This is a genomic window from Bordetella genomosp. 5, assembly GCF_002261475.1.
Lineage (GTDB): Bacteria > Pseudomonadota > Gammaproteobacteria > Burkholderiales > Burkholderiaceae_B > Bordetella.
This window is the reverse complement of sequence record NZ_NEVN01000013.1, coordinates 225197-453292: the sequence shown is the minus strand read 5'-3', so window position 1 is coordinate 453292 and position 228096 is coordinate 225197. Positions and strand designations below refer to the sequence as shown.

The window sequence follows — 228096 nt, the reverse complement described above, 5'->3', positions numbered from 1 at the left end:
CATCTAGGTGCCCATTGAACAGCACCGAACGGCCACCCGCGCTGCGCGGCTCGTGACGCGCGAGCACGTTGTAGCGGCCACCATCCGGGCAGCATGCCGGCGAGTACAGCGGCAGGCTCTTGAGTTGTTCGTCGCGCAGGTAGATGCGTTCGGACGGCAAGCCCAGTTCGGCCAGTTCGCGCTCCATGAACTCGGCGGCCGAGATCTCCTGGCCCAGCAGACTGTCGCATTGCACCATGCCCTGCAGCGTGGTGATCATGTAATCGCGCAGACCGGAAACGGCCTCCTGGATCTGTTCGATTTCCAGCGTCTCGATGCGGCCACTCATGACAATCTCCGGGGCGATGACAAAGTAGTCCGGAGTCTGCATCCAAACTGGACCCGCTGATAGTTCCAGTTTTTTCGCGACGGAAGGTGCCACTCGCCAAAACCCCTTATTTCAAGGGTTATCCCCAGCCAGGGATTACCCTGGACGTGCGCATGTTGCGCCGCGTCTCGCGCGCGGGCGTGCGCGCTAGCGCGTGCGCGCGCAGGTAGTTGCGCGCGCACGCATATATACGCGTACGCGCGCGTACTTGATTTGCAGGCCGTCGGTAGCACGCAAAAATGAGATGATTGTGCATGCAACTATATGCAACGCCTGTGCAGCTGCGCCCGCGGAAACGAACACGGCCCCGACAAGGTCGGGGCCGTGATAGCCGTGCGATGAATCCCGGACGAACGTCCGGAGACCTGGCTCAGGTGGGATAGGTGCCGGGCACCAGGATGCTCTGGTCGACCTGCGAGATGTTCTTGCGCCCGCACAGCGCCATCGTCACGTCCATTTCCTTGTACAGAATCTCGAGCGCGCGCGTGACGCCGGCCTGGCCGTAGGCGCCCAGGCCATACAGGAAGGCGCGGCCGATCATCGTGCCGCGGGCGCCCAGCGCCACCGACTTGAGAATGTCCTGTCCGCCCCGGATACCGCCGTCGAGCCAGACCTCGATGCGCGACCCCGCGGCCTGCACGATGGAGGGCAGCACCGCGATCGACGACAAGGCGCCGTCGAGCTGACGCCCGCCGTGGTTGCTGACGATGAGCGCATCGGCGCCGCTCTGAGCCGCCAGCTCGGCGTCTTCGGGGTCGAGGATGCCCTTGAGGATGATCTTGCCGCCCCAGCGGTCCTTGATCCACTTCACGTCGTCCCAGCTCAGGCGGGGATCGAACTGCTCGGCGGTCCAGGAAGACAGCGAGGAGAGGTCGCTCACGCCCTTGGCGTGGCCCACGATGTTGCCGAACGTGCGGCGCTTGGTGCCCAGCATGCTCATGCACCAGCGCGGCTTAGTCGCCAGATTGATCAGGTTGCGCAGCGTCGGCTTGGGCGGCGTCGACAGGCCGTTCTTGATGTCTTTGTGGCGCTGACCCAGGATCTGGAGATCGAGCGTGAGCACCAGCGCCGAGCAGCCGGCCGCCTTGGCGCGGTCGATCAGGTTGCCGCAGAACTCGCGGTCGCGCATCACGTAGAGCTGGAACCAGAACGGCTTGCCGGTCGCCTGCGCCACGTCTTCGATCGAGCAGATGCTCATGGTGGACAGCGTGAACGGCACGCCGAAGTCGGCGGCCGCCTGCGCGGCGAGGATCTCGCCGTCGGCATGCTGCATGCCGGTCAGGCCCGTGGGCGCGATCGCCATCGGCATGACGGTGTCGATGCCCGCCATGGTGGTGCGCAGCGAGCGGCCTTCCATATCGACCGCCACGCGCTGGCGCAGTTTGATCTTTTGAAAGTCTTCCTGGTTGGCGCGGTACGTGCCTTCGGTCCAGGCGCCTGAATCGGCATAGTCGTAGAACATGCGGGGCACGCGCTTTTGCGCAATCACCCGCAGGTCTTCGATGCAAGTGATCTTGGAGAGATCTTGGCTCATTGGAATGGTCGGGAAGAGTCGCGGTGGATGCGACCGGCGTAGCACGCCGCGCGTGGGACGCCCCGCGTGGCGCGCCGGCAGGCGCCGGGGCGGGGCTCAGTATACGCCCGGCTCCGGCGCGCCGCGCCCGGGCCGGGCCATAATGCGTCGATAATGTTTGGATGCGGCGCAACATGCGCGCCGCCGGATTACGAAGGAAGCCATCACATGCAAGACGCCCACATCGAGACCCTCCACATCATCGTCCGGGGCAAGGTGCAGGGCGTGGGTTATCGCCACGCCACGGTGCGCCGTGCCCATCTCGTCGGTGCCACCGGCTGGGTCCAGAACATGGAAGACGGCACGGTCGAAGCGCTGATTCAGGGCACGCCCGATCAGGTCGATCAGATGCTCGAATGGCTGCGCCGCGGCCCGCCCGCCGCCGTCGTGACCGACATCGAAACGCGCCGCGACGACACCGAAAAGCGCTTCCGCCATTTCGCGCAGCATTGAAGGGTGACGGGCGGCGCGCCGCCCGTCACCATCCGTGCGCCGCTAGCCGCGCGCCACTAGCCGCGCGCCACTAGCCGTGCGCCCCTAACCGTGCAACTCAATCCACCTTGACGCCGGCGGCCTTGATGACGGCGGCGTTGCGCTCGAGCTCCTGCTCGACCCGCGCCCGGAAGGCCTTGCTGTCGGCATAGAACGGATCGAAGCCGAGCTCGCGCATCTTTTCGAGCATCTGGGGATCGGCGAGCATCTCGCGCACCTGCACGCTGAGCTTGTCGACCACCGGCTGCGGCGTGCCGCTCGGCGCCGCGATGCCGTACCAGGTGATGAAGTCGTAGCCCGCCACGCCCGACTCGTTCACGGTGGGCACATCGGGCACCAGCGCCGAGCGTGCCGCGCTGGTCAGGGCGACCGCGCGCACCTTGCCCGCGCGCATCTGCGGCAGGGCCGCGACCAGCGTGTCGATGGACAGCGGGATCTGGTTGCCGATCAGGTCGGTCATGGCCGGCGCGCTGCCGCGGTACGGCACATGCAGCAGCTTGGCGCCGCTGCGCTGGGCCAGGTACTCGCCGGCCAGGTGCGGCGTGGACGCCGTACCGAAGGAGCCGAAGCTCAGGGGGTCGTTCTTGGACTTGGTCACCAGATCGTTCACGGTGGCCAGACCGCTCTGCGTATTGGTCAGAATCACGAACGGCGCGCTGCCGGCAATCGCGACGTACTCGTAGCTCTTGATCGGGTCATAGCCCAGGTTGGGATAGAGCAGCGAGTTGGTCGTGAACGTGGGCGCGCCGGTGATCATCAAGGTGTAGCCATCGGGCGCGGCACGGGCCACCGCGGCGGCGCCGATGCCGGTGTTGGCCCCGGGGCGATTCTCCACCACCACGCTCTGACCCAGGCGCTCGCCCAGCTTGGCCGCGAACAGGCGCGCCAGCACGTCGGTCGAGCCGCCCGGCGGGAACGGCACGACGAGCGTGACGGGCTTGGTAGGCCAGCTCTGGGCGGGCGCGGCTTGTGCCGCGGCGATGCCCGGCAGGGCCAGAAGGCCCGCGAGGCCGAGACCGGCCAGACGTTGTAGAGACTTGCGCAACATGAACTGCTTCCCCTGTGTGTGGACGCCGATCCGGCATCCTGTGTCGTAATGGAGTGATCCTCAGGCGGCGGGATGCCGCGGCGCCTGCCGCCAGCACTGCGTGGCCTGTTCGAAGGCGTGCGCCAGACGCAGCACGCCAAGCTCGTCGCGATAACGGCCCACGATCTGGATGCCGACCGGCAGCCCCTCGGCCGTGAAGCCGCAGGGCACGGATATCGCCGGATGGCCGGTGAGCGACAGGTAATAGCCCGAGCGCATCCAGTCGATGTAGTTATTCATCGCCGTGCCGTCGATCTCGCGTACGTACTCTTCGTCGGCAGGGAAGGGCGCGACCTGGCTGACCGGGCCGATCAGAAAGTCGTGATCCTGCATGAACGCATGCATGCGCGCGAAGAGGGCGCCACGGTCGCGTTCAGCCTGCGCCAGCGCGGCGCCCGTCTGGTTGAGACCGAGCTCGGTGTTCCAGATCACCGTGTCCTTCATGCGGGCGCGCTCGCGCACGAGCGTGTCGCCCTGGGTCACCGCGAACGCGAGACCACGCAAGGCGTGGAACGACGCATCCGCGCCACGGAAGTCCGGGCAGGCCTCGCTGACGTGGCAGCCGAGCGTGTCGAACACAGATAGTTGCGCCTGCAACGCCTGCACCACGCGCGGCTCGGTCGGCAGGCCGCCCCAGGTCGGCGCGTAGGCGATCCGCGTGCCGGTGAAATCGTGATCCAGCGCGGCCAGGAAACGGGCGGGGTCCTGCTCGATGGAAAGCGGATCGCGCGCATCCGGGCCCGCCAGCGCGGCGAGCATCAACGCGGCGTCGGCCACCGTGCGGGCCATCGGACCGGCGACGGTGAGCGTGTTGTAGATCGCCGAGCCCGGCACCTGCGGGACGCGCCCGGGCGAGGGCCGCAACCCCACCACATTGCAGAAGCTCGCGGGATTGCGCAGCGATCCGCCCATATCGGTGCCGTCGGCGAGCGGCAGCATGCGGCAGGCCAGCGCGGCGGCCGCGCCGCCGCTGCTGCCCCCGGCCGTGAGGCGCGGATCGTAGGGATTGCGGGTCGCGCCGAAGAGCGGATTGAAGGTTTGCGAGCCCGCGCCGAACTCGGGCATGTTGGTCTTGCCGAGCGTGATCGCGCCGGCCTGCTGCTGACGGCTCACCACCAGGCTCGACTGCGCCGGCACGAAGGTCTCGTACACAGGCGAGCCCCAGGTGGTGCGCATGCCGGCGGTGAGAAAGCAGTCTTTGTGAGCCACGGGCAAGCCGTGCAGCAGGCCACGCGTCTCGCCGCGCGCCTGGGCTTCGTCGCAGGCCAGCGCACGCGCGCGGGCGCTATCGGCGTCCAGCGTGATGATGGCGTTCACCACGGGGTTCCAATGGGCGATCGCCTCCAGGTGCGCATCCACCAGCTCGCGCGCACTCAAGTGCCCGGCTTCGATCTCGGCGCGCATCTGTACGGCGCTCAGGCCACACACGGTTTCCCAACTCATGGTTTGTCCTCGGTATCAGACGGAGTCATTGTGCGAAGTATTGCATTACAATACTTCGTACTGAATTCAAGGTTTTTATACGCCCACGCCGCCCCCGCCCGCAATCCGGGTAAACACGGCGCCGGGTCACTCGCCGCCTCGCCCACCATGACCCAGCCCGATCTCGCGTCCCCCGAATCCAGCGATCCGCTCTATGTGGCGTCGCTGGGCAAGGCCATGCGCGTGCTCGAGGCGTTTCGTCAGGCGCGCGAGTCACTCAGCCTGACCGAGCTCGTGCAGATCACCGGCCTCGGCAAAAGCGCGGTGCAGCGCTTCACCCACTCGTGGGAACGCCTCGGCTATCTCGAAAAAGATCCGCGCACGCGCCGCTACGGGCTCGGCCCGCGGGTCGTGGAACTGAGCTATTTCTTTTTGCGCAGCGACCCCCTGGTCTCGCGCGCCGCGCCGCATCTGGTCGCGCTGCGTGAGCGCTGCGGACTGGCCGTGAACATGAGCGTGCTCGACGGCATGGACATGATCTATCTGCTGCGCTTGCCGAGCCGCCAGCTCACGCTGGCCGAAATGCTGCCGGGCCGCCGCATGCCGGCCTGGAGCAACAGCGCCGGCCGCATGCTGCTGACGCCGCTCGACGACATCGCGCTCGATCATTACTTCAGCCGCGCCGAGATCACCGCCTACACCGGCCGCACCGAGACCGACCCCGGCAAGCTGGCGGCGGAGGTGCGACTGGCGCGCAGCCAGGGTTATGCCCTCACGCACGATCAGGTCCTGCTCAATCAGGTGGGCGCGGCGGTGTTGCTGCGCGACGATCTGCGCAGGCCCGTGGCCGCGCTCAACATCACCGCGGCGGCCGACGAGTTCCCGCCCGAGCGGCTGGTCCGCGAGATCGTGCCGCAGTTGCTGAAGACCGCCTACGCAATCTCGGGCACCTGACGCGGCGCCCCGTCAGGCGGGGCTTGCCACCACCTGCCAGACGGCCAGGGCGAGCGGAAGCGCCCATTGATCCGCGCGATGAGGGCCGTGTTGCGCATCGCGGAGGGCGGGCCCGGCGCCACCCGGATCCGTCTCGCACGTTTGGCCCCCCATCCCGCATCGCTTATGCTGGGGGGCATGCAGCCCAATATCGAAGCCCTCACGCCCGACGAACAACGCGTGCTCGACGAGCAGTTCGCCCACGCCGACGAACTCGTGCAGTCGCTCACCGGCAAGCCGCTCGACGGCACGCTGAGCGACCTGGTGCGCCTGCAACGCCTGCTCGACACCAAGACCATCGAGCCCGAAGCCGAGTACACCCTCACGTCGCTGGGCGTCGCCTTCGGCCGCGTCCTTACGCGCAACCATCCCGACTATCAGTGGTGGATCACCGAAGACGAATACGGCCGCGATCCCGTCGTGCGCTACAAGGAAACCTCGCTCCTCGTCTTCCCCAGCATCATGCTGCTCAAACGCGTCGAGTCCCGCTCCGAATTCACCGTGCCGGGCCTCTACGAAGAAATGCTCGCCCAACTCGAAGACCTGCGGCTGCAGTATTACGCGGACGCGTGAACCGCATCGCGCCCACCCCTCGCACAAGACCAGACCATTCCTAGATCCTTGCCCGCGCTGCCCAGGTTACAAACACCTCGGCACCGGGCAAACACTCGCGCGCCTAATTGCTGGCAACCGGCGCGGTATCTTCCGCGACCGTGGCGGCAATGCTCATGAGATGCAAGGGCAGTGAGCACTAAACATCCCCTCACCACGTCATCAATTCAGTGGAGGTGCACGTGATCAAGACGCAGGGCTGGTACATCAAGTTCTACTTCCTGGACGCCGATCCCGACACCGTATTCATCAGCGTGCATCAATGAAAGCTCGAGCGACTCAGAACAGCCGACTCTACGTCGAAGGCGATAAAAGCAAGGCGATATGCGCTCATTGCAAAGAGATCGTGGTCACGACATTCCGGCGCCGCGACGTCCCATTCAGTGATGGCAATGGCTGCGCCCGCGATATTTTGGTATCGACTTGCGATCGCTGCGACAGCGTGGTCGCCATTCCCGCCCAGTCCACGCCTGCAATCCGAGAGGCGCGCAGCAAAGCTACGCGCCCGCTGGAGGCCAACCTGCCTGCCGTTTACATCGACATGCTGGATCTCGCCGCTTACTCCGTCGATGCAAACAGCACCACTGACTTTCGCAAAACGCTCCTGACGCTCTATCTGCATCGCTTCGCCTGCGGCGAATATCCCAAGGAGGCGTTGGTGGCCGCGCACGAAGTCCTTAAAACGCAATACGAGGAACGTCGCGGCGCCGCACGGCGCAGGCTGTCGATGAAGGTCACACCGGTCATTGCTAGCGACGTGCAGACCTTGATCGACGAGACCGCGCTGTCTCAAACCGAACTGCTCAAATCCGTCATCTATCGAATTCAGAGCGATGTGCTGGGGGGAAAGAAGCCCAGGCTCGTGCGCGAATTGAGCACACTCTCCGCCATCTCCGCGTGACGACGGCAGCGCCGGTCGGCCCCTGAAAAAGAGAGGCAATGCAAAAACGACAAGGGCGCGGTACGAGACCGCGCCCTTGTCGTTTCCATGATGCACCACAGGCAGGAAGGCGCTCGGGAGATGCCCGGCGAATGATCGCCGGGCGGGCGGCGAGCCGCCCTCACATCACGCGTCGATATTCCCCGCCGACAGCGCATGCGTCTCGATGAAGTTGCGGCGCGGTTCGACGTCGTCGCCCATCAGCGTGGTGAAGACCTCGTCGGCCGCGATGGCGTCTTCGATCTGCACGCGCAGCAGGCGGCGCACCTTGGGATCCATGGTGGTTTCCCAGAGCTGCTCGGGGTTCATTTCGCCCAGACCCTTGTAGCGCTGCTTGGACAGGCCGCGTTCGGCTTCGGTGCGCAGCCACTGCATGGCTTCGCGGAAGTCGGACACGAACTGTTCCTTGCGCTTGTCGCCTTCACCGCGGGCGATGATGGCGCCGGCGCCGATCAGGCCCAGGAAGGTCTTGGCCGAACGTGCGAGCACGGCGTAATCAGCGCCGCCCACGAAGTCGGCGTCGATGATGCTCACGCGCACGTTGCCGTGATGCATGCGCTGGATCGACAGGCGGTGTTTCTCGGCGGCTTCGTCGAACTCGGGCACGACCTTCACGCCGTTGCCGACGGCCGCGTCCTTGAGCGCTTCTTCGAGGCGTGCGGCCGATTGGGCGGTGCTGTCGGCGTCGTCGAGATTGATCTCCACGCCTTCGGCCATCGCCGACAGGGCGGCCACGTCGAACACGCGCGACAGACGCGAGATCACCGCGTCGGCCAGCACGTACTGGCGAGCCAGTTCGCCCAGGGCCTCGCCGTTGATCGGCGTGGCGCCTTGCGAGGGCGTGAGCTCGGCGTCTTTCAGTGCGAGCTGCAACATGAAGGTCGCTTCTTCGGCGTCATCCTTCAGGTAGCGCTCTTCGCGGCCGACCTTGACCTTGTAGAGCGGCGGCTGCGCGATGTAGATGTGGCCGCGCGTGACCAGCTCGGGCATCTGGCGATACAGCAGCGTGAGCAGCAGCGTACGGATGTGCGCGCCGTCGACGTCCGCGTCGGTCATGATGATGAGTCGGTGATAGCGCAGCTTGTCGATGTTGAAATCCGGACCGATGCTGGTGCCCAGCGCGGTGATCAGCGTGGCGATCTGCTCGCTCGCGATCAGGCGGTCGAAACGCGCCTTCTCGACGTTCAGCACCTTACCGCGCAGCGGCAGGATGGCCTGGAACTTGCGATCGCGGCCTTGCTTGGCCGAGCCGCCTGCCGAGTCACCCTCCACGATGTACAGCTCGCACAGCGCCGGATCTTTTTCCTGGCAGTCGGCCAGCTTGCCCGGCAGGCCCGCGCCTTCGAGCACGCTCTTGCGGCGGGTCATTTCGCGCGCCTTGCGGGCGGCTTCGCGGGCACGGGCGGCCTCGACGATCTTGCCGCACAGCGCCTTGGCGTCGTTGGGATTCTCGAGCAGCCAGCTCTCGAGCGAGCGCGCCACGGCGTCTTCGACGGCCGGACGCACTTCGGACGACACCAGCTTGTCTTTGGTCTGGCTGCTGAACTTGGGCTCGGGCACCTTGACCGACAGCACGCAGGCCAGGCCTTCGCGCATGTCGTCGCCGGTGGTCTCGACCTTGGCCTTCTTGGCCAGCTCGTTGTCGCCGATGTACTTGTTGATCACGCGCGTCATGGCGGCGCGCAGACCCGTCAGGTGGGTACCGCCGTCGCGTTGCGGGATGTTGTTGGTGAAGCACAGCACGCTTTCGCTGTAGCTATCGTTCCATTGCATCGCCACTTCGACGCCCACGGGCACGCCGCCCGCCGACGATTCGGTGGCCACGGCGAACACGTTGCCGTGCAGCGTGGTCTTGGTGCGGTTGATGTACTCGACAAAGCCGCGCACGCCACCCGAGAACGCGAAATTCTCTTCTTTGCCCTGGCGCTGGTCGATCAGGCGGATCTTCACGCCATTGTTCAGGAACGACAGCTCGCGCAGACGCTTCGAGAGGATCTCGTAGTGGTACTCGATGTTGTTGAAGATGATCGGGTCGGCCAGGAAGCGCACTTCGGTGCCGCGCTTGTCGGTCGTGCCGGTCACGGCCAGGGGCGCCACGCGCTCGCCCTGACGGAACTCCATCTGGTGCACTTCGCCGTTGCGGCGGATGGTCAGGCGCAGCCATTCGGACAGCGCGTTGACGCAGGACACGCCCACGCCGTGCAGACCGCCCGACACCTTGTACGAGTTCTGGTCGAACTTGCCGCCGGCGTGCAGCTCGGTCATGACGATTTCGGCGGCGCTGCGGCCGAACTCGTCATCCTTGTGGATGTCGGTCGGGATGCCGCGGCCGTTGTCCGTAACCGAGATCGAGTTGTCGGTATGGATGGTGACGACGATGTCGTCGCAGTAGCCGGCGAGGGCTTCGTCAATGGCGTTGTCGACGACCTCGAACACCATGTGATGCAGGCCGGTGCCATCGGACGTGTCGCCGATGTACATGCCGGGCCGTTTGCGCACGGCCTCCAGCCCCTTGAGCATCTTGATCGAATCAGCGCCGTAGCCGCTGCCGGGAGTGGTGTTTTGATCTGACATAGTCTGTGTTCGATAACGCTATAAAGTACGACCTCGCGGCCAGAACCACGGGCGGGCACGAAGCCCGCCGGCGGCACTTACCCATCCGGTGTGCGGATCAGATCCGCATGGGCATGACGACGTACTTGAACTGGTCGTCGTCGGGCAGGGTGATGAGCGCCGATGCGTTGGCATCGGGCATCACCGACCACTGCACGTTCTCAACCTTGACGTTGGCCAGCACGTCGAGCAGATAGCTGACGTTGAAGCCGACGTCCAGGGCCTCGTAACCGTAGTCGATGTCGATCTCTTCCTGCGCCTCTTCCTGCTCGGCGTTGGACGAGGAGATCTTCATGACGTTCTGACCGAGCTGCAGGCGCACGCCCTTGAACTTGTCGGTGGTCAGAATGGCGGCACGTTGCAGGCTGCCCTGCAGGGCCTCGCGGCTGACGTTGAACTGGCGCGTGTAGTTCGTGGGAATCACACGCGAGAAATCGGGGAACTTGCCTTCGACGAGCTTGGAGACGAGCTCCACATCGCCGAAGCGGAAACGGATCTGGCCCGGCGCGACGTCGAGCGACACCGGCTCGTCGGAGTCTTCGAGCAGGCGCTGCATCTCGAGCACGGTCTTGCGCGGCACGATCACTTCGTGGCGCTCGGCGATGCCGTCAGCCTCGGTGGCGCAATGCGCCAGGCGGTGACCATCGGTGGCGACGGCCCGCACGCGGCCCGGTTCGAACACCAGCAGCATGCCGTTGAGGTAGTAGCGGATGTCCTGCTGGGCCATGGCGAAGTGCACCATGTTGAACAGGTGGCGCAGCGTGCGCTGCGGCATGGTCAGCGAGACGTCCCATTGCTCGGGCTGAGCCACGGTGGGGAACTCGCTGGCGGCCAGCGTCTGCAGCGCGAAGCGGCTCTTGGCGGATTGCACCGACAGCTTGTTGCTGGCGAGCGCGAGCTTGACCTCGCCCGTGTCGGGCAGGGCCTTCAGGATGTCGAGCAGCTTGCGCGCGGCAACCGTGGTGGATTCGTTGTCCTGCCCCACACCAAAATCGGCATGCGTCGTGATCTGGACTTCGAGGTCGGTGGCAATGAACGCGACCTTGTTGCCCTCTTTGCGCATCAGGATGTTCGCCAGGATGGGCAGGGTATGGCGTCGTTCGACGATGCCCGCCACAGTCGACAGCGGTTTCAGCAATGCATCGCGTGTGGTTTGTACGAGTTGCATGTTCATCCTTTTAGAGTTTGTTCCAACACGTGCAGGGTATGGTTAAGCTCGGCTTGCTTGGCGCGGGCGTCGGAGATCTTGCGCACGGCGTGCAGCACCGTGGTGTGATCCCGGCCCCCGAACAAGTCCCCGATCTCGGGCAGGCTTTTTTGCGTCAACTCCTTGGCCAGGTACATGGCAACCTGGCGCGGCAGGGCGATATTGGCGGGCCGGCGTTTCGAATACATGTCGGCCACCTTGATCTTGTAGAAATCCGCTACCGTCTTCTGGATGTTCTCGACCGTGATCTGGCCATTCGATACCGACAGCAGGTCCTTCAGGGCTTCCTTGCAGACATCGACATTGAGCACGTCGCGGCCATGGAAACGCGCATAGGCCAGGACCTTGCGCAGGGCGCCTTCGAGCTCGCGCACATTGCTGCGCAGATGCTTGGCAATGAAGAACGCCACTTCTTCGGGCATGGGCACGCCCTCGGACTCGGCCTTGCGCAACAGGATCGCCACCCGCATCTCGAGCTCGGGCGGCTCGATCGCGACCGTCAGACCCGAATCGAAGCGCGAGATCAGACGGCTGTCGATCCCGGCGAGCTCCTTCGGGTAGGTGTCGCTCGTGATGATGATCTGCTTGCGCTGCGCCACCATCGCTTCGAACGCATAGAAGAACTCTTCCTGCGTGCGGTTCTTGCCGGAGAAGAACTGGATATCGTCGATCAGCAACAGATCGAGCGAGTGGTAGTAGCGCTTGAAATCGTCGAACGCCTTGCGCTGGTACGCCTTGACCACATCGGACACGTATTGGTCGGCATGCACGTAGCGCACACGCACGCCGGTGCCGGCCGCCACCATCGCATTGCCGATGGCGTGGATGAGGTGAGTCTTGCCCAGGCCGACGCCGCCGTACAGAAACAGCGGGTTGTACGAGATGCCGGGGTTCTCGGCCACCTGCAGCGCCGCGGCGCGTGCGAGCTGGTTGGCCTTACCGGTCACGAAGTTCTCGAACGTGAGGTCGGTGTTCAGGCGCGAACGCTCGTACACGATGTTGGCCGCATCGGCGGCCGCCGGCGCGCCAGGCGCGTGCATCGCGGGCGCGGCAGGCGCACCCGGCGAGAACGGCGGCGACGGGATGGCCATGTGGGCCGCCTCGTTGTGCGCCGCATTGGCCGTGGCTGCCGCCGCGAGCGCGGTCACGGCGGCGACCGCCGACTGCGGCGCGGGCGCGGCCGAAGGCGCCGGCGGCGCAACCGGAGCGCGGGGCGTGATGGGCATGCGTGGAGTGGCGCTGTGGCTGGGCAACTCGAACAACACCTGGACCGGACGCTTGAACCATTCGGTTGCAAGCGCCTCGATCTGATGTGAAAAGTTCTTGCGGACCCAATCGAGTTTGAAACGATTGGGGGCAGCCACGCGCAGCACCGCCTGCGCTTCGTCAAAGGCAAGCGGGACCAGCGGTCTGATCCACGCGCTGATTTGTTGGGGGGGGAGTTCCTGCTCAAGACGACTGACGCAGGTCTGCCAGAATTCTTTCATGTCGCTCTTGTTCAAACCTCGATTCTACCCTTTCTGGGCATGGGTTATCCACAGGCCCCCGTCCGCGGCCCTGCGCGCAGCCGTCCTAACTGTTTGACAAGGAACGGAAAACTTGCTGAAATGGTGGGCTTTTCCGAATTCTGTCTGTCAGAAGGTTCTTTGGAATCAGGCGATGGGTGTCCTCGACATCCATGTGCGACGCCGAATGTGACGCCAGCGTAAGCCAAGTGCCGCCCCCGAGCTTCTCGGGAAGGTACGTCGGATACTCCTGGGACTGCCACGGCAAGTATGTCGCCACGCCACGCAGGATGACCTGCACGATCTCTCCCTAGCCGCATTAAGCCTATTGTTGCTTTAGGGTTTTGTCGTCGAGTTGTCCACCCCGAGCCCCGTCCGGCCCGTGCTCTCGCATGTGGATATCCGGATACCCGCCCGGGAGCGGATTCGCTGAACCCGTCGGGCAGGGTCTCCCCTTCTGACTTTTGTTCTTTTTGTGGACTGTCCATGAAACGCACCTACCAACCTTCCGTTACCCGTCGCAAGCGTACCCACGGCTTTCGCCTGCGCATGAAGACTCGTGCCGGCCGCGCCATCCTGAACGCTCGCCGCGCCAAGGGCCGCAAGCGTCTGGCCGTCTAAGTCCGGTTTCCCGGACTTGCACCACGTTGCCCGGAATCACACGGCCTGGCAGGCCCACGCAAGCCAGCGCCATTGTTTCACCCGTAGTACCTGCTGATTCCCGGCAACAGGCCAAGCTGTCTGCCATGTCGCGCGCCACGCTTCCCGCGGAGGCGCGCTTGCATCGCCCCTCCGAGTTTGCCGCAGCCCTAAAAGGCCGCCGGTTGGCCCGAGGGGCGATGTTCATTGTGAGCGCCGCTCCCGCCGGTCAGGCCAGCGCACCCCAAGACGGTGCGCCGGTTTCCTGTGCCCGGCTGGGCCTGGTGATCGCCAAGCGCTTCGCCGCGCTGGCCGTCACCCGCAACGCGCTCAAGCGGGTCATCCGCGAGTCGTTCCGGCATCAGCGCCTGGCGCTGCCGCCGCAAGACTACGTGGTCCGGCTCCACAGAAAGGTCAGTCCCACGACGCTGACCCAACTGAAATTGGCCGCTCGCGCCGAAGTAGACGCTCACTTCGGGCGGATACGGCGATGATGCGGGCTCTGCTGATCGCGCCGATCCGGTTTTACCGGTTTTTTCTGAGCCCCTGGATCGGCCGGCAGTGCCGTTTTACGCCGACCTGCTCGGCCTACGCCATCGAAGCCATTGAACGTCATGGCCCGGGCCGTGGTCTATGGTTGGCCGTGCGTCGTATCGGCCGCTGCCATCCCTGGACGGCGGGCGGATACGATCCGGTTCCCCCTGGCTCGGATTCATCCAGCTCGGGTCCGACCGGCCAACCCTGCTGTACGCATCACCACCGCACCGGACACGATTGACGCTAAACTGCCGGGCTTTGCTGCCCGCATTCACTCCCCAGGCACCATGGATATCCGACGAACCGTCCTCTGGATGATTTTCTCCTTCTCGCTGTTGCTCCTCTGGAACAACTGGCAAGTCCATAGCGGCAAGCCGTCGCTGTTTGGCAATGCCCCGGCGAGCGAACAGCAGGCCAAGCCCGCCGACACCCCGGCGGCCAACGGCTCGGTTCCGAATGCCGCGGCCCCCGCCGCCTCGGTGCCGGCCGCGACCGGCGCCGCCGCGCCGACCTCGGTGCCCGGCAGCAACACCCCGGCCGCCGTGCGCGCCGAGCAGGTGGTGGTGTCGTCCGACGTGCTGCGCATGACCTTCGATCCGGTCGGCGCCCAGCTCGTGCGTGCCGAACTGCTCAAGTACCCGACCAGCACCGACGATCCCAAGCCGATGGTGCTGCTCGATCGCTCGCCCGCGCTCACCTACGTGGCCCAGACGGGCGTCGTGGGCGCGCCGGCCGGCGAATCGTTCCCGACCCACCTGACGCCGTTCCGCCTCACCTCCACGGACCGTGAGCTGAAGGATGGCCAGGACACCCTGGTGGTGCGCTTCGAAGGCGAATCGGGTGGCGTGCGCGTCATCAAGACCTACACGCTCAACCGCGGCAGCTACGACGTCAAGGTGCGCCACGAGCTCGCCAACATCGGTCAGGCGCCGATCACGCCGTCCGTGTATCTGCAGCTCGAGCGCGATGGCAACGATCCCGCCGGCACGTCGAGCTTCTATCACACGTTCACCGGCGTCGCGGTCTACTCCGAACAGGAGAAGTTCCAGAAGATCACCTTCGGCGACATCGAAAAGAGCAAGGCGCGTTACGTCAAACAGGCCGACAACGGCTGGATCGGCGTGGTGCAGCATTACTTCGCGACCGCCTGGGTGCCGCAACAAGGCAAGCAGCGCACCAACGACCTGCTGCAACTGCAGCCGGGCCTGTACGCCGCCCGCACGATCGAGCCGGTCGGCCAGATCGCCCCGGGCGCGACGGCTGCCGTCGATGCGCAACTGTGGGTCGGTCCGCAAGACCAGAAGGCCATGGAAGCCGTGGCCCCCGGCCTGGAGCTGGTGGTCGACTACGGTTGGCTCACCATCATCGCCAAGCCCTTGTTCGCGCTGATGACCTGGCTGCACAGCCTGCTGGGCAACTGGGGCTGGACCATCGTGGCCCTCACGATGATCATTAAGGCCGTGTTCTTCCCGCTCGCCTCGAAGAGCTACGCCTCGATGGCCCGCATGAAGCAGGTCGCTCCCCGTCTGCAGGCCCTGAAAGAGAAGTACGGCGACGATCGCCAGAAGCTCAACCAGGCCATGATGGAGATGTACCGCACCGAAAAGATCAATCCGCTGGGCGGCTGCCTGCCCATGGTGGTGCAGATCCCGGTGTTCATCGCGCTGTACTGGGTGCTGCTGGCCAGCGTCGAGATGCGCGGCGCCCCCTGGATTCTGTGGGTGCAGGATCTGTCCGTGCGTGATCCGTACTTCATCCTGCCCGCCATCATGATGGCCACGATGTTCCTGCAGATCAAACTCAACCCGACGCCGCCGGACCCCATCCAGGCCAAGGTGATGATGGTCATGCCGCTCGTCTTCGGCGGGATGATGTTCTTCTTCCCGGCCGGTCTGGTGCTGTACTGGTGCGTGAACAACGCGCTGTCGATCGCTCAGCAGTGGGCCATCACGCGCCGTCTGGAACGTCAGACCGCGTCGGCGGCCAACAGCTGATGACGGGCGCGGGCGGGGCTGGCTCATGAAAAAGCTGGACCTGCCCGCGCTTGAGATTTTCGTCGCTGCCATCGAGGAAAAAAGCCTCTCCCGCGCGGCACAACGCGAAAATCTCGTCACCTCGGCGGCCAGCAAACGCGTCGCCGAACTCGAACGCCATCTCGACCGCACCCTGCTGGTGCGCCACGGTCGCGGCGTCGAGCCCACCCCGGCGGGCATGCTGCTTTATCAGCGTGCCAAGGCCATCCTCAAAAGCGTGCAGCTCGCCGAACAGGCCATCGACCAGTATTCGGCCGAAGGTCAGGCGCGCATCCGGCTCGCCGCCAATCCCTCCACCAGTCTGCAGTTCCTGCCGTCCATCATGGGCCGGTTTCTGGCCGCGCGTCCGCAGGTCAGCGTGGACCTGATCGAGGCGCACAGCTTCGATATCGCCCGCCTGGTGGCCGAGAGCACGGTGGATATCGGCATCTATCATGCGGTGCACCCCGTGCCCGGCGTGGCGTCGTTTCCGTTCCGGCGCGACCGCGTCGGGCTCGTGGTGCCGGTCGGCCATGCGCTCGCGCAGCGCGGCGAGCTCTACCTCGAAGAAGCGCTCGATTACGACCTGCTGGGATACTTTCCGCGCCATTCTCTCGACCAGTTCCTGGCTTACGCCGGCCAGTCGCTCTCGCGTCCGCCCACCGTGCGCATGCAGGTGGCCAATTTCGAGACCCGCTGCCGCATGATCCGCGAGGGGCTGGGCGTGGGCGTCGTGCCCGAACGCATTGCCGCCAACTACCTCGGCAGCATGGGGCTCGTGCTGCTGCGCCTGAAAGACGCCTGGGCCGAACGCCAGTTCTACACCTGCGTGCGCGACATCGGCAGCCTCAACGCCGCCGCCGCCGACCTGCTCGATACCCTGATGGCGCCGCCCGACGCGGGCTGACGCCGTTGCGGCAAGGGCCCGGCCAGAACGACACGAACGCTGGCTTTCCTTTTTTTCAATCCTCGGCCCCCACGGCTTGCGTAGATTGGAATCTCGAGGCGGCACTCCGACCGCCACGGGAGACACCATGCTGTTGGACACGCTGGCCGACTACGGCGCGCATGACGCGCGCGCCCCCCTGGCCCCGGACGTCATGCACCACGCCAAACGGGCCGTGCTCGATTGGCTGGCGGCGCTGTACCCGGGTACCCGCACCGCACCCTGCGCGCAGCTCCTGGCGGCCCACCGCGACGAACTCGGCCTGGGCGCGAGCAGCCTGCCCGGTTGCGGCACCACCGCCTTGCCGGCGACGGCCGCCTGGATCAATGGCAGCGTGTCGCACGCCGTCGAGTTCGACGACATCTTCCGCGATGCGGTCTATCACCCCGGCTGCCCGACGATCTCCGCCGCGTTGGCGCTGGCCGAAGCGCGTCAGGCCGACGGCCTCGCGCTGCTGCGCGCCGTCGTGGCCGGCTACGAGATATCCACACGGATCGGCGCCGCGATGCAGCCGGCGCATTACCGCTACTTTCACACCACCGGCACGGTGGGCAGCCTGGGCGCGGCCGCGGCGGGGGCCGCCATGCTCGCGCCCGGATCGGCCGATGTGATGCGTCATGCCATCGCCACCGCCGCCACGCTGGCGGCCGGTCTGCAGCAGGCGTTTCGCTCGGACGCCATGAGCAAGGCGCTGCACGCCGGCAATGCGGCCAACGTGGGCGTGCGCGCCGCACTGGGCGCCGCGAACGGCATCACCGGGGTTCCCGACATCCTCGAGGGCGAGGTGGGATTCGGCGCGGCGCTGGCCGGTCAGGTCGAGTGGCAGCGCGCCACCGAAGGCCTGGGCCAGGTCTACAACATCACGCGCATCACCCAGAAAAACCATGGTTGCTGCGGCCATACCTTTGCCGCCATCGACGCGGCGCTCGCGCTGCGCGCGCAGGGCGCGCTGCCGGACGAGATCGAGCACATCGACGTGCGCAGCTATCGCACGGCCATCGACGTGACGGGCAACGACAAGCCGGTGACGGCATTCGAGGCCAAGTTCAGCCTGGCTTATGTGGTCAGCCACGCGTTGCTGCACGGCTCGGTGCGCCTGTCCGCGTTCGATGAAGCGCGCCTGCACGACCCGGCGTTGCGCGCGCTCATGCGCCGCCTCACGCTGCGCGAGGATCCGGCGCTGACGGCGGGGTTTCCGCGGCAACGTGCCGCCCACGTCGAGATCACGCTCAAGAACGGCCGCACGCTGTGCCACGAGGCGCCGTATCGCAAGGGCGATCCCGAGTCGCCGCTGTCGGATGCGGAACTCGACGACAAGTTCGCCGAGCTTGCCGGCCCCGTGCTCGGCAGCGCCCGCATGCTGGCCCTGCGCGACGCCATCTGGCGGCTCGACACCTTGAGCGTGGCCGACCTTCGGCTCGCCGCCGACCCCGCCACCGTCTGAGGACACGCGCCATGACTTCTTCACAACCGGGCACCTTGTGTGCCCAGGCGCTGCTCGCGCCCGCGAGCGTGGCGCTCGTCGGCGCGTCGGCCGATCCCGCCAAGAACACGGCCCGCCCGCTGCGCTTCATGCGCAAGCACCGATACGGCGGCCGCATCTATCCGATCAACCCGGCACGCGACACGGTGCTGGGTGAACGCGCCTGGCCCACGCTCGACGCGTTGCCCGAAGCGGTGGAGCATGTGTTCATTATGGTGCCGGGCGCGCAGGTCGAAGCGCTGCTCGAGCCGTGCGCGCGCGCCGGCGCACGCGTGGTCACCGTCTATTCCGATGGCTTCGCCGAAAGCGACGAAGCCGGGCGCCTGCGCCAGGAGGCGCTGGTGCGTCAGGCGAGGGCGCTCGGCCTGCGACTGCTCGGCCCCAACAGTATCGGATGCGCGGACCTGCATGGCGGTGCGATCTTGTCGGTGAACGCGGTCTTCGAGGCCGACGATCTGATCCCGGGCGACATCAGCCTGGTCTCGCAAAGCGGATCGATGATGGGCTCACTGCTCTCGCGCGCGGCGGCGCGCGGCTTCGGTTTCGCGCGTTCCGTGTCGGTGGGCAATGAAGCCGACATCAGCGTGGGCGAAGTCGTGGATGCGCTGGTGGACGATGCGCAGACTCGCGTGATTCTGCTTTTCATGGAGACGCTGCGCGACGCGCCGGCGATGGCGCGTGCGTTGGCACGGGCCCGCGCGGCCGGCAAACCGGTGATCGCCTACAAGCTGGGCCAGTCGGCGCAAGGGGACGCGCTGGCGAGCACGCATACCGGCGCGCTCGCGGGCAACGATGCCGCCGTCGACGCCTTCCTGCGCGCGCATGGCGTCATGCGCGTGCGCTCGCTCGAGGCACTGTTCGAGCTGGCGCCGCTGGCGCGCCGCTATCAGGCGAGCCGGCGTGAGCGAACCGACGCGCCACGTGTGGCCGTCATTACCACCACCGGCGGCGGCGCGGCCACCGTCGTCGACAACCTGGGGCTGCATGGTTTGGTTGCGGTGGCACCGCCCCCGGATTTCATCGCGCGCATGGCCGAGCGAGGCCTGCGTCTGCGCGAAACGCCCGTGATCGATCTCACGTTGGCAGCAACCAGCACGCAATACCGCGATCTGCTCGAGGCCTTGCTGCGCGCCGACTGGTGCGATGCGGTGTTGAGCGTGGCCGGCTCCTCCGCGCAGTTCCACCCGCAGCTGGTCGTCGAGCCGCTCGAAGCCGCGGAAAAACCTGTGGATAAGCCCTTGGCCGTGTTTCTCGCGCCCGATGCGCCGCAATCGCTTGCCCGTTTGCGCGAGGCCGGAATCGCCGCGTTCCGCACGCCCGAGGCGTGCGCCGACGCGCTCGCCGCCTTGCTGGCGAGTCCGGGCCGCGCACCGGCCGACCCGCGTACCTGGCAATGGCCGTCCGGGATGCCGCGCAACGGCATGCTCACCGAGCACCAGAGCAGCCGGATCTTCGCGTCGCTCGGCGTGCCGGTCGCGCGTGCCGAGCTGGTATCCGCCGACGCGCCGGCGCACAGCCTCGCCTATCCCGTGGTGGCCAAGATCAGTTCGCCCGATATCGCGCACAAGACCGATATCGGCGCGGTGCGCGTCAATCTGCGCGACGCCGAGGCGTTGCGTGCCGCCGCCGCCGACATCCGGGCCAATGTGGCGCGCCTCGCGCCGGCTGCCCGCATCGACGGGCTGCTGGTGCAGGAGATGCGCCAGGGCCTGGCGGAGTTCATCCTGGGTTATCGCGACGATCCGCTCGCAGGTCCGACGGTGCTGCTGGGCGCGGGTGGCATCCACGCCGAGCTGGCCCCCGACATCGCATTGCGGCTCGCGCCGATCGACGAAGCCGGCGCCTGGGAAATGATCCACGCGGTGCGGCACACGCGGCTGGTGCGTGGATTCCGCGGGCTGCCGCCCGGCGACTGCGCCGCGCTCGCGCGCGCCATCGCCGACTTCTCGCAGCTCGCGGCGTGCACCGACGCCACGATTGCCGAGGCCGAGATCAATCCGCTGTTCGTGTGCGCCGACGGCGTGATCGCCGTCGACGGCCTGCTGCGCCTGAGCGCGTAGCCGCGCCTCTCTTCTTATCCACAGACTTGTTCATTCGGACTGCCATGAACTTCGAACTCACTGCTGAACAACGCGACTTCCAGAATGCGGTGCGCCGCTACGCCGAAAAGGCACTCAAGCCCGGCGCGCCGGAGCGCGCCCACGCCGACGCCTATCCCTGGGAGGTCGCGCGCGAGATGGCGGCGCAAGGCCTGCTCGGCATCACGATCGATGAAGCGGACGGCGGCGTGGGCGGCTCGCTCATGGATGCCGTCATTGCGATCGAGACGGTCGCTTCGGTGTGCCCACGCAGCGCGGATGTGGTGCAGGCCGGCAACTTCGGCGCGATCCGCGTGCTCGCCGAGTACGGCAGCGCGAAGCAGAAAGAAGCCTATCTGAGCCGACTGCTGGCGGGCGAGATGTTGATCGCGGTCGGCATGACCGAACCCGATGCGGGCTCCGCCGTCACCGAACTCAAGACGCGTGCCACGCGCGACGGCCAGGGCTGGCGCATCAACGGCTCGAAGATCTTCACCACGCACGGCCCTCACGCGGATCTGATTCTGGCGTATGTGCGCTTCGGCCCGGGCACGCAAGGCATCGGCTCGGTCCTGATCGAAACCCGCGCCGACGGCGTCAGGCTCGGCAAGCGTTCCACCTTCATGTCGGACGAAGCCTGGGCGGAAATCCACTTCGACGAGGTCTACATTCCGGACGAGATGGTCGTTCTGGGCGAGGGCGGATTCAAGAAGCAGATCGCGGGCTTCAACGTCGAACGCATCGGCAACACCGCGCGCTCGCTGGCATTGGGGCGCTATGCCTACGAAGAGGCACGGGGCTGGGCGCTGCAGCGCAAACAGTTCGGCAGGCTGTTGTGCGAGTTCCAGGGCCTGCAATGGAAATTCGCCGACATGCGCATCAAGCTCGACGCCGCGCAGTTGCTGCTCTATCGCGCGGCCACCAAAGCGGACACCGGCTTCCCGGACGCAACCGAGACCGCGATTGCCAAGGCCTATTGCAACCAGATCGGGTTTGAGGTCGCGAACGAGGCGCTGCAGGTGATGGGCGGCATGGGCTACAGCCGCGAATCCCTGGTGGAGTACTGCGTGCGCCGTTGCCGCGGCTGGATGATCGCCGGCGGCTCGATCGAGATCCTGAAAAACCGCATCGCCGAAGGCGTGTTCGAGCGCAGCTTCCCGCAGCGTCAGTAAAGCAGCGGCCCCGGAGGTGCAGGCATCAAATGCCTGCAACTCCGGGGCCGCGGTCGAGCAAACTCGATTACTTCAGATCGAAACGATCGAGGTTCATCACCTTGGTCCAGGCCGCCACGAAATCACGCGCGAACTTCTCCTGCGCGTCGTCGCTGGCATACACCTCGGCGAGTGCGCGCAGCTGCGAATGCGCACCGAACACCAGATCGATACGGCTCGCGGTCCACTTGGCCTCGCCGGTCTTGCGGTCCCGGCCCTCGAACGACTCACGCGCAGGCGTCGCCGGCTGCCACACCGTGCCCATGTCGAGCAGGTTGCGGAAGAAGTCGTTGCTCAGCACGCCCGGCCGGTCGGTGAACACACCACGCGCATCCTGCGGATCCTGCACACCCAGCACACGCAGGCCGCCGATCAGCACCGTCAGCTCCGGCGCAGTCAGCGTCAGCAACTGCGCGCGATCGATGAGCAGATGCTCGGCGGGCACGCTGAAGCGCGCCTTCTGATAGTTGCGGAAGCCATCGGCCACGGGCTCGAGCGGTGCGAAGGAATCGACGTCGGTCTGCTCCTGCGTGGCATCGGTGCGTCCCGGCGCGAACGGCACGGTCAGCTTCTGGCCCGCCTTGGCGGCCGCCTGCTCCACGGCTGCACAGCCCGCCAGCACGATCAGGTCGGCGATGGAGATTTGCTTGCCACCCGCCTGCGCGCCGTTGAAATCGCGCTGGATGGATTCGAGCACGGCGAAGGTCTCGCGGATATCCTGGGCCGCGGCAAGCGGATCGGGATTGCCTTCGGGGCCTTCGGGATTCACATAAATCAGACCCATCTGCACCGCAGCCAGCGGATTCTCGAGATGACGGCCATGATCGGTACGGCTTTCCTCGGCGCCATGCAGCGCTTCGTCGGCCACGATCACGCCTTCGTCGTCGTTACCCGCGGCGCCCTTGCCGTAGCGCAGATCGCCGCCCAGCCAGGTCTTCTCGTTGCCCCAATACACGTCCTGGTCGGGTTCCCAGGTGTCGACCCGTCCGCCCGCAAAACCAAAGGTCTTGAAGCCCATGGTTTCGAGCGCGACGTTGCCGGTCAGGATCAGCAGGTCGGCCCACGAAATCTTGTTGCCATACTTCTGCTTGATCGGCCACAACAGCCGGCGCGCCTTGTCCAGGCTCACGTTGTCGGGCCAGCTGTTGAGCGGCGCGAAGCGTTGTTGGCCCCGACCCGCGCCACCCCGGCCATCGCCGATACGATAGGTGCCGGCGCTGTGCCAGGCCATGCGGATGAAGAGCGGACCATAGTGGCCGAAGTCGGCCGGCCACCACTCCTGCGAGTCGGTCATCAGCTGCGCGAGATCCTGCTTCAACGCGGCGAGATCCAGGCCCTTGAAGGCGCGGGCGTAATCGAAATCCTGGTCCATCGGATCCGTCTTCGCCGAATGCTGGCTCAGCAGATCGAGCCGGAGTTGCTGAGGCCACCAGTCGCGGTTCGTGGTGCCACCGCCGGCGGCGTGTTTGACGCCTTTCGGAGCGTCGTCGCCCTTCGTGTGATTGAACGGGCATTTGGCTTCGTTCGACATGCGCTCTCTCCTTGATATGAATATGGGGAGCCGGCTCGTCCACGAGCCAGCGTGTGTGCGCCTGCACAGGCGCCACGTCAGGGAGAGAGCGGCTGGCGTAATCAAGACGCCGAATACATTGCCGCGGTTGCTCACGCCACTCCCGTGTCGTGTCCGGGGTTTGGCGATCGCGCAGCAGCGAAGGCCCCACCGGTGCTAGGGAATATACGTGAGCGCTAGGAAAGAAAATATTTGATTGGTCTAATGCCACTCATAGAAGAGCGCTATAGACCTAAGCATTTGGTATAGCTTGACGCCCGCATGCATCACACTGACGCGGCCTCTGCGAGGATTCGTCAGCGTTGCATGCCCCAACGCCTGACCGTCACGCGTTCGAGCGTATCGAACACGAGGTTCTCCACAAGCAGCCCGATCAGCACGACCGCGGCCAGTCCCGCGAACACCTTGTCTGTGTATAACTCGTTGCGATTCTGGAAGATGTACCAACCCAGCCCGCCCTTGCCGCTCGATGCGCCGAACACCAGCTCCGCCGCGATCAGCGTGCGCCAGGCGAAGGCCCACGCGATGCGCAAGCCGGACAGAATCGCGGGCAGGGCGGCCGGCACCAGGATGGCCAGCACGTACCGCAGCCCGCTCAAGCCATAGTTGCGGCCCGCCATACGCAGCGTTTCGGATACCGTGAGAAAGCCGGAGTACATGTTGACCGCCAATGCCCACAGCACGGAATGGATCAACACGAACACCAGGCTGCCTTCTCCCAGACCGAACCACAGCATGGCCAGCGGCAGCAGTGCGATCGCAGGCAGCGGATTGAACATGGCGGTCAGCGTGGAGAGCAGGTCCCGGCCGAAACGCGTCGAGACGGCCGCCGTGGTCAGCACGAAGGCGAGCAGCACGCCGGCGGCATAGCCCTTGAGCAATACCGACAGGGACAACGCGGCGCGCGCGGGCAGCTGGCCGTTGAAGAGCTCCTCGGCGAAGGCTTGCGCGGTGGCCCAGGCGCCGGGCAGAAGCAGATCGTTGTCGGCCCAACGCGCCGCGCCTTCCCACAACAGCGTCAGCAACAGCAGGATGAGGGCCTTGCGCACGGCGCTATGACCATACAGACGCTCGTGCCACGGCAGCGTCGCGGCGAGCGTCAAGGGAGGAAGGGGCTCGAGCACGCGTTCGTATTCGGGCCGCGCGTGTGCGGGATCGGTCAGTGTGGAGGAGATCGGCATGCGGGGCTCTCAGGCAGCGCGGCGGTCGATACCGCGGCGGGCCGTTGCGGTGGCGGCCGCAGCGGTATCGACCGCCGCGGCACCGGCCGCCGCGGTATCGACCGCCGCGGCACCGACCTCGGCCTCGCCGAACAACAGCGAGTGGATGCGTTGCGCGGCCGCCTGGAACGCGCTCGAACCGGGGCTATGCAGCCCATACTGATGCGCGTTGAGTTCGGCGCGCACGCGGCCCGGATGCGGCGACAGCAGAAGAATGCGATTGCCGAGAATCAACGCCTCTTCGATCGAATGCGTCACGAACAGCAGCGTGAACGGATTGTCTTCCCACAGGGTCAACAGTTCTTCCTGCATGCGGCGCCGCGTTAGCGCATCGAGCGCCGCGAACGGCTCGTCCATCAGCAGGATGCGCGGCTGCATCGCGAGCGCACGCGCAATCGCCACGCGTTGCTTCATGCCGCCCGACAGGGTGTGCGGATACGCATCGGCAAAGGCCGACAGACCCACCTTGTCGAGATAGTGCAGCGCACGTTCCTCGGCTTCGCGTCGCGGCAGCTTGTGCGCCGCCCGCAGCGGAAAGGCCACGTTCTGCTTCACCGTCTTCCAGGGCGGCAGCTGGTCGAACTCCTGGAACACCACCACGCGATCCGGGCCCGGCGCGCGGATGGGCTCACCGTCGAGCCGCAGCTCGCCCCCGACCGGCGCGACAAAGCCGGCGGCCGCTTTCAGCAAGGTGGATTTGCCGCAGCCCGACGGGCCCAGCAGAATGAAGCGATCCTGCGGCCAGACGTCGAAGCTGACCTCGTGCGTGGCGCGGATGCGGCGCTGACCCGCCTTGTACTCGAGCGTGGCGCGGTCCACCCGCAGCAGCGGACCGGTCTCGTGCACGGCGTGGCTCTGCGGATCGCGCCCGTTCATCTCAGCCGCCCTGTGCGGTCAGCGCGTCGTCGAAGAAGTAGTCGCGCCAGCTGGCCGGCTTGTTCTTGATCGCGCCCACCTCGTGCATGAATTCGGCGAGACGGTACGTGTTCTGTGGAGCGAGCTTGAACTCCACCTGCGGGTTCTTGATGATGTCGACCAGCAGCTTGCGATCGGTCTTGGCGCCGGTCGACTTCAAGTAGATGTCGGCGGCCGCCTCGGGGTTGGCGCGCACGAACTCGGCGGCCTCCTTGAGCGCGGCCTGGAAGGCGGCGTAGGTCTTGGGATTTTCCTTGCGGAATTTCTCGGTGGCGAACAACACCGTGGAGGAGCTCGGCCCGCCCAGCACGTCGTACGAATTCAGCACGATGCGCGCCTTCGGATTGGCGGCGAGTTCCTGTTCCTGGAACGGCGGGTTGCCGAAATGGCCCGTGATCTCGGTACCCCCCGAGATGATGGCCGCGGCCGCATCGGGGTGAGGCACCGCCACGGAAATCGCGTCGAGCTTGTTGTACTGCTCCTTGCCCCAGACCTTGGACGAAGCCAGCTGCAGCACGCGCGACTGGACCGACACCCCCACGGCGGGCACGGCGATGCGGTCGCGGTCGGTGAAGTCGGCGATCGTCTTCACGTTCGGATTGTTCGTGACCAGGTAGTAAGGAAAGTTGCCCAGCGACGCGACGCCCTTCACGTTCTGTTTGCCGTGCGTGCGATCCCAGATGGTCAGGAGCGGGCCGACCCCGGCCCCGGCGATGTCGACCGCGCCGGAGAGCAACGCGTCGTTCACGGCGGCGCCGCCCGAGAGCTTCTTCCACTCGACCTTGATGTCCTGTCCGGCGGCCTTGCCATGCTTCTCGATCAGCTGCTGTTCGCGCGTGACGTTGAGCAGCAGGTAAACGATACCGTACTGCTCCACCACCCGGATCTGCCCTTCTGCGCGCGCCGGCGTGGGTGCGGCCAGCGCCAGCGTGCCGATGAGCAGCGCGAGGCCGGCGCACGTCCCGTAGCGCACGAGGCGGTCGCGCAGCGTTTCAGGAGCACGTTCGGAAGCGGTCGGGTTCTGCATGAATGTCCTGCGAAGGTCGGGGAGGAACCGGCACATCGTCAGCCTGGCCTGGCGGCCGGCGGCGCGTGCTCGATTCAGAGCGACCCATTATGAAAACGCGCCACCCTGCGACAAACGAATATCTCGGCGTTTGCACAGAGCTTCACGTCATATGGCAGGACGACAAAAAGCCGCGTAGGTAAGTACACACTTACGCTAGCGGCTTTTGTTTACGCAGTTTCCAGGGCGGCGGCCCGGGTCGCCCAAAAGTGGCGGGCCGGGGCCGGCCCGCCTGGCTTCATGCCTTCGGCATATAAGCTTCGACCAGCTTCACCCAGTAGGTCGCGCCTACCGGCAACAGCGCGTCGTTGAAGTCGTAGTTCGGGTTGTGCAACTGGCACGGGCCCATGCCGTGATAGCTCTGCAGGCGGTGATCCCCGTCCCCGTTGCCCAGGAACAGATAGCAGCCGGGCACTTTCTCGAGATAGAACGAGAAGTCTTCGGCGCCCATGAACTGCGGAATGTCGGTGTTGACGTGTTCGTCGCCGAAGGCGGCGCGCGCCACCTCGGTCGCGAACGCGGTCTGCTCAGCCCAGTTCACGAGCGGCGGATAGGCGCGCACGAACTGCAGCTCGCCCGACCCGCCATACACCTGCGGCAGGGTGGTCACGATGCGGCGCATGTCGGCCTCGATCTTGTCGAGGGCCACCGTGGTGTAGGTGCGCACCGTGCCGCGCAGCACGGCTTCGCCCGGAATGACGTTGTACGCGTCGCCGGCGTGGATCTGCGTGATCGACAGCACGGCGGCGTCCAGCGGATCGCGGCTGCGTGAAATCACGGTCTGGAGCGCGTGCACCATGTCCGCCGCGACCACGATCGGATCGACCGCGCCGTGCGGTTGCGCCGCGTGGCCGCCCACGCCCTTGATGATGATGTCCCAGCGATTGCTCGACGCCATCATCGGGCCGGCGCGAAAGCCGAACTGGTTCACGGGCATGCCCGGCATGTTGTGCAGGCCATAGATCGCGTCGCACGGGAAGCGATCGAACAGGCCGTCTTCGATCATCGCCCGGGCGCCGGCGTTACCGCCTTCTTCGGCGGGCTGGAAGATGAAATTGATGGTGCCGTCGAAATTGCGATGACGCGACAGATACTCGGCCGCGCCGAGCAGGATCGTGGTGTGGCCGTCGTGGCCGCAGCCGTGCATGCGGCCCGGGATGGTGGAGCGGTGCTCGAAGCGATTGTGCTCGGGCATCGGCAACGCATCCATGTCGGCGCGCAGACCAATGGTCTTGGTGCCGGAGCCCGCGCGCAGCACGCCCACCACGCCGGTCTTGCCGATGCCGGTGTGCACTTCGAGACCGAGATCGCGCAAGCGCTGCGCCACCAGGCCAGCCGTGCGGGTTTCTTCGAAGGCGAGTTCGGGATGAGCGTGAATATCGCGACGCAGCGCCGTGAGGTCGGCGTGGGCGCGTTCGATTTCGTCTATGGTCTTCATGATGGTCGAAGGTCGACTTGAGAAAGAATTTTGTAGCACAGGCACGGCCCAGCCAGCGCCGCGCCCGGCGAACTGACTGTCATTGTGCCCGCGTTTCAGCGGGCTGCGTGTCGGCGTGTTGTACGGCAGCGGGTTGCGCGTCGTTCAGATGGCAGGCACTGATATGGCCTGCCGCCACCTGCCGCAGCAACGGACGTTCGATGCTGCAACGCGGCATCGCATGCGGACAGCGCGGGTGAAAGGTGCAGCCGGAGGGCGGTGCGAGCGGCGAGGGCAGCTCGCCCTTGATCGGGCGATAGCTGCGCCGCTCGGGCGTGAGCGTCGGCAGCTCTTCGAGCAGCGCCTGCGTGTACGGATGGTTGGGCCGGTCGAAGATGTCTTCGGTGCGCGCCAGCTCGACGATGCGGCCCAGATACATGATGGCCACCCGATCCGAGATATGGCTGACCACCGCCAGATTGTGGCTGATGAACAGATACGTCAGGTCCAGGTCGGCGCGCAGCTGGCCGAACAGATTGATCACCTGCGCCTGGATCGACACATCGAGCGCCGCGACGGCCTCGTCGCACACGATGGCGCGAGGCTTGAGCGCCAGCGCGCGCGCGATGCCGATGCGCTGACGCTGCCCGCCGGAAAACTGATGGGGATAACGCTGTGCGTAAGTCGGATCCAGCCCGACCTGCCGCATCAGCCCGGCCACATACTCCTGCCGGTCCGCGCGTCGCACCAGTCCGTGCGCCACCGGCGCCTCGCCGATGATGTCGGCCACGCGCATGCGCGGATTGAGCGATGCGTAGGGATCCTGGAAGATCATCTGCACGCCGAGCTCGTAGGCACGCCGTTGCGGCCCGGGCAGACGCGCCACGTCCTGTCCCTCGTACTGAATGCGGCCGGCGGTGGGATTGAGAATGCCGGCCACCATGCGGCCCAGCGTCGACTTCCCGCAGCCGGATTCGCCCACGATGCCGATCACCTCGCCCGCCTGCACGTCGAGGTCGACGCCGGCGACCGCATGCACGACCTGATCCTTCAGGCCGGCGCCGAACAGATTCGCGATGCGCCCGGCGATATCCACGGGCTGCGCAAAACGCATCTCCACATCGCGCAGCGACAACAACGTGCGCGGCGGCGCCTGATCCAACGTCTTTTGCGTTGCCTGCGTCATACGGCCTCTCCCGCGTGCCAGCATCGCACCCAGTGCGCCGGCCGGATCTCCACCGGCTGCGGCGCGGCCAGACAGGCCTCGCTCGCGCGCGGACAGCGTGTGCGAAACGCGCAGCCTTCGGGCAGGTTGAGCAACGACGGCGTCATGCCCGGAATCTGCGCCAGCGGCTGGCCCCGGGTGGCGGGCGACGGAATCGACGCGATCAGCCCGTGCGTGTAGGGATGCTGTGCATGCGCAAGCACGTCACGCGTGGTGCCGGTTTCGACCACGCGCCCGGCATACATCACCGCCACGCGGTCCGCGAGGCCGGCCACGACCGCGAGATCGTGCGTGATCCAGATGAGCGCCGTGCCGGTCTCGGCACAGAGCTTCTGCATCTCGTAGAGGATCTGCCCTTGAATGGTGACGTCGAGCGCGGTCGTGGGCTCGTCGGCGATGATGATGCGCGGCTTGTTCAGCAGTGCGATGGCGATCGCCACGCGCTGGCGCATACCGCCCGACAGCTGATGCGGATACGCGCGCAGCCGCTCGCGCGGCGCCGGGATGCCCACCATCGTGAGCACCTCCAGCGCGCGCGCATGCGCCGCCTCGCGCGATACTTTCTGATGCGCCCGTACCGTCTCGATCATCTGCGTGTCTACCCGCAGCACCGGGTTGAGCGTCATCATCGGGTCCTGGAAGATCATGGCGATCTCGTTGCCCCGCAACGCACGCCAGCGATCCGCGCTGGCCGCGCGCAGGTCTTCCTGGCCCAGATGGATCGAGCCTTCGACGATACGGCCAGGCTCGTCCAGCAGACCGATCAACGAGAAGCCCGTGATGCTCTTGCCGGATCCGGACTCGCCCACCAGGCCGAGGATCTCGCCGCGCGCCAGATGCAGCTCCACGCCATCGACGGCCTTGACCACGCCGGCGCGCGTGTAGAAATGCGTCTTGAGCGAACGCACATCCAGGAGCGGTGCCTGCGTGGCGGCGTCGGGCATGACAGCGTGCATCCGGGCCTCCTCAGGCATTGTTGCGGGGGTTGAGCACATCGCGCAGATGGTCGCCCACCAGGTTGATCGCGATGATCAGCACCGCGAGCGCGATGCCAGGGAAGAAAGAAATCCAGTAGGTGCCCGAGAGCAGATACTCGAAGCCATTGGCGATCAGCATGCCGAGCGAGGGCTCGGTGACCGGCACCCCGACACCGAGGAAGGAGAGGGTGGCCTCCAGCGCGATCGCATGTGCGAGATCGATGGTCGCGATGACGATGAGCGGCGCCATGCAGTTGGGCAGGACATGGCGAAACAGCACGCGGCCCCACGACAGCGACATGCAGCGCGCGGCCTCCACGTACTCCTTGCCGCGTTCGACCAGGGCCGCGCCGCGCGCCGCCCGTGCGAAGTAGGCCCACTGCACCACCACCAGCGCGATGATGACCTTGTCCACCCCCTTGCCCAGAATCGCCAGCAGCACCAGAGCCACCAGAATGGCGGGGAACGACAACTGGATGTCGACGATGCGCATCAGCAGCGCATCGATGCGGCCACCGAAGTAAGCCGCGATCAGGCCGACCGAGGTGCCGATCAGAAATGCCGCCAGCACCGAGATGGCACCCACCATCAGGCTGGTGCGCATGCCATACAGAATGGCCGACAACACGTCGCGAGCCTGGCCGTCGGTGCCCAGCCAATAGGTCATCGTGCCGTCGCCGCTCTTTTCGCCGGGCGGCAACTTGGCGTCGAGAATGTCGAGCGATCCCAGATCGTAGGGGTTCTGCGGCGCGATCCAGGGCGCGAGCAGGGCGGCGCCGACGGTGAACACCAGCAGCACGAGCCCGAACAGCGCGAGCTTGCTGGCACAGAAATCGGCGGCGAACTGGCGCCACGGCGAGCGAGCGGCCGCGGCGCCGGCGGGCTTGGGCGCCACGCTCAGGTCGGCGGGAGAACTCATCGGCGGGACTCCAGTCGCACGCGGGGATCGAGCACGGTGTAGATGATGTCGACAACCAGATTGAGCATCACGAGGAAGAACACGATGAGGAGTAGATACGCCACCACCACCGGCCGATCCAGGTTGATGATCGAATCGATCAGCAGCTTGCCCATGCCGGGCCACGAAAACACGGTTTCGGTCACCACCGCGAACGCCACCACCTGGCCGAACTCCAGGCCGGCCACCGTCACGATGGGAATCAGGATGTTCTTCAGCAGATGCACACCCAGCACGCGGCGCTCCGACAGCCCCTTGGCTCGCGCGAACTTGATGTAGTCCTGAGGCAGGGATTCGCGCGTGGCCGCCCGCGTCACGCGGATGATCATGGCGCACTTGGCCAGCGCGATCGTGCTGGCCGGCAGGATCAGCGCGGCCCAGCCGCTCAAGGTAAACACGCTGAGCGACAGCCCGCCGATCTCGGCCGTGGCGCCGCGGCCGCTGGCGGGCAACCACTGCAGCGTGACCGCGAACACCATGATGAGCATCAGGCCCACCCAAAAATTGGGAAGCGAAAAGCCCAGCACCGAGCCCGTCATGATGGCGCGCGAGGTCGGCGCCTTGGGCTTGAGACCCGCACGGATGCCCAGCGGCACGCCGATCAGCACCGACAGCAGCATGGCGACACAGGCCAGTTCGAGCGTGGCCGGCATGCGCTCGAGAATGAGGCGCATGGCCGGCTCACCGGTCAGGAAGCTGTTGCCGAAGTTGCCCTGCACGGCCTGACCCATGAAGATCAGGTACTGCCGCCAGAGCGGCTGGTCCAGGCCCAGCGCGGTGCGGATGGCGGCGCGCTGGGCGTCGGTGGCCTCGGGGCTGGCAAGCATCGAGACCGGATCGCCCACCATGTAGATACCGGCGAACACCAATGCCGACATCACCAGCATCACGACAACAGACTGCATCAACCTGCGAATGATGGTGGCGAGCACGAGCGGCTACCTGCTACCGGTCATTTGGCGGGCGTGGCGTACTGCACCAGCGTGGTCTGATCCGGACGGCCCTGATAGCGGACGTCGTTCTTCATGGCCCACACCGAGAGCTCGAAATGCACCGGCAGCATTGCGTAATCATCCATCGCGATGTTGCTGGCCTCTTGCAGCAACGCCGCGCGCTTGGTGTCGTCCATGGTCGACGAGGCCTGCTTCACGAGCTCGTCCATCTTGGGATTGGAATAGCGGCTGCGGTTGGTCGTGCCCTGGCCCGCCTCCGGATTGCGCGTCATGAGCAGCGAGGTGAGCGCATTCGCCATCTCGCCACTGGTCACCGACCAGCCGGCCAGGTAGGCCGAAAATTGATAGCTGTCGCGATTCTTGAAAAACACCGGCGGCGCCATCGCGTCGACGCTGGTCTTCACGCCCACGCGCGTCCACATCGAGGCGATCGCCTGCGCGACCTTGGCGTCGTTCACGTAACGGCCCGACGGCGAGCCCAACGTGATCGAGAAGCCATTGGGATAGCCGGCTTCTTTCAGCAGCGCCCGGGCCTTCTCGACATCGGGCTTGGGGGCTTCGGCGTGTTCTTTCGAGGCGCCGAACATGGGGTAGGGGAGCAGATTGCCCGCCGGCTTGGCAACGCCGCCCATCACGCGATCGACGATGGCCTCGCGATTGAGCGCGAGCGACAGCGCTTCGCGCACGCGCTTGTCCTTCATCGGATTCTTCTCGGTGCCCTGCACGCCGGGCGAAGGCTCCGCATGCTGATCGAGCGCCACATACACCACGCGCACCGACGGCGTTTCTTCGACGTGCAGCTTCTTGTCGCCCTTGAGCTTGGGCAGATCGTCGGTCGGGGGATCCTCGATCATGTCGACATCGCCCGCGAGCAGCGCCGCCACGCGCGCGGCCGCGTTGGTCATCGGGCGATACGTGACCTTTTCCCAGGCGGGCTGCTTGCCCCAGTAATGCTCGTTGCGCTGGAACACGAGCTCGGCGCCGCGCTTCCAGGACACGAATTTGTACGGGCCGGTGCCCACCAGGCCGTCGCCGCTGTTGAGCTCGGTCGTGGTCTTGCCTTCGGCCGCGGGACCCGAGGCCGCCTTTTTCGAGAGGATCGGCAACTGCGCAAGATTGATCAGCAGGTTGGGCGCGACGTCTTTGGTGGTGATGCGCAAGGTATGTGCATCGACCGCCTCCGTCTTCGCCACGGCGCCAAGGTAGAGCGTGAAGGGCGAGGGGCTGTTCGGCACCTTGGGCACGCGGTCGTAGGTGAACACCACGTCTTCGGCCGTGAACGGCGAGCCATCGGAGAACTTGACGTTGGGCCGCAGCTTGAAGGTCCAGACCTTGTCGTCCACGGTCCAGGACTCGGCGAGACCCGGCACGGGCTGCAACTTGTTGTCCACCCCCACGAGAGACTCGAAGAGCGTTTGCGAAATCTGCGTATTCGGCGTGAGCGCGTGATACTGCGGATCCATCGAACTGGGTTCGGTCTTGAGCGCCACCACCAGGTCACGCGCCGACGCTTGCGAAAGCGCACCGAAAGCCATCAATACCGCTGCCGACGCACAGGTCAGCCCACGCGCAAAACGAAAAGCCATTTCGCTCTCCCCGAAGAGTGTTTGGTCTGTCTTACCGCGCAATGAACATAACCAGCAAACATCGGGCCGCGCAACAGTTATATTCCCTTATTGTTCATCGTCCGCACGTCTGCATCGCCATGAGTCTCGCCGCCCCCATCGTTGCCATCGCCACCGCTCCCGGACGCGGCGGAATCGGGGTCGTGCGCGTCTCCGGACCCGATCTGCGCGAGCTCGTACGCACGCTGTTCGGCCGAGATCTCACACCGCGTCATGCGCACTATCTGCCGTTCAAGAATGCGGAAGGTGAGGTGCTCGACGAAGGCATCGCGATCTACTTCAAGGGCCCGCACTCGTACACCGGCGAAGACGTGCTCGAGCTGCAGGGCCACGGCGGCCCCGCGGTGCTGCGCCGTATCCTGGCGCGCTGCCTGCAGGCCGGACACGATCTCGGCACGCGTCCCGCCGAGCCGGGCGAGTTCACGCAACGCGCTTTTCTCAACGACCGCCTGGACCTGGCCCAGGCCGAAGCCGTCGCCGATCTGATCGACGCCTCATCCGAAGCCGCCGCACGCGGCGCGATGGCGTCGCTGTCGGGCGAGTTTTCGCACAAGGTCACGGGCTTGTCCGATCGCATCGTGCATCTGCGCATGCTGGTCGAGGCCACGCTCGATTTCCCCGAAGAAGAGATCGACTTCCTCGAGAAGTATCAGGCCCGCCCCACGCTGGACGCGATCGCCGAGGAGCTCGACACGCTCATCCGTCAGGCGCGCCAGGGCATCATCCTGCGCGAAGGCCTGCACGTCGTGCTGGCCGGCCAGCCCAACGTCGGCAAGTCGAGCCTGCTCAATGCGTTGGCCGGCGACGAGATCGCCATCGTGACGCCGATTGCCGGCACCACGCGCGACAAGGTCGTGCAGGAGATCCACATCGACGGCGTGCCGCTGCACATCATCGACACGGCCGGTCTGCGCGAGACCGACGACACGGTGGAAAGCATCGGCATCGCGCGCACCTGGAAAGAGATCGAACGTGCCGACGTGATCCTGCACCTGCAGGACGCCACCTCGCCCGACGACGTGCTCGACGCCGCGATCACGGCACGCCTGCCCGCGCGCACGCCGGTGCTAGAAGTTTTCAACAAGATAGATTTATTGGTTGCGGACGCAACTATCGCGACAGAAGCCATCGGCATCTCCGCGAAGCAGGGCACGGGTCTGGAAGCGCTGCGCCAGCGCCTGCTCGCGCTGGCCGGATGGAATCCCGGCGCCGAGTCGCCCTGGCTCGCCCGCGAGCGTCATCTGCACGCGCTGCAGGACGCCGCCGATCACCTCGAACTCGCCACCGCGCACGCCGAGCAAGACGACCGCGTGCTCGACCTGTTCGCCGAAGAGCTGCGCCTCGCACACGAAAGCCTCACCAGCATTACCGGCAAGTTCACGAGCGATGACCTGCTGGGTGAGATATTCTCGAGCTTCTGCATCGGCAAGTGATCCCATGGCCGGACAGCCCGTCCGGCCTGGGCACTGACTCCCCGATCACACCGCCTTCAAGAACCCCGCCACGGCGTCGACCACCGCCTCCTGCTTTTCCCGATGCGGCACGTGGCCGCAGCCGGTCACGATAAAGGGCGGTGCGGCATGAGGGGTGAGTGAGGCGAAGCGGCGCGGATGCTCGAGCGAGCCGTATTCGTCGTCATCGCCGTGGATCGCCAGCGCCGGGCAGGTCACGCGCGGCAGCACGTCGGTCAGGCTCCAGGCCTGGAAGGCGTCGGAGAGCCAGGTGTCCACCCAGGCGCGCAACACCCATTCGGCCTTGTCGCCGTGATAGCGCGCCAGGCGATCGAGCTGGCCCGCCTCGGCGAACGACACATCGGCGGCGCGGATGCCGTTCAGCGTCCGGTCTTCCACGAATGCCTGCGCGGATTCGGTGATGAGCGCGCGGCAGGCCTGTGGATAAGCCGCCGCGACATTGCTCGCCATCGCGCCCCCGACGCTGTGGCCGAAGGCGACAAAGGCGTCCAGGCCCAGTTGCTCGTGCAAGGCGGCAAATGCGTCCACCTCGGCTTCGACGAAGCCCGGGCCGAGCTTGCCGGGATGCGGATCGGACAGACCGAAGCCCAGCCTGTCGTACGCGATCACATCGCGGCCGGTCGCGCGGGCCAGGTTTTCCGGAAAATCGCGCCAGAGCGAAACCGCCCCGAGCGAATCATGAAACAGCACGATGGGCGCGCCGGATCCGGCCTCGGCCCCTCGCCAGCGCCGGGCATACAGTCGCCCCGCGGCGGTACTTATCCACAGATCTTCAGCCATGCGGTTCCTGCCTGAGAGTCGCGCCAGCACGCCTGCCGGCATCGCCTGCGAGGCTATCACGAGGGCAGGGCACCGGACAAAACGCCTGCCGGGCCGCGGGGACAAACCTGTGAATTTCCCTGTGGACAAGCATTGAACAGGCTGGGGAAAACTCGGCGCCTTCACTCTGAAACGGGCTGTGGACGGCATCAAACTGACGTGTCCGGGGCGGGGTATTACAATCAGAGGGCTGTGCCGGCCGAACCTCCCCTGGCTCGACCAAAAAACGGAGGACGTCCGGCACGGTGGGAAGACACGCCATCCCCGCAGGGGGACGTCCGTCCCGTTGCCCGCGGCCCGGCCCGAGCAACGCGGCGCACGCTTCTTTGCGCCTGGCCTCGCGCCACGGCGTGTCGACTCAAAACCCACTCACGGAAACACTACGGCGCTGGCCTGCATTGCTCGTGCGGCTCGGTGTTGTGCGCCCGAACAAGGTTCAAAGATCCATGTCTCAAACTCCGAAGATTATCTACACCCTTACCGATGAAGCTCCGGCGCTGGCAACCCGTTCGCTGTTGCCCATCGTCCAGGCTTTCGCGAAGCCGGCCGGTATCACGGTTGAGACCCGCGACATTTCGCTGGCGGGCCGCATCATCGCCGTGTTCCCCGAGTACCTGAGCGCCGAACAGAAGATCGGTGATGCCCTCGCCGAGCTGGGTGCCCTGGCCGTCACGCCCGAAGCCAACATCATCAAGCTGCCCAACATCAGCGCCTCGATGCCGCAGCTCAAGGCCGCCATCAAGGAACTGCAGGCCCAGGGCTACAAGCTGCCCGAGTACCCCGACGAGCCCAAGACCGACGCCGAGCGCGACGTGAAGGCCCGCTACGACAAGGTCAAGGGCAGCGCCGTGAATCCGGTCCTGCGCGAAGGCAACTCCGACCGCCGCGCCCCCCTGTCGGTGAAGAACTACGCCCGCAAGCACCCCCACAAGATGGGTGCCTGGAGCGCCGACTCGAAAGCTCACGTCTCCAGCATGACCGACGGTGACTTCTACGGCAGCGAAAAGTCGGCCCTGATCGCCCAGGCCGGCGACGTCAAGATCGAACTGACCACCGCCGACGGCTCCAAGACCGTCCTGAAGGAAAAGACCCCGGTCAAGGCCGGCGAGATCATCGACGCCGCCGTCCTGTCGCAAGACAAGCTGCGCACGTTCCTGCAGGCCCAGATCGAAGACGCGAAGCAGCAAGGCGTTCTGTTCTCGGTCCACCTGAAGGCCACCATGATGAAGGTCTCCGACCCGGTGATCTTCGGTCAGGTCGTGTCGGTGTTCTACGCCCCCGTGCTGGCCAAGCACGCCGACCTGCTCAAGCAAGCCGGTTTCGATCCCAACAACGGCATCGGCGACCTGTACGCCAAGATCAAGACGCTGACCGCCGACCAACAGGCCGCGATCACCGCCGACATCGACAAGCTCTATCAAGAGCGTCCGGCCCTGGCCATGGTGAACTCCGACAAGGGCATCACCAACCTGCACGTGCCCAGCGACGTGATCGTCGATGCGTCCATGCCCGCCATGATTCGTGATTCGGGCAAGATGTGGAATGCCGCCGGCAAGCTCGAAGATGCCAAGGCTGTCATCCCCGATCGCTGCTACGCCGGCATCTACCAGGCCGTCATCGACGACTGCAAGAAAAACGGCGCGTTCGATCCCGTCACGATGGGCAGCGTGCCCAACGTCGGCCTGATGGCCCAAGCCGCCGAAGAATACGGTTCGCACAACAAGACCTTCGTCATCCCGGCCGCCGGCACCGTCCGCGTGACCGACGCTTCGGGCGCCGTTCTGCTTGAGCAGGCCGTGCAACAGGGCGACCTGTGGCGCATGTGCCAGACCAAGGACGCCGCGGTGCAGGATTGGGTCAAGCTGGCCGTCTCGCGCGCTCGCGCCACCAACACGCCCGCCGTGTTCTGGCTCGACGAAAAGCGTGCCCACGACGCCCAGGTGATCGCCAAGGTCAAGGAATACCTCAAGAAGCACGACACCAGCGGCCTGGATCTGCGCATCCTGGCACCGGTCGAGGCCACGCGCTTCTCGCTCGAGCGCATCCGTGCGGGCAAGGACACGATCTCGGTCACCGGCAACGTGCTGCGTGATTACCTGACCGACCTGTTCCCCATCATGGAACTCGGCACCAGCGCCAAGATGCTGTCTATCGTTCCGCTGATGGCCGGCGGCGCGCTGCTCGAAACCGGTGCTGGCGGCTCCGCGCCCAAGCACGTGCAGCAGTTCCTCGAAGAGGGCTTCCTGCGCTGGGATTCGCTGGGCGAGTTCATGGCCCTGGCCGAATCGCTCGATTTCTTCGGCAAGTCCAACAACAACGCCCGCGCTCAAGTGCTGGCCAAGGCGCTGGACCAGGCTACCGGCAAGTTCCTCGACAACAATAAGTCGCCGGAACGCAAGGTCGGCGGTCTCGACAACCGCGGCAGCCACTTCTACCTGGCCATGTACTGGGCTCAGGCCGTGGCCGAGCAAACCGAAGACGCCGAGCTCGCCGCTCAGTTCAAGACGGTCGCTGCCTCGTTCGCTGAAAACGAAGCGAAGATCCTCGAAGAGCTCAAGGCTGCGCAAGGCAAGCCGGTCGACATCGGTGGCTACTACCAGCCGATCGAAGCCAAGGCCAGCCAGGCCATGCGTCCGAGCGCCACGCTCAACAAGATCGTCGACGCACTGAACTGATCTTGACGTAAGCGCCACGAAAAACGGCATCCTTCGGGATGCCGTTTTTTTATCGCTCCATCAGTTGTGCGCGCAACCATATGAATGAATAACGATCAAGCATGGGTCGTCGTTCGCCACCAAACCATATTGGTTGCTCGCGCAACCAATCAGCTGATCGGCCCGTATATCTGAACGCACAGCCGTGACAACGCATCGCTGAACAAGCGATCGACAGGCCGAGGCTCGCTGTCGGCACGCGTGAACAGGGCGATCGGCGCAAGCGTCCACTCGAACGTGAACGGCACGATGGTCACGCCGGCGATGCGGACCAGCTCATCGGCGATATCGGCCGGCACCACCGACACGGCGCGCTCGCTGGCCGCCACGATTTCGCCCACCAGCTTGGCCGAATTGCTCTCGACCAGCGGCTCGGGGGGCGGCAGGCCGGCCCGCAGAAACAGATCGGCCACCTGCTCACGCATCGGCGTGGAACGCGTGCCGAGCACCCAGTCCAGATCGGTGAGGTCATCCCACTGCACCACGCCGCGCGTCAGCCGCGCCGCAAGGCGCCGGCTGGCGACCAGACGCGGGCGCTGACGATACAGCGGCACAAACTGCAGATCCTGCATGCCGGTGGCCGCCTGCGCGCGTCCGATCACCGCGTCGAGGCTGTGATCACGCAATTGCGCCAGCAACTGCTCGCTGGTGCCCTCGGTCAGGGTGGCACTGATGCGGCGCTCCATGGGCAGGGTGGCCGAGATCGCCCCCGATATAAGCTGCCCCGACACGAACGGGATCACGCCGATATTCAGATGGGCCGCCATGCCGGACGCGGTGGCCGCCATATCGCGCACCAGATGATCGAGATCCTGCAGCATGGCCGAGGCGCGCGCGAGCGCCACCTCGCCCAGCGGGGTGGGGGACATGCCGCGCACCGAGCGCACAAACAGGGGGGCGCCGAACATCCCCTCGAGTTCGGCCAGCGCGCTGGTCACGGCCGGCTGACTGGTGGACATCTGCTCGGCCACCCGCGTGAGCGATCCGTGCTTGCGGATCATCAGCAGCAGATTCAGGTGCCGCAGCTTGAGACGGGCCGTCAGGCGCCGCATGACCTCGGCGGGCTCGAAGCCGGATTCAGCCATTTTCGCCCCCGCCAGGCTGCCCCTGGCTGAATTCCATATCAATCAACTTATGAGTAGATAAATAAGCACAATACTTTCCTTATAACAGGTCCTTAAACTGTCGCAAATGCTCAAACATCGGCTCATCAAGGAGGACCGACATGGCTGACCAACAAAATGACCGCCAGGCCGCACTGGACTATCACGAGTTCCCGGTCCCCGGAAAAATCGCCGTCACGGCGACCAAGCCGCTGGTGACCCAGCGCGACCTGGCCCTGGCGTACTCGCCGGGCGTGGCCGCGGCCTGCGAAGAAATCGTCGACGATCCCACCAATGCGTTCCGCTACACCGGCCGGGGCAATCTGGTCGGCGTGATCTCGAACGGCACCGCGGTGCTGGGCCTGGGCAATATCGGCGCGCTGGCGTCGAAGCCCGTGATGGAAGGCAAGGCCGTGCTGTTCAAGAAGTTCGCCGGCCTGGACGTGTTCGATATCGAGATCAATGAGACCGATCCCGACAAGCTGGTCGAGATCATCGCCGGCCTGGAGCCCACCTTCGGCGGCATCAACCTCGAAGACATCAAGGCGCCCGAGTGCTTCACCGTCGAGCGCAAGCTGCGCGAGCGCATGAAGATTCCTGTCTTCCACGACGACCAGCACGGCACCGCCATCACGGTCTGCGCCGCCTTCATCAACGGCCTGAAGGTCGTGGGCAAAGACATCAAGCAGGTCAAGGTCGTGACCTCCGGCGCCGGCGCCGCCGCGCTGGCCTGCCTGAATCTCATGGTCGACCTCGGCGTCCCGGTCGAAAACATCTGGGTGACCGATATCGAGGGCGTGGTCTACGAAGGCCGCACCACGCTGATGGATCCCGACAAGGCGCGCTACGCGCAGAAAACCGAAGCGCGCAAACTGGCCGACGTGATCGGCGGCGCCGATGTGTTTCTGGGCCTGTCGGCCGGCGGCGTGCTCAAGGCGGAAATGGTCGCCGCGATGGGTCCGCGCCCGCTGATCCTGGCGCTGGCCAACCCCACGCCCGAGATCCTGCCCGAGATCGCCAAGTCCGTGCGCGACGACGTCGTCATGGCCACCGGCCGTTCGGATTACCCGAACCAGGTCAATAACGTGCTCTGCTTCCCGTACATCTTCCGCGGCGCGTTGGATGTGGGCGCAACCACCATCACGGCCTCGATGGAGAAGGCGGCCGTCTATGCGATCGCGGGCCTGGCCGAAGAAGAAGCCAACGACGTGGTCGCGGCAGCCTACGGCACCTACGATCTGTCGTTCGGCCCCGAGTACCTGATTCCCAAGCCCTTCGATCCGCGCCTCATCATGCGCATCGCGCCGGCCGTCGCGCGCGCCGCGATGGAAGAGGGCGTGGCCACGCGCCCGCTGGCCGATCTCGACGCCTACGCCGAACAGCTGCAGCAGTTCGTCTATCACTCCGGCGCCTTCATGAAGCCCGTGTTCGCCGCCGCCAAGCAATGGGTGCGTGACGGTGGCCGCGCGCGCATCGTGTTCACGGAAGGGGAAGACGAACGCGTGCTGCGCGCCGTGCAGGTCATCGTCGACGAAAAACTCGCCAAGCCCATTCTCGTGGGCCGGCCCTCCGTGCTGCTGTCGCGCATCGAAAAATTCGGCCTGCGCCTGAAGCTCGGCCAGGACGTCGAAGTGTGCAATCCGGAATACGACGAGCGCTTCCATCAGTATTGGACGACGTACTGGGAACTCATGTGCCGTCGCGGCATCACCAAGGAAATGGCGCGCGTCGAAATGCGCCGCCGTCTCACGCTGATCGGCGCGATGATGGTGCGTCTGGGCGATGCCGACGGCATGGTCTGCGGCGCGGTCGGTGCCTATCACGATCATCTGCGCTTCATCGACGAAGTGATCGGCAAGAAGCCGGGCGCGAAGACCTACGCGGCCATGAACATCCTGCTGCTGGATCAACGCACCGTGGCGCTGGTCGACACGCATGTGAACGACGATCCCACGGCCGAGCAGATCGCCGAGATCACCGTCGCGGCGGCCGAGGAAATGCGCTGCCTGAACCTCGCCCCCAAGGTCGCGCTGCTGTCGCGTTCGAACTTCGGTTCGGGCAGCTCGGCATCCGGCGCCAAGATGCGTGCGGCGCTCGACATCGTGCGCGCCCAGGCACCGGAGCTCGAGGTCGATGGCGAAATGCACGGCGATTGCGCGCTCGATGAAGCCCTGCGGTCGCGCATCCTGCCCTCGTCGTCGCTCAAGGGCGCGGCCAACCTGCTGGTCTGCCCCAACGTCGATTCGGGCAACATCGCCTACAACCTGCTCAAGACCGCCGCGGGCGGCAACGTGGCCGTGGGCCCGTTCCTGCTGGGCGCCAACGGCGCGGCCCATATCCTCACCTCCAGCGCCACGGTGCGCCGGATCGTGAACATGGCCGCCCTGACGGTGATCGACGCCAACCGCGACGCCTAATCACTGCGCTTCGCGCTCGAGCCGCCCCCCGGGGCGGCTTTTTTTTTGCCCTGCGCCCGTCGCCACGGCCGGATCCGCGCCCCCTTCCAACGACAAAGAATGCGCTGGCCGCCGTGAAAAAGCGCGATGAAGCGGCGGGCTCACGCGCGATCTCGTGCACTCACCTTGCGCCCGGAGCAAGGTTTCGAGGCGCCTTTTTCCTGCTCAATTTTTGACCTGAACAACGTGCCTGAGACGCTGGGCGCGGAAGGGTCGCGCGCGTCCTCCCAGGGTCGAACAAAGCGCCTGACGCCCCGCAAAACGCGCCGGAAGCAGGCTTTTTCGAGGCCCCGATTTGGGCAGAAAGTGAGCAAGGATAACTGGTTTTCCGGGCTCAGTTGCCAAAACGGACCTGTGGATAACCTCTACTACGCGCTGTTGTGCACATTGTGTGGACCCGGGTTGAACAAGCCGGGGTTTTGGCATGTCCCCCAAAACTTGTTCAACTTGGACTTCTTTTCCAAACAGAGTTCTTGCACAGCCAAAAACCGCTGCAAGCGTTTGAAATAGAATCGGTTTTCAAGGTTAAGGTAGTTATCCACAGCCCTTATTAATCATTAGTCTTTATATAAAGAACACTACAAGGAAAAGCCAAGACCATGTCATCCCGCCGCCACCACGCCCGCCCGGGTTCCCGGTCATGCGCATCCTTCTGATCGAGGACGAAGCCGAACTGGCGCACTGGTTGTCGCGCAGTCTTGCCCGACATGCGGGCTTCGTGGTCGAGTGGGCGGATGACGGCTTGGTTGCCGAACGGCGTCTGGCGGTCGAAGAGTTCGATGCGGTCGTGCTCGACCTGGGCTTACCCGGCATGGACGGCCACACCCTGCTCGGAAAAATGCGCGCTCGCGACGACCGCACGCCGGTGCTCGTGCTGACCGCGCGCGATTCGCTGGCCGAAAGAGTGGGGACCCTGCACGAAGGTGCCGACGATTTTTTGCCGAAACCCTTCGTTCTCGAAGAGCTCGAGGCGCGCCTGACGGCGCTGGTCCGGCGCAGCCGTGGACGCGAACATCCCAGGCTCGCGCTGGGAGACCTGGTTTTGGATACCTCGGCTCAGAAATTCAGCGTCCGTGGCCAGCCCCTGCAGTTATCCCCAAGAGAACACGCGGTGCTGCGCGTGCTGATCCAGCGCAGTGGCGAACCGATCACCAAGCAGCAGATCCTCGATCGCGTCCAGGGCCAGGACACCGAAGTGAACCTGGAGGCCATCGAAGTGCTGGTTCATCGGCTGCGAAAAAAGCTTGCCGGCACGGGTGTTCAGGTGACGACAATGCGTGGCATGGGCTATTGCCTGGAGATGGCTGTTGATAACCCGTGATACGGCGGCTACCGGCGTTCCGCCGGTCGTAAAACCCTCTCGCAGCCTGCGTGCCATCCTGCTGTGGCGCCTGATTCCGGTGCTGGTCGTCATCATGGTTGCGGCGCTGTGGGTGTCGAACCATCAACTGCGCACCCAGGTCGACGCTGCCTACGATCGCGCCCTCGCTGGCGCGCTCAAATCCATCGACCACAACATATCCACAGCCAGCGGTGGATTAGCCCTGGAGCAGCCGTACCTCATGCTCGAATTTTTCGAGCTGACGGCCAATGGCAGCGTGTTCTACCGGGTCGCCACCGAGGACGGCCTGGCCGAAATCGGCAATCCGGGCCTGCCGCTACCCCCGCATCCGCTGGCGTCGGGCCAGCCCGAGTTTTTCTATGCCGACTACGACGGGGTTCCCGTGCGGGTCGCCGCGCTGGCCCGACCGATGGACCCGCCGCTGTACACCAACAAAGGGGGACGCGTCATCGTGCAGGTGGCCGAATCCCTGGAGACCCGGCAGAAGTTCCTTCACGAGGCGCTGGTGCGTTCGGTGGAACGCGACCTCGCCGTGGTACTCCTGGCCGTTTTGATCGTCATCTGGACCGTTCTGAGCGCTCTCAGACCCCTTGAGCGGGTGGAGGAGGAAATCCAGAGCCGCCCTGCAGACGATTTAAGGCCCGTGGCGGCTTCCGAGGTCCCGGCTGAGGTCCTACCCCTCATCGAGGCCATAAATCGCCACACGGGCCGTTTTGAGGCTCAGGCGAGGGTCCAGCGGCAGTTCCTGGACGACGCCTCGCACCAGTTGCGCACGCCGCTGTCGGTTTTGCGCACCCAGACCGCCTATGCCCTGCGCGAAGATGACCCCCAGGAGGTCCGTAGCGTCCTTCTGGCGATGCAGGAGGGCCTGGACAGGGCGGTACGCACCACCAACCAGATGCTCGCCCTGGCGCGCGCCAAGGACGCCTCCGTGGCCGAAGGCGGGCTGCAGGTGGAACCCGTCGACCTCGTCGAGCTGGCGCACGCGGTGGCACGCACCTTCCTGCCGGCCGCCCGTGCCGGGCAGATCGACCTGGGGCTGGACGTGCCGGAGGGGCCCGTGCGGGTCCAAGCGGCCGAATGGATGCTGCGCGAGGCGCTGAGCAACCTGCTGGACAACGCGCTGCGGTACAGCGGGCAGGGGGGCATGGTCACGATCAGCGCGGGTTCAGACGGCGCCAGCGCCTGGATCGCCGTCGAAGACAGCGGCCCGGGGATGTCCGCGACCGACATCGCGCAGGCCAGCGTGCGCTTCCGGCGCGGCGCCGCGGGCAAGAACACCGCCGGCGCCGGTCTGGGCCTGGCCATCGTCGGCACGATTGTCAGCGTGCATGGGGCGACCCTGGCACTGGCCAACCGGGAGCCGGGCCCCGGCCTGCGCGCGGCATTGGTGTTTCCCCTCGAATCGGGGCGGTCTTTTGCACCGCAGCATAAAAACGCCCGGATTTGAAAGCTTCTCGAAAGGCTGGCTTCGGTACGGTTCGGTTCCATTGAACGGATGTCCCCGCGACCTCCGCTTCAAAAGAAGAATTTTTATAAAACTTTCGGAGACCGAACCATGCAGATGCTGCAGACGTTTCGCCGTGCGACCACGGCCGCACTGACCATCGCCACCTTGTCGTTTGTCTCGACGGGTCACGCCGCCGACGAGCCGCGCCGTCCCGAGTGCATCGCGCCGGCGCAGCCCGGTGGCGGCTTCGACCTGACCTGCCGCCTGGCAACCGAAGGCCTGAAGCAGAGCGGAGCGCTCAAGGCGCCGATGCGCATCATCTACATGCCGGGCGGTATCGGCGCGGTGGCCTACAACAACATCGTGGCCCAGCATCCCAACGAGCCCGGCAAGATCGTGGCCTTTTCCGGCGGGTCGCTGCTGAACCTCGCGCAGCACAAGTTCGGCAAGTACAGCGTCGACGACGTGCGCTGGCTGGCCGGCATCGGCACCGACTACGGCGTTGCCGTGGTCCGCAACGACTCCCCGTACACCGATCTCAAGAGCCTGATGGAAGCGTTCAAGCAGGATCCGACCAAGATCGTGCTGGGGGCGGGCGGCACGGTCGGTAGCCAGGATTGGATGAAGGCGGCCCTCACGGCGAAGGCAGCCGGCGTGGACGTGCGCAAGATGCGCTTCGTCGCTTTCGAGGGCGGTGGCGAAGCAGTCACCGCGCTGCGCGGTGGTCACATCCAGGCCTACATGGGCGACGCGGCGGAAGCCTTCACGATGCTCGAGGGCGGCGCGCCGATCCGGGTGCTGGCCGTGTTCAACGGCGAACGTCTGCCGGGCAAGCTGAACACCGTGCCGACCGCCAAGGAGCAGGGCTACGACATCGTGTGGCCCATCATCCGTGGCTTCTACGTCGGTCCGCAGGTTTCCGATGAGGCGTATCAGTTCTGGGTCGACGCCTTCAACAAGACCATGAGCTCGCCCGAGTTCGAAAAGTTGCGCACGCAACAAGGTCTGTTCCCGTTCAGCAAGACGGGCAAGGAACTCGATGACTACGTCAAGGCACAGGTCAAGACGTACACCGAGCTGGCCGACTCCTTCGGCCTGATCAAGAAGTAACGCCACGCGGAACCCCGCGCGGTGGCGCCATGCCGCCGCGCGCGCGGATTCTCGGCTGTCGGCGCATCGCTGCCGACCTCGCTTTCTGCCATTGGAAACTTGATCATGAATGATCGACTTTTAGGCGCGTGCGCCCTGGTCCTGGCCGCGTTCCTGATATGGGCCGGCTGGGATATCGAAGCCCCATTTTCTTACGAGCCCGTCGGACCGCGTGCCTTCCCGATGCTGATCGCCAGCATCATCGGCCTGTGCGGCCTGTGGCTGGTGTACCGCGGTGGCAATCCGGTCGAATCGAATGCGCCCGGCACCAACAGCCGCATCCTGCTGATGGTGGTGTACGCCGCCGTTTACGCCTTCCTGTTTCAGATGCTGGGCTTCGTGCTGGCGACCGCGCTGATGACGGTGTTCGTCGGCCGTCTGTTCGGCGGACCCTGGGTCAAGTGCGCGATCGGGGGCGTGGTGATGGGTGTGATGTTCTTTCTGTTGTTCGACAAAGTGCTGGACGTGGTGCTGCCCGCCGGCGTCCTGGAGGGCTTGATATGAGCGGCATCCTCGACCATCTTTCGATCGGCTTCGGCGTCGCGTTCTCGCTCAGCAATCTACTGGTCGCCGCCATCGGTTCGTTCTTCGGCACCATGGTCGGCGTGCTGCCCGGCCTGGGACCCATCAACGGCGTGGCGATGTTGATCCCGATCGCGTTCGCCATGAACCTCCCGCCGGAGACGGCGCTCATCCTGCTGGCGTCGGTGTACGTGGGCGCCGAGTACGGCGGCCGCATCACCTCGATTCTGCTGAACGTGCCGGGCGAGGCCAGCGCCATCATGACCACGCTCGACGGCTATCCGCTGGCGCGCCAGGGCCTGGCCAACGTGGCGTTGTCGCTGTCGGCCTGGTCGGCCTTCTTCGGCGCGCTGGTGTCGGTCACCGGCATCATCCTGCTGGCGCCCTTGCTCGCGCAGTGGGCGCTGGCCTTCGGACCGGCCGAGTATTTCGTGCTGATGGTGTTCGCGTTCTGCTGCCTCACCAGCCTGCTGGGCAAGCAGCCCGTCAAAGGCGTGCTGGCCGCGATGCTGGGCCTGTCGATCTCGGTCATCGGCGTGGACTCCAATTCGGGCACCTATCGCTACACCTTCGAATCGGTGCATCTGTCCGATGGCATCGACTTCGTCGTGGTCGTGATCGCCTTGTTCGCCGTCAGCGAAATGCTGGAGATGCTCGAGAAGGTGGTGGCGGGCCACAGCATCGAGGTCAAGCCCAGCGGCCGCAAACTCTTCAATCTGAAGGAGCTGGCCTTCACCTGGTGGAGCGTGGTGCGTAGCGCGTTCGTCGGTTTCGGTGTGGGCGTCCTGCCCGGCGCGGGCGCCAGCGTGGCCGCGGCGGTCGCTTACTCGCAGGAAAAGCGCATCATCGAAAACAAGGATCCCGACGCCAAGTTCGGCAAGGGCGACATGCGCGGGCTGGTGGCGCCCGAGGCGGCGGCAACCGCCTCCGCGATCGGTTCGTTCGTGCCGATGCTCACGTTGGGCGTGCCGGGGTCGGGCACCACCGCGGTGATGATGGGGGCGCTCACGCTCTACAACATCACGCCGGGGCCGGTGCTGTTCGATAGCCAGCCCGAACTGGTCTGGGGCCTGATCGCGTCGCTCTTCATCGCCAACGTGATGCTCTTCATCATGAACGTGCCGATGGTGCGCGTGTTCTCGAAGGTGCTGTCGGTGCCCGCCTGGATGATGGTGCCGGGCATCCTGTGCATCAGCTACATCGGGGTATACGCGATCAACGCAGGCACCTTCGACCTCATGATGGTCGTGGCGATCGGCGCGTTGGGCTATTTCCTGCGCAAGTTCGGGGTGCCGATGCCGCCGCTGGTGCTGGGCGTCGTGCTGGGCGACATGATGGAGCAGAACCTGCGCCGCGCGCTGTCGATCACCAACGGCGAACTGCATGTGTTGTACGCGAGCCCGGTCTCCAAGGGCCTGTGGGCGGCGGCCATCGCGGTGGTCGTGCTGCCGCAATTGTTCCGCTTCATGCGCAAGCGCCGCAAGGAAGCCGCCGCGCAGAATTGAGGCAGGGCTTGAAATTAAAAAAGGCTCGTTCCGATATGGAACGAGCCTTTTTTTATGGCTTTCCACTTTGCAATGTGGTTGCGCATGCAACCGTTATTGCATTCTATAAGCCGCTGCGATCAAGTTGCACGCGCAACCATCACACGTTGTTCAGGCGCTCTAGCGCGGCATCCAGCGTGGTGTCTTTCTTGGCGAAGCAGAAGCGCACGATGCGATGATTCGATGTCGCCGCCGTGGGGTCGCGATAGAACGCCGACACCGGAATGACGGTCACGCCATGATCGACCGTCAGGTTGCGTGCGAAGGTCGCTTCATCGAGCTCCGAGATCTCGCTGTAGTCGGCCAACAGGAAAAACGTACCCGGGCTGGGCAGCGGTTTGAAGCGCGTCTGCGCCAGGCCCGCACTCAGGCGGTCGCGCTTTTCCTGGTAGAACGCCGGCAGGTCGAGATAGGGTTTGGGATCGGCCATGAACTCCGCCAGCGCCACCTGCATCGGAGACGGCACCGTGAACACCATGAACTGGTGCACCTTGCGCAGCTCCGCGCTCAGTGCACGCGGGGCGCAGCAATAGCCGATCTTCCAGCCGGTCGTGTGATAAGTCTTGCCGAACGACGAAATCACGAACGCGTGCTCTGCCAGCAAGGGGCGGCGCGACAGGCTGGCGTGCGGCTTGCCGTCGAACACGATGTGTTCGTAGACCTCGTCGGACAGCAGCAGGATGCCGGTGTCGCGCACGATCTGCTCGAGCGCGTCGAGATCGCTCTCGTCGAGCACGGCACCGGTCGGGTTGTGCGGGAAGTTCAGCATCAGCAGGCGCGAGCGCGGGGTGATGGCATCGCGCACGCGTTGCCAATCGATGCGGTAGTAGGGGTCGTCCTGGGTCGGCGCGCGCAGGGGCACGGGCACGGCCGTGCCGCCCGCCAGACGGATCGACGGCAGGTAGGAGTCGTAGCAAGGCTCGATCACGATCACTTCGTCGCCCGGGCCCACGGCGGCCAGCACGGTGGCCATCAACGCCTCGGTGGCGCCACTGGTCACGGTGATTTCGGTCTCGGGATCGTAGGCATGGCCGTACAGCGTCTTGACCTTGTCCGCGATCGCGGCGCGCAGCGGCGCCACGCCGGGCATGTAGGGATATTGATTGTGGCCGGCGGCCATGGCCTGGGTCACGAGGCCGCACAGCTTCGGATCGGGATCGAAGTCCGGAAAGCCCTGGCCGAGGTTGATGGCCTTGTGTTCGATGGCCAGGCGGCTCATCACGGTGAAGATGGTCGTGCCCACATCGGGCAGCTTGGATCGGATCATGGCGGTCTGTGGCGTAGTGCTGGGATGGCGCGAAGTGCGTAAGTATCCCACCGCCGGGGCCCGATGCAAAAGCCGGTGGCCGATAATACGGCCAGTCATCCCCGGGCGCCTGCGATGCGCGAGCGGCCCTGTGGATTCTTGATGTCGTCGGGTTATCAGCTTATGCCTTTGCGTCTCGTGTCGGGTTTCTTGATCGCGCTGGCCGGCGCGTTGCTGGCGGTATGGCTGCACATGCCGCTGCCGTGGATGTTGGGCGCGCTGATGCTGACCGCGGCGACGCGCATAGGCGGCGCAGGCACGTTCTGCCCCAGGCCTGCGCGCAACATGGGGCAGTGGGTCATCGGCACATCGTTGGGGCTGTACTTCACGCCGCTGATGGTCGGTCACATCGGCGCGAACATCGGACCCATCGTGGTGGGCATGGTGTTCGCCATCGTGCTTGCCTTCATCGGCACGGCGATGCTGCAGCGCTTCGCGCGCGTCGATTTCAAGACGGCCTGGTTCTCTTCCGCCATCGGCGGCGCAAGCGAAATGGCCAACCTGGCCGAACGCCATGGTGCGCGCATCGATCGTGTCGCCACCGCGCACAGCGTGCGCGTCTTGCTGGTCGTCGTGATCGTGCCGTTCGTTTTTCAGTGGTGGGGCGTGGCGGGCATCGATCCCACCTTGCCGGGGCCGCGCGCTGTCGATGCGCTCGGCTTTGTCGGCCTCATTGCCCTGACCAGTGTCGGCGGCTTCATTTTTCAGCGCTTGAATTTGCCCAACCCATGGGTGTTGGGGCCGATGCTCGTCGCGATGATTCTCACGTGTTCGGAGATCGAGCTGTCTGCGTTGCCCGACGCCGTTTCGAAGGCCGGCCAACTCTTCATCGGCTGGTCGCTCGGTGATCGCTATCGCCCGGATTTCTTTCGGGCGGCACCGCGCTACATCGCCGTGGTCGCGGCCTACACGCTCATCGCATTGGCGCTTGCGTTCGGTCTCGGAAATGCGCTGGCCTATTGGTCGGCCGCGCCGGTGCCGACGCTGATTCTGGGCACCACGCCAGGCGGTATCGCGGAGATGGCCATCACGGCCAAAGTGCTGCAACTGGGCGTGCCGGTGGTCACGGCCTTTCACGTCATGCGGATGGTTTTTGTGGTGCTGCTGACCGGGCCTTTGTACAAGCTATTGGCTCGCCGTTTCGCCTGAATGACGGGAAACAAACTTGACAGCCAAGTGAAAAAAAAGCCACATACGGGTAAACAACTATTTGTAGCAACAAACCCCGCTGGGTATGCTGGCCGGGCAGTTGAATCAAGCAGTGCGCAAGCCCGGTTTCGGCCATTTTCGGCAAGCCACAAACGCAGTGTCGGCGGTCCCAGTACCTAGACAATACGTTGGTGTCAGCGTCCTTGAGTCACTTGCAATTCTTGATTGTTTACCAGGACGCTATAGAAATGGCTCAGAAGGGCAAAGTTAAGTGGTTCAACGCCGATAAAGGCTACGGCTTCATCACGCCGGACAGCGGTGGTACCGACGTGTTCGCACACTTCTCCGCGATTCAAGGCCGAGGCTACCGCAGCCTCAACGAAGGCCAGGAAGTGGAATTCGAAGTCAAGGATGGTCCGAAAGGACCTCAAGCGGCCGAAATTCGTCCGCTCTAAATCGGGAAATCCCTTTTTTCCCGCGTGCCAGGCTTGACCCCTGGCTCCAACGCCCCAGCGCAATCTGGGGCGTTGTCATTTGCGCGCAAAGTCATGCCAACGATCGCGCGTACAGCAGGGTGTCGCGATCGTAATGCCGCGCCATCGCTTCAAATTGGAAGCCCGACTTTTCGAGCACCCGGCGTGACGCGTCGTTACCCGGCCACACGACGGCAACCAGCGCCTGCAGTCCGTTTTGCGACGCATGCGCGCACGCCCAATTCGCGGCGGCGGTGGCCCACCCCTGACCCCATGCCTGGCGCCGCAGGCGATAGGCAAGCTGTACGCGGCCGGTGTCGTCGAGCTCGGTGAGGCTCACCCACCCCAGCACGTCGGCGCCGTTCAACAGGATCCAGTGACCCAAAGGATCAGGCGGCGGTCCCACGAAGTAGCGGGCCAGTCCCTCACGTCGGGCCGCGGTGGGTTCGATCACGCCCGTGCTGTATCGCATCACCTCCGGATCGGCCTCCATCTCCAGCACCGTATCGACGTCCGCCAGCATCGGGCGCCGGATCGTGAGCGGACTCGCTGCGGGTTTCATCTCGTTCCTCCTGATCGGCATCGCGTGGCGCGCTGCGCCTCGTCAGGGCCAGCTTATCGGCTTTCCGTATGCCGGCGGGGATTGTTGAGCATTCCTCGAGCGTGAAGGGGGCCTCGTGACCGCCGGCAGGGTACGTCATCGGCCCAGAGCGGCCCGACACCTGGCCTTCTAAGTTCCGTTCCAGATGCAACGCGGACAGCGTCCTGGGGTGCCGGTGCCCGGACGGCGCCGACGCCAGGCCCTTGAGTTGCCGGTGCCTGGAGCAGCGCACACACCACGCGGTGGAGCAGTCTTCGTTGCCGACACCAGCAGGCCACAGCTCGCCGCTGAGCGCGGCCGCCGTGTGATGATGGGGTATAAACCGAATGCGCCACCGGGCCGTTCCTGGCGCATCGGCGAGGCAAGGTCGGGGGTAAGCGCGACTGTGGATAAATCGGGCGCTGTGGCCCCATCAGGGGCTGTTTACGCACCGATGCTGCCGCTGGGCCATCCCCCGCTTGTGATCGGCTTGTGAGGCCACAGGGACGACCTGGGTAGGCGTGGGGCAGGCCAAGGCTCAAAGCCAGGGCTTAAAGGCCTGGGTGTCGCAAGACATGCTGCTCTCTGCCAGAAGAGTGAGCGCCGCGGGCATCAGCGGATGAGTTCTGCTTTATCTGTGCCGCGCGCACAGGGAAGGGCGCGCGATCCGGGTCAAGGCGGGGCCTGATCGTATGTCCCTCCCAATCAAGGCTGGGGCACATGCCGGCACGCGCGGTCGAACGGTTATGCACCCAGACCTCGGCCTCGCACCGCAGATTGTCCGGCGCGGCAAGCCGACATTCATCGACGTAAGTTAGTGTTCACTTACACCGTCCAGGGAGGCTGGAAGCCCACTCCATGCCTCTGGATAACTTTGTGGATAATTTTCCCCAGACCGCGTATTTTTCCCGGGCGAGGTGTGCCGCTTTCCACGCGAAACGTCAAAACGGCCGAAGTTCTGCACAGACGCGCCAGGCAGCTTTCCACATTTTTATACCCAGGGCGCGCTTGAAGTCGAAGGTGTGGGCGGCACCGGCGCGCACGTAATTTCCTCTATCTTTTCGGGGCGTTATAGGGAATGAGGAACAGAAAGGCGGCGAGCTTGGCGTCGGAATCCGAAAACGGCTTCATGTGAAGCGTCCGTTTTCCACATCAGTGCGGTGGCCATTGTTCACAAAGATATCCCCAATAAGGATGATCGCCCTCGACGGCCGATTGGGAATTTGTCGGGCTGTTTTTCTGTGGATAGCTTTGAACGGGCGAGGCCGGCGGCCAGGCTCAGATGGATCCCGGAGATTCATCCGGTGACCGCGGCCAGTGGCCTCGGACCCCCGGCCTCAGAGAAAAGCACTCCCGCTTGCCGTGGAAGTGAGAACGACCTGACCGCGCTCGAAGGCCGACGCGATTTCCGTGGGGTCCGGATCCATCTTGACCGGGCTGCACGATAAACGCCGACGAAAAGCGCGCTCCGACTTATGCACAGCGTTTTCCACGTTGAACGGTTTTGCCAAAGCGATCGATGCGCGGCGGCACCTCACTCAAGTGGGGACAACATTGTGGATAGCTTCTGGTGCGGCGGGCGGCGACTCATCCCTTTGGTCTAACCCGTCGGACGGGGAGCGGGCCCGGCCTTCGGCCGCTGGCAGCCTGTTTTCGGTCGCGTTCCCTATGAAGCCGAGGGCTGGCGCACGACCAGGCCGTCGTCGCAGTCAGTCCGCCGCGCTGCCGAATACCTAGCCAGCGTTCCGCAACCGCTGTGGGAATCTCTGTGGATATCTTCCATTTCTCTGGAACTCCGAGGCCGCCAGGCGATCGAAAAATAATCCGCTGAGGGAGATCGCGAATAGCCTGTGGCCGATCTTGGCCCCGCGGCTGATGCTCACTTGCCACCCGTTTGGCCGACTGCGTAGGGGCCGCCGGACGCATTTGAGGATGCCGTCGTACTCGCTCCGCGCAATGCGGTGCGACCATTCGATCTCGGTACGCGCGGGGCAGGGCGGCTCGACTTTCATTGCCCGACTCGCGGCAGTCGGAGGTCTTCATTCGTTGCCGCACCGCCGAGGCGCCGGGGCGCGGACCTGAGTGGCGGCGAGTCGGCGGCGGGGGTGTCCGAGGCACGTGCGGGATCTGGACCGAGACCGGTCCGGGCAACCCGTCCATTAAGCATGTGGCGTGCCCGACTCGGGGCACATGAGGTAGCGGCCTGAACGATTCCGGGTGGCCCCTCTACGTGCCCTTGCATCTGGCTTGAAGCACTTATTGAGCCTTGCGTCGTCCGCTGTATCACTTCCCGAGCTTGACGTGTTTCACGTGAAACGCGAGTCTCGCGTCTCGCCCTCTCTGTCTGCTCACCCCGGTATGTCACCCCGGACGGCGATACACCGCACGGGGGTGCCACTTGCCTCGAAAAGCAATATCGATTGCATGCGGCGTCGATGAGACATCGACGTCACTATCCAGGTGTATGCGAGGGTTCTCGTTGCCGGGTCTCTGTTCCACGTGAAACACCCCGCGTCCGGACTGAAGTTCGTCTCTCCGGCGCAGAGGTCTGACCATGTCGAAGGCCGCAGCCCACAGTGCGGCATTGCCGCAGGCATGCCTTCGGGTGCGCCTACCAAGGTGTCTCGAGGGCCGGCCCTTGATGGCTCCGTTTGCAGAAGGTAGAGGTTGTGCGTGACCGGGCGCATTCCGTCTCTACCCACACGCCTTTGCACGTATTGTGACGCCACATCCTTATTAACCCGTGGAGGGAAGGTAACGCTGTGCTGGCCGTGTGGTGCGGGCCCTGGCCCGGCGGTGGCACAGTCGCAATTGCATCTGGCTATATGGGGCAAGGCACACCCGTAGGCCACGCCACACTCGGATTCCACGGCCCTGGAGGGAGGTCTGAGAAGGGTACAGAGTGGGTCTCCAGGGAAGGCGGGACGCCATTCTGATGGTCGGCAGTGGTCTCCCGCCTCACGGCAACGGTTTAGGTACAAGTGCCCGCCCCAGCAGCGAAGGGGATTACGCCTCGCTTAACCCCACGTCTGCGAGCCGTTACCGGTGACTGGTTCGCCGCTATTGCGTAAAGCTGCGAACATCGCTGCGCGTGTTCCACGTGGAACATCCGCCTCTATAGCTGATTTTCGGATGCGCTAGGCGGGATTACTCTGGCTCACCTAAGCATGGGCGCACGAGGCGGCCTACCCAGACTTACCTAGGCACTGATGCGCTGGTGAAGTGGAACCGAGAGACGCACGGGGAGGGCGGATGCTGGAAGGCAAGGCCTCTAAGGCTGCGTCCTTGATCTCGATTATTCAGAGTGATCCCACGGCGGGGCAATGTTCCACGTGGAACATCGGCCACAATCCACGAGCGTCGTGCGCTTCTTAGGTGGCGGGGCGGGGGTTGAGGGAGAGCATCGTGGCCGCTCTGCAGCGCCTGAGTGCGGGGAAATAAGGAGCGATTCGGTCCGGCTGACCCCCTCCACTGCTTTGTTCCACGTGAAACATCGCCTACGTCCGACGAGTATCGAGTGCTTCTGGGATGGCGGGGTAAGGTATATGGCTGCAAACCGCCGCAAATGCGCTCGGTGCCGCGCGCGGATACGGACACATCGGCGCAAGTGCGGCCTCGACGTGCATTGTTCCACGTGGAACATCGGTTCCCGAATGCCATCAGCGATCAGTCCAAAGGTGTGGAAGAAGGACCCGGGCAGCCCACCGTGGCAATCTCACCGGTCGTCTTACCCTGGATACGGACCAGGCCATGCCGATTGACCCGGTGCACCGCAGGTTTCATTGGAAGCGTCGCCGACTTTACCGGCTGCGTCTGGGCGGTGGGGTCGAGGCAGAGAGGATGCAGAGCGACGCAACCGCGCGCGGTTTGGGGCCCTGGGTGAGCATACATCGGCGCACATCGGGCCCTTAGCGCTCTATGTTCCACGTGAAACGTCGCGACGAGCGAGAGATGCGCCTGTCCGCAGACGCCGCAGGAGGGAGAGCGCTAGACGTCAGAGCATCTTGCCGTGGTCCCCCGGCCATGATGGTATTCGGTCATTGGACCAGCGGCTGACCTCCGCGCGGTCGCACTGTTCCACGTGAAACATCGCGATGCTCCGGCACAGCCGGATGCCACCTGACCGCCGCGATCTGCGTAGCTCCGTGTGTCGTCATCCCCGCCATTGCTAGGCCGGATCGCGGCTACCGCTCTTGTTCCACGTGAAACATCGCCGTCCCGAACGCCGGCGATCCGCCAGGTGCGTTGAGAGCGAAGGGAAGAGGAGGGAGTGCCGCGTGCCATCCTACCGGGTCAGTAGGTCGGCCCTCATGCGAAACGGCCCACGCTACGTATCGGCTGGTCGTGGTCGTGTATCCGAGGGACCGGTTCGCCGTACATGCCGCCATCTCGGTGCGTGACTGGCGGTACTCTGAACGCTGCCTGTTTCACGTGGAACACACGGCAGTGCCCGGGTCCGCCCGATTAAAAGTGTGGAACCTCGGCGCGACGTTCCACGTGAAACAACCGGGATGAAGTCCCGCCCCTATGCCCGCGGATTGCATGCCGCGGCAGGGAGGCGGCCCTCATCGGGCAGGGAGGGATAGCAACGACCCGATTCCCATCCCTCGGCCGACCTCTATCCGTCCGCCACCCTCTGCGCAGCCGAACGCCGGAAGCGCTCCAGCATGGCCACCGCATACAGCCAACAGCGCAGCATTCGAGGCGGCGTTCCGCCGACCCTAAGGCGGACTCGTCCAGGATGCCAGCCAGCGCTTCGGTACTCCCGGTTCGCCGCGCGCGAGGCGACCTCCTGCACTGCAAAGTTAGTGCTCGCTTCAGTCAGTGTTGGCCGGCCCCCGGGGCCGGTCCCCGCCGGAGCAAGCCCAAACAGCGCCCAAGCCTTCAGTCCCAAACCCGTCACATACCCCAACTTCCCTCACCACTTCCTACCCAGCCGCCCCGCTCACGTTGTTTTTCCTGTCCCTTACCACGTTTCACGTGAAACAAGGGCAGGGCAGCCTCTATAATGGCGGTCGAAGCTCTTTTTTATTGCCCCCATCATGGATTACCCCCGCGAATTTGACGTCATCGTCGTCGGTGGCGGCCACGCCGGTACCGAAGCCGCGCTGGCGGCCGCGCGCGCAGGCGCTCAGACGCTGCTCCTCACCCACAACATCGAGACCTTAGGGCAGATGTCCTGCAATCCCTCCATCGGAGGTATTGGCAAGGGACATCTGGTCAAAGAGGTCGATGCGCTGGGCGGCGCCATGGCGATCGCCACGGACGAGGCCGGGATTCAATTCCGCATTCTCAACGGCTCCAAGGGGCCGGCGGTGCGTGCCACGCGCGCGCAGGCCGACCGGGTTCTGTATCGCCAAGCGATCCGGAGCCGGCTGGAGAACCAGCCCAATCTGTGGCTGTTCCAGCAGGCCGTAGAGGATCTGATGGTGGAGGGCGACCGGGTCGTGGGTGCCGTGACCCAGGTCGGTCTGAAGTTCCGCGCGCGCACGGTCGTCCTCACGGCCGGCACCTTCCTGAATGGCTTGATCCACGTCGGCCTGCAGCACTACTCGGGTGGCCGCGCCGGCGACCCGCCTGCGATCTCGCTGGGTCAGCGCCTCAAAGAACTGCAGTTGCCTCAAGGCCGCCTCAAGACCGGCACCCCGCCGCGTATCGATGGTCGCACCATCAACTACGCGATCCTGGAAGAGCAGCCCGGCGACCTGGACCCGGTGCCCGTGTTTTCCTTCATGGGAAACACCGCCATGCATCCGCGCCAGTTGCCGTGCTGGATCACGCATACCAACGCGCGCACGCACGACATCATTCGCGGCGGTCTCGACCGTTCGCCGATGTACAGCGGTGTGATCGAAGGCGTGGGCCCGCGTTACTGCCCCTCGATCGAAGACAAGATTCACCGCTTCGCCGACAAGGCGTCGCACCAGGTCTTTCTCGAGCCGGAAGGGTTGGACACGCATGAGGTCTATCCGAACGGGGTATCGACCAGCCTGCCGTTCGACGTGCAGCTCGATCTGATTCACTCTCTGCCGGGGCTGGAGAACGCACACATTCTGCGTCCCGGCTATGCCATCGAGTACGATTATTTCGATCCGCGTGCGCTGAAGAGCACGCTCGAAACCAAGAGCATCCAGGGGCTGTTCTTTGCCGGACAGATCAACGGCACCACGGGCTACGAAGAAGCGGCCGCGCAAGGCCTGCTGGCCGGTGTGAACGCCGCGCTGCAGGCGCAGGGCAAAGAGCCCTGGACGCCGCGTCGCGACGAAGCCTATCTGGGTGTGCTGGTCGACGATCTCGTCACGCGCGGTGTCACCGAACCCTACCGCATGTTCACCTCGCGCGCCGAATACCGCCTCAGTCTGCGCGAAGACAACGCGGATTTGCGCCTGACCGAAATCGGCCGCGAGCTGGGTCTGGTGGACGACCTGCGGTGGGACGCGTTCAACCGCAAGCGCGACGCCGTTGCGGCCGAAGTCGAGCGTCTCAAGTCCACCTGGTTCAACCCGCGGACCTTGCCCGCGGAGGTTGCCGAGCCGCTGCTTGGCAAAAGCATTGAACGTGAGTACTCACTATCAGACCTGCTGAAGCGCCCGAATGTGTCGTATGCCGGCCTGATGCAGGCGCGCGACGAGGCCGGCGAGCTGCTCGCGGGCCCGGGCGTGCTGCACGACGAGGTGCTGTCGGAGCAGGTCGAGATCCAGGTCAAGTACGCCGGCTACATTGCGCGCCAGCGCGATGAAGTGCAGAAGCACGCGACCCATGAGCAGCAGCCGATTCCGGCCGATATCGATTACGACGCGGTCACGAGCCTGTCCTTCGAAGTGCGGCAGAAGCTCAAGACGCACCGTCCGGAGACCATCGGACAGGCCGGCCGGATCTCCGGCATGACCCCCGCCGCGATCTCCCTGTTGCTGATTCATCTCAAGCGCCTGCATTACGGCTCGCGCAAGCAAGCGGCATGAGCGCCGTCGTGAACGACCCGGCCGCCGAGGCGCGGCTCGCCGAGGCTTGCCGCGCGCTGGGCCTGGAGCCCGACGCGCAGCAGCGCGACACGCTGCTGCGTTACGTCGCGCAGATGCAGCGCTGGAATCGCACCTACAATCTCACCGCCATCCGCGACCCCGGACAAATGCTGGTGCAGCATTTGTTCGATAGCCTGTCTGTCGTCGGGCCGCTGCGCGCGCATCTCGGCGACGGTCCCGCCCGCATCTACGACGTGGGATCCGGCGGAGGCTTGCCGGGGGTGGTGCTTGCGGTGATGCAACCCGCCTGGGACATCACCTGCATCGATGCGGTCGAGAAAAAAACCGCGTTCGTGCGGCAGATGAGCGGTGCGCTGAACGCGCCCAATCTGCATGCGCGTCACGCCCGCATCGAACAGCTCGAACCGGGCGAGTGCGATGTCGTGATTTCGCGCGCGTTTGCGTCGCTGCAGGATTTCGCTGAATGGTCGGGTCGTCACGTGCGCAACGGTGGTACCCTCGTCGCGATGAAAGGCAAGGTCCCGGACGATGAGCTCGCCATGCTCGCCGACCAAGGCGAATGGCAAGTCGAAAACATTCAAACGTTGACCGTCCCCGAACTCGACGCGCAGCGCTGCCTCATCTGGATGCGCCGCAGTCAAGGAACTCTATGAACTCAATACCGCCCAGCAACTCCGCACGCGTGTTCTGCATCGCCAATCAGAAGGGCGGTGTGGGCAAGACCACGACGGCCATCAATCTGGCGGCGGGACTGGCCACGCTGAACCAGCGCGTGTTGCTGGTCGACCTGGATCCGCAGGGCAATGCCACGATGGGCAGTGGCATCGACAAGAACGCCGTGCCGTCCAATCTTTATCAAGTGCTGATCGGCGAGGCCACGATCGCGGATGCGCGCGTGCGCTCCGAGTCCGGCGGCTACGACGTGCTGCCGGCCAACCGTGAGCTCTCCGGCGCCGAGATCGACCTCGTGCAGATGGAAGAGCGCGAGCGTCAGCTCCGCGCCGCCATCGACACCGTGGCGGATCAATACGATTTCGTACTGATCGACTGCCCGCCGACGCTGTCGCTGCTGACGCTCAATGGCCTGGCCGCCGCGCATGGCGTCATCATCCCGATGCAATGCGAATACTTCGCGCTCGAAGGCCTCTCCGATCTGGTCAACACGATCAAGCGGGTCCATCGCAACATCAACAACGACCTGCGCGTCATCGGTCTGCTGCGCGTGATGTTCGATCCACGCATGACGCTGCAGCAGCAGGTCTCGGCCCAGCTCGAGGCGCACTTTGGCGACAAGGTGTTCAAGAGCGTGGTGCCGCGCAATGTCCGGCTCGCCGAGGCCCCCAGCTATGGCATGCCCGGCGTCGTCTACGACCGCAACTCGCGCGGCGCTCAGGCGTACATCTCCTTTGGCGCCGAGATGATCGAGCGCGTCAAGGAAATGAACTGATCGGCTGTCATGATGCAGAGTCGTCCGGCCGAGCCGTCTTCCGCTCCTTTTGCTCCTGTCATGCAAGCGCGTGACGGGCTGCTTGCGCGCATCGAAGAAGCCTCGCTCAACGCCACTGCGGTGCGCGAACAGGTGTTCTACGACGGCTGGCTGCTGCGGCGTGCGCCGTCGCCGGCGCGCCGCATGCGCAGTGTGAATATCCTCGGGTTATCCACACGCGCGCTCGACGAGCGACTGGCGTACTGTCTCGGGTGGTACGCGCGCGCCGATCTGCCGCTGATCCTGCGTCTGACCTCGATCGGTCCGGATTTCGAGCTCGACGCTGCCCTGGCGGCGCGCGGGTATGAGGGGTACGACCCGACCTCCGTCATGACCGCGCCCGTCACGCCGATCGCGTCTGCGGCGCAGTCCACTGACATCACGTTCCAGCAGGTGCCGGCACAGCAGTTCGCAACCGAAGTCGGACGCCTGAAAGGCTCCACGCCGGCCGCCGTGCTCGAACACACGGCGCGCCTCACCGGCCTGATGGTCGACCTGGTGCCTTTGCTCGCATGCCAGGCCGACGGCACGCCGGTGGCGGCGGCATTGGGCGTGATCGAAGCGGATCTGCTGGGCATATTCGACGTCGTGACGCTGCCCGCGCAGCGCCGCCGCGGGCACGGCACCGCCTTGCTGGTGCGGCTGCTCGCCGAAGCGCGCGAGCGCGGCTGCCGGCATGCGTATCTGCAGGTCGAGGCAGGCAACGTCGCCGCGCGCGCGCTTTATGCGCGATATGGTTTTGTGGATAGTTATTCATACTGGTATCGCTCGCTGCCCGCCACGGCGCAGCAGTGAACGCACGCCAGAGAACAGGCTGAAGGAAAGAGGAATTTATCGCTATGGCCACCAAGAAACCCAAGGGCCTGGGCCGCGGGCTCGATGCATTGCTGGGCGCCGATGCGCCCGCCATCGACAACCTCGGCAAAGAAGCCGTGCGGGCTGAAGGCCCTCCCTCCGTCCTGCCTGTCAGCAAGATGCGGGCTGGCAAGTACCAGCCGCGCACTCGCATGGATGAGGGCGCGCTCAACGAGCTGGCCGAGTCCATCCGTGCACAGGGCATCATGCAGCCCATTCTCGTGCGCGCGCTTCAGGGCGCGGGCGCTGGCCAATACGAGATCATCGCGGGCGAACGCCGCTTCCGCGCCGCGCAGCTGGCGGGCCTCAAAGAGGTGCCGGTGCTCGTGCGCGAGGTGCCCGACGAAAACGCCGCGGTGATGGCGCTCATCGAAAACATCCAGCGCGAAGACCTCAATCCGCTCGAAGAGGCCCAGGGCGTGCGGCGCCTGCTCGACGAGTTCGGTCTCACGCACGAACAGGCCGCGCAGGCCATCGGCCGCTCGCGTTCCGCCACCAGCAACCTGCTGCGCCTGCTCAACCTGGCCGCGCCGGTGCAGACGATGCTGCTCGCCGGCGATGTCGACATGGGCCACGCCCGTGCGCTGCTGTCGGCCGAGGCCGCCATCCAGATTCAGCTGGCCAATCAGATCATCGCAAAGCGCCTGTCGGTGCGCGAAGCCGAAAAGCTCGTCACCAAGACGCTGAAAGATAGCGATGGTTCGCCGCGCAAGAAGGCCAATGGCGCCTCGCGCGACCTCACGCGGCTCGAAGAGGCTCTGTCCGATCACCTCGGCACCCGCGTATCGCTGAAGGTCGGCGCGCGCGAAAAAGGCCAGATCGTGATCGACTTCCATGGCTACGAGCATCTCAACGCGCTGCTCGAGCGCCAGGGTCTGTCCGGAGTCATCGATGCCTGATCGACGCCAGGCGCGCATCGCGCTCATCGCCACCGGCGGCACCATCGCAGGTGCGCAAACCGGTGAGCTCAGCGGAGGCTATCGCGCCGGCGCGCTGTCGGTCGACACCTTGCTCGAGGCCGTGCCCTCGCTCGCCGGACTGGCGCGCGTCGAGCCCGAGCAGCTGGTGAACGTCGGCAGCCAGAACATGAGCTATGCCGTCTGGCACGCGCTGGCGCGCCGGGTCGACGAGCTCATGCGTGCCGATGACATCACCGGCATCGTCATCACCCATGGCACCGATACGCTCGAAGAGACGGCGTATTTCCTCAGCCTCGTGCTGCCGCATACCAAGCCCGTGGTGCTGGTGGGCGCGATGCGTCCGGCCACCGCCATGAGTGCCGATGGTCCGCGCAACATCCATAGCGCGGTCGCCGTCGCGGTCTCGCCGCAGTCGGCCAATCGTGGTCCGCTCGTCGTCATGAACGACGAGGTTCATTACGCCCGTCATGTCCAGAAGATGGCGTGTGGCGGTGTCGACGCCTTCGACTCGCCCAACGCCGGCCGGGCCGGCGTGGTGCGCGGATCGCGGGTGTCGTTCTACGGCCGTGCCGATATCGCGAGCGCGGCGGCCGACAATGTGTTCCCGCTGTCTCAGTTGCCCGCCACGGTCTGGCCGCGCGTCGAGATTGCGTATGCCTGCGCTGATATGGACGGTCTCTTGATCGACTTCATGGCCACGCACGCGCAAGGGATCGTGCTGGCCGGCGTCGGCGACGGCAATGCCACCGACGCCGCGGTCGATGCGATGATGAATGCGTCACGCAGTGGCGTGGCGGTGGTGCGCAGCACGCGCACTGGATCCGGCAGCGTGGGCCGCAACATCGAGGTCGACGACGATCACGGCGGCTTCATCGCCGCGTATGAGCTCAATCCTCAAAAGGCCCGCGTGCTGCTGACGCTGGCGCTCATGGGCAAGCGCGACCGCGCCGAGATTCAGGCCCTGTTCGAGCGCTATTGATCCTGGCGCTGCCCGGTGCGCGAAGGGGGCGGTGCCGATGCCGGCGGCGCGCCCGCGTCGGCCGGATCGGCCAGCCCGAGCTTGTCCTTCAGCATGTCGTACACATGCCGTGACAGCGCGTTGACCGGCTCGCGCCGCAGCCAAAGAAAGTAATTCACCTCCGGCAACGGCGGCAGCCCGTCTTTTTCTCCCAGCACCCGCAGATCGGGGCCGAGCAACTCGATGCTGCGCGCCGTCACGCCCAATCCGGCCCGCAGCGCGGCCTTGATGCCCACCAAGTTCGGCGCCACGTAGTGCGTATGCCAGCGCACGCGCGCCTGCTCCAGCGCGTCGAGCGCCAGACGACGAAAGATGCTCGGCTCGTCCGCCAGCACCAGCCGCACCGGCGCGCGCGTGTCGTGCACATAATCGGCCGAGCAGATCCAGACCGTGGGCGAGGTACGCAGCACCACGCCTTCGAGGTCGGGGTCGTAGCGTGTGGATATCGTGAGGTCGATTTCGCCCGCGGCCATCGCCTTCATCAAGAACGGGCTACGGTCCACGCGGATCTCCAGCTTGATCCGCGGCAGGTGGCGCGACACCTGGGTCAGCACCGTCGGCAGGATGGTATCCGCCACGTCGTGCGGCGCGCCCAGGCGCAATAGGCCTTCGACCTGGTCGTCCTGCAGGGCCCGCCAGGTGTCGTCGTTGAGGGCCAGCAGATGACGCGCGTGCTGAACCAGTTTCACGCCGTGGGGCGTGAGGCGCTTGTTGCGGCCCTGCTTCTCGAACAAGGGCTGGCCGACGAATGCCTCCAGCCGCTGCATCTGCTGCGTTACCGCGGACTGGGTCCGATGGGTTTTATCGGCGGCGGCGGCGAACGTCTCGCCATCCGCGATGGCGACCAGCGTACGCAGCAGATCCAGTTCGAAATGACGCATGCCCGCCTGTGGAAAACTTCAGTAGCGCTGATGAATGCCGTGGCCAAATTAAATTGTCCGGTCGCGGCGGCCTCAGTAGAGTGTAGCCACTCTACTTGTTTTTCCAAGGCAGAAACTCCATGGAAGCGTCCCATCCCTGTCAGCGGCAGATTTCCGAGGCGATCGGAAAGATAAAGAACACTGTAGACACCCAGGGTTTGAGCCGGGCCAGTCTTGCGTCGGTGCTGCATACGTTGCTGGCCCTCGCGGCCCGGCCCGACTGCTGGCAGGCCGATCGCTACCCTGATCCCGAGGCCAACGAGCACCAGGCGCGCTATCTCATCAGCGAAGAGCCCGACAAGTCGTATGCGCTCTATCTGAACGTAATGCGGCCAGGCAAGAAGATCGTCCCGCACAACCACACCACGTGGGCATGCATCGCCGCCGTGCAGGGCGTCGAGAACAACTACGTCTACGAGCGCCTCGATGATGGCACGCGTCCCGGTGTGGGCCGGCTCCGGCTGTCCGGCGAAGTGCAGGTGGCGCCAGGGCAGGGCATCGCGCTCATGCCCGACGACATACACGCGGTGCACATCGAAGGCGACAGCGTGATCCGGCATCTGCACATGTACGGCCGGGCGCTCGAGACGCTCGACCAGCGCCTGGCCTTCGATTTGAGCACCGACCGCTGCAGCATCATGCCGATCGGCGTTCAGACGCGGCGTTGATCAACTCGAGCGTTTCCGCACGGCGATTACGCCGAACGCGTCCGCAAGACGCCGCGCGGCGTTTTTCGCGACGGCGAGTGCGATTTGCTGACGGTGCGATTTTTCACGACGGCGAAACCGCCATTTTCTCCGCCGGGCTTTTTTTTCCACCGATTTCTCAGCCACGCCTTTTGACGATTTCGGCGCCAAAAAAAGGATCGACGAAACGTGGCGGGATCGCATGTGGTTGCGAGCACAACTTTACGCTGTTGCGCGAACAACCATATTTGGTTGCCGAGGCAACCAATATTTGCGCATATGAAAACGCGATGCGTGATTTCCATGTTTGAAGAAAAGCAGCGTAAATAAAGGGATGGCGAATAACCGTTGCTGCATACGATCCTGTTCTATCAGAGGCGTTAAGGACGCAACCGTATTCAACTTTGTACTGATTGCGCACGCAACCAATATGGTTGCTTGCGCAATCAACGGATATAACCAACTTGCTGGATCATGACGAATTCAAATCCCCCAGACGCTCTCGCAACGGTCGATGCGGCCACGCTCAAGCAATGGCTGCACGACGGCGGCGAGATCGCGCTGCTCGACGTGCGCGAACACGGCCAGTACGGCGAGGGCCACCTGTTCTACGCCGTGCCGCTGCCTTATAGCCGGCTCGAAATCGAAGCGCCGCGACTGCTGCCCAGCGTGTCCGTGCGCGCCGTGGTGTATGACGACGACGGGGAGGGCGTGAGCGGGGCGGCGGCGCGTGCGCTGCGCTCGCTGGGTTATGCACAGGTCCAGGTCTTGCAGGGCGGCGTGTCGGCGTGGCGCGACGCGGGCTATGCGGTGTTCGCCGGGGTCAACGTGCCGAGCAAGACATTCGGCGAACTGGCCGAGCTGGCCCTGCACACGCCGCGCATCAGCGCGCAGGACCTGGCAGAGCGACAGGCGCGTGGGGATAACCTCGTCGTGCTGGATGGCCGGCCCCTGCAGGAGTTCGCGAAGATGAGCATTCCGGGGGCGATCTGCTGCCCCAACGGCGAGCTGGCGCTGCGCGCCGAGCGCATCGCTCCCGATCCCGCGACGACCATCGTCGTGAACTGCGCCGGCCGCACGCGCAGCATCATCGGCGCCCAGACGCTGATCAATCTTGGCGTGCCCAACCCGGTCTATGCACTCGAGAACGGCACGCAGGGCTGGTATCTCGCCGACCTTCCGCTCGAGCACGGCAAGCGCGCGGCTTATCCCGCAGAGGGCCTGGAGGGCGAGGCGCTCGAACGCCAGCGTGCGCGCGCCCAGGATCTTGCACGCACGCACGGCGTGGCCGAGGTCGACGCCGAGACCGCGACGGCATGGCTGTCGCTGCAGGATCGCAGCACCTATCTGTGCGACGTGCGCACACCGGAAGAATTCGCGGCCGGCTCGTTGCCTGGCGCCCAGCACACGCCGGGCGGGCAGCTGATCCAGGCTACGGATCAATTTGTCGCCGCGCGTGGCGCGCGTCTGGTGCTCTTCGATGCGGAGGGCGTGCGCGCACCGGTGGTGGCGTCGTGGCTGCGTCAGCTGGGTTGGGACGCCTATGTGCTCAAAGAGGGTGTGCGCGCCGATGTTCGCGCCTCACGCGCGGCGCGACCCGTCATCGAAGCGCTGCCCGAAGTGCGGCCCGCCGCGCTGGCGCAGCGCCTGGAGCAGGGCGCTCGCGTGATCGATGTGCGCGGCAGCATGGCCTATCGGGCGGCGCATCTGCGCGGCGCCGAATGGGCGATCCGGCCCGGCCTGGCGCGGCCCGGCCTGACGCGGCCCGGCCTGGCCCATGCCGCGATTCCGTCCGACACGCCCGTCGTGTTCGTGGCCGACGACCCCGCCGTCGCGGCGCTGGCCGGCCAGGCCCTGCGCGAGGGCGGCCATGGCGGTGAACAGGCCTGGCTGCGCTGGGACGCGCAGGCCCTGCGCGACGCGGGCGCCGCGCTCGACGCCAGCCCCGACGCGCCTCCCGACGCGCAGTGCATCGATTACCTCTTCTTTGTGCACGATCGCCACGACGGCAACAAGGACGCCGCGCGTCAGTACCTGGCATGGGAGGTCGACCTCGTCAGCCGGATCGATGCCGCGGAGCGCGCCGCCTATCGCCTGCCCGCCAGCGCGTGAATCCTGGCCCGGCCCGGCTCGGCCCGGCCCGCCGTCACCCTGCACGCCAGACGCACTTCATATAGGGAAGGGGGCGGGCGGCGATCGCCCGTTCGCACACTTTTTTCACGTTCCACGTAAAAAAACTTCCCCAATGCGTTTGACACGCGAAAAGAATGTGTTCATAATCTCAAATCTTCGCTGGAGGGGTGCCCGAGTGGTTAAAGGGGGCAGACTGTAAATCTGTTGGCCTTGCGCCTACGTTGGTTCGAATCCAACCTCCTCCACCAAAGACCCATTCTCAAATCCAGGCGCAGTCAGCCTGGATTTGCATCGTAAGGCCCTCGCATCGAGGGGCGCGCTTGATAGGCGCGCTGCACAGTCGGTCTAACCAGCCCCTGTGGTCGATGAGAGGTTTGCGATGTGTGGCGCGCATTGAAGCGCGGCGCAGAGTGGTATTGAAGCAAGGTGAAAGGGTAGCCGCGGGTGTAGCTCAATGGTAGAGCAGAAGCCTTCCAAGCTTACGACGAGGGTTCGATTCCCTTCACCCGCTCCAAAATGCCCATGTGGCTCAGTGGTAGAGCACTCCCTTGGTAAGGGAGAGGTCACGCGTTCGATCCGCGTCATGGGCACCACCGAATTCTCCGAAGCATTCGCTTCGGTTCTTTTCTTCAAGTCAGAAGCTTCAATCCAGGTCAGGAGTCAGCCATGGCAAAAGGCAAGTTTGAACGTACCAAGCCGCACGTGAACGTGGGTACGATTGGTCACGTTGACCACGGCAAAACGACGTTGACGGCGGCAATCACGACGGTGCTGTCGACCAAGTTCGGCGGCGAAGCCAAGGGCTACGACCAGATCGACGCGGCACCTGAAGAAAAGGCACGCGGCATCACGATCAACACCGCTCACGTCGAGTACGAAACGCAATCGCGTCACTACGCGCACGTTGACTGCCCGGGCCACGCTGACTATGTGAAGAACATGATCACGGGCGCCGCGCAAATGGACGGCGCGATCCTGGTGGTGTCGGCCGCTGACGGCCCGATGCCGCAGACGCGTGAACACATCCTGCTGTCGCGCCAGGTTGGCGTGCCGTACATCATCGTCTTCCTGAACAAGGCTGACATGGTTGACGACGCCGAGCTGCTCGAGCTGGTGGAAATGGAAGTTCGCGAACTTCTGTCGAAGTACGACTTCCCGGGCGACGACACGCCGATCGTGAAGGGTTCGGCCAAGCTGGCGCTCGAAGGCGACAAGGGCGAACTGGGCGAGCAAGCGATTCTGGCCCTGGCCGAAGCGCTGGACACGTACATCCCGACGCCTGAGCGTGCCGTTGACGGCGCGTTCCTGATGCCGGTCGAAGACGTGTTCTCGATCTCGGGTCGCGGCACCGTGGTGACCGGCCGTATCGAGCGCGGTGTCGTCAAGGTTGGTGAAGAAATCGAAATCGTGGGTATCAGCCCCACGGTCAAGACGACCTGCACCGGCGTGGAAATGTTCCGCAAGCTGCTCGACCAAGGTCAAGCCGGCGACAACGTGGGCATCCTGCTGCGCGGCACCAAGCGTGAAGACGTCCAGCGTGGCCAAGTGCTGGCCAAGCCGGGCTCGATCACCCCGCACACGGACTTCACCGCCGAGGTGTACATCCTGTCGAAGGAAGAAGGCGGCCGTCACACCCCGTTCTTCAACGGCTATCGTCCCCAGTTCTACTTCCGCACGACGGACGTGACGGGCACGATCGATCTGCCGGCCGACAAGGAAATGGTTCTGCCGGGCGACAACGTCTCGATGGTCGTCAAGCTCCTGGCCCCCATCGCCATGGAAGAAGGCCTGCGCTTCGCCATCCGTGAAGGCGGTCGTACCGTCGGCGCCGGTGTCGTTGCCAAGATCCTGAAGTAAATCGCGTTACAGTATGGATAGACGGACCGTCAAGGTCCTCTATCCATATTTGCCGTAAAAGCCAAAAAAGTAGTACACTGCTTGGTTCCGTCAGGTGCCAAGTAGTCGCAAGTGTCAGTTTTAGGGGTATAGCTCAATTGGCAGAGCGTCGGTCTCCAAAACCGAAGGTTGTAGGTTCGATTCCTACTGCCCCTGCCACCCGCCGGAGATCTCGCGAGTTGCGCATTCACGGCGGGCTCGCGTCGCAAAATGTCTAATACCAGCGTCGAAACCGTTACCAGTACCGCTGACCGGATCAAACTCGGGTTGGCGGTTCTCGTCGTCATTGCTGGCATCGTCGGGTTTTCCGTGCTCAGCGCGCAGCCCCTCGCCGCCCGTGTCGGCGTGTTTGTCGGCAGCCTTGTGATCGCCGCGTTGATTGCCTGGTTCAGCGAACCCGGCCGCCGCACGATCAGCTTTGGTGGCGAGTCGTACAACGAAGTCAAGCGCGTCGTATGGCCCACCCGCAAAGAAACATTCCAGATGACTGGGATCATCTTTGCGTTCGTCGCCGTGATGGGTCTTTTCATGTGGGTGCTCGACAAGGGCATCGAGTGGGTACTCTACGGCCTGCTGCTTGGCTGGAAATAAGGACAGACATGAGTAAACGTTGGTATGTCGTCCATGTGTATTCCGGCATGGAAAAGAGTGTTCAGAAAGCCCTGAACGAGCGTATCGAGCGTGCCGCGCTGCAAACCTCGTTCGGTCGCATCCTTGTGCCCTCCGAAGAAGTCGTCGAGGTCAAGGGTGGTCAGAAGTCGATTTCTGAGCGCCGGATTTTCCCGGGTTACGTCCTGGTCGAGATGGATCTCACCGACGAAACCTGGCATTTGGTCAAAAACACGAACCGGGTGACCGGCTTCCTCGGCGGTTCGGGCAACCGGCCCACGCCGATCTCGGAGCGCGAAGTCGAAAAGATCCTCTCCCAGATGGAAGAGGGCGTCGAGAAGCCCCGGCCCAAGATCCTCTTCGAGGTGGGCGAGATGGTTCGTGTCAAGGAAGGTCCGTTCGCCGATTTCAACGGCAACGTCGAAGAAGTCAATTACGAAAAGAGCAAGGTGCGTGTGTCGGTCACGATTTTCGGTCGTGCCACCCCCGTCGAGCTCGATTTCAGCCAGGTCGAAAAGACCTGATTTCAACCCCGGGGAGCTGTCGTTGGCCGGCAGCGCATGTACCCGTTAGGAGCAAAGCATGGCGAAGAAGATCGTCGGCTTTATCAAGCTGCAAGTCCCGGCTGGTAAGGCAAACCCCTCCCCCCCGATTGGCCCGGCTCTGGGTCAGCGCGGCCTGAACATCATGGAATTCTGCAAGGCGTTCAACGCCAAGACCCAAGGCCTCGAGCCCGGTCTGCCGATTCCGGTGGTGATCACCGCTTTCGCCGACAAGAGCTTCACCTTCATCATGAAGACCCCGCCCGCGACGGTCCTCATCAAGAAGGCCGCCGGCGTGCAAAAGGGTTCGCCCAAGCCGCACACCGACAAGGTGGGCACGCTGACGCGCGCGCAAGCTGAAGAAATCGCCAAGACCAAGCAGCCCGATCTGACCGCTGCTGATCTGGATGCCGCCGTTCGTACGATCGCCGGTAGCGCCCGCAGCATGGGCATCACGGTTGAGGGGATCTAATCATGGCAAAACTGTCCAAGCGCGCTGCCGCGATCGCCGAAAAGATCGATCGCACCAAGCTGTACCCGGTTGCTGAAGCCCTGGCCCTGGTCAAGGAAACCGCCACCGCCAAGTTCAACGAATCGATCGACGTCGCCGTCCAGCTCGGCATCGACCCCAAGAAGTCCGACCAACTGGTTCGTGGCTCGGTCGTGCTGCCCGCCGGTACCGGCAAGACCGTCCGTGTCGCCGTGTTCGCCCAAGGCGACAAGGCTGAAGCCGCTCGCGCCGCTGGCGCCGATGTGGTTGGCCTCGACGACCTGGCTGACCAGATCAAGGCTGGCCAGATGGACTTCGACATCGTCATCGCCTCGCCCGACACGATGCGTGTCGTCGGCGCCCTGGGTCAAATCCTGGGCCCGCGTGGCCTGATGCCGAACCCGAAGGTCGGCACCGTGACCCCCGACGTCGCTACCGCCGTGAAGAACGCCAAGGCAGGTCAGGTGCAGTACCGCACCGACAAGGCCGGCATCATTCACGCCACCATCGGTCGCGCCTCGTTCGGCGTCGAACAACTGCAAACCAACCTGGCCGCTCTGGTCGACGCCCTGCAAAAGGCTCGTCCCGCCGCCGCCAAGGGTATCTACCTGCGCAAGCTGGCCGTCTCGTCCACCATGGGCGGCGGTGCTCGCGTAGAAATCGCTTCGCTGTCGGCCTGATAGGCTGATCGCAAACTGTACTTTGGGCTGCATCCGGTTTTTCCGGATGCTGCTGTCAAAGACCGCTGGAGTGGCAAGCCGGCAGTAAAGGCAAGCCGCTTAATCCCGGAGCTCGTCATGTCCGGATCCAGCGTAGACGGCGTCCCCAGGAAGAATTCTTTACACGAAGAACTCAACCAGGCGCCGCATTCGGTTGACGTGCAAGGCTTCCGCCCCAAGCGTCTTTTGATGGAGTGTTCAAACCGTGAGTCTCAATCGCCAAGAGAAAGCGGTGGTGATCGAGGAAGTCTCGGCCCAAGTGGCCCAGGCTCAATCGATTGTTATCGCTGAGTACCGTGGTCTGGACGTCGCCTCTGTCACCGTACTGCGCAAAACTGCGCGTGAATCGGGCGTTTACCTGCGAGTTCTGAAGAACTCGCTGGCCCGTCGTGCTGTTGCCGGCACGGCTTTCGAGCCGTTGTCCGAGCAACTGACCGGTCCGCTGATCTACGGTATCAGCAACGACCCGGTTTCGGCGGCCAAGGTCCTCGCTACCTTCGCAAAAAGCAACGACAAGCTGGTCATCAAGGCGGGCGCTCTGCCCAACAACTTGCTGAGCCAAGATGGTGTCAAGGCCCTGGCCACGATGCCCTCGCGCGACGAACTGCTTTCGAAGCTGCTGGGCACTATGCAAGCCCCGATCGCGCAATTCGTGCGTACGCTCAACGAAGTTCCGACCAAGTTCGCCCGTGGCCTCGCCGCCGTGCGCGATCAGAAGGCCGCCGCCTAAGCTGGCGCGGTATCCGGACTTCGCTGAACGACATAGCGACAACCAAACCTGGCATTACCCCATTCTGGAGTTCTAAAGAAAATGGCACTTAACAAAGCTGAAATCCTTGACGCCATCGCTGGCATGACCGTGCTCGAACTGTCCGAGCTGATCAAGGAAATGGAAGAGAAGTTTGGCGTGTCGGCTGCTGCCGCCGCTGTGGCCGTGGCCGCTCCTGGCGCCGCTGCTGGTCCCGCTGCTGAAGAGCAGACCGAGTTCACCGTTGTGCTGGCTGAAGCCGGCGCCAACAAGGTGAGCGTGATCAAGGCCGTGCGCGAGCTGACCGGTCTGGGTCTGAAGGAAGCCAAGGACCTGGTTGACGGCGCTCCGAAGCCCGTCAAGGAAGGTCTGGCCAAGGCTGACGCCGAAGCCGCCAAGAAGAAGCTGGAAGAAGCTGGCGCCAAGGTCGAAGTCAAGTAAGCCTTCGCGTCATCTGCCCGGGGACAGCGCAATTTGCCGTCCCCGGGCTTTTGCGTTTCCAGGAAACCCCTTCTGATCAGGTGGTTTCAGGGTGGTTTCCTGGAGTCGTATCACCCAGGGCCGTGGTTTACGGCCCATGCAACCTCGAGTCGGAGTGCTCATGCCTTACTCGTACACCGAAAAAAAGCGCATCCGCAAAAGCTTCGCCAAGCGTGAGGACGTGCAGAACGTCCCTTTCCTGCTTGCAACGCAGCTTCAATCCTACCTAACTTTCCTGCAGGCTGACACCCCCACAGCGGAGCGTCATAGCGAAGGCCTGCAGGCGGCGTTTTCGTCGATTTTCCCGATTGTCAGCCACAACGGTATGGCGCGCTTGGAGTTCGTGAGCTACGCGCTCGGCGAACCGGTGTTTGATGTCAAGGAATGTCAGCAGCGCGGTCTCACCTATGCGTCGCCTTTGCGCGCCAAGGTGCGTCTCGTCCTGCTCGACCGTGAGGTCAGCAAGCCCACCATCAAGGAAGTGAAGGAACAGGAAGTCTACATGGGCGAAATTCCGCTCATGACCGGCACCGGTTCGTTCGTCATCAACGGCACCGAGCGTGTCATCGTCTCGCAGCTGCACCGCTCGCCTGGCGTGTTCTTCGAACACGACCGCGGCAAGACGCACAGCTCGGGCAAGCTGCTCTTCTCGGCCCGCGTGATTCCTTACCGCGGCTCGTGGCTCGACTTCGAATTCGACCCGAAGGACGTCCTGTTCTTCCGCGTCGACCGTCGTCGCAAGATGCCCGTGACGATCCTGCTCAAGGCCATCGGCATGACGCCGGAGTCCATCCTCGCCCACTTCTTCGACTTCGATAACTTCGAACTCAAGAGCGAAGGCGGCATGATGGAATTCGTGCCTGAGCGCTGGAAGGGCGAAATGGCCCGTTTCGACATCGCCGACCGTTCGGGCAAGGTGATCGTCGAGAAGGACAAGCGCATCAACGCCAAGCACCTGCGTGATCTCGCCAATGGCGGCATCCAGCGCATCTCCGTGCCTGAAGACTTCCTGTTCGGCCGCGTGCTGGCCAAGAACATCGTCGACGCCGACACCGGCGAGCTGATTGCGCACGCCAACGACGAGATCACGGAAAGCGTGCTGGACGCCATGCGTTCGGCCAACGTGCTCGAATTCCAGACCCTGTACACCAACGATCTGGACCGCGGCCCGTACATCTCGCAAACGCTGCGCACCGACGAAACCGCCGACCAGATGGCCGCGCGCGTCGCCATCTATCGCATGATGCGTCCTGGCGAGCCGCCCACCGAGGAAGCCGTCGAAGCGCTGTTCCAGCGTCTGTTCTACAGCGAAGAGACCTACGATCTGTCGCGCGTTGGCCGCATGAAGGTCAACAGCCGCCTGGGCGGTGCCGACGATTCGAACGGCCCCATGACCCTGACCAACGAAGACATCCTCGAGACCATCAAGGTCCTCGTGGAGCTGCGTAACGGCCGTGGCCAGATCGATGACATCGATCACCTGGGCAACCGTCGTGTGCGTTGCGTGGGCGAACTGGCCGAAAACCAGTTCCGTGCCGGTCTCGTGCGTGTCGAGCGCGCCGTCAAGGAGCGTCTGGGCCAGGCCGAAACCGAAAACCTGATGCCGCACGACCTGATCAACTCCAAGCCGATCTCGGCTGCGATCAAGGAGTTCTTCGGTTCGAGCCAGCTGTCGCAGTTCATGGACCAGACCAACCCGCTGTCCGAGATCACGCACAAGCGTCGTGTCTCGGCACTGGGCCCGGGCGGTCTGACCCGCGAGCGCGCCGGCTTCGAAGTCCGTGACGTGCACCCGACCCACTATGGCCGCGTCTGCCCGATCGAAACGCCGGAAGGCCCGAACATCGGTCTGATCAACTCCATGGCGCTGTACGCTCGTCTGAACGAGTACGGCTTCCTGGAAACGCCGTACCGCAAGATCATCGACGGCAAGGTGAGCGATCAGATCGACTACCTGTCGGCCATCGAAGAAAGCCACTACGTCATCGCGCAGGCCAACGCCGCGCTCGATGGCGAAGGCCGCTTCGTCGACGATCTCGTCGCTTGCCGTGAAGCAGGCGAAACGATGCTGACCTCGCCGGCCAACGTGCACTACATGGACGTGGCGCCGTCGCAGATCGTGTCGGTCGCAGCCTCGCTGATTCCGTTCCTCGAGCACGACGACGCAAACCGTGCACTGATGGGCGCCAACATGCAGCGTCAGGCCGTGCCCTGCCTGCGTCCGGAAAAGCCGCTGGTCGGCACCGGCATCGAGCGCACCGTGGCCGTTGACTCGGGCACGACCGTGCAGGCCCTGCGTGGCGGCCTGGTCGACCACGTCGACGCCGAGCGTGTGGTGATCCGCGTCAACGACGAAGAAAACGTCGCGGGCGAAGTGGGTGTGGATATCTACAACCTGATCAAGTACACCCGCTCCAACCAGAACACGAACATCAACCAACGTCCGATCGTCAAGCGTGGCGACCGCGTTGCCAAGGGTGACGTGCTGGCTGACGGCGCATCGACCGACCTGGGCGAACTCGCCCTGGGTCAGAACATGCTGATCGCGTTCATGCCCTGGAACGGCTACAACTTCGAAGACTCGATCCTGATCTCCGAACGCGTCGTCGCCGATGACCGCTACACCTCGGTGCACATCGAAGAGCTCACCGTTGTCGCTCGCGACACCAAGCTCGGACCCGAGGAAATCACGCGCGACATCAGCAACCTGGCCGAAACCCAGCTCAATCGCCTGGATGATTCGGGCATCGTCTACATCGGCGCCGAAGTCAGCGCCGACGACGTGCTGGTGGGTAAGGTCACGCCGAAGGGCGAGACCCAGCTCACGCCGGAAGAAAAGCTGCTGCGCGCCATCTTTGGCGAGAAGGCATCCGACGTCAAGGACACCTCGCTGCGCGTGCCTTCGGGCATGACCGGCACCGTCATCGACGTGCAGGTGTTCACGCGTGAAGGCATCGTGCGCGACAAGCGCGCTCAGTCGATCATCGACGACGAGCTGCGCCGCTATCGCCAGGACCTGAACGACCAGCTGCGCATCGTCGAGAACGACCAGTTCGATCGTATCGAGAAGCTGCTGGTCGGCAAGACCGTCAACGGCGGTCCGCGCAAGCTGAACAAGGGCGCCACGATCACCAAGGAATACCTGGTCGATCTGGACCGCTGGCAGTGGTTCGACATCCGCCTGGCCGATGAGCCGCACGCTGTCGTCCTCGAACAAGCCAAGGAATCGCTGGAGCAAAAGCGCCACCAATTCGATCTGGCCTTCGAAGAAAAGCGCAAGAAGCTCACGCAAGGTGACGAGCTGCCCCCGGGCGTGCTCAAGATGATCAAGGTGTACCTGGCCGTCAAGCGTCGTCTGCAGCCTGGCGACAAGATGGCAGGCCGTCACGGCAACAAGGGTGTGGTCTCGCGTATCACCCCGGTCGAAGACATGCCGCACATGGCCGATGGCACCACCGCCGACATCGTTCTGAACCCGCTGGGCGTGCCCTCGCGGATGAACGTCGGTCAGGTGCTCGAGGTTCACCTGGGCTGGGCCGCCAAGGGCGTGGGTCACCGCATTGCCGACATGCTCAAGGACGAGCGCACCGCTCAGGTCAAGAGCCTGCGTGCGTACCTCGAGAAGGTCTACAACACCACGGGTTCGGCTGCGCGCATCAACGAACTGAGCGATGACGACGTCATCGAGCTGGCGCACAACCTGAAGAACGGCGTGCCGTTCGCCACCCCGGTGTTCGACGGCGCGACCGAAGAAGAAATCGCCAAGATGCTCGAACTCGCCTATCCGGACGAAGTCGCCAAGCGCATGCAGCTCACGCCCTCGCGTGCGCAGGCATGGCTGTTCGACGGCCGTACCGGCGAGAAATTCGAGCGTCCGGTCACCATCGGCTACATGCACTACCTGAAGCTGCACCACTTGGTCGACGACAAGATGCACGCCCGTTCGACCGGCCCGTACTCGCTCGTGACCCAGCAGCCGCTGGGTGGTAAGGCGCAGTTCGGTGGCCAGCGCTTCGGGGAAATGGAAGTGTGGGCACTGGAAGCTTATGGTGCCTCCTACACCCTGCAAGAAATGCTGACGGTGAAGTCCGATGACATCACGGGTCGCACCAAGGTTTACGAAAACATCGTCAAGGGCGACCACGTCATCGACGCCGGCATGCCGGAATCGTTCAACGTGCTGGTCAAGGAAATCCGCTCGTTGGCCCTGGACATGGATTTGGAGCGTAACTAATGAAAGCGCTACTTGATCTCTTCAAGCAAGTCTCGCAAGACGAGCAATTCGATGCCATCAAGATCGGCATCGCCTCGCCCGAGAAGATCCGTTCGTGGTCTTACGGCGAAGTTCGCAAGCCCGAGACCATCAACTACCGTACGTTCAAGCCCGAGCGTGATGGCCTGTTCTGCGCCAAGATCTTTGGCCCGATCAAGGACTACGAGTGCTTGTGCGGCAAGTACAAGCGCCTGAAGCACCGTGGCGTGATCTGCGAAAAGTGCGGTGTCGAAGTCACCGTGGCCAAGGTGCGCCGTGAGCGCATGGGCCACATCGAGCTGGCCAGCCCGGTTGCGCACATCTGGTTCCTGAAGAGCCTGCCGTCGCGCCTGGGTATGGTGCTCGACATGACGCTGCGCGATATCGAACGCGTCCTGTACTTCGAAGCCTGGTGCGTGATCGAACCTGGCATGACGCCGCTCAAGCGCGGCCAGATCATGTCGGACGACGATTTCCTCGCCAAGACCGAAGAATACGGTGACGACTTCCGTGCCCTGATGGGCGCGGAGGCCGTGCGCGAACTGCTGCGCACGATCGACATCGATCGCGAAGTCGAAACGCTGCGCGGTGAGCTCAAGGCCACCAGCTCGGAAGCCAAGATCAAGAAGATCTCGAAGCGCCTGAAGGTGCTCGAGGGCTTCCAGAAGTCGGGCATCAAGGCCGAGTGGATGGTCATGGAAGTGCTGCCCGTGCTGCCGCCGGACCTGCGTCCGCTGGTGCCGCTGGACGGCGGCCGCTTCGCGACCTCGGATCTGAACGATCTGTACCGCCGCGTCATCAACCGCAACAACCGCCTGAAGCGTCTGCTCGAACTGAAGGCGCCCGAAATCATTCTGCGCAACGAAAAGCGCATGCTGCAGGAAGCCGTCGACTCGCTGCTCGACAACGGCCGCCGCGGCAAGGCCATGACCGGCGCCAACAAGCGCCAGCTCAAGTCGCTGGCCGACATGATCAAGGGCAAGAGCGGTCGTTTCCGTCAAAACCTGCTGGGCAAGCGCGTCGACTACTCGGGCCGTTCGGTCATCGTGGTGGGTCCGCAGCTCAAGCTGCATCAGTGCGGTCTGCCCAAGCTGATGGCCCTGGAACTGTTCAAGCCGTTCATCTTCAATCGTCTGGAGATGATGGGCCTGGCCACGACCATCAAGGCTGCGAAGAAGCTCGTTGAAAGCCAGGAACCGGTGGTCTGGGACATCCTCGAAGAGGTGATCCGCGAGCACCCGGTCATGCTGAACCGTGCGCCGACGCTGCACCGTCTGGGCATCCAGGCGTTCGAGCCCGTGCTGATCGAAGGCAAGGCCATCCAGCTGCACCCGCTGGTCTGCGCGGCGTTCAATGCCGACTTCGACGGTGACCAGATGGCCGTTCACGTGCCGCTGTCGCTCGAAGCCCAGCTCGAAGCCCGCACGCTGATGCTGGCCTCGAACAACGTGCTGTTCCCGGCCAACGGCGAACCGTCGATCGTGCCGTCGCAGGATATCGTGCTGGGTCTGTACTACACGACCCGTGAGCGCGTGAACGGCCGCGGCGAAGGCATCTTCTTCGCCGACGTGGCTGAAGTCCAGCGCGCCTACGACAACAACGAAGTCGAGCTGCAGACCCGCATCACGGTGCGTCTGAAGGAACACGAGCGCGACGAAAACGGCGAATGGCAACCGGTGATCCGTCGTCACGAGACGACGGTCGGCCGTGCGCTGCTCTCCGAGATCCTGCCCAAGGGCCTGCCCTTCACGGTGCTGAACAAGGCACTCAAGAAGAAGGAAATCTCGCGCCTGATCAACCAGTCGTTCCGCCGTTGCGGCCTGCGCGACACGGTGATCTTTGCCGACAAGCTGATGCAGTCGGGCTTCCGCCTGGCAACGCGCGGCGGCATCTCGATCGCCATGGAAGACATGCTGATCCCCAAGGCCAAGGAAGTGATCCTGGCCGAGGCGAGCCGCGAAGTGAAGGAAATCGACAAGCAGTACTCGTCGGGTCTGGTCACGTCCCAAGAGCGCTACAACAACGTTGTGGACATCTGGGGCAAGGCCGGCGACAAGGTCGGCAAGGCGATGATGGAACAGCTCGCGACCGAGCCCGTGGTCAACCGCCACGGCGAGGAAGTGCGCCAGGAATCGTTCAACTCGATCTACATGATGGCCGACTCGGGCGCGCGGGGTTCCGCCGCTCAGATCCGTCAGCTCGCCGGTATGCGCGGCCTGATGGCCAAGCCGGACGGCTCGATCATTGAAACGCCCATTACCGCAAACTTCCGTGAAGGCCTGAACGTACTCCAGTACTTCATCTCGACTCACGGTGCGCGTAAGGGTCTGGCCGACACGGCACTGAAGACCGCCAACTCGGGTTACCTGACCCGCCGTCTGGTCGACGTGACGCAGGATCTGGTCATCATCGAAGACGACTGCGGCACCTCGCACGGCTACTCGATGAAGGCCCTGGTCGAAGGTGGTGAAGTCATCGAACCGCTGCGCGACCGTATCCTCGGCCGCGTCGCCGCGATCGACATCGTCAATCCTGACACCCAGGAAACCGCGATCACCGCCGGCACGCTGCTCGACGAAGATCTGGTCGACATGATCGACCGTCTCGGCGTCGACGAAGTGAAGGTCCGCACGCCGCTGACCTGCGAAACCCGTCATGGTCTGTGCGCACACTGCTACGGCCGCGATCTGGGCCGCGGTTCGCACGTGAACGTCGGTGAGGCCGTCGGCGTCATCGCCGCTCAGTCGATCGGCGAACCGGGCACGCAGCTCACGATGCGTACGTTCCACATCGGTGGTGCGGCATCGCGTTCGGCCCTGGCCAGCGCCGTGGAAACCAAGTCCAACGGTACGGTCGGCTTCACGAGCACGATGCGTTACGTCACCAACGCCAAGGGCGAGCGCGTTGCGATCTCGCGCTCGGGCGAACTGGCGATCTTCGACGACAACGGTCGTGAGCGCGAACGTCACAAGATCCCGTACGGCGCGACCGTGCTGGTGGGCGACGGCGAGGCCATCAAGGCCGGTACCCGTCTGGCTACCTGGGATCCGCTGACCCGTCCGATCGTGTCCGAGTACGCCGGTGCCGTCCGCTTCGAGAACATCGAAGAAGGCGTGACCGTCGCCAAGCAGGTCGACGAAGTCACCGGCCTGTCGACCCTGGTCGTGATCACGCCCAAGACGCGCGGCGGCAAGATCGTCATGCGTCCGCAGATCAAGCTGGTCAACGAAAACGGCGACGACGTTCGTATCGCCGGTACCGACCATGCCGTGAACATCTCGTTCCCGGTGGGCGCGCTGATCACGGTGCGCGATGGTCAGCAAGTGGCCGTGGGTGAAGTGCTGGCGCGTATTCCGCAAGAATCGCAAAAGACCCGCGACATTACCGGCGGTCTGCCGCGTGTGGCCGAGCTCTTCGAAGCCCGTTCGCCGAAGGACGCTGGCATGCTGGCCGAAGTGACCGGTACGGTCTCGTTCGGCAAGGACACCAAGGGCAAGCAACGCCTGGTGATCACCGACCTCGAGGGCGTGAGCCACGAGTTCCTGATCCCCAAGGAAAAGCAGGTTCTGGTGCACGACGGCCAAGTGGTGAACAAGGGCGAAATGATCGTGGACGGCCCGGCCGATCCCCACGACATCCTGCGCCTGCAGGGCATCGAGAAGCTGGCGACCTACATCGTCGACGAAGTGCAGGACGTGTACCGTCTGCAGGGCGTGAAGATCAACGACAAGCACATCGAAGTGATTGTTCGTCAGATGCTGCGCCGTGTGAACATCACGGATCCGGGCGACGCCGATTTCATCCCTGGCGAACAGGTCGAGCGTTCGGAGCTGCTCAACGAGAACGATCGTGTTCTCGCCGAGAACAAGCGTCCGGCCATCTACGACAACGTGCTGCTGGGTATCACGAAGGCCTCGCTGTCGACCGACTCGTTCATCTCCGCTGCATCGTTCCAGGAAACGACGCGCGTGCTGACCGAAGCGGCCATCATGGGCAAGCGTGACGATCTGCGTGGTCTGAAGGAAAACGTGATCGTGGGTCGTCTGATCCCCGCCGGTACCGGTCTGGCTTATCACCTTGCCCGCAAGGACAAGGAAGCCGTGGAAGCCGCCGAGCGCGAAGCCGCACGTCAGCTCGCCAACCCGTTCGAGGACGCACCGGTCACGGTGGGTGCCGAGCCGGAAGGTGCTGCGCCGCAGGCCGACGCCGACGACGCCGCCGAGTAATCGGACCTCGTGTTGCCGGGGTGGGCCTTGTGTCCACCCCAATTAAAAACGCCGGCGCAAGCCGGCTTTTTTTTATGCAGGGCCGCCGCGTGTCGCGGCGTGCGCTTACTGCACGCGCTGCTGCGCCGTGCGGAACACCGGGCCCCAGTTGGGGTGGCCGGCTTCGTTGGGCGCGAGTGCGAAATCGGGCTGCAGCGCCAGGATGCGCACGAAGGCGTCCTCGCAGAGTTGGCGGTAATTGCTCACGCAGTAGCTGAAAGCCTGCAGCTTGAAGGCTTCGACGCGCACGGCGCGCGGTGCGGTGGCGATGTCGTCGGAGGTGGCGACGAGCCGGATGACCTCGCCATAGCGTCCTCCGCCGTAACTGTCGCGCGCCTGATCGAGAGCGGCCAATGCTTGCGGGGTGGCCGGCGCCTCGGGGGCGGCGCCGCGGATGCCCGCACAGCCCGTCAGGGCGGCACAGAGCAGCAGCGCGCCGAGCCGGATGGCGGGGCGTTGGAAGAGGGTGACGGACATGGTGACGGCAATCCTGTGACTGTGGTTTATGCTTGCGCCGCCGGCACTGTGGCAATACAGCGACCGGCGGTGCAAATGATATCGTCAAGGCGCGATTCCTGGTGTACGGTTTTACCTGGGACGCATCCGCGCCCGGTCCATCAGAGCCCTCCCTTCTTCAATTGTGTTCAAGCGCCGTACGGCTGCTGGAGCTCCGGACCCGGAGCGCCGCATGACAGTACGGTCGCGTTATGAGTGATATGTCCTTTCCCGCCGGCTCTTCGACTCCGCGCGGCCCGTTTGCCGGCGCCGCTCCCCTGGCTCACCGCCCCCTGTCGGCCATCGCCGCCACGACGGGCGGGGGCGTGCCCGAGTCGCGCGTCAAACGCGTGCTCGCCGAACTGCTCGCGCCGCTGGCGTCGATCCACGAACGCGGCCGCATCTGTGCCGACATCACGACCCACTCGGTCGGCCTCGATGAGGCAGGCAAGGCGCATCTGCTGGCCGCCCAGGCCCAGCCGCGCCAGCACGATGGCCAGCTGCCCGCGCCGACGCCCGGCTTCGCGCCGTTCGAGTTCTACACCCAGACACCCGAGTGGCCCCGCGGGCCCTGGAGCGATATCTACTCTCTCTGTGCGGTCGCGCACTCGCTGATCACCGGGATGCTGCCGCCGCCCGCGCCGGACCGCGTGGTCAATGACACCTACGTTCCGCTCGCCCAGCGCGGCCTGACGCGGTACGCGCCCGACTTTCTGGCGGCGATCGACGCGGGCCTCGCCGTTCGACCCGCCGACCGGCCGCAGACCGTCGAGGCCCTGGCGCTGCTGCTGGCGTTCGAGCCCGTACAGGATGATGCCGAGCTCGCCACCATCGCGCCGATTTCGGTCAATGTGGATGCGCCGCGCGCCGATTATGTGCAGCCCACCCAGCAGCGGCCCTCGGTCGGCGCGGTGCTGTTCGTGCTGTTGCTGATCGCCATCACCGCGGGCGTCGGCTTTTACTGGTGGAACCGGCTGGCGGCCGTGCCCAAGGGGGTAATCACCGCATCCGAATCCATGGTGCCCAACACCACGGCTCAGGCGCGACTGCCGCAGGGCGCGACGCCCGTGCCCGGGACCGGGACCGGGACCGGGACCGGAACCGTATCCGGCGCCGCCCCGGGTGGCGCGCCCGCCAGCGATCTGCCGCCGGAGCCGCCGGGTCTGCAGAGCACGCCGCCGGCGGGACGCGCCGCGTCGTCCACCAACCCGCCTGCCGCCGCCAATGGCGCCGGCACGGCGGAGAACGGCGGCGCCGCGCGGTCGGCGGGCCAGACACCGTCGGCCGTTCCGGCAGGTCCTGGCGCCGAGGCTGCCCCCGCGGCGGAGGGGGGCGAGGCGGCCGAAGCGGAGACCGCCCCCGCCACGCCGGCGGATCCCGCGCCGCCGGCCCGGGTGCCGGTCCGCATCAATGTGATGCCCTGGGGCGAGATCTGGATCAACGGCACGCGCCGCGGCGTGAGCCCGCCGCTCAAGGAGCTGCGCCTGTTGCCCGGCAAGTACAGTGTCACGGTGCGCAATGCCGACCTGCCGCCGTACCAGACCACGATCGACGTGCGTCCGGGCCGTGGCGCCACGATCACGCATACGTTCCGCTGAGGCGGCCAGCGCGGCCGGGGCAGGGCGGCGCGCGCCACTCAGGCCGGGGTCGCGCGCGGAATCCTGAGCAGAAAGGTGGCGCCCTCGCCGGGCGCGCTTTCGACCTCGACGCTGCCATGATGGCGCTGCGCGACCGCGCGTACGAACGCCAGACCCAGGCCGGCGCCCCCTCTGTCGGCACGGCCGCTGGCGCCGACCCGCGTGAATGGCTCGAAGATCGTGGCGGCGTCGGCGCCCCCGATGCCCGGCCCCTCATCGGCTATCGACACCACCCACATCGATCCCTGCGCGGCCAGGCCGCAACGCACCCGGCTGTGATCCGGGCTGTATTTGATGGCGTTGTCCACCAGGTTGCAGACCGCACGCCGCAGCAGCGTCTGGTCACCCGACACCTCGGCGGTGGGCAACGGCTCGGCCAGCGTCAGGGCGATGTCGCGCGCGCGCGCGGCCGCCCAGAAGTCGTCCGCCACCTCGCGTAGCGTTTCGGCGAGATCGAAGGGCACCGACTCGATCCGCACCGACTCCGCACGCGTGAGCTGCACGAAGCCATCGACCAGGTGCAGCGTGCGATGCGCAAGCTGCGCGACGCGCGCCAGCGTTTCGTCTTCCTTGCCGTGTTCGCGCGTGTGCAGATCGACCAGGGCCAGGATCGAGTTCTGCGGAGCGCGCATGTCGTGCGAAATGAAGCGCAGGGTTTCTTCGCGATGGCGCTCTGCCTGGCGGATCGCGCTGATATCGCTGAGCGTCAGGATGGTGCCGACGAACTGGCCGTCACTCGTGTGGATGGGGGCGCATTTCACGATCAGATCGCGCGCCGCGCTGTCCCTGACCTCGACATCGGCGCTCCAGCCCGAGCGTGCGTCGGAATGCGACGCCCGGTCCATCGCCGCCCGGATCTGGTGGCGCGTCTCGTCGCCCGGCACCACGCGCGCCAGCAGGTCGCCCGCCTGTTGCCCCACATGCGGCGAACGCGCGCTCAGACGCCGGAAGAAAGTGACCGCGGCACGATTGCGAAACTGCAGACGCTGATTGACGTCGAACACGAGCGTGGCATCGGGCAGACCGTCCAGGCCGTCCGTCAGGAAGCTGCGCAGGTTGCGTACCAAGGCCAGCGCGTCGCGCAGCTGGCTCAGGCGGTCTTCGAGGGAACGGCGACCGAGCAGCGAACTGCCGGAGGGCAGATTGAGCACCGGCGCATATTCGCGGCGCAGGCGCCGCAGCTCCGTATCCATATAGCGCAGCACGGTCTCCTGGCTGCGCCAGCTCCAGATCGGATAGCAGATCGCCACACCCAGCAGCGCGGCCGAGGGCGGGATCCAGAGCTCGCCATAGCGCAGCAACAAGAGGGCGCCCGGCAGAATGATGAGAGGCAGCAGCGCGGTCAGGATCAACGAGGCCTTGGGCGAGCCGTGGCGCAGCATCAGGCACAGCAGCAACACCGGCAGTGCCGCGGCCAACGCGCCTTGCCAGGGCGTGGCCGCGCGCCATGAGCGCTGTTCCCGCGCCGCCTGCAACAGGTTGCCCAGAATCTCGACGCCGGCCATGCCGCTGGCGCGATGCGATACCGGCGTGGGAAACGCATCGCTCATGCCGGTGGCCCAGGCACCGATCAGCACGTACTTGTCCTTGAACCATTCCGGCGGGATGTGGCCGTCGAGCACGCGCAGATAAGGCACCGTGACCAGATGCGCCGGCGGACCGGCGAACGGAATCAACGACTGCTCGCGCGGGCCGAAGCCCTGTCCGAATGCCCGCGCGGCATCGGCTTCGCCACCGGCGGCCATCAGCGACAGCACGAAATGAGGAACCCGCACGCCGCCCACCGCGCGGTTCCAGGCGGTCTCGCGCACCACGCCGTCGGGGTCGAGCGGAATGTTGATGAACCCCATCCCCGCGGCGACCCGCGCAAGCTGAGGAATCGGCGACTCGTAGGTCTGCACGCGCGCCAGATCGTCGAGCACGATCGGCAGCACGACGCGCCCGTGCCGTTCGATGGCGGCGGCGAGCAAGGCGTCGGCCTGGGCGTCGTTGCTGTCGGGTTCCGAGAAGATCAAGTCGAGGCCGACCGCGCGCGCGTCGCGCAGCCGGTCCAGCAGCTCGGCGTGCGTGCGGCGGCTCCAGGGCCAGCGCCCGAGCGCGGCGATGCTTTCGTCGTCGATCGTGATCAACACGATATCGGATTGCGCGGGACGGCTGACCAGCGAGACGGCGCGGTCGTAGAGGGTCTGATCGATGCGCCCGAGCCCGACGAAGCTGCCCAGCAATGCCGCAAACGAGACCAGCAGAATCGTCAGCACGAGGCTGGATCGGTGGGTCAGGCGCCGGCGGTCATGGGGCAGGGCGGTGGGCATCGTGGTGGCAGGCGGTTCAGAACACGCTCAGGGTAACGACGCCTCCGGTGGCGGTTTGAACGGGCAGGCCGCCCGTGGTGGTCAGCGCGTTGACGCCATCGAACGGGCGCCAGGCTTCCAGGCCGCGCAGGCCGGCCGCATCGATCGCACTGACGCCCACATAATAGGTGCCCGGCCCGGGTGCGGTAAAGCTGAGCTCGGGCAGCGTGTAGCGGTGCACCGCGACCTGATGCATGCCATGCGGATCGCGCGCGATCCGGGCTTCATAGGCCACCGCGCCCGGCACGGGCGTGACGGCGATACGGACGTTTCCACCCCGGCCCGGCTCGCCGAGGACCGGTGCGGGCAAGAGGGGGCGCACGCCGGCGAACGAGCCATCCGCGGCGACCCGCGCGCCCTGGCCCGCGCTCACGCCGACGACCGCCTTGGCCGCGGTGCCGGGCGGGGCGTCGGGCGCATGGGGTTGCAAGCGCACCCGGCCTTCCAGCACCGTCTGGGTGGCGCCCTGATCCGAACTCTCCACCCGGAAGCGCGTGCCGCGCACGCCGGTCACGGCGACCGGAGTACGGATCTCGAAGCGCCCCACGCCGCCGCCGTCGGGGGCGACCCGCGATTCGACACCGCCCGTCTGCACGCGCACGATCGAATCGGTGAGCGGCACCCGCGCAAACTGCCGCACACGTTCCAGCAGGATCGCGGTCGACGGCGGGACGGTCACTTCAGTGGCATCCGACAGCCGCAGCGTGACGAAACTGTCGGGCCCGGTGCGGATCTCGCCGCCCTCGGGCACCGTCATGCCGGGCCGCAGCGCGGCACTGGCCATGTGAGCATTGCCGGCGACGTGCACGACCTGCGCCGCGCTCGTCACCATCGGAATCATCGACAACGGAATGTGCAGCTCGAGCCCGATCGGCAGGGCTTGCGGATCCGCGACGCGATTGAGCGTCTGCAGACGCGCCCAGTTCGAGGCTTCACCCGTGTACGTGGTGGCCAACGCGATCAGCGTATCGCCAGCGCGGATCCGGAAGATGAAGTCTTCGCCGAGCGCGCCGGCCGGCTGTGCATGTGCGCCGGGCAGGGCCAGGCAGGCGAGCAGGGCGCAAGCGAAACGGATGCGTCCGTTCATGGGTTCTCCTTGGGACGCCTGCGTCAGCGCGCGTTGGCGTCGGTATCTGCGATCAGCTCGAGCCGATAGCCCAGGGCATACGACGAGCTCAACCTGACGCCGTGTTCGGGGCGCAGCTGCAGCTTCTGGCGGACATTGGACAGATGGGTGTCGAGCGTGCGTGAGGTCGCGGGGATCTCGCGGTTCCAGACGCTTTCCGCGAGCAGGTCGCGTGACATCAAGCGGCCGACATTGCGGAAAAACAGCAACGCCAGGTCGAACTCCTTGGGGGGCAGGCTGATCGCCTGGTCATGGAGGGTGATGATGCGTTCCGCGGGATCGATCCGATACTGTGCCACCTCGAAAGGCGCGGTATCGGGGGCCGCGGGCTGCATGCGACGCAGCAGCGCGGCCACGCGCGCCAGCATTTCGGCCGGCCGCAGCGGCTTGAAGATGTAGTCGTCCGCGCCGGCGCGCAAGCCCTCGACCAGATCAGCCTCCTGGTTGCGGCTCGTCAGGAAAATGATAGCGGCGCTGTTGCCGTAGCGGGCGCGCAGATGGCGCACGACTTCATCGCCGTCGATGTCCGGCAGTTGCCAGTCGACCAGGAACAAGTCGAAGCGATCGGCGCGCAAAGCGGCCAGCAAATCCTGGCTTTTTTGAAAGCTGCTGCACTCGTAGCCGGCATCAACAAGTATCTGTTGTATCTGCCGTGCCTGGTCCAGATCGTCTTCGAGGGATGCGATTCTCATGGCAGTGGAATGAGCGCGCCTCGCAATGGCGTGGCGCGGGGCGCTTCCGGGGGCGCCAGGGGCGGCGTGCCGGGCGAAGCGCATCATAAACGTGCGTAACGTATTTTGATACAGACTTTGCCAACATCCAGCGTCAAGAACTGCAAACTTGACGAATATTGACTGGGGAAGCCAGCAATATGGCGCGACACTTGTTCCGATCGCATCGAGGTCCCGAGACACCGGACCCATGGGTGCGACATCGTGGCAAAGTGCCGCGGTGAGACTAGGCCTGGTTATGAAGCAATTGAGCACACTCATCATGGTGCCCGACACGACCAGCCGCACTCAAACTATCTCGGTGCTGCTGCAAGCGGGTATATCCACGCGGGGTTGTTCCACCCCGCTCGAACTTTTCAGTCTCCTCTCCGAAGACACCTACGACGCCGTCGTGCTGGACCTGACGGAGCTGGGCGAGCTCGGCTATGCGCTGATCGCGCGTCTGCGCGGGTCGCCGTCTCTGGGCATCGTGGCCACGGGACGGGACCTGTCCGTGGAGGCACGCCTGCGCTGCCTGCAGAGCGGCGCCGACACCTGCCTGACGGCGCCCGTCGACGCGCGCGAGCTCGCCTGTGTGTTGCTGGCGCTGGCGCGCCGGCTGCCCGTCTGGCAAAACGAACCCGCGCTATCCGAACTCGTCACGGTCGAGCCGGCCTCGGCGGGGCGCTGGGAGCTGCGCGACCAGGACTGGACGCTGGGCGCGCCCAACGGCGCCGCGCTGTCCCTGTCGGCCAACGAGCGGCAGGTCATGCGCGTGCTGCTCGAGACGCCCGGACGCGCGGTGACGCGCGAACAGCTTGCCGAAGAACTGGCCGCCGACGGCATGTCCGCCCGGGTGACCGGGGCGCGCAGCATCGACGTCGTGGTGAGCCGGCTGCGCCGCAAGGCGGAGCTGGCCGGCCTGATTCTGCCGGTGCGTACCGTTTACGGCAGCGGCTACCTGTTCGCCAATCCCTGATTCGTGCACGTCGCGCGGCCCGCGCCTGTGGATAAGTAAGCGCTCGCATTCGCGCAACGCCGCTCCTGTGGCTGTGCGCAGGTCTGTGGATAAATAGGGTTGCACCCCTGCACCGCGCGGCCGACCGGCCAAGCGCCCGCACACACGGCGGCCAGGTCGCCCGCGCCCACCGACATGGCAGGGGCCATGTTGCCCGCGGCCACCACCCGTGCGTCATCGTGCAAAAAATGAGCAGAGGTCTTTGACAGCGGTGGATAACTACGCTAAGCTGAAGGGCTTACTGCTTTATGCGCGCGCATAGCCATCTCCGGCCATAGGTCGTGGGGCTGCGGTGCGTGGGTAAAGATGGGTTGTCCGGGTGTCTGGTGGCGTTTCTCTCGAAGCTCCACCCCGATGCCAGGATGCAGATCCGGACTTTCCGGGTCCGGTCAGGTGGGTGCGTCACGAATCCGCCCGGCCGCAAGCCAATCTCTGTGGCGTTTCCGATACGGTGTATCCGGCAGCGTCATATTGTCGAATCCTTCACCCGCTACCGTCCCATTCCAGCATCCGGTTTCGATCAGCCCCAGTCTGCTGTTTAGCTGGGACGACTCGATTTGACTCTGCGCGTTTTTGCGCGCAAGACCCGCTCTTTTACGTAGATGAAACGTCAGGGGCGGTTTTGCGTGAACTGCCTCTCCAGGCCCCGCAGTAAGGTGCCCGGAGGACACGAGTACTCATGTACTTACCAGTGGTACGTAAAAGGGATTTCAAAGGTCATGCCTACCATTAGCCAACTCGTGCGCAAGCCGCGCGAAGTCAGCATCATCAAGAGCAAGAGCCCCGCGCTGGAGAACTGCCCCCAGCGTCGCGGCGTTTGCACCCGTGTCTACACCACCACCCCCAAGAAGCCGAACTCCGCTCTGCGTAAGGTTGCCAAGGTGCGTCTGACCAACGGTTACGAAGTCATTTCGTACATCGGCGGCGAAGGCCACAACCTGCAAGAGCACTCGGTCGTTCTGGTGCGTGGCGGTCGTGTGAAGGACTTGCCCGGTGTGCGTTACCACATCGTGCGCGGCTCCCTCGACCTGCAAGGCGTCAAGGACCGTAAGCAAGCCCGCTCGAAGTACGGCGCCAAGCGCCCGAAGAAGGCTTAATCGCAGTATCTGGAAGTACCCCAGGGACGCACTGGCGTCACCCGGGATGTGTGCAGCTGCGCCAGTAGGAATGCTGGAATAGTGTGCAGCACGTAAGGGGTCGTCTCTCTAGACGGCCATGGCCGTGCAGGAAGCACGGTTCAACTGAACAGACACAAGGAAGCAAAAATGCCCCGTCGTCGCGAAGTACCCAAGCGCGAGATTCTGCCCGATCCCAAGTTCGGCAGCGTCGAGCTCGCCAAGTTCATGAACGTTGTGATGCTGGACGGCAAGAAGGCCGTCGCCGAGCGCATCATTTATGGTGCCCTCGAGCAAGTCCAGGCCAAGACCGGCAAAGAGCCGATCGAAGTCTTCTCCCTGGCCATCAACAACATCAAGCCGATCGTCGAAGTGAAGAGCCGCCGCGTTGGCGGTGCCAACTACCAAGTGCCGGTTGAAGTGCGCCCCGTGCGCCGCCTGGCCCTGGCTATGCGTTGGCTCCGTGAAGCCGCCAAGAAGCGTGGCGAGAAGTCGATGGATCTGCGTCTGGCTGGCGAACTGATCGACGCCTCCGAAGGTCGTGGCGCCGCAATGAAGAAGCGCGAAGACACGCACAAGATGGCCGAAGCCAACAAGGCATTCAGCCATTTCCGCTGGTAATTTAAGGACTACCCACCATGGCCCGCAAAACCCCGATCGAGCGCTATCGCAACATTGGTATCTCTGCGCACATCGATGCAGGGAAAACCACCACGACCGAACGTATCCTGTTCTATACCGGCGTCAATCACAAGATTGGCGAAGTGCATGATGGCGCAGCCACCATGGACTGGATGGAGCAAGAGCAAGAGCGTGGCATCACCATCACGTCGGCTGCTACGACGGCGTTTTGGCGTGGCATGGCCGGCAACTTCCCCGAGCACCGCATTAACATCATCGACACCCCGGGACACGTGGACTTCACCATCGAGGTGGAACGTTCCATGCGCGTCCTGGACGGTGCCTGCATGGTGTACTGCGCCGTGGGTGGTGTGCAGCCCCAGTCGGAAACCGTTTGGCGCCAAGCCAACAAGTACGGTGTGCCGCGTCTGGCCTTCGTGAACAAGATGGACCGTACCGGCGCCAACTTCTTCAAGGTCTACGACCAGCTCCGTACCCGTCTGCGCGCTAACCCCGTGCCGATCGTCATCCCCATCGGTGCCGAAGACTCCTTCACCGGCGTCATCGACCTGATCAAGATGAAGGCGATCCTCTGGGACGAAGCCAGCCAGGGCACCAAGTTCGACTACGCCGACATCCCGGCCGAACTGCAGGCTACCGCCGACGAATGGCGCGAGAAGCTCGTCGAAGCGGCTGCTGAGTCGTCCGAAGAGCTGATGAACAAGTACCTTGAAACCGGCACGCTCGAAGAAGCCGAGATCAACGAAGCTGTTCGTCAACGCACCATCGCTGGCGAAATCCAGCCGATGCTGTGCGGCACCGCCTTCAAGAACAAGGGCGTGCAGCGCATGCTCGACGCGGTCATCGAATACCTGCCTTCGCCCGTCGATATCCCGCCGGTTGACGGCACGGACGACGACGGCAACGAAGTCAAGCGCGAAGCCAACGACGACGAGAAGTTCTCGGCGCTGGCCTTCAAGCTGATGAGCGATCCGTTCGTGGGTCAGCTGACCTTCGTGCGCGTTTACTCGGGCGTTCTGAAGTCGGGCGACACGGTCTACAACCCCATCAAGGGCAAGAAAGAGCGTATCGGCCGCATCCTGCAGATGCACGCGAACAACCGCGAGGAAATCAAGGAAGTTCTGGCTGGCGACATCGCCGCCGTCGTGGGCCTGAAGGACGTGACGACCGGCGAAACGCTGTGCGATGTCGATGCACACGTGACCCTCGAGCGCATGGAGTTCCCCGAGCCCGTGATCTCGCAGGCCGTCGAACCCAAGTCGAAGGCTGACCAAGAAAAGATGGGCCTGGCGCTGTCGCGTCTGGCCGCCGAAGATCCGTCGTTCCGCGTGCGCAGCGACGAAGAATCGGGCCAAACCATCATTTCGGGCATGGGCGAGCTCCACCTCGAAATTCTGGTCGATCGCATGAAGCGCGAATTCGGCGTGGAAGCCAACGTGGGCAAGCCCCAGGTTGCCTACCGCGAAACGATCCGCAAGACCTGCGAAGAAGTCGAAGGCAAGTTCGTCAAGCAGTCGGGCGGTCGCGGCCAGTACGGTCACGTGGTCCTGAAGGTCGAGCCGCTTCCCCCGGGCGGTGGCTACGAATTCGTGGACGCCATCAAGGGCGGCGTCGTGCCGCGCGAGTTCATCCCCGCGGTGGACAAGGGCATCCAGGAAACCCTGCCTGCTGGTATCCTTGCGGGTTACCCGGTGGTCGACGTCAAGGCAACGTTGTTCTTCGGTTCGTACCACGATGTGGACTCGAACGAAAACGCGTTCAAGATGGCCGGTTCGATGGCGTTCAAGGAAGGTATGCGTCGCGCATCGCCGGTCCTGCTGGAACCCATGATGGCCGTTGAAGTCGAAACGCCGGAAGACTACGCAGGCACCGTGATGGGCGATCTGTCCTCGCGTCGCGGCATGGTCCAGGGCATGGACGACATGGTCGGCGGCGGTAAGGTCATCAAGGCTGAAGTTCCTCTGGCCATGATGTTCGGTTACGCCACCAACCTGCGTTCGCTCACGCAAGGTCGTGCCACGTACACGATGGAATTCAAGCATTACTCCGAGGCCCCCAAGAACGTCGCTGACGAAGTCATCGCCGCTCGGGCCAAGTAAATACCGTCGCCGCGTCTCCCGTGATCCGGGGGGCGCGGCAAATATCCAAATTTCCTTGAAAGTCAAAGGATAGAGATCATGGCAAAAGGCAAGTTTGAACGTACCAAGCCGCACGTGAACGTGGGTACGATTGGTCACGTTGACCACGGCAAAACCACGCTGACGGCAGCAATCACGACGGTTCTGTCGACCAAGTTCGGCGGCGAAGCCAAGGGCTACGACCAGATCGACGCGGCACCTGAAGAAAAGGCACGCGGCATCACGATCAACACCGCTCACGTCGAGTACGAAACGCAATCGCGTCACTACGCGCACGTCGACTGCCCGGGCCACGCTGACTATGTGAAGAACATGATCACGGGCGCCGCGCAAATGGACGGCGCGATCCTGGTGGTGTCGGCCGCTGACGGCCCGATGCCGCAGACGCGTGAACACATCCTGCTGTCGCGCCAGGTTGGCGTGCCGTACATCATCGTCTTCCTGAACAAGGCTGACATGGTTGACGACGCCGAGCTGCTCGAGCTGGTGGAAATGGAAGTTCGCGAACTTCTTTCGAAGTACGACTTCCCGGGCGACGACACGCCGATCGTGAAGGGTTCGGCCAAGCTGGCGCTGGAAGGCGACAAGGGCGAACTGGGCGAGCAAGCGATTCTGGCCCTGGCCGAAGCGCTGGACACGTACATCCCGACGCCTGAGCGTGCCGTTGACGGCGCGTTCCTGATGCCGGTCGAAGACGTGTTCTCGATCTCGGGTCGCGGCACCGTGGTGACCGGCCGTATCGAGCGCGGTGTCGTCAAGGTTGGTGAAGAAATCGAAATCGTGGGTATCAGCCCCACGGTCAAGACGACCTGCACCGGCGTGGAAATGTTCCGCAAGCTGCTCGACCAAGGTCAAGCCGGCGACAACGTGGGCATCCTGCTGCGCGGCACCAAGCGTGAAGACGTCCAGCGCGGCCAAGTGCTGGCCAAGCCGGGCTCGATCACCCCGCACACGGACTTCACCGCCGAGGTGTACATCCTGTCGAAGGAAGAAGGCGGCCGTCACACCCCGTTCTTCAACGGCTATCGTCCCCAGTTCTACTTCCGCACGACGGACGTGACGGGCACGATCGATCTGCCGGCCGACAAGGAAATGGTTCTGCCGGGCGACAACGTCTCGATGGTCGTCAAGCTCCTGGCCCCCATCGCCATGGAAGAAGGCCTGCGCTTCGCCATCCGTGAAGGCGGTCGTACCGTCGGCGCCGGTGTCGTTGCCAAGATCCTCAAGTAAGTAGTGCCCAACAGCGAGGGGCGGCAAGCCGCCTCTCGCATCTCGTTCTTTAGGAAACGCCATGAAAAACCAAAAGATCCGCATCCGTCTGAAGGCCTTCGATTACAAGCTGATCGATCAGTCCGCAGCGGAAATCGTCGACACCGCCAAGCGTACCGGCGCTGTCGTGCGCGGTCCGGTTCCCCTGCCCACGCGTATTCGCCGCTATGACGTTCTGCGTTCGCCGCACGTCAACAAGAGCTCGCGTGATCAGTTCGAAATCCGCACCCATCAGCGCCTGATGGACATCGTGGATCCGACCGACAAGACCGTGGACGCCCTGATGCGTCTGGATCTGCCGGCCGGCGTCGACGTCGAAATCGCGCTGCAGTAAGGCATGCGGGCCTGACCTGGTCAGGTTCGACAAGATGGCCGTATCCCTCGGGATACGGCCATTTTGCATTTCGGCCACCGGCAGAGGCGGGTACCGTCCGGTACCAGGACGCCTCAAGTGAGCGGCCACTCTCGCCGGCAGGCGCACGCGAGCGGGCAGGGCGCCGCGGCCATCTGGGGCGTTGCGACCAAAGGCGGCGATGCCTGTTGCGCCGGCCGCACAAACTCAGCCCGTTCACGCCCGCCAAACGGCGCTAAGTGCTTGTGTTGGCTGGAAAAACCGTGCTAATATGCAAAGCTTGCCATTTTGTGGCAAGAGCAACTGTAGGGCGAAGGCCGTTACCTTTTGCCTGATTAGCCCCGACCAATCGCAGTCGGGAATGGAGAAAACGATGTCGAATACGACACCCACGCCCGCCGCGCATCGGCTGGGTCTGGTGGGTCGCAAGGTCGGCATGACCCGCATTTTTACCGAGGATGGTGAATCCATTCCGGTGACCGTGCTGGACGTGTCCAACAACCGTGTGACTCAAGTCAAGTCCCTGGAATCCGACGGCTACGCCGCCATCCAAGTGACTTATGGCACCCGTCGCGCCTCGCGCGTGGCCAAGGCTCAGGCCGGCCACTACGCCAAGGCCAGCGCCGAAGCCGGCAGCATCCTGAAGGAATTCCGTCTCGATCCCACCCGCGCTGCCGAATTCACGGCCGGCTCGGTGATCGCCGTTGAATCTGTCTTTGAAGCCGGCCAACAGGTCGACGTCACGGGCACGACGATCGGTAAGGGTTTCGCCGGTACCATCAAGCGCCACCACTTCGGTTCGCAACGTGCTTCGCACGGTAACTCGCGTTCGCACCGCGTTCCTGGCTCGATCGGCCAGGCACAGGATCCGGGTCGTATTTTCCCGGGTAAGCGCATGGCGGGTCACCTGGGTGATGTCACCCGCACGGTGCAAAACCTCGACGTGGTTCGCGTCGATGTCGAACGCGGTCTGCTGTTGGTCAAGGGCGCTGTCCCCGGCCACGCTGGCGGCGATGTCATCGTCCGTCCGGCCGTCAAGGCCCCGGCGAAGAAGGGAGCATAAGTAAATGGATCTCAAGCTCCTGAACGATCAAGGTCAGGCCGCTACGTTCAGCGCGCCCGACACCATCTTCGGTCGCGACTTCAACGAAGCGCTGGTTCACCAGATCGTGGTGGCCTATCAGGCCAATGCCCGTAGCGGCAACCGCGCTCAGAAGGACCGTGCCGAAGTCAAGCACTCCACCAAGAAGCCCTGGCGCCAAAAGGGTACCGGCCGCGCTCGCGCCGGTATGACTTCGTCGCCGCTGTGGCGTGGGGGTGGTCGCGCGTTCCCGAACTCGCCCGAAGAGAACTTCAGCCAGAAGGTCAACAAGAAGATGTACCGCGCTGGCCTGCGTTCGATTCTGTCGCAGCTCGCCCGCGAAGACCGCATCGCCGTTGTCGATACCTTCTCGCTCGAATCGCCCAAGACCAAGCTGGCTGCCGCCAAGCTGAAGAACCTGGGTCTGGATTCGGTCCTGATCATCACCGACTCCGTCGATGAAAATATTTACCTCGCCACGCGCAACCTGCCGCACGTTGCCGTGATCGAGCCCCGTTATGCCGATCCGTTGTCGCTGATCCACTACAAGAAAGTGCTGATCACCAAGCCGGCCATCGCTCAACTCGAGGAGATGCTGGGATGAACGCCGAACGCTTGATGCAAGTCATTCTGGCGCCGGTCGTGACTGAAAAAGCCACGTTCGTTGCCGAGAAGAATCAGCAAATCGCTTTCCGTGTCGTGGCTGATGCCACCAAGCCGGAGATCAAGGCTGCCGTCGAACTCCTGTTCAAGGTGCAGGTCGAAGCCGTGCAGGTCCTCAACCGTAAGGGCAAAGTCAAGCGCTTTGGCCGATTCGTTGGCCGTCGTCGCAATGAGCGCAAGGCTTACGTGTCGCTCAAGGACGGCCAGGAAATCGACTTTGCGGAGGTGAAGTAAATGGCCCTCGTTAAAGTAAAGCCGACCTCGGCTGGTCGCCGTGGCATGGTGAAGGTTGTCAGCCCGAACCTGCACAAGGGTGAGCCCTACGCTCCCCTGCTGGAAAAGAAGACCCGTGGCTCGGGCCGCAACAACAATGGCCACATCACTGTGCGCCATCGTGGTGGTGGTCACAAGCAGCACTATCGCGTGGTGGATTTCCGTCGCAACAAGGACGGCATTCCCGCGAAGGTTGAGCGTCTGGAATACGACCCCAACCGTACCGCGCACATCGCGCTGCTGTGCTACGCCGATGGCGAACGTCGCTACATCATCGCTCCGCGCGGTCTGGAAGTGGGCGCCACGCTGATCTCGGGCATCGAAGCCCCGATCCGTGCTGGTAACACCCTGCCGATCCGCAACATCCCGGTGGGTACGACGATTCACTGCATCGAAATGATTCCTGGCAAGGGTGCTCAGATGGTTCGTTCGGCCGGCGCTTCCGCCGTCCTGATGGCCCGCGAAGGCACGTACGCTCAGGTGCGTCTGCGCTCCGGCGAAGTTCGCCGCGTGCACATCGAATGCCGTGCCACCATCGGTGAAGTCGGTAACGAAGAACACAGCCTGCGCCAAATCGGCAAGGCCGGCGCCATGCGTTGGCGCGGTATCCGCCCGACGGTTCGTGGTGTTGCCATGAACCCGATCGACCACCCGCACGGTGGTGGTGAAGGCCGTACCGGCGAAGCTCGCGAACCGGTCAGCCCGTGGGGTACTCCGGCGAAGGGCTTCAAGACCCGTCGCAACAAGCGGACGAACAATATGATCGTCCAACGGCGCAAGCGCAAGTAAGAGGCGAACACTATGTCACGTTCGATCAAGAAAGGCCCGTTTGTCGACGCTTACCTGATCAAAAAGGTGGATACGGCTGTCGCGGGCAAAGACAAGAAGCCGATCAAGACCTGGTCGCGTCGTTCCACGATCCTGCCGGAGTTCATCGGCCTGACGATCGCTGTGCACAACGGCCGTCAACACGTTCCCGTTTACATCAACGAGAACATGGTCGGTCACAAGCTCGGCGAGTTCGCGCTGACCCGTACGTTCAAGGGTCACGCCGCGGACAAGAAGGCGAAGAGGTAATCGATGGAAACTACTGCCATTATCCGTGGTGTTCACATCTCGGCCCAGAAGACCCGTCTGGTTGCGGACCTGATCCGCGGCAAGTCGGTGGCTCAAGCCCTGAACATCCTTACCTTCTCCCCGAAGAAGGCTGCCGTCATCCTGAAGAAGGCTGTCGAGTCCGCCATCGCCAACGCCGAGCACAACGACGGCGCCGATATCGACGAGCTGAAGGTCACCACGATTTTCGTGGACAAGGCGCAATCGATGAAGCGTTTCTCGGCTCGCGCCAAGGGCCGCGGCAACCGTATCGAGAAGCAGACCTGCCATATCACGGTCAAGGTCGGAGCTTAAGGAGTCACGATGGGTCAGAAAATTCACCCCACTGGGTTCCGTCTCGCGGTCACCCGTAACTGGTCCTCGCGTTGGTACGCGGACGACAAGGCCTTCGGCGGCATGCTCGCCGAAGACATCCGCGTGCGCGAATACCTGAAGAAGAAGCTCAAGAGCGCTTCCGTCGGTCGCGTCGTCATCGAGCGTCCCGCCAAGAACGCCCGCATCACCGTCTACTCGGCTCGTCCGGGCGTGGTGATCGGCAAGCGTGGCGAAGACATCGAAAGCCTGAAGGCCGATCTGCAGCGTCTGATGGGCGTGCCCGTGCACGTCAACATCGAGGAAATCCGCAAGCCGGAAACCGACGCTCAGCTGATCGCCGACTCGATCTCGCAGCAGCTCGAAAAGCGCATCATGTTCCGCCGCGCCATGAAGCGCGCCATGCAGAACGCAATGCGTCTGGGCGCTCAGGGCATCAAGATCATGAGCTCGGGCCGTCTGAACGGTATCGAAATTGCGCGTACCGAGTGGTACCGCGAAGGCCGTGTGCCGCTTCACACGCTGAAGGCGAACATCGATTACGGCACCTCCGAAGCCCACACCACCTACGGTGTGATCGGCATCAAGGTGTGGGTCTACAAGGGCGACATGCTGGCCAATGGCGAGCTGCCCGTCGAGACCGCCGCCCCGCGTGAAGAAGAGCGTCGTCCGCGTCGCGCCCCCCGTGGCGATCGTCCGGATGGTGCCCGCAACGGTCGTCCGGGTGGTCGCGGTCGTGCTCCCCGCAAGGCGGACGCGGCTCCGGCTCCTGAAGGAGAATAACCATGCTGCAACCCTCTCGCAGAAAATATCGCAAAGAGCAGAAGGGCCGCAACACCGGTCTGGCGACCCGTGGTACGCACGTGTCGTTCGGCGAGTTCGGCCTCAAGGCTACTGGCCGTGGCCGTCTGACCGCTCGTCAGATCGAAGCTGCTCGTCGTGCTATCAACCGTCACATCAAGCGCGGTGGCCGGATCTGGATCCGTATCTTCCCCGACAAGCCGATCTCGCAAAAGCCGGCTGAAGTCCGGATGGGTAACGGTAAGGGCAACCCGGAGTACTGGGTCGCTGAAATCCAGCCCGGCAAGGTGCTCTACGAAATGGAAGGGGTCAGCGAAGAGCTGGCGCGCGAGGCGTTCCGCCTGGCCGCTGCCAAGCTGCCGATCGCGACCACGTTCGTTGCGCGTCATATCGGTGCTTAAGGAGTACAAATATGAAAGCTAGCGAACTCCGTTCGAAAGACGCCGCCGAGCTGGGCAAAGAGCTCGAGAGCCTGCTGAAGGCGCAATTTGGTCTGCGCATGCAGAAGGCAACGCAGCAGCTTGGTAACACCACCCAGCTGCGCAACGTGCGTCGCGACATCGCGCGTGTGCGTACCTTGCTGACTCAGAAGGCAGGGGAATAAACATGAGCGAAACGCAAAACACCCAGGTCACCAAGCGCCAGCGCACGCTGGTTGGCAAGGTCGTCAGCAACAAGATGGACAAGACTGTCGTCGTTCTGGTCGAACGCCGCGTCAAGCACCCCATCTACGGCAAGATCGTCATGCGCTCGGCCAAGTACAAGGCTCACGACGAATCGAACCAGTACAACGAAGGCGACACCGTCGAGATCGCAGAAGGCCGTCCCATCTCCCGCTCCAAGGCGTGGAAGGTGGTTCGCCTGGTCGAAGCGGCCCGCGTCATCTGAAGTACCTTGCGCCGCGGCTCCGGCCGCGGCTGCATTGAAACGGCATGGAACAGGCTTCCATGCCGTTTTTTATTGAGTAGGGGATTCTGTGCCCGCGTGGCATCCCGGCAACGCCCGGTATCCGCGTTACGTGCGCATGTGCACCACGCAGGCGAACGCGGTACCGAAGTGCTCACTATCGCTGTATCCCATGTTCCAGGCCGTCTACGGACTGCAGGATGGGGTGGCGCCAGGTGGGCCGCTAAGCCGGCGCGCGCGCGATGGCGATGCATCCCCTGATTCGAGTTTGCTCCGTATGTTGTCGCAAGCGCACACGTCCTTGTTTTTTCAAGCAAAACAGGCTTGCGTTCGCCAAACCGGCGGGGTAGAATAACCAGCTTTCCCAAATTGTTAGTTGGGTTGGCCTAGGTACCAGAGTCAAAATCCAGATTCAAATCCGGATTCGCAGGGCCACAGATTTACGGGCAAATCCCGAAGGCTATGAGAGCGAGAGTAGAACTACTACTGCAGCTCCATGCGCTGGGTGTCGCAAGACAAACAGCTTCAGCCAGGAGGGTGAGCGCGGCGGGCATCAGCAGATGTGTGCGGCGTGCGCGTAATGTGGGGTTCGGGGCGGATAAACCTGGTGTACTGCCTAGTGCCGCTTCGGCTTACTTTGCAGGGAAATTTCCGCAGGATTTCAACCCAGGGTCGTCATCGCGTCATTCTCGACGAGGTAACGGACCTGACGGGACCAAAACTGGCAGGAAATACGGGCCTACCCAGCAGGGAAGGGCGTGTTTTCAGTTAAGTTGGAACAGGAAAAATCATGATCCAAATGCAGACCACGCTGGACGTGGCCGATAACACTGGTGCGCGTGCTGTCATGTGCATCAAGGTGCTCGGTGGCTCCAAGCGCCGCTATGCCGGAATCGGCGACATCATCAAGGTGAGCGTCAAAGATGCGGCTCCGCGCGGACGCGTCAAGAAAGGCGAAATTTACAACGCTGTGGTGGTTCGTACCGCCAAGGGCGTGCGCCGTAAAGACGGTTCGCTGATTCGTTTCGGTGGCAATGCCGCCGTGTTGCTCAATGCCAAGCTGGAGCCCATCGGCACCCGCATCTTCGGGCCCGTTACGCGTGAACTGCGTACCGAGCGCTTCATGAAGATCGTGTCGCTGGCCCCGGAAGTGCTGTAAGGAGCCCGCGATGAACAAGATCCGTAAAGGCGACGAAGTCATCGTTTTGACTGGCCGTGACAAGACCCGTCGCGGCACCGTGCTGGCCCGCGTTGACGCCGACCACGTTCTGGTCGAAGGCGTGAACGTCGTGAAGAAGCACGTGAAGGCCAACCCCATGGCCAACAACCCCGGCGGTATCGTCGAAAAGACGCTCCCGATCCATATCTCGAACGTGGCGCTGTTCAACCCCGCGACTGGCAAGGCCGATCGCGTCGGCATCAAGGTTGAGGAAGACGGCAGCAAGGTTCGCGTGTTCCGTTCCAATGGTGCCGTGGTCGGCGCCAAGGCGTAAGGGGCGAAAAACATGTCTCGTTTGCAAGAGTTTTACAAGAGCAAGGTCGCTGCCGACCTGCAAGCCAAGTTCGGCTACAAGAGCGTGATGGAAGTGCCCCGCATCACCAAGATCACCCTGAACATGGGTGTCTCGGAAGCGGTCGCCGACAAGAAGGTCATCGAGCACGCTGTGTCGGACCTGACCAAGATCGCCGGTCAAAAGCCCGTCATCACCAAGACGCGCAAAGCTATCGCGGGTTTCAAGATCCGTGAAAACTACCCGATCGGTTGCATGGTCACGCTGCGTGGTCAACGCATGTACGAATTCCTGGATCGCCTGGTTGCGGTCGCGCTGCCGCGCGTGCGTGACTTCCGTGGTATCTCGGGTCGTGCATTCGACGGCCGTGGCAACTACAACATCGGGGTGAAAGAGCAGATCATTTTCCCCGAAATCGAGTACGACAAGATCGACGCGCTGCGTGGGCTGAACATCAGCATCACCACGTCCGCCAAGACCGACGAAGAAGCCAAGGCGCTGTTGACGGCCTTCAGCTTCCCGTTCCGTAACTAAGGGGCTGATGACGTGGCTAAACTCTCCCTCATCAATCGCGACATCAAGCGCGCCAAGCTGGCTGACAAGTTTGCAGCCAAGCGCGTGGAATTGAAGGCGATTATCGACGACCAGTCGAAGACTGACGAAGAACGTTACCAAGCTCGGCTCAAGCTGCAACAGCTGCCGCGCAATGCCAACCCGACTCGCCAACGCAATCGTTGCGTGGTCACCGGTCGTCCTCGCGGTGTGTTCCGCAAGTTCGGTCTGACCCGTCACAAACTGCGTGAAATGGCCATGAAGGGCGAAGTTCCCGGCATGACCAAGGCCAGCTGGTAGGAGAACGAATATGAGCATGAGCGATCCCATCGCCGATATGCTGACCCGCATTCGCAATGCGCAGCAAGTCGACAAAGTCACGGTGAACATGCCCTCCTCGAAGCTGAAAGTGGCAATTGCCACCGTGCTGAAAGATGAAGGCTATATCGATGGCTTCGAGATCAAGGGCACCCAGGCCAAGCCTGAGCTCGAGATCACCCTGAAGTACTACGCCGGCCGTCCGGTTATCGAGCGCATCGAACGCGTCTCGCGCCCCGGTCTGCGTATCTACAAGGGCCGTACCAGCATTCCTCAGGTCATGAACGGCCTGGGTGTGGCTATCGTTTCGACCTCGCGCGGCGTGATGACCGACCGCAAGGCTCGCGCCAATGGCGTGGGCGGCGAAGTGCTGTGCTACGTGGCCTAAGGAGAAATTCTAATGTCGCGTATCGCTAAATATCCGGTCGAACTGCCCAAGGGTGTTGAAGCCAACATCCAGCAGGATCAGATCACCGTCAAGGGCCCGCTGGGTTCCCTGGACCAGGCGCTGACCGGTGACGTGAACATCGTTCTGGAAGGCAGCAAGCTCACGTTTGCCGCCGCCGACGAGTCCCGTCACGCCAACGCCATGTCGGGCACCGTGCGCGCCCTGGTCGCCAACATGGTGACCGGTGTGAGCAAGGGCTTCGAACGCAAGCTGAACCTCGTAGGCGTGGGCTATCGTGCCCAGGTCCAAGGTGATGCCGTCAAGCTGCAACTCGGTTTCTCCCACGACGTCGTGCACAAGCTGCCCGCCGGCGTGAAGGCCGAGTGCCCCACCCAGACGGAAATCATCATCAAGGGCCCGAACAAGCAAGTCGTCGGTCAGGTGGCCGCTGAAATCCGCGCGTACCGCGAACCCGAACCCTACAAGGGCAAGGGCGTGCGTTACTCGGACGAACGCGTCGTCATCAAAGAAACCAAGAAGAAATAACGGCGCACGCAAGGACGAATCATGGACAAAAAAGTATCCCGTTTGCGTCGTGCGGTTCCGACCCGTCGGAAGATCACGCAGCTCGGCGTTCATCGCCTCTCGGTCTTCCGCTCGAACCTGCACATCTACGCGAACATCATTTCGCCGGAAGGCGATCGTGTGGTCGTCAGCGCCTCGACGCTGGAAGCCGAAGTGCGCACCCAACTGGCTGGCCAGACTGGCGCGGGTGGCAATGCCGCCGCCGCCGCTCTGATCGGCAAGCGTGTCGCCGAAAAGGCCAAGGCCGCCGGTATCGAACTGGTTGCCTTCGATCGCTCGGGCTTTCGTTACCATGGCCGCGTCAAGGCGCTGGCCGATGCCGCGCGTGAAGCCGGCCTGAAGTTCTAAGCGAGGATCTGTCAAATGGCTAAAGTACAAGGCAAGGGCGCCGCGGAAAAAGAGAACGACGACGGCCTGCGCGAAAAGATGATCGCGGTCAACCGCGTCAGCAAGGTTGTGAAGGGTGGTCGCACCATGAGCTTCGCAGCGCTGACCGTGGTTGGCGATGGCGACGGCCGCATCGGCATGGGCAAGGGCAAGGCGCGTGAAGTGCCGGTCTCGGTCCAGAAGGCGATGGAACAGGCCCGTCGTGGCATGTTCAAGGTTGCTCTGAAGAACGGCACGCTGTTCCACACTGTGGTCGGCAAGCACGGCGCCTCGACGGTGCTGATCTCGCCGGCAGCTGAAGGTACCGGCGTGATCGCCGGCGGCCCGATGCGCGCTATTTTCGAAGTGATGGGTGTGCGTAACGTGGTTGCCAAGAGCCTCGGCTCGAGCAACCCCTACAACATGGTTCGCGCCACGTTGAATGGTCTGCGCGCTTCCCTGACTCCGGCGGAAGTTGCTGCCAAGCGCGGCAAGTCCGTCGAAGAAATCCTGGGGTAAATCATGGCTCAGAAGCAGATCAAAGTTACGCTCGTGCGCTCTGTGATCGGTACGAAGCAGTCCCACCGCGACACCGTTCGTGGTCTGGGTCTGCGCGGCCTGAACAGCAGCCGCGTTCTGGTCGACACGCCCGAGGTTCGCGGGATGATCCGTAAAGTGGATTATCTGGTGACCGTCTCGGAAGCCTAAGGAATCACGATGTCGAATATTCAACTCAATTCGCTGAAGCCCGCCGAGGGTGCCAAGCACGCCAAGCGCCGCGTCGGCCGTGGCATCGGTTCGGGTCTGGGTAAGACCGCCGGCCGTGGTCACAAGGGTCAGAAGTCGCGTTCGGGCGGTTTCCACAAGGTTGGCTTCGAAGGCGGTCAGATGCCGCTGCAGCGTCGTCTGCCCAAGCGCGGTTTCACCCCGCTGGGTCAGCACCTCCACGCTGAAGTGCGCCTGTCCGACCTGCAGGCTCTGTCCGTCGAAGAAGTCGACGTGCAGGCCCTGAAGGCTGCTGGCGTGGTTGGCCAAGGCGTTCGTTACGCCAAGGTCATCAAGTCGGGTGAACTCTCGCGCAAAGTGGTGCTTCGCGGCATCACGGCAACGGCCGGCGCTCGCGCCGCGATCGAAGCCGCGGGCGGTTCGCTTGCTTGATAGCGAGGTGACGCGTGGCTAATGCGCAGGCACTGGGCAAATCCGGTTCGCGGTACGGCGATCTTAAACGCCGTCTCGTGTTCCTGATTCTCGCCCTTGTGGTTTACCGTCTCGGTACTCACATCCCCGTTCCGGGCATCAATCCGGACGCGCTGGCGGACTTGTTCCGCCAGAACCAGGGCGGGATCCTGGGCCTGTTCAACATGTTCTCGGGCGGTGCGCTTTCGCGCTTTTCGATCTTTGCCCTGGGGATCATGCCGTACATTTCGGCATCCATCATCATGCAGTTGATGTCGGTGGTGGTGCCGTCGCTGGAAGCGCTCAAGAAAGAGGGCGAAGCCGGCCGGCGCAAGATCACCCAGTACACCCGCTACGGCACTGTGTTGCTGGCGCTGGTGCAAGCTGTGGGCATTTCGGTGGCGCTGGAATCGCAGCCTGGTCTTGTTGTCGATCCGGGCATGTTGTTCCGCTTTACCACGGTGGTGACCCTGGTCACCGGCACCATGTTCGTCATGTGGCTGGGTGAACAGATCACTGAGCGTGGTCTGGGTAACGGGATCTCGATTCTGATCTTCGCCGGTATCGTCGCGGGCTTGCCCACGGCGCTGGCCGGGCTGCTGGATCTGGTGCGTACCAATGCGATGTCGGTGCTGTCGGCACTGTTCATCGTGGCGCTGGTGGTGCTCGTGACGGCGTTCGTCGTGTTCGTAGAACGCGGTCAACGCAAGATCACGGTCAACTACGCAAAGCGTCAGGTGGGCAACAAGGTCTACGGTGGTCAGAGCTCGCATCTGCCGCTCAAGCTGAACATGGCAGGTGTGATTCCGCCGATCTTCGCATCGTCGATCATCCTGTTCCCGGCCACGATCACGAGCTGGTTTTCCACCGGCGAGAGCATGATCTGGCTGCGGGACCTGGCTGCCGCGCTCGAACCTCGTCAACCGCTTTACATCACGCTGTATTCGGTCGCGATCATCTTCTTCTGCTTTTTCTACACGGCTCTGGTGTTCAACAGCCGCGAAACGGCAGACAACCTGAAGAAGAGCGGTGCGTTCGTCCCGGGCATTCGTCCTGGTGAGCAAACCGCGCGTTACATCGACAAGATCCTGATGCGTCTCACGCTGGCTGGTGCCCTGTACATCACGCTGGTGTGTTTGCTCCCGGAATTCTTGGTGATGCGTTGGAACGTACCGTTCTACTTTGGTGGAACGTCCCTGTTGATTATTGTTGTGGTGACGATGGATTTCATGGCGCAAGTACAGGCCTACATGATGTCGCACCAATACGACTCGCTGCTCAAGAAGGCCAACTTCAAGGGTTCGGGTTTGCCCATGCGGTAAGCAAAAATAATGTCCAAGGACGACGTCATCCAGATGCAGGGCGAGGTTCTTGAGAACCTCCCCAACGCGACATTCCGCGTCAAGCTCGAAAACGGCCACGTGGTGTTGGGCCATATTTCCGGCAAGATGCGCATGCATTACATCCGGATTCTGCCTGGCGACAAGGTCACAGTGGAGCTCACGCCCTACGACCTGACACGAGCACGAATTGTCTTCCGCTCCAAGTGAAGCGGACCGGGTTACGGAAAATTAGGAGTCAACCATGAAAGTAATGGCATCGGTTAAGCGGATCTGCCGCAACTGCAAAGTTATCAAACGTCACGGCGTGGTGCGCGTCATCTGCACTGACCCGCGTCACAAGCAGCGTCAAGGCTAACCCCAGGTTAGTGACGCAACGGATTAATTCAAGGAACAGTCATGGCCCGTATTGCTGGCATTAACATTCCGCCGCAACAGCACGCCGAGATCGGCCTGACCGCCATTTTTGGCATCGGTCGTACGCGCGCCCGCAAGATTTGCGAAGCTGCTGGTGTACCCGTTACCAAAAAGGTCAAGGATCTGACCGACGCCGAGTTGGAGCGCATCCGTGAACACGTTGGCGTGTTCACCGTTGAAGGCGACCTGCGTCGTGAAGTACAGCTCTCGATCAAGCGTTTGATCGACCTGGGTACGTATCGCGGTATGCGTCACAAGCGCGGCCTGCCCGTACGTGGCCAGCGCACTCGCACCAACGCTCGCACCCGTAAGGGCCCGCGTCGTGCTGCTGCGTCCCTGAAGAAATAATCGAGGAATAGATTATGGCGAAAGCTTCCACCAGCGGCGCTTCGCGCGTGCGCAAAAAGGTCAAGAAGAACGTCTCGGACGGCATCGCGCACGTTCACGCGTCGTTCAACAACACCATCATCACCATCACCGACCGTCAAGGCAACGCTCTGTCGTGGGCGACCTCGGGTGGTGCTGGCTTCAAGGGCTCGCGCAAGTCGACCCCGTTCGCCGCTCAGGTGGCAGCGGAAACGGCTGGCCGCGTGGCGATGGAATACGGCATCAAGACGCTCGAAGTTCGCATCAAGGGCCCCGGTCCTGGCCGCGAATCGTCGGTCCGCGCGCTCAACGCGCTGGGCATCAAGATCTCGAGCATTGCCGACATCACGCCCGTTCCGCACAACGGCTGCCGTCCGCCGAAGCGTCGTCGTATCTAAAGGGAATCCAAAATGGCTCGTTATACTGGACCCAAGTGCAAGCTCTCGCGCCGCGAGGGTACTGACCTGTTCCTGAAGAGCGCCCGTCGCTCGCTGGATTCCAAGTGCAAGCTGGATTCCAAGCCCGGTCAGCATGGCCGCACTTCGGGTGCCCGCACCTCCGACTACGGTCTGCAGCTGCGTGAAAAGCAAAAACTGAAGCGCATGTACGGCGTGCTGGAAAAGCAGTTCCGCAAGTACTTCGCTGAAGCCGAACGCCGCCGTGGCAACACCGGCGAAACGCTGATCCAGCTGCTGGAATCGCGTCTGGACAACGTCGTCTACCGCATGGGCTTCGGCTCGACGCGCGCCGAAGCTCGCCAGCTGGTGAGCCACCGCGCCATCGAACTGAACGGCCACACGGCTGACATCGCTTCGATGCTGGTCAAGGCCGGTGACATCATCACCGTGCGTGAAGCCGCCAAGAAGCAAGGTCGTATCCGCGAAGCGCTGGATCTGGCTTCGAGCATCGGCATCCCGCAATGGGTCGAAGTCGACACCAGCAAGATGGCCGGTACGTTCAAGTCGGCACCCGATCGCGCTGACGTCGCTCGCGACATCAACGAATCGATGGTCGTCGAACTGTACTCGCGTTGATTGCAGCAGGCCCCGTCTCGCACGGGGCTCGCTTTGCATCACCGCGGTCAGCCGCGCACGTCATACCGCACAGCCCGCCCTCGCCAATTTGGCGTGGCGGGCTTTGCGGTAGTAATGCCCGGTGCTCTCCGGCACCGTATGTTTTGCAGTCCCCCTTCATTCCATCAGCCTTATCGGTGTAACGAGCCGAGGGTATTGAAAAGGAAATCAGTACATGTCCACTCAAGGTTTTCTGAAGCCGCGCTCCATTGAAGTCGAACCGGTTGGTGCCAATCACGCCAAGATCGTGATGGAACCGTTCGAACGCGGTTACGGCCACACGCTGGGCAACGCCCTGCGCCGCATTCTGCTCTCCTCGATGACCGGCTACGCGCCGACCGAAGTGCAGATGACCGGTGTGGTGCACGAATACTCGACCATCCCGGGCGTTCGCGAAGATGTCGTCGACATCCTGCTGAACCTGAAGGGCGTGGTCTTCAAGCTGCACAACCGTGACGAAGTCACGCTCGTGCTGCGCAAGAATGGTGCTGGCCAGGTGCTGGCGAGCGACATCGAGCTGCCGCACGACGTCGAGATCATCAACCCCGATCACCCCATCTGCAATCTGACCGACGCTGGCAAGCTCGAGATGCAGATCAAGGTCGAGAAGGGCCGTGGCTACGTGCCCGGTAACGTGCGCGCGCTGTCGGAAGACCGCACCCACACGATCGGCCGCATCGTGCTGGACGCCTCGTTCTCGCCGGTTCGCCGCGTAAGCTACGCCGTCGAAAGCGCCCGTGTGGAACAGCGTACCGACCTGGACAAGCTGGTGCTGGACATCGAAACCAACGGCGTGATCTCGCCCGAGGAAGCGGTGCGCCAATCGGCTCGCATCCTGATGGATCAGATCTCGGTGTTCGCCGCCCTCGAAGGCGCTGGTGATTCGTACGAAGCCCCGGTCCGCGGCACGCCGCAGATCGACCCGGTGCTGCTGCGCCCGGTCGACGACCTGGAGCTGACGGTGCGTTCGGCCAACTGCCTGAAGGCCGAAAACATCTACTACATCGGCGACCTGATCCAGCGTACCGAGAACGAACTGCTCAAGACCCCGAACCTGGGTCGCAAGTCGCTCAACGAGATCAAGGAAGTGCTGGCCGCACGCGGCCTGACGCTCGGCATGAAGCTCGAAAACTGGCCCCCGCTGGGCCTCGAGCGCCCGTAAGTCATATCCGGCAGCCGGCCCGATGGCGGGCGGGTTGCCGATGTTCCGCCGCCGGCTCACGCCGGTGGCGGGGCGAACCGAGCATCAATCGATGCAATTCTTTTTACCGGACCGCGTCCTGGCAACAGGCGATAGAAGAACCGGATAACCAGATGGCGGAAACGCTGTCGCTAGATTCAAAGGAAATACCATGCGTCACGGTAACGGCCTGCGTAAGCTCAATCGCACCAGCAGCCATCGTCTCGCCATGTTCCGCAACATGGCCGTTTCGCTGATCACTCACGAAGCGATCAAGACCACGCTGCCCAAGGCGAAAGAACTGCGCCGCGTCATCGAACCCCTCATCACGCTGGGCAAGGAGCCCACGCTCGCGAACAAGCGCCTGGCTTTTGCCCGTCTGCGCGATCGCGACGCCGTGGTCAAGCTGTTCGCCGAAATCGGCCCGCGCTACGCGGCCCGTAACGGCGGCTACACCCGTGTCCTGAAGATGGGCTTCCGTCAGGGCGACAACGCTCCCATGGCTTTCATGGAGCTGGTCGACCGTCCGGAAGTGGATGCTTCCGAAGCAGACGCCGCCGAATAAATTCGGCGCGACTCGCGGCAAAAGCGGACCCTCGTGGTCCGCTTTTGCTTTTTCAGTCGCCGCTGACCGCGGCGCGTAGCGACTCGGCGGTCGCCGCGAGCGCATCGGCATCGGCCTGCGGCGGCATGACGAAGGTCAGATCCTGCTCGGCGATGTAGTGCGTGGACGTGAGATCGTGCGGATGCTGCATGGGCACGATATGCGCATGAGCGTGGGCCACGTGGATGCCGGTGAAGGCCAGCCCGACGCGCTCGACCGCATACAGCCGCTTCATCTGGCGCGCCAGGCGCTGTCCCAGATTGACGATGTGGCCGGCCAGATCGGCCGGCATGTCTTCGAAGTAGGGATAATGCTGCTTGGGAATGATCAGCACATGTCCCGGACGCACCGGGTGGATATCGAGAAAGGCCAGCGTCCGGCTGTCTTCGTGCACGATGTGCGCCGGCAGCTCGTGCCGGGCAATACGACAGAACAGGCATGAATCCGGCATTGCGCGTCCTCCTGGGCTCCTGTGCGGCGGGATGGCCGCTCGTTCCCGATAAAATACTCCGAGTTCCCCCGCACCCGCCTTAAATCAGGAGTGTTCATGTTGCGCGATGACGACGTCGTACTGATCATCAGCAATGCGCCCGACATGCTGCTGGCCAAGCGGATCGCGCACGAGCTCGTCGAAGACGGGCTGGCCGCCTGCGTGAACCTTGGCGCGCCCGCGCTGTCCATCTACCGGTGGCAGGGGCAGGTCGAAGGCGCGGAAGAAGTGCCCCTCTCGATCAAGACGACCTACGGCGCCCATCATGCCGTGGTGCAGGCGCTGGCGCGCCTGCACCCCTACGACGTTCCCGAAATCATCGTGGTGCCCGTCATCGGCGGTATCGCCTCCTATCTCGACTGGGTGCGCGAGCAGACCGCCGCCCCGGGCGCCGACTGAGCAGAGTTGTCCATGTCTTCGATGCGCATCCCCGCGGACGCCCGCGCCCTGTCCCGCGATGTACCGGGCGCCGTCAGATCCGCCTGGGGCCTGTGGTGCCTGCTTGCGCTGATGCTGCTGACGGCGATGCTGGCGCTCGCGCCGCGTGCCCAGGCCGCCACCGAGGCGGATTTTCTGGCACCCGAAAAGGCGTTCGTGTTCAGCGCCGCGATGCCCGCACCCGATGTGCTCGAGCTGCGCTATCGCGTCGCGCCCGGCTACTACATGTACCGCGAGCGCTTCGCGCTCAAGGCGAACGACCCGCAGGCCATCACGCTCGGCGAGGCCGTTTATCCCGCGGGCGAGGTCAAGTACGACCCCACGTTCGAGAAGGACATGGAGGTGTACCACCAGGACATCGCGATACGCGTGCCGGTGTCGGCCGGCGCCGGCGGACCGGCGCGGATCACCATCACCAGCCAGGGCTGCGCGGACAAGGGCCTGTGCTATCCGCCGATGGACCATGTCGTGGATCTCGCGCCCGTGGCGGGCGGATTTGCCCTGTCCAAGGGGGTGGGACTGGCCCTGGCGGGCGGCGCGTCGAGCGCGTCCAGCGCGCCCAGCGCGCCGGCCACGGCCGGCGGTTCGAACACCAGCGGCGCCACGGGTCTGTCGGCGCTGCTCGGCGCCGGCGACACCGGGCTGGCCGATGCGATCGGCGGCCTGGGCTGGCTCCAGACGGCGGGCGTATTCCTGTTGCTGGGCATTCTGCTTTCGCTGACGCCCTGCGTGCTGCCGATGATTCCCATCCTGTCGTCCATCGTGCTCGGCGCAGGCCACGACGGCGCCGCGCCGTCGCGCGCCCGCGGTCTGGGCCTGGCGGCCGCCTACGTGCTGGGCATGTCGGTGGTCTACACCGCGCTGGGCGTGGCTGCGGGGCTGAGCGGCGCGGGTCTGGCGGCCTGGCTGCAGACGCCCTGGATCCTGTCCGTGTTCGCCGTGTTGCTGGTGTTGCTGGCGCTGGCGATGTTCGATGTCTATACGCTGCAGGCGCCGGCCGCGCTGCAGTCGCGCCTGACCGAGCGCGCCAACCGGATTCCGGGCGGGCGGGTGACGGGCGCCGTGCTCATGGGCGCGATCTCCGCGCTCATCGTGGGCCCCTGCGTGGCGGCCCCGCTGGCGGGCGCGCTGCTCTATATCTCGCAGACGGGCGATGTCCTGCTGGGCGGCGCGGCGCTGTTCGCGCTGGCGTGGGGCATGGGCGTGCCCCTGCTCGTGGTCGGCGCGTCGGCCGGGGCGCTGTTGCCCAAGGCGGGCGCCTGGATGGACGGGGTTAAGCGCCTGTTCGGCATGCTGCTGCTGGGCACTGCCTGGTGGATGCTGATTCCGGTGCTGCCGACCTGGGTGCAGATGTTGGGCTGGGCCTTCCTGGCCATGGTGGGCGCGGTGATGCTGCGCGCCTTCGAGGCGCTGCCGCCGGGCGCCACGCGTACCACCGCGCGCATGTTCGGCAAGGGCCTGGGGCTGCTGCTGGCACTCGCCGCGCTGGCCTGGCTCGTGGGCGCGCTCAGCGGCGGCCGCGACGTGCTGCAGCCGCTGGGCCATCTCGCCGCGCGGGCGGGCTCGGGCGCCACGTTCGCGGCCGACGATACCCACTTTCAGCGGGTGCGCACGGTGGCCGAGCTCGACGCCGTGCTGGCGCGCAGCGATCGTCCGGTCATGCTGGATTTCTACGCCGACTGGTGCGTGTCGTGCCGCGAGATGGAGCGTTTCACGTTCACGGATCCGGCGGTGGCCGCCAAGATGTCGGGCATGCTGCTGTTGCAGGCGGACGTGACCGCCAATAATGCCGACGACCGCGCGCTGCTCAAGCGATTCCGGCTGTTCGGCCCGCCCGGCATCATGTTCTTCGCGCCCGGTGGCCGCGAGCTCGCGGACGCGCGCGTGATCGGCTTCCAGGATGCCCGCCGCTTCGAGGCGAGCCTGGACCGCGCGCTGGCCCTTTGAGGCATCGCGCGCCGGGCCGACGGTTGCGCACGCAACCGTCGTGCGAGGGGCGGGCGGCGCCTGGTGCGCGCGCGCAACATCCGCCCTTTGATTGGCCGCCCGACGCGCACGCCGGCTGACGCGACAGGGGGCTGACGGTAGTATGGAAGCTCTCCCGCCTCTGCCGCCTTCCTGCCGTGTCCAACATCCCCTCAGATTCCACGCCGGTCCGCACGGGCCCGCTGTACGCGCAGCTCATGCTGGTGATGGCGACCTGGGGCGTGAATCTCGTGGCGGTGAAATATCTCACCAGTCAGATGGACATCTACGTGGTGGCGGCGGTCCGGATCGTGATCGCGTTCACGGCCGTGACGGGCTTCATTCTGTGGCGGCACGGGCGTATCCCGCGGCTGACGCGCGCGCAGTTCGGCTGGCTGGCGGCCGCCGGGATCCTGGTGGTGTATGCCCACCAGATCGCGCTGGTGGGCGGCCTGCGCATGACCTCCGCGGCCAACGCCACGCTCATCATGGCCACCAGCCCGCTGTGGTCGGTGGTGCTGGCGGCGGTGTTTTACCGCGAACGCCTCACCTACGCCCGCATCGGCGCGGCCGCCCTCGGATTGGGCGGCGTGGCGCTGGTCGTGGCCGGCAGCGGCGGACAGATCGCGCAGGCCGGCGCCGGTGACCTGCTCGCGCTGTTCGCGGTGATCGTGTTCGTGTTCGGCGGGCTGGTGATCCAGCGCGTGTCGCGCGCGCTCGATCCGCTCACCATCCTCTGGTACATGTATCTGGTGGGGGCGATCGCGCTCACCACGCATGCCGTGCTGTCCGACGACACCTATCTCGCCAGCTCGTGGGCGAGCGGCTGGTGGCCCTGGGTGGTCGTGGTGTTTTCGGCCGTGATCGCCTCGGGCGTGTGCAATCTGCTCTGGAACGCCGGCATCGCGCGGCTCGGCATGAGCCGCGCGGCGATGTTCGTGAACTGGCTGCCCATTTTCGGCCTGCTGGCCGCGGCGGTATTTCTGGGTGAACGCATCACCCCGCTGCATCTGGCGGGGCTGGCCTGTGTGCTGTCCGGCACCTGGCTCGGGCTGCGGCCGGCGCAGACGCCGGCCGCCCGATAACCCTCAGCGCGACTGGCGCAGCAGCGTGGCGGCTTCGATCGCGAAGTACGTCAGGATGCCGTCGGCGCCGGCGCGCTTGAACGCCAGCAACGCTTCCATCATCACCTTGTCGTGGTCGAGCCAGCCATTGGCGGCGGCCGCCTTGATCATGGCGTATTCGCCACTCACCTGGTAGGCGAAGGTGGGCACGCGGAACGCGTCTTTCACGCGGCGCAGCACGTCCAGGTACGGCATGCCCGGCTTGACCATCACCATGTCGGCGCCTTCGGCCAGATCGGCCGCGACTTCACGCAGGGCTTCGTCGATGTTGGCCGGGTCCATCTGGTAGGCCATCTTGTTGGACTTGCCCAGATTGGAGGCCGAACCGACCGCGTCGCGGAAGGGGCCGTAGAACGCGCTCGCGTACTTGGCCGAGTAGGCCATGATGCGCGTGTGGATGTGATCGTTGGATTCGAGCGCCTGGCGGATCGCGCCGACGCGCCCGTCCATCATGTCGCTGGGCGCGACGATGTCGACGCCGGCCTGGGCCTGCGTGACGGCCTGGCGAATCAGGATCTCGACCGTGGGCTCGTTGAGCACGTAGCCGTCGTCGTCGATGACGCCGTCCTGGCCGTGGCTGGTGTACGGATCGAGCGCGACGTCGGTGAGCACGCCGAGCTCCGGAAAGCGCTGCTTGAGCTCGCGCACGACGCGCGGAATCAGGCCGTCGGGATTGGTGGCTTCGATGCCGTCCGGCGTCTTGAGGGCCGGGTCGATCACCGGGAACAGCGCCATCACCGGAATGCCGAGCGACACGCATTGCTCGGCCACCGGCAGCAGCGTGTCGAGCGAGTAGCGCGCCACGCCGGGCAGCGAGGCGACGTCCTGGCGCAGGTTTTTGCCTTCGGCCACGAACACCGGATAGATCAGGTCATCGGCGGTGAGCGTGTTCTCGCGCACGAGGCGGCGCGTGAAGTCGTCGCGGCGCAGGCGGCGGGGGCGGGAGTTCGGGAAAGCGGCGGAGACGATCTGCGGGTTCATGGCACTACCTTGGGTGAAATCCAGTTCTCGATATGGGCACCGGCTTCTTCGAGGCCGATGCGTTCGGTCGACGAGAACGGCACCATATGCAGGGCGCCGATGTCGGCCAGTTGTTTGCGCACGTCGAATACGGCGCGCACGCGCTGGCCATAGGGCAGCTTGTCTGCCTTGGTCAGCAATGCCAACACCGGACGGCCGGTGGGGGCGATGAAATCGGCGAGGCGGCGGTCGAGGTCGGTGACGCCGCGGCGGATGTCGATCAGCAGCACGATGCCGACCAGCGACTGGCGATCGCGCAGATAGCCACCCAGGATATCGGCCCATTTTTCTTTCTCGCGATGCGCGACCGAGGCGTAGCCATAGCCGGGCAGGTCGACGAGAAACCCGAGCTGTTCGCCGGGGGTAAGCGGATCGGGCATGCCGAACATATTGATCAGGCGCGTGCGGCCGGGCGTCTTGCTGGAGAAGGCCAGGCGGCGTTGGTTGCACAGCACGTTGATGGCCGACGACTTGCCTGCATTGGAGCGGCCGACGAAGCAAACCTCGGGCGCGCCAGGTGCGGGCAACTGGTCGAGCCGGGCTGCCGAAATAACGAAGGAGGCACGATGGAGTAGGGACACGGGTTGGCTTCAGAACGGTTGATGGCGATCCCTATTGTATAATCCGGCGTTTGCAACAGTGGTCCCCGCGCGTGGGGGCGGCTACCTGCGGGCTCGCCGGACTTCAATGGCCGGGCTGCCGGGGCTGGCAAAAGCAGTAGAGTACCGTTCGCGCGGGCAGGCGTCGGGCATGACATGTGGATGCTCACCAGCAACTGCAATGTGCTCGAATCGACATCCGATCGTCGAGGTCTACATGAAGCGTGTGCTGTCCCGGATGATTGCTGCAGGCGGGCTTGTGCTCGGTGCGTCTGTCATGTCTACGAGTTTCGCCGCTGATGGGGCCCCGGCCCCGGCCAAGCCCGATGCGGCCAAAGGCGCCCAGTTATTCCAGCAGGGCGATGCCGCCCGTGGGGTGATTGCCTGTATCACCTGTCACGGACCGGGGGGCAATAGCAGCATCCCGGCCAACCCGAATCTTGCGGGCCAGCCCCACGAGTATCTCGCCAAGCAACTTCACGATTTCCGCACCAAGGAAGGCGCCAAGCTGCCCGCGCGTCTCGGTCCCGGGGGCAACCCGTCGCCGATGAGCGCGCTGGCCCAGCCGCTCACGCCGCAGGATATCCAGAACGTCTCGCTTTACCTTGCAACGCAACAACTCACGCAGCCGGCCACCGCGGGCCACGAGAATCTGGTCGAGCTCGGCCAGAAGATCTGGCGCGGCGGTTTGCCCGAACGCAATGTTCCGGCGTGCGCTTCGTGCCATAGTCCCTCCGGCGCGGGCATTCCGGGCCAGTATCCCCGACTCGCGGGTCAGTTCCCTTCGTATCTCGAAGAGCAGCTCAAGCTGTTCCGCAGCGGCGACCGGAAAACCAACGAGCCGATGCACACCATTGCCGACCGCATGTCCGACACCGACATCAAGGCCGTGGCGGATTACGCAGCCGGTCTGCGCTAGCGTGGGGCGCTCCCGGCGGGGCCGCTCGCGGCCCACGCCTGGATCCGCCCGGAACCCCGCCGGGGTCTGGCTGTCTATGTGAGGGGCGCGCACACGCAGCCCCTCTTTTTTCATGAATCAAACCTCGACACACTCCCTCTCCCGCCTGCGCAGCCTCCCGCGTGATGTCTTCGAGCTCCTGGGCTCGATGCGCTTCGCCGTCAGCCTGCTGATGTTCATCTGTGTGGCCAGCGTGGTCGGTACGGTCCTGCCCCAGGGCCGTCCGGCGAGCAACTACATCGATCAGTTCGGACCTTTCTGGTTCGATGTGTTCGACAAGTTTTCGATCTGGCACGTGTACAACAGCTGGTGGTTCCTGCTGATCATGGGCTTTCTGGTCGTGTCGACCTCCGTCTGCCTGATCCGCAACGCGCCCAAGATGCTCAAGGATGCGCGCTCGTTCCGCGAGCATGTGCGCGCCTCCAGCCTGCGCGCGTTCCCGCACCGGGTCGATACGCGCGCGACGCTCGATCTGCCGGGCACCGAGGGCGCGATACGCACCCTGTTGCGCGGCCAGGGCTATGCGGTGCGCGAGCGCCGTGATGGCGACGGCGTGCTGCTGGCCGCCAAAAAGGGCAGCGCCAATCGCCTGGGCTATATCTGTGCGCACGCCGCGATGGTGGTGATCTGTATCGGCGGGCTGCTCGACAGTGAATTGCCGGTACGCCTGCAGCTGCTGTTCGCCGACAAGAAGCCCATCGTCGACAACATGCTGATCGCCGACGTGCCGCAAAGCGGCCGCCTGCCGATGGGCAATCCGAGCTTCCGCGCCAACGTGCTGGTGCCCGAGGGGTCCGAGCGCAATACGGCGCTCGTCATGATCGGCGACGGCGTGCTGGTGCAGCCCTTGCCCTTCACGCTCAAGCTCAACAAGTTCGACGTCGAGTATTACTCCACCGGTATGCCGAGCCGGTTCGCCAGCCATGTCGAAGTCACCGATCCCGATACCGGCAAGTCGTTCGAGTCCGTGATCGAGGTGAACGAACCGTTGCGCTACAAGGGCGTGACCGTCTATCAGAGCAATATGGGCGACGGCGGCAGCAAGGTCACGCTGACCGGCTATCCGCTGCAGGGTGCGCAGGCCGCGCCGTTCACGGTCAACGGCACCGTCGACGAAACCAACGACATCAACGCGCAGGCCAACGGCCAGACCACGCAGAGCATGAAGCTGCGTGTGACCGATCTGCGTCCGATCAACGTCGAGGACATCACCGACGGCAGGCCGCAGGACGCGGTCAAACAGGACTTCTCCGAGCATCTGGCCGCCGTGACGGGCAGCGCCGCCGGCAAGAAAAACGAACGTCTGCGCAACGTCGGTCCGACGGTCGAGTACCAGCTCGTGGACGACGCGGGCCAGGCCCGCGATTACCGCGTCTACATGCTTCCCATCGAGTTGAACGAGGTGCCGGTGCTGCTGGCCGGGGTGCGCGATAACCCCTCCCAGAACTTCGGTTATCTGCGCATTCCGGTCGACGACGACGGTTCGCCGACCGAGTTCCTGCGCCTGCGCGCCGCGCTGGCCGATCCCGCGGTGCGGGCCGAAGCCGTGCGGCGTTTCGTGGAGCGCAATCTGCCCGCCGGGGCGGATCGCCAGTCGCTCGAAGCCGCGGCGCAACGCGGCCTGGACACCTATGCGCGTGGCGGATTGCGCGCGCTCGCCGATCTGCTGCAGCAGGGCACCGATCCCGCCGACACCGAGCGCGCGGCGGCCGTGGTGCTGCGGCTGCTGGGCAGCACGATGTACGACGTGCGCGCGATCATGCGCGAGCGCAACGGCATGCCGCCGCTGCCCGAGTCGGGTCCGCAGGCCGAGCAGGTGGGACGCTGGCAACAGGTGGCGATGGGGGCCTTGTCCGATTTGACGCTTTATCCCGCCCCGGTGCTGTTCACCCTCAGCGACTTCAAGCACATCCAGGCGAGCGGCTTCCAGGTGAGCCGCACGCCCGGCAAGAGCGCGGTGTATCTCGGCAGCCTGCTGCTCATCATCGGCGTGTTCTCGATGTTCTACATCCGTGACCGCCGTATCTGGGTCTGGCTCACGCCCGCGCGCGATGGCCAGGGCACCGACGTGCAGGCGGCCATGACGTCGCAGAAGCGTACACTGGACTTCAATCAGGAATTCGACCGGTTCCGTCAGGCCATGCAGCGCCTGGGCCGGTCTTGAGATCAGCCATGAACACGACCACACGCCCGCCGCTGCCCGATGCCGATTGGAGCGAATCCTTTTCCCAGACCGGCGATAACCGTGCGCAGCGCGGCCGTCCCGACTGGACCGATCTGGTGTTCTTCATCCTGCTGGCCGCGGGGGCGGGCTTTGCCCTCGCGCGCTTCGGCTATGCGATGGACTACTACGAGAAGATCATCCTGTGCGGCACGGTGCCGTCGCTGGCCTGGCTGGGCTGGCTCTGGCGTCCGCTGCGCCGCCTGATGGTGGCGTGCGCGCTGTCGGTGGGGCTGGCGCTGCTGCTCTATCAAAACGATCTGGCGCGCGCCGAGCAGGTGTTCTTCCTCAAGTATCTGTTCTCGTCGCAGTCGGCCATTCTGTGGATGTGCGCGCTCTTCATGCTCGCCACGGTCTGTTATTGGGCGGGCATCCTGAGCCCGACGGCGGCCTGGCTCGGCACGGCGCTCAGCTGGGGGGCGGTCTTTGCCGGCACCACGGGCCTGCTCGTGCGCTGGCGCGAGGGACACCTGATGGGACCGGACCTGGGCCACATCCCGGTCAGTAATCTGTACGAGGTGTTCGTCCTATTTGCGCTGATCACCGCGCTCTTCTATCTCTACTACGAACGCAAGTATTCGACGCGGGCGCTGGGCGGCTTCGTGCTGCTGGTGATCTCGTCGTCCATCGTGTTTCTGCTCTGGTATTCGTTCACCCGTGACGCCGGGCAGATCCAGCCGCTGGTGCCGGCGCTCAAGAGCTGGTGGATGAAGCTGCACGTGCCGGCCAACTTCATCGGTTATGGCACGTTCTCGCTGGCGGCGATGGTGGGCTTCGCCTATCTCGTGAAGCAGCACGGCGAAACCACCTCCTGGAAGAAACTGGCGCCGCTGTTCGTGCTGGGCGTGCTGCTGTGCGCCGAGCCCATGGTGTTCCGCACCGATGGACTGTCGGCCACCTGGATGATCTACGGCGGGATCGGCGTGGTGATCGTGGGCAGCATTCTGCTCGCGCGGCGCCGCATCGCGCAGGCCCTGCCGTCGCTCGAGGTGCTCGACGACATCATGTATCGCGCCATCGCGATCGGCTTCGCGTTTTTCACGGTGGCCACGGTGCTGGGTGCGTTGTGGGCGGCCGATGCGTGGGGCGCCTATTGGCAATGGGACCCCAAGGAAACCTGGGCGCTCATCGTCTGGCTCAACTACGCCGCGTGGCTGCACATGCGCCTCATCAAGGGCCTGCGCGGCTCGATGGCGGCCTATTGGGCGCTGGTGGGCCTGCTCATCACGGGCTTCGCCTTCCTGGGCGTGAACATGTTCCTGTCGGGGCTGCATTCGTACGGCGAGCTCTGATCGCAACCGGCCCGGCGCTGGCCGCGCGCCGCTCGCCGCGCGCCGCAGCCGCAGCCGCAGCCGCGCCGCCCACGCAGTGCCGCCCCGGCAGCGCCGGATTGAGGCACCCTAACGACAAGGCCCGCGCGAGCGGGCCTTTGTCATGGCTGTCCGGCGCGCCACTCGCGCGGTGACAGCCCGAACCGGCGCTTGAACAAACGGCTGAAATGCGAGGGATGGGCGAATCCCGCCTGATACGCCAGCTCGGCGATGCCACGATGGCGGTGCGCCGGATTCAGCAGCAGGTCGCGGCAGCGCTCGAGCCGCTGGTCGAAGACGAAGCTTTCGACGGACAGGTCGCCCGCTTGAAAGATGCGGTGCAGATAGGCGACCGACAGGCCGCAGCCCTGCGCCACGCGCTGCGGCGACAAGGACGGGTCGGCGAGGTGCTGGCGGATGTAGGCCATGGCGCGCTGACGGTGCGCGAGGGTGACGCTGCTGTCGGCCTCGGAGGTATGACCCTGGCCCGGCTGAACCAGGAACAGCACGATCAGATCGATCAGGCGTTCGCCCAGCTCGCCCGCCTCGGCCGGTGACCAGCCGTCGAGCCCCTTGAACAGATGATCCATGTAACTGGCCAGCATCGCCCCGCGCGGTGAGCCGTCGTCGACACGCAGCTTGTAAAAGGGCTCGATGCGCGAATCGCGCTGCGACAGCGCGCTGCGCGGAAACGACACGCTGAGGCTGCGATAGCCATCGGCGCCGAGCGCGGTGGCTTGGTACGGCAGGCTCTGGTTCATCAGATAGACACAGCCCGGCTCGACCTCGAATTCGCGGCCGCGCTGCTTGACGGCGAGCGGCCCGGCCAGCGGCAGGCCGAAGGTATAGAACTCCTGGTCGAGGCGCGAGACGTTGCCGGCGGTGCGCTCGAGCCGCTGTCCCTGGTAGTGCAGGTCGTTGAACTGCAGGCTGGCGCGCCGCACGTAGCGCACGTGGCCGGCGAATTGGTCCGCCTGACCCTGGTGTACTTCGAAGGGGCCGAAAGCCTCCGCGAGGGCCGCGCGCCACTGCTCGTAACGCTGCGCGCCAGCGACCGCCGACGTGGCGAATTCCGTGTCGGGCATGGCCCGGTCTCCTGGTTCGCGGGGTCGGCGGGGAGCGCATGACCCAGCGTCTACATATTCTTGACTCACCCTGCCGGGGGCGGTCTGGCGCATTGTGGCCGCGCTTCGGGCAAGTCTATAGTCAGCGCGACAAGCACACAACCTGGGCAACCCGGGAGGAGACGCATGGCTCACGCGCCCGCACAGGCCGCTCGCCACACACCGGCTTCGCGCTATCTGCGCTGCGAGGGCCGCGAGCTGCATTACACCGAGTGGGGGCGGCCGGACGCGCCGGCCCTCGTCATGTGGCACGGTCTGGCCCGCACCGGCCGCGATTTCGACGAACTCGCGGACGCGCTGGCCGACGACTACCGCATCATCTGCCCGGACACGATCGGCCGCGGCCTGTCGCAATGGAGCCCCGAGCCGGTGGCCGAATACCGGCTCGATTTCTATGCGCGACTGGCGCGCGCGCTGGCCGACGGCCTGGGCCTTGGGCGCCTGCGCTGGGTGGGTACCTCGATGGGCGGCGCGACGGGCATGTACGCCGCGGCCACCACGCTGAAAGACCGCATCACGCATCTGGTGGTCAACGACATCGGCCCGACGCTGCCGCAGCCCGCGATCGAACGCATCCTGGCCTATGCGGGCAGCCCGCCGGCCTTCGACACCGTGACCGAGCTCGAAACCTGGCTGCGCGCGGCGTACAAGCCCTACGGCTGGCTGAGCGATGCGCAGTGGCGGCGCATGACCGAGACCTCGGTGCGGCGCCTGCCCGACGGCCGTGTCACGGCGCACTACGACCCGGCCATCGTGGGCCAGTTCCGGCATCACCCTGCGGACTACGAGCGTTGGGACGAGTACGACACGCTGCGCATGCCCGTGCTGCTGCTGCGCGGCGCCGATTCCGACCTGCTGTTGCCCGAGGTGGCCGATGCCATGACACGCCGTGGCCCGCGCGCGCAGCGCATCGATTTTCCCGATTGCGGTCACGCGCCCGCGCTCAATGTCGCGCCGCAGATCGACGCCATCCGCCACTTTCTTGCCACTCCGGTCGCCGACGCAGCCGCCGGGGCCTACTAGGAACAAGGAGACACCCATGAAACGCATCCTGCTCGCCGCGCTGAGCGGCCTGTGCCTGAGTTCGGCCGCGGTCCCGGCCGCCGCCGCCAAGGACTTTGTGGTGGCGCACGTGTACGACAAGACCGGGCCGCTGGAGGCCTACGCCAAGCAGACCCAGAATGGGCTGGTGCTGGGCCTGGAGTACGCCACGCAAGGCACCATGACCGTGGCCGGCCGCAAGATCCGTGTGATCGAGAAGGACACCCAGGGCAAGCCCGATGTCGCCCGCGCGCAGTTGGCATCGGCCTATGCCGACGACAACGCCGACATCGCGGTGGGCCCGACGTCGTCGGGCGTGGCGCTCGCGATGCTGCCCATCGCCGAGGAGTACGAGAAGATCCTGCTGGTGGAGCCCGCCGTGGCCGACTCCATCACCGGCGAGAAATGGAACAAATACATCTTCCGCACCGGCCGCAACTCTTCGCAGGACGCCATCGCCAACGCCGTGGCCTTCGATCAGCCGAACACCTCCATCGCCATGCTGGCGCAGGACTACGCGTTCGGCCGCGACGGCGTGAAGGCGTTCAAGGGCGCGCTCAAGCAGGCGAAGATCGTGCACGAGGAATACCTGCCGGCCAACGCCACCGATTTCACCGCCGGTGCGCAGCGCCTGTTCGATGCGCTCAAGGACAAACCGGGCCGCAAGATCATCTTCATCCTGTGGGCCGGCGCCGGTAATCCGTTCAAGATCGCCGACCTCGACCCCAAGCGCTTCGGCATCGAAATCGCCACCGGCGGCAACACGCTGGCCGCGATGACGCCGCTCAAATCGCTGGCCGGCATGGAAGGCGCCACCTATTACTACTACGGCATTCCCAAGAATCCGATCAACGACTGGCTGGTGGCCGAACACCAGAAGCGCTTTGGCCAGCCGCCCGACTTCTTCACGGCGGGCGGCATGTCCGCGGGGATCGCGATCGCGACCGCGCTGAACAAGAGCGCCGGCAAGAGCGACACCGACACGCTCATCAAGACGATGGCGGGCATGAGCTTCGACACGCCCAAGGGCAAGATGACGTTCCGTCCGGAAGACCACCAGGCGATGCAGTCGATGTATCACTTCCGCATCAAGAACGATGCTTCGGTGCCGTGGGCGGTGCAGGATCTGGTGAAGGAAATCACGCCGGATCAGATGGCGGTGCCGATCCAGAACAAGCGCTGAGCGACGCTCCTCATGCTGGAAACCCGTTCGCTCTCGGTCCGCTTCGGCGGCCACGTGGCCGTCAACGCGGTGAGCTGCCGCTTCGCGCCAGGCAGCCTGACGGCCATCGTCGGGCCCAATGGCGCGGGCAAGACCACGTACTTCAATCTGGTCTCGGGGCAGTTGCGCGCCACCGCCGGATCGGTGCATCTGAATGACCGCGACCTGACGCGCCTGTCGGCGCCGGCGCGCATGCATGCCGGCCTCGGCCGCGCCTTCCAGCTCACGCAGTTGTTCCCGCGCCTGTCGGTGCGCGAGAACGTGCGGCTGGCGCTGCAGTCGCGCCAGCAGGGCATGGGCTGGCGCCAGATCCGCTTTTGGCGCACCTGGGACGATGACCGCGGCCTGCTGGAGCGCGCCGATGCGCTGCTCGCGCGCACGCGCCTCACGGCGCGGCGCGATCAGGCCGCCGCCGATCTGCCGCATGGCGATCAGCGCAAGCTCGAAATCGCCATGCTGATCGCACTGGAGCCGCAGGTCTTCATGTTCGACGAGCCCACCGCCGGCATGAGCGTGGACGACGTGCCCGTGGTGCTGGACCTGATCCGCGAAATCAAGACGGATTCGACCAAGACCATTCTGCTGGTGGAGCACAAGATGGATGTGGTGCGCGAACTGGCGGACCGCATCGTGGTCCTGCACAACGGCGAACTCGTGGCCGACGGCGAGCCCGCCGAGGTGATCGCTTCGCCGATCGTGCAGCAGGCCTATCTCGGCGCCAGCCTGCCGGAGAAAACCCCATGAGCACGCCCGCCTTGCTCGAGCTGCGCGACGTGCACACGCACATCGGCGCGTATCACATCCTGCATGGCGTGGATCTGGCCGTGCCTGCCGGCGGCGTCACCATGCTGCTGGGCCGCAATGGCGCCGGCAAGACCACCACGCTGCGCACGATCATGGGGCTGTGGAAGGCCGCGCAGGGGCATATCGGTTTCGACGGTACCGCGATCGGCGGACCCGGTGTGCGCGCGTCGCCGCCCGACATGGCGCGCATGGGCATCGCTTACGTGCCGGAGAACATGGGCATCTTCGCCGACCTCACGGTGAAGGAGAACATCCTGCTCGCCGCGCGTCAGGCGCGCAGCGCCGCGCAGCTCGATACCGCGCGGCTGGAGTGGATCTTCGGCTTTTTTCCCGCACTCAAAAAATTCTGGCTGTATCCCGCCGGCAAGCTCTCGGGTGGCCAGAAGCAGATGCTGGCCGTGGCACGCGCCATCATCGAGCCGCGCCGGCTGCTGCTGGTCGATGAACCCAGCAAGGGACTGGCGCCGGCCATCATCCAGAACATGATCGACGCGTTCCTCGAACTCAAGCAGGCCGCCACCACCATTGTGCTGGTCGAACAGAACTTCAATTTCGCGCGCCAGGTGGGGGACCACGTCGCCATCATGGACAACGGCAAGGTCGTGCACACAGGCGACATGTCGGCGCTCGCACACGACGAGGCGCTGCAGACGCGCCTGCTGGGGCTATCGCTGGGAGTCCACCAATGAGTACCGCCGATATCGATACACCGCTGCCTCGGACGCGCGCCGACCTGCTGCCGGTGCTGCTGGTGCTGGCGCTCGCCGCCATCGCGCTGCCGCTGGTCGGCTCATTTTCGACCTGGGTGACGCTCACCTTCGCCGGCCTGGCGATGGGCATGATCATCTTCATCGTGGCCTCCGGCATGACGCTGGTGTTCGGCCTGATGGACGTGCTGAACTTCGGCCACGGCCTGTTCATCGCGATCGGTGCCTACATGGCCGCCACCGTGCTCGGCTCGATGTCCGACTGGACCCAATCCGGCAGCCTGTGGATGAACCTGGCCGCGGTATTGCCGGCCATGCTCGTCGGCATGCTGGTGGCGGGCGCGGTAGGCGTGGCCTTCGAGCGCGTGATCGTGCGGCCGGTCTACGGCCAGCATCTGAAGCAGATTCTGATCACGATGGGCGGCATGATCATCGGCGAAGAGATCATCAAGATGCTGTGGGGGCCGCAGACGCTGTCGCTGCCCTTGCCGCAGGCGCTGCGCGGGGCGCTGTTGTTCGGCGATGCGGCGATCGAGAAATTCCGCATCGTCGCGTTGATCGTCGGGCTCGCGGTGCTGGGCGGGATGCTGTGGCTGCTCAACCGCACCAAGCTCGGCCTGTTGATCCGCGCGGGTGTCGAGGACCGTGAAATGGTCGAAAGCCTGGGCTACCGCATCCGCCATCTGTTTGTCGGCGTGTTCGTGGCGGGCTCGATGCTGGCCGGTCTGGGTGGCGTGCTGTGGGGCCTCTATCAACAGTCCATCGTGCCGCAGCTGGGGGCGCAGGTGAACGTGCTGATCTTCATCGTCATCATGATCGGCGGGCTGGGTTCCACCGTGGGCTGCCTGATCGGCGCGCTGCTGGTCGGGCTGATGGCCAACTACACCGGCTTTCTGATGCCCAAGGCCGCGCTGTTCTCGAACATCGCGCTGATGGTCGCGATCCTGCTGTGGCGTCCGCAGGGTGTGTACCCGGTCACGAATCGCTAGGAGTCGCGCTCATGTCCTTCCGCCTGCTCTCTGGCGATCCGCCGCGCAGCACCGTGCTCGCCGTCATGCTGATCGCCATCGTCGTCGCGCTCGCCGCCGCGCCGTTTCTGTTTCCGGGGCCCAAGTCGCTCGCCGTGGCGGCGAAGATTCTGGTGTTCGTGATCCTGGTCGCGAGCTACGACCTGCTGCTGGGCTACACCGGCATCGTGAGCTTCGCGCACACCATGTTTTTCGGCATCGGCGCCTATGGCGTGGCGATCGCGAGCGTGCGCATGGAGGCGGGCTGGCTGGCCGTGCTGGCCGGCACGGCCGCCGGACTGCTCGTGTCGCTGGTGTTCGCGCTCGTCATCGGCCTGGCCAGCCTGCGCGTGCGCGCCATCTTCTACGCCATGATCACGCTGGCGGTCGCCGCCGCGTTCCAGACGCTGGTGTCGCAACTGTCCGACCTGACCGGCGGCGAGGACGGACTGAATTTCAAGGTGCCGCAGGTCCTGCGTCCGGCCTTCCGGCCGCTGTCCGAGCCCGTGTTCGGCGTGACGATCGACGGGCGCATCATCACCTACTACCTGATCGCCGCGGTGTGCGTGGTGTTGTTCCTGATGCTGCTGCGCATCGTCAATTCGCCGTTCGGCCGCGTGCTGCAGGCGATCCGCGAGAACCCGTTCCGTGCGGAAGCCATCGGTTACCGCACGGTGCTGTACCGCAGCCTGTCGAACCTGCTGGCCGCCACGTTCGCGACCCTGGCGGGCGCGCTGTACGCGCTGTGGCTGCGCTATAACGGCCCCGACACCTCGCTGTCGTTCGAGATCATGCTCAACATTCTGCTGATGGTGGTGATCGGCGGCATGGGCACGATGTACGGCGCGGTGATCGGCGCCAGCCTGTTCGTGTTCGCGCAGAGCTATCTGCAGGACGGCCTGCATGTGATCCACGAGGCGGTGGGCAGCGTGGCGCCCCTGGCTTTGCTGTTCGAGCCGGACCGCTGGCTGCTGTGGCTCGGCATTCTCTTTGTGCTGTCGGTGTATTACTTTCCCACGGGCATCGCCGGACGGCTGCGGGAATTGGCGCGGCGGCGCTGAGGCGCGGTGCGTCTTGCGCCGCAGGCGGCGAGACAAGAAAAAAGCCCTGTGCATCGCACAGGGCTTTGTCGTGAGACGGGCATGCCGGTGAGCCGGCAGCGCGCGGCATCACGGCAGCGTGGACTCGCCGCGCAGCAGATCGTCGAAGGTCTCGCGCTGGCGCACCACGTGATACTGCGTGCCATCGACCATGACCTCGGCGGCGCGGGGGCGCGTGTTGTAGTTGCCCGCCATCACCATGCCGTAGGCGCCGGCCGATTCGACGGCCAGCACGTCGTCCTGCTGGATGTCGAGCAGACGCTCCTTGGCGAGCCAGTCGCCGCTTTCGCAGACCGGGCCGACCACGTCGTAGACCTGGCCCGCGCCACCGCGCGGCACCACGGCGCGCACGCCGTGATAGGCCTGATACAGCGTGGGGCGCAGCAGGTCGTTCATGGCGGCGTCGACGATCGCGAAATTGCGTGCGTCGTTGTGCTTGAGGAACTGCACCGTGGTGAGCAGCACGCCGGCGTTGCCGACCAGCGAGCGGCCGGGCTCGAGCATCAGATGCAGATGGCCCAGGCCACGCGCCTGCAGGCGATCGAAGACGCGGTCGAGCAGGGCACGCGGCGACGGCGGAACTTCGTCGGTGTAGCGGATGCCCAGGCCACCGCCCAGATCCAGGTGCTCGATGCGGATGCCCGCGTCGGCGAGCCGGTCGATCAGATCGAGCAGCTTTTCGAGGGCGTCGAAGTAGGGGCTGATGTCGGTGAGCTGCGAGCCGATGTGGCAGTCGACGCCGACGATCTGCAGGCCGGGCAGCGAGGCCGCGGTCTGGTAGGCCTCGAGCGCTTCATCGATCGCGATACCGAACTTGTTTTCTTTGAGGCCGGTGGAGATGTAGGGGTGCGTCTGGGCGTCGACGTCGGGATTCACGCGCAACGAGACGCGCGCCGTGCGGCCGCACGCCTGGGCGACGTCGGACAGACGGGCCAGCTCGGCGGTCGACTCGACATTGAAGCACTTCACGCCGGCCATCAGGGCCTCGTGCATTTCCCAGGCTTGCTTGCCCACGCCGGAGAACACGATCTTGGCGGGATCGCCGCCCACGGCCAGCACCCGCTTGAGTTCGCCGCCGGACACGATGTCGAAGCCCGCGCCCAGACGGGCGAACTCCTTGAGCACCGCGAGGTTGGAGTTGGCTTTCATGCCGTAGCAGACCAGGACCGGGCGCTCGCCGATGGCGTCGCGGTACGTGTTCCAGGCGGCGTGCAACGCGGCGCGGGAATAGACGTAGAGCGGGGTGCCGAGGGCATCGGCCAGATCGGAAAGCGGCACGCCTTCGGCATGCAGCACGCCGTCGACATAGTGGAAGTGCGGGTGTCCAGCGAGTTCGGGCTGGGCGGTCTGACGGGCGTTCATGGGGTGGCTGACGGCTGGGGTACGGGGATGGGCTGGGCGCCGGGGGTCTGCGGCGTTTGCGGGATGGGATTGGTGCCCTGATTGCGATTTTGCGTCTGCGGCTTGGAGCCGTCGGGCGCGGGCATGTAGAGTGGACCCTTGAAGCCGCAAGCGGCCATCAGGCCTGCCGCGGCGAGCGTCGCTACAATGCGAAGAGCCATGCGGCTTCGTGCCATGTGGAACACTGGGAACTCCGTAATCATTGCAGGTTAGATTATGACCGAAACCGAATTTCTTGCCTTGGTGGACCAGGTCCTGGACTCGATCGAGAGCCAGGCCGACGACTGGGCCGCATCCCTCGACGTCGATGTCGAGGCAACCCGTAGCGGCAACGTGCTGACGCTCGTTTTCGAGGACGGCACCCACGTCGTCGTCAACAGCCAGGCAGCGATGCAGGAGATCTGGGTCGCGGCGCGTACCGGCGGTTTTCATTACCGCTACAACGGCCAACACTGGAACGACACGCGCGGCGGGCCCGACCTCTCCGATGCGCTGTCGCAGATCTGTTCTGCTGCCGCCGGCGTGCCGGTGACCGTCAAGCTGTAAAACACGACACGGCCCCGTCGTGGCGGGGCCGTGTCTGCCGTGCGGCGAGGGATTCCCCCGCGGCGCGGACTAGAACGGAATGTTCTGGCTCCAGGGCTGCTGCGTGGTGCTGCCCACGCCAGGGGCGACCCGGATGGCGTTTTCCGGATTGCCGCTCAGGCCGTTGAGGAAGTCACCCAGCGCGTCGCCCGGCTGCGGCAGACCGAGGCGGGCCACGGCCTGTCCGGGCGGGAATTCCGAGAAGAAGTAGTCGCCGCCCTCGGCCATCAGGCCCTCGGGACGCGGACGCTGCTTTTCTTCGGGCACGCCCTTGAGCGCTTCCTGCATGAAATCCACCCAGATCGGCATGGCGACGCCACCGCCGGTCTCACGCGAGCCCAGCGAACGCGGCTGGTCGAAGCCCAGCCATGCCGTGGCCACCAGGGCCGGCGTATAGCCCGAGAACCAGGCATCGACCGATTCGTTGGTCGTGCCGGTCTTGCCGGCCAGGTCGTTGCGCTTGAGCATGACGCGGGCACGCGCGGCCGTACCGCTGGTGGCCACGCCACGCAGCATGTCGTCGGCGACCCAGGCCGTGCGCGGGTCGATGGCGCGGGCGGCCGAGTCGCCGGCCACGACCGGACGAGCCTGCATCAGCACCTTGCCCGAGCTGTCGGTCACGCGGTCGATGAGGTAGGGCGTGATGCGATAGCCGCCGTTGGCGAACACCGAGAAGGCGCCGGCCAGCTGCAGCGGCGTCACGGAGCCCGCGCCCAGGGCCAGCGGCAACACGGCCGGCTGACGCGCCTTGTCGAAGCCGAAACGGGTCAGGTACTCCTGCGCATACTGCGGGCCGATGGCCTCGAGGATGCGGATCGAGACCATGTTCTTCGACTTGTAGAGACCCTGACGCATGGTCAGCATGGGCTCGTACTGGTTGCCGTAGTTCTTGGGGTGCCAGGCCTTGGAACCGGTCTGCGCGGCCGAGAGCTCGAACGGCTGATCGGAGATCTGCGTGCCCGGCGTCAGGCCGCGCTCGAGCGAGGCGGCGTAGATGAAAGGCTTGATGCTCGAGCCCGGCTGGCGCCAGGCCTGCGTCACGCGGTTGAAGTTGCCGCGATAGAAATCGAAGCCGCCGACCAGGGCGCGGATCGAACCATCCTGCGGGGCGAGCGCCACGAAGGCGGCCTGCACCGACGGCATGTTGATCACTTCCCAGTTGTCGTTGTACTTGTGGATGTACACGACGGAACCGCGCTTGAGCCGCTGTTCGGGCTTGGCCTTGTCGTTGAGCGAGCGGGCGATCACGCCCAGCGCCTTTTTGTCGGTGATGGTGATGATCTCGCGCGAACTGCGCGCCACCTTGACCTCGGTGGGGCTGGCCGAGAGCACCAGCGCGGTCAGCAGATCGGCGCTGTCCGAGTATTTGTCGAAGACGCCGTCGAGGAAGTCGTCGAGCGCCTGCGGGTTGTCTTCGACGCCGGGGGGCATGTCGAGCTGGTCTTCGGGGCCCGGGTAAGGCGCACGGCGGGTGTACTCGAGCACGCCTTCGCGCACGGCGCGGTAGGCGGCCTCCTGATCCTTTGAGGTGACCGTGGTGTAGATATTGATGCCGCGCGAGTACAGGTTGTCCTGGTAGACGCCGTAGAGCAGCTGGCGCGCGAGTTCGGCCACGTATTCGCCATGAATCGCGTAGCCGCCGGCGGGCGTGCCTTCGGCCGACTTCATCACGATGGGCTGCGCCATCGCTTCTTTGTACTCGGGCTCGGTCAGGTAGCCCAGCGACAGCATGCGGCCGAGCACGTAGCGCTGGCGCAGCTCGGCGCGCGGGCGATTCGAGATCGGATTGAAGCGCGACGGGGCCTTCGGAATGCCGGCCAGCATCGCGGCTTCGGCGGGCGTGACCTGCGACAGCGGCTTGCCGAAATAGGCCCGCGAGGCGGCCGCGAAACCATAGGCGCGATGACCCAGATAAATCTGGTTCATGTAGAGCTCGAGGATCTGGTCTTTCGACAGCTCGGACTCGATCTTGAACGTGAGCAGCAGCTCGTAGAACTTGCGCGAGTAGGTCTTCTCGGACGACAGATAGAAGTTGCGCGCCACCTGCATGGTGATCGTGCTGGCGCCCTGCGTCTTGGACATGTTGACCAGGTTGGTCAGGCCCGCGCGCGCCACGCCCATCCAGTCGATGCCGCCGTGCTGATAGAAGCGGTCGTCTTCGGCCGCGAGCACGGCCGACTTCATGACATCGGGGATCTCGTTGAAGCGCAGCACGTTGCGGCGCTCTTCACCGAACTCGCCGATCAGGACCTTGTCGGCCGTGTACACGCGCAGCGGCACACGAGGCCGATAGTCGGTCATGGCGTGCAGATCGGGCAGGTTGGGCCAGGCCAATGCCAGCGCCATGCCGGCGAGCAACGCTCCGCATAGTGCGAGCCCGGCACAGAAAATGCCGGCCTTGACGAAAAACCGCAACAACGGGGACCCGCTGGGGGCGGGCTGTTCTGCTTTGGACGTATTGGGACGCTTGCTCATCGCGGCGATTTTACGGTGATCTCCGGTCAGTCCTGGCGCGGGCTGTCCGGTTTCTGTAACAAAATAAATCGGTGTGGTAAGCGGGCAACTGGCGGCGATGGGATAATGCCGTCATGAATCTCTCCGCCAACGCCTGCGCCGGGCCCGATCCCGAGCCGCTGCCCGACGATTGCCCGGAAGCGGCGCCGAGTGCGTGCCCGCCCGAGTGCGTCGAGCCCACGCTGCGCCTGCCGCACGATCTGCCTATCTTCCTGGTGGGAATGATGGGTGCGGGCAAAACCACCATAGGCCGCGGCCTCGCACGCGCGCTGGGACGTGAATTCGTCGATCTGGACCATGAACTGGAAGCGCGCTGTGGTGTGCGCGTGCCGGTGATTTTCGAGATCGAAGGCGAAACAGGCTTCCGGCGGCGCGAGGCTGCTGCTCTGCAAGAGTGTACCCAACGGCGCGGGATTATTCTCGCCACCGGCGGCGGCGCCGTGCTGGCCGACGACAATCGCGCCGCGCTGAAGGCCCGTGGCATCGTGCTCTATCTGCGCGCGAGCGTCGATGAGCTGTATCGCCGCACCTGCCGCGATCGCAATCGCCCCTTGCTCGCCACCGCCGATCCGCGCGGCACGCTGCGCGACCTGATGGTCAAGCGCGAGCCGCTGTATGTCGAAGTCGCGGACATCGTCATCGAGACGGGTTCGGCCCCGATCGCGACGCTGGTCAAATCCATCCTGCCCAAGTTGCAGGCGTACGAGAAGCAAAAATGAACGTAGTAGACGTCGATACCCCGGGCGGCCAGTATCCGATCCGCATCGCGCCGGGCCGCCTGGACCGCCTCGATGAGGCCATTCCGTCCGATGCCACCACCATTGCCATCGTCACCAACCCCACCGTGGGGGCGCTGTACGGCGCACGCGCCGAAGCCGCGCTCGCGCGCACCGGCCGCAAGGTGCTGCGCATCGAGTTGCCCGACGGCGAGGCCCACAAAGACTGGCAGACGCTCAATCTGATCTTCGACGCGATGCTCGAGCATCGCCTGGACCGCCGCGCCGTGCTGGTGGCGCTGGGCGGCGGCGTGATCGGCGACATGACGGGCTTCGCGGCCGCGGTGTACATGCGCGGCGTGCGCTTCGTGCAGGTGCCCACCACCTTGCTCGCGCAGGTGGATTCGTCGGTCGGTGGCAAGACGGCGGTGAATCATCCGCTGGGCAAGAACATGATCGGCGCGTTCTACCAGCCGGTGGCGGTGGAGATCGACACCGATGTGCTGGCCACGCTGCCCGCGCGCGAGGTGTCCGCCGGCCTGGCCGAGGTCATCAAGTACGGTCTGATCCTCGATGCGCCGTTCTGGGCGTGGTGCGAGCAGAATGCGGCCGCGCTGCGAGCGCTCGAGCCCGCGGCGATCGCGCATGCGATCCGGCGCTCGTGCGAACTCAAGGCGCAGGTCGTGGGCAAGGACGAGCGCGAGTCGGGCCTGCGTGCCATTCTGAACCTGGGTCACACCTTCGGTCATGCGATCGAATCCGGTCTGGGGTATGGTGAGTGGCTGCACGGTGAAGCCGTCGGTTGCGGCATGGTGCAGGCGGCCGAGCTGTCGGCCGAGGTCTGCGGTTTTCCGGCGGCCGATGTGGCGCGCGTGCGTGCCCTGGTGCAGGCGATCGGTTGCCCGGTGGTGGCGCCCGACCTGGGCCTGGAGCGCTGGATCGCCTTCATGCAGGTCGACAAGAAAACCGAAGGCGGTGAAATCAAATTCGTGTTGCTGCCGCGTATCGGCGAGGCCGTCACCCGCGGCGCGCCGGCCAACGCGGTGGCAGCGGTACTGGAACGTACGATTCGATGAGCGAGGGCGGGACGGTGGTGAGTGCGATGAATGATCTGGCTTCTTATGCATCCGACCCCGCCCGCAGCCGTGGCCGCCGGCACCCCGAGCCGGCGCCCGAAAACCGCAGCGAATTCCAGCGCGATCGCGATCGCATCGTGCACGCCAGCGCCTTTCGCCGGCTCGAGTACAAGACGCAGGTCTTCGTCAATCACGAGGGCGATCTGTTCCGCACGCGTCTCACGCACAGCCTCGAGGTGGCGCAGATCGCCCGCACACTGGCGCGCAGCCTGCGCCTGTCCGAAGACCTGACCGAAGCCATCGCGCTGGCGCACGATCTGGGCCATACGCCGTTCGGCCACGCCGGCCAGGACGAACTCAATGCCTGCATGCGCGAGCTCGTGCCCGAGGCCGGCGGCTTCGAGCACAACCTGCAAAGCCTGCGCGTGGTCGACGAGCTCGAAGAGCGCTACGCCGAGTTCAATGGCCTGAACCTCTGCTTCGAGACGCGCGAGGGCATTCTCAAACACTGTTCGGTTGCGCATGCGCGCCAGTTAGGCGACGTGGGGGCGCGTTTTCTCGATCGCACCCAGCCCTCGCTCGAAGCGCAGCTGGCCAACCTGGCCGACGAGATCGCGTACAACAATCACGACATCGACGATGGGCTACGATCGGGCCTGATCACGGTCGAGCAACTGCTCGAGGTCGGCATCTTCGCGCGGCATTACGAAGCCGTGCTGGCGCAGTATCCGCGCCTGCCCACGCGGCGTGCCACCGCCGAGACCATCCGCCGCATGATCAACACGCTGATCATCGACCTGACGGCGCATTCGCTGGCTCGCATCCACCAGGCGGGCCCCGCCACCGCCGATGAGGCGCGCATGGCCGGTCCGCTGGCCGGCTTCTCGGCCGAGGTGCGGCGCGAGGCCGATCAGCTCAAGAAATTCCTGTTCGACAATCTGTACCGCCACTATCAGGTCATGCGCATGACCCGCAAGGCGCGCCGCATCGTGCGCGAGCTGTTCGAGGTGTTTCTGGGGGATCCGCGCCTGCTGCCGCCGGACTACCGGCGCGAGACCGAGGTCGCGCAGGCGCGCGCCATTGCCGACTACATCGCCGGCATGACGGATCGCTACGCGATCCGCGAGCATCGCCGTCTCTTCGACATGGCGTGAGCCCGCGGGCCGCGGGCTTGGGAGCACCCCGGGGACTACCCTAGGTCGGGCCGATTTTCACCCAAAGGGGTGATGCGCATGGCCCTGGCCGCCCCTAGCATCGTGGGTGCACATTCGCCGTGCTTAACCGCCCATTGTGATGCGGCACTCGGGGCTCCCGTCGCATCAGAATCGGCGGTTCTTTTTTTGCGCAGCGCCGCCGGCGTGCTCGCTTTTCTCCGCGTGAGGCGATCAGTGCGGCGTGGGGCTCTGCAACACGCTCATCATGCGCAACAGGCCGCCCTGGCGCTGCGCGCCGGTCTTCTGCAGGATGGCCTTGCTCTGCGTACGCGCGGTTTCGAGCGCGATGCCCAGCTGCTGCGATGCCTGCGGCAGCGTCGCGCCATGCACCAGACAATCCAGCAGGCGGCATTCGGCCGCGCTCAGACGAAACAGCTCGCGCAACACGCCGTGCGGCACGGGCCGCGGTGTGAGGTGAGCGTGCACGAGTATCAGGGCGAGCGGCTCGTCGCGTCCGGCGGCTTCGCGGCATGATGGAGGCGCCGGCAGCGAGACCAGCAGGGTGCCGTCGGGCAGGCGGTGCGCGTCGGCGAGCGCGTGCGGCGCGGGCGCGGTGGCGCGCACGAGCAGGCGGCGCCAAGCGGGCAGGTTCACCATCTGCGGGCCGGCACGGCGGAACCACTCTTCTCCGGATTCGTTGGCGAGCAGCACACGCCCGCCCGGCGAACACAGCAACAAGGGCGTACCGAACATGTCGAGCGCCGCGCGGCCGAGCCGGGCGCGCTGCTCCAGCTCGCCTAGTTGCACGCGCAACTTCAGGGCGCGCTGGAAGTGCGGCAACATGCGCAACAGCGTCTGTTCGTGCTCGGGTTCGAAGAAGCCGTCGTCGGGACCGCGCTGGAACGACATGCTCCACTCCGTGTCGTCGGTGTGCAGCGTGCGCGTGACCATCAGCGAGCCGATGCCGTGGCGACGCAGGAAATCCTGATAAAAGGGCGAGCGGCGCATGGCGGCGAGGCCGATGTCGCGCTGATCGAGCAGGCAGTTGCCGCTGGGCAGCCGATCGACGCTCGGCAGGACCTCGTCGATGCGGTGATAGTGGGCTTCGTACTCGGCCAGCAGCTCTTCCTGCAGACCGGTCGTTTCGATCACCCGGACCTGGTCCGTGGCGCGGTTGCGGGCAAGCAGCGCGCAACGGTCGGTGTCGACCGCGCGTGCCGCCATGCGTAGCGCGCGTTGCCATTGCTGCGTATCGGCCACGCCCTCGTAGAGGGCGCTGGCGATGCGGAGTTCACAGGTGGCGTCCATAGGGGAAGCGAGGTGAGGGAAGCCGGGCGGGGGGGGCGCCCTACCGCGAATTTACCCCAAGTCACTTGCACGACCCTGGCGACCCCCTAGTCCAGTTATAACGACCAGCGAGTCGGTATTAAAGCCGCCGCCTGCGGGTGTCAGCGCTGCGTGCGATAGGGCTCGTCCGCCGCCACGAAGGTCTGTTCGGCAAGCGCCGCTTCGGTCCATTCGCGCATGGCGGGCAGCGCCAGCACGGCGTCCATGTAGTCGCGCGCCGCGCCCTCGGCGGGCACGCCGTAGGTGGTGAAGCGCGACACGACGGGGGCGTAGAAAGCATCGGCGATGCTGAACCGGCCAAACAGGAAATCGCCGCCCGCGCCGAACTCCGCGCGCGTGGCCTGCCAGATGTCCTGCACCCGCGCGATGTCTTTGGCGGCCGCGCTGACGTCGACGTGCGGCAGATGCGCTTCGATATTCATCGGCATCACGGAGCGCAGCTGCGTGAAGCCGCTGTGCATCTGCGCCGACACCGAACGTGCGCGGGCGCGTGCGCGCGCCTCCGCCGGCCATAGACCGAGATCGGGATGGCGTTCGGCGGCGTATTCGCAGATCGCGAGGGAATCCCACACCGCGAAGTCGCCGTCGAGCAGCACCGGCACGAGGCCGGCGGGCGTGACGCGGCCGAGCTGCTCGGTGAAGGCCTCGGTGAAGAGACCGAGCTTGCGTTCTTCGAAGGGCACGCCCCCCGCGCGCAGGGCCAGCCAGGCGCGCAGGGACCAGGAGGAGTAATTCTTGTTGCCGATGAACAGGGTGACCATGGACTTGCCGTCTGGGAAGTGCGCGGAGAGCGCGGGCGGGCCGGTACGCACCGGCCCGATCGACGGAAAGTCTACTTGGTTTTTTTGCGGCCCAGCACGCGTGCCAGATAGTGGCCGGTGTGGCTGTCGGGGCTGTCCGCCACGTCTTCGGGCGTGCCCTGCGCGACCACCCGGCCGCCGCCGTCGCCACCCTCCGGGCCCATGTCCACGAGCCAATCGGCCGTCTTGATGACGTCGAGGTTGTGCTCGATGATGAGGACCGTATTGCCGCTCTCGACCAGTTGGTTGAGCACTTCGAGCAGCAGCTCGATGTCGCGGAAATGCAGGCCGGTGGTGGGCTCGTCGAGAATGTAGAGCGTGCGGCCGGTGCTGCGCCGCGACAGTTCGAGCGAGAGCTTCACGCGCTGCGCTTCCCCGCCCGACAGCGTGGTGGCGCTCTGGCCCAGACGGATGTACGACAGGCCCACGTCGATCAGGGTCTGCAGCTTGCGCGCGATTGCCGGCACCGATTCGAAGTATTCGAGTGCCTGCTCCACCGTGAGGTCGAGCACTTCGCTGATGTTGCGTCCGCGATAGCGGATCTCGAGCGTTTCGCGGTTGTAGCGCTTGCCGTGACAGACGTCGCAGGGCACGTACATGTCGGGCAGAAAGTGCATCTCGACCTTGACCACGCCGTCGCCCTGGCAGGCCTCGCAGCGGCCGCCCTTGACGTTGAAGCTGAAGCGGCCGGGATCGTAGCCGCGCGTGCGGGCTTCGGGCACGCCGGCGAAGAGTTCGCGGATCGGCGTGAACAGGCCGGTGTAGGTGGCGGGGTTGCTGCGCGGCGTGCGGCCGATCGGGCTTTGGTCGACGCTGATGATCTTGTCGAAATGCTCCAGGCCCGTGATGGCCGCGTGCGGCGCGGGCTCGCCCTGGGCGTGGTTGAGCTGGCGCGCCACTTCGACGGCCAGCGTGTCGTTGACCAGGGTGGACTTGCCCGAACCAGACACGCCCGTCACGCAGACGAGTCGGCCCGCCGGAATGCTGAGATCGACGGACTTGAGATTGTTGCCGGTGGCGCCGCTGAGCGTGAGCCAGGGCAGCTCGCCGTCGACCGGGCGGCGCTTGGGCACCGCGATGGCGCGCGCGCCGCTCAGGTATTGACCCGTGAGCGATTGCGGATCGCGCTGGACCGCGTCGGGCGTGCCCTGCGCGACCACCTGGCCCCCGTGTTCGCCGGCGCCCGGGCCCATGTCGACGACCCAGTCGGACGCGCGGATCATGTCTTCATCGTGTTCGACCACGATCACGCTGTTGCCCAGATCGCGCAGGTGCTGCAACGTGCCGATGAGGCGGTCGTTGTCGCGCTGGTGCAGACCGATGGACGGCTCGTCGAGCACATACATCACACCGGTGAGGCCCGACCCGATCTGGCTGGCCAGCCGGATGCGCTGCGCCTCGCCGCCGGAAATCGTGTCGGCGCTGCGGTCGAGCGAGAGATAGTTCAGGCCGACGTTGTTCAGAAAGCTCAGCCGCGCCTCGATCTCGCGCACGATGCGTTGCGCGATCTCCTGCTTGGCGCCGGTGAGCGTCAGTGCCTGGAACCAGCCCAGGCAGGTCGAGAGCGGCATCGCCTCGACCTCGTAGATCGCGCGGCCGCGCTCCTGGCCTTCGCGCGCTTCGTCGCCGATCAGCACGTGGCGCGCTTCCGGGCGCAGGCGCGAACCGCCGCAGTCGGGGCAGGTCTTGATGTTGCGGTACTTGCCGAGCTCTTCGCGCACTGTCGTGGAGTCGGTCTCGCGCCAGCGCCGTTCGAGGTTGGGGATGACGCCTTCGAAGGGGTGGCGCTTGACGCTGCTGCGCCCCTTTTCGTTGAGGTAGAAGAACGAGATCTCTTCTTCGCCCGAGCCGTTGAGCACCTTGTCGCGCACATCGGCCGAGAGCTCTTCGAAGGGCGTTTCGATATCGAATTCGTAGTGCGTGGCGAGGCTGGTGAGGAGCGAATGCGTGAAGGCATTGCGCTTGTCCCAGCCGCGGATGGCGCCGGCGGCGAGGCTGAGCTCGGGGAAGGCCACGACCCGCTTGGGGTCGAAGAAACCCACCTGACCGATGCCGTCGCACGACGGGCACGCGCCCATGGGATTGTTGAAGCTGAACAGACGCGGCTCGAGCTCGGGCAGGCTGTGGCTGCACACCGGGCAGGCATAGCGGCTGGAGAAAACCTGCTCGCGGCCGCTGTCGAGATCGAGCGCGAGCGCCCGGCCGTCGGCCAGACCCAGTGCCGTCTCGAAGCTCTCGGCCAGCCGCTGCTTGCTCTCGGCACGCACGCGCAGGCGGTCGATCACCACGTCGATGTCGTGCTTCTCGGTTTTCTTCAGGGGCTCCATCTGGTCGATCTCGACCAGCTTGCCGTCGACGCGCAGCCGCACATAGCCCTGCGCCTGCAGGCTGGCGCATTCGTCTTCGAAGCTGCCCTTGCGGGCGCGCGCGATCGGCGCCAGCACCGCAAGACGGGCCTCTTCGGGCCAGCCCAGCACGGCGTCGACCATCTGGCTCACGCTCTGGGCCTGCAGCGGCAGGCCGTGGTCGGGACAATAGGGTGTGCCCACGCGTGCGTAGAGCAGGCGCAGGTAGTCGTGGATCTCGGTGATGGTGCCGACCGTGGAGCGCGGATTGTGGCCCGCGGCCTTTTGTTCGATCGAGATCGCCGGGGACAGGCCCTCGATCAGGTCGACGTCGGGCTTGTCCATCAGCTGGAGAAACTGGCGCGCGTAGGCGGACAGGCTTTCGACGTAGCGCCGCTGCCCCTCGGCATAGAGGGTGTCGAACGCGAGCGACGACTTGCCCGATCCGGACAGACCCGTGACCACCACCAGGCGGTGGCGAGGCAGGTCCAGCGAGACATTCTTGAGATTGTGGGTGCGGGCACCCCTGATGCGTATCTCGTCCATGTAGCCCTTTGCGCGAGTGGCCCGGGCCGTTTCCGGCCCGCGGCTTCGGTGTTGCGCGGCGCATTGAGCCTGCCCGATACCGGTGAGGCGGGATTCCGGCGAGGTCGCAGCGACCCGCGGTGATCCGACCCGGTTTAAGCAGTTTCAAAGGCCAACTTGGTACTATAGCGCGCCGAACCTGACGGCGTATGCAGTCGTGCCCACGCCGACCGAACGGCGAGGGGCTTGCCGCGCCGGTGCGCCGACGCGGTTCGGAATCGAGGCGTCGGGCCTGCCCGGCCGTCCTCCCCCGTCTTATTCACCCAGCCCACTCTTCATGGCCGCGCATCCCAAGCTGAAACTGACCCCCTCCGAACGCCGCGCCAGCGTCGCGCTCGCGGGGCTGTTCGCCTGTCGCATGCTGGGCCTGTTCCTGCTGCTGCCGGTGTTCGCCGTCGCGGCGCAGGGCCTGCCGGGCGGCGACGATCCGGTCCGGGTCGGGCTGGCGCTGGGCATGTACGGCCTGACGCAGGCCGTGATGCAGATCCCGTTCGGACTGGCCTCCGACCGCTGGGGCCGCCGGCCCGTGGTGCTGGCCGGCCTGCTGCTGTTCGTGGCGGGCAGCGTCGTGTGCGCGCTGGCCGACGACGTCTTCTGGATCACCGTGGGCCGGGCCATCCAGGGCTCGGGCGCCATTTCCGCCGCCGTGACCGCCTGGCTGGCCGACGCGACCCGCGACGAGGTGCGCACGCGCGCCATGGCCATGGTGGGCGGGTCGATCGGGCTGTCGTTCGCGCTGTCGCTGGTGCTGGCGCCGGTGCTGGTGGGCGCCTGGGGCCTGCCCGGTCTCTTCTGGACCATCGCCTCGCTGGGGCTGGTGTGCCTGGCGGTGGCCCGCTGGGCGGTGCCGGTCGTGCCGCGCACCCAGGCGCGCGCCATGAACGCGCGGCCGCGCCAGGTCTTGCTGCATGGCGACCTGCTGCGCCTGAATTTCGGGGTGTTCGTGCTGCATCTGATCCAGGTGGCGCTTTTCGTGGTCGTGCCCACGCTGTTGCTGCGCCTGGGCGGCCTGAACCCGGCCGAGCTCTGGCATGTCTACCTGCCCGTCATCCTCGCGTCGTTCGTGCTGATGGTGCCCATGGTGTTCGTGGCCGAAAAGCGCCGCGCCCATCGCGGCGCCCTGCGCGCGTCGGTGGTCCTGCTGATCGTGGTGTGTGGCCTGCTGCCGCTCGCGGCGGGAGCCGGCTTCTATCCGCTGGTGCTGGCGCTGATCGGCTTCTTCGTGGCGTTCAACGTGCTGGAAGCCCTGCAGCCGTCGCTGGTGTCGCGCGTGGCGCCGCAGTCGTACAAGGGCCTGGCCCTGGGCTTTTACAACACGGCGCAGGCGGCCGGCCTGTTCACGGGCGGGGCGCTGGGCGGCTGGATCGCGGCGCACGGCGGGGCCAACGGGGTGTTCCTGCTGGCCGCGGCCCTGTCCCTGGCCTGGCTGGCCGTGACCTGGGCGCTCAAGCCGCTGCCCTGAGGCGGCGGGGGTATCCGGCCCGGCCGTGCCGGTGTTACCCCGAGTGACATCGACGTCCCGCCGGGCACTTTGCGGGGCCGGGTCTAATCGTCGATAATGACGGCCATTCAATGCCTCATCCTCACGCCGGTTTCGCTCGGAACCGGCGTGTTCGTTGAGGCCAGTCTTAAACAGCATTTTGCGTTGTACGCTGCCCGGTGCGCTTCCGCGGGGGCGCGGGCAGTAAACAACCATTGAGGGGCTTCGGTCATGGCATCGGTCAATAAAGTAATCATCGTCGGCAACCTGGGGCGCGATCCCGAGGTGCGCTACAGCCCGGATGGCGCCGCCATCTGCAACGTCTCGATCGCCACCACCAGCCAGTGGAAAGACAAGGCGAGCGGCGAGCGCCGCGAAGAGACCGAATGGCACCGCGTCGTGATGTACAACCGCCTGGCCGAAATCGCCGGCGAGTACCTCAAGAAGGGCCGCTCGGTCTACATCGAGGGCCGCCTGAAGACCCGCAAGTGGCAAGACAAGGACACCGGCGCCGACCGCTACAGCACCGAAATCGTTGCCGACCAGATGCAGATGCTGGGTGGCCGCGAAGGCGGCGGTGAGGGCGGCTACGGTGGCGGCGGTGGCGGCTACGACGAGGCCCCGCAGCGCCAGCAGCGCGCCCCGGCGCCCCAGCGCCCGGCGCAGCAACAGCAGCCGCGCCAGGCCCCCGCGCAGTCCGGTGGCGCCAACCTGGCCGACATGGACGACGACATTCCGTTCTGATCGCCAGCGCGCCTTCCCGCGCAAGAGCCCGCTTCCAGTTTGGAGCGGGCTTTTTCTTTGGTTTTGTTCAAGGCCAAGGCGCTGACTTGGGTGCGTGGAGCTCATGCTCATGAGGGTCGGTTGTTGAGCTGCGCCGGTGCGTAAGGGGTGCCCATGGTTGCCGCGCCCGCACGCCGGTCCTCCGGGGCGGTCGGTCCGATAGTGCGCGAGGGCTCCTGACGACGAACGGTGTCCGCCGCCACGCGCCGCTGCCCCCACCGTTGGCGGGAAGGCCGCCCGTGCGGGCAACGCGGCCGGTGGCACGCATCCCATGGGGGCGGCAGAGATGAAATTCAGGGAAATGTTTGCCGGGGGCGGGCGGTGGGCATGCCGCGGTGGCTTAGAATTGCGCCGGAGGCTGACCGCGGCGAGGGGTGGCGCGGCAAAGTTGCCAGGGACTTCGGGCGTCCCGTGAAGCGAGCGGTCACACTGCTGCGCCTGGGTAAGGCGCGTACGCAGCTTACAATTTTAAAATCTAACTTGGTTCGTTTCTCATGCTGTATGTCCTTGTGGCATTCCTGGTCTCCCTGATCTCGACCCTGCTGATCGTGCGGTATCGCTCCTGGCACGGCGGCCTGACGGCCGATCACGACCTCGACGGCATTCAAAAATTCCACTGCCGGCCCGTCCCGCGTATCGGCGGGCTGTCGCTCATCATTGCGATGCTGGTGGGCTGTGCGCTGGTGGCGTTCCGCGAGCCGGACATCCTGCCGAGCGTCGTGCTGCTGCTGGCCTGTGCCGCGCCCGTGTTCATGGGCGGCTTCCTCGAAGACCTGACCAAGCAGGTCCGGGTGCTGGTGCGTCTGGGGCTGGCGATGCTGTCGGGCGTGATGGCCTATTACCTGCTCGATGGCGCCGTCACCCGGCTCGATATCATCGGCGTGGACTGGCTGCTCACCTTCGCTCCGATCTCGCTGCTCGTGACGGCGTTCGCCATCGGTGGCGCGGCCAACGCGATCAACATCATCGACGGCTTCAACGGTCTGGCGGCGGTCGTGTCGGCGATGATTCTGGCCGGGCTGGCCTATGTCTCGTTCTATATCGGCGACCGCTTCCTGCTGGTGGTGGCCCTGACCACGCTGGGCGCCGTGCTCGGATTCCTGGTGTGGAACTATCCGCGCGGCCACGTGTTTCTGGGCGACGGCGGCGCGTACTTCCTGGGCTTCGTGATCGGCGAGCTGTCGGTGCTCATGCTGGCACGGCACCCGCAGATCTCTGCGTGGTTCCCGCTGCTGCTGTGCATCTATCCGGTGTTCGAAACCTTGTTTTCGATTTACCGGAAGCGATTCCTGCGGGGGCGCTCGCCCGGCGCGCCCGACGGCGTGCATCTGCACATGCTGATCTACAAGCGGGTGGTGCGCTGGGCCGTGGGCTCGCGCGAGGCGCGCCACATGACCCAGCGCAACTCGCTCACGTCGCCGTACCTGTGGGTGCTGTCGTCGCTGGCGGGCATTCCGGCGGTGCTGTTCTGGCAGTCGCCGGTGATCCTGATGCTCTGTACCTTCGCGTTCGCCGCGACGTACATCGTGCTGTATCGCCGCCTGGTGTTGTTCCGCATGCCCAAGTGGATGATCGTCAAGAAGAAGCGCCGGCACTGATTCCCCCGCGGGGGGCCCGGCCACGCGGCCGGGAATCGGGGGCCGGCGTGGTACTATTTTCCTCCGCATGTGGGCGCTTTGCCGCCCGTGCCGCCGCGGTGCTGAACGTTTCACGCATCCGCTCTTCTCTTCCCTATGCGATTTCCGTTTTCTCTGCCGCCGACGCCGGCGCGTTGCGAAGTTGCGACCCCGCGACTCCGACATGCGCGCTGGCGGGGTACCTTGCTGTGCGCCATCGCGTGCCTGTCGAGTCCGTTCGCGCACGGGCAGGATGAGGTGTCGTGGAATCCCGCTGCCGCCCGGCCCGCGGGCTATGCCGTCGGCGAGGTCGTGGATGTCACGAGCCTGTCCACGGTGTGGCGCGATGCACAGAGCTACGACCCGGTGCTGCGCGCGGCCGCCAGTGCGCGCAACGCCGGCGAGACCGAACGGAACCTGGGCCGCGCCCGCCTGTTTCCGCAGGTGCAGGGCGGCTATGTGAAGAGCCAGGTGACCGGCCGCGCGAGCCAGCCCAATTTCCTGGGCCAGCGCGTGGGCTTCGACCTCGACTACGACAGCACCAGCGCGTATCTGCAGTTGCAGCAGCCGCTGCTCGACTACGGTCTGTATTCCAATTACCGGCGTGGCGGCGCCCTGGCCGATCAGGCGCAGCAGCAGTTCGCCGTGCAGCAGCAGCAGGCCGCGACCCGCTGGGCCCAGAGCTATTTCAATCTGGTGCTGGCCTACGAAAACCTCGAACTGCAGTACGGCCGCGTGCGTTCATTTGAAACGCAGGTGCGCACGCAGCTCGCGCTGGCGGAGCATAACGAGGGCTCGGCGCGCGATGCGCAGGAGACCGAGGCGCGCCTGGCCGTGGCACGGGCCGACGCGATTTCCGCCTACGACCAGCTCGAGATCGCGATCCGTTCGCTGGCCGCCGTGACCGGCGTACGCCCCGACTTTATTTCGGTGTGGGGCGCGAACTCGCAGCAGCCTCAACCGATGCCCGAGGATCTGCAGGTCTGGCAGGAGCGTGCGCGTGCCAACAACGCCGAGGTGCGCGCCGCGCGCGAAGCCGTGGCGGTGGCCGACGCCGAGCTGTCGGTGGCGCAGAGCCGCTTCCTGCCCACGGTCAATCTGGTCGCCGCGCTGGCCAAGGCCGACAGCGAAAACCTGTCGACGCTGAGCCAGAAGAGCAACACCTTCACCATCGGGGTGCAGGTCAATATTCCGATCTTCACGGGCGGCTACAACTCGGCCAACAAGGCGCGGGCGGTGGCGATCCAGCGGCAGCGGCAGGAAGAGCTCGATGCCGCGCTCGAGAAAACCGCCGCCGAAGTGACGCGTCAGTACACGGCCGTGCAGAGCGGCGTCGAACGCGTCGCCGCTCTGACCCGCGCGGTGGAGTCCAGCGAGCTCGCGCTGCAGGCCGTGCGCGAAGGCTTCCGCCTCGGCGTATCGAGCAACCTCGACGTGCTGCGCATGGAAGATCGCGCCGATCAGGCGCGCTACGCGCTGATCACGGGCCGGTTGCGCTATCTGATGGGGCAGGCCGCGCTCTACGCCGCCGCGGGCGACCTGAGCTCGTTCCAGTTCGACGATATCGATGCCCGCTATCTGGGGCGTGTCGTGTCGGTGCGCGTCAGTGCGCCCGGGGGCGTCGCCGTGTCGGCGCCGCCCGTGCTGCTGGCGGAATGGCCGGAGGGGGCGCATCGGCTGTCTCGCTGATGCGCCGGGTCTCGCAGTCTTTTACAGCCGGCGCTTGAGCCGCGCGCGCAGCGTGGCCGGCAGCGCCTGGTTCAGCCACAGCACCAGACGCGGGTGGCGCTTGATCCGATTGGCGACCTTCCCCAGCAGCGTGGGCTGACGCTCGACGGTCTGGGGCGCGGCCGACTGGTTGCGCTCGATCCACTGTTTGAAGCCGGTTTCGCTGTACGGGCGCGGGAAGCGGGCGATCAGGTCGGCGTCGGCGCGATACGTGAAGCGCCAGTCGCGTTCGATCTTGGTGCCGTCGGCGAGGAAGTCGTGCACGCCGGGGCGGCGGCCCAGACGCTCTTGCTCGTGGCGCTTCTGCTGCTCGATGTACCAGTCGCTCATTTCGTGCAGCAGGGTGTCGCGCGGGGCGTGCTTCTTGAGCATCAGCTCGTGCGTGCCGATGTCGAAACCCGAGAAGTGGAAGAAGCGCAGGCGCTCGGTGCCATTGACCATGATGTTGCCCTGCGCGTCCTTGCTGAGCTGGCGATAGTACAGGTTCCAGGTCGCCATGTTGTAGCCCGGGTGGCGCAACACGTGCAGGGTCGGGAAGAAGCAGGGCGCCAGATCGATCCAGCGCTGGTCGGTGAACAGGCCCTTGTTGGCGTCGTCGTAGCACCAGTGCAGGCAACGCTCGGCCCACCAGTCGAGGAACGATACGCCTTCGCCGTGATTCGCGAGCGCCAGAAAGCCCAGGTTGAACACGCCGTGGCGCAGGCAACCGAGCATTTCGCCGTCGAACAGATCGTCGTCGTCCTGGGCCGGAACGCTCACGTGCGGCGTGAGGATCACCGGATGCTGCGCCAGCGTTTCGTAGATCTCGTCCAGCGGCGAGTACGCCACCGTGTCGGGATCCATGTACAGCACCGTATCGGCGTTGTAGCGCGCGAAGATCTTCTTGAACGCCCAGGGCTTGACCGCCGTGCACAGCTCGACCACGGTGTGCTTGAAGATCCATGCCTCGAGCGAGGGCACGGGCAGGTCGAGCTGGTCGATCGTCAATACATCGTCGAAGGCGGAATAATCGATGTCGTCGCGCTTCGCGTCGGAGAGCATGCAGGTGACATGCGCTTCGCTGCCATAAACGCGTCGCAGCGATTCCGCGAGCGTGATGGCTTTGGGGATGTAGGCGTTATTGATGGACGTGAAGAAGTATTTCATTTTTCGCTTTTCAGAAAACGTGTCTAACCGGCGAGCGTGTCGCGGGAATCACGGCCAGCGGCCGAAAATCTTGTTGCGGATGGCGCGAGCCAGTTTGCCTACCCCGAATTTATCCAGAAGCTGAATGATCCGGCGCCGTGTCGTCATTTTCCAGTGCGCTACCGGGCTTTGGCGCAGCAGTTCGAGCTCATGCCGCAGTGCGTGGACTTCCGCCTGCAGCTTGATGTTTTGTTCTTTGAGCACGACCGGGTCGGTGGTGCTCCATTGCGAAGACATTTCCTTCAAGTGGGTTTGATAGTAGATGTCTTCTTCGGACAGCTTATCGGTATTGGCGTACCAGGGCAGATGCCGCGCGGTCATGGGCGCGGCGGTGCGGATGGAGCGCCACCAGCGCTTGTCCTTGGGGGCGATGCCCGGCCGGTAATAGGCGAACGTGGTATCGACCGCGGCCTCGAACAAGGTGCCTTCTTCGAGCGGATGCTCCCAGAACGGGGCTTCCCATTCGAGCACCTTGCGCTTGAGCGAATAATGATCGGGCAGATCATCGATGCGCAGCGATAAACCCACTTTGGTGAAGTTGGGATAACGCGCCAGAATCCCGGCGAGTTTTTCCACGACGTCGGGCGGGCAATCCTGGTCCGGCAGAATATCGCAATCGCTCAGCACGAAATTCTGCGTCTTGATGATGTGATCGAATTTGCCGCTGTCCCACAGCACCAGGTGACCGTAATTGCGGTCCATGCGATGCACGTGATGCGTACAGGTTTCGAGATACGCGACCAACGGCGGGTAGGTCGACGCATTATCGATGATGTGAATATTGGTATAGCCGGCGCGTTCCAACCATGCCACGACCTGAAGCAGGGCTTCGAGCCGGTTGAATGCAATCAGGAATACGGGTGTTTGAAAATAGTTCATGGAGGAGCGGTTATCGAGCCAGGCGCCCCGGGCGCCGGGCTCATTGTACTTATCGTGCGGACAGGTCGGCGACGCCGCCGACCTCCATGCGGGCGAGGGCGGTCAGGCCGCCGAACACGCGTTCCATCTGGTGTTCGAGCGAACTCTCCACGCTGGCCTGATGCGCGGCGTCGAAGTCGTCCTGAGTGAGCCCCGCGTCGACCAGGGGTGCGAGGACGGCGCCACGCACCCAGAACATCGTGCCGCCGAAAAACAGAATCTCCTGGGAAATGCCGAGTCGGGCGCACAGGGCCAGGTAGGCGCTGGCGTCGGCATCGGGGGCGCGGCAGATGAAGCGCGCGGCGCCCACCATGCCCAGCTGCGGATCGGCCTCGAAGGCGTCGTAGATGGCTTGCACGCGGGCCGTGCTGCCGCTGATCGGCGCCACCAGCTTGCGGCGCCAGTCGTCGCCGTCCTGGATATCCTTGCCGAACAGGCCGCGCACGGCGTTCATGTAGCTGGGCTGATTGCGGCTCTTCTTGCCGTGCAGTTTGAGCACCAGCTCATACTCATGCAGCCGATGGCGCTGGAGCGCATCGATGAACGGGCCGATGTCCTTGCCCACGTTCGGGCACTGCCACACCTGCGCGCCGGGGAAGCGGGCGTGCGTGGCGTCGCGCAACGCCTGGGCGTCCTGATTGGTGGTGATGAAGAGGTCGAACGGGCCGGGCAGATGCGCCACCGCGTCGAGCATTTCGTCGAGCAGGTCGGTGTAGTGCAGATGAATGTGCACGGCCACGCGCGGCGCGGCCGGCGTGGCGGCGGGGCGATCCAGCGCCAGCTTGCGATAACGCGGTGCGGGCGGGCCGGCCACGACCGGCACGTTGGCCGCGGTGGCGGACGTGGGCGCCGGCACGGGCGCGGGCACGGGCGCGGGCTGTGCCGGCGGGGCCGCGCGATGGTGCCGGTCTTTCCACCAGCGCAGGGGCTTGGTGAGCGTCATGCCCAGGCGATAGCTGCGCGAGTTGCGGATGGCTTCGAGTTCGAACTGGGTCTGCGCCAGCGCGTTCTGCGTCTGTGCCACCACCACCTGCGTCTGCGCGAGGGTGGTGCGAGTTTCGCCGAGCTCGGTCAGCGTCTGGCCGAGCCGCGCGTGCGCCTCGTCATGGGCGTCGCGCGTGGCGGACCAGCCCGCATGGGCCTCCTGCAGCTTCGCATCCCAGAACGTATCGCGCTCGCGGGCCACCACGTGGCACTGCTGCTGGCGCACCAGCTTGTAGTGCCGGCGCAGACCGGCGAGCGCGGGGCCCGGCACGGCGTAGCGTTTGGCGAGCGCGCGGTAGAGCACGTGGTTGGCTTCGATCGCGGAGCGCGGCAGGCCGCCGAGAATCGTGTTCGCGCCGTGAATCCGGTAATCCCACAGCGTCAGGTCGTCGCGCCACACGAACCGGTCGGGCGCGTGCAGATAGGCTCGGATGGCCCAGTCCCAGTCCATGTTGTAGCGCAGCGGCCGGATCGGTCCGATGGCGTCCAGCAGGGCGCGGCTGAAGAAGAAGTTGGAGGTCGAGACCGTGAAGTTGCGCTCGAGCAGCGCTTCCCAGGTGCCGCGCTGGCTGGCGGCCTGGCGCATGCGGCGATATTCGTCGAGCCAGGGCGCGTCCGGGATCGGCTGCGAGGCCTGGTCGATCAGTTGCAGGCCGGTCGCGATGAAGTCGTAGCCCTCGCCCGCCAGCGCCACCAGTTGGCTCAGGCGTCCGGGATGAAAGCGATCATCGGAGTTCAGGATGGCGATGTAGTCGCCGCGGCTGGCGCGCAGGCCGGCGTTGATCGCCGCATGCGCGCCCTGGTTCGTTTGCGCGAAGGCGCGCACGCGGGCGTCGTTGGCGCTTGCGCGCTCGATGCGCGCCCAGGATTCGTCGCGCGAGCCATCGTCGACGATGATCAGCTCCAGCGCGACGTTCGTCTGCGTCAGCACGCTGTCGATCGCCTCCTGCAGGAAGCGGTCGTGGTTGTACGAGGGAATGATGACGCTGACGAGCGGAGAGGCCGGCATGGGTTCGTTCATGAGCGCGCGCGCAGTAGAGACAACAGGCGGCGCAGCGGAGAGGTGATGCGCCAGAAGGTCGATTGTTCGATGGCACGGCGGGCGGCCAGCGCGTCGTCGCGCTGCGCCTCGGCGTCTGCCAGGGCCTGCCGCAGCTGCGCGGTGGCCGCGTCGTCGCGTGCGGCCAGCGGCTGCGCCAGCCAGTGCTGCTGCGCCTCGCGGCGCGGGTTCAGCACGTCGGAGGCCGGCTCGGCCGGTCGCGCGGGGCGGGCCGTGACGAGGATCTGGAACGCACGTCCGGCGGGATTCTGCGCCAGCCACTCGCGCACGGCCTCAGGCAGGCGCGCCCAGTATTCGGCGAACTCGGGATGCCACGGGCCGGTGTCGACGGAATCGAACGACTCGACGACGAAGCCCGCGTCGGCGAGTGCCTGACCCAGCGTGTGCGCGGTGAAGAAGTGAATATGGGTGCGGTCCAGCAGGCCCGTGTCGCGGTAGGCGAAGTCATCGCACAGCAGGCTCGCGATGACGCCGGCGTGGCTGATGTTGGGCACCGAGATCACGAGCTGGCCGTCGGGTTCGAGCAGCGGCAGGATGCGTGTCAGACACTGGCGCGGATCGCGCAGGTGCTCGAGCACGTCGGCGGCAAGCACCGTGTCGAAGCGCCGGCCGGCCAGCGGGGCCGACCAGTCGGGCAGGTCCAGGTTGGCCTGCAGCACCTCGGCGCAGTGCTCGCGCGCCAGCGCGCCGGCGGCGGCGTCGTACTCGACGCCGGTGACTTCACAGCCGTAGTGACGGCTCAGCACGGCGGACATGGCGCCGGCCGCGCAACCGAGCTCGAGTATGCGCTGTCCCGCGGCGGCCAGACGGCACACGCGCGCCGCCGTGCCGTCGCCGCTCGGGTCGAAATCGTAGTGATAGCGGAGCGCGTCGGTGCTCATGGCGTGGTCCTGTGATCAGGCCTTGTCATCGGCGGAGGGTTCCAGGCTGATGTCGAGCATCGGGACGCCGACCAGACCGTTGGCCAATCCGCTGTGATGCGAGCGGAACAGCACCGCATCGTGGATCCAGTGGTGCTGGCGATGCTCGGCCTGCGTACCGTCGGCCACCGCCACGGCGATCGAATAATCGCCGACCGGCAGCAGCGGCATGGGAAAGCGGAAGCGGGCGTTGAACACCGCGCCGCTTTCGACCGGCTGCGGATCGTCGGCGTAGGTGAGATACGTGTTGTCGCCGAATAGCGTCTGGCCCAGGCGGTCTTTGACATAGAAGCCGGCGATGGGTCGTTCGAGATACTGATTGGCGCGCACGCGCAGATGCAGCGTGACGGCCTCGCCGCCCACCACCCACGCCAGCGGCTCGCCCGCATCGTTGGACAGGAACACGTTTTCGACGGTCGCGCCGCCTTCGCCGAAGCTCGCTTGCGCGGGATCGAAGCGGAACACTTCGAGGTCGTTGCGCAGATTGCTGGCGTTGATGAAATCGCGGCGCTGGTCGACCCACTCGACTTCGGTCGCGGGCGTCGCGGCCTCGCGCACCACCTTGCGGTTGTTGCTTTCGAACAGCGAGGCCAGATAGGACTCGCACACGGCCTTGGCCTCGCCCTGTTCGACGACCTGGCCTTCGCGCAGCCAGATCGCGCGCTGACAGAGGTTGGTGACGGCCGCGCTGTCGTGGCTCACGAACAGCACGGTGCCGGTCTCGCGGAAGCGGCGCAGGAAGCGCATGCACTTTTGCGTGAACAGCGCGTCGCCCACGGCCAGGGCTTCGTCGATGATCAGGATGTCGGCATCGACGTGCGCGATGACGGCAAAGGCCAGCCGCACGTACATGCCCGAGGAATAGGTCTTGACCGGTTGGTCGACGAAATCGCCGATCTCGGCGAAGTCGAAGATGTCCTGCAGCCGGGCGTCGATCTGCTGCCGGCTCAGGCCCAGGATCGCGGCGTTCAGGTAGACGTTTTCGCGCCCGGTGAATTCCGGATTGAAGCCCGCGCCCAGCTCGAGCAGGGCGGCGACGCGGCCATGCACGCTGATTTGGCCCAGCGTGGGGGTCAGGGTGCCGCAGATCAATTGCAGCAGCGTGGATTTGCCGGAGCCGTTGCGGCCGATGATGCCGACGGTTTCGCCGCGCTTGACGTCGAAACTCACGCCCGACAGCGCGTGAAACTCCCGGAACATTTTCTTCTTCGGGAACAGGCGCTGCAGCAGGCGATCCTGCGGACGGCGGTACAGGCGGAACGTCTTGCTGACGTCGGCCACGGAGATGGCGATGTCAGAGCACATCAGCGAATCCTTTTTTCATCACTCGGAAAGCACGGTAGCCGACGACCGCCACCACGCACGCCACGAGGCTGTACACCCCCAGCGCCGCGAAGTCGGGCCGGCCGCCGTGCAGCACGACCTGGCGCGATTGTTCGATGATCAGCGTGAGCGGGTTGAAGGCGAAGATGGTCTGGAAGCTGTCCGGCAGCGCGGACGCCGGATAGAACACCGGCGAGAGAAACATCAGGATCGTGGTGAACAGCCCGGTGATCTGGCTGACGTCGCGCAGATAGACGCCCAGGCCGGCCAATGCCCACGCCACGCCGGCGAGCAGCACGAAGTACGGCAGCAGAATCACCGGCAGCCACAGCACGGTGAGGTGCAGCGAGTGGTGCACGATGGCATAAAAGGCGAGCAGCACGGTCAGGCTGATCAGGAAATGAAACAGCGCCGACAGCAGACCCACCGCGGGCAGGGTCTCGAGCGGGAACACCACGCGCTTCACGTAGCTGACGTTGCCGACGATCTGGCCGGGCGAGCGGTTGAGGCACTCGGCGGCCAGGCCGTGAATGATCAGCCCGACGAACAGCTGCAGGGCGTAGTCGATGGGGCTTTGCGTGTCCTGCGACCAGCGCGCCCGGAAGATGCCGCTGAACACCACGGTATAGACCGACAGCATCAGAATCGGCGTGACCAAAGACCAGACCAATCCGCCCGCGGAGCCTCGGTAGCGTCCCAGCACATCGCGCCAGGTCAGGGTCATAAGCAGACGGCGATGCTGCCAGAGCGTGAAGCGGCTGGCTGGCGTTGCGGGGGCTGGCGTCATAGATGTGCGTCGGGTCAAGCGATCGGGAAAGGCGCTATTGTAGTGCCGCGTGTGACCGTCATTTCCCGGGCACACCGTCACGCTGTAACAGAGGCAACAGGCGTTGCGCGAGGGTGGTCGCGCCGCTCAGCGACAGGTGGCCGCCATCGACGTAGGCCAGCCCTTCCGGGGTGGCGTCCCGGCGCGCCAGGCAGGCCCGGTCCTGGCACAGCAGCGGATACAGCGAGATGTAGTCCACGCCGGCCTGGGCCAGGCCCTGTTGCAGCGTTTGATCCAGCGCGCGGCTGGAGCGCAGCTGGCCGTAGGCCATTTGCGCCGGGGCGAGCGCGCCGTCGTAGCCGCGGGCGTAGTTCAGCAGGTTTTGTTGCAAAGACGAGCGCCAGACCGGCACCGGCCCGAGCACGACCACCCGGGATCCGGGGGCGGCGCGGCGGATCCGCTCCACCGTGTCGACCAGGGCCCGTTGCAGCGCCTCGGGCGAGAGCTTGTAGCCTTCCCAGAACGCGTGCAGCAGAATCAGGTCGGGCGGCTGCGCCGATACCTGCTGCAGGATGCGCGTGTTGATGTTGTCCAGCGGACGCTGGAGATTGTTGCGCAGGTCGGTGCCGAACAGCGGCGCGGTGGCGTCGGTCGTGGCCTGCTGCATCGACCAGCCCGGCAGGGTGGCCATGCCGGCAAAGAGCGCGGCCGCATGGGAGTCGCCCCACAGCAGGGCGCTCGGGTGGCCGGCCGGGAAACAGGTGGCGGGGTCGCCCAGGTTGCCGCGGTAGATCATGTTGTGACAAATCCCGTCGCGCAGGCCCGCGTGCCAGGCCGGGGTCAGCAGCGGCGCGCTGGCCAGGGTCCGGACGCTGTCAGGCAGGCGCTGCGCCAGCCCCTGCTGACTCCAGATCCAGACGCCCGCGCCCGCCGTCGCCACCATCGCCGCCGCGAGCAGGCCCGTGGTGCGGCGCCTGGGATTGCGGGCGTGCCGGATGGGCTGCTCGATATAACGATAGGTGAGCCAGGCAAGCAGCACGCTCGCCGCGATCGCGCCGGCCGTGGCCAGCGCCAGCGCCGGTCCGGCCAGGTCGGTATAGCGCACCCGCAAAAACGACAGCATGGGCCAGTGCCACAAATAGAGCGGGTAGCTGATCCGGCCCAGCCAGACCACGGCCGGACGCGACAGCAGCCGGCGGTTGACCCAGGCGCGGGGTCCGGCCGCGATCAGCAGCAGGGCACCGGCCACCGGCAGCAGCGCCGCCGGCATGGGAAAGAGCCGGTCGGGCCGGGCGACGATCAGCGTCACGGCCAGCAGGACGACCCCGATCCACGACAGCAGGTCGGCCCGCCGGGACGGGCCCGGGGTCTGGCCGTCGCGGCCCAGGCTCCAGACGGCCAGCAGGCCGCCGGCGCCCAGCTCCCAGAAGCGGGACCACGGGGCGTAGAACCCGGCCGTCGGATCCTTCACGCTGAGCCAGCCGGAGGCGATCAGGCTGGCCAGCGTCACCCCGCCCAGCACCCACAGCAGGACGCCGCGGCGGCGCGGGGGCAGCCAGAGTAAAAACGGCCACAACAGGTAAAACTGTTCCTCGATCCCCAGCGACCACAGATGCAGCAGCGGCTTGGCCTCGGCCACGCCCGCGAAGTAGTTCACGTCCTGCCAGAGCACCAGGTTGGCGACGAAGGCCGCGCCCGCGGCGGTGTGCCGGCCCAGCTGGGCGTAGTCGGCCGGCAGCAAAAACAGCGCGCCCAGCGCCAGGCTGGCCGCGCTCACCACGACCAGGGCCGGGAACAGGCGGCGGATGCGTCGGGCATAGAACGTGCTGAGCGCACCGCGCCTTTCGCCCGCGACCGCGGACTCCGACAACAGGATGCGCGTGATCAGAAAGCCCGAGATCACAAAAAAGGCGTCGACGCCCGCGAAGCCGCCCCGGAGCCAATCGGGGGCGGCGTGGTAGAGGACGACAACAGTCACGGCAAAGGCGCGTAGCCCGTCGATGTCGGGCCGGTAGCCGGTAGGTCTAGTCATAAAAGTGGTGTGCAAACGACACCATCCGGGCTGGTCCAGGCCTAGGCGAAACGCCCGAGAGGGCGCTCCACGGGGCGCGTACTTTCGCAGGACGGAACGTGATCGTTAAAGACATTCTTAAAGAGGGAGGGTCCACGCCAATCTGACGACAATCGACGACAACCGTCGCAAATTTGGTGTCATTCCCGGTCTACTTGTATGACATGTGGCGATCGTGGCGAGAAGTCACCGGCAATCCCGGGACCGCTCCTGACCCCACATATTCACTAACAATTGATTTGAGCGGGAAGCGCAATTTGCGTGAATAGTAGCTTCGGAGCATGAAATGCGCTGCTAACTCGCAGCATTGTCATGGACTCTCTCGAAATGTTGCTTTAAACTTCCGCGATGTTACTGGATGCTAGGGTAAAGGTATCTTCAAAGTCCCTTCCACAGCTCAGGTAACATCCATCGATGGGTGTAACCCGCAACACAAAGGACGACCAACAAAATGGCTAATCCGTACTTCAACGCGCAGTACTACCTGCAGAACAACCCGGATCTGGTTCTGGCCGGCATCACCGTGGAAACCGCCGAAGCCCACTACACCAAGTACGGTGCTTTCGAAGAATCGAAGGCCGGCGCTCCCCGTCTGCCGAACGCCTGGTTCGACGCTTCGTTCTACCTGCAAAGCAACCCTGATCTGATCGCCGCTGGCCTGACCCTGGGTCAAGCGCTGGATCACTATGCTCAGTACGGCATCTTCGAAGGTCGTGCCTTCAGCGACGACGCTGATCTGGATCCGTCGGAATTCGACGCTTCGGCCTACGCCGCTGCCAACGAAGACCTGCGCACCGCCTTCGGTATCGAAGACGCGTCGGACCTGACCGCCGAGCAAACCGCTGACCTGCTGGGCCACTACCTGGCCTACGGTCTGTACGAATCGCGCACCACCGGCCAGACCGGCGACTTCGCCAACCTGGTTGGCCAATCGCAAGCTGCTCCGATCGCCGTGACCGCTGGCACCGTGGCTGTGGGCACCCAGTTCGACGACACGTTCACCCTGGACGCCGGCACCGTTGCCACCGCTACGGTCAATGGCGTTGCTGGCGATGACACCCTGGTCATCACCGGCGCCGGCGCTACCGCCGTCCGTCTGATCTCGGTCGAAAACGTCGCCATCAACAGCGCCGCCGACGTGACCGTCACCGGCACGGGCGTTGAAACCCTGTCGTTCACGAACGCCTCGGGCGCTTCGTACGCTGGCGCGCTGGTTTCGGACATCACCATCGGTGCTCTCACGACCGGCGTTGAATTCGCCTTCACCGGCGTGACCGGTTCGTCGGACAACCTGTCGCTGAACCTGGCTGCTGACGCCAACGTGTCGGGCGGCGTTGCCGTGTCGGGCGTGGAAACCGTTGATCTGGACCTGGCTGCCACCGTTGACTCGGACGGCAACTTCGTCTCGGCTGGTCAAATCGCTCAGCTGAACGCCAATGGCGTGGAAGGCTCGTCGCTGACGGTGAACATCACCGGCGGCAACGCTGCTTCGACCAACTCGCTGACCGTGGAAAGCTTCGGCTCGGCCGAGCTGGCCACCGTCACCATCGACGGTTCGGACTACCTGGGTGGCCAAACGCTGACCGCTGGCGCCTCGCTGGCTAACGTCAACGTCACCATCAACGGCGGCGCTGGCAAGGACCTGCTGTCCACGAGCACCGCTGCTGGCCACACCGCCACGCTGAACGGTGGCGCTGGTGACGACACGCTGGTGGCTTCGCTGGGTCAGGACATCCTGACCGGTGGCGCTGGCAACGACGTGTTCCAGTTCACGACCGCCAACTCGCTGGTTTCGCTGAACGCCAGCGGCGAGATCGCCGGTGTTGACACCATCACCGACTTCTCGGCTGGTGATTCGATCGAACTGACCGCACCCGTCGCTACGGCCGACATCGCCAACGTGGGCGAAGTGGGTGACAACGGCCTGGTTTCCTTCCAGACCGGCTTCCTGGCCGCCAACTCCACGCTGACCGCCGTCGTGACCGCTCTGAGCGAAAACGCCGCGTCGGGCGAGCAAGTGCTGTTCAAGTTTGGCGCTGATGCATACGCGTTCGTTGCTGACGGCAACACTGGCGACATCGCCGGTGACAGCCTGATCAAGCTGACCGGCGTTGACGTCACCAAGCTGGTTGCCAACGGCACCACCATCGAATTCGCCGTCTAAGCGAATTTGAAGGGAGAGGGCATGCGAATGTCCTCTCGCGTCGCAAGACGCTAAGCACGTAGCAGTCTGAAGAAGGGCCCGAGCAATCGGGCCCTTCTTCTTTGGGGGCCGCACAGCGGCGTGCGCAGCAGCGTGCGCAGCGCCTCGCGCCGCAGCGAGTGCGGCAATGCGCACCCGCGAGCGCAGCCCGAACCTGCAGCGCGGACATGTTCGGCACCGTGCCGTTCCAGCCGCGGTAACGCGAGCCGTACCCCGCGCGCCAGCCCCTTCTCGCGGGGCCGCATCACCCCCGGGAACCCGATTGGCGCCGCCCGGTCGAAGCATGCTATATCTCTTAGTCTGACGAATCCCTCGTCAGCGTCCGACGCCGCCACGCGCGTTTTCGTATCTCAACTGTCTCCTTCGCCCATGCCCAAGTTCGTTGCCCTTTCGCCCTCGCAGCACAAAGACGCTCGCTGGCTCCTCAAGACCTCGTACAAGTTTGCCGGCACGGACGCATTGGTGCCGGTCGTGGCCCGCGAGGCGCACAAGGTGCTGCTCGAGATGCCGCTCGCCTTCGCGCGCCGTCCGGAAGGCGGCTTCGGGCTGGTGGGCGTGCAGGGCCTGGTGGCGAACACCAACCTGTTCGTGTCCGACGACGGCCGCTGGACCGGCCGCTACATCCCCTCCGTGTACCGCGGCTACCCGTTCGCGCTGGGCCGCACGGACGACGGCCGCGAGGTGCTGTGCTTCGATGTCGAGAGCGGCCAGCTGAGCGACGAGGGCGGCGAACGCTTCTTCGAAGACAACGGCGAGCCGGCCACCAAGGTGGCGGGCATGCTGTCGTTTCACGAGGCCGTGACGCTGAACCGCCGGCAGACCAATTTCGCCTGCGACGTGCTGGAAAAGCATGGCCTGATCCAGCCCTGGGAGATCAACCTCGAACTCGCCAGCGGCACCAACCGGATCGAGGGCCTGTTCCGCGTCGACGAGGCCAAGCTCAAGCAGCAGTCGGGCGATGTGCTCGGCGCCCTGATGCAGTCGCACGCCATGCCGCTGGCGTATTGCCAGCTGCTGTCGATGCAGCAGCTCGAGCAGCTCGGCATCCGCGCGCGGGCCCGCTCGGCCGCCGGCAAGGCAGCGCTGGCCACCGACCAGTACGGCGACATCAATCTCGATTTCCTGAATGACGACGGGGTGTTCCCGTTCGGCCACAGCTGATGTCCGGACCGGAGGCCCGGCCGTGTGGCCTCCGGTACACACCCTGTTTGCGGGGCCCGTTCCCCGGGGTGACCCTGGGCTTGTTGTCAGGTGTGCGTGTTACCATTGGCAGCTTTTCTGAATCGCGGCCAGCGCCGCTGCAATGAGGCGGACACTGCCTTTTTGCAGGGCTTCCCGGGCTGCTGATGACCGACTTCGGTTCGCATATTTCAGGCTGGTTTTCCGGCCACTCCCATAGGTTTTTCCATGAAGCCTTCCCGTCGCACTGAGTTGGGCGAGGCCCTGTACCGCTTTCGCAAGACGTTCTACGGTCTGGCCGCGTTCAGCTGTGTGATCAATATTCTTGCGCTCACACCGTCGCTGTACATGCTGCAGGTGTACGACCGGGTGCTGGCGAGCCGCAACGAAACGACCCTGCTCATGCTGACCGTCCTGGTGGCCGGTCTGTTCCTGCTGTCGGCGCTGCTCGAATTCGCGCGCTCGTCGGTGTTGATCCGCGTGGGCAACAAGTTCGACGAGATGCTGAGCAATCGCGTCTTCACGGCCTCGTTCGAGCGCAATCTGCGCCGCGCCGGGGGCAACCCGGCCCAGGCCACGCACGATCTCACCAACCTGCGGCAATTCCTCACCGGCAGCGCGCTGTTCGCCTTTTTCGATGCGCCCTGGACGCCCATCTATATGGCGGTCGCGTTCATGGTGCACCCGCTGCTGGGCTTCATCACGCTGGGCGGCTCGATCATTCTGTTCGGCCTGGCCTACCTCAACAAGCTCGCCACCGACAAGCCGCTGGGCGATGCCAACGTGTCGGCCTTGCAGGCCGCCGCGTTCGCCAACAACCACCTGCGCAACGCCGAAGTGATCGAGGCGATGGGCATGCTGCCCGGCCTGCGCGAACGCTGGCGCAAGCAGCATCAGCGCGTGCTGAAGCTGCAGACCCAGGCGTCCGATAGCGCCGCCCGTATCAGCACCGTCAGCCGTTTCGTGCGCGTGTTTCTGCAGTCCGCGATCCTGGGCGCCGGCGCGCTGCTGGTGATCGAAGGCCAGATCTCGCCGGGCATGATGATCGCGTGCTCGATTCTGCTGGGCAAGGCGCTCGGGCCGGTCGAGCAGGCCATCGGCACCTGGAAGCAGCTCGTGTCGACCCGCGCGGCCTACGCCCGTCTGGACGAGATCCTCAAGGAAGCGCCGCCGCGCGGCAACACGCTGTCGCTGCCGCGTCCGCGTGGCCAGCTGTCGTTCGACAACGTGTTCGCCACGGCGCCGGGCGCCAAGCAGGCCATTCTCAAGGGCCTGAGCTTCAAGATCGAGCCGGGCGAAGTGGTCGGCGTGATCGGCCCCTCGGCATCCGGCAAGTCGACCCTGGCCCGTCTGGTGGTCGGCGTCTGGCCCGCCCAGGCCGGCAACGTGCGCCTGGATGGCGCCGACGTGTATCTCTGGAACAAGGACGAGCTCGGTCCGCATATCGGTTATCTGCCGCAGGACATCGAGCTGTTCGAAGGCACGATCGCCGAGAACATCGCCCGCTTCGGCGAGCCGGACTCGGCCAAGGTCATCAAGGCGGCCCAGCTGGCCGGCGTGCACGACATGATCCTGCGCCTGCCCAACGGCTACGACACGCGCCTGGGCATGGACGGCGCCTCGCTGTCGGGCGGCCAGCGTCAGCGCGTGGCGCTGGCGCGCGCGGTCTACGGCGATCCCGCGCTGATCGTGCTGGACGAGCCCAACTCCAATCTGGACGATCAGGGCGAGGCCGCCCTGGTCAACTCGGTGCGTCAGCTCAAGCAGCTGGGCGCCACGGTGCTGCTGGTCACGCACCGCATGAATATCTTGAACGCGGTCGACAAATTGATGGTCGTACGCGATGGCGTGATGGTGATGTACGGCGCGCGGGAAACCGTGCTGGACACGCTGCGCAAGCAGCGGACGCAGGCGCAGCAGCTCAGTGCTCAGCAAGGCGCGCCGCTCGCCGCCCCGGCCGCCAGTCTTTAACGGGTCTCGAGAACAATGTGGTTCAAGAAGCAAATCGCCAATAAGGGCGCCGACGTACCGGCGGAGGTCGATACGAATGCCCACGCGCCGATGCGCTGGGGCCTCGTGGTGCTGCTCGTCGGGTTCGGCGGATTCGCGCTGTGGGCGGCTTTCGCGCCGCTGGACGCCGGTGTGACGGCGAATGCCTACGTGCAGGTCGCCGGCAACCGCAAGGCCATCCAGCATCTGGAAGGCGGCACCATCGAAGAGATCCTGGTGCGCGAAGGCGACAAGGTGCACGCGGGTCAGGTCCTGGTGCATCTCAATCCCACGCGTGCGCGTGCGGAGCAGGGCGTCGTGAGCTCGCAGTACATCGTGGCCAAGGCCGTGCAGGCGCGCCTGCTGGCGGAGCGCGACGGCACCGGCAAGATCGTCCAGGATCCGGCCTTCGTGGAGCGCTTCAAGGACGATCCGCGCTACATCACGGCCACGCGGGCGCAGCAGAGTCTTTACGAGACGCGCACGCGCGCGCTCGAAGGCGAGATCGGCATCCTGAAAGAGAATCAGCGTGGCGCGGAACAGCAGCTGCGTGGCCTCGAAGAGGTGCAGCGCAACCGCCGCCAGCAGATCGCCTACATCGGCCGCGAGCTGGCCGGCGTGCGCGATCTCGCGCGCGAAGGGTATCTGCCGCGCAATCGCATGTTCGAGCTGGAGCGCGACGCCGCCCAGCTGCAGGCCGCCCTGTCCACCGATATCGTCGACGCCGGCCGCACGCGCAACCAGGTCTCCGAGCTGAAGCTGCGCATCCTGCAGCGCACGCAGGACTATCAAAAAGAGGTGCAGTCGCAGCTCAGCGATATCCAGAAAGAAGTGACGGCGCTGGGTGACCGGCTGTCGGCGCTCGATTACAGCGTGCAGGAAACGGATATCCGCTCGCCGATCGACGGCACCATCATGAATCTGCAGATTCATACGGTGGGTGGCGTGGTGGCGCCGGGGGCGACGCTGATGGAAGTGGTGCCGAACGATGCGCCTTATCTGGTGCAGGCCCAGGTGCCGGTGCAATCGATCGATCGTGTCGAGACCGGTCTCGATGTGGAGATCACGTTCCCGGCCTTCAACCACGCGCGCACGCCGAATATTCCGGGCAAGGTGCTGACCGTCTCGGCCGACCGCCTGACGGATCCCAAGGGCGAAGTCCCCTACTACCTGGCTCAGGTCGAAGTGACGCCGGAAGGCGTGGAGCTGCTCGGCCAGAACACGATTCGCCCCGGCATGCCGGCATCGGTGATGATCCGCACCGGCGAGCGCACCATGCTCAACTATCTGCTCAAGCCGCTGCTCGAACGCGTCGACCGCTCTTTCAAGGAGCAATAAATGCGCGCCTTGCTCACCACCGCGGGATTGCTGTGGGCCGTGGCCACCGGCGTCGCGGCGCAGACGGCGCCCGCCGGGGCGGCCCCCGTCGGGGCGGCCCCAGCCGTCGTGGCACCCGCCCGTTCGGCGCCCGCGACGAAGGCCGCCGCACCGGCGGCCAGTATCCCCGCCAACGCGCCGCTCACGCTGTCGCAGGCATGGCGGCTGACGCTGGAGAACGATCCCACCTACCAGGCGGCGGAGAGCGAGCGCGATGCGAGCCAGACCAACCGCGCCATGGGCCGGGCTCAGCTGCTGCCGCAGGTGAGCGGGGCGATCGGCCGCAACAAGATCCGCGGCGATATCGAAGAACCCGACGAGTTCGGTGGCGTGGCCCGCACCGATCTCGATTACATGTCGCGCACCAATGAGATCCGCGTGACGCAAACCGTCTTCAACTGGGGGCGTTTCGCGGAGTACCGCCAGGGCCATTCACGCGCCGACTACGGGCTGGCCGTGTTCGACACCAAGGCGCAGGACACGGCGGTGCGCCTGTTCAATCGCTATCTGCAGGCGCTGCTGTCGTACGAAAACGTGAAGCTGCTGGACGGCAAGCTCAAGGCCAACGAGCAGCAGATCACCGTGGCGAAGCGCCGATTCGATCTGGGCGAAGGCACCGTCACCGACGTGCGCGAGGCCCAGTCGCGCCGCGACCTGGCGCGCGCCGATCTGATCCAGGCGCAGGACGCCCTGATCGTCGCGTCGCGCGAGCTCCAGGAAATGATCGGCCGTCCGCCGCAGCAACTGACCAACATCGATCCGTTCGACGCGCGCCGCACGGCCGCGCGCGACCTCGAGCAGTGGATGGGCCGGGCGATGCAGGACAACGCCGAAATCCGCTCGGGCCTGCAGGCCTACAAGATCTCCGATCAGGAAATCGATCGTGCGTTCGGCGGTCACCTGCCCACCGTGGACGCCATCGCGTCCCGGCGCAAGGTCTCGGCGGAAACGCTGTCGACCCGCGATCAGGACAGCACGACCACGTCGGTCGGGGTGCAGATCAACGTGCCGATCTTCTCGGGCGGCATGACGAGCGCCCAGGTGGATCAGGCGCGCTTCAATCGCGATCGCGCCGGCCAGGAGCTGGCCGCCACGCGCGAGCGGATCGCCGTCGAGGTGACCCGGCAGTATCAAGGGGTGGTGAGTGGCGCCGAGCGCGTCGCGGCCCTCGAGGTAGCGGCCACGTCCAGCGCCGAGGCGCTGAAGGCCGTGCAGAAGGGCTTCCAGGCAGGCACCCGCACGATCGTCGATATCCTGGATGCCCAGGACCAGCTCTATCAGGCGCGGCTCGATCTGAGCAAATCGCGTCTGCAATTCATCCAGGCGCGGCTGGCGCTGGCCAGTGCGGCCGGCAATCTCGATGCGACCGAGATCGACGACGTCAGCAAGACCTACTTCAGCACGGCCGTGGCGGATCTCGCCGTCGCGCGCTGAGCGCAGGCAGGCCGCGCCCGCGTGCCACCTGCTTCTGTAGTCAGACACAGAAAGCGGGCCGTCGAACCTTGATTCGCCCGGCCCGCGGCCTCGCCATCAGGCGTAGGTGTCGGCGTCTTTCAGCAGCACGCCCTGCTGGTCCTTGGCGGACAGGATCGGGTCCGTGCTGATCGGCCATTCGATGGCCAGATCCGGATCGTTCCACAGAATGCTGCGCTCATGCTGCGGCGCGTAGTAGTTCGTGGTCTTGTACAGAAACTCCGCCGACTCCGACAGCACCACGAAACCGTGCGCGAAGCCTTCCGGCACCCACAGCTGACGCTTGTTCTGTGCGGACAGGTGCACGCCGACCCACTGACCGAACGTGGGCGACGAGCGGCGCAGGTCGACGGCCACGTCGAACACCTCGCCCGACGTGACGCGCACCAGCTTGCCCTGCGGCTGCTGCATTTGATAGTGCAGGCCGCGCAGCACGCCGTGCGCGGAGCGCGAGTGGTTGTCCTGGACGAACTGGGTCTTCAGGCCGGTCAGGGATTCAAATTGCTGCTGATTGAAGCTCTCGAAGAAAAACCCGCGGTCGTCGCCGAACACCTTGGGCTCGAACAGCACCACGTCCGGAATCTGTTGTCGGATGGCTTGCATCAATAGACCTTTTCTTTGAGCACACGTTTGAGATACTGGCCATAGCCGTTCTTGGACAGCGGCTCGGCGAGTGCCTCGAGTTGTTCGGGCGAAATCCAGCCCTGGCGGAAGGCGATCTCTTCGGGGCACGCCACCTTCAGGCCCTGGCGGCTCTCGATCGTGGCGATGAACTGGCCGGCCTCGAGCAGCGACTCGTGCGTGCCGGTATCGAGCCAGGCGTAGCCGCGGCCCATGATCTCGACCGCCAGCTGCTTCTGTTCGAGATAGGCGCGGTTGACGTCGGTGATTTCGAGTTCGCCGCGTGCCGAGGGCTTCACCTGCTTGGCGATGTCGACCACCTGCGAATCATAGAAATACAGGCCAGTCACCGCGTAGCTGGACTTCGGCTGCTTGGGCTTTTCTTCGAGCGACAGCACCTGGCCGTTGTCATCGAACTCCGCCACGCCGTAGCGCTCGGGATCGTGCACGTGATAGGCGAAGATGCTCGCGCCATCGGGACGCGCGGACGCGCGCGCCAGCAGCAGATGGAAGTCGTGGCCGTAGAAAATATTGTCGCCCAGCACCAGCGCGCTCGGCGCGCCATCGAGGAACTTCTCGCCGATGATGAAGGCCTGCGCCAGACCGTCGGGCGAGGCCTGCACTTCGTATTGCAGATTCAGGCCCCAGCGCGAGCCGTCGCCCAGCAGCTGTTCGAAGCGCGGCGTGTCTTGCGGCGTCGAGATGATCAGGATGTCCCGGATACCCGCCAGCATCAGCGTGGTCAGGGGGTAGTAGATCATCGGCTTGTCGAAGACCGGCAGCAGCTGCTTGCTCAGCGCGAGCGTCGCGGGGTGCAGTCGGGTGCCGGAACCTCCGGCCAAAATAATGCCTTTACGTTTCATGGCGTATCCGTCGAAGTGAGTTGATCGATCAGGCGATCGACATACACCTGCCAGGCCGGCAGCGCGAGACCGAGGCCGCTGGCGAGCTTGGTGTTGTCGAGACGAGAGTTGGCGGGACGCCGGGCAGGAACAGGGTATTCGGCCGTGGTGATGGGCGCCACCGCGCCCTGCGGCAGGGCCAGCGGCATGCCGTTGGCGCGGGCACGCTCGATGGCGTAGGTCGCCAGGCCGTGCCACGTCGTTTCGCCGCTGGCCACCAGGTGATAGACACCGGAGCCGAGGCGGCCTTGCACGTGCGCGAGGATGGCGTGCGCGGTGACGTCGGCGATCAGCTCGGCCGAGGTCGGCGCGCCATGCTGGTCGGCCACCACGCGCAGCGCGTCGCGCTCGCGGGCCAGGCGCAGCATGGTCTTGATGAAGTTGCCGCCATGCGACGAAAACACCCAGCTCGTGCGCAGCACGAGGTTGGCACAGCCGGCCTGCGCAATGGCCTGCTCGCCCTCGAGTTTGGTGCGGCCGTAGACGCTCTGCGGGCCGGTGGCGTCGTCTTCGAGGTATTGGCCGGCTTTCGTGCCATCGAAGACGTAGTCGGTGGAGTAATGCACCAGCAGGGCGCCGCGGCGCGCCGCGCACTCGGCCAGCACGGCCACGGCCTGGGCATTCACGCGGCCCGCGGCGTCGGCGTCGGTCTCTGCCTTGTCCACCGCCGTGTAGGCGGCCGCATTGACGATGACGTCCGGCGCGACCCGCTCGATCACGGCGCGCAGCGTGTCGGGCTGGCCCAGATCGGCCTCGGTGCGGTCCATCGCGACCAGCTGCCCGAGCGGGAGCAGCGTGCGTTGCAGCTCGCGTCCGACCTGTCCATTCTTGCCGAGAAGTAGAACTTTCATTTTTAGATCTTGTTGAAAATGGCCGCGGCGAGCAGACCGAGGTTGCCCAGGGTCGTCTGGCGATAAACGCCGCTGCGGTAGAGCCCCGAGATTCGGCCCGGCAGACTTGCCTGCCGGGCTTGCGAGAAGCGGTTCAGCCGGCGGCGGCTGTCCTCGCTCAGGTGGTCGTGCAGCGGCTCGAGCGCCCGCAGATTGCGGGTGTTCCAGTCGCGCAGCCGGCCCTGCGCCAGTTGCCGCACGCGCGACAGGCGCGCGCTGAAACTGCGATTGGCGCCGATCAGATTGCCGTCGTGCTGGCGGTATTGCAGCGACGGGCGATGATCGTAGTGCACCTCGCCGCCACAGCCGCTGATCACCTGATAGGTCAGCCAGTCGTGCGCGGCGACGTCGGCTTGCGGACCGACGGTGCGCATGAGCGCCATGGCGGGATTGTTGAACACCATCGTGTTGCCGCCGGCGATGTTCTGCACGAGCGCGTTGGCGAAGGCCGGGCTGCGGTTGAACTGCGGCGACTCGCCGATCGGCTGGCCGACGCCATCGATCAGGCGGGTCCGCGAGCAGTACAGCGCCGGCCGGGTCGGGTCGACCGTACGCAGCCACGCCAGGGCCCGCTCGAGCTTGTCCGCGTCCCAGATGTCGTCCTGGTCGGCGTAGGCGTAGTAATCGGCCCGCACCTCGGGATGACAGGTCAGGCTCAGGAAGTTCGCGACGAACCCCTGGCGCGGGCCCGCCAGCAGATGGACTCTCGATTCGCCCCACTTCTGGCGGAAGTCGTCGATCAGCGCGAGCGTGCCGTCGCGCGATCCGTCATCCGAGATGAAGAGCGTCCAGTTCTGGTGCGTTTGTGCGCCGAGCGATGCCAGTTGGTCGGCCAAGAACGCCTGCCCTTGGTAGGTGCAGAGCAGGATAGCGACTTGGTCAGCCATGCTGTCAGGTGTACTGCTTCGATACCCAGTCGCGATAGGCGCCGGATGTCACGTCCTGAACCCATTGCTGGTTGTCCAGGTACCACTGGACGGTCTTGCGGATGCCCGAGTCGAAGGTCTCGGCGGGCTTCCAACCCAGCTCGGCGCCGATCCGGCCCGCGTCGACCGCGTAGCGGCGGTCGTGGCCCGGGCGGTCTTTCACGAACTCGATCTGATCGCGATACGACTTGCCGTCGGCGCGCGGGCTGAGTTCGTCGAGCAGCGCACAGATCGTGTGCACGACGTCGAGGTTGGCTTTTTCGTTGTGGCCGCCGACGTTGTAGGTCTCGCCCGGCTTGCCGGCCTCGAGCACGCGGCGGATCGCGCTGCAGTGATCCTTGACGTAGAGCCAGTCACGGATCTGCTGGCCATCGCCATAAATCGGCAGCGGCTTGCCACCCAGTGCGTTGTGAATCACCAGCGGGATCAACTTTTCGGGGAAATGATAAGGCCCGTAGTTGTTGGAGCAGTTGGTGGTGAGCACCGGGATGCCGTAGGTGTGGTGATAGGCGCGCACGAGGTGATCGCTCGCGGCCTTGCTCGCCGAATACGGGCTGTTGGGCTGATATTGATGCTGTTCGGTGAACGCGGCGTCGCCCGCTTCGAGCGTGCCGTACACCTCGTCGGTGGACACGTGCAAAAAGCGGAAGGCGTTGCGTTCGGACTCGGGCAGCGCGTTGAAATAAGCGCGCACGCATTCGAGCAACTGGAACGTGCTGACGATGTTGGTTTGAATGAACTCGCCGGGCCCGTGAATGGAGCGGTCGACGTGAGATTCGGCCGCGAAATTGAGCACGGCGCGCGGCTGGTGCTCTTGCAGCAGCTTCGTTACCAGGGCGGTGTCACCGATATCACCGTGAATCAGCTGGTGGCGGCTATCGCCTCGCAGCGAATCCAGGTTGCGCGGATTGCCGGCATAAGTGAGCTTGTCGAGCGTAATGACGGGCTCGTCATGCTGCGCCAGCCAATCCAGCACGAAATTCGATCCGATGAAGCCGGCGCCGCCGGTAACGATAATTGTCATTATTTAGGAGCCGCGGCGACACGCGAGGTCGCCGCACAGAGGGGAAAGGTCGGCAACTATTATGCCGTAATTGCCTAAGCCGCTGGGAAACAAGCGGTTTCCCCTCCCCCTATGGCGCGAGATCGCAAATGCTCTAAAAACAAATGCGTCTTTTTATAGTTTGGCGCTTATAGGCTGTCAGCTCGATTTATTTTCGGGCGGCGTGGTGGCGGTCGGGGTGACGGGGGCGGTCGCCACGGCCACCGGAGCGCCGGCCACCGCAGCGCCGGCCACCGGGCCGCCAGCCACCGGAGCGCCGGCCGCCGGAGTGCCGGCCACCGGACCGCCGGCCGCCGGAGTGCCGGCCGCCGGCCCCGGCATACCGGTGATCTTCGGCACGCATTCGGAATGAAACCAGGAGATCGTGACGGGTTCGCCCGCGAGCCAGCGCTTGACCGGCGGGACCACCTGCTCGCCGATCAGCATGCCCAACAGCCCGAGCAGCGCGACCACCGGCGGCGCCGGCGAGCGCACCTGCAGCAGCGCGTAGATGACGCCGACCAGCACGCCGGCGCCGAGGGAAACGAGATAGAGCTTCATGGGCAGCCTCGGCGTCAGAAGGCCCAGCAGGAGCAGCCGAGCGCGCCCCAGAAGCGGTTGCGCTCGGACGTGGGCACGGCGGTGTCCCAGGCGTGCGCGTGGCCGTGCACGCCGCAGCTCGTGCTGCATGCGCACAGCGAGCGCATCGCCGCGCCGCGGGTGGCGAGCTGCGGGCGCGGCACGTAGCCGCCGTGGTGGCGGGCGGGTGACCAGTCCGGCATGGCCGGCGGCAGCTCCGGCGCCAGCGGCCGGAACTCGTCGCTGCCGTGCACGACGTTGCCGCCCAGCAGGGTCAGCACGGAGGTGATGTCCTGGATGTCGTCGCCGGGCACGCTGAAGTAGTCGGCCGACAGCACCGCCAGATCGGCGAGCTGGCCGACCTGGATCTGGCCTTTCTTGCCCACCTCGGTGGAGAACCAGGTATTGGCTTCGGTCCAGAGCCGCAATGCGGTTTCGCGGTCGAGCACGTTGGCCTGCGGATAGAGCGACATGCCGCCCACCGTCTTGCCGGTGGTGAGCCAGTACAGCGATACCCACGGGTTGTAGGAAGCGACGCGGGTGGCGTCGGTGCCGGCACCGACCTTCACGCCGCGCTCCAGCATGCGCTTGATCGGCGGGGTGGCCTCGGCGGCGCGGGCGCCGTAGCGCTCCACGAAATACTCGCCCTGATACGCCATGCGGTGCTGCACGGCGATGCCGCCACCCAGGGCCGCAATGCGGTCGATGTTGCGGTCGGTGATGGTCTCGGCGTGGTCGAAGAACCAGTTCAGGCCTTCGAAGGGCACGTCGCGCGCCACCTTTTCGTACACGTCGAGCGCGCGCGAGATGGTCTCGTCGTAGGTGGCGTGCATGCGCCACGGCCAGCGCTTCTCAGCGAGCAGCCGCACCACCGGTTCGAGGTCCGCTTCCATCGACGGCGCCATGTCGGGCCGCTCGACGCGGAAGTCTTCGAAGTCCGCAGCGGTATAGACCAGCATTTCGCCGGCGCCGTTGTGGCGGTACAGGTCATCGCCCTGGCCGGGATGCACGGTGTCGGCCCAGTTTTTGAAATCCTCGAGCTCTTCCTTGGGCTTTTGCGTGAAGAGGTTGTAGGCGAGCCGGATCGTGAGCTGACCTTCGCGGTGCAGTTCTTCGATGACCTGATAGTCGTCGGGGTAGTTCTGGTAGCCGCCACCGGCGTCGATCACGCCCGTCACGCCCAGCCGGTTGACCTCGCGCATGAAGTGGCGCGTGGAGTTCTTTTGATACTCGGCGGGCAGCTTGGGGCCCTTGGCCAGCGTGGAATACAGGATGGTGGCGTTGGGCTTGGCCAGCAGCAGGCCGGTGGGGTTGCCCGAGGCGTCGCGGATGATCTCACCGCCCGGCGGATTGGGCGTGTCCTTGGTATAGCCCACGGCGCGCAGCGCGGCGCCGTTGAGCAGGGCACGGTCATACATGTGCAGGATGAACACGGGCGTGTCGGGCGCGGCGGCGTTGAGCTCTTCGAGCGTCGGCAGGCGCTTCTCGGCGAACTGGTGTTCGGTGAAGCCGCCCACCACGCGCACCCACTGCGGCGCCGGCGTGCGGTCGGCCTGCTCCTTGAGCATGCGCATCGCGTCGGCCAGCGAACGCACGCCGTCCCAGCGCAGTTCGAGGTTGTAGTTCAGGCCGCCCCGGATGATGTGCATGTGGCTGTCGATCAGCCCGGGGATGACGCGCCGCCCCTGCAGGTCGATGACGCGCGTGGCGCTCGTGGCGGTGCGCATGATCTCGTCGCGCTCGCCCACGGCGCTGAAGCGGCCGCCGCTGATGGCCACGGCGTCGGCCTGCGGGTTCTGCCGGTCGAGCGTGGCGAACTTGCCGTTGATCAGAATCAGGTCGGGGGAAGAGGGGGTTTGTGTCATCGGAAATTCTCCAGGCATGCCGTGAACGGTGCAATCTGCCGTGCGCCGGACCCAAGGCTAATGCGTCGCCGGCGTGCAAGCCATTGTCTGTTGGTATTAGGCCCGGATTTTATGAGTGAGATGCGCGTCTCGGCGTGCGATCCGAAAGGGCGTTTCACCGTCGTCGTGCACGGCGTCCCGAAGCGTGGGACGCCGTAACGAAACTGAATGTAGGCGTACGAACTCCGCGCGGATGGCGCCGATATAATCCGCCGCGTTTACGGGGGCGGCCCGCCGCGACCCCGCTACCTGCTGGCGGGAGAAAAATGAATCACTCGAGTCTGGAAGACAAGCGCCCCGACGACGGCGATGCGCTGGTGATCGTCGTCGACGACGATGCGCCGTTGCGCGAGGCGCTGAGCAGCCTGCTGCGGTCGGTGGGCCTGCGGGTCGCGCTTCATGACTCGGCCCATGCGCTGCTCGATGCGCCGTTGCCGGATGTGCCGAGCTGCCTGCTGCTCGACGTGCGTCTGCGCGGGCCGAGCGGGCTCGAACTGCAGACCCGGCTGCGCCAGCAGGCCGAACACGTTCCCATCATCTTCATGACGGGCCATGGCGACATCGCCATGACGGTGGCCGCGATGAAAGGCGGCGCCGAAGACTTTCTCACCAAGCCCTTCCGGGATCAGGACCTGCTCGACGCCGTGACGGCCGCGCTCGACAAGGACCGGGAGCGGCGGCGCGGCTCGCGGCGCGCTGCCGCGATCCGCGCGCTCTATGAGTCGCTCACGCCGCGCGAGGCCGAGGTCATGGGCCTTGCCGTGCGGGGCCTGCTCAACAAGCAGATCGCGGGCCGGATCGGCATCAGCGAGGTCACGGTGAAGATCCACCGCGGCCAGGCCATGCGCAAGATGCAGGCGCGCTCCTTCGCCGATCTGGTGTTGATGGCGCAGCAACTCGGCATCTGCGACACGGCGCTCGAGGCGCTGGCCTGAGCGCCGGCGAGGCCGCGCGCCCGGCCGCGCGCACGCGGTGTGTCAGGCCACGCCGCCGTTGGCGCGGATGATCTGCCCATTGATCCAGCCCGAGGCCGGGCTTGCCAGAAAGGCCACCACCTCGGCGATATCGTCGGGCTGACCCAGACGCTCGAGCGGCGGCAGCTTCGTGAAATGCTCGATCTGTTCGGGCGTTTTACCTTTCTTGAACAGCTCGGTGGCGACCGGGCCGGGCGCGACGGCGTTCACCGTGATGGCGCGTCCGCGCAGCTCCTTCGCATAGACATGCGTGAAGGCTTCGACCGCGGCCTTGCTGGCGTTGTAGATCGCATAGCCCGGCAGCGCGAGGGCCAGCGCGGTGGTCGAGAAGTTGATGACGCGTCCGCCGTCGGCCAGGCGCGTGGCGGCGGCCCGCAGGGTATTGAAGGTGCCGCGCGTGTTGATGTCGAACAGCCGCGCGTACTCTTCGTCGCTGTATTGCGCGAGCGGTTGCGTCGAGATCACGCCCGCGTTGTTCACGAGCACGTCGAGCTGGCCGAACTCCGCTTGGGCCGCGTCGAAGAGGGCGTCCACGTCGGCGGGCTGGGAGACATCGCCTCGGACCGCGAGGGCGCGGCCGCCGGCGGCCTGGATGGTCTGGACCACCGTCTCGGCTTCTTCCGAGCGCGAGGCGTAGTTCACGATCACGGCGTGGCCGTCTTGCGCCAGGCGGGTGGCGATGCGCGCGCCGATGCCGCGCGAGGCACCGGTCACGAGGGCGACTCGCTGGGAGGGTTGGGCTTGGGACATGAGGGGCTCCGGGGTGAGGGAGGCCGTGGATCGGCCTGGATGACGCTATCTTCGATCATTCTCATGGAAAGATAATCGGCTTTGGCGGGGTAAGATTATTTCGTTTGCATAAACAATGATGCCGAGCCATGGACCGTTTCCAGGAAATGCAGGCCTTTGTGCGGATCGCCGAACGCGGGAGCTTTACGCGGGCCGGTGAGGATCTGCGCATCCCGCGCGCCACGCTCACCAATCTGATCAAGCGGATGGAGGCCCGCCTCGGCACGCGTCTGCTGGAGCGCACGACGCGCGCGGTGCGGCTCACGCCCGATGGCGAGGCGTTCTACCAGCGCTGCGTGCGGCTGCTCGCCGATCTGGACGAGGCCGAGGGTGCGTTCCGCGACGCGGCGCCCAAAGGGCTGCTACGCGTGAACATGCAGGGCACGCTGGCGCGCCGTTTCGTGGTGCCGGCCCTGCCGGATTTTCTGGCGCGCAACCCCGGCCTCGAGCTGCATCTGGGCGAGGACGACCGGCTGGTGGATCTGGTGCGTGAAGGTGTGGACTGCGTGCTGCGCGCGGGCACCCTGCAAGATTCGAGCATGGTCGGCGTGCGCGTGGCGATGCTCGAGCAGGTGACGGTGGCCAGCCCCGCCTATCTCGAGCGCCATGGCACGCCGCAGGACCTGGAATCCCTGGCACAGCATCGCGCGGTGAACTTCGTCTCCAGCCGGTCGGGCCGCGCTTTGCCGCTGGAGTTCGACGTGGCGGGCCGCACGCGCGAGGTGGCGCTGGCCGGCGCCGTCAGCGTGACCGGCGCGGAGCTTTACACCGCCTGCGCGCTGGCGGGCCTGGGGCTGGTGCAGGTGCCGCGCTACCGGCTGGCCGCCGAGCTGGCGGATGGCCGCCTGTGCGTCGTGCTGCCGGCGTATCCGCCGCCGCCCTTGCCGGTGTCGGCGCTCTATCCGCAGAACCGCCAGCTTTCGGTGCGGGTGCGCACCTTCGTGCAGTGGCTGCGCGACGTCTTCGCCGACGCGCGTTGAGCGACGTGCGTTGAGCGACACGCGTTGAGCGACGTGCGCTGACCGACGGGCGCGAGCCGATCGTTGTGTGCGTGGCGGGTCAGCGCAGCAGCGCCGCGCGCAGCCAGTCGACGAAGCGCGCCGCCTGTGCGTCGAGCTCGCCCGCGGGCAGCACCATCATCGCGCCGTCGACCGGCACGAATCCGCACGGCGCGATCAGGCTGCCGTCCGCCAGCTCGCGCTGCACCAGGCGCGATTCGACCAACGCCATGCCCAGGCCGCCCGCGGCGGCTTCGATGCACAGGTGGGTGTGTGGAAACGCGATCTCGCGGCGGGGCAGCTCGCTGGCGCGGGGCAGGGCGGCGCCTGCCGGCGCCGGGCGGTGCGCGCGCCACCGGGCCCGCCAGAGCGTCCAGGCGCTGGTGGTGTGTTCGTGCGTGATGCGCACGGCCCCGCGCGCGCGCCAGTCGTAGTCGGGCCGGCACACCGGTCCGAAGGCAATCGGCGCCAGCGCGATGGCGCGTTCGCGCTCGGTCTCGGGGTAGTGACTCAGGTCCCAGGCGATCAGCAGGTCGGCGCCTTCGGCGCGGATCTCGCGGGCCGAGGTCATGGAAAGGCGGATGCGGATCTCGGGCTCGGCCCGATAGAACTCGGCCAGGTGCGGCACCAGCCAGCGCATCGCGAAGGTGGCACTGCAGGCCACGTGCAGGCCGGGCTGGCGCGCCCGCTGCTGCAGCCGGGCATAACCATCTTCGAGCTGGTCGAACAGCGGCCCGATGAGTGTTTGCAGCGCCTGCCCGGCGTCGTTGAGCACGATGCCGGTGCCCTGGCGGGCGTAGAGCGGCACGCCGAGGTGCTCCTGCAGCGCGCGTAGCTGCCGGCTCACGGCACCGTGGGTGCGATGCAGTTCGGCCGCGGCGGCGGTGACCGAGCCGCTGCGGGCCACGGCGTCGAAGGCGCGCAGCGCCGAGAGGGGAGGAAGTTTGCGCATGAGGAAGCATCCTGCCAGGGCGGCACGACACCAGTATGTCAGGAAAACTCACGCGGAGCCGCCGAATTACTCGCTGTCGCGGGCGTGCCGGCTTTCCTAAGATGGGCGTCATTCAGAACCCCGCGATCCGAGGCCGATATGAACCCGCCGACCGACTCCCTGCGCTGGCAAGCGCTCGATACCTACTTCACGCAGACCCTGCATCTGAGCGATGCCCAGCTGGATGACGCGCTCGCGCGGGCGCGCGATGCCGGTCTGCCGGCCCACGAGGTCGCGCCGAACCAGGCCAAGCTGCTTCAGCTTTTTGCACGCATGTGCGGCGCGCGCCGCATCCTCGAGATCGGCACGCTCGGGGGCTACAGCGCGCTCTGCATGGCGCGCGCGCTGCCGCCGGGGGGCGAGCTGATCACGCTGGAGGCGGATGCGCTGCGGGCGAGCGTGGCGCGCGAGACCTTTCGTGCCACCGGCATGAGCGGCTGCATCACCCTGATCGAAGGCGATGCGCGCGAGACGCTGGCGGCGCTCGCGCGTGTCGGCACCGCGCCGTTCGACATGGTCTTCATCGATGCCGACAAGGCCGACAACCTCGTCTACTTGCGGCTCGTCATGCCTTTGCTGCGGCGGGGCAGCGTCATCGTGGCGGACAACATCGCGCGCGCGGGCCGCCTGGCCGATGCGGCCGCGGCCGACGATGCCGACGTGCGCGGCGTGCATGCGTTCTTCACCGAGGCCGCGCGCGATCTGCGGCTGGACATCACCGCGCTGCAGACGGTGGGCGAGAAAGGCTGGGATGGGTTCGCGCTGGCGGTGGTGACGGCCTGAGCGCGTCGCGGCGCGCCTTCGATGGCTTAGTAGCGGTCGGGCCGCGGAGCCGGCCGGGGCGTGAGCGTGCTGCGCGGCCGTTGCGTCGTGTTGTCGATCGATCCGGCGGCGGGACGGTCGCTCTGGCGGGCGCGATCCTGAGGGCGGGGCTGCGCCGCGTTCGGCGCCATGGCGCCGGGGCGGTTGATGCCCGGCATCGTGGGCGCCGGCACGGTCGGAGGCTGCGTCGGCTGGTACTGCGGCACGGCGGGCCGGGCCGGTGCCGGCTGGTATTGCGGCGTCGCCGGGCGGGCCGGCGTCGGCGCGCTGCCCATGCGGTCGGCGGCGGGCTGTGCGAAGGCGGCCAGCGGTGCGGCCGCCAGCAGCGCGGCCAGGCGCGACGTGGCGCGCGAGAAGGCTCGATGAACAGTCATGGGGGCCTCCGCGGGGGCAGGGAAGGGGAACACCAGCGCAGCAACCGCCATGCCCGCGCCACGGGGGATCAGAACCGGGGGATCAGAACCGGGGATCAGAACCCGGGATCAGGATTGGTGAGTATTGTCCGGGATCAAGGCGCGGAAACGGGCCGCTGGCTACGATGAACTTGGCCACCGGGCCCGCTTGCGCGCCTGTCTGGCCATCGTAGCGTGCCGATGTGTAAGTGCACCGCGCGCCGTTTTCCCTGCCACCCCCAAGGATACGGACCATGACTGACCGCGCCCCGACTGCCTCCCGTCCTCCCCCGACCGCCCGCGACGCCAGCCCCGCCTGGCACACGCTGACCGCCGCCGACGCCGAAGCCCTGCTGAACACCCGCGAGACGGGTCTTGCCGACGATGAGGCCGCGCGCCGGCTGGCCGAACACGGCCCCAATCGATTGCCCGAGCAGCGCCGCCGCGGCCCCCTGATGCGGTTCCTGATGCAGTTCCATAACGTGCTGCTCTACGTGATGATGGTGTCGGCCGTGATCACCGCGATTCTCGGTCACTGGATCGACACCGGCGTGCTGCTGGCCGCGGTGCTGATCAATGCCGTCATCGGCTTCATCCAGGAGGGCAAGGCCGAGTCCGCGCTCGATGCGATCCGCGCCATGCTGTCGCCCCATGCGGTCGTGAGCCGCAACGGCGAGCGCCGCGAGATCGATGCGGCCGAGCTGGTGCCGGGCGACGTGGTGCATCTGATCTCCGGAGACCGCGTGCCGGCCGACCTGCGGCTCATCGCGGTCAAGGAACTGCGTATCGAAGAGGCGGCGCTCACGGGCGAATCATTGCCCGTCGAGAAAGGCGTGGACGCGGTCGATGCGCAGGCGCCGCTGGGCGACCGCTACGGCATGGCATATTCCGGCACCGTGGTGGTCTACGGCCAGGCCCGCGGCGTTGTGGTGGCGACCGGCAGCCACACGGAACTGGGCCGCATCAACCAGATGCTCAGCGGCATCGAGGCGATGAGCACGCCGCTGCTGCGCCAGGTCGATCGTTTCGGCCGCGCGCTCGCCAGCGTGATCCTGGCCGTCTGCGCGCTGTTGTTCCTGGTGGGCACGTTGTGGCGCGGCCACACGCCGGCCGACATGTTCATGATGGTGGTGGCGCTGGCCGCCTCGGCCATCCCCGAAGGCCTGCCGGCGCTGATGACGGTCACGCTGGCGCTGGGCGTGCAGCGCATGGCGAAGCGTCGCGCCATCGTGCGGCGCCTGCCCGCCGTCGAGGCGCTGGGATCGGTCACGGTGATCTGCTCCGACAAGACCGGCACGCTCACGCGCAACGAGATGACGGTGCAGCGCGTCGTGTGCGCGGGCCAGGCATTCGACGTGAGCGGCGTGGGCTACGAGCCCGGCGGCGCGTGCACGCTCGACGGCCGCGCGATCGAGATCGCGAACTATCCGGCGCTGGGACAGGCCGTGCGCGCCGCCGTGCTCTGCAATGACGCGGCGCTGCGCCCCGATGGCACGCATTGGCGGGTCGAGGGCGACCCGACCGAAGGCGCGCTGCTGGTGCTCGGCGAGAAGGCCGGCTGCACGCAGGACGAGGCCGGCACGGCCTGGCCGCGGATCGATTCGATTCCGTTCGAATCCGAGAATCGCTACATGGCCACGCTGCACCGCGACGCCACGGGCGAGGCCCTGATCTACGCCAAGGGCGCGCCCGAACGCATCCTCGACATGTGCGTCGACCAGATGGGCCGCGACGGCGCGCCCGCCGCGCTGGACGTGGATCACTGGCGCCGCATGGCGACGGATACGGCCGCCAAGGGGCTGCGCCTGCTGGCGCTGGCCGTCAAGCGCGCGGACCCGGCGCAGGCCGGTCTGAGCGCCGCCGACATGGAGGGCGGATACACCCTGCTGGCACTCGTCGGCATGATGGATCCGCCGCGCAGCGAGGCCATCGCGGCCGTCGCGCGCTGCCACGATGCCGGCATCGTCGTGAAGATGATCACCGGCGATCACGCCGAAACCGCGCGCGCGATCGGCGCGCAGCTCGACATCGGCGTGGGCAGGCCCGCCGTGACGGGCGCGGAGGTGGCGTTGATGGACGACGCGACCCTGCGTGACACCGTGATGAGCGTGGACGTGTTTGCGCGCGCCAGCCCGGAGCACAAGCTGCGCCTGGTGCAGGCGCTGCAGGCGAGCGGGCAGGTGGTGTCCATGACCGGCGACGGCGTCAACGACGCGCCCGCGCTCAAGCGCGCGGACGTCGGCGTGGCGATGGGCCTGAAGGGCACCGAGGCGGCCAAGGAGGCGGCCGACATGGTGCTGGCGGACGACAACTTCGCCACCATCGCGGCCGCGGTGCAGGAAGGGCGCGGCGTCTACGACAACCTGCGCAAGTTCGTGCTCTTCATGCTGCCCACCAACGGCGGCGAGGCGCTGATCGTGATCGTGGCGATCCTGTTCAACCTCGCGTTGCCGATCACGCCGGCGCAGGTGTTGTGGATCAACCTCGTCACCTCGAGCTGCCTGGGCCTCGCGCTGGCCTTCGAGCCGGTCGAACCCGGCATCATGAATCGGCCGCCGCGTCCGCCCGGACAGCCGCTGCTCTCGGGCTTCTTCGTCTGGCGCGTGCTGATGGTGTCGGTGCTGATGATGGCGGGTGGCCTCGGCATGTTCCTCTGGGAGCTGCACAACGGCACCTCGATCGAAACCGCGCGCACCATGGCCGTCAACGCCATCGTGATGGCCGAGATGTTCTACCTGCTCAACAGCCGCTCGGTGTTCGGCTCGATCCTCAACCGCGAGGGGCTGCTGGGTAACCGCTACGTGCTGATCTCGATCGGCGTCTGCCTGCTGCTGCAACTGGGCTACACCTATCTGCCCATCATGCACACGGTGTTCCAGTCGGCGCCGCTGTCGCTGCTGAACTGGGCCGAGGTGCTCGGCGCGGGACTGCTGGTGTTCTGCGTGGCCGAGTTCGAAAAGTGGGTCATCAGCCACACGCCGCTCGGCAAACGGCTGGCCGCATGACAGCTTGCTGACAGGTGTTTCCCCACGCGGCGTGCGCCTATCTTGCGGCGCACGCCGGCGCTACACTGCTCTCGCATAACGATACCGATACGGAGAGACAGCATGCGCATTCTGCTGGTCGAGGACAACCCCGACCTCGGTGATGCGGTGGAGAGCAAGCTGCGCATCGCCGGGCACAGCGTGCAATGGGTCCGCGACGGCGAGCAGGCGGTGCGCTGGGGCCTGGCCGAGCGCTGGGACGCGCTGGTGCTCGACATCACCCTTCCCCTGAAAGATGGCTTCGCCGTGATCCGCGAATTGCGGGCGGCGGGCTTCGAGACGCCCGTCATCGTGATGACGGCGCGCGCCGAAATCGAAGACAAGATCGACATGCTCGATCACGGCGCCGACGATTATCTGGTCAAGCCGTTCGACCTGCGCGAGCTGGAAGCGCGGCTGCGCGCCCTGATGCGCCGGCCTGCCGGACAAACCACCAGCCTCACGCAGTACGGTGACCTCGCGGTCGACGTCGCGAGCCGCACCGCCAGCGTGCGCGGCACGCCGCTGGAGCTCGGCCGGCGCGAGTTCCGGCTGCTCGAGATCATGCTGGCGCGCATGGGGCAGACCGTCGTGAAGGAGCGTCTGATGGCGCAACTCTTCGACGTCGACGATGTTTCCCTCAACGCCCTGGAGCTGCTGATTTCGCGCTTGCGCAAGAAGCTCGCGGGCAGCACGGTGGATATCGTGACTGTGCGGGGCGTCGGCTACCAGGCGCGTGTCGATGAAGCCGGCTGAAGGCGCCTCGATCCGGCGCCGGGTTTTTCTGCTGGCGCTCACGCTGCTCGCGTGCGCCTCGGTCGGTTTGTTCTTCTTTCTGCAAGGGTATGCGCATCGCGCCGCCGAGCAGGCGTTCGACCGCCTGCTGGCGGCCTCGGCGCTGACCATCGCGGGCTCGGTCCAGATCGAGGACGACAGCGTGACGGCCGAGCCGCCGTTTTCGTCGCTGGCCATGCTGTCGGGCAGCGAGCGGGTGTTCTATCAGATTCTGGCGGCCAACGGCCGCACCGTGACGGGCTATGCCGATCTGGCGCCCGGCCTGCCGGTGGCCACCAGCGCCACGCCCGTTTTCACCACCCTGCGCTATCACGACGAGCCCGTGCGGGTCGCGACCGTGGGCCGGCTGGTGTCGGCGGGGCAGCATGCCGGGTGGGTCACGATCCGTGTCGCCGAAACGCTCGGCGCGCGCGAGGCGCTGGCGGCCGAGATTCTCAATCGCAGCGTGTGGCCGCTGGTGGTGCTGGCGCTGGTGGCGCTGGCCCTACTGTGGTTCGGGATCGAGCGCGCCTTCGCGCCGCTCGCGGTGGTGGAGCGCGAGCTGCGTCATCGCGCGCCCGACGATCTGGCGCCGCTGCGCGCGCCGGTGCCCAGCGAAGTGCGCCGCCTGGCGCAGGCGCTCGACGCCTTCATGCAGCGCCTGGCCGGCATGATGGCCTCGCTCAATACGCTGGTGGCCGACGCCGCGCACCAGGTGCGCACGCCGCTCGCGTCGTTGCGCGCGCAGGCCGAGGTCGCGCTGGAAGAGCCCGACGTGGACCGGCTGCGCGAGCGCGTGCGGCGCATTCACCAGAACGCCACGCACGCCAGCCAGCTCATCAATCAATTGCTGATGGACGCCACCATCACGCACCGGCTCGGCACCGGCGAGCGCGAGCGGGTCGGCGTGGCGCAGATTCTGAACGAGACCCGGCATCGCATCGGGCCGCTGGAGGCCGCGCGTCTGCGCATCGCCGTGGCGCCCGAGCTGCGGCGCGCGCGGGTGATGGGCGATCGCGTCGCGCTGCGCGAGATGCTGCGTAACCTGGTCGACAACGCCTTGCGCTATGCACCGGAGAGCGTCGTGGATATCAGCGTGACGCCGGTGGCGGGATACCGGCTGGCGATCACCGTCGCCGACCGCGGTCCCGGCATCGCCGACGATGAAAAAGAAGTGGTGCAGCAGCGCTTTCAGCGCGGACGCCATGGCGCGCAGGCGAGCGGGTCGGGCCTGGGCCTGGCGATAGTGCGTTCGGTGGTGCAGGCGCATGGCGGGGCATTGATGCTGCAGGATCGCGCGGGCGGCGGGCTCAGCGTGCGGGTCGTGCTGGCGCTGGCGGCCCGCCCGAGCGCCGCGCCGACGGGCCGGCGCCGGCTCATCACGGCCGTGGCCGTGGCGCTGCTGGCGGCGCTGGGCAGCCTGCCGGGCGGAAAGTTGTACGCGCAACCGGTTGCGGTGGTGAGCGAGTATCCGGCGCCCCAAAAAACCGGCCGCACGCTGGTCGTGGCGGGGCCTACCGACACGCCGGTGATCGCGCCGCTGATCGCGGGCTTTCAGTCGGAGCGGCCGGACGTCTCGGTGCAGTACCGCGAGATGGGTAGCCGGGAGCTTTACGAAGCCGCCATCGCCGGCAAGCTCGACGACGTGGATGTGCTGATCTCATCGGCGGTGGACCTGCAGATCCGCCTGGCCAACGATGGCTACGCGGCAAGCTATGCCTCGCCCTACGCGCAGCGCCTGCCCGCGTGGGCCATGTGGCGCAATGAGGTGTACGGCTTCACGTTCGAGCCGGCGGTCATCGTCTACAACCCCGACCGGTTCACGCCTGACACGGTGCCGCGCTCGCGGCAGGCCCTGCTGCGCCTGCTCGAGACGGAGCGCGACGCGTTGCGAGGCCGGGTCGGGACCTATGACATCGCGGCGAGCAGCCTCGGCTATCTGCTGGCCGAGCAGGACGAGCTCGTGTCGTCCAGCTTCTGGGCCGTCGCGAATGCGCTGGGTCAGGTCGGTGTGCGGCTGTCGGCCACCAGCGCGGAGATCCTGGATCAGATCGAGGCGGGCGAGATCGACCTCGGCTACAACATGCTGGGCTCGTACGCGCTGGCGCGCGAGGCCGCGGGCGCGAAGATCGGTGTGGTGCTGCCGCAAGACTACATGGTGGTGCTCGCGCGCTCGGTGCTGATCGCGCGGCGCGCCCCGCACCCCGAGCTCGCGCGCGCGCTGGTCGACTGGCTGCTGTCGCCCGCGGGCCAGCAAGTGGCGGCCACGCACGCGGGCCTGGGCGCGCTGGTGCAGGGCACCCCCGGCCCCTGGACCGCCGACGCGCTGCAGGCGCGTGCGCCGGGCATCGTGCAGCCGGTGGTGCTGAGCCCGGCCTTGCTGGTCGGGCTCGATCAGCGCCGTCATTCGCGCTTCGTGCAGAGCTGGATGCGGCTGGTCACCGATACGCCGGAAACCCCTGTGACAAAGGGCGCCGCGCCCGCGCGCTGATCAGGGATTTCCCCAGCGCGCGCGGACGCGCCATGACAGGACGCCGACAGACGCCCACTCCTAAGATGCCGGCAGGCTGGCCGAAGAGCCAGATCCCCTCATCGAAGATGGAGTAGACAATATGTTTGCCAAGTCCTGCCTGGCGGCCGCCTGCGTCGCTGCGTTCGGTATCACGGCTGCGCACGCGCAGCAGATTCCCGCCGGCTATCCGGCCGATTACCAGAAGATCATCGACGGCGCCAAGAAAGAGGGCAAGGTCATCATCTATTCGACCACCGACACCAAGGCTGCCGGCCCCATCATCGCGGGCTTCGAAGCGGCGTATCCGGGGGTCAAGGTCGAATACAACGACATGAACAGCACCGAGCTGTACAACCGCTACATTAGCGAGCAGGCGGCCGGTGGCGGCAGCGGCGACGTGGTGTGGAGCTCGTCGATGGACTCGGCGCTCAAGCTCGCCACCGACTACGCGCTCACCTATCGCTCGCCCGAAGCCGGCAAGCTGCCGTCGTGGGCCGTGTGGAAAGACGCCGCCTACGGCACGACCTACGAGCCCGCGGTCTTCATCTACAACAAGCGCCTGATCCCGGCCGCGGAAGTGCCGACCACGCACACCGCGCTGGCCAAGCTGATCGCCAGCCAGCCCGACAAGTTCAAGAACAAGGTCACCACCTACGACATCGAGAAGTCGGCCGTGGGCTTCATGCTGGCCGTGCAGGACAAGGCCAACGATCCCAAGTACTTCGAGAACCTCGCGCAGATGGCGAAGGGCGGCCTGATCGTGCAGTCGTCCACCGGCACGATGATGGAGCGCGTGTCCTCGGGCGAGAACCTGATCGGCTACAACATCCTGGGCTCCTACGCCGAGACGCGCGCAAAGTCGGATCCGTCGCTGGGCGTGTCGTACCCCACCGACTACACGCTGGTGCTCTCGCGCGTGGCCTTCGTCAGCAAGAAGGCCAAGAACCGCAATGCGGCCAAGCTGTGGATGGACTACCTGCTGTCGCAGAAGGGCCAGGAGATCGTCGCGAACAAGGCCGACATGGCTTCCATCCGTGACGACATCGAGGGCGACAACGACGTCGATGGCATGACCAAGAAGCTGGGCAAGGCGCTCAAGCCGATCCCCGTCGATCAGACCCTGCTCGACTACCTCGAGCAGAACAAGCGTCTGCAGTTCATCAAGGACTGGCGCGCCGCCGCCGGCAAGTAAGGCGCGGCGTCACGTCTCGGCCCGCCCGTCACCGGCCCGTCGCGGCCGGGGCGCGGCGGCGCCGGACTCCGTTCATCGATACAGGATTCTCCATGCTGGCATTGCGCAGGAAATGGCAGTCGCTGCCGCGCGGCGTCGTCGTGCTGCTGACGGCTCTGGCGATCTACGCGCCGCTGTCGTTCATCATCATCCAGAGCTTTCTCTCGGCGCCGTTCTTTTCGCCGTCCAAGGTATTCAGCCTGGACGCCTACCGGTTCATCTTCGACGATCCGGACTTCTACAAAGCGCTGCGCAGCGGCTTCATCCTGGCCTTCGGCCTGGCGGCGATCTCGATTCCTCTGGGCGGCATGCTGGCCTTCCTGATGATTCGCACCGACCTGCCGGGCCGGCGCTGGATCGAGCCCCTGATCCTCGTACCGGTGTTCGTATCGCCGATGGTGCTGGGCTTCGGCTATGTGGTCGCGGCCGGCCCGGTCGGGTTCTTCTCGGCCTGGGCGCAGCAGCTGCTGGGCTTCGTGCCCTGGAACATTTATTCGCTGACCAGCATCGTCATCATCGCGGGCCTCACGCACGTGCCGCACGCCTATCTCTACATCTCGTCGGCCCTGCGCAGCATGGGCTCCGACGTGGAAGAGGCGGCGCGCGTGGCCGGAGCGTCGCCGCTGCGCGTGATGGTCTCGGTGAGCCTGCCCATGGTGCGGCCCGCCATTCTGTACGCGACGGTGCTGCTGTTCTTCCTGGGTCTGGAGGTGTTCGGTCTCGTGCTGGTGCTGGGCGATCCCGAAGGCAACCTGGTGCTGGCCACCTATCTCTACAAACTCACCAACAAGCTGGGCATCCCGTCCTATCACCTGATGGCCTCGGTCGCCGTGGTGCTGATCTGCATGACGATCCCGCTCGTGATGTTGCAGCGCCGGCTGATGCGTTCGGCGAACCGGTTCGTCACGATGAAGGGCAAGGCCTCGCGTGCACGCGCGCTGCCGCTCGGCAAGTGGCGCTGGGTGGCGGGCGCCGTGGTGGCGTTCTGGCTGTTCGTCACCATCGTGGTGCCGCTCGTGGGTGTGCTGCTGCGCGCTTTCGTTTCCAACTGGGGCATGGGCGTGTCGCTCTTCGACGTGTTGTCGGTCGAGGCGTTCCGCACCGTGTTCGCGCAGCCCAACCTGATCCGCGCCATCGTCAACTCGGTGGCGATCGGTGTGTTCGGCGGGGCGCTGGCGGTGTTCTGCTATCTGTTCGTCGGCCTGGCCATGCATCGCAAGCCGGACAACACCACGCGCTTCCTGGACTACAGCGTGCTGGTGCCGCGCGCGGTGCCGGGTCTGCTCGCGGGTCTGGCGTTCCTGTGGCTGTTCCTGTTCGTGCCGATGTGGCTGGACAACGCCTTCGACGAAGGGGGCATCCTCTCGTCGCTGCCGTTTGCCGAGTGGGTGCGCGAATCGCCGATCGAATGGCTGCGCTCGCTGCGCAGCACGATCTTCAGCGTGTGGCTGGCCTACACGGTGGTCTGGATGGCCTATGGCCTGCGCCTCATCTCATCCACGCTGCTGCAGGTGGCGCCCGAGCTCGAAGAAGCCGCGCGCAGCGCGGGCGCCCGCCGAGGTCAGGTCACGCGCCATGTCACGGTGCCGCTCGCGCGCTATGGCCTGATCGGCGCCTGGCTGCTGATGTTCCTCATCTTCGAGCGCGAGTACTCCACCGGCGTGTATCTGCTCTCGCCCGGCACCGAGACCATCGGCTCCATGCTGGTCTCGTTGTGGGCCTCGGGCGCGATCGACATCGTGGCCGCGCTCTCCTTCATCAATATCGTCCTGGTCGTGATCGGCCTGGGTATCGCCCTGCGTTTCGGAGTCAAACTTCATGATTGAGCTTTCCGTCGAAGATCTGCATCTGGACTACGGCGACAACCCCGTGCTCAAAGGGGTGTCGATGGATCTGCGGCAGGGCGAGGTGGTGTCGCTTCTCGGGCCCTCGGGCAGCGGCAAGACCACGCTGCTGCGCGCGGTGGCCGGGCTGGAAGGCCCGAAGGCCGGCCGCATTCTGATCGGTGACCGGGTCGTCTATGACGGCGCGCGCCGCGCCGAGATTCCCGCCGAAGAGCGCAACCTCGGGCTGGTGTTCCAGTCGTATGCGCTGTGGCCGCACAAAACCGTGTTCGACAACGTGGCGTATCCCTTGAAGCTGCGCGGCGTGCCCGCCGCCGAGGTGCGTGCGCGCGTGCAGGACGTGCTCGACCAGCTCGGCCTGGGCAAGCTGGGTCAGCGTCATCCGCATCAGCTGTCGGGCGGCCAGCAGCAGCGCGTGGCCATCGGCCGCGCGCTGGTCTACAGCCCGCCGGTGATCCTGCTCGACGAGCCGCTGTCCAACCTCGACGCCAAGCTGCGCGAAGAAGCGCGCGCGTTTCTGCGCGAGCTGATCGTGCGCCTGGGCCTGTCGGCGCTGATGGTCACGCACGATCAGAGCGAAGCCATGGCGATCTCCGATCGCATCCTGCTGCTCAACAACGGCCGCATCGAGCAGCAAGGCACGCCGCAGGATATGTATGGCTCGCCCGCCACGCTGTTCACCGCCGAGTTCATGGGCAGCAACAATCGCCTGAGCGGCCGTGTCAGCGAAGTGCGCGATGGCCGTGCGCGCATCGAGGGCCCGGGCTGGGCGCTGTGGGGGCATGCCGGCGAGGGCGTGGCCGCGGGTCAGCCCGCCACGGGCGTGATCCGCGTCGAGCGCGTGCGGCTTGCCGACGATGCCGACGGCAATCACCTCGATCTGCCGCTGCTCACGAGCATGTACCTAGGCGACCGCTGGGAGTATCTGTTCCGCGGCGCGGCCGAGACGCCGGCCAGCGGCCTGTCGCTGCGAGCGTATGGCCCGCAAGGCCGCGAGCCCGGGCCCTGCCGGATCGCGCTGCCCGCGGAGCACGTCTGGATCTTCCCGGGCCAATAAGATCGGCAAGATGATCGGGCCTAGAGGATTGGTCACTACGATCGGGCCACCGAGATCGGCCCGCTAAGACCCGCCCACCAAGACCGCGCGAGGACATCAGAACAGACTGATGTCCTCGTTTTTATCGGGCAGCTGGCGCAGCAGCGCGCGCCAGCCCAGCCAGGCGCGCACGCCACCCGCCATGGCCACCAGACCGACCAGAACCCAAGCGTTCATGACGCACTCCTTTCGCACGACCGTGCGAAAATAAGCCTGCAAAAGGCCCGCGGACGCGGGCCGGGTAGCGCGCCTGGCTCGGGGCTCAGGCGGCGGAGAAACTGCGATACGTGGAAATCAGCCTGCGGTAGGCGAGGCGCACGCGCTCGGGCGCCTCGGGATCGCGCAGGAAGCGGGCATCGTGCATCAGCCCGACCATGAGGCTGTACACCTCGAAGACCAGCTGACGTGCATCGGTGTCCGGACGCAGGTGCCCGGCCTCGAGCGCCTGCACGGCGGTGCGTTCGAGCGCGGCGCGCCAGCGCTGCACGTTTTCTTGCAATCGCTCGCGCAGCGGCGTGTCGAAGTCGTCGTATTCGAACGCACCGGCCACATAGATGCAGCCGGTGTGGGTGTCCACATTAGCGGCGCGCGTGATCCAGTTGCCGACCAGGGCGTCGAGGCGCGGCAGGCCGCGCGGCGCCTGCATCGCCGGCGTGAACACCGCCTCGACGAAGCGGCGATCGTATTCATCCAGCACGGCACGCTGCAAGGCCTCGCGCGAGCCGACGCGCGAGAAGACGCCACTTTTGCTGATGCCCAGACGGCGCGCGACCTCGCCGAGCGAGAGCGATTCCATGCCCTGGCTCGCCGCCATGTCGAGGGCGGCGTCCACGATGGCCGCGAGCGTGAGCTCGCTCTTGGAAGCGTGTGTGTCCATGCCCGCAATTTAGCACGGTCGTGCGAAAACGCAAACCGCCGCCACGGCGGGCAGCCGGGCGGCGGTTTGCAGGGCTGTGCTGCGCGGCGTTCAGTCGTGCACGGCCTTGTAGGCGAGACGGTACTGATGCAGCAGCGGCTCGGTATAGCCGTTGGGTTGCGTGAGGCCTTCGAACACCAACGCGCACGCGGCCCGGTAGGCATAGGAGCCGCTGAAGCGGCCGGCCATCGGCTGGTAGTAGGGGTCGTTGGCATTCTGGCCATCGACCACGGCCGCCATGCGCTCGAAGGTCGCGCGCACCTGGGCCTCGTCGACGATGCCGTGGCGCAGCCAGTTGGCGATGTGCTGGCTCGAGATGCGCAGCGTGGCGCGGTCTTCCATCAGGCCCACGTCGTGGATATCGGGCACCTTGGAGCAGCCCACGCCCTGATCGATCCAGCGCACCACATAGCCCAGGATGCCCTGCACGTTGTTGTCGAGCTCCTGCTGGATGGCGTCCGGCGTCCAGGTGGCGGGATCGCCCACCGGCACGGTGAGCAGGCCTTCGAGCAGGCTGTCGCGCACCTGCGCATACTGGGTGCGCTCGAGCTCCTGCTGCACGGCTTGCACGTCGATCTGATGGTAGTGCATCGCGTGCAGCGTGGCCGCGGTGGGCGAGGGCACCCAGGCGGTGTTGGCGCCGGCCTTGGGGTGCGCGATCTTCTGCTCCAGCATGGCGGCCATCAGGTCGGGCATGGCCCACATGCCCTTGCCGATCTGCGCGCGGCCGCGCAGGCCGCAGTCCAGGCCGGTCAGCACGTTGTTGCGCTCGTAGGCGGTGATCCAGGCGCTGGACTTCATGTCGCCCTTGCGCAGCATCGGGCCGGCTTCCATCGCGGTATGCATCTCGTCGCCCGTGCGATCCAGAAAGCCGGTATTGATGAACGCCACGCGCTGCGAGGCGGCGGCGATGCAGGCCGCGAGGTTGACGCTGGTGCGGCGCTCCTCGTCCATGATGCCCATCTTCACCGTGTTGCGCGGCAGCCGGTAGAGGTCTTCGACGCGGTCGAACAGCGTGTTGGCAAACGCCACTTCGGCCGGGCCATGCATCTTGGGTTTGACGATGTAGATCGAGCCGGTGCGCGAGTTGCGCTTGAGCGCCAGGTCGGCGGTCGCGGCCAGCACCGTGATTACGGCATCGAGAATGCCCTCGGGCACCTCGGCCCCGTCGGCGTCCAGCACGGCGGGGTTGGTCATGAGATGGCCCACGTTGCGCACGAACATCAGCGAGCGCCCGGGCAGCGTGAAGGTGTTGCCGTCCAGCCCCTGGTATTCGCGATCGGGCGCCATGCGGCGCGTGAACGTATTGCCGCCCTTGCTGACCTTTTCGGACAGGTCGCCCCGCATCAGGCCGAGCCAGTTGCGATAGATATGGACCTTGTCTTCCGCATCGACCGCGGCCACCGAGTCTTCGCAATCCATGATGGTGGTGAGCGCGGCCTCGACCAGCACGTCTTTCACGCCGGCGGCGTCGGTGGCGCCGATCTGATGCTGGCGGTCGATCTGGATCTCGAAGTGCAGGCCGTGATGACGCAGCACGATGGCGGTGGGGAAACCGGCTTCGCCCTGGAAGCCGAGCAGTTGCGCCGGATCGGCCAGGCCGACCAGTTTGCCCGCGACGGTGGCCACGAGTTTGCCGTCGGCGATGGCGTAGGCGGTGGTGTCGGCGTGCGAGCCCTGCGCCAGCGGCGCCGCCTGGTCCAGGAAGGCGCGGGCCCGCGCGATCACCGCCTGACCGCGCTGCGGGTTGTATTCGCGGCCCGCGGCGCCGGCGCTGGCCGGAATCGCGTCGGTGCCATACAGCGCGTCGTACAGGCTGCCCCAGCGGGCGTTGGCGGCATTGAGCGCGTAGCGTGCGTTGGACACCGGCACCACCAGCTGGGGCCCGGCCTGGATCGCGATCTCGCTGTCGACCTGCGCGGTCGTGGCACGCACGTGCGCCGGCGCCGGCTGCAGATACCCGATGCGCTCCAGAAACGCGCGGTACGAGGCATGGTCGCGAATCGGGCCGGGATGGGCGCGGTGCCAGGTGTCGAGCTCGACCTGCAGGCGGTCGCGCTCGGCCAGCAAGGCGCGATTTTGCGGCGCCAGGTCGTTCACCAATGCGGCGAATCCGCTCCAGAAGGCGTCGCTGTCGACGCCGGTGCCGGGCAGCAGCTCGTCTTCGATGAAGTGGTGCAGGACGGTGGCCACTTGCAGGCCGTGGTGCGGGATGCGCTCGGTCATGGCGGTCTCGATGAAGAGAAAGATGAGGTGGGGAGGAAGAGGCGCCGGGTACCCGGATGCTGCGGTGCACGGCCATGTCGCATCATCGCGTTTCGGCGGCCGGGCTGTCCAGCCTCCGCGGCACTGGTCAGACCAGTTTGTGTGCTCGGATGCCTGCCGTGAAATGCCGTTTTATGATGTGATTTCAACAGCTTGAGAATTCATCCCGGCAGCGGCGCCCACGCGGCGCGCGCTGGTCATACCAGTTGGTGCGGAGAACTATGGATACCCCAGACGCGGGCCAGCGGCCGCAAGTGGCCCAGGCCGTGGCCGAGCGCATCGAGCGCCTGATCCTCGATGGCGTGCTCAAGGCGGGCCAGCCGCTGCCCTCGGAACGGCGGCTCACCGAGAAGCTCAAGGTGTCGCGCAGTGCCCTGCGCGAGGGGCTGCAGTTGCTGCGCGCGCGCCAGATCATCCATACCGAGCAGGGTCGCGGTTCGTTCGTGGCGCGCATGTCGCAGATCGATGCGGGCCCGCTGGTGCATCTGTTTCACTCGCAGCCCCGCACCCTCTACGACCTGCTCGAAGTGCGCTCGCTGCTCGAAGGCGAGTCGGCACGCTTGGCCGCGATCCGCGGCACGCAGGCCGACTTCATCATGATCCGCCGCCGCTACGAGGCGATGATGGCGGCGCACGAGACCGGGGCCGACGTGGCCACGCATGCGAATCACGATCACGCGTTTCATCTGGCGATCTGCGAGGCCTCGCACAATGCGGTGCTGGTGCACACGCTGCAGTCGCTCACGGATCTGCTGCTGGGCTCTGTCTATGCGTGCGTCAACAATCTCTATCACCGCGAGCCGCACAAGCAGCAGATCGATCTGCAGCATGCGCGGCTCTTTCGCGCGGTGACCGAACGCCAGCCCGACGAGGCGCACCGCGCCGCCACCGACCATGTCGACAGCGTGCGGCGCAGCCTGAGCGAGATCGAGCAGGAAGAGCAGCGTCTGGTGCGGGCGACGCTGCGGCTCGAAGGCTGGGCCTGATCGCGGACTAGAGCGTCGCCATGTCGGCCACCGCGCGGCCGGCATAGACGCGGCCGTGGCGGTTGGCGAGCAGGTCGGCGAGCGCGATGCGCTCCTGGCCGACGAAGCCCTGCTGCGGCAGCCGGCCACCATGCACGAGATCGAGCGCGGCGCAGATGCCCGCTGCCGTGGTCAGCTGGATCGCGCTCAGGAAATGGCCGTCGACCTCGGCGCCGTGGATGTGCGCCACGAACGACTCCTGCACCAGGCGGCGCGCCCGGTAGCCGCTGGCGCTCGCGAGGATCACGATCACGTCCTGCTCGGTCGACGGGATCGCCGATTCCAGGATCTCCTGCAGCAGATCGCGGCGTTCACGCAGGCGCAGATCGTTGAGCAGCAGCTTGATGATGTCGCAATGGCCGGGGTATCGCACCGATTTGTAGTCGACGTTGCGGGCGCGGCCGGCCAGCGTGTGCGGCAGGGTGCCCAGGCCGCCCGAGGTGTTGAAGGCCTCGTACTCGACGCCGTCCAGCGTGAAGGTCTCGTAGCCTTCGAGCGGCGCCACGCGTTGCAGCTCGCCGTCGACGAGCGCCTCGCAGGGATTGCAGTACTCGTTGATGAGACCCTCGGTGCTCCAGGTGAGGTTGTAGCGCAGCGCATTGGAGGGATAGCGCGGCAAGGCGCCCACGCGCATGCGCAGATCGAGCACCTGTTCGAAGCGGCGGGCGAGGTCGTGACCGACCACGCCGATGAATCCCGGCGCCAGCCCGCATTGCGGCATCAGCACGGTGCGGGCCTCGGACGCCAGCGCGGCCACGGCGCGCGTGCTGGCCACGTCCTCGGTGAGATCGAAGTAATGCACGCCCGCCTCCGCGGCGAGGCCGGCCACGCTCACGGCGCAATGAAAGGGCAGGGCATTGAGCACCGCGTACTGGCCGGCAATGGCCTCGCGCATGCCGGCATCGCCGCGCACCTGCACGGTGTCGCAGCCGAGCGCGGCCACCGCGTCCAGGCGAGCGGGATCCTGATCGGCGACCCGCACGTGAAAGTCACCGGTGCGGTGCAGAAGCAGTGCAATGGCAAAGCCGATCTTGCCGGCGCCGAGGATGGTGATCGGGGTAGAGGACATGGCACGGCTCCAACAGAGTGGGGTTGAGGGGCTGCACCATGCTAGCGGCGAGGGCTGTCGAAACGTAGCCGGTAAAACGACGATAAGTCGCCGAATGGCCGACGATATGACTACCTATTCCGCCGAAATGTACGTTTTGGCCGTCTGCGGTTGGCCGACGGAGATTCACTAGTGGCGGTCCGCCGATTCGCGCCGCCAAAGGTCGAAGCCCGCCGCGGGCCGTGAGGGGCCGTGCGAGGCGGGCTTCTTACGGGATCGGAACGGGGGCCGATACCCGGTGCCGGTGTGAACCGGATCAGCTTGCTTGGGGCGGGTAGTCCAGGTTGCCGAAGGTGACGGTGCCGTCAGCCTTGGCCTGGGCCAGATCGGCCTTCACCTGAGCGCGCGTTTCGGTCGGACCGCTCACGGCTGCTTGGGGCGGGTAGTCCAGATTGCCGAAGGTCACTTCGCCTTCTGCCTTGGCTTGCGCCAGTTGCTGCGCCACGTCTTGCGAGCTCAGCGCCTGGGTCTGGGGCAGCGCGGCGGGGTAGGCTTCTTCGCCAAAGGTGTATTGGCCTTGCGCCTTGGCTTGAGCCAGTTCGGCTTGAACCTGGGCGCGGGTGGGTTCTTGGCTGAGGTCGGCGGCTTGGGCGCCAGCCATCAGGGACATCGACAGTACAACTGCGGTAGCAAGGGTCTTCATGATTATTCTCCAGGGGTCCTACACAAGGGTTCGGACTCGGCGGCCTATCCGTCGTGTTCGTGTTTGTTTCCCGTTGAAGACATTCTGGACTTTCAGACCCCCCGGATAAACCCGTATTTCCAGAAAACATTATTCCATCCGTGTGAAGAATGGCTGGTTACATCGGTTAACTATCCCACCTGTGGGGATATTGCCTCCATCCATGGGGGCAAGAGCCGGTATACCCAGGAATGAAAAAACCGCCTCGAAGGCGGTTTTCTCGTCGGGCTCCCCGGCGGGAGTGTCGCGCGGCGGGTCAGCCGATCGGTGTTGGCCTCGCGGGCGGGTCAGCCGATCGGTGTCAGCGGCGTGGCGGGCATCGTGGCGCTCACAGCGTGCCGGCGAAGGCCGAGACGATGAGCAGCACGCCGGTCCAGAGGTTGGCGCGGAACAGCGCGAGGCCGCGCTCCGGCCGGCGGATGTCGAACTCCTTGAGCTGCCATGCCAGGTGCAGGGCCACGGCGGCCATGCCCACCTGATAGGGCCAGCTCAGGCCCATGGCGTAGCCGGCCCAGACCCACAGCGCCACGGCGGCCACGTAAAACCCCCCGATCCAGGTCTTGCCCCGGTCACCGAATCGCATCGCGGTGGAATGCAGGCCGAGGCTGCGGTCGTCGCGCACGTCGATGTAGGCGTAGATGCTGTCGTAGCCCACCTGCCACAGCACGGCACCGAACCACATCGCGATGGCCGCCAGCGGCACGGCATTGTGCGTGTCGGACCAGGCCATCAGCATGCCCCAGTTGAAGCAGATGCCCAGCACGACCTGCGGCCAGTACGTGACGCGCTTGCAGAAGGGATAGATGAACACGAACGGCAGCACGGCGAGCGCCCACCAGCGGCTCAGTTCGTTGATGAAGAACAGCAACGACGCACAGACCAGCAGTTGCGCGATCAGGAACACGACGGCCTGACGCATGGTGATCTGGCCGCTGGTGAGCGGCCGGAAGCGCGTGCGCTCGACGTGGCGATCGATATCGCGGTCCCACATATCGTTGACCGTGCAACCAATGCCGCGCATCAGCAGGGCGCCGAGCGAAAACACGATCAGGCGGCGCAGGTCCGGCATGCCGCCGGAGGCCTGCACCAGGGCGGCGATGCAGGGCAGCAGCGTGAGCCAGGTGCCGATCGGACGATCGAGGCGGCACAGGCGCGCGTAGGGGCGCCACGCGCGCGGCAGCCAACGTTCGACCCAGTCGTCGAAAACAATGTCGTTCAGATCGGGGGCGGTGGATTGAGGCGTGCTCACGGCAGGCAGGCGTTGGCGGTTGGAACGAAGCGCGCGGCCGCAGCCTGTGGCTAGGCGGACGCGATGAGATGGCGCGGCGGGATTCGGGCGCCCGGCGCAGGGCGGGAAACCTCGCCGACGCGGGACGCCCCGGCGCGGAAGTGTCCGCGTGGCTGCGACCGGCGTGGCCAGAGGCTCAATACTAGCAGGCGCGCGCTACGAGAGAGCGCACGGCAGGCACGCTACGCGAACGCGCACGGGCGAACGCAAACACGAACACGAACGCAGACAAGATCGCAGACACGATCGCAGAGACGAACGCAGAGACGAACGGACGCGGGATGAGCCCGGCGTCCGTTCGCGCGCCGATCAGACGTACGACTTGAGCAGCTTGCCCAGGATCGCGATGCCCGCGCGGATCTTGTCTTCGGGCACGGTGGCGAACGACAGGCGCAGCGTGTTGTGACGCGGCGAGCCGGCGTAGAACGGGCCGCCGGGCACGAAGGCGACGTTTTGTTCGACCGCGGCGGCCAGCAGCTTGGCGCTGTCGATGTGCTCGGGCAGGGTGACCCACAGGAACATGCCGCCCTCGGGCTTGGTCCAGCTCACCGTGGCGGGGAACTCCTGCTCGATGGCGTCGAGCATGGCGCGACCCTGCTTGCGATAGATCTCGCGCACGTTGGGCAGGTGCTCGTCGAGGAAGCCGTCTTTCACGATCTCGTAGACGGCCATCTGCGTGAGGGTGGGCGTGTGCAGATCGGTGGCCTGCTTGGCCTGGACCAGCTTGTGGATGATGTTGCGCGGCGCGGCGATGTAGCCCAGGCGCAGGCCCGGTGCCAGCACCTTCGAGAACGTGCCGAGGCGGATCACCGTGGCGCCGACCCGGTTGCCCAGCGCCAGCAGGCCGGGCTGCGGCTCGCCGGCGTAGCGCAGCTCGCCGTAGGGGTCGTCTTCGATGATGGGCAGGCCGAATTCGGCGGCGCGCGCCACCAGTGCTTCGCGGCGTGCGAGGTTCAGCGTGCGGCCGGTGGGGTTCTGGAAATTGGGCAGCGCGTACAGGAAGCGCGCGTCGGCGGCGAGCTCGGCCGTGATCGCCTCGGGAATCAGACCGCCCTCGTCGGTGGGCACCGGCACGAAGCGCGGCTGATACAGCGAAAACGATTGCAGCGCGCCCAGATAGCTGGGGTCTTCGACCAGCACCTTGCTGTCTTTGTCGATCAGCACCTTGCCGAGCAGATCCAGCGCCTGCTGCGAGCCCGACACGATCAGGATCTGGTCGGCCGTGACGTCGGCGCCGGCCTTGTTCAGGTCGTCGGCCACCCATTGGCGCAGCGGTGCATAGCCTTCGGTGGGGCCGTACTGCAGCGCGGCGCGGCCATTGGTGGACAGGACCTTGTCGAACGCGGCGCGTACCACTTCCACCGGGAAGCCGCCGGGGGCGGGCAGGCCGCCGGCGAACGAGATGACCTCGGGCCGCTCGGTGACCTTCAGGATCTCGCGAATGGCGGAGCTGGTGAGTTGCTGGGCGCGTTCGGAAAACGAACACGCGGGTTCGAAGGGCTTGTCCATGGCAGGGGGTATCGAAGAGAGGTATAGACACTTGCGGTAAAAACTAATTGTTGCATAAGGCCCGCGCCCGGCCGCGGCCCCGTGAAACGCCCCTAAAATCAATCCCACCGATTTTTGCCGGTACAGTTACAAGTAGAAACCAGACGATGTTCGAAGCCGCCACGTTCTCCGCCGAATCCAAGCCCGAGCTCTACCGCCAGTTGGCCGCGCAGATGAAAGCCCTGCTCACCGACGAATACGACCTGATCGCCAACGCCGCGAATTTCAGCGCCCTGGTGTGGCAGGCGGTGCCCGATATCAACTGGGCCGGGTTCTATCTGTTCGACGGCCGCGAGCTGGTGCTCGGCCCCTTCCAGGGCAAACCGGCGTGCGTGCGCATCGCGCTCGAGCGCGGCGTGTGCGGCGCGGCGGCCAGCTCGCGCGAGACGCAGGTGGTGCCCGACGTGCACGCGTTCCCGGGCCACATCGCGTGCGACGCGGCCTCGCGCTCCGAGATCGTGGTGCCGCTCGAACGCAACGGCGCGCTGCTCGGCGTGTGGGATGTCGACAGCCCGACCCCCGGCCGCTTCGACGACGAAGACCGCGCCGGCATGGAAGCGCTCTGCCGGATCTTCACGGAGAGCCTCAACGCGCCGCCGCGTTGACAGGCGCGCGCGGGGCGCGGCAGAATGCCGGCTCGGCGATCCTCTTTTATCCCGATACTGTTTTCATGAACCAGGCCTTTTCCCACGCAGACCTCTCCCGCGCCTTCGGTGCGGTGTCGTCGCGTGCCGGCCTGAAATCCAAAAAACAGCAGCTCATCTGACCGGAGCTTGCTGTTCCGTCAGATGGGCGACGGAACAGCGGCGAAACCGGCTGCGCTCACACGCGCATTCCCTTTCTCTACACCCCTTCGCGTATCTGCACGGTCACCATTACGGTCCGCACCGAAGGAGTGCTCATGTCGATCGCAACGCTTTCCGCCGCCGCCGGCGCCACGGCCCAATCCATTCTCGACGAGGCCGCGACGGCCGCCGCGCGCGCCGCGCTTCCGGCCAGCGCGCCCGCGTCGTTCCACGGCGTGTGGGTGCCGCTGGTCACCCCGTTCAATGACGAAGGACCGGACCTCGCCGCGCTGCGCCGCCTGGTGCGCCACTATCGGCGCGCCGGCGTCGACGGCCTGGTCGTGTGCGGCAGCACCGGCGAAGCCGCGGCCATGGACGAGTACGAGCAGCTCACCACGCTGGACACCGTGCTGGACGAGGCGGGCGCGATGCCCGTGGTGATGGGGCTGGCCGGCAATCATCAGCGCGACGTGCTGCGCCGCCTGGCCGTGTTCGCGACGCGGCCGCTGGCCGGCCTGCTCGCGCCGGCGCCGTATTACGTGCGCCCGAGCCAGGCCGGTCTGCTGAGTTATTTCGAGGCCCTGGCCGAGGCCTCGCCCGCCGCGCTGCTGCTCTACGACATTCCGTATCGCACCGGCGCGCAGATCGATACGGCCACGCTGCTGCGGCTGGCCGATCATCCCAACATCCGCGCGATCAAGGATTGCGGCGGCTCGGTGGAGAAGACACAGGCGCTGATCGCGCACGGCGGCCTGCAGGTGCTGGCCGGCGAAGACCTGAATGTGTTGGGCACGCTGGCCCTGGGCGGCAGCGGCCTGATCGCAGCCTCGGCGCACGTGCGGCCGGATCTGTTCGTGGCGCTGTACCAGGCCATGCAGGCGCAGCAGGTGGCGCTGGCGCGTCAGCTGTTCCACGCGCTGGCGCCCATCATGAAGCTGCTGTTCGCCGAGCCCAATCCGGGCCCGGTGAAGGGCCTGCTCGCGCGCCAGGGCATGATCCGCGCGCAGGTGCGGGCGCCGATGGCCGCGGCCGGCGCCGCGCTGGTGGACCAGCTCGACGCGGCCGTGGCCGAGCTCGACCGTCGCTACCCCTGCGCCTGAGCCGGCCGCAGCATGCGCAACAGCGGTATGCCCGCGATCAGCACCGCGATCCCGAGCAGCGCGCCCAGGCCCGCATACACCGAGCTCGAATAGACCAGGCCCGCGCACGCCAAGGCCAGCAGGGCGGGCGTGAGCGGGTAGGCCGGCACGCGGAAAGGCCGCGGCCGGTCGGGGTCGAGCTGGCGCAGACGCCATACCGACGCGGCCACCAGCATCATGAACAGCCAGAACACCGGCGCCGTGTAGGCCACGAGGGTCTGCACGCTGTTGGCGCTGAAGGCGCCGATCAGCACCAGCACCAGCGTGATGCCGCCCTGGGCCAGCAGCGCGTTCACGGGGGCGTGCCCGCGCGCGCTCCAGCCCGCCAGACCGCGCAGGCGCGGCACGTCGCGGCCGAGCGCGTAGTACAGGCGCGCGCCGGTGAGGATCGTGCCGTTGATGGTGCTCAACGCCGTCGCGCAGATCAGCATGCTGAGCGAAGCTGCGGCGTAGGGGCCGGCCGCGAGCTGCATGACCGCGGCGCCCACGGCGTTGGTGTCGCGCAGCCCCTGCAGGCCGAAGATCTGCAACAGCGCCAGATTGATCAGCAGGTACGCGACGGTCACCACGACCGTGCCGGCGAGCAGCACGCGGCTCATGTTGCGCCCCGGATCGCGCAGCTCGCCGCTCAGGTACGCGGCCTCGTTCCAGCCGCCATAGGTGAGCAGCACGAACACCATGCCCATGCCGAGCAGACCGGCGGTGTTGCCGGCCAGCGGCGCGATGTCGATCGCGGTGGCGTCGGTCTGCGGCGCGGCGGTCAGGCCGGCCAGCAGCACGGCCGCCAGCGCGGCGAGCGTGAGGATCGTGAACACCCACTGCAGACGCTTGGATGGCTGCGTGCCCGCGATGTTGAGCGCGGTCAGCGCCACCACCGATAGGGCCGCGTGCAGCGCCACGCCGTAGGGGCCGAGGGGCAGCAATTGCTGCGCATATTCGCCGTAGATGAAGGCCACCACGGCGATCGCGCCGGTCTGGATCACGGTGCAGCGCGCCCAGGCGAACAGCAGCCCGGCGCGCGCGCCCCAGGCGCGCGTGAGGTACAGATACTCGCCGCCGGCGCCCGGATAGGACGCGCCCAGTTCGGCGTAGCAGAGCGCGCCGATCAGCATGACGAATCCGCCCGCGGCCCACAATGCCAGATAGACGAATTCCGACGACGCGTGCTGAGCCACCAGCGGCGGAAAGCCGAAGATGCCGATGCCGACCACCACGCCGACCAGCACGGCGACGGCGTCGAGCACCGACAGGCGGGGCGGTTGCGTGGACTCGGCGGGCGCGGAGAGGGTCAGGCCATCCTGGGGGCCGCTCATCGGGCCTGCCGCGTGGCTTGCCAATCGGCCTGCAGACCGTCGCCGGAGCGGGCAAGCATGCGGTCGCCTTCGATCATGCCCACGAACTGGCGCGGCTTGCCGCCGTCGTCCAGCGTGAAGCGCAGTTCGGGGCCGCGCAGCGTGGCCGCGCTCACCGGTAGCGCCTTGCCGTCACGTTCGGCGCTGGCCTGCACCTTCTGGAACTGCTGCTGCAGCGTGAGCGAGAACGCGCCCTCGGGGCTTTGCACCTGCCAGGTGCCGGCGGCTTTGGCGGGCACGATCCACAGATAGAGCGAACGGCCGTCGACCATTTCGCGGCGGTCGCTTTCCCATTCGCCCATGGTGAAGGCGTGCGACACCACGCGCGAGCCCGGCGCGAGCTTGTCGAGGATCACCGGACGCATCTTGAGGTTCACGTCGGGCAGCAGATACATGGTCAGGACCGACGCCTTCGAGATGTCGGTCTTGAACAGGTCCTGCTTCTTGAACGTCACGCGGCCTTCGACCTTGGCCTTGCGCGCGTTGGCGTTGGCTTCCTTGACGCGCGCGGGGTCGATGTCCACGCCCATGGCGGTCTGTGCGCCACGGTCGCGCACGGCGGCGATCGCGATCCGGCCGTCCCCGGAGCCCAGGTCGATGACGGTGTCGCGCGGACCGACCTCGCCCATCTCGAGCATCTTGGCGACCGCGTCGTCGGGGGTGGGCACATAAGGCACGTCCAGCTCGACCCAGCGCGGGGGATTCTCGGCCTGGGCCGCCGCCGGAAGCGCGATCAATGCGGCGGCGGTGCCCAACAACGCAAGCCTCAATCCTGGAAACATGCGGTTCTTAGTGTGAGTGAGCACTTGCATTTCGGTTCTCCGGTTGCGGCGCGTCCCCGGTCGGGGCGGGCGGTGGGCGGTCATCGCGAGCTGTCGGAACGCATCGCGCGTGCCTGACAGATTCCTGAATAAACCTGACCACCTTAGCGCATTTAGGTTCCGTCCTGATTTTTCCTGGGGACGACCCGAGTAGGCAGAAGGCTGGCCCTGGACTACAACTCCGGTCTGACGAATTGCGCGGACGCACGTGCAACGTTCCGGAGACATCACCCCATGGGCAAGGCTGGCGGCGCGACCGATCTGACATACGACTACATCATCGTGGGGGCGGGTTCGGCGGGTTGCCTGCTGGCCAACCGGCTGTCGGCCGATCCGGCTGTCCGCGTGTTGCTGCTCGAGGCCGGGGGGGCCGACAACTGGCACTGGATTCACATCCCCGTGGGTTACTTGTACTGCATCGGCAACCCGCGCACCGATTGGTGTTATCGCACCCAACCCGAGCCCGGGCTCAATGGCCGCGAGCTCGGTTATCCGCGGGGGCGCGTGCTGGGCGGCTGTTCGTCCATCAACGGCATGATCTATATGCGCGGCCAGCGCGCCGACTACGACGGCTGGGCCGCGCTCGGCAACCCCGGCTGGGGCTGGGACGACGTGTTGCCGCTCTTCAAGGCCTGCGAAGATCATCATGCCGGCGCCAACGCGTTTCATGGCGCGGGTGGCGAGTGGCGGGTCGAGCGCCAGCGCCTGTCCTGGGAATTGCTCGATGCGTTTCGCGACGCGGCCGCGCAGGCCGGCATTCCGAAGATCGATGACTTTAACCAGGGCAATAACGAAGGCTGCGATTACTTCGAGGTCAATCAGCGCGGCGGCATTCGCTGGAATACGGCCAAGGCCTTCCTGCGGCCCGCGATGAAGCGTCCGAACCTTCATGTGATCACCGGCGCGCGGGCGCGCCGCATCGTGTTCGAGCAGCGCCGTGCGCAAGGCGTGGAGTTCCATACCGACGCGGCGGGCGTGCGCACCGCCTACGCGCGCGGCGAGGTCATCCTGGCCGCGGGCGCGGTGGGCTCGCCGCAACTGCTGCAGGTGTCGGGCGTGGGGCCACGGCACTGGCTCGAGTACCAAAACGTGCAGATGGTGCACGACCTGCCCGGTGTCGGGGGCAATCTGCAGGACCATCTGCAACTGCGGCTGGTCTATCGGGTGCATGGCGCGCGTACGCTCAACGCCGTGGCGGCCACGATGTGGGGCAAGTTCATGATGGGCGCGCAATACGCGTGGGGCCGGCGCGGCCCGCTCAGCATGGCGCCCTCGCAGCTGGGCGCCTTTGCGCGCTCCAGCCCGGACCAGCCGCGCGCCAATGTCGAATACCACGTGCAGCCGCTGTCGCTGGACAAGTTCGGTGATCCCTTGCACGCCTTCCCTGCGTTCACGGCATCGGTCTGCAATCTGCGTCCGACCAGCCGCGGCTACGTACGCATCGTGTCGCCCGATCCGCTCGAGGCGCCCGAAATCCTGTGCAATTACCTGAGCACGCCCGAGGATCGCCAGGTCGCGGCCGACAGCATCCGGCTGACTCGCCGGATCGTGGCGCAGCCCGCGCTGGCGCGCTACCGGCCCGAAGAGTATCGGCCCGGCGAGGCCGCGCAATCCGCCGAAGACCTGGCCGCCGCGGCCGGCGCGATCGGCACCACGATCTTTCATCCCGTGGGCACGTGCAAGATGGGGCGCGATCCGCATGCGGTCGTCGACGCCGAGCTGCGCGTGCATGGCGTGACCGGGCTGCGCGTGGTCGACGCGTCCATCATGCCGACCATCACGTCGGGCAATACCAACTCGCCCACCATCATGATCGCCGAGAAGGGCGCGCGGCTCATCCGCGAGGCGCGCGCGCAGGCCCGCGCGGCCTGAGCCGCGCGTCGGGCCGCCCGGGCCGCGCCGCCGCGGTCCGCCGTCCCGCCGCTGCCGGGCCGCGCCGCGGCTGGCCGTGCACAGGACATACGGGCTTTGCCTGAAAGACCCCGGCGGGCCGCTGCGGTATATTGCGCCACTTCCCACCCTGTACGGGTCCGCGCCCGCCTTCGCCGGCGCCCGGTCGCCCACGGATTCATTCATGCCGTCCACCTTAGAGCTCATCGCCACCCTGCTGTTCGCGGTGGCCGTCATCCATACCTTCTCGGTGCCTTTCTTTGCCCGCATGGCGCACCGCAATGGCCCGCACGCGGGGGTGTGGCACCTGCTCTCCGAGGTGGAGGCCGTGTTCGGCGTGTGGGCCTTCGTGCTCATCGTGGCGATGGCCCTGCTGGCCGGCACCGGCAGCGCGATCGAGTACATGGACACGCGCAATTTCACCGAGCCGCTGTTCGTGTTCGTGATCATGGTGGTGGCCGCCAGCCGTCCCATCCTCGAGCTGGTCGGTGGCATGGTCAAGATCGTGGCGCGCGGCCTGCCGCTGCGGCGCGAGCTCGCGACCTTTTTCGTGGTGATGGCGCTGGTGCCGCTGGGCGGCTCGTTCATCACCGAGCCGGCCGCCATGACGCTCGCGGCCATTCTGCTGCGTGACGGCTATTTCCGCGTGCATGGGCGCGCCGGCTTCAAGTATCTGACCCTGGGCGTGCTCTTCGTCAACGTGTCGATCGGCGGCGTGCTCACGTCGTATGCCGCGCCGCCGGTGCTGATGGTGGCGTCCACGTTCGGCTGGGACACGACCTTCATGGCCACGCACTTCGGCTGGCGCGCGGCGGTGGCCGTGATCATCAACGCGGCGCTGCTCACCTTCCTCTGCCGCGAGGCGCTGGTCGACGGCGGGCTGGGCAAGGGCGTGGCGGCGGGCGAGGGCGAGGACACGCGCACCGCGGTGCCCGCGTGGGTCATTCTGGTGCACCTCGTGTTCCTGGTCGCCGTGGTGCTCACCGCACACCACCCGGCCGTCTTCCTCGGTCTGCTCATGATGTTCATCGGCTTTGCCGAAGCCTACAAGCGCCATCAGAATCGCCTGCTCATCAAGGAGGGCCTGATGGTCGGCTTCTTCCTCGCCGGGCTGGTGGTGCTGGGCGGGTTGCAGAAGTGGTGGCTGCAGGATCTGCTCGGCGGCCTCTCGCCCACGGTGCTCTACTGGGGCGCCACCGCGCTCACGGCGATCACCGACAACGCGGCGCTCACGTATCTGGGTTCGCTGGTCGAAGGCACGAGCGATGCCTGGCGCTACATGCTGGTGGCCGGCGCCGTGACCGGCGGGGGTCTGACCGTCATCGCCAACGCGCCCAACCCCGCCGGGTTCGCCATCCTGAAGAACCAATTTCCGGATGGCAGCATCTCGTCGGGCAAGCTGTTTCTGGCCGCGCTGGTGCCCACCGGCGTGGCGGCCTGCATGTTCCTGCTGCCCGTCTGAGCACCGATCCCGGTACGGCCGCCGAAAAACGCTAAAATTCAAGTCTTTCCCGTAGTTTTTGCCGGACCGGCTCGTCGCCTTCGGCAGCCCGCGGGCGCCGCGTGCGCCCGCCGCCATGTCCCGCCACATCGTGTGGCGCCTGGCCTGGAACCTGACTTCATGCCTATCTACGCTTACAAGTGCAGTGCGTGCGGCTTTGCCAACGACGTCCTGCAAAAGATCTCCGACGCGCCGCTTTCGGTTTGCCCCGAGTGCGGCCAGGAAACGTTCACCAAGCAAGTGACCGCCGCCGGCTTCCAGCTCAAGGGCTCGGGCTGGTACGTCACCGATTTCCGTGGTGGCTCGCAGGGCGGCAAGCCGGCAGGCGACAGCGCCGCGTCGGCTCCTGCCGCACCCGCGGCCGCCCCGGCAGCGGCCCCCGCGGCCCCGGCCGCGAGCGGCGGCACGTCCGGTACGTCCGGCACGGCCAGCTGAGCCACCCCGCGGGCACGCCGTGTTCAAGAAGTACTTCATCACCGGCCTGCTGATCTGGATGCCCCTGGCCATCACGGTCTGGGTGCTCGGTCTGCTGGTCGATACGCTCGAAGGTTTCGTGCCGCGGTTCCTGTCGTCCGAATCGCTGTTCGGCGTCGGGATCCCGGGCTTTCGATTCGTGCTGGTGATCGCGGTCGTGCTCGTGACCGGCGTGCTGGGCGCCAATCTGCTGGGCCGCAGCCTGTTCGACCAATGGGAACGTATCCTCGGGCGTATCCCGCTGGTGCGTTCCATCTACAATTCGGTCAAACAGGTCAGCGACACCGTGCTGGCGCCGAACGGCCGGGCTTTCCGTCAGGCCGTGCTGATCCAGTACCCGCGTCAAGGGTCATGGACCATCGCTTTTCTGACCGGCACGCCCAACGGTGAAGTGGCATCCTATCTGCCGGGCGAGCATCTGAGCGTGTACGTGCCCACGACGCCGAACCCGACCTCCGGATTCTTTCTGATCCTGCCGCGCGACCAGATCATCGAGTTGCAAATGACGGTCGACGCAGCCCTGAAGTACATCGTTTCGATGGGTGTGGTGACCCCGCCAGTCCAGGCAGGCCATCCGCCCGAAGCCCTATCCCCGACGCACGGCGAGCCTCCGGCCCCGCGCGCCGAACCGTAACCCTTACGCTCACAGCCTATACACGGAGTTATCCCGCATGCGTACCTGCTACACCGGCCAGGTTTGCCGTGACCATCTCGGCCAGACTGTCACCCTGTACGGCTGGGTGAACCGCCGCCGCGACCACGGCGGGGTCATCTTCATCGACTTGCGTGACCGTACCGGTCTGGCCCAGATCGTGTTCGATCCGGACAACGCCGAAGCCTTCGGCAGCGCCGAGCGCCTGCGCAACGAATTCTGCGTCAGCATCACCGGTCTGGTGCGCCTGCGTCCCGAAGGCACGACCAACGCCGATCTGGCGTCGGGCGAGGTCGAAGTGCTGTGCCAGCAACTCGAGATCCTGAATCCGTCGGTCACGCCGCCGTTCCAGCTCGACGACGACAACCTGTCCGAGACCACCCGCCTCACGCACCGCGTGCTCGATCTGCGCCGCCCGCAGATGCAGCGCAACCTGATGCTGCGCTACCGCGTGTCGATCGAAGTGCGCAAGTTCCTGGACGAGCTCGGCTTCATCGACATCGAAACGCCGATGCTGACCAAGAGCACGCCCGAAGGCGCGCGCGACTACCTCGTGCCCTCGCGTGTGAACGCCGGCCACTTCTTCGCGCTGCCGCAGTCGCCGCAGCTGTTCAAGCAGATGCTGATGGTGTCGGGTTTCGACCGCTACTACCAGATCACCAAGTGCTTCCGCGACGAAGACCTGCGCGCCGACCGCCAGCCTGAATTCACGCAGATCGATTGCGAAACCTCGTTCCTCAACGAGTTCGAGATCCGCGCGATCTTCGAAAGCATGATCCGCCACGTGTTCAAGGTGGTGCAGGGCGTCGAGCTGCCCGAGCAGTTCCCCACCATGACCTGGACCGAAGCCATGCAGCGCTTTGGCTCCGACAAGCCGGACCTGCGCGTGAACCTCGAGTTCACCGACGTGGCCGACATCATGAAGGACGTCGACTTCAAGGTCTTCGCGGCCGCCGCCACCACCGCGGGTAGCCGCGTCGTGGCGCTGCGCGTGCCGGGCGGTGCCGAGCTCTCGCGCAGCGAGATCGACGCCTACACCCAGTTCGTCGGCATCTACGGCGCCAAGGGCCTGGCCTACATCAAGGTCAACGAAGTGGCCAAGGGCCGCGAGGGCCTGCAGTCGCCCATCGTGAAAAACCTGCACGATGCCGCGATCACCGAGCTGCTCGCCCGCACCGGCGCGCAGGACGGCGACATCATCTTCTTTGGCGCCGACCGCGCCAAGGTCGTCAACGATGCGATCGGCGCGCTGCGCGTGAAGATCGGTCACAGCGAATTCGGCAAAAAGACCGGCCTGTCGGCCGCGGGCTGGAAGCCGCTGTGGGTCATCGACTTCCCGATGTTCGAATACGACGAAGAAGAAGGCCGCTACACCGCCGCCCACCACCCGTTCACCAGCCCCAAGGACGGTCACGAGGACTTCCTCCAGACCGATCCGGGCCAGGCATTCGCCAAGGCCTACGACATGGTGCTCAACGGCTGGGAAATCGGCGGTGGCTCGGTCCGTATTCACCGCGAAGAAGTGCAGAGCAAGGTGTTCCGCGCGCTCAAGATCGACGCTGAAGAAGCCCGTGAGAAGTTCGGCTTCCTGCTCGACGCGCTGCAATACGGCGCGCCGCCGCACGGTGGCATCGCCTTCGGCCTGGACCGCATTGTCACGATGATGACCGGCGCCGAGTCGATCCGCGACGTGATCGCCTTCCCGAAGACGCAACGCGCACAGTGCCTGCTGACCCAGGCGCCGTCCGAAGTCGACGAGAAGCAGCTGCGCGAGCTGCACATCCGTCTGCGCAACACCGAAGTGAAGTAAGGTAAGCTGGAAACGCGGCGCCGTGCGAGACGGCGCCGCGGCGGCCCGGGCAGGCAGGAGCACCCGGGCCGTTCCGTCCCAAGCTTCTGTTCTGATGAGGCGCCATACGACTCTATGTCGCTTATTCGCGTAGTCAGCTACAACATTCACAAAGGCCGGTCCTCGCTCGGCACGCGCGAGTCGCTCAACGACCTGCGCCTGGGCCTGTACGGTCTTCGGCCCGACCTGGTGTTCCTGCAGGAAGTGCAGGGGCGCAACCAGCAATCGTCGGTGCTCGATCAGCAGCACGAATCCCTCGCGGCCGCCCTGCGCATGCAGGCCGCCTACGGCCGCAACGCCGTGCGCCCCTCCACCGACCATGGCAACGCCCTGCTGTCGCGTTTCGAGATTCTGGGCCACGAAAACGAAGACATCTCCGATCACCGCCTCGAGCAGCGCGGCATGCTCCATGCGCGCATCGACGTGGGCGGCACCGAGGTGCACTGCTTCGTCGTGCATCTGGGGCTGTTTGCCGGCAGCCGCGCGCGGCAGATCCAGCTGCTCACCGAACGCATCAAGCGCGAGGTGCCCGACGGCGCGCCGCTGCTGATCGCCGGTGACTTCAACGACTGGGGCGACCGGCTCGCGCCCATGTTCGTGCAGCAGCTGGGCCTGTACGAAGTGTTTTCGCATGCGCCGCGCACGGCCGGCGGCGATCTGCCGCGCCTGCGCGATTCGATGCGCCGCCTCACCAATGTGCTGCGCGGCGTGCCCGGCAGCACCACCATGCTCGAGCGCCAGAACCAGCTCGGCATGGGCGGCGCCTACTGCCCGCTGCCACCGCCCCGCACGTTCCCGGCGGTGTTTCCGTGGTTCCGCCTCGATCGCATCTATCAGCGCGGCTTCGCCGTGCGCAGCGCACGGGTGCTGCGTGGGCGCGAATGGGCCAAGCTCTCGGATCATGCGCCGCTCCTGACGGAGCTCGAGCTGCCGTGAAACCCAGCATCGTCCGGATTCACTGGACCGAGGGCAACCAGATCGACCTGCTGCAGAATGGCGCGGATTTCTTCCCCGCCCTGTGCGCGGCGATCGATGCCGCGCACACCAGCGTGCACCTCGAGACCTACATTTTCGTGTTCGACCGCACCGGCCGCCGCGTGCTCGACAGCCTCGAGCGCGCCGCCCAGCGCGGCGTCAAGGTGCGCGTGGTCATCGATGGTTTTGGCAGCGCGGGCACGGCCGAGGCGGTGCGCGAGCGCATCGTGGCCGCCGGCGGGCAATGCCGCATCTTCCGCCCCGAGCCGCGCTGGTGGGGCCGGCTCCGGTTTTCGCGCAGCCGCCTGCGCCGCCTGCATCGCAAAGTGACGGTGATCGACGCCCACACGGCCTTCGTGGGCGGCATCAACGTGGTCGACGACTTCGACGATCTCGACGAACACGATCACATCCCGGCGCCGCGGTTCGATTTCGCGGTGCGCGTGTGCGGCCCGCTCGTGCCCGAGATCATCTACGCCCAGGATCTGCTCTGGGTGCGGCTGAACTGGGCCCGCGTGCGGCGTCACCCGAGCGATTGGCGCCGGCTGCGGCTGCGCAAGCCGCGCCACCTGCACGCGGCGCCTTGCGGCACCCTGCGGGGCGCGCTGATCCTGCGCGACAACCTGCGCCATCGTCAGACCTTCGAACGCGCCTATCTGTACGGCATCGAGCATGCGCGGCGCGACATTCTCATCGCCAACGCCTATTTCTTTCCGGGCCATCAGTTCCGCAAGGCGCTGGCCCAGGCCGCCTCGCGCGGCGTGCGGGTGCGGCTGTTGCTGCAGGGCAAGCCCGAGTACTACATGCAGTATTACGCCACGCGCGCGCTCTACGACCAGCTGCTGCGCGACGGCATCGAGATCTACGAATACATGCCGGGCTATCTGCACGCCAAGGTCGCCGTCATCGACAACATGGCGACGGTGGGCTCATCCAACCTCGACCCGTTCAGCCTGTTGCTGGCGCGCGAGGCCAATGTGGTGGTCGACGATCAGCCCTTCGCCTGGGATCTGCAGACGCGGCTCGAAACCGCGATCGAGGAAGGCGGGCGTTTCGTGCGCCCGATCGAGTACCGCCGCCGCGCCTGGTGGTGGCGCGCCATCGATACGGTGGCCTATACGGTGCTGCGCATCGGCGTGGCGCTCACCGGCCGCACCGGCCAGTACTGAGGTCCGGAGGCCGCGGCCCGCCGTTCAGGCCGGGCGGCGGCCCGGCAGCCGCACCAGCCCGAGCGCCAGCGCGGTGCCCGCCAGGATCACGCCGGCCCCGGCCAGGATCTGCGGGGTCAGGGCCTCGTCGAGCAGCCACACGCCCCACAACACCCCAAATACCGGCACCAGGAAGGTCACGCTGACCGCCGCGGTGGGCCCCAGCACGGCGATGAGGCGGAAAAACACGATGTAGGCCATGCCGGTGCAGACCACGGCCAGCAGCACCGTGGCGCGCCACGCCTCGAACGAGACGGGCTGCTCGGGCCAGTACATGATCGCGAGCGGCGCGAGCACGAGCGCCGCGCCCAGCATGCTGCCCGTGGCGCTGGACAGCGAATCCACGCCGGTGAGGTAACGCTTGGTCCAGTTGGCGGCGACACCGTAGAAGATCGGCGCCGAGATCGCGGCCAGCACGGCGAAGCCGGTGCCGCCGGCGCTGAAATCGAGCTTGTCCCAGACCAGCACCACGATGCCGCAGAAGCCCAGCATCAGCCCCGCGACGCGGGCGGCGGGCAGCCGGTCGCGCAGCCAGATCCAGCCGATCACCGCGCCCCACACGGGCGTGACGGCGTTCGCCACCGACAGGAAGCCCGCGCCCAGCGACTGGGCCGCGTAGGCATAGAGCAGGAACGGCAGGGCGGCGTTGAGCGCGCCCACCACCAGGATGGCCTTCCAGTGGCGCGCGATGACGGGCAGGCGGCGGCGCGCGATGGCCAGCGGCAGCAGGAACAGCGCGGCCAGGCCCACGCGCAGCTCGATCAGGGCCGCCGGACCGAATTCGGGAACGGCGACGCGGATGAACAGGAACGAGCCGCCCCAGACGGCGGCCAGGGCCAGCAACTCGAGGAGATCACGACGCTGCATGATGATGACGACAGAAGAGGAGAGGGCGGCCGCGCGGCCGGGGCGATCAGCTCGCGCGTCGCATCATCAGGTTTTTCATCTTGACGCGATGCGCCACCACGGCGGCGCCGAGCGAGAGCAGGACGCAGAGTATCAGGCCGGCGCGCACGCCGGACAGGACCGAGGAATGCGTGATGGCGATCCCGACCAGCGCGGTGCCGGCCGCGCTGCCCACCGCCCGCGTGGTCTGCACCAGGGCCGAGGCCACGCCCACGTCGCGCCGTTCGCTGAGCATCTGCATGAACAGCGTGAGGTTGGGCAGCAGGAAACCCAGCGCCGTGCCATTGACCGTGAAGGCGGCGATGATCCAGTACACCGACGTGTCGGTGCCGATCGCCAGCACCATGGCCGAGCCCACGGCCAGCAGCAGCGCGCCGAACACCATCAGGCGTTGCGGCTCGGTCTGCTTCGGAAACAGGCGGCCGTTGACGATGCTGCCCAGCGGGATGGCGGCCACCAGCGGCGTGAGCACCAGGCCCGCCTGGCTGGGCGAGTAGTGCAGCTCGTTCTGCAGCAGCAGCGGGCTGTAGAAAATCAGGATGAACATCACCGCGCCCACCGCGACCGCCGCGAGATTGAGCAGGCGCGGTTCAGCACCGGCCAGCACGCGCAACGGGAAGATCGGGTTGGTGGTGCGGCGTTCGTAGGGCAGCAGAATGCCGAGCGCGGCCACGCCGGCCACCGCGAGCGCGGCCGCCAGCATCGGATGGGCGCGGTCGCCCGGCGCGAAGCCCAGCTCCAGCGCGGCGAGCGGGGCGCCCACGCCGATCACCAGCAGTATGGCGCCCACCCAATCGATGCGGGCGCTGCCCGAGTGCGCGGGCGGGATGCGGGGGAAATAGCGCCACAGCAGAAAGAAGGCGGCCGCGGCGGCGATCGGCGCGATGAAGAACGCGGCGCGCCAGCCCAGCGCCTGCGTGGCGGCGCCACCCAGCACCGGCCCGATGCCGCTGGCCATGGCGAAGGCCGCCGACACCATCGCCATCCATCGGACCCGCTCGCGCGCGTCGGGGAACAGATCCGCCGGCGCGGCGAAGGCGGTCGCGATCATCATGCCGCCGCCGACCCCCTGCAGGGTGCGGAAGGCGATCAGCTGCTCCATCGACTGCGACAGGCCACAGGCGATCGAGCCCAGCGCCACCACGGCCACCGACACGAGCATCAGGGGCTTGCGCCCGAACATGTCGCCCAGCCGGCCGAAGATCATGATCGAGACGGCGGTGGCGAGCAGGTAGCCCGTGCCCACCCAGGCATAGAGCGCCATGCCGTTGAGCGCGGCGGCCACCCGGGGCATCGAGGTGCTGACGATGGTGGAATCGAAGGCCACCAGAACCACGGTGGCGGCCACCCCGGCCATGGCCATCAGGAGGTCATGGCGCGAGTGAGCGGGGGGCGTAGGGGGAACGGATTCGGCAGGGGTGGGTGATGGGGCGCTCATGCGAAAAGGATATCACCGCTGCCTTGCGCTCATTTGAACAAGCTGTGATATCCCACCAGCACGACGACCACCACCAGGGCCGCGACCCAGGACCAGCGCGAGTTGGCCAGGCCGCGAGGCTCGGGTTCGGGCGGCGGCGGGGGCGGCTCGAGCCGGGGCTGCGCGGCCATGTGGTCGATGAAATTGGCGAAGAAGCGCTCGACCATCTTGCCGCCGGCCTTGAGGATCAGCGGCTCGCCGCATTCGGCCAGCTTGCCGCCCGCCATGGCCGCCACCGTGTAGGCCACGCGCGTGCCGCGGTCTTTGTCGGAGAGCGTGACCTGGGCGGTGCCGATGGCCATGCCGGCGGCCGGGCCCTTGCCTTCGAAGGCAAGCGACAGCGAATGGGGCGGTTTTAGCTCGGAGAGCAGTACCTCGCCCTCGTATTGGGCGTCGATACCGGGAAACTTGGCGTGGATCGCCACGTGATATTCACTCGGGGTGCGTTGCGTGATCTGAACGCAGCCCGGCAGACATTTCTGCAGCACCGCCGGGTCGAGCAAGGCGTCCCAGGTCTGGTGCTGCGTGGAGGGAATCCATTGGGCATCGGCAATGCGCATGGCTGTCTCCTGATATGTTTTGAACCACTGTACGCTCAAATATCAGGAGTGTCACGGGCACGCTCAGGCCGCGCCGGGGTCTTGCGCTCCGGTATGTGGACGAGCCGGTCTGGCGCTGGAGAGCGCGGCGAACAGCATGACCAGCACCACGTAGAACCCGACCGTGCGCATGCCGCGGAACATCAGTTCGGTCTGGCCGAAGATGGCGAAGCCCAGACAGGTGGCGGCGCCCATCGCGGCCGCCGCCCGCAGCGGCATGGCCTGCAGGGTCACGAGCCGGCGCAGGAACACGCCGGCCGGCACGAAATACAGCAGCAGCAGCGCGATCGCGCCCAGCGCGCCATTGACCGCGACGGCCTCGATCAGGTCGTTGTGCGGTTCGCCGTAATTGGACGCGACGTACTCGGATACCTCGCCGCGTTGCTGCGCCTCGCGCAGGGACTGCTGGAACGCGGCGCCGCTGCCCACGCCGGTGAGCGGGTGGCGGGCCGCCATCTCGAGCGAGCTGCGCCAGAGCTGCAGGCGCACGCAGATCGAGGTATCCGCCGTGGCGTTGTCCGTCATGCATTCCGACGTCTCGCTCAGGATCAGCTCGGCCCGGTCGCGCAGGGTCGGGTTCAGCGAGCCGAGCGCGAGCACGCCCAGCAGCAGGCACAGCAGCGCGGCGCCCAGCCGCAGCGGATGGCGCATGCGCGTGAACAACACCAGCGCCAGCACGATGAAGATGGGCAGGGCGATCCAGCCGCTGCGCGTCTGGGTCAGAATGAAGCCGATGAACGTCGCCGTCGCGGTCAGCAGCTTGAGGGCCTTGTCGAGGCGCGCGTTGGGCAGCAGCGGAATCGGGATCGAAAAGAGGGCGATGACCGCCATCAGCAGCATCAGATTGCCGTATGTCACCGCATTGAACGCGGGCGTCAGGGGGCGTTCGGTGAAGTCGGGAAAGATCAGCGCGACCACACAGGCGGTCGAGACCACGCCGGCCAGGATCACGCCCCACAGGGCATGGCGCAGGCGCTCCTGCCCGATGTATTGCATCGCCAGCAGCATCAGCGGCGCGCCGAGGGCCAGCCTGAAGCCGCGTTCGAAGTTCACGTCGCTCCAGACGTGATTCGCGGCGGCGCTCACGATCGCGGCCAGCAAGGGCAGGGCGAAGGCCGCACAGAGCAGGCGGTCCTGGCGCTGAATCGCACGCTGCGAGCCCGGCATCATGAGGATGAGTACCAGCGATCCCAGCAGGAGAATGTAATAAGCCTTGCTTCCTCCCGTCGAAGTCGAGAGCATGAGGGTTGGCATGAGCGCGAGCGCGCTAACAAATAGCCAGATGGGCGTGCGTTTCAACATTCGGTGTTCGGGCGCGTTCGCCGTGATTCGGGCATGGCCCACTGGTGTGCCGGTCTGCGCTCGTGGCGGATCCGGACGCCCGGCGCGTGCCGGACTAAGAACGCGATTATAAGGAAGGCGTGAGGGGCGACCAAGCCAGCCTGGTGCCCGATTGTCTCGGCCCCCGGGTTCTGGTCGCCATGTCCCTGATTCCGCCGCTCACGGGGCGTCATGGCGCGCGCACCGAAAAAGTGCACGCCCGAGCGGCACCTCCCGCGCTTCAGCCCCGTAGCTAATTGTTGTACATTTCGAGCACTCTCGAACCCTAAGCCGTCACCGCGGCGCGTCCTTTATTGATGGCTACACGCATATTGATCGTCCGCACCTCCTCGCTCGGCGACCTGGTGCACATGCTGCCCGCGATTTCCGACATCGCCCGGCATGTCCCCGACGCCAAGATCGACTGGATCGCGGAAGAAGCGTTCGCCGAGATCCCGGCATGGCATCCCGCCGTGACCAACGTCATCAAAGTCGCGCATCGCCGCTGGCGCAAAGCCTGGTGGTCCGAGCAGGTGCGCCGCGAGCGCGCCGAACTGCGCGAACGCCTGCGCTCCGAACCCTACGACATCGTGCTCGACATGCAGGCGCTGCTCAAATCCGCCTGGCTGGTGCGCCAGACGCACGGCGTGCGTCACGGGCTGGACTGGCGTTCGGCGCGCGAGCCGCTGGCCTCGCTCTTCTATAACGTGCGCCATCGCGTCGAGTTCTGGCAACCCGCCGTCATCCGCCAGCGCAAGCTGGCCGCGCAGACCTTCGGCTATACCTACGCCGGCTCGCCCGATTTCGGTCTGCAGGGGTTCGCGCGTCCCATGACCGATCCCTTGCCGGAGCTCACGATCGGTGGCGACGACGGCCGCCGGCTGCATCATGTGAACAGCGATCGCGGCTACGCGATCATCATGCCGTCGGCGAGCCGCGACGACAAACTCTGGCCCGAAGACGATTGGCGCGCGGTGTTCCGCCGCCTGCAGGGCGCCGGCTGCACGCTGCGCCTGCTGGCGGGCAACGAACAGGAAACCCAGCGCGCGGCCGCGCTGGTGTCGGGCATGGAAGGCGTGGAGATCCTGCCCCGCATGGATCTCACGTCCGTGGCCCGCATGCTGGCCGGCGCGCGCCTGATGGTGGGCCTGGACAGCGGTCTGACCCATCTGTCGGCCGCGCTCGGCCGTCCCACCATCGGCATCTACCGGGCCTCCACGCCGGTGCGCACGCCGCTGGTCGGCTCCAATTTCACGGCCAGCCTGGGCGATCGCGGCGCCTCGCCGTCGCGCGAGGCCGTGATGGCCTCGGTGGAACAGGCCCTGGCGGCATCCTGAGATGCGGCGCGGCGGCTATACCCTGGCCCTGCGCGCGCTGGCGCCGCTGCTCTGGCTCTTCATGTGGCGCCGCGCGCGCCGCACGCCGGGTCAATGGGACATCCTCGGCCGCGAGCGTTTCGGTCACGTGCCCGCCGAGGCTGCCCGCGACGATGCGCCGGTCTGGGTGCACGCGGTCAGCCTGGGCGAGACCCGCGCCGCGCAACCCCTGATCCAGGCCCTGCTCGACGCCGGCCTGCCGCTGCTGCTCACACACATGACCGCCACCGGCCGCGCCGAAGGCGCACGGCTGTTCGAGGCCGCGATCGCGCGCGGGCAGTTGCGCCAGACCTGGCTTCCCTACGATTTTCCGGCGGCGGCAGCGCGCTTTCTGGCGGCCACGCGGCCCCGTTGCGGCCTGATCGTCGAGCGCGAGATCTGGCCCAACGTGCTGGCCGCCGCGCGCGAGGTGGCCGTGCCGATGGCGCTGGTCAATGGCCGTTTCTCGCCCGGCTCGCTGCGCCGCGCCAGGCGCCAGGGCGAGGTCATGCGCGAGGCGCTGGCCGGACTCGACCGCGTGCTGGTGCAGACCGCGGACGACGGCGCGCGCCTGGCCGAGGCCGGCGCGACGCGCATCCAGGTAATCGGCAATCTGAAGTTCGATGTGAGCCTGCCCGCGGCACAGCTCGAGGTGGGCCGGCAGTGGCGGGCGGCGTGCGATCGTCCCGTCATCGCGATCGCCAGCACGCGCGAGGGCGAAGACGCGCCGTTCGCGGCGGCCATCGCGGCGGCCCGGGCGCAGGCGCCGCGCGCGCTGTTTCTGTTGATTCCGCGGCACCCGCACCGGTTCGACGAGGCGGCGCGTCATCTGAGCGACGCCGGACTGCGCGTCGCGCGCCGCTCAGAGCATCCCGGCGTGCCAGATGCGGCGGTGGACGTGGTGGTGGGGGACTCGCTCGGCGAGATGCCGTTCTATTACGCCTGCGCCGACGTGGCCATCGTGGCGGGCAGCTTCGCGCCACTGGGCGGGCACAACCTCATCGAAGCCTGCGCGGCAGGCACGCCCGTCATCGTGGGGCCGCATACGCACAATTTCGAGCAGGCGGTGGCCGATGCCATCGAGGCCGGTGCGGCCGAACGCGCTGCGGATGCCGCCGGCGCGGTGGCGCTGGCTCAGGCCTGGCTGCGCGATGCGCCGGCCCTGGCGGCCAGGGCCGACGCCGCGCGCCGCTGGACCAGCGCGCATGCCGGCGCGGTGGCGCGCACCGTGGCGGCGATTTCGGATTGGCTCAGGCCCGCGCGGCGCGAAGAATGAACGCTCAGGGCGCGCGGCCCTGGCTGCCCGCCGCGAGCGGCAGCACGGCCACGCGATCGGCGTTGAGTTCCTGCGCGGCGCGACGGTAGTCGCGGCCTTCGTCGTCGGGCCGGATGCCCAGCCATCCCTGACCCAGGCCATAGGCCCACACGTTGGCCAGCACGATCAGGAAGAACAGAATGCGCATGGATCAGCGTCCCTGGTAATCGGAATTGGGGGTTGCAGCACGGCTCATGCCTGAACCGCGCCGTGGGTGACCAGGGCGGCCAGCCCGTCGAGCACCGGCCCCTGCAGCACGCGCGGCATGGTCACCGCGCCGACCTCGGCCAGCAGGCGTTCGGTTTCATCGCGCACCTCGGGCCAGCCGCCGCCCGCCACATAGATCTCGGCGGGGGCGCCGTGCCGCTGGCTCGCGGCCAGCCATTGACGCACCACCGCGCCGGCCTGCGCCGCCGCGATGCCGCTCGTGATGGCCTCGAAGGTGTTGATCGGGAAGTCGGCGACCGGGCCTTCGGCCAACGGCAGGTTGGCCGTGCCGTGCTTGAGCGACGCGCGCATCATGGCCGGGCCGGGCAGGATCAGGCCGCCCGGAAAGACATTGTCGGGCGTGATCGTGTCGAGGGTGGTGGCCGTGCCGAAGCAGGCCAGCATCGCGGGCGGATGCCCGGCGGGCAGCCGCGAGAGCAGGCCCAGCAGGGCCGCCCAGCGGTCGGCGCCGAGCTGTTCGGGCTTGGCGTAGTCGTTGCGCAGTCCGAGCGCGTCGCGGCGCGAGTGCTGCCACTGCACGGCGCAGCCGCAGCGGGCCAGGGTGTCGGCGATCGCCTGGCCGCGCGCCGCGCCCGCCACGTTCACGCCCACGGCCTGGGCCGGGCGTTCGGGCAGCGTGTCGAGCCAGCGGCCCAAGGCTTCGAAATCGAGGTTGTCGAACGCGAGCGGCTCGGGTTCGCGTGCGCCGTCGGCGCGCAGCCAGCCGATCTTCAGGCGGCTGTTGCCCGAGTCGATCAGCAGGGTGAGCGAGGGCAGGGCGACGGGGCTCATGCGCGGGCCCGCACGGAAATCTCGCCGACCGACACGGTGATCGTGTCGTGCTCGGTGCGGACCTGCAGGCGGCCCAATCCGTCGAGCCCGCAGGCCACGCCTTCATGCAGCACGCGGCCCTGATCCTGCACGGTGACCGGACGGCCGATCAGCGCGTCGAGGCCGGCATAGCGGGCCTGGAAGGCTTCGAAACCGTCGCGCTCGAGCTCGGTGATGGCGTCCTGCCAGCCGAGGGCCAGCGCGGCCACGATGTCGGCGATGTGGGCCGGCGCGCTCGGGCTGTGCGCCGTGACCTGGCTCCAGTCGGCCACCTCGCGGCCCAGCGACGCGCTCAGCGCGGCGGCGGCACGCAGATTCACGCCCATGCCGATCACGACGGTGTGCGAGTCGGTGCCGGGCGTGCGGACCGACTCGACCAGAATGCCGGCCAGCTTGGCGTCGTGCCATTGCACGTCGTTCGGCCACTTCACGCACAGGCCGGCCGAGCCGGAAAGCCCGCGCAGGGCCTCGCAGGCGGCCAGGCCCGCGAGCGGCGAAATCGCCGGCAGCCGGGCGGGCGGCACCCGGATCTCGTAGGCACAAGACACCATCAGCGTGTCGCCCACGGCATTGGCCCAGGCGCGGCCCGCGCGGCCGCGGCCGCTCTGCTGCGCGTGCGCACCCAGCAGCCACGGCCGCGGTCCGGCGTCGGCGCGGGCGCGTTCCATCAGATCGGCGTTGGTGGAGCCGGTTTCGGCAACCCAGGCGATGTCCTGGAATCCGGGCAGGCGGGCAGCGAGCGCGCGCGCCAATTCGTCGGGCGCGGGCAAGGCGAGGGGGCTGGCGGGTACTGACATGGGCGGGATTGTAGGTCACTCGACCCGGGCGGGCCGTATATGATTCTGTTACGGTGCGACTTACGGTTCAGTGTTCGACGATACATGCATCAAAACCCCCATACCGCCGCGCGTCCCGCCCAGCCATTGCGGCTGGACAGCGGCGTTTGCGTGGTGGCCGGCGACTGGAGCATCGAGGCCCTGTCGGCACCCGGCGAGGTCCAGACGCGCCGGGCCCTGCTCGCCCGCGCCGGCAAGGATGCCCGCTGGGATCTGCGCGATATCGGCCGGCTCGACACCATCGGCGCCACCGTGCTGTGGCGGGCCTGGGGCGAGCGGCTGCCCGAGCGCGTCCGCCTGACCGACGGTCAGCGCGACGTCTTCGATACCCTGGCGCGCCATCGCGGCGAGCCGTGCCCGCCCGAGCCCCCGACGGATCGCCTGGGCTGGATCCGCGCGATCGGTCAGGCGATCTTCGACGCCGCGCATCATGGCTACGTCCTGCTCATCATGCTGGGCCAGCTCGTGCTCGACTTCGGCGCCATGCTGGCGCGGCCCGCGCGGGCGCCGTGGCGCGAAATCTCGGCACAGATCTATCGCACAGGCGCGCAGGCGCTCGGCATCACCGCGCTGGTCGGCTTCCTGATCGGCGTGGTGCTCTCCTACTTGTCGGCGCAGCAGCTGCAGCTCTTCGGCGCGGACCGCTTCATCGTGCGTCTGCTCGGGGTCTCCATCGTGCGCGAACTGGGCCCGGTGCTCGCGGCCATTCTGGTGGCCGGCCGCTCCGGCTCGGCCATCACGGCCCAGATCGGCGTGATGCGCGTCACCGAAGAGCTCGATGCGATGCGGGTCATGGGCATCTCGCAGAGCCAGCGCCTGATCCTGCCGCGCGTGGTCGCGCTCGCCGTGACGATGCCGCTGCTCGTGATCTGGACCGATGCGATGGCGCTGCTCGGTGGCATGCTGGCCGCGCAGGCGCAGCTGGGCGTGTCGGCCGAGTGGTTCCTCAAGTCGCTGCCCGATGCCATCACGCTCACCAACTACTGGATCGGCGTCGCCAAGGGCGTGACGTTCGGCGTCCTCATCGCCCTGATCGCCTGCCACTTCGGCCTGCGCATCCAGCCCAACACCGAAAGCCTGGGGCGCGGCACCACCGCATCGGTGGTGACGGCCATCACCGGCGTGATCCTGGTCGACGCGCTGTTCGCGATCGTGCTGAGCCTGTTGAGGATCTGATGAACACCGCCGTCCAAGCACGCCTGTTCGCCGAGTCCGAGCTCACCGTGCGCCCCGTGATTGCGGTGCAGGGCCTGCGCACGGCCTTCGGCGACCACGTGGTGCACGACAGGCTCAACCTCACCGTCTATCCGGGCGAGATCATGACGCTGGTGGGCGGCTCGGGCTCGGGCAAGACGGTGTTGCTGCGCACGCTGCTGGGATTGAACCCGCCCGCGGCCGGCACGGTCGAAGTGCTGGGACATCCGCTCGCGGGGCTGACGCCGCGCGAGCGCATGGGGCTCTCCACGCGCTGGGGCATGCTGTTTCAGGCGGGCGCGCTGTTTTCGGCGCTGACCGTGTTCGACAACGTGGCCCTGCCGTTGCGCGAGCTGCGCACCATTCCCGAGGACCTGGTGCGCGATGTGGTGATGAGCCGCCTCGCGATGGTGGGCCTGACCGCGCAGGACGCGGGCAAGAACCCCTCCGATCTGTCCGGCGGCATGGTCAAGCGCGTGGCGCTCGCGCGCGCGCTGGCGCTCGACCCCGAATTGCTCTTTCTCGACGAGCCCACTGCCGGGCTGGATCCCGTGCGCTCCGATGAATTCGTCGACCTGATCCGTGCGCTGCATCGGCAGCTCGGGTTCACCGTCGTGATGGTCACGCACGATCTCGACACGCTGCTGGCGCTGGCCACGCGCGTTGCCGTGCTGGCCGAGAAACGCGTGATCGTCTGCGACACGGTGCCCGAGGTGCTGAAAGTCGATCACCCCTTCATACACAGCTTTTTCCTGGGCGAGCGCGGCCGCCGCGCGCTGGGAGATCTGGCACCCAAGGAGCCGGGCAATGGAAAATCGTAGTCACGCCTTGCTGGCGGGCGCGTTCACACTGGTACTGCTGGTGGCCGCCGCGCTGATCGCCATCTGGGTCGGCCGCGACCGCGCCGCCGTCACGGTGTACGAGATCGTGTCGACCACGCCGGTGAGCGGCCTGTCGGCGCAATCGGCCGTGCGCTATCAGGGCGTGCCGGTGGGCAAGGTGCAGTCGCTCGGCCTCAATCCCGAGCGGCCGGGCCAGGTGCGCATCCGCATCGGTGTCGCGCCCACCACGCCCATCACCGCGTCCACCTGGGCCGAGATCGGCGTGCAGGGCGTGACCGGTCTGGCCAACGTGGATCTGCGCGACGACGGCAGCTCCGGCCGCCGGCTGGCGTCCACCGAGGAGCGTCCGGCCACGATTCCGCTGCGCCCCGGGTTTCTCGAGCGCGTCGAACAGCGCGGCGGGGCGCTGCTGAACAACTTCGAGCAGACCGCCGAGCAGCTGCGCAACATCGTGAGCCCGCAGAACGTGCAGGCACTGACCGAAGCGCTGAACAACGTCACCGCCATCACGGCGCAGCTCAAGGATGCCAGCCGCGAACTCGGGCCGGCCCTCGCCAAGGCGGGGCCGCTGGTCGATTCGATCGACAAGAGCTCGCGCGAGATCGGCCTGCTGGCGCAGTCGGCGCGCGAGGCGGTGGCGCGTCTGAACGCGCCCAATGGGCCGCTGTCGCTCGCCACCTCGAGCCTGCAGGACATCGCCTATGCGGCGTCGCGGCTGGATCAGGAAACCTTGCCCGCCATGACCAACATGGCGCGCAGCGTCGACTCGGCCGCGCGCAGCGCCAACCGCACGCTGCGCAACGTGGGCGACACCCCGCAATCGATTCTGTTCGGACCGGCGCCCGCGGCGCCCGGCCCGGGCGAGGCCGGCTTCGCCGGATTTGGGAGATGAAGCCGATGAGTATGCATTCTTCGATGCGCCCGCGCGCATTCCTGGCCGCGCCGGTCCTGCTGGCGGCGCTGCTGCTGGCCGGCTGCAGCGTGGGCCGCGTGGCCGATTCCCCCACGCTGTTCGACCTCGGTCCGGACAGCGCGCCCACGACGGGCGCGCCGCTGCCGGCCCGCGTGCCGATCCAGCTCGCCTATACGGCCGCGCCCGCGCTCAACGACAGCGGCGTGGTGTGGCGCGTGGGCGAGAGCGCGAGCCCGCGCTCGTACGCGACCTATCGCTGGAGCCAGCCGCCCGCCACGCTGGTGCGCGAGCGCCTGATCGACCGGCTGTCGCGCGAAGGCCCGGTGATGGCCGACAGCGCGATCCCGGCCGCGATCCAGGTGCAGGTCACGCTGATGCGCTTCGAGCAGGTCTTCGCCACCGATGGCCAGCAGAGCGAAGGCCGCATCGTGCTGCAGGCCATCGCCGTGCAGAACCGCAAGGTGCTGGGTCAGGTGCGCGTGGCCCACGCGGTGCCGGCCGCCACCCAGGATGCGCCGGGCGGCGTGCAGGCACTGCGCCGCGCCACCGACGCGGCCGCCGACGAGATCGCCGCCTGGCTGGCGCGCACGCTGCCGCCAGCGGCCGCACCTGCGCGGGCGGCGCCTTAGCGGGCGCCGGTTACCATTCCTCTTCGTTCACTGCTTACCGAGTTCGCCCCGCCATGCCTGCCCGTACTGATATCGCCTCGTTCACCGGCGCCGCCGGCCGCATCGAATGTGCCCTGGATTGGCCCGACGACGCGCCGCGTGGCTGGGCACTGGTCCTGCACCCGCATCCCCTGCAGGGCGGCGCACGCGACAACAAGGTCGTGACCACGATCGCGCGGGCCTGCGTGCAGCACGGTCTGCTCGCGGTGCGCCCCAATTTCCGCGGCGTGGGCGGCTCCGAAGGCACCTTCGACAAGGCAGTCGGCGAAACCGAAGACATGCTGGGCCTGGTCGAGCAGGTGCGGGAACAGCATCCCGAACTCGCGGATCTGCCGTGGGTGCTGGGCGGCTTTTCCTTCGGCACCGCCGTGGCCGCGCAGGTGTATGCCACGCTGGCCGAGCAGGACGCGGCACGCGCGCCGTCCGCCGTCATGCTGATGGGACCGGCCGTCGGCCGTTTCCAGTTCCGCGAGGTGCAGCTGCCCGAGGATGCGCTGCTGGTGCACGGCGAGACCGACGAAGTCGTGCCCTTGGCCGAAGCGATGGACTGGGCGCGGCCGCGCAACCTGCCGCTGGTCGTGATTCCGGGCGCATCGCATTTCTTCCACGGCAAGCTGCTATCGCTGCGCCAGCTCGTGCAGGCCCGCCTCAAAGTCGCACTGGATTGAACGCGTAGCATCGGGTTGCATGTTGCGGAACATTCCCCGCCGGGGGCTGTCGGATACGCTGCCTATAATTATGTGCCTCGAGCCGACCACCAGAGCCGGCGCCTCTTTCCCCCCCATTCGTAGCCGATGAAGACCTTGCCCCTCTCCGCAGATTCCTCCGCCACCGCTCCTACCGTTTTCGCGCGCCGCGTGCTCACGGGTGCTGTTCTGGCCGCCATGCTGGCCGCCAGCGTTCCCGTGCAGGCACAGCAGACGGCCGCGCCCGCGCCGGCCACCACGACCGCCGCGCCAGCCCCGACGGTGGCCGTGGGCGAGCTCTCGGCGGTGCCCGCGCCGACGATCGCGGCCAAGGCCTGGGTCACCATCGACGTCGGCAGCGGCCAGATGCTGGCCAGCTCCAATCCCGACATGAAGGTCGAGCCCGCGTCGCTCACCAAGATCATGACGGCGTATGTGGTCTTCAATGCGCTCGACGAAAAGCGCCTCACGCTCGATCAGCAGGTGCCGGTCTCCGAGCACGCCTGGCGCACGGGCGGCTCGCGCATGTTCATCGAGCCGCGCAAACCCGTCACGGTCGACGAACTGATCCAGGGCATGATCGTGCAGTCGGGCAACGACGCCTCGGTCGCGCTGGCCGAGGCCGTGGGCGGTAGCGAAGCCTCGTTCGCCGCGCTGATGAACGAGCAGGCGCAGCGGCTGGGCATGAAGGACACCCACTTCATGAACGCCACCGGCCTGCCCGATCCGCAGCACATCACCAGCGCGCGCGACCTGGCCACGCTGGCCGCGCACCTGGTGGCCGATCACCCCGAGTACTACCACTACTACAAGCAGCGCAGCTACACGTACAACAAGATCACGCAGCCCAACCGCAACCGCCTGCTGTGGGCCGATCCGTCGGTCGATGGCATGAAGACGGGCCACACCGACTCCGCCGGCTATTGCCTGGTGTCGACGGCGCTGCGCGGTGATCGCCGTGTGCTCACGGTGCTGCTGGGCGCCGACAGCGAGTCCACGCGTGCCGAAGAAAGCCTGAAGCTGCTCAACTGGAGCTTCCAGAACTTCGACACGGTCAAGCTCTACGACAAGGCGCAGCCGGGCCTGGACGCGCGCGTCTGGGAAGGCAAGGTCGAGACGGTCAAGCTGGGCCCGCCGAATCCGGTCGTGCTCTCGGTGCCGCGCGGCAAGGCCGGCGAGATCAAGCCGGTGGCGCAGCGCACGGATCCGCTCGTCGCCCCGCTCGCCAAGGGCCAGCAGGTCGGCACGCTGCAACTCACGCTCGACAACAAGGTGCTGCGTGTCGAGCCGCTGGTGGTGCAGGAAGATGTCGAACGCGCCGGCTTCTTCGGCCGCATGGTCGACACGGTCAAGCGCTGGTTCCAGTAATGCCTGAGCCGGGCGCCGTGGGCAACGGCGTCCGCCGGGTGTAAGCTGCGCGATGCAGGGCCGCGCCACGGCGCGTGCCGCCCGCGTGGCTGCCGCCAGGTCGCCCGCCGTGCCGGCCGCCCCGGCATCCGGTCCTGCGGCGAGGCGAGCCGGGGCCGGCTCGCCGCCACATCCCTCAGGAGCATTCCATGATTCCGGGCATGCCGGGCGACAGCCAGGTGTATCTCAACGGCGAGTTCACACGGCTCGACGAAGCCAAGATTTCGGTTCTCGACCGCGGCTTCATTTTTGGCGATGGCATCTACGAAGTGGTGCCGGTGTACAACCGCAAGGTGTTCCGCATGGACGAGCACCTCGCGCGGCTGGCGCGCAGCCTCAAGGCCATCCGCATCCCCGCCCCGCTCGAGCACGCGGGCTGGGTCGCCCTGGTGGATCAGCTCGTGATCCGCTCCGAAGCGCCCACCTGTCTCATCTACCTGCAGGTCACGCGCGGCGTCGCCAAGCGCGACCACGGCTTTCCCACCGAGCCCGTCACACCCACCCTGTTCGGCATGGCGACGCCCTACGTGCCGCCCGGCCAGGCGCAGCGCGAGCGCGGCGTCAGCACCATCTCGATCCCCGACGAACGCTGGCTGCACTGCGAAATCAAATCGGTGTCCCTGCTCGGCAACGTGCTGGCCAAGCAGGCCGCCGTCGACGCGGGCGTCGAAGAGGTGCTGCAGTTCCGCGATGGCTTCCTGAGCGAAGGCGCGTCGGCCAATATCTGGGTCGTGCGCAACGGCACGCTGCTGGCGCCGCCCAAGAACAACCTGATCCTCGAAGGGATCCGGTACGGCCTGATGGCGGAGCTCGCACAGGAAGCCGGCATCCCGTTCGAGATGCGCGCCCTGCCGCGCGCCGAGGTCGAGTCCGCCGACGAGATCCTCATCACCTCGGCCACCAAAGAAGTGCTCGCCGTCACGCAGCTCGACGGCAAGCCCGTGGGCACCGGCAAGCCCGGCCCTGTTTTTGCACGGCTGCGCGCGGGTTATGATGCCCGCATCGCTGCCCTGTAGCCGTTTCACGTCGCCCGGGCGGCATGCGCCGCCCGGCGGTGGCCGTGCCACGCGGGCAGGCTCTCGCAGAGGCTGGTCCACACCATGAATATCCCCCCCGAAGAATCCCTCATCGAATATCCGTCCGACTTCCCCATCAAGGTGATGGGCAAGCAGCATCCGGAATTCGCCCAGACGCTCACCGCCATCGTGCTCGAGCACGATCCCGCCTTCGATCCCGCGTCGGTCGAGATGCGGCCCAGCAAGGGCGGCAACTACCTCGGCCTCACGTTCACCGTGCGCGCCACCTCGCGCGAGCAGCTCGACGCGCTGTACCGCGCGCTGCATGGCCACCCCATGGTGTCCATCGTCCTGTAAGCGCTGGCGGCCGGAATCGCACGGATGATCACGTGGCTCGATGCGCCCGCCGACTACGCGTCGGTGTGGCACGACATGCGCGCCTTCACGGCGGCGCGCCAGCCCGCCACGCCCGACGAGATCTGGCTCTGTGAGCACGCGCCGGTGTACACGCTGGGCCAGGCGGGCAGCCCCGCCCACCTGCTCAATCCCGGTTGCGTGCCGGTCGTGCATTGCGATCGCGGCGGTCAGGTCACGTATCACGGGCCGGGCCAGGTCGTGGCCTACACGCTGTTCGACCTGCGCCGCGCCGGCCTGTTCGTGCGCGAGTACGTCGCGCTGCTCGAAGACGCCACCATCGCCACGCTCGCGCGGCACGGCATCGAGTCCTGTCGCAAGCCCGGCGCGCCGGGCGTGTACGTCGCGCAGGGCGGCGACGAGCTGGCCAAGATCGCCGCGCTGGGCATCAAGATCCGCAACGGCTGCGCCTATCACGGCGTGGCACTCAACGTCGCCATGGACCTGACGCCCTTCGACGGCATCAATCCCTGTGGCTACGAAGGCCTGCGCACCGTCGATATGGCGGCGTGCGGTGTCGTGGCCGGTCCGCGTGACGTGGGCGAGGTGCTGGCCCGCGAGCTCGCGGCGGCACTGGCCCGCGCGATCGATGCCGCGCAAAGCCGCGCTGCCCAGCCCCCGGCGGGCCTGCCGCCCGCCACCTGTCGCGCCCCGTCGGCGCGGGCCGGATCCGGCCTCGCGACGGCGGGGGAGTAAAATGCCTTTTTTTCCCCAGACCGCCCGGCCGTTCGCCGCCCGGGCCTGAAGGTGCCTCATGTCCCAGATCGTCGAGTCTCCCGATCCCTCGAAGGAAGCGCAGGCCGCCGCCCCGGCCTACGACCCCACGCAGAAGCAGAAGTCGCAAGCCAAGACCGCGCGCATTCCGATCAAGATCGTTCCGGCCGAACGCCTGAAAAAGCCCGAGTGGATCCGCGTGCGCGCCGCCGCTCCGGGCTCGCGCTTCTACGACATCAAGCGCATCCTGCGCGAGCACAATCTGCACACGGTCTGTGAAGAGGCCTCGTGCCCCAACATCGGCGAATGCTTCGGCAAGGGCACGGCCACGTTCATGATCATGGGCGACAAGTGCACGCGCCGCTGCCCGTTCTGTGATGTGGGCCATGGCCGCCCCGACCCGCTCGACACCGAAGAGCCGCGCAACCTGGCGCGCACGATCGGCGCGCTCAAGCTGTCGTACGTGGTGATCACCTCGGTCGACCGCGACGATCTGCGCGATGGCGGCGCCGCTCACTTCGTCGATTGCATCACGCAGATCCGCGAGCTCTCGCCCAACACCCGCATCGAAGTGCTGGTGCCCGATTTCCGCGGCCGTCTGGATCGCGCGCTGGCCATTCTCAACGCCGGCCCGCCCGACGTGATGAACCACAACCTCGAAACCGTGCCGCGCCTGTACAAGCAGGCCCGTCCGGGTTCGGACTACATGCACTCGCTCAAGCTGCTGGCCGAGTTCAAGAAGCTGCATCCCGAGGTGCCGACCAAGTCGGGCCTGATGCTGGGCCTGGGCGAAACCGACGAAGAGATCCTGCAGGTCATGCGTGACATGCGCGAGCACAACGTCGACATGATCACCATCGGCCAGTACCTGCAGCCGTCCGAGCATCACCTGCCGGTGCTGCGCTACGTGCATCCCGACACCTTCGCGATGTTCGAGCGCGAGGCCTACGCGATGGGCTTCTCGCATGCCGCCGTGGGCGCCATGGTGCGGTCTTCGTACCACGCCGACGAACAGGCCCACGCCGCCGGCGTGAACTGAGCCGGACGGCCCGCCCTGCGGGCCGCTGCCTCGGCGTGCCGCGATCGATCGCGGTAGCGCCGGGCTCAGTCGTAGCGGTAGCGCATGCGGGCCGAGAGCACGTGATTCGCGACGCCGCCCGCGCTGGCCTGCACGTCGTAATGCACGAACCACGACAGCCGTTCATCGAGCCCGCTGGCCGCGCCCACGCCGGCCCAGCCGCTGTGGCGTCGTAGTCCGATGCCCTGGACCCGGAACGTGGCGTCCGGCGCGCCCGTGAAGGCGGCCGTGAAATCGAGGCGTTCGGCGTTGGCATAGCGATAGGCCGCATAAGCCGAAAACACAGTATCGCGTCCGGCCCAGCTGCCGGGCTTCCATCTGAAACGCATGCCGCTCGCGGCCCCCGCCTGCGCGTGCGTCGCGGCGGCGGCCTTCAGACCGAACGCATGGCCGCTTTCGTCGACGCGCCCGCGTCGCAGACGATCGTAGGAGACGCCGACGAAGGGCGTCAGGCGGTCGTCGTCATCTGCGAAGGTATAGCCGAGCTCGGCGTAGGCGCTCGCCATCCGATCCTGGCGCGCGGTGGCCACGCGCCGCGCATCGCCGGCCAGAATCTCGCGCCTGACGTCGGCGCGCAGCCAGTCGTAACCCACGCGGCCCGCGAGGTACGGGCCGGTGTCGTCGCCCTGGCGGCCGTATAGCGACACGCCCTGACCACGGCTGGTGGCGCCGCCGCCATGGCGATCGAAGCGTGCGTTGGCGTCGGACCAGGTGAAGGCGCCGCCGAGCACGGTGCTCGGGCCGACGCGCTGATCCGCGCCCGCCTGTGCGGCGAACAGGCGCGTGTCCGCGCGGGCGAATCCCGATTGGGCCAGCGTGCCGGCGGCGCCGGTGAGGTTCAGCCAGGCACCCGGCCCGGCCATGGCCGACGCCAGACTGTCCAGACGGTGCGTCAGCGCGCGGTCGACGGTTTGCGACTGCTGGAAGGCGAGGGCCTGGGACGAGGCGAAGATCTGTCCGCTCACGCTGTCGAGCGTGTTGCCCAGTGCGGTGCGCGAAGCCACGGATTGCAGCTTGGCCGCGGCGGCGACGAAGGCGTCCGACGCGCTGCTCGCCGCGCCCTGGACCTTCGCGTCGGCCGCCCGGAAGGCCGTCTCGACGGCGTGTCCGGCGGACTGGCGGGTAGCGTCGGCGCCGAAGAAATCCTGTGCCGCGTGCGCGACGTTGCGCCGCTGGGTGTCGAGTTCCACCTGGGTGGCCGAGTAGCGGGCGCTGACGTCGTACAGCAGGCCGTTCTCGGCCGTGACCCTGCTGAACGTGCCCTCGAGCCTGCCAGCCCGAAGGACGGTTTCGCGCGACCTGACCACGTATCTGCCCTCGGGCTTGAGGACCTGCAACGTGGAACCGGCCAGCGTGGCCGTTCTGCCGACCGTGATGATGCTGCCGAGCTGCACGGCGGTGGTCGACGTGTCCTGGGCCGTGTAGTCGCCCGTGATGTGCAGGCCGGTGCCGCGGGCCTCGGTGCGCCCGCCGTTGTTGACCGAGGCATTCACCACGCCGCCCTTGGCGAGCAGCGTGCCGGCGGCGCCGACGTTCACGTCGCCGGCTAGACTGCCGGAGAGCCCGAGCGTGCCGCCCAGCACGTTCGTGGCGCCCGCGTACGTGTTGCTGCCCGTGAGGATCAGGGTGCCGGTGCCGAGCTTGTCGAGGCCGGCATTGCCCGCGATGTCGTTGTAGAAGGTGGACTGCACGGCATCGAAGTTGGCCACGAAGTTGCCGCCGAGCGTGAGCCCGGTGTCGAACCGGGCCGGCCCGCGCACCGCGCGCTCGGGATTCACGCGTCCCCAGCCGTACAGCGCGCGATTGCCGAGGTCGTCAGCGGTGGACAGGATGGTCTGGCGCAGCGCGCTGTTGTCCATCCAGGGGTAGGCCTGCGAGACCAGGCCGGCCACGGCCGTGACGACCGGGGCCGCGAACGAGGTGCCGCGCAGGTTGTTGGGGGCCTGCGCGCCGAGGCACCAGTTGGCCGCGACGCCGCAGGCATTGGACCAGGGCGAGAGCGTGTTGTCGGCCTGCAGCTGCACGACGGCGAGCCAGCCGCGCTCGAGCGTAGGGTCGACGGCGGGCGCGCCGGCCATCAGATAAGGATTGTCCTGCGTTTCGTTGCCGGCGGCCCAGATCAGCAGCATGCCGTTGGTGAGGACAGCCGTGCGCAGCGGCGGAAACAGCGTGGTCACCATGAGCGAGTCGGGCCGCGTTTGATCGCCATCGGGCAGCAGGAAGGCAGGGTCGGACGGCAGTGACCAGGAGTTGTTCACGATCCTCACGTTGCGCGCGGCGAACGCGCCCAGCCGGTTGCTCAGCATGGCCTCGGTCACGATGGCGCCCGCGTTGGCCTGGTACAGGCTGAAGCCGTGGGCGAGCCCCTGAGGAAAGCCGTCGCCGATGTCCCGACCGCCGATCACCCGGCTGACGATCGCGCCGTGCGAGCCGAGCTCGGCGTCTTCGGGCGCGATGATCTCCTGCAAGGCGGCGGCCACGGCGGCGGGGTGGTCGAGGATACCGTCGCCGTTGAAGCCGCCGTCGAGGACGCCGATGCGTACGCCTTGGGCATTGAAGTTGGCCGCGGTCGGGGCGGGCGCCGCGAGGGGATCTCCCGCGTTGTTCGGCGCCTCCTCGGCCGGCGCGCTGGAGGTCGGAACGCTGGGGGTGGGCGCGGTGTTCGTGCTGGCGGCGCTGTCGGTGCCTCCTGCGCTGCCGGTGCCTCCTCCTCCGGTGCTTCCGGTTGTGCCTGCCGTGCCTCCGGCCGTGCCTCCCGTCGCGCCTCCGGTCGCGCCACCGGTCGTGGCTCCGCCGCCTGCGCCACCACCGCCGCTACCACCCCCGCCGCTTCCTCCGCCTCCACCACCGCAGGCCGACAGGATCAGAACGATGAGAAACGCACTCGCCCGGCGAGCGCCGGCGCGGGAAAGAGCCTGGATAGGAGACATCGTGTGCTGGCTTCAGGAAAGCGCGGATCGCGCGGACGGAAGCCGTAGTGATGCACACGGTGAGGGGCAACACTCTCACAAAAACAAATGACGACGACGCGGGGCAGGCCCTGGCCGGGCCCGCCGCGTGGATGTCAGGGCTGCACGCGCGAATTGCGGCTGGTCCAGCACACGTCGGGCAGGCCCTTTTCCTGATTGACGTACCGCGCCAGCACGAACATCAGGTCGGAGGCGCGATTGAGGTACTGGCGCAGCGGCGCGTTGACCGAAGCCTGGCGGGCCAGCGCGATGACGGCACGCTCGGCGCGGCGCGCGCTGGTGCGCACCAGGTGGGCGAGGGCGGCGGCGCGGCTGCCGCCGGGCAGTATGAATTCGCGCAAGGGCGGCAGATTGGCGTTGTAGTGCGCCAGCCGCGCGTCCAGGAACGCCACCTGCTCAGGAGCCACCGCGACGTGGCCCGGAATGCATAGCTCGGCGCCCATGTCGAAGAGATCGTGCTGCATCGTCAGCAGGTCGGTCGCGACATCCGCGGGCAGTTCTTCGCAGAGCAGCAGCCCGAGCGTGCTGTTGAACTCGTCGACATCGCCCATGGCGATGACCCGCGCATCGTCTTTCGGCGTGCGCGTGCCGTCGCCCAGGCCGGTGGTGCCATCGTCTCCGGTGCGGGTGGCAATGACGGACAAGCGGTTGGCCATGACGAATCCTTGCAGAATGAAATCCGGGCCGCTATTTTAGTGCGCCGGGCACCCGGGCACCGGGCACCGGGCGCCGGGCGCCGGGAGACGCGGTGCGGTACGGTATAAATATGGTCAGACTTGTTGCGTTTGCACAGGGTCGGAGCCGCTGCATAAACGCTATGCTGTGTAGGTGGGTGCGCCACGGCGCACCGCTGTTTTGGAGGTACAGATGGGCTTTTCCCGCAAACTCGGTTCGACGTTCGCCATGACCACGGCCATGGCCGTGGTGAGCCTGGCCACGCCCATGGCGTTCGCCCAGCAGGCCAGCGCCAGCGGCGAAGTCCGGCGCATCGACCCGGCTGCCGGCACGGTGACGATCAAGCACGATGCGATCGCCGCGCTCGACCTGCCCGCCATGACCCTGGTGTATCAGGCCGAGCCCAAGCTGCTCGCCGATATCAAGGCCGGCGACAAAGTGTCGTTCACCGCCACCCGCAAGGATGGGCGGTACATCGTCACGGCGATTTCCAAATAATCCTGGCGCACGGCGTTTGACGCACGCGGCGTGACGCACGACGCGTTGGCCTGCGGCGCCTGACGCGCGACCCTTCATGCACAAGGCCCGGCAATGCCGGGCCTTGTCGTTGGTGCTGCGGGCCCGCGCGGGGCCCGCTGATGTCGCGGCGTTGCGTTACAGCACGTAGCGCGCGAGATCCTGGCTGCTGGCGGTTTCGGCCAGCTGGGCATCCACGTAGGCGCCGTCGATCTTTACGGCCTGACCGCTGCTGGCGGTGGCGTCGAAGGACAGCTCGTCGAGCAGCTTCTCCATCACCGTGTACAGACGGCGCGCGCCGATGTTCTCGGTGCGCTCGTTGACCGAGAAGGCCAGCTCCGCGAGCCGCTTGATGCCTTCGTCGGTGAAGTCGAGCGTCACGCCTTCGGTCTCGAGCAGGGCGGTGTACTGCTTGACCAGCGACGCGTCGGTCTCGGACAGGATGCGCACGAAATCGTCGGCCGACAGCGAGTCGAGCTCGACGCGGATCGGGAAGCGGCCCTGCAGTTCGGGGATCAGATCCGACGGACGTGCCAGGTGGAACGCGCCCGACGCGATGAACAGGATGTGATCGGTCCGCACCATGCCGTAGCGCGTGTTCACCGTGGTGCCTTCGACCAGCGGCAGCAGGTCGCGCTGCACGCCCTGGCGCGAGACTTCGGCGCCGCCGGATTCCTGGCGCGCGGCGATCTTGTCGATCTCATCGAGGAACACGATGCCATTCTGCTCGACGTTGGCGATCGCGGCCGTCTTGATGTCGTCTTCGTTGACGCGCTTGGCCGCTTCTTCCTCGGTGATGAGCTTGAGGGCTTCCTTGATCTTGATCTTCTTGGGCTTGGTCTTGTCGCGGGCCATGCCGGCGAACATGCCGCGCAGCTGCTCGGCCATCTCTTCCATGCCCGGCGGGGTCATCACGTCGAGCTGCGGCGCGGCCTGGGCGATCTCGATCTCGATCTCGGTGTCGTCGAGCAGGCCCTCGCGCAGGCGCTTGCGGAAGGTCTGGCGCGTGGTGCTGTCTTCGCCGCGCTCGGGCGTGCCCATGGCGTTGCGGGGCGGC

At 66.1% G+C, this 228096-nt stretch carries 202 protein-coding genes, 4 tRNA genes and 1 pseudogene (2 of these 207 only partly in view); 136 read left to right on the top strand and 71 right to left on the bottom strand.

Annotation, left to right across the window (positions count from 1 at the left end; genetic code table 11):
• Together CEK29_RS23035 and CEK29_RS23030 are read right to left on the bottom strand one after the other, a co-directional pair.
• On the bottom strand, positions 1-328 hold the beginning of the coding sequence (locus CEK29_RS23035; protein WP_094859423.1) for an ArgE/DapE family deacylase. Its footprint begins 992 nt before the window's first position; 328 of the gene's 1320 nt are visible here — the first part of the coding sequence; the start codon lies at positions 326-328; its stop codon lies off the left edge, out of view.
• A 409-nt stretch (positions 329-737) separates the two neighbouring features.
• Positions 738-1901 carry an alpha-hydroxy acid oxidase gene (locus tag CEK29_RS23030; protein WP_094798107.1) on the bottom strand — a complete coding sequence of 388 codons (1164 nt, stop codon included), beginning with the start codon at positions 1899-1901 and terminating at the stop codon, positions 738-740.
• A gap of 207 nt (positions 1902-2108) precedes the next feature.
• Here CEK29_RS23030 and CEK29_RS23025 point away from each other — a divergent pair, with 207 nt between their 5' ends.
• Positions 2109-2393 (top strand): acylphosphatase, encoded by a 285-nt coding sequence (locus CEK29_RS23025; RefSeq protein WP_094859422.1) that lies wholly within the window; start codon positions 2109-2111, stop codon positions 2391-2393.
• A gap of 97 nt (positions 2394-2490) precedes the next feature.
• Here CEK29_RS23025 and CEK29_RS23020 read toward each other — a convergent pair whose 3' ends face one another.
• Both CEK29_RS23020 and CEK29_RS23015 read right to left on the bottom strand, forming a co-directional pair.
• Positions 2491-3480: a Bug family tripartite tricarboxylate transporter substrate binding protein gene (locus CEK29_RS23020; RefSeq protein WP_094859421.1), complete on the bottom strand. Its 990-nt coding sequence runs from the start codon at positions 3478-3480 to the stop codon at positions 2491-2493.
• Between the two features lie 60 nt (positions 3481-3540).
• The gene (locus CEK29_RS23015) at positions 3541-4962 is read right to left on the bottom strand and encodes an amidase (protein WP_094859420.1); all 1422 of its coding nucleotides are present in this window, start codon (positions 4960-4962) and stop codon (positions 3541-3543) included.
• 147 nt (positions 4963-5109) lie between these two features.
• On the opposite strand from CEK29_RS23015, the gene CEK29_RS23010 reads away from it, so the two are divergent.
• From CEK29_RS23010 to CEK29_RS23000, 3 genes are all read left to right on the top strand, one after another.
• Positions 5110-5895: an IclR family transcriptional regulator gene (locus tag CEK29_RS23010; RefSeq protein ID WP_094859419.1), complete on the top strand. Its 786-nt coding sequence runs from the start codon at positions 5110-5112 to the stop codon at positions 5893-5895.
• A gap of 177 nt (positions 5896-6072) precedes the next feature.
• Entirely contained in the window at positions 6073-6507 is a 435-nt protein-coding gene (locus CEK29_RS23005; protein WP_170948356.1) for a DUF3806 domain-containing protein, read from the top strand.
• Between the two features lie 301 nt (positions 6508-6808).
• Positions 6809-7447 carry a hypothetical protein gene (locus CEK29_RS23000; protein ID WP_094798101.1) on the top strand — a complete coding sequence of 213 codons (639 nt, stop codon included), beginning with the start codon at positions 6809-6811 and terminating at the stop codon, positions 7445-7447.
• 165 nt (positions 7448-7612) lie between these two features.
• Here the strand turns inward: CEK29_RS23000 and gyrB are convergent, their stop codons facing one another.
• From gyrB to dnaA, 3 genes are all read right to left on the bottom strand, one after another.
• A complete protein-coding gene (gene gyrB, locus CEK29_RS22995) occupies positions 7613-10060 on the bottom strand; it encodes a DNA topoisomerase (ATP-hydrolyzing) subunit B (protein ID WP_094798096.1) in 2448 nt (815 codons plus the stop codon).
• Positions 10061-10157: 97 nt separating this feature from the next.
• Entirely contained in the window at positions 10158-11267 is a 1110-nt protein-coding gene (dnaN, locus tag CEK29_RS22990; protein ID WP_170948355.1) for a DNA polymerase III subunit beta, read from the bottom strand.
• Positions 11268-11269: 2 nt separating this feature from the next.
• Entirely contained in the window at positions 11270-12793 is a 1524-nt protein-coding gene (gene dnaA / locus CEK29_RS22985) for a chromosomal replication initiator protein DnaA (RefSeq protein ID WP_094798702.1), read from the bottom strand.
• Between the two features lie 504 nt (positions 12794-13297).
• On the opposite strand from dnaA, the gene rpmH reads away from it, so the two are divergent.
• The 8 genes from rpmH to CEK29_RS22945 all read left to right on the top strand — a co-directional run bounded on the left by rpmH (position 13298) and on the right by CEK29_RS22945 (position 21678).
• Positions 13298-13432, top strand: coding sequence for a 50S ribosomal protein L34 (gene rpmH, locus CEK29_RS22980; protein WP_005017166.1), 135 nt, complete (start codon positions 13298-13300; stop codon positions 13430-13432).
• Positions 13433-13557: 125 nt separating this feature from the next.
• Positions 13558-13944: a ribonuclease P protein component gene (locus tag CEK29_RS22975; RefSeq protein ID WP_094859418.1), complete on the top strand. Its 387-nt coding sequence runs from the start codon at positions 13558-13560 to the stop codon at positions 13942-13944.
• Entirely contained in the window at positions 13941-14228 is a 288-nt protein-coding gene (yidD, locus tag CEK29_RS22970; RefSeq protein WP_094798093.1) for a membrane protein insertion efficiency factor YidD, read from the top strand. The genes CEK29_RS22975 and yidD overlap by 4 nt, the downstream gene beginning before the upstream one ends.
• A 46-nt stretch (positions 14229-14274) precedes the next feature.
• Complete coding sequence (gene yidC / locus CEK29_RS22965; protein ID WP_094859417.1) at positions 14275-15981, top strand: membrane protein insertase YidC; 1707 nt, start codon at positions 14275-14277, stop codon at positions 15979-15981.
• A gap of 25 nt (positions 15982-16006) precedes the next feature.
• Positions 16007-16906, top strand: coding sequence for a LysR family transcriptional regulator (locus CEK29_RS22960; protein WP_094859416.1), 900 nt, complete (start codon positions 16007-16009; stop codon positions 16904-16906).
• Positions 16907-17033: 127 nt separating this feature from the next.
• Positions 17034-18389, top strand: a complete 1356-nt coding sequence (locus CEK29_RS22955; RefSeq protein ID WP_094859415.1) for an MmgE/PrpD family protein — start codon at positions 17034-17036, stop codon at positions 18387-18389.
• Positions 18390-18400: 11 nt separating this feature from the next.
• Positions 18401-20488, top strand: coding sequence for an acetate--CoA ligase family protein (locus tag CEK29_RS22950; RefSeq protein WP_094859414.1), 2088 nt, complete (start codon positions 18401-18403; stop codon positions 20486-20488).
• 44 nt (positions 20489-20532) lie between these two features.
• Positions 20533-21678 carry an acyl-CoA dehydrogenase family protein gene (locus CEK29_RS22945; RefSeq protein ID WP_094859413.1) on the top strand — a complete coding sequence of 382 codons (1146 nt, stop codon included), beginning with the start codon at positions 20533-20535 and terminating at the stop codon, positions 21676-21678.
• A 67-nt stretch (positions 21679-21745) separates the two neighbouring features.
• Here the strand turns inward: CEK29_RS22945 and CEK29_RS22940 are convergent, their stop codons facing one another.
• The 10 genes from CEK29_RS22940 to CEK29_RS22895 form a co-directional block, all read right to left on the bottom strand.
• Positions 21746-23248, bottom strand: coding sequence for a peroxidase family protein (locus CEK29_RS22940; protein ID WP_094859412.1), 1503 nt, complete (start codon positions 23246-23248; stop codon positions 21746-21748).
• A gap of 335 nt (positions 23249-23583) precedes the next feature.
• Positions 23584-24468 carry an ABC transporter permease gene (locus CEK29_RS22935; protein ID WP_094798086.1) on the bottom strand — a complete coding sequence of 295 codons (885 nt, stop codon included), beginning with the start codon at positions 24466-24468 and terminating at the stop codon, positions 23584-23586.
• Positions 24469-24477: 9 nt separating this feature from the next.
• A complete protein-coding gene (locus CEK29_RS22930) occupies positions 24478-25383 on the bottom strand; it encodes an ABC transporter ATP-binding protein (RefSeq protein ID WP_094859411.1) in 906 nt (301 codons plus the stop codon).
• 1 nt (position 25384) lies between these two features.
• Positions 25385-26449: an ABC transporter substrate-binding protein gene (locus CEK29_RS22925; protein ID WP_094798084.1), complete on the bottom strand. Its 1065-nt coding sequence runs from the start codon at positions 26447-26449 to the stop codon at positions 25385-25387.
• A 277-nt stretch (positions 26450-26726) separates the two neighbouring features.
• On the bottom strand, positions 26727-27926 hold the full coding sequence (locus CEK29_RS22920) for a M20 aminoacylase family protein (RefSeq protein ID WP_094859410.1): 1200 nt from the start codon (positions 27924-27926) through the stop codon (positions 26727-26729).
• A 79-nt stretch (positions 27927-28005) separates the two neighbouring features.
• A complete protein-coding gene (locus tag CEK29_RS22915) occupies positions 28006-29091 on the bottom strand; it encodes an ABC transporter ATP-binding protein (protein WP_094859409.1) in 1086 nt (361 codons plus the stop codon).
• Positions 29088-30086: an ABC transporter ATP-binding protein gene (locus CEK29_RS22910; protein ID WP_094859408.1), complete on the bottom strand. Its 999-nt coding sequence runs from the start codon at positions 30084-30086 to the stop codon at positions 29088-29090. Before CEK29_RS22910 ends, CEK29_RS22915 begins: the two co-directional genes overlap by 4 nt.
• A 10-nt stretch (positions 30087-30096) precedes the next feature.
• The gene (locus CEK29_RS22905; protein WP_094859407.1) at positions 30097-31026 is read right to left on the bottom strand and encodes an ABC transporter permease; all 930 of its coding nucleotides are present in this window, start codon (positions 31024-31026) and stop codon (positions 30097-30099) included.
• Positions 31023-31997, bottom strand: coding sequence for an ABC transporter permease (locus CEK29_RS22900; protein WP_094798079.1), 975 nt, complete (start codon positions 31995-31997; stop codon positions 31023-31025). The genes CEK29_RS22905 and CEK29_RS22900 overlap by 4 nt, the downstream gene beginning before the upstream one ends.
• Before the next feature lie 20 nt (positions 31998-32017).
• Entirely contained in the window at positions 32018-33604 is a 1587-nt protein-coding gene (locus CEK29_RS22895) for an ABC transporter substrate-binding protein (RefSeq protein ID WP_094798078.1), read from the bottom strand.
• Between the two features lie 119 nt (positions 33605-33723).
• On the opposite strand from CEK29_RS22895, the gene mnmE reads away from it, so the two are divergent.
• The gene (gene mnmE / locus CEK29_RS22890; protein ID WP_094859406.1) at positions 33724-35076 is read left to right on the top strand and encodes a tRNA uridine-5-carboxymethylaminomethyl(34) synthesis GTPase MnmE; all 1353 of its coding nucleotides are present in this window, start codon (positions 33724-33726) and stop codon (positions 35074-35076) included.
• Between the two features lie 45 nt (positions 35077-35121).
• Here mnmE and CEK29_RS22885 read toward each other — a convergent pair whose 3' ends face one another.
• Positions 35122-35895, bottom strand: a complete 774-nt coding sequence (locus CEK29_RS22885; protein WP_094859405.1) for an alpha/beta fold hydrolase — start codon at positions 35893-35895, stop codon at positions 35122-35124.
• 485 nt (positions 35896-36380) lie between these two features.
• On the opposite strand from CEK29_RS22885, the gene CEK29_RS22880 reads away from it, so the two are divergent.
• Complete coding sequence (locus CEK29_RS22880; RefSeq protein ID WP_094859404.1) at positions 36381-38609, top strand: NADP-dependent isocitrate dehydrogenase; 2229 nt, start codon at positions 36381-36383, stop codon at positions 38607-38609.
• A 149-nt stretch (positions 38610-38758) separates the two neighbouring features.
• On the opposite strand, the gene CEK29_RS22875 is transcribed toward CEK29_RS22880, so the two are convergent.
• Positions 38759-39733 (bottom strand): LysR substrate-binding domain-containing protein, encoded by a 975-nt coding sequence (locus CEK29_RS22875; protein WP_094859403.1) that lies wholly within the window; start codon positions 39731-39733, stop codon positions 38759-38761.
• 140 nt (positions 39734-39873) lie between these two features.
• On the opposite strand from CEK29_RS22875, the gene CEK29_RS22870 reads away from it, so the two are divergent.
• The 6 genes from CEK29_RS22870 (at position 39874) to CEK29_RS22845 (ending at position 48175) form a co-directional block, all read left to right on the top strand.
• The gene (locus CEK29_RS22870; protein WP_094798073.1) at positions 39874-42168 is read left to right on the top strand and encodes an NADP-dependent malic enzyme; all 2295 of its coding nucleotides are present in this window, start codon (positions 39874-39876) and stop codon (positions 42166-42168) included.
• A gap of 679 nt (positions 42169-42847) precedes the next feature.
• Positions 42848-43528, top strand: a complete 681-nt coding sequence (locus CEK29_RS22865) for a response regulator (protein WP_094798072.1) — start codon at positions 42848-42850, stop codon at positions 43526-43528.
• 94 nt (positions 43529-43622) lie between these two features.
• The gene (locus CEK29_RS22860; protein ID WP_176456955.1) at positions 43623-44999 is read left to right on the top strand and encodes a sensor histidine kinase; all 1377 of its coding nucleotides are present in this window, start codon (positions 43623-43625) and stop codon (positions 44997-44999) included.
• A gap of 108 nt (positions 45000-45107) precedes the next feature.
• On the top strand, positions 45108-46109 hold the full coding sequence (locus CEK29_RS22855) for a Bug family tripartite tricarboxylate transporter substrate binding protein (RefSeq protein ID WP_094798071.1): 1002 nt from the start codon (positions 45108-45110) through the stop codon (positions 46107-46109).
• Positions 46110-46214: 105 nt separating this feature from the next.
• Entirely contained in the window at positions 46215-46652 is a 438-nt protein-coding gene (locus tag CEK29_RS22850) for a tripartite tricarboxylate transporter TctB family protein (protein WP_094798070.1), read from the top strand.
• Positions 46649-48175 carry a tripartite tricarboxylate transporter permease gene (locus tag CEK29_RS22845; protein WP_094859402.1) on the top strand — a complete coding sequence of 509 codons (1527 nt, stop codon included), beginning with the start codon at positions 46649-46651 and terminating at the stop codon, positions 48173-48175. The genes CEK29_RS22850 and CEK29_RS22845 overlap by 4 nt, the downstream gene beginning before the upstream one ends.
• Before the next feature lie 139 nt (positions 48176-48314).
• Here the strand turns inward: CEK29_RS22845 and CEK29_RS22840 are convergent, their stop codons facing one another.
• Entirely contained in the window at positions 48315-49481 is a 1167-nt protein-coding gene (locus CEK29_RS22840) for a pyridoxal phosphate-dependent aminotransferase (RefSeq protein WP_094859401.1), read from the bottom strand.
• Positions 49482-49622: 141 nt separating this feature from the next.
• On the opposite strand from CEK29_RS22840, the gene CEK29_RS22835 reads away from it, so the two are divergent.
• Positions 49623-50669 (top strand): AbrB family transcriptional regulator, encoded by a 1047-nt coding sequence (locus CEK29_RS22835; protein ID WP_094859400.1) that lies wholly within the window; start codon positions 49623-49625, stop codon positions 50667-50669.
• Positions 50670-50917: 248 nt separating this feature from the next.
• Complete coding sequence (locus CEK29_RS22830) at positions 50918-51124, top strand: cold-shock protein (RefSeq protein ID WP_003816068.1); 207 nt, start codon at positions 50918-50920, stop codon at positions 51122-51124.
• 91 nt (positions 51125-51215) lie between these two features.
• Here the strand turns inward: CEK29_RS22830 and CEK29_RS22825 are convergent, their stop codons facing one another.
• Positions 51216-51704 (bottom strand): GNAT family N-acetyltransferase, encoded by a 489-nt coding sequence (locus CEK29_RS22825; RefSeq protein WP_094859399.1) that lies wholly within the window; start codon positions 51702-51704, stop codon positions 51216-51218.
• Between the two features lie 5060 nt (positions 51705-56764).
• On the opposite strand from CEK29_RS22825, the gene mnmG reads away from it, so the two are divergent.
• The 6 genes from mnmG to CEK29_RS22795 are packed head-to-tail and all read left to right on the top strand — an operon-like array spanning position 56765 to position 62945.
• Positions 56765-58684, top strand: a complete 1920-nt coding sequence (mnmG, locus tag CEK29_RS22820) for a tRNA uridine-5-carboxymethylaminomethyl(34) synthesis enzyme MnmG (RefSeq protein WP_094859398.1) — start codon at positions 56765-56767, stop codon at positions 58682-58684.
• A complete protein-coding gene (gene rsmG, locus CEK29_RS22815) occupies positions 58681-59358 on the top strand; it encodes a 16S rRNA (guanine(527)-N(7))-methyltransferase RsmG (protein ID WP_094859397.1) in 678 nt (225 codons plus the stop codon). Before mnmG ends, rsmG begins: the two co-directional genes overlap by 4 nt.
• Positions 59355-60152: a ParA family protein gene (locus CEK29_RS22810; protein ID WP_094798062.1), complete on the top strand. Its 798-nt coding sequence runs from the start codon at positions 59355-59357 to the stop codon at positions 60150-60152. The genes rsmG and CEK29_RS22810 overlap by 4 nt, the downstream gene beginning before the upstream one ends.
• Positions 60153-60212: 60 nt before the next feature.
• Positions 60213-60986, top strand: a complete 774-nt coding sequence (locus tag CEK29_RS22805; protein ID WP_249278904.1) for a GNAT family N-acetyltransferase — start codon at positions 60213-60215, stop codon at positions 60984-60986.
• A gap of 44 nt (positions 60987-61030) precedes the next feature.
• Positions 61031-61945 (top strand): ParB/RepB/Spo0J family partition protein, encoded by a 915-nt coding sequence (locus CEK29_RS22800; RefSeq protein WP_094798061.1) that lies wholly within the window; start codon positions 61031-61033, stop codon positions 61943-61945.
• Positions 61938-62945, top strand: coding sequence for an asparaginase (locus CEK29_RS22795; RefSeq protein ID WP_255176233.1), 1008 nt, complete (start codon positions 61938-61940; stop codon positions 62943-62945). The genes CEK29_RS22800 and CEK29_RS22795 overlap by 8 nt, the downstream gene beginning before the upstream one ends.
• Here the strand turns inward: CEK29_RS22795 and CEK29_RS22790 are convergent.
• Positions 62939-63865: a LysR substrate-binding domain-containing protein gene (locus CEK29_RS22790; RefSeq protein ID WP_094798059.1), complete on the bottom strand. Its 927-nt coding sequence runs from the start codon at positions 63863-63865 to the stop codon at positions 62939-62941. The two genes, CEK29_RS22795 and CEK29_RS22790, sit on opposite strands and share 7 nt — an antisense overlap.
• A gap of 119 nt (positions 63866-63984) precedes the next feature.
• On the opposite strand from CEK29_RS22790, the gene CEK29_RS22785 reads away from it, so the two are divergent.
• The 16 genes from CEK29_RS22785 (at position 63985) to rpoC (ending at position 80685) form a co-directional block, all read left to right on the top strand.
• The gene (locus CEK29_RS22785; protein WP_094859395.1) at positions 63985-64572 is read left to right on the top strand and encodes a hypothetical protein; all 588 of its coding nucleotides are present in this window, start codon (positions 63985-63987) and stop codon (positions 64570-64572) included.
• Positions 64573-64649: 77 nt separating this feature from the next.
• A complete protein-coding gene (locus CEK29_RS23760; RefSeq protein WP_141218377.1) occupies positions 64650-64901 on the top strand; it encodes a hypothetical protein in 252 nt (83 codons plus the stop codon).
• Between the two features lie 163 nt (positions 64902-65064).
• Positions 65065-66702 carry a rhodanese-like domain-containing protein gene (locus tag CEK29_RS22780; RefSeq protein WP_094859394.1) on the top strand — a complete coding sequence of 546 codons (1638 nt, stop codon included), beginning with the start codon at positions 65065-65067 and terminating at the stop codon, positions 66700-66702.
• Between the two features lie 182 nt (positions 66703-66884).
• Positions 66885-66971 (top strand) — tRNA-Tyr (locus CEK29_RS22775).
• A gap of 192 nt (positions 66972-67163) precedes the next feature.
• Positions 67164-67237: transfer RNA gene (locus tag CEK29_RS22770), tRNA-Gly, on the top strand.
• 4 nt (positions 67238-67241) lie between these two features.
• Positions 67242-67316: transfer RNA gene (locus CEK29_RS22765), tRNA-Thr, on the top strand.
• 73 nt (positions 67317-67389) lie between these two features.
• Positions 67390-68580, top strand: a complete 1191-nt coding sequence (tuf, locus tag CEK29_RS22760) for an elongation factor Tu (protein ID WP_094798056.1) — start codon at positions 67390-67392, stop codon at positions 68578-68580.
• Positions 68581-68702: 122 nt separating this feature from the next.
• A tRNA-Trp gene (locus CEK29_RS22755) sits at positions 68703-68778 on the top strand.
• A gap of 51 nt (positions 68779-68829) precedes the next feature.
• On the top strand, positions 68830-69210 hold the full coding sequence (gene secE / locus CEK29_RS22750) for a preprotein translocase subunit SecE (protein WP_094798055.1): 381 nt from the start codon (positions 68830-68832) through the stop codon (positions 69208-69210).
• An 8-nt stretch (positions 69211-69218) separates the two neighbouring features.
• Positions 69219-69752 carry a transcription termination/antitermination protein NusG gene (gene nusG / locus CEK29_RS22745; protein ID WP_094798054.1) on the top strand — a complete coding sequence of 178 codons (534 nt, stop codon included), beginning with the start codon at positions 69219-69221 and terminating at the stop codon, positions 69750-69752.
• A 58-nt stretch (positions 69753-69810) separates the two neighbouring features.
• Positions 69811-70242 carry a 50S ribosomal protein L11 gene (rplK, locus tag CEK29_RS22740; protein ID WP_066409498.1) on the top strand — a complete coding sequence of 144 codons (432 nt, stop codon included), beginning with the start codon at positions 69811-69813 and terminating at the stop codon, positions 70240-70242.
• A 2-nt stretch (positions 70243-70244) separates the two neighbouring features.
• Positions 70245-70940, top strand: a complete 696-nt coding sequence (gene rplA / locus CEK29_RS22735) for a 50S ribosomal protein L1 (RefSeq protein ID WP_094798053.1) — start codon at positions 70245-70247, stop codon at positions 70938-70940.
• Between the two features lie 244 nt (positions 70941-71184).
• Positions 71185-71709: a 50S ribosomal protein L10 gene (rplJ, locus tag CEK29_RS22730; protein WP_094798052.1), complete on the top strand. Its 525-nt coding sequence runs from the start codon at positions 71185-71187 to the stop codon at positions 71707-71709.
• 81 nt (positions 71710-71790) lie between these two features.
• Positions 71791-72168: a 50S ribosomal protein L7/L12 gene (rplL, locus tag CEK29_RS22725; protein ID WP_094798051.1), complete on the top strand. Its 378-nt coding sequence runs from the start codon at positions 71791-71793 to the stop codon at positions 72166-72168.
• A gap of 160 nt (positions 72169-72328) precedes the next feature.
• Positions 72329-76441 (top strand): DNA-directed RNA polymerase subunit beta, encoded by a 4113-nt coding sequence (gene rpoB / locus CEK29_RS22720; protein ID WP_094798050.1) that lies wholly within the window; start codon positions 72329-72331, stop codon positions 76439-76441.
• Positions 76441-80685: a DNA-directed RNA polymerase subunit beta' gene (gene rpoC, locus CEK29_RS22715; protein ID WP_094859393.1), complete on the top strand. Its 4245-nt coding sequence runs from the start codon at positions 76441-76443 to the stop codon at positions 80683-80685. Before rpoB ends, rpoC begins: the two co-directional genes overlap by 1 nt.
• 105 nt (positions 80686-80790) lie before the next feature.
• On the opposite strand, the gene CEK29_RS22710 is transcribed toward rpoC, so the two are convergent.
• Positions 80791-81201, bottom strand: coding sequence for a TssQ family T6SS-associated lipoprotein (locus CEK29_RS22710; protein ID WP_094798048.1), 411 nt, complete (start codon positions 81199-81201; stop codon positions 80791-80793).
• Positions 81202-81440: 239 nt separating this feature from the next.
• Between CEK29_RS22710 and CEK29_RS22705 the strand changes: the two genes are divergently transcribed.
• Complete coding sequence (locus CEK29_RS22705; RefSeq protein WP_094859392.1) at positions 81441-82817, top strand: hypothetical protein; 1377 nt, start codon at positions 81441-81443, stop codon at positions 82815-82817.
• A gap of 38 nt (positions 82818-82855) precedes the next feature.
• Here the strand turns inward: CEK29_RS22705 and CEK29_RS22700 are convergent, their stop codons facing one another.
• From CEK29_RS22700 to CEK29_RS22690, 3 genes are read right to left on the bottom strand one after another with little or no spacing between them, the layout of a single operon-like run.
• Complete coding sequence (locus CEK29_RS22700; protein WP_094859391.1) at positions 82856-85168, bottom strand: CHASE2 domain-containing protein; 2313 nt, start codon at positions 85166-85168, stop codon at positions 82856-82858.
• A gap of 16 nt (positions 85169-85184) precedes the next feature.
• A complete protein-coding gene (locus CEK29_RS22695) occupies positions 85185-86294 on the bottom strand; it encodes a FecR family protein (RefSeq protein WP_094859390.1) in 1110 nt (369 codons plus the stop codon).
• Between the two features lie 23 nt (positions 86295-86317).
• Positions 86318-87025, bottom strand: coding sequence for a response regulator transcription factor (locus CEK29_RS22690; protein WP_094798044.1), 708 nt, complete (start codon positions 87023-87025; stop codon positions 86318-86320).
• 277 nt (positions 87026-87302) lie between these two features.
• Here CEK29_RS22690 and CEK29_RS22685 point away from each other — a divergent pair, with 277 nt between their 5' ends.
• The 34 genes from CEK29_RS22685 to rplQ all read left to right on the top strand — a co-directional run bounded on the left by CEK29_RS22685 (position 87303) and on the right by rplQ (position 108566).
• Positions 87303-88022, top strand: coding sequence for a response regulator transcription factor (locus CEK29_RS22685; RefSeq protein WP_094798043.1), 720 nt, complete (start codon positions 87303-87305; stop codon positions 88020-88022).
• Between the two features lie 758 nt (positions 88023-88780).
• Positions 88781-89158 carry a 30S ribosomal protein S12 gene (rpsL, locus tag CEK29_RS22680; RefSeq protein ID WP_005017264.1) on the top strand — a complete coding sequence of 126 codons (378 nt, stop codon included), beginning with the start codon at positions 88781-88783 and terminating at the stop codon, positions 89156-89158.
• A gap of 168 nt (positions 89159-89326) precedes the next feature.
• Entirely contained in the window at positions 89327-89797 is a 471-nt protein-coding gene (gene rpsG, locus CEK29_RS22675; RefSeq protein WP_094798042.1) for a 30S ribosomal protein S7, read from the top strand.
• A 17-nt stretch (positions 89798-89814) separates the two neighbouring features.
• Positions 89815-91917 (top strand): elongation factor G, encoded by a 2103-nt coding sequence (gene fusA, locus CEK29_RS22670; protein ID WP_094798041.1) that lies wholly within the window; start codon positions 89815-89817, stop codon positions 91915-91917.
• A gap of 78 nt (positions 91918-91995) precedes the next feature.
• Complete coding sequence (gene tuf, locus CEK29_RS22665; RefSeq protein WP_094798056.1) at positions 91996-93186, top strand: elongation factor Tu; 1191 nt, start codon at positions 91996-91998, stop codon at positions 93184-93186.
• A gap of 61 nt (positions 93187-93247) precedes the next feature.
• Complete coding sequence (gene rpsJ, locus CEK29_RS22660; protein WP_012251770.1) at positions 93248-93559, top strand: 30S ribosomal protein S10; 312 nt, start codon at positions 93248-93250, stop codon at positions 93557-93559.
• A gap of 391 nt (positions 93560-93950) precedes the next feature.
• Positions 93951-94640 carry a 50S ribosomal protein L3 gene (gene rplC, locus CEK29_RS22655; protein ID WP_170948379.1) on the top strand — a complete coding sequence of 230 codons (690 nt, stop codon included), beginning with the start codon at positions 93951-93953 and terminating at the stop codon, positions 94638-94640.
• Positions 94641-94644: 4 nt separating this feature from the next.
• The gene (gene rplD / locus CEK29_RS22650) at positions 94645-95262 is read left to right on the top strand and encodes a 50S ribosomal protein L4 (protein ID WP_094798038.1); all 618 of its coding nucleotides are present in this window, start codon (positions 94645-94647) and stop codon (positions 95260-95262) included.
• Positions 95259-95555 carry a 50S ribosomal protein L23 gene (rplW, locus tag CEK29_RS22645; RefSeq protein WP_005017278.1) on the top strand — a complete coding sequence of 99 codons (297 nt, stop codon included), beginning with the start codon at positions 95259-95261 and terminating at the stop codon, positions 95553-95555. Before rplD ends, rplW begins: the two co-directional genes overlap by 4 nt.
• On the top strand, positions 95556-96383 hold the full coding sequence (rplB, locus tag CEK29_RS22640) for a 50S ribosomal protein L2 (protein ID WP_094798037.1): 828 nt from the start codon (positions 95556-95558) through the stop codon (positions 96381-96383).
• Positions 96384-96395: 12 nt separating this feature from the next.
• Positions 96396-96671, top strand: a complete 276-nt coding sequence (rpsS, locus tag CEK29_RS22635) for a 30S ribosomal protein S19 (protein WP_094798036.1) — start codon at positions 96396-96398, stop codon at positions 96669-96671.
• Positions 96672-96674: 3 nt separating this feature from the next.
• A complete protein-coding gene (gene rplV / locus CEK29_RS22630) occupies positions 96675-97004 on the top strand; it encodes a 50S ribosomal protein L22 (protein ID WP_010925688.1) in 330 nt (109 codons plus the stop codon).
• A 9-nt stretch (positions 97005-97013) separates the two neighbouring features.
• A complete protein-coding gene (gene rpsC / locus CEK29_RS22625) occupies positions 97014-97805 on the top strand; it encodes a 30S ribosomal protein S3 (RefSeq protein WP_094798035.1) in 792 nt (263 codons plus the stop codon).
• A 2-nt stretch (positions 97806-97807) separates the two neighbouring features.
• Positions 97808-98224, top strand: coding sequence for a 50S ribosomal protein L16 (rplP, locus tag CEK29_RS22620; RefSeq protein WP_094798034.1), 417 nt, complete (start codon positions 97808-97810; stop codon positions 98222-98224).
• Positions 98225-98235: 11 nt separating this feature from the next.
• Positions 98236-98427, top strand: a complete 192-nt coding sequence (gene rpmC / locus CEK29_RS22615; RefSeq protein ID WP_094798033.1) for a 50S ribosomal protein L29 — start codon at positions 98236-98238, stop codon at positions 98425-98427.
• A gap of 2 nt (positions 98428-98429) precedes the next feature.
• Positions 98430-98711 carry a 30S ribosomal protein S17 gene (gene rpsQ, locus CEK29_RS22610; RefSeq protein ID WP_094798032.1) on the top strand — a complete coding sequence of 94 codons (282 nt, stop codon included), beginning with the start codon at positions 98430-98432 and terminating at the stop codon, positions 98709-98711.
• 808 nt (positions 98712-99519) lie between these two features.
• Positions 99520-99888 carry a 50S ribosomal protein L14 gene (rplN, locus tag CEK29_RS22605; RefSeq protein WP_003806916.1) on the top strand — a complete coding sequence of 123 codons (369 nt, stop codon included), beginning with the start codon at positions 99520-99522 and terminating at the stop codon, positions 99886-99888.
• A gap of 10 nt (positions 99889-99898) precedes the next feature.
• Positions 99899-100222, top strand: coding sequence for a 50S ribosomal protein L24 (gene rplX, locus CEK29_RS22600; RefSeq protein ID WP_094798031.1), 324 nt, complete (start codon positions 99899-99901; stop codon positions 100220-100222).
• 12 nt (positions 100223-100234) lie between these two features.
• Positions 100235-100774 carry a 50S ribosomal protein L5 gene (gene rplE, locus CEK29_RS22595; RefSeq protein WP_094798030.1) on the top strand — a complete coding sequence of 180 codons (540 nt, stop codon included), beginning with the start codon at positions 100235-100237 and terminating at the stop codon, positions 100772-100774.
• Positions 100775-100786: 12 nt separating this feature from the next.
• Entirely contained in the window at positions 100787-101092 is a 306-nt protein-coding gene (rpsN, locus tag CEK29_RS22590; protein ID WP_094798029.1) for a 30S ribosomal protein S14, read from the top strand.
• A 10-nt stretch (positions 101093-101102) separates the two neighbouring features.
• On the top strand, positions 101103-101498 hold the full coding sequence (rpsH, locus tag CEK29_RS22585) for a 30S ribosomal protein S8 (RefSeq protein WP_094798028.1): 396 nt from the start codon (positions 101103-101105) through the stop codon (positions 101496-101498).
• A 12-nt stretch (positions 101499-101510) separates the two neighbouring features.
• Positions 101511-102044 (top strand): 50S ribosomal protein L6, encoded by a 534-nt coding sequence (rplF, locus tag CEK29_RS22580; protein WP_094798027.1) that lies wholly within the window; start codon positions 101511-101513, stop codon positions 102042-102044.
• A 21-nt stretch (positions 102045-102065) separates the two neighbouring features.
• Positions 102066-102431, top strand: coding sequence for a 50S ribosomal protein L18 (gene rplR / locus CEK29_RS22575; protein WP_094798026.1), 366 nt, complete (start codon positions 102066-102068; stop codon positions 102429-102431).
• Positions 102432-102446: 15 nt separating this feature from the next.
• Entirely contained in the window at positions 102447-102968 is a 522-nt protein-coding gene (rpsE, locus tag CEK29_RS22570; protein WP_094798025.1) for a 30S ribosomal protein S5, read from the top strand.
• Between the two features lie 3 nt (positions 102969-102971).
• Entirely contained in the window at positions 102972-103157 is a 186-nt protein-coding gene (gene rpmD, locus CEK29_RS22565; RefSeq protein WP_094798024.1) for a 50S ribosomal protein L30, read from the top strand.
• A gap of 9 nt (positions 103158-103166) precedes the next feature.
• On the top strand, positions 103167-103607 hold the full coding sequence (gene rplO, locus CEK29_RS22560) for a 50S ribosomal protein L15 (protein WP_094798023.1): 441 nt from the start codon (positions 103167-103169) through the stop codon (positions 103605-103607).
• A 14-nt stretch (positions 103608-103621) separates the two neighbouring features.
• A complete protein-coding gene (gene secY, locus CEK29_RS22555) occupies positions 103622-104947 on the top strand; it encodes a preprotein translocase subunit SecY (RefSeq protein ID WP_094798022.1) in 1326 nt (441 codons plus the stop codon).
• A gap of 9 nt (positions 104948-104956) precedes the next feature.
• Positions 104957-105175 carry a translation initiation factor IF-1 gene (gene infA / locus CEK29_RS22550; protein WP_003806927.1) on the top strand — a complete coding sequence of 73 codons (219 nt, stop codon included), beginning with the start codon at positions 104957-104959 and terminating at the stop codon, positions 105173-105175.
• Between the two features lie 34 nt (positions 105176-105209).
• Positions 105210-105323, top strand: a complete 114-nt coding sequence (gene rpmJ, locus CEK29_RS22545) for a 50S ribosomal protein L36 (RefSeq protein ID WP_003806928.1) — start codon at positions 105210-105212, stop codon at positions 105321-105323.
• A 41-nt stretch (positions 105324-105364) separates the two neighbouring features.
• The gene (gene rpsM / locus CEK29_RS22540) at positions 105365-105730 is read left to right on the top strand and encodes a 30S ribosomal protein S13 (RefSeq protein ID WP_025514374.1); all 366 of its coding nucleotides are present in this window, start codon (positions 105365-105367) and stop codon (positions 105728-105730) included.
• Positions 105731-105744: 14 nt separating this feature from the next.
• Complete coding sequence (gene rpsK / locus CEK29_RS22535) at positions 105745-106146, top strand: 30S ribosomal protein S11 (protein ID WP_003806930.1); 402 nt, start codon at positions 105745-105747, stop codon at positions 106144-106146.
• Positions 106147-106158: 12 nt separating this feature from the next.
• Positions 106159-106782 carry a 30S ribosomal protein S4 gene (gene rpsD, locus CEK29_RS22530; RefSeq protein ID WP_094798021.1) on the top strand — a complete coding sequence of 208 codons (624 nt, stop codon included), beginning with the start codon at positions 106159-106161 and terminating at the stop codon, positions 106780-106782.
• Positions 106783-106996: 214 nt separating this feature from the next.
• Complete coding sequence (locus tag CEK29_RS22525) at positions 106997-107983, top strand: DNA-directed RNA polymerase subunit alpha (RefSeq protein ID WP_094798020.1); 987 nt, start codon at positions 106997-106999, stop codon at positions 107981-107983.
• A gap of 190 nt (positions 107984-108173) precedes the next feature.
• On the top strand, positions 108174-108566 hold the full coding sequence (gene rplQ / locus CEK29_RS22520) for a 50S ribosomal protein L17 (protein WP_094798019.1): 393 nt from the start codon (positions 108174-108176) through the stop codon (positions 108564-108566).
• Between the two features lie 52 nt (positions 108567-108618).
• On the opposite strand, the gene CEK29_RS22515 is transcribed toward rplQ, so the two are convergent.
• Positions 108619-109056: an HIT family protein gene (locus CEK29_RS22515; RefSeq protein ID WP_094859389.1), complete on the bottom strand. Its 438-nt coding sequence runs from the start codon at positions 109054-109056 to the stop codon at positions 108619-108621.
• A gap of 96 nt (positions 109057-109152) precedes the next feature.
• Here CEK29_RS22515 and cutA point away from each other — a divergent pair, with 96 nt between their 5' ends.
• The 3 genes from cutA to CEK29_RS22500 all read left to right on the top strand — a co-directional run bounded on the left by cutA (position 109153) and on the right by CEK29_RS22500 (position 112583).
• A complete protein-coding gene (gene cutA / locus CEK29_RS22510) occupies positions 109153-109494 on the top strand; it encodes a divalent-cation tolerance protein CutA (RefSeq protein WP_094798017.1) in 342 nt (113 codons plus the stop codon).
• 21 nt (positions 109495-109515) lie between these two features.
• Positions 109516-111480, top strand: a complete 1965-nt coding sequence (gene dsbD, locus CEK29_RS22505; protein ID WP_094859466.1) for a protein-disulfide reductase DsbD — start codon at positions 109516-109518, stop codon at positions 111478-111480.
• Between the two features lie 236 nt (positions 111481-111716).
• Positions 111717-112583 carry a DMT family transporter gene (locus CEK29_RS22500; protein ID WP_094798016.1) on the top strand — a complete coding sequence of 289 codons (867 nt, stop codon included), beginning with the start codon at positions 111717-111719 and terminating at the stop codon, positions 112581-112583.
• Between the two features lie 3 nt (positions 112584-112586).
• Here CEK29_RS22500 and hemB read toward each other — a convergent pair whose 3' ends face one another.
• Both hemB and yihA read right to left on the bottom strand, forming a co-directional pair.
• Positions 112587-113603, bottom strand: coding sequence for a porphobilinogen synthase (hemB, locus tag CEK29_RS22495; protein ID WP_094798015.1), 1017 nt, complete (start codon positions 113601-113603; stop codon positions 112587-112589).
• Positions 113600-114223, bottom strand: a complete 624-nt coding sequence (gene yihA, locus CEK29_RS22490) for a ribosome biogenesis GTP-binding protein YihA/YsxC (protein ID WP_094798014.1) — start codon at positions 114221-114223, stop codon at positions 113600-113602. Before yihA ends, hemB begins: the two co-directional genes overlap by 4 nt.
• Positions 114224-114458: 235 nt before the next feature.
• On the opposite strand from yihA, the gene CEK29_RS22485 reads away from it, so the two are divergent.
• From CEK29_RS22485 to ccsB, 3 genes are all read left to right on the top strand, one after another.
• Entirely contained in the window at positions 114459-115160 is a 702-nt protein-coding gene (locus CEK29_RS22485; protein WP_094798698.1) for a c-type cytochrome, read from the top strand.
• A gap of 112 nt (positions 115161-115272) precedes the next feature.
• The gene (locus tag CEK29_RS22480) at positions 115273-117363 is read left to right on the top strand and encodes a cytochrome c biogenesis protein ResB (protein WP_094859388.1); all 2091 of its coding nucleotides are present in this window, start codon (positions 115273-115275) and stop codon (positions 117361-117363) included.
• 8 nt (positions 117364-117371) lie between these two features.
• Positions 117372-118712, top strand: coding sequence for a c-type cytochrome biogenesis protein CcsB (gene ccsB / locus CEK29_RS22475; RefSeq protein ID WP_094798012.1), 1341 nt, complete (start codon positions 117372-117374; stop codon positions 118710-118712).
• 140 nt (positions 118713-118852) lie between these two features.
• Here ccsB and CEK29_RS22470 read toward each other — a convergent pair whose 3' ends face one another.
• A complete protein-coding gene (locus tag CEK29_RS22470; RefSeq protein ID WP_094859387.1) occupies positions 118853-119815 on the bottom strand; it encodes a helix-turn-helix domain-containing protein in 963 nt (320 codons plus the stop codon).
• 165 nt (positions 119816-119980) lie between these two features.
• Here CEK29_RS22470 and CEK29_RS22465 point away from each other — a divergent pair, with 165 nt between their 5' ends.
• From CEK29_RS22465 to CEK29_RS22440, 6 genes are read left to right on the top strand one after another with little or no spacing between them, the layout of a single operon-like run.
• Positions 119981-120877, top strand: a complete 897-nt coding sequence (locus tag CEK29_RS22465; protein ID WP_094798010.1) for an alpha/beta fold hydrolase — start codon at positions 119981-119983, stop codon at positions 120875-120877.
• Positions 120878-120893: 16 nt separating this feature from the next.
• Positions 120894-122078: a substrate-binding domain-containing protein gene (locus tag CEK29_RS22460; RefSeq protein WP_094798009.1), complete on the top strand. Its 1185-nt coding sequence runs from the start codon at positions 120894-120896 to the stop codon at positions 122076-122078.
• A gap of 12 nt (positions 122079-122090) precedes the next feature.
• Positions 122091-122861 (top strand): ABC transporter ATP-binding protein, encoded by a 771-nt coding sequence (locus CEK29_RS22455; RefSeq protein WP_094798008.1) that lies wholly within the window; start codon positions 122091-122093, stop codon positions 122859-122861.
• Positions 122858-123610, top strand: a complete 753-nt coding sequence (locus CEK29_RS22450) for an ABC transporter ATP-binding protein (RefSeq protein ID WP_094798007.1) — start codon at positions 122858-122860, stop codon at positions 123608-123610. Before CEK29_RS22455 ends, CEK29_RS22450 begins: the two co-directional genes overlap by 4 nt.
• Positions 123607-124617: a branched-chain amino acid ABC transporter permease gene (locus CEK29_RS22445; protein WP_094859386.1), complete on the top strand. Its 1011-nt coding sequence runs from the start codon at positions 123607-123609 to the stop codon at positions 124615-124617. Before CEK29_RS22450 ends, CEK29_RS22445 begins: the two co-directional genes overlap by 4 nt.
• A gap of 11 nt (positions 124618-124628) precedes the next feature.
• Positions 124629-125696 carry a branched-chain amino acid ABC transporter permease gene (locus CEK29_RS22440; protein WP_094859385.1) on the top strand — a complete coding sequence of 356 codons (1068 nt, stop codon included), beginning with the start codon at positions 124629-124631 and terminating at the stop codon, positions 125694-125696.
• 108 nt (positions 125697-125804) lie between these two features.
• On the opposite strand, the gene lysA is transcribed toward CEK29_RS22440, so the two are convergent.
• Positions 125805-127097: a diaminopimelate decarboxylase gene (gene lysA / locus CEK29_RS22435; protein WP_094798697.1), complete on the bottom strand. Its 1293-nt coding sequence runs from the start codon at positions 127095-127097 to the stop codon at positions 125805-125807.
• The gene (gene lptM / locus CEK29_RS22430; RefSeq protein WP_249278902.1) at positions 127094-127297 is read right to left on the bottom strand and encodes an LPS translocon maturation chaperone LptM; all 204 of its coding nucleotides are present in this window, start codon (positions 127295-127297) and stop codon (positions 127094-127096) included. The genes lysA and lptM overlap by 4 nt, the downstream gene beginning before the upstream one ends.
• Before the next feature lie 55 nt (positions 127298-127352).
• Between lptM and cyaY the strand changes: the two genes are divergently transcribed.
• Entirely contained in the window at positions 127353-127682 is a 330-nt protein-coding gene (gene cyaY, locus CEK29_RS22425) for an iron donor protein CyaY (protein WP_094798004.1), read from the top strand.
• 69 nt (positions 127683-127751) lie between these two features.
• Here cyaY and CEK29_RS22420 read toward each other — a convergent pair whose 3' ends face one another.
• Positions 127752-130196 carry a penicillin-binding protein 1A gene (locus tag CEK29_RS22420; protein ID WP_094798003.1) on the bottom strand — a complete coding sequence of 815 codons (2445 nt, stop codon included), beginning with the start codon at positions 130194-130196 and terminating at the stop codon, positions 127752-127754.
• A gap of 113 nt (positions 130197-130309) precedes the next feature.
• Between CEK29_RS22420 and CEK29_RS22415 the strand changes: the two genes are divergently transcribed.
• The 3 genes from CEK29_RS22415 to CEK29_RS22405 are packed head-to-tail and all read left to right on the top strand — an operon-like array spanning position 130310 to position 133181.
• On the top strand, positions 130310-130954 hold the full coding sequence (locus CEK29_RS22415) for a shikimate kinase (protein WP_094798002.1): 645 nt from the start codon (positions 130310-130312) through the stop codon (positions 130952-130954).
• Positions 130951-132027: a 3-dehydroquinate synthase gene (aroB, locus tag CEK29_RS22410; protein WP_094859384.1), complete on the top strand. Its 1077-nt coding sequence runs from the start codon at positions 130951-130953 to the stop codon at positions 132025-132027. The genes CEK29_RS22415 and aroB overlap by 4 nt, the downstream gene beginning before the upstream one ends.
• Positions 132024-133181 (top strand): deoxyguanosinetriphosphate triphosphohydrolase, encoded by a 1158-nt coding sequence (locus tag CEK29_RS22405; RefSeq protein ID WP_094798000.1) that lies wholly within the window; start codon positions 132024-132026, stop codon positions 133179-133181. The genes aroB and CEK29_RS22405 overlap by 4 nt, the downstream gene beginning before the upstream one ends.
• 231 nt (positions 133182-133412) lie before the next feature.
• On the opposite strand, the gene CEK29_RS22400 is transcribed toward CEK29_RS22405, so the two are convergent.
• From CEK29_RS22400 to uvrA, 3 genes are all read right to left on the bottom strand, one after another.
• The gene (locus CEK29_RS22400; RefSeq protein WP_094859383.1) at positions 133413-134489 is read right to left on the bottom strand and encodes a helix-turn-helix transcriptional regulator; all 1077 of its coding nucleotides are present in this window, start codon (positions 134487-134489) and stop codon (positions 133413-133415) included.
• Positions 134490-134629: 140 nt separating this feature from the next.
• Positions 134630-135289, bottom strand: coding sequence for a glutathione S-transferase family protein (locus tag CEK29_RS22395; RefSeq protein ID WP_094859382.1), 660 nt, complete (start codon positions 135287-135289; stop codon positions 134630-134632).
• A gap of 71 nt (positions 135290-135360) precedes the next feature.
• A complete protein-coding gene (gene uvrA / locus CEK29_RS22390; RefSeq protein WP_094797997.1) occupies positions 135361-138219 on the bottom strand; it encodes an excinuclease ABC subunit UvrA in 2859 nt (952 codons plus the stop codon).
• 316 nt (positions 138220-138535) lie between these two features.
• Between uvrA and CEK29_RS22385 the strand changes: the two genes are divergently transcribed.
• From CEK29_RS22385 to CEK29_RS22370, 4 genes are all read left to right on the top strand, one after another.
• Positions 138536-139720, top strand: a complete 1185-nt coding sequence (locus CEK29_RS22385) for an MFS transporter (protein ID WP_094859381.1) — start codon at positions 138536-138538, stop codon at positions 139718-139720.
• Between the two features lie 249 nt (positions 139721-139969).
• Entirely contained in the window at positions 139970-140482 is a 513-nt protein-coding gene (gene ssb / locus CEK29_RS22380) for a single-stranded DNA-binding protein (RefSeq protein ID WP_094797995.1), read from the top strand.
• 533 nt (positions 140483-141015) lie between these two features.
• Positions 141016-142119, top strand: coding sequence for an MraY family glycosyltransferase (locus CEK29_RS22375; RefSeq protein WP_094797994.1), 1104 nt, complete (start codon positions 141016-141018; stop codon positions 142117-142119).
• Positions 142120-142341: 222 nt separating this feature from the next.
• Positions 142342-143826 (top strand): TolC family outer membrane protein, encoded by a 1485-nt coding sequence (locus CEK29_RS22370; protein ID WP_170948353.1) that lies wholly within the window; start codon positions 142342-142344, stop codon positions 143824-143826.
• Positions 143827-143847: 21 nt separating this feature from the next.
• Here the strand turns inward: CEK29_RS22370 and CEK29_RS22365 are convergent, their stop codons facing one another.
• From CEK29_RS22365 to CEK29_RS22335, 7 genes are read right to left on the bottom strand one after another with little or no spacing between them, the layout of a single operon-like run.
• Positions 143848-145011 (bottom strand): hypothetical protein, encoded by a 1164-nt coding sequence (locus tag CEK29_RS22365; RefSeq protein WP_094797992.1) that lies wholly within the window; start codon positions 145009-145011, stop codon positions 143848-143850.
• Positions 145012-145059: 48 nt separating this feature from the next.
• Positions 145060-145929, bottom strand: coding sequence for a cell division protein ZapB (locus CEK29_RS22360; RefSeq protein WP_094797991.1), 870 nt, complete (start codon positions 145927-145929; stop codon positions 145060-145062).
• Between the two features lie 49 nt (positions 145930-145978).
• Positions 145979-147961, bottom strand: coding sequence for a glycosyltransferase (locus CEK29_RS22355; RefSeq protein WP_176456953.1), 1983 nt, complete (start codon positions 147959-147961; stop codon positions 145979-145981).
• Positions 147962-147969: 8 nt separating this feature from the next.
• Entirely contained in the window at positions 147970-148893 is a 924-nt protein-coding gene (locus tag CEK29_RS22350) for a class I SAM-dependent methyltransferase (RefSeq protein WP_094859379.1), read from the bottom strand.
• Positions 148894-148908: 15 nt separating this feature from the next.
• A complete protein-coding gene (locus tag CEK29_RS22345; RefSeq protein WP_094797988.1) occupies positions 148909-150237 on the bottom strand; it encodes an ABC transporter ATP-binding protein in 1329 nt (442 codons plus the stop codon).
• A complete protein-coding gene (locus CEK29_RS22340) occupies positions 150227-151060 on the bottom strand; it encodes an ABC transporter permease (RefSeq protein ID WP_432759214.1) in 834 nt (277 codons plus the stop codon). Before CEK29_RS22340 ends, CEK29_RS22345 begins: the two co-directional genes overlap by 11 nt.
• 40 nt (positions 151061-151100) lie before the next feature.
• On the bottom strand, positions 151101-153053 hold the full coding sequence (locus tag CEK29_RS22335; protein WP_094859378.1) for an acyltransferase family protein: 1953 nt from the start codon (positions 153051-153053) through the stop codon (positions 151101-151103).
• Positions 153054-153543: 490 nt separating this feature from the next.
• Between CEK29_RS22335 and CEK29_RS22330 the strand changes: the two genes are divergently transcribed.
• The 5 genes from CEK29_RS22330 to CEK29_RS22310 all read left to right on the top strand — a co-directional run bounded on the left by CEK29_RS22330 (position 153544) and on the right by CEK29_RS22310 (position 161274).
• Entirely contained in the window at positions 153544-155256 is a 1713-nt protein-coding gene (locus CEK29_RS22330) for a hypothetical protein (RefSeq protein ID WP_094859377.1), read from the top strand.
• A gap of 408 nt (positions 155257-155664) precedes the next feature.
• A complete protein-coding gene (locus CEK29_RS22325; RefSeq protein ID WP_094859376.1) occupies positions 155665-156456 on the top strand; it encodes a SapC family protein in 792 nt (263 codons plus the stop codon).
• A 246-nt stretch (positions 156457-156702) separates the two neighbouring features.
• Complete coding sequence (locus CEK29_RS22320; RefSeq protein ID WP_094797983.1) at positions 156703-158445, top strand: type I secretion system permease/ATPase; 1743 nt, start codon at positions 156703-156705, stop codon at positions 158443-158445.
• Between the two features lie 15 nt (positions 158446-158460).
• Positions 158461-159801, top strand: a complete 1341-nt coding sequence (locus CEK29_RS22315; RefSeq protein WP_094797982.1) for an HlyD family type I secretion periplasmic adaptor subunit — start codon at positions 158461-158463, stop codon at positions 159799-159801.
• A complete protein-coding gene (locus CEK29_RS22310; RefSeq protein WP_094859375.1) occupies positions 159802-161274 on the top strand; it encodes a TolC family outer membrane protein in 1473 nt (490 codons plus the stop codon).
• 96 nt (positions 161275-161370) lie between these two features.
• On the opposite strand, the gene rfbC is transcribed toward CEK29_RS22310, so the two are convergent.
• The 7 genes and pseudogenes from rfbC to CEK29_RS22275 form a co-directional block, all read right to left on the bottom strand.
• Positions 161371-161916, bottom strand: coding sequence for a dTDP-4-dehydrorhamnose 3,5-epimerase (gene rfbC / locus CEK29_RS22305; RefSeq protein WP_094797980.1), 546 nt, complete (start codon positions 161914-161916; stop codon positions 161371-161373).
• Positions 161916-162797: a glucose-1-phosphate thymidylyltransferase RfbA gene (rfbA, locus tag CEK29_RS22300; RefSeq protein ID WP_094797979.1), complete on the bottom strand. Its 882-nt coding sequence runs from the start codon at positions 162795-162797 to the stop codon at positions 161916-161918. The genes rfbC and rfbA overlap by 1 nt, the downstream gene beginning before the upstream one ends.
• Positions 162794-163687: a dTDP-4-dehydrorhamnose reductase gene (gene rfbD / locus CEK29_RS22295; RefSeq protein ID WP_094859374.1), complete on the bottom strand. Its 894-nt coding sequence runs from the start codon at positions 163685-163687 to the stop codon at positions 162794-162796. The genes rfbA and rfbD overlap by 4 nt, the downstream gene beginning before the upstream one ends.
• Positions 163688-163689: 2 nt before the next feature.
• On the bottom strand, positions 163690-164613 hold the full coding sequence (locus CEK29_RS22290) for a glycosyltransferase family 2 protein (protein ID WP_094797978.1): 924 nt from the start codon (positions 164611-164613) through the stop codon (positions 163690-163692).
• A gap of 4 nt (positions 164614-164617) precedes the next feature.
• Positions 164618-165676 (bottom strand): dTDP-glucose 4,6-dehydratase, encoded by a 1059-nt coding sequence (gene rfbB, locus CEK29_RS22285; protein WP_094797977.1) that lies wholly within the window; start codon positions 165674-165676, stop codon positions 164618-164620.
• Between the two features lie 327 nt (positions 165677-166003).
• Positions 166004-166255, bottom strand: a pseudogene (locus tag CEK29_RS24160) (XapX domain-containing protein); the annotation flags it as partial.
• A 14-nt stretch (positions 166256-166269) separates the two neighbouring features.
• Complete coding sequence (locus CEK29_RS22275; RefSeq protein WP_094859372.1) at positions 166270-168138, bottom strand: amidohydrolase; 1869 nt, start codon at positions 168136-168138, stop codon at positions 166270-166272.
• A 305-nt stretch (positions 168139-168443) separates the two neighbouring features.
• Between CEK29_RS22275 and CEK29_RS22270 the strand changes: the two genes are divergently transcribed.
• Entirely contained in the window at positions 168444-169112 is a 669-nt protein-coding gene (locus tag CEK29_RS22270) for a response regulator transcription factor (RefSeq protein WP_094859371.1), read from the top strand.
• 42 nt (positions 169113-169154) lie between these two features.
• Here CEK29_RS22270 and CEK29_RS22265 read toward each other — a convergent pair whose 3' ends face one another.
• Positions 169155-169901: an SDR family oxidoreductase gene (locus CEK29_RS22265; protein WP_094859370.1), complete on the bottom strand. Its 747-nt coding sequence runs from the start codon at positions 169899-169901 to the stop codon at positions 169155-169157.
• A gap of 128 nt (positions 169902-170029) precedes the next feature.
• Here CEK29_RS22265 and CEK29_RS22260 point away from each other — a divergent pair, with 128 nt between their 5' ends.
• Positions 170030-170920, top strand: coding sequence for a LysR family transcriptional regulator (locus tag CEK29_RS22260; RefSeq protein WP_094797973.1), 891 nt, complete (start codon positions 170030-170032; stop codon positions 170918-170920).
• Between the two features lie 79 nt (positions 170921-170999).
• On the opposite strand, the gene CEK29_RS22255 is transcribed toward CEK29_RS22260, so the two are convergent.
• On the bottom strand, positions 171000-171890 hold the full coding sequence (locus tag CEK29_RS22255) for a LysR family transcriptional regulator (protein WP_094859369.1): 891 nt from the start codon (positions 171888-171890) through the stop codon (positions 171000-171002).
• Positions 171891-172028: 138 nt separating this feature from the next.
• On the opposite strand from CEK29_RS22255, the gene CEK29_RS22250 reads away from it, so the two are divergent.
• The gene (locus CEK29_RS22250; RefSeq protein WP_094859368.1) at positions 172029-172712 is read left to right on the top strand and encodes an O-methyltransferase; all 684 of its coding nucleotides are present in this window, start codon (positions 172029-172031) and stop codon (positions 172710-172712) included.
• 26 nt (positions 172713-172738) lie between these two features.
• Here the strand turns inward: CEK29_RS22250 and CEK29_RS22245 are convergent, their stop codons facing one another.
• A complete protein-coding gene (locus tag CEK29_RS22245) occupies positions 172739-173125 on the bottom strand; it encodes a hypothetical protein (protein ID WP_094859367.1) in 387 nt (128 codons plus the stop codon).
• 272 nt (positions 173126-173397) lie between these two features.
• Here CEK29_RS22245 and CEK29_RS22240 point away from each other — a divergent pair, with 272 nt between their 5' ends.
• From CEK29_RS22240 to CEK29_RS22215, 6 genes are all read left to right on the top strand, one after another.
• Entirely contained in the window at positions 173398-176148 is a 2751-nt protein-coding gene (locus CEK29_RS22240) for a cation-transporting P-type ATPase (protein WP_094859366.1), read from the top strand.
• Between the two features lie 102 nt (positions 176149-176250).
• Positions 176251-176922 carry a response regulator transcription factor gene (locus CEK29_RS22235; RefSeq protein WP_094797968.1) on the top strand — a complete coding sequence of 224 codons (672 nt, stop codon included), beginning with the start codon at positions 176251-176253 and terminating at the stop codon, positions 176920-176922.
• The gene (locus CEK29_RS22230; RefSeq protein WP_094859365.1) at positions 176909-179431 is read left to right on the top strand and encodes a sensor histidine kinase; all 2523 of its coding nucleotides are present in this window, start codon (positions 176909-176911) and stop codon (positions 179429-179431) included. The genes CEK29_RS22235 and CEK29_RS22230 overlap by 14 nt, the downstream gene beginning before the upstream one ends.
• Positions 179432-179552: 121 nt before the next feature.
• Positions 179553-180644 (top strand): ABC transporter substrate-binding protein, encoded by a 1092-nt coding sequence (locus CEK29_RS22225; protein WP_094797966.1) that lies wholly within the window; start codon positions 179553-179555, stop codon positions 180642-180644.
• Between the two features lie 92 nt (positions 180645-180736).
• Positions 180737-182509, top strand: a complete 1773-nt coding sequence (locus tag CEK29_RS22220; RefSeq protein WP_094859364.1) for an ABC transporter permease — start codon at positions 180737-180739, stop codon at positions 182507-182509.
• Positions 182502-183584 (top strand): ABC transporter ATP-binding protein, encoded by a 1083-nt coding sequence (locus tag CEK29_RS22215; protein WP_094797964.1) that lies wholly within the window; start codon positions 182502-182504, stop codon positions 183582-183584. Before CEK29_RS22220 ends, CEK29_RS22215 begins: the two co-directional genes overlap by 8 nt.
• A 301-nt stretch (positions 183585-183885) precedes the next feature.
• Here CEK29_RS22215 and CEK29_RS22210 read toward each other — a convergent pair whose 3' ends face one another.
• Both CEK29_RS22210 and CEK29_RS22205 read right to left on the bottom strand, forming a co-directional pair.
• Positions 183886-184500, bottom strand: a complete 615-nt coding sequence (locus CEK29_RS22210) for a TetR/AcrR family transcriptional regulator (protein WP_094797963.1) — start codon at positions 184498-184500, stop codon at positions 183886-183888.
• Between the two features lie 90 nt (positions 184501-184590).
• Positions 184591-186765 carry a malate synthase G gene (locus CEK29_RS22205; RefSeq protein ID WP_094859363.1) on the bottom strand — a complete coding sequence of 725 codons (2175 nt, stop codon included), beginning with the start codon at positions 186763-186765 and terminating at the stop codon, positions 184591-184593.
• A 260-nt stretch (positions 186766-187025) separates the two neighbouring features.
• On the opposite strand from CEK29_RS22205, the gene glcC reads away from it, so the two are divergent.
• The gene (gene glcC / locus CEK29_RS22200; RefSeq protein ID WP_094859362.1) at positions 187026-187790 is read left to right on the top strand and encodes a transcriptional regulator GlcC; all 765 of its coding nucleotides are present in this window, start codon (positions 187026-187028) and stop codon (positions 187788-187790) included.
• A gap of 7 nt (positions 187791-187797) precedes the next feature.
• Here the strand turns inward: glcC and CEK29_RS22195 are convergent, their stop codons facing one another.
• The 4 genes from CEK29_RS22195 to CEK29_RS22180 all read right to left on the bottom strand — a co-directional run bounded on the left by CEK29_RS22195 (position 187798) and on the right by CEK29_RS22180 (position 192416).
• Positions 187798-188898, bottom strand: a complete 1101-nt coding sequence (locus CEK29_RS22195; protein WP_094797960.1) for a saccharopine dehydrogenase family protein — start codon at positions 188896-188898, stop codon at positions 187798-187800.
• Between the two features lie 295 nt (positions 188899-189193).
• Entirely contained in the window at positions 189194-189580 is a 387-nt protein-coding gene (locus CEK29_RS22190) for a DUF4148 domain-containing protein (protein ID WP_094859361.1), read from the bottom strand.
• Positions 189581-189947: 367 nt separating this feature from the next.
• The gene (ubiA, locus tag CEK29_RS22185; protein ID WP_094859360.1) at positions 189948-190868 is read right to left on the bottom strand and encodes a 4-hydroxybenzoate octaprenyltransferase; all 921 of its coding nucleotides are present in this window, start codon (positions 190866-190868) and stop codon (positions 189948-189950) included.
• 348 nt (positions 190869-191216) lie between these two features.
• The gene (locus CEK29_RS22180) at positions 191217-192416 is read right to left on the bottom strand and encodes an aminotransferase-like domain-containing protein (RefSeq protein WP_094797957.1); all 1200 of its coding nucleotides are present in this window, start codon (positions 192414-192416) and stop codon (positions 191217-191219) included.
• A 146-nt stretch (positions 192417-192562) separates the two neighbouring features.
• Between CEK29_RS22180 and CEK29_RS22175 the strand changes: the two genes are divergently transcribed.
• Both CEK29_RS22175 and dapA read left to right on the top strand, forming a co-directional pair.
• Entirely contained in the window at positions 192563-193060 is a 498-nt protein-coding gene (locus tag CEK29_RS22175; protein WP_094859359.1) for a GAF domain-containing protein, read from the top strand.
• Positions 193061-193356: 296 nt separating this feature from the next.
• On the top strand, positions 193357-194340 hold the full coding sequence (gene dapA, locus CEK29_RS22170; protein ID WP_094797955.1) for a 4-hydroxy-tetrahydrodipicolinate synthase: 984 nt from the start codon (positions 193357-193359) through the stop codon (positions 194338-194340).
• Here the strand turns inward: dapA and CEK29_RS22165 are convergent.
• Both CEK29_RS22165 and CEK29_RS22160 read right to left on the bottom strand, forming a co-directional pair.
• Positions 194325-195692: an APC family permease gene (locus CEK29_RS22165; RefSeq protein WP_094797954.1), complete on the bottom strand. Its 1368-nt coding sequence runs from the start codon at positions 195690-195692 to the stop codon at positions 194325-194327. The two genes, dapA and CEK29_RS22165, sit on opposite strands and share 16 nt — an antisense overlap.
• Positions 195689-196543 carry a 50S ribosomal protein L11 methyltransferase gene (locus CEK29_RS22160; protein WP_094859358.1) on the bottom strand — a complete coding sequence of 285 codons (855 nt, stop codon included), beginning with the start codon at positions 196541-196543 and terminating at the stop codon, positions 195689-195691. Before CEK29_RS22160 ends, CEK29_RS22165 begins: the two co-directional genes overlap by 4 nt.
• Positions 196544-196786: 243 nt before the next feature.
• On the opposite strand from CEK29_RS22160, the gene CEK29_RS22155 reads away from it, so the two are divergent.
• From CEK29_RS22155 to clsB, 7 genes are all read left to right on the top strand, one after another.
• Positions 196787-198424: a GMC family oxidoreductase gene (locus CEK29_RS22155; RefSeq protein WP_094859357.1), complete on the top strand. Its 1638-nt coding sequence runs from the start codon at positions 196787-196789 to the stop codon at positions 198422-198424.
• Between the two features lie 202 nt (positions 198425-198626).
• Entirely contained in the window at positions 198627-199904 is a 1278-nt protein-coding gene (locus CEK29_RS22150) for a putative Na+/H+ antiporter (protein WP_094859356.1), read from the top strand.
• A 159-nt stretch (positions 199905-200063) separates the two neighbouring features.
• Entirely contained in the window at positions 200064-200378 is a 315-nt protein-coding gene (locus tag CEK29_RS22145; RefSeq protein ID WP_094859355.1) for an FmdB family zinc ribbon protein, read from the top strand.
• Between the two features lie 58 nt (positions 200379-200436).
• On the top strand, positions 200437-201051 hold the full coding sequence (locus CEK29_RS22140; RefSeq protein WP_255176237.1) for a DUF502 domain-containing protein: 615 nt from the start codon (positions 200437-200439) through the stop codon (positions 201049-201051).
• A 37-nt stretch (positions 201052-201088) separates the two neighbouring features.
• Positions 201089-202879 carry an aspartate--tRNA ligase gene (gene aspS / locus CEK29_RS22135; RefSeq protein ID WP_094797949.1) on the top strand — a complete coding sequence of 597 codons (1791 nt, stop codon included), beginning with the start codon at positions 201089-201091 and terminating at the stop codon, positions 202877-202879.
• 114 nt (positions 202880-202993) lie between these two features.
• Positions 202994-203854: an endonuclease/exonuclease/phosphatase family protein gene (locus CEK29_RS22130; RefSeq protein WP_094797948.1), complete on the top strand. Its 861-nt coding sequence runs from the start codon at positions 202994-202996 to the stop codon at positions 203852-203854.
• Complete coding sequence (gene clsB / locus CEK29_RS22125; protein ID WP_094859354.1) at positions 203851-205062, top strand: cardiolipin synthase ClsB; 1212 nt, start codon at positions 203851-203853, stop codon at positions 205060-205062. The genes CEK29_RS22130 and clsB overlap by 4 nt, the downstream gene beginning before the upstream one ends.
• Positions 205063-205086: 24 nt before the next feature.
• Here the strand turns inward: clsB and CEK29_RS22120 are convergent, their stop codons facing one another.
• The 4 genes from CEK29_RS22120 to CEK29_RS22105 all read right to left on the bottom strand — a co-directional run bounded on the left by CEK29_RS22120 (position 205087) and on the right by CEK29_RS22105 (position 209325).
• A complete protein-coding gene (locus tag CEK29_RS22120) occupies positions 205087-205968 on the bottom strand; it encodes a DMT family transporter (protein ID WP_094859353.1) in 882 nt (293 codons plus the stop codon).
• Between the two features lie 46 nt (positions 205969-206014).
• Positions 206015-207370, bottom strand: a complete 1356-nt coding sequence (locus CEK29_RS22115; protein ID WP_094797945.1) for an MFS transporter — start codon at positions 207368-207370, stop codon at positions 206015-206017.
• A gap of 104 nt (positions 207371-207474) precedes the next feature.
• The gene (locus tag CEK29_RS22110; protein ID WP_094797944.1) at positions 207475-208044 is read right to left on the bottom strand and encodes a CoxG family protein; all 570 of its coding nucleotides are present in this window, start codon (positions 208042-208044) and stop codon (positions 207475-207477) included.
• 63 nt (positions 208045-208107) lie between these two features.
• A complete protein-coding gene (locus CEK29_RS22105; protein WP_255176232.1) occupies positions 208108-209325 on the bottom strand; it encodes an O-antigen ligase family protein in 1218 nt (405 codons plus the stop codon).
• Positions 209326-209720: 395 nt separating this feature from the next.
• On the opposite strand from CEK29_RS22105, the gene waaC reads away from it, so the two are divergent.
• Together waaC and CEK29_RS22095 are read left to right on the top strand one after the other, a co-directional pair.
• Positions 209721-210740, top strand: a complete 1020-nt coding sequence (gene waaC / locus CEK29_RS22100; RefSeq protein ID WP_094797942.1) for a lipopolysaccharide heptosyltransferase I — start codon at positions 209721-209723, stop codon at positions 210738-210740.
• A gap of 1 nt (position 210741) precedes the next feature.
• The gene (locus CEK29_RS22095; RefSeq protein WP_094859351.1) at positions 210742-212034 is read left to right on the top strand and encodes a 3-deoxy-D-manno-octulosonic acid transferase; all 1293 of its coding nucleotides are present in this window, start codon (positions 210742-210744) and stop codon (positions 212032-212034) included.
• A 4-nt stretch (positions 212035-212038) separates the two neighbouring features.
• Here the strand turns inward: CEK29_RS22095 and CEK29_RS22090 are convergent, their stop codons facing one another.
• Genes CEK29_RS22090 through CEK29_RS22080 form a run of 3 tightly spaced genes read right to left on the bottom strand, consistent with a single transcriptional unit; the run spans position 212039 to position 213908 of the window.
• The gene (locus CEK29_RS22090) at positions 212039-212221 is read right to left on the bottom strand and encodes a hypothetical protein (protein ID WP_094797940.1); all 183 of its coding nucleotides are present in this window, start codon (positions 212219-212221) and stop codon (positions 212039-212041) included.
• Positions 212222-212265: 44 nt separating this feature from the next.
• Complete coding sequence (locus tag CEK29_RS22085) at positions 212266-213072, bottom strand: type III pantothenate kinase (protein WP_094797939.1); 807 nt, start codon at positions 213070-213072, stop codon at positions 212266-212268.
• Complete coding sequence (locus tag CEK29_RS22080; protein WP_094859350.1) at positions 213069-213908, bottom strand: biotin--[acetyl-CoA-carboxylase] ligase; 840 nt, start codon at positions 213906-213908, stop codon at positions 213069-213071. Before CEK29_RS22080 ends, CEK29_RS22085 begins: the two co-directional genes overlap by 4 nt.
• 84 nt (positions 213909-213992) lie before the next feature.
• On the opposite strand from CEK29_RS22080, the gene CEK29_RS22075 reads away from it, so the two are divergent.
• From CEK29_RS22075 to lipA, 10 genes are all read left to right on the top strand, one after another.
• Positions 213993-215123: an MlaE family ABC transporter permease gene (locus CEK29_RS22075; RefSeq protein ID WP_094797937.1), complete on the top strand. Its 1131-nt coding sequence runs from the start codon at positions 213993-213995 to the stop codon at positions 215121-215123.
• Positions 215123-215962 (top strand): ABC transporter ATP-binding protein, encoded by an 840-nt coding sequence (locus CEK29_RS22070; RefSeq protein WP_094859349.1) that lies wholly within the window; start codon positions 215123-215125, stop codon positions 215960-215962. Before CEK29_RS22075 ends, CEK29_RS22070 begins: the two co-directional genes overlap by 1 nt.
• Positions 215949-216875, top strand: coding sequence for an MlaD family protein (locus tag CEK29_RS22065; RefSeq protein ID WP_094797935.1), 927 nt, complete (start codon positions 215949-215951; stop codon positions 216873-216875). Before CEK29_RS22070 ends, CEK29_RS22065 begins: the two co-directional genes overlap by 14 nt.
• An 11-nt stretch (positions 216876-216886) precedes the next feature.
• Complete coding sequence (locus CEK29_RS22060) at positions 216887-217525, top strand: ABC-type transport auxiliary lipoprotein family protein (RefSeq protein WP_440588340.1); 639 nt, start codon at positions 216887-216889, stop codon at positions 217523-217525.
• 53 nt (positions 217526-217578) lie between these two features.
• Positions 217579-218232 (top strand): alpha/beta hydrolase, encoded by a 654-nt coding sequence (locus CEK29_RS22055; RefSeq protein ID WP_094859348.1) that lies wholly within the window; start codon positions 217579-217581, stop codon positions 218230-218232.
• Positions 218233-218358: 126 nt separating this feature from the next.
• A complete protein-coding gene (locus CEK29_RS22050) occupies positions 218359-219618 on the top strand; it encodes a D-alanyl-D-alanine carboxypeptidase family protein (protein WP_094797933.1) in 1260 nt (419 codons plus the stop codon).
• Between the two features lie 188 nt (positions 219619-219806).
• Positions 219807-220673: a D-amino acid aminotransferase gene (locus tag CEK29_RS22045; protein WP_094797932.1), complete on the top strand. Its 867-nt coding sequence runs from the start codon at positions 219807-219809 to the stop codon at positions 220671-220673.
• Positions 220674-220757: 84 nt separating this feature from the next.
• Positions 220758-221030, top strand: coding sequence for a YbeD family protein (locus CEK29_RS22040; RefSeq protein WP_094797931.1), 273 nt, complete (start codon positions 220758-220760; stop codon positions 221028-221030).
• Between the two features lie 24 nt (positions 221031-221054).
• The gene (lipB, locus tag CEK29_RS22035) at positions 221055-221783 is read left to right on the top strand and encodes a lipoyl(octanoyl) transferase LipB (RefSeq protein ID WP_094797930.1); all 729 of its coding nucleotides are present in this window, start codon (positions 221055-221057) and stop codon (positions 221781-221783) included.
• A gap of 58 nt (positions 221784-221841) precedes the next feature.
• Positions 221842-222840: a lipoyl synthase gene (lipA, locus tag CEK29_RS22030; RefSeq protein WP_094797929.1), complete on the top strand. Its 999-nt coding sequence runs from the start codon at positions 221842-221844 to the stop codon at positions 222838-222840.
• A 65-nt stretch (positions 222841-222905) separates the two neighbouring features.
• Here the strand turns inward: lipA and CEK29_RS22025 are convergent, their stop codons facing one another.
• Positions 222906-225809, bottom strand: coding sequence for an autotransporter domain-containing protein (locus CEK29_RS22025; protein ID WP_094859347.1), 2904 nt, complete (start codon positions 225807-225809; stop codon positions 222906-222908).
• 134 nt (positions 225810-225943) lie between these two features.
• Positions 225944-226504 (bottom strand): cob(I)yrinic acid a,c-diamide adenosyltransferase, encoded by a 561-nt coding sequence (locus tag CEK29_RS22020; protein ID WP_094859346.1) that lies wholly within the window; start codon positions 226502-226504, stop codon positions 225944-225946.
• A 211-nt stretch (positions 226505-226715) separates the two neighbouring features.
• On the opposite strand from CEK29_RS22020, the gene CEK29_RS22015 reads away from it, so the two are divergent.
• Positions 226716-227021: a copper-binding protein gene (locus CEK29_RS22015; RefSeq protein WP_094797926.1), complete on the top strand. Its 306-nt coding sequence runs from the start codon at positions 226716-226718 to the stop codon at positions 227019-227021.
• A 156-nt stretch (positions 227022-227177) separates the two neighbouring features.
• Here the strand turns inward: CEK29_RS22015 and hslU are convergent, their stop codons facing one another.
• On the bottom strand, positions 227178-228096 hold the 3' portion of the coding sequence (gene hslU, locus CEK29_RS22010) for an ATP-dependent protease ATPase subunit HslU (RefSeq protein WP_094859345.1). Its footprint extends 416 nt past the window's final position; the window shows 919 of its 1335 coding nt (coding positions 417-1335); its start codon lies beyond the right edge, outside the window; it ends in the stop codon at positions 227178-227180.

What these genes read in the sequence shown, in the direction of transcription:
- CEK29_RS23030 (WP_094798107.1), bottom strand. Translation starts at nt 1,901, where the DNA reads ATGAGCCAAGATCTCTCCAAGATCACTTGCATCGAAGACCTGCGGGTG.
- CEK29_RS23025 (WP_094859422.1), top strand. Translation starts at nt 2,109, where the DNA reads ATGCAAGACGCCCACATCGAGACCCTCCACATCATCGTCCGGGGCAAG.
- CEK29_RS23020 (WP_094859421.1), bottom strand. Translation starts at nt 3,480, where the DNA reads ATGTTGCGCAAGTCTCTACAACGTCTGGCCGGTCTCGGCCTCGCGGGC.
- CEK29_RS23015 (WP_094859420.1), bottom strand. Translation starts at nt 4,962, where the DNA reads ATGAGTTGGGAAACCGTGTGTGGCCTGAGCGCCGTACAGATGCGCGCC.
- CEK29_RS23010 (WP_094859419.1), top strand. Translation starts at nt 5,110, where the DNA reads ATGACCCAGCCCGATCTCGCGTCCCCCGAATCCAGCGATCCGCTCTAT.
- CEK29_RS23005 (WP_170948356.1), top strand. Translation starts at nt 6,073, where the DNA reads ATGCAGCCCAATATCGAAGCCCTCACGCCCGACGAACAACGCGTGCTC.
- CEK29_RS23000 (WP_094798101.1), top strand. Translation starts at nt 6,809, where the DNA reads ATGAAAGCTCGAGCGACTCAGAACAGCCGACTCTACGTCGAAGGCGAT.
- gyrB (WP_094798096.1), bottom strand. Translation starts at nt 10,060, where the DNA reads ATGTCAGATCAAAACACCACTCCCGGCAGCGGCTACGGCGCTGATTCG.
- dnaN (WP_170948355.1), bottom strand. Translation starts at nt 11,267, where the DNA reads ATGCAACTCGTACAAACCACACGCGATGCATTGCTGAAACCGCTGTCG.
- dnaA (WP_094798702.1), bottom strand. Translation starts at nt 12,793, where the DNA reads ATGAAAGAATTCTGGCAGACCTGCGTCAGTCGTCTTGAGCAGGAACTC.
- rpmH (WP_005017166.1), top strand. Translation starts at nt 13,298, where the DNA reads ATGAAACGCACCTACCAACCTTCCGTTACCCGTCGCAAGCGTACCCAC.
- CEK29_RS22975 (WP_094859418.1), top strand. Translation starts at nt 13,558, where the DNA reads ATGTCGCGCGCCACGCTTCCCGCGGAGGCGCGCTTGCATCGCCCCTCC.
- yidD (WP_094798093.1), top strand. Translation starts at nt 13,941, where the DNA reads ATGATGCGGGCTCTGCTGATCGCGCCGATCCGGTTTTACCGGTTTTTT.
- yidC (WP_094859417.1), top strand. Translation starts at nt 14,275, where the DNA reads ATGGATATCCGACGAACCGTCCTCTGGATGATTTTCTCCTTCTCGCTG.
- CEK29_RS22960 (WP_094859416.1), top strand. Translation starts at nt 16,007, where the DNA reads ATGAAAAAGCTGGACCTGCCCGCGCTTGAGATTTTCGTCGCTGCCATC.
- CEK29_RS22955 (WP_094859415.1), top strand. Translation starts at nt 17,034, where the DNA reads ATGCTGTTGGACACGCTGGCCGACTACGGCGCGCATGACGCGCGCGCC.
- CEK29_RS22950 (WP_094859414.1), top strand. Translation starts at nt 18,401, where the DNA reads ATGACTTCTTCACAACCGGGCACCTTGTGTGCCCAGGCGCTGCTCGCG.
- CEK29_RS22945 (WP_094859413.1), top strand. Translation starts at nt 20,533, where the DNA reads ATGAACTTCGAACTCACTGCTGAACAACGCGACTTCCAGAATGCGGTG.
- CEK29_RS22940 (WP_094859412.1), bottom strand. Translation starts at nt 23,248, where the DNA reads ATGTCGAACGAAGCCAAATGCCCGTTCAATCACACGAAGGGCGACGAC.
- CEK29_RS22935 (WP_094798086.1), bottom strand. Translation starts at nt 24,468, where the DNA reads ATGCCGATCTCCTCCACACTGACCGATCCCGCACACGCGCGGCCCGAA.
- CEK29_RS22930 (WP_094859411.1), bottom strand. Translation starts at nt 25,383, where the DNA reads ATGAACGGGCGCGATCCGCAGAGCCACGCCGTGCACGAGACCGGTCCG.
- CEK29_RS22925 (WP_094798084.1), bottom strand. Translation starts at nt 26,449, where the DNA reads ATGCAGAACCCGACCGCTTCCGAACGTGCTCCTGAAACGCTGCGCGAC.
- CEK29_RS22920 (WP_094859410.1), bottom strand. Translation starts at nt 27,926, where the DNA reads ATGAAGACCATAGACGAAATCGAACGCGCCCACGCCGACCTCACGGCG.
- CEK29_RS22915 (WP_094859409.1), bottom strand. Translation starts at nt 29,091, where the DNA reads ATGACGCAGGCAACGCAAAAGACGTTGGATCAGGCGCCGCCGCGCACG.
- CEK29_RS22910 (WP_094859408.1), bottom strand. Translation starts at nt 30,086, where the DNA reads ATGCACGCTGTCATGCCCGACGCCGCCACGCAGGCACCGCTCCTGGAT.
- CEK29_RS22905 (WP_094859407.1), bottom strand. Translation starts at nt 31,026, where the DNA reads ATGAGTTCTCCCGCCGACCTGAGCGTGGCGCCCAAGCCCGCCGGCGCC.
- CEK29_RS22895 (WP_094798078.1), bottom strand. Translation starts at nt 33,604, where the DNA reads ATGGCTTTTCGTTTTGCGCGTGGGCTGACCTGTGCGTCGGCAGCGGTA.
- mnmE (WP_094859406.1), top strand. Translation starts at nt 33,724, where the DNA reads ATGAGTCTCGCCGCCCCCATCGTTGCCATCGCCACCGCTCCCGGACGC.
- CEK29_RS22885 (WP_094859405.1), bottom strand. Translation starts at nt 35,895, where the DNA reads ATGGCTGAAGATCTGTGGATAAGTACCGCCGCGGGGCGACTGTATGCC.
- CEK29_RS22880 (WP_094859404.1), top strand. Translation starts at nt 36,381, where the DNA reads ATGTCTCAAACTCCGAAGATTATCTACACCCTTACCGATGAAGCTCCG.
- CEK29_RS22875 (WP_094859403.1), bottom strand. Translation starts at nt 39,733, where the DNA reads ATGGCTGAATCCGGCTTCGAGCCCGCCGAGGTCATGCGGCGCCTGACG.
- CEK29_RS22870 (WP_094798073.1), top strand. Translation starts at nt 39,874, where the DNA reads ATGGCTGACCAACAAAATGACCGCCAGGCCGCACTGGACTATCACGAG.
- CEK29_RS22865 (WP_094798072.1), top strand. Translation starts at nt 42,848, where the DNA reads ATGCGCATCCTTCTGATCGAGGACGAAGCCGAACTGGCGCACTGGTTG.
- CEK29_RS22860 (WP_176456955.1), top strand. Translation starts at nt 43,623, where the DNA reads ATGGTTGCGGCGCTGTGGGTGTCGAACCATCAACTGCGCACCCAGGTC.
- CEK29_RS22855 (WP_094798071.1), top strand. Translation starts at nt 45,108, where the DNA reads ATGCAGATGCTGCAGACGTTTCGCCGTGCGACCACGGCCGCACTGACC.
- CEK29_RS22850 (WP_094798070.1), top strand. Translation starts at nt 46,215, where the DNA reads ATGAATGATCGACTTTTAGGCGCGTGCGCCCTGGTCCTGGCCGCGTTC.
- CEK29_RS22845 (WP_094859402.1), top strand. Translation starts at nt 46,649, where the DNA reads ATGAGCGGCATCCTCGACCATCTTTCGATCGGCTTCGGCGTCGCGTTC.
- CEK29_RS22840 (WP_094859401.1), bottom strand. Translation starts at nt 49,481, where the DNA reads ATGATCCGATCCAAGCTGCCCGATGTGGGCACGACCATCTTCACCGTG.
- CEK29_RS22835 (WP_094859400.1), top strand. Translation starts at nt 49,623, where the DNA reads ATGTCGTCGGGTTATCAGCTTATGCCTTTGCGTCTCGTGTCGGGTTTC.
- CEK29_RS22830 (WP_003816068.1), top strand. Translation starts at nt 50,918, where the DNA reads ATGGCTCAGAAGGGCAAAGTTAAGTGGTTCAACGCCGATAAAGGCTAC.
- CEK29_RS22825 (WP_094859399.1), bottom strand. Translation starts at nt 51,704, where the DNA reads ATGAAACCCGCAGCGAGTCCGCTCACGATCCGGCGCCCGATGCTGGCG.
- mnmG (WP_094859398.1), top strand. Translation starts at nt 56,765, where the DNA reads ATGGATTACCCCCGCGAATTTGACGTCATCGTCGTCGGTGGCGGCCAC.
- rsmG (WP_094859397.1), top strand. Translation starts at nt 58,681, where the DNA reads ATGAGCGCCGTCGTGAACGACCCGGCCGCCGAGGCGCGGCTCGCCGAG.
- CEK29_RS22810 (WP_094798062.1), top strand. Translation starts at nt 59,355, where the DNA reads ATGAACTCAATACCGCCCAGCAACTCCGCACGCGTGTTCTGCATCGCC.
- CEK29_RS22805 (WP_249278904.1), top strand. Translation starts at nt 60,213, where the DNA reads ATGCAAGCGCGTGACGGGCTGCTTGCGCGCATCGAAGAAGCCTCGCTC.
- CEK29_RS22800 (WP_094798061.1), top strand. Translation starts at nt 61,031, where the DNA reads ATGGCCACCAAGAAACCCAAGGGCCTGGGCCGCGGGCTCGATGCATTG.
- CEK29_RS22795 (WP_255176233.1), top strand. Translation starts at nt 61,938, where the DNA reads ATGCCTGATCGACGCCAGGCGCGCATCGCGCTCATCGCCACCGGCGGC.
- CEK29_RS22790 (WP_094798059.1), bottom strand. Translation starts at nt 63,865, where the DNA reads ATGCGTCATTTCGAACTGGATCTGCTGCGTACGCTGGTCGCCATCGCG.
- CEK29_RS22785 (WP_094859395.1), top strand. Translation starts at nt 63,985, where the DNA reads ATGGAAGCGTCCCATCCCTGTCAGCGGCAGATTTCCGAGGCGATCGGA.
- CEK29_RS22780 (WP_094859394.1), top strand. Translation starts at nt 65,065, where the DNA reads ATGACGAATTCAAATCCCCCAGACGCTCTCGCAACGGTCGATGCGGCC.
- tuf (WP_094798056.1), top strand. Translation starts at nt 67,390, where the DNA reads ATGGCAAAAGGCAAGTTTGAACGTACCAAGCCGCACGTGAACGTGGGT.
- secE (WP_094798055.1), top strand. Translation starts at nt 68,830, where the DNA reads ATGTCTAATACCAGCGTCGAAACCGTTACCAGTACCGCTGACCGGATC.
- nusG (WP_094798054.1), top strand. Translation starts at nt 69,219, where the DNA reads ATGAGTAAACGTTGGTATGTCGTCCATGTGTATTCCGGCATGGAAAAG.
- rplK (WP_066409498.1), top strand. Translation starts at nt 69,811, where the DNA reads ATGGCGAAGAAGATCGTCGGCTTTATCAAGCTGCAAGTCCCGGCTGGT.
- rplA (WP_094798053.1), top strand. Translation starts at nt 70,245, where the DNA reads ATGGCAAAACTGTCCAAGCGCGCTGCCGCGATCGCCGAAAAGATCGAT.
- rplL (WP_094798051.1), top strand. Translation starts at nt 71,791, where the DNA reads ATGGCACTTAACAAAGCTGAAATCCTTGACGCCATCGCTGGCATGACC.
- rpoB (WP_094798050.1), top strand. Translation starts at nt 72,329, where the DNA reads ATGCCTTACTCGTACACCGAAAAAAAGCGCATCCGCAAAAGCTTCGCC.
- rpoC (WP_094859393.1), top strand. Translation starts at nt 76,441, where the DNA reads ATGAAAGCGCTACTTGATCTCTTCAAGCAAGTCTCGCAAGACGAGCAA.
- CEK29_RS22710 (WP_094798048.1), bottom strand. Translation starts at nt 81,201, where the DNA reads ATGTCCGTCACCCTCTTCCAACGCCCCGCCATCCGGCTCGGCGCGCTG.
- CEK29_RS22705 (WP_094859392.1), top strand. Translation starts at nt 81,441, where the DNA reads ATGTCCTTTCCCGCCGGCTCTTCGACTCCGCGCGGCCCGTTTGCCGGC.
- CEK29_RS22700 (WP_094859391.1), bottom strand. Translation starts at nt 85,168, where the DNA reads ATGCCCACCGCCCTGCCCCATGACCGCCGGCGCCTGACCCACCGATCC.
- CEK29_RS22695 (WP_094859390.1), bottom strand. Translation starts at nt 86,294, where the DNA reads ATGAACGGACGCATCCGTTTCGCTTGCGCCCTGCTCGCCTGCCTGGCC.
- CEK29_RS22690 (WP_094798044.1), bottom strand. Translation starts at nt 87,025, where the DNA reads ATGAGAATCGCATCCCTCGAAGACGATCTGGACCAGGCACGGCAGATA.
- CEK29_RS22685 (WP_094798043.1), top strand. Translation starts at nt 87,303, where the DNA reads ATGAAGCAATTGAGCACACTCATCATGGTGCCCGACACGACCAGCCGC.
- rpsL (WP_005017264.1), top strand. Translation starts at nt 88,781, where the DNA reads ATGCCTACCATTAGCCAACTCGTGCGCAAGCCGCGCGAAGTCAGCATC.
- rpsG (WP_094798042.1), top strand. Translation starts at nt 89,327, where the DNA reads ATGCCCCGTCGTCGCGAAGTACCCAAGCGCGAGATTCTGCCCGATCCC.
- fusA (WP_094798041.1), top strand. Translation starts at nt 89,815, where the DNA reads ATGGCCCGCAAAACCCCGATCGAGCGCTATCGCAACATTGGTATCTCT.
- tuf (WP_094798056.1), top strand. Translation starts at nt 91,996, where the DNA reads ATGGCAAAAGGCAAGTTTGAACGTACCAAGCCGCACGTGAACGTGGGT.
- rpsJ (WP_012251770.1), top strand. Translation starts at nt 93,248, where the DNA reads ATGAAAAACCAAAAGATCCGCATCCGTCTGAAGGCCTTCGATTACAAG.
- rplC (WP_170948379.1), top strand. Translation starts at nt 93,951, where the DNA reads ATGTCGAATACGACACCCACGCCCGCCGCGCATCGGCTGGGTCTGGTG.
- rplD (WP_094798038.1), top strand. Translation starts at nt 94,645, where the DNA reads ATGGATCTCAAGCTCCTGAACGATCAAGGTCAGGCCGCTACGTTCAGC.
- rplW (WP_005017278.1), top strand. Translation starts at nt 95,259, where the DNA reads ATGAACGCCGAACGCTTGATGCAAGTCATTCTGGCGCCGGTCGTGACT.
- rplB (WP_094798037.1), top strand. Translation starts at nt 95,556, where the DNA reads ATGGCCCTCGTTAAAGTAAAGCCGACCTCGGCTGGTCGCCGTGGCATG.
- rpsS (WP_094798036.1), top strand. Translation starts at nt 96,396, where the DNA reads ATGTCACGTTCGATCAAGAAAGGCCCGTTTGTCGACGCTTACCTGATC.
- rplV (WP_010925688.1), top strand. Translation starts at nt 96,675, where the DNA reads ATGGAAACTACTGCCATTATCCGTGGTGTTCACATCTCGGCCCAGAAG.
- rpsC (WP_094798035.1), top strand. Translation starts at nt 97,014, where the DNA reads ATGGGTCAGAAAATTCACCCCACTGGGTTCCGTCTCGCGGTCACCCGT.
- rplP (WP_094798034.1), top strand. Translation starts at nt 97,808, where the DNA reads ATGCTGCAACCCTCTCGCAGAAAATATCGCAAAGAGCAGAAGGGCCGC.
- rpmC (WP_094798033.1), top strand. Translation starts at nt 98,236, where the DNA reads ATGAAAGCTAGCGAACTCCGTTCGAAAGACGCCGCCGAGCTGGGCAAA.
- rpsQ (WP_094798032.1), top strand. Translation starts at nt 98,430, where the DNA reads ATGAGCGAAACGCAAAACACCCAGGTCACCAAGCGCCAGCGCACGCTG.
- rplN (WP_003806916.1), top strand. Translation starts at nt 99,520, where the DNA reads ATGATCCAAATGCAGACCACGCTGGACGTGGCCGATAACACTGGTGCG.
- rplX (WP_094798031.1), top strand. Translation starts at nt 99,899, where the DNA reads ATGAACAAGATCCGTAAAGGCGACGAAGTCATCGTTTTGACTGGCCGT.
- rplE (WP_094798030.1), top strand. Translation starts at nt 100,235, where the DNA reads ATGTCTCGTTTGCAAGAGTTTTACAAGAGCAAGGTCGCTGCCGACCTG.
- rpsH (WP_094798028.1), top strand. Translation starts at nt 101,103, where the DNA reads ATGAGCATGAGCGATCCCATCGCCGATATGCTGACCCGCATTCGCAAT.
- rplF (WP_094798027.1), top strand. Translation starts at nt 101,511, where the DNA reads ATGTCGCGTATCGCTAAATATCCGGTCGAACTGCCCAAGGGTGTTGAA.
- rplR (WP_094798026.1), top strand. Translation starts at nt 102,066, where the DNA reads ATGGACAAAAAAGTATCCCGTTTGCGTCGTGCGGTTCCGACCCGTCGG.
- rpsE (WP_094798025.1), top strand. Translation starts at nt 102,447, where the DNA reads ATGGCTAAAGTACAAGGCAAGGGCGCCGCGGAAAAAGAGAACGACGAC.
- rpmD (WP_094798024.1), top strand. Translation starts at nt 102,972, where the DNA reads ATGGCTCAGAAGCAGATCAAAGTTACGCTCGTGCGCTCTGTGATCGGT.
- rplO (WP_094798023.1), top strand. Translation starts at nt 103,167, where the DNA reads ATGTCGAATATTCAACTCAATTCGCTGAAGCCCGCCGAGGGTGCCAAG.
- infA (WP_003806927.1), top strand. Translation starts at nt 104,957, where the DNA reads ATGTCCAAGGACGACGTCATCCAGATGCAGGGCGAGGTTCTTGAGAAC.
- rpmJ (WP_003806928.1), top strand. Translation starts at nt 105,210, where the DNA reads ATGAAAGTAATGGCATCGGTTAAGCGGATCTGCCGCAACTGCAAAGTT.
- rpsM (WP_025514374.1), top strand. Translation starts at nt 105,365, where the DNA reads ATGGCCCGTATTGCTGGCATTAACATTCCGCCGCAACAGCACGCCGAG.
- rpsK (WP_003806930.1), top strand. Translation starts at nt 105,745, where the DNA reads ATGGCGAAAGCTTCCACCAGCGGCGCTTCGCGCGTGCGCAAAAAGGTC.
- rpsD (WP_094798021.1), top strand. Translation starts at nt 106,159, where the DNA reads ATGGCTCGTTATACTGGACCCAAGTGCAAGCTCTCGCGCCGCGAGGGT.
- CEK29_RS22525 (WP_094798020.1), top strand. Translation starts at nt 106,997, where the DNA reads ATGTCCACTCAAGGTTTTCTGAAGCCGCGCTCCATTGAAGTCGAACCG.
- rplQ (WP_094798019.1), top strand. Translation starts at nt 108,174, where the DNA reads ATGCGTCACGGTAACGGCCTGCGTAAGCTCAATCGCACCAGCAGCCAT.
- CEK29_RS22515 (WP_094859389.1), bottom strand. Translation starts at nt 109,056, where the DNA reads ATGCCGGATTCATGCCTGTTCTGTCGTATTGCCCGGCACGAGCTGCCG.
- cutA (WP_094798017.1), top strand. Translation starts at nt 109,153, where the DNA reads ATGTTGCGCGATGACGACGTCGTACTGATCATCAGCAATGCGCCCGAC.
- dsbD (WP_094859466.1), top strand. Translation starts at nt 109,516, where the DNA reads ATGCGCATCCCCGCGGACGCCCGCGCCCTGTCCCGCGATGTACCGGGC.
- CEK29_RS22500 (WP_094798016.1), top strand. Translation starts at nt 111,717, where the DNA reads ATGCTGGTGATGGCGACCTGGGGCGTGAATCTCGTGGCGGTGAAATAT.
- hemB (WP_094798015.1), bottom strand. Translation starts at nt 113,603, where the DNA reads ATGAACCCGCAGATCGTCTCCGCCGCTTTCCCGAACTCCCGCCCCCGC.
- CEK29_RS22485 (WP_094798698.1), top strand. Translation starts at nt 114,459, where the DNA reads ATGAAGCGTGTGCTGTCCCGGATGATTGCTGCAGGCGGGCTTGTGCTC.
- CEK29_RS22480 (WP_094859388.1), top strand. Translation starts at nt 115,273, where the DNA reads ATGAATCAAACCTCGACACACTCCCTCTCCCGCCTGCGCAGCCTCCCG.
- ccsB (WP_094798012.1), top strand. Translation starts at nt 117,372, where the DNA reads ATGAACACGACCACACGCCCGCCGCTGCCCGATGCCGATTGGAGCGAA.
- CEK29_RS22470 (WP_094859387.1), bottom strand. Translation starts at nt 119,815, where the DNA reads ATGCCCGACACGGAATTCGCCACGTCGGCGGTCGCTGGCGCGCAGCGT.
- CEK29_RS22465 (WP_094798010.1), top strand. Translation starts at nt 119,981, where the DNA reads ATGGCTCACGCGCCCGCACAGGCCGCTCGCCACACACCGGCTTCGCGC.
- CEK29_RS22460 (WP_094798009.1), top strand. Translation starts at nt 120,894, where the DNA reads ATGAAACGCATCCTGCTCGCCGCGCTGAGCGGCCTGTGCCTGAGTTCG.
- CEK29_RS22455 (WP_094798008.1), top strand. Translation starts at nt 122,091, where the DNA reads ATGCTGGAAACCCGTTCGCTCTCGGTCCGCTTCGGCGGCCACGTGGCC.
- CEK29_RS22450 (WP_094798007.1), top strand. Translation starts at nt 122,858, where the DNA reads ATGAGCACGCCCGCCTTGCTCGAGCTGCGCGACGTGCACACGCACATC.
- CEK29_RS22445 (WP_094859386.1), top strand. Translation starts at nt 123,607, where the DNA reads ATGAGTACCGCCGATATCGATACACCGCTGCCTCGGACGCGCGCCGAC.
- CEK29_RS22440 (WP_094859385.1), top strand. Translation starts at nt 124,629, where the DNA reads ATGTCCTTCCGCCTGCTCTCTGGCGATCCGCCGCGCAGCACCGTGCTC.
- lysA (WP_094798697.1), bottom strand. Translation starts at nt 127,097, where the DNA reads ATGAACGCCCGTCAGACCGCCCAGCCCGAACTCGCTGGACACCCGCAC.
- lptM (WP_249278902.1), bottom strand. Translation starts at nt 127,297, where the DNA reads ATGGCTCTTCGCATTGTAGCGACGCTCGCCGCGGCAGGCCTGATGGCC.
- cyaY (WP_094798004.1), top strand. Translation starts at nt 127,353, where the DNA reads ATGACCGAAACCGAATTTCTTGCCTTGGTGGACCAGGTCCTGGACTCG.
- CEK29_RS22420 (WP_094798003.1), bottom strand. Translation starts at nt 130,196, where the DNA reads ATGAGCAAGCGTCCCAATACGTCCAAAGCAGAACAGCCCGCCCCCAGC.
- CEK29_RS22415 (WP_094798002.1), top strand. Translation starts at nt 130,310, where the DNA reads ATGAATCTCTCCGCCAACGCCTGCGCCGGGCCCGATCCCGAGCCGCTG.
- aroB (WP_094859384.1), top strand. Translation starts at nt 130,951, where the DNA reads ATGAACGTAGTAGACGTCGATACCCCGGGCGGCCAGTATCCGATCCGC.
- CEK29_RS22405 (WP_094798000.1), top strand. Translation starts at nt 132,024, where the DNA reads ATGAGCGAGGGCGGGACGGTGGTGAGTGCGATGAATGATCTGGCTTCT.
- CEK29_RS22400 (WP_094859383.1), bottom strand. Translation starts at nt 134,489, where the DNA reads ATGGACGCCACCTGTGAACTCCGCATCGCCAGCGCCCTCTACGAGGGC.
- CEK29_RS22395 (WP_094859382.1), bottom strand. Translation starts at nt 135,289, where the DNA reads ATGGTCACCCTGTTCATCGGCAACAAGAATTACTCCTCCTGGTCCCTG.
- uvrA (WP_094797997.1), bottom strand. Translation starts at nt 138,219, where the DNA reads ATGGACGAGATACGCATCAGGGGTGCCCGCACCCACAATCTCAAGAAT.
- CEK29_RS22385 (WP_094859381.1), top strand. Translation starts at nt 138,536, where the DNA reads ATGGCCGCGCATCCCAAGCTGAAACTGACCCCCTCCGAACGCCGCGCC.
- ssb (WP_094797995.1), top strand. Translation starts at nt 139,970, where the DNA reads ATGGCATCGGTCAATAAAGTAATCATCGTCGGCAACCTGGGGCGCGAT.
- CEK29_RS22375 (WP_094797994.1), top strand. Translation starts at nt 141,016, where the DNA reads ATGCTGTATGTCCTTGTGGCATTCCTGGTCTCCCTGATCTCGACCCTG.
- CEK29_RS22365 (WP_094797992.1), bottom strand. Translation starts at nt 145,011, where the DNA reads ATGAAATACTTCTTCACGTCCATCAATAACGCCTACATCCCCAAAGCC.
- CEK29_RS22360 (WP_094797991.1), bottom strand. Translation starts at nt 145,929, where the DNA reads ATGAACTATTTTCAAACACCCGTATTCCTGATTGCATTCAACCGGCTC.
- CEK29_RS22355 (WP_176456953.1), bottom strand. Translation starts at nt 147,961, where the DNA reads ATGCCGGCCTCTCCGCTCGTCAGCGTCATCATTCCCTCGTACAACCAC.
- CEK29_RS22350 (WP_094859379.1), bottom strand. Translation starts at nt 148,893, where the DNA reads ATGAGCACCGACGCGCTCCGCTATCACTACGATTTCGACCCGAGCGGC.
- CEK29_RS22345 (WP_094797988.1), bottom strand. Translation starts at nt 150,237, where the DNA reads ATGTGCTCTGACATCGCCATCTCCGTGGCCGACGTCAGCAAGACGTTC.
- CEK29_RS22335 (WP_094859378.1), bottom strand. Translation starts at nt 153,053, where the DNA reads ATGACTAGACCTACCGGCTACCGGCCCGACATCGACGGGCTACGCGCC.
- CEK29_RS22330 (WP_094859377.1), top strand. Translation starts at nt 153,544, where the DNA reads ATGGCTAATCCGTACTTCAACGCGCAGTACTACCTGCAGAACAACCCG.
- CEK29_RS22325 (WP_094859376.1), top strand. Translation starts at nt 155,665, where the DNA reads ATGCCCAAGTTCGTTGCCCTTTCGCCCTCGCAGCACAAAGACGCTCGC.
- CEK29_RS22320 (WP_094797983.1), top strand. Translation starts at nt 156,703, where the DNA reads ATGAAGCCTTCCCGTCGCACTGAGTTGGGCGAGGCCCTGTACCGCTTT.
- CEK29_RS22315 (WP_094797982.1), top strand. Translation starts at nt 158,461, where the DNA reads ATGTGGTTCAAGAAGCAAATCGCCAATAAGGGCGCCGACGTACCGGCG.
- CEK29_RS22310 (WP_094859375.1), top strand. Translation starts at nt 159,802, where the DNA reads ATGCGCGCCTTGCTCACCACCGCGGGATTGCTGTGGGCCGTGGCCACC.
- rfbC (WP_094797980.1), bottom strand. Translation starts at nt 161,916, where the DNA reads ATGCAAGCCATCCGACAACAGATTCCGGACGTGGTGCTGTTCGAGCCC.
- rfbA (WP_094797979.1), bottom strand. Translation starts at nt 162,797, where the DNA reads ATGAAACGTAAAGGCATTATTTTGGCCGGAGGTTCCGGCACCCGACTG.
- rfbD (WP_094859374.1), bottom strand. Translation starts at nt 163,687, where the DNA reads ATGAAAGTTCTACTTCTCGGCAAGAATGGACAGGTCGGACGCGAGCTG.
- CEK29_RS22290 (WP_094797978.1), bottom strand. Translation starts at nt 164,613, where the DNA reads ATGGCTGACCAAGTCGCTATCCTGCTCTGCACCTACCAAGGGCAGGCG.
- rfbB (WP_094797977.1), bottom strand. Translation starts at nt 165,676, where the DNA reads ATGACAATTATCGTTACCGGCGGCGCCGGCTTCATCGGATCGAATTTC.
- CEK29_RS22275 (WP_094859372.1), bottom strand. Translation starts at nt 168,138, where the DNA reads ATGACACAAACCCCCTCTTCCCCCGACCTGATTCTGATCAACGGCAAG.
- CEK29_RS22270 (WP_094859371.1), top strand. Translation starts at nt 168,444, where the DNA reads ATGAATCACTCGAGTCTGGAAGACAAGCGCCCCGACGACGGCGATGCG.
- CEK29_RS22265 (WP_094859370.1), bottom strand. Translation starts at nt 169,901, where the DNA reads ATGTCCCAAGCCCAACCCTCCCAGCGAGTCGCCCTCGTGACCGGTGCC.
- CEK29_RS22260 (WP_094797973.1), top strand. Translation starts at nt 170,030, where the DNA reads ATGGACCGTTTCCAGGAAATGCAGGCCTTTGTGCGGATCGCCGAACGC.
- CEK29_RS22255 (WP_094859369.1), bottom strand. Translation starts at nt 171,890, where the DNA reads ATGCGCAAACTTCCTCCCCTCTCGGCGCTGCGCGCCTTCGACGCCGTG.
- CEK29_RS22250 (WP_094859368.1), top strand. Translation starts at nt 172,029, where the DNA reads ATGAACCCGCCGACCGACTCCCTGCGCTGGCAAGCGCTCGATACCTAC.
- CEK29_RS22245 (WP_094859367.1), bottom strand. Translation starts at nt 173,125, where the DNA reads ATGACTGTTCATCGAGCCTTCTCGCGCGCCACGTCGCGCCTGGCCGCG.
- CEK29_RS22240 (WP_094859366.1), top strand. Translation starts at nt 173,398, where the DNA reads ATGACTGACCGCGCCCCGACTGCCTCCCGTCCTCCCCCGACCGCCCGC.
- CEK29_RS22235 (WP_094797968.1), top strand. Translation starts at nt 176,251, where the DNA reads ATGCGCATTCTGCTGGTCGAGGACAACCCCGACCTCGGTGATGCGGTG.
- CEK29_RS22230 (WP_094859365.1), top strand. Translation starts at nt 176,909, where the DNA reads ATGAAGCCGGCTGAAGGCGCCTCGATCCGGCGCCGGGTTTTTCTGCTG.
- CEK29_RS22225 (WP_094797966.1), top strand. Translation starts at nt 179,553, where the DNA reads ATGTTTGCCAAGTCCTGCCTGGCGGCCGCCTGCGTCGCTGCGTTCGGT.
- CEK29_RS22220 (WP_094859364.1), top strand. Translation starts at nt 180,737, where the DNA reads ATGCTGGCATTGCGCAGGAAATGGCAGTCGCTGCCGCGCGGCGTCGTC.
- CEK29_RS22215 (WP_094797964.1), top strand. Translation starts at nt 182,502, where the DNA reads ATGATTGAGCTTTCCGTCGAAGATCTGCATCTGGACTACGGCGACAAC.
- CEK29_RS22210 (WP_094797963.1), bottom strand. Translation starts at nt 184,500, where the DNA reads ATGGACACACACGCTTCCAAGAGCGAGCTCACGCTCGCGGCCATCGTG.
- CEK29_RS22205 (WP_094859363.1), bottom strand. Translation starts at nt 186,765, where the DNA reads ATGACCGAGCGCATCCCGCACCACGGCCTGCAAGTGGCCACCGTCCTG.
- glcC (WP_094859362.1), top strand. Translation starts at nt 187,026, where the DNA reads ATGGATACCCCAGACGCGGGCCAGCGGCCGCAAGTGGCCCAGGCCGTG.
- CEK29_RS22195 (WP_094797960.1), bottom strand. Translation starts at nt 188,898, where the DNA reads ATGTCCTCTACCCCGATCACCATCCTCGGCGCCGGCAAGATCGGCTTT.
- CEK29_RS22190 (WP_094859361.1), bottom strand. Translation starts at nt 189,580, where the DNA reads ATGAAGACCCTTGCTACCGCAGTTGTACTGTCGATGTCCCTGATGGCT.
- CEK29_RS22180 (WP_094797957.1), bottom strand. Translation starts at nt 192,416, where the DNA reads ATGGACAAGCCCTTCGAACCCGCGTGTTCGTTTTCCGAACGCGCCCAG.
- CEK29_RS22175 (WP_094859359.1), top strand. Translation starts at nt 192,563, where the DNA reads ATGTTCGAAGCCGCCACGTTCTCCGCCGAATCCAAGCCCGAGCTCTAC.
- dapA (WP_094797955.1), top strand. Translation starts at nt 193,357, where the DNA reads ATGTCGATCGCAACGCTTTCCGCCGCCGCCGGCGCCACGGCCCAATCC.
- CEK29_RS22165 (WP_094797954.1), bottom strand. Translation starts at nt 195,692, where the DNA reads ATGAGCGGCCCCCAGGATGGCCTGACCCTCTCCGCGCCCGCCGAGTCC.
- CEK29_RS22160 (WP_094859358.1), bottom strand. Translation starts at nt 196,543, where the DNA reads ATGCAAGTGCTCACTCACACTAAGAACCGCATGTTTCCAGGATTGAGG.
- CEK29_RS22155 (WP_094859357.1), top strand. Translation starts at nt 196,787, where the DNA reads ATGGGCAAGGCTGGCGGCGCGACCGATCTGACATACGACTACATCATC.
- CEK29_RS22150 (WP_094859356.1), top strand. Translation starts at nt 198,627, where the DNA reads ATGCCGTCCACCTTAGAGCTCATCGCCACCCTGCTGTTCGCGGTGGCC.
- CEK29_RS22145 (WP_094859355.1), top strand. Translation starts at nt 200,064, where the DNA reads ATGCCTATCTACGCTTACAAGTGCAGTGCGTGCGGCTTTGCCAACGAC.
- CEK29_RS22140 (WP_255176237.1), top strand. Translation starts at nt 200,437, where the DNA reads ATGCCCCTGGCCATCACGGTCTGGGTGCTCGGTCTGCTGGTCGATACG.
- aspS (WP_094797949.1), top strand. Translation starts at nt 201,089, where the DNA reads ATGCGTACCTGCTACACCGGCCAGGTTTGCCGTGACCATCTCGGCCAG.
- CEK29_RS22130 (WP_094797948.1), top strand. Translation starts at nt 202,994, where the DNA reads ATGTCGCTTATTCGCGTAGTCAGCTACAACATTCACAAAGGCCGGTCC.
- CEK29_RS22120 (WP_094859353.1), bottom strand. Translation starts at nt 205,968, where the DNA reads ATGCAGCGTCGTGATCTCCTCGAGTTGCTGGCCCTGGCCGCCGTCTGG.
- CEK29_RS22115 (WP_094797945.1), bottom strand. Translation starts at nt 207,370, where the DNA reads ATGGCCATGGCCGGGGTGGCCGCCACCGTGGTTCTGGTGGCCTTCGAT.
- CEK29_RS22110 (WP_094797944.1), bottom strand. Translation starts at nt 208,044, where the DNA reads ATGCGCATTGCCGATGCCCAATGGATTCCCTCCACGCAGCACCAGACC.
- CEK29_RS22105 (WP_255176232.1), bottom strand. Translation starts at nt 209,325, where the DNA reads ATGCTCTCGACTTCGACGGGAGGAAGCAAGGCTTATTACATTCTCCTG.
- waaC (WP_094797942.1), top strand. Translation starts at nt 209,721, where the DNA reads ATGGCTACACGCATATTGATCGTCCGCACCTCCTCGCTCGGCGACCTG.
- CEK29_RS22095 (WP_094859351.1), top strand. Translation starts at nt 210,742, where the DNA reads ATGCGGCGCGGCGGCTATACCCTGGCCCTGCGCGCGCTGGCGCCGCTG.
- CEK29_RS22090 (WP_094797940.1), bottom strand. Translation starts at nt 212,221, where the DNA reads ATGCGCATTCTGTTCTTCCTGATCGTGCTGGCCAACGTGTGGGCCTAT.
- CEK29_RS22085 (WP_094797939.1), bottom strand. Translation starts at nt 213,072, where the DNA reads ATGAGCCCCGTCGCCCTGCCCTCGCTCACCCTGCTGATCGACTCGGGC.
- CEK29_RS22080 (WP_094859350.1), bottom strand. Translation starts at nt 213,908, where the DNA reads ATGTCAGTACCCGCCAGCCCCCTCGCCTTGCCCGCGCCCGACGAATTG.
- CEK29_RS22075 (WP_094797937.1), top strand. Translation starts at nt 213,993, where the DNA reads ATGCATCAAAACCCCCATACCGCCGCGCGTCCCGCCCAGCCATTGCGG.
- CEK29_RS22070 (WP_094859349.1), top strand. Translation starts at nt 215,123, where the DNA reads ATGAACACCGCCGTCCAAGCACGCCTGTTCGCCGAGTCCGAGCTCACC.
- CEK29_RS22065 (WP_094797935.1), top strand. Translation starts at nt 215,949, where the DNA reads ATGGAAAATCGTAGTCACGCCTTGCTGGCGGGCGCGTTCACACTGGTA.
- CEK29_RS22060 (WP_440588340.1), top strand. Translation starts at nt 216,887, where the DNA reads ATGCATTCTTCGATGCGCCCGCGCGCATTCCTGGCCGCGCCGGTCCTG.
- CEK29_RS22055 (WP_094859348.1), top strand. Translation starts at nt 217,579, where the DNA reads ATGCCTGCCCGTACTGATATCGCCTCGTTCACCGGCGCCGCCGGCCGC.
- CEK29_RS22050 (WP_094797933.1), top strand. Translation starts at nt 218,359, where the DNA reads ATGAAGACCTTGCCCCTCTCCGCAGATTCCTCCGCCACCGCTCCTACC.
- CEK29_RS22045 (WP_094797932.1), top strand. Translation starts at nt 219,807, where the DNA reads ATGATTCCGGGCATGCCGGGCGACAGCCAGGTGTATCTCAACGGCGAG.
- CEK29_RS22040 (WP_094797931.1), top strand. Translation starts at nt 220,758, where the DNA reads ATGAATATCCCCCCCGAAGAATCCCTCATCGAATATCCGTCCGACTTC.
- lipB (WP_094797930.1), top strand. Translation starts at nt 221,055, where the DNA reads ATGATCACGTGGCTCGATGCGCCCGCCGACTACGCGTCGGTGTGGCAC.
- lipA (WP_094797929.1), top strand. Translation starts at nt 221,842, where the DNA reads ATGTCCCAGATCGTCGAGTCTCCCGATCCCTCGAAGGAAGCGCAGGCC.
- CEK29_RS22025 (WP_094859347.1), bottom strand. Translation starts at nt 225,809, where the DNA reads ATGTCTCCTATCCAGGCTCTTTCCCGCGCCGGCGCTCGCCGGGCGAGT.
- CEK29_RS22020 (WP_094859346.1), bottom strand. Translation starts at nt 226,504, where the DNA reads ATGGCCAACCGCTTGTCCGTCATTGCCACCCGCACCGGAGACGATGGC.
- CEK29_RS22015 (WP_094797926.1), top strand. Translation starts at nt 226,716, where the DNA reads ATGGGCTTTTCCCGCAAACTCGGTTCGACGTTCGCCATGACCACGGCC.